A 230,686-nucleotide genomic window follows, 5' to 3' on the forward strand; every position below is an offset into this window, starting at 1 on the left:
AGTATAAAGTAGCAGTATTGTCCATATTTGTCAGAGAAACCTCCACACTTTCCCCCACAGGAATAAAATCTGTAGAGTATGGCGTTGTCAATATTTTAGGAGCAGATATGGAAGGACGGGAATCCGCAAACTCGGCAGATATGGTCAAACCATTATCTGCAGGGACCTCTACTGTCTGAGGAGACGAAGTATACTCTTTCCCGTTGATCACCAGTTTCACTAATTTGTAAATAGAGGAATCCGGAATAGCAGTAACTGTCAGCCGGGTCTTAGCACCGACTTTCTCACCAGACTTTACCTCTGTCGATCCATCCTTCACTATGATCCGGCCATTCTCCGGTCGATCAAATACGACTAAATTTCCTGCCATCCATTTTGCATAATAGGTTTTGTTACCCATAGATCCCTTTACCAACTTTTCAACCTTATTGGTCAACGCCGGTTCGGAAAACCAACCAACAAAAGTAAAACCTGAACGGGTGGGATACGGAAGAACAATGTCTTCCGTATTCACAGTATATTTCTTTATCACATTATCCGGCAAAGTCCCATGATAAGGTTCATACACTATATCATATTCTGCCAATACCCACTTGGCATACAATTCCATGTCTTTTTCCGTCCCCTTTTTAATCACAGTAATCAGATTATCGGGTGATTCCTTTTCATACCAACCCTGCACTTCATACCCATCAACAATATCCCATTTGGGCAATACTACCTCATCTTCTTTAGTGAAAGAGAGATTTTTATCTTCCAAATCCGGATGTTCTGTCGAATTCCAATAGCATTTGGCATAATATGTGACCATCCATTTAGCATAGAAAAGCTTATCGCCAATATCTCCTTTCTCTATGATTTCTATTGGCTTACCTGATAATTCAGGATTATCATACCAACCTTTGAAAGTGCTATTTACATTCGCATTTTTAGGGATAGGCAATTTATAAGGGGTTTTTTCTATTGTATACGTTTTTTCCGGCTCACTTTGAAATTCACCGCCATTCAACGTATATCCTAATGTATAAGGAATCGCTTCCCATTTAGCATATAAGGACAATTCGACAACAGCATTTTTACCATCTTGCGGGCAAGGAACACTCGTTACAGGCTCACCTGTACATTCAGGATTATCATACCAACCTTTGAAAGCATACCCTCTTCTTTCCCAAATAGCAGGGATCTTCACTTCTTTGGAGGTAGCCTTTGTATAATTTTGTTTGGCAGGAGCAGTTTCTGTATTTGTAACGTAAGACAGTATATACTTATATTCCGACCAATGAGCTGTTAAAGATATATTTCCTGTAAATGTAAAAGGCAAGGTGACAGGGGTAGTTCCATTAAACCATCCTGTAAACATATAACCATCGCGGACGGGAGTTGGCAATGACTCCGGATAATCTTCAACTGTATAAGTACTATCTGCCATAGTCCCTGCTCCATCCGTATCAAATCGAATCGTATAAGGTAAAGCCTCCCATTTTGCTTTGAAAGTTAATGTCTGATCGTCTTTCCCATCTATATTTACATACGGGAATGTAGAAGGAGTAATAGGAGTATTTTCATTAATATCACTCCCTGAATTATTAAACCAATGAAGGAATTTGTAATGTTCACGTTCAACTGTTGGCAGGGTTCTTGCTTCACCGTCATTCAAGATTGAATAAGTTGTGGTATAGTTCGTTGATGTTATATCACCTTTGTTTGAATCGTATTTAATGGCATAGTTGATTGGAGAAACTACAACGGAACCACTAATTTCTTTATTTGCTGGATCTATAACAAAACCATTTTGCCTAGCCAAACACCCTTTAATAAAATCATCAAAAGTAGATAATTTTGAATAAAAAGCATATCCTTTACCATTTGAACCAGCTCCTGTCCCTGTAAAAATTCCACTTACCACTTGTATATTCCCACCAGTATATTCTATTGCTGTACCACTGCGCGTTATGCCTTCGGTATATCCACTAATATCACAATTAATAAAAGTCACTTTCCCACCATTTACCTGAAAAGCAGTAACATAGCCAGCCCATCCATTTGTATATTTAGCAATAATAGTACCATTTTTAACAACAACGTTAGAACCGGTACTTTTAAATAGGTCTAAACTTGAACCAGTTTGAAACATGCCTATGGACTTTTCACATTTCAATATGTTATTTCCTAAGTCCAAAACCACATCTTTACTAATATCAACAGTACCACTTAAGCTAAAATCAGTTGTTACTAAAATATTGCCGCCATTATTTAGAGCAGCCTTTAATTGTTCTTCATTAGCAACTTTTGTTTGAGCTTTAGCTGATAATGGAACAACACACATACTTAAGAATAAAAGCTTACATAAAACTCTAAATTGTAAACAGATAATATTATTTAATCTTTTCATACTTTCTATCTGACTAACTATTCAAACACCAACTCAAACTCATCCAACAATAAAACACTGCTTGTACTACCCGTAAAATAATCGCCATATTTACTTGCTGCACCAACTATTAGTATATAAGTAGGTTTCGTTGTCAAATCACGGTATTTCAATGGGATTGTAAATTGAGCATAATCATTTATTGATTGGTCTGTTTTCAATTCACCAAAAGCGATCATATCCGGATTATTCCAACTTAAGTCGACAAAAGTTTGGGTGGTTGTATTCACTTGAAAAGGAGCATTCCATGTAAACAATGCGACATAAATATGACAAGAATCACGCTGTCCTTTTAAATAGTCATAAGGAGATTTCGTTACATCAATAATCCCCGAAGTATATTTATAGTATCCCTTTAAAGCAGAAGGACGAGATGTATAGGGACGGCCAAAATTCAAAATTGCTCCTAATCCTTCTACTTTACCAAAAGTTCCCGAATAAATACTTCCGGCTGCAAAAACAGAAGTCACCTTCGTACTTGCTAAACGGGCTGCTTTATTTTTCCGGGTATCTTTTTCTTCCGGGGAAGTCGGGTTTTTGTCAGCAAAAGAGTTAGCCCCCTCATTACCTGAATCCCAAAAATAATTTTCGTCAGTCAGATCCTTATTTGCAAACCAACTGTCATTTTTTCCACCTTTAAACCAATCGTCAAACGACAGATTAGGAACAGTTTGAATTGCTTCTGTCGTGAATGTTACTATTTCATTTGTCGTACCGTCCACAGTCAACTCATATTCGTATGTTTCACCGGAGCGCAAATGTGTAAACAGAACGGTAAATTCGCCCTCTTCATTCACCTCGATCTCACTTGAAAGAACGTTTTCCCATTCATCGGCCTCTTCTTCTTTCTGCAAGCGATACCGGACTGAAATATTCCCTGTTTTAGTCGTTCCTTGTAAATAAGCTCTTTTTGCCCAAGGTGAAATAGTTGTTGTTTGAACATCCCCGTTAGGATATTTCACACTAACCGTCCAACGTTCGGTCTCTCCAAAAGCCGATACTAAAAAGACACGAGGACGCGTAAAGTCTGTTACATCCTGATAAGCAGGAGTAGTTTCCGCTATAGAACTACCCAACTGTAACTCTTGTATTTCTATATTACGAAAGGAAGGTTGCTCTTTCTCGTCCACATAAATAATCACATTTTTTGTAACTTCATCAACTAATGCCTGACCAACTTGATTCTTTACTTTTATCTTACGTACAATCTCGTGAGACACATTCACTTTCCATTCATAATCCTGATATAAACGAAGTAAAAACGAGACTGGCTGTTTAAAATTCATACGTGTATTGGCAGTAACCGGCAAACTGTCTACAGAAACAAAACCAGTATCCGGGAAATGTACAAAATCAAGACATGCTTGTTCATCCGGTATCACTTTAGCCTGATCCGTTACAACCAATTTTTCCACCTTCAAATCACTCAAGTCTAAAGTATCGGCAACCTTAACGGTTACTACAGCATTATCGCCAAACTTTACCGATTGCATCCCCTCGATAGCGATTTCTTTTATCTCGGCCTCGATCGTAGGTAACGGATAATCATTCTTGATACATCCTGTAAAAATCAAAAAGACAAATAAACAGAAATATATAACTATGCTCCCTTTCATATCATATCAAAGATAAAAAACAATCCCCAGATCAATAGATAACAAGTTGATTTTAAAATTAGCAGAACTGGAAGTACGTGAACCTTTATAAACCTGATCACGGGTCTGATCATACCAATTAAAATTAAGACCAGCTACGTTGATCGAGGCCTCAACCGCAGTAAAGTCATTAACAAAACAGGTAATACCTGGTGCCACGCCAATATTTAAATTGTGCTTCAACTGATGCAATCCACTTAAATCTACCCCAGTACCGGTCGAACCTTTGCTCTGCGAATAACCATAACTCACCCGTGCCTCATTGAACAAGCCGAAACGTTTACTATCCCCCAAGTTCAGATAAGTTCGTAAAAAGACAGCTGCCGTATATGTGTTCGCTTCACTGTTATAGTCTTGTATCTCAAAGCTCAAGTCATCTCCCAATGACAAACTGATATTATCCAGCTTCGTAAATGAACGAGAATAAGCAAAACGTCCTCCAATACTGATATTATCACGAATGAAATAGCTGACCAACGGGGTTACCTTGAAGGTATACCCTTCGTCATTGATCTCTTTTAATACAGACATAAACTCAAAATTATCATCCACATGCTCTGAATATGAAAAGGTTGCTCCAACCATCCACTGACCTTTTGGTATAAAGGTTTTCATCACAATCCCACGATCGTATTTGGTTTCTTTTGCCATTCCCATCACAGGGATAATACAGGCAAAGAGAAAGATTAATATTCTTTTCATTTATCTTTTATTCGTTTCTAAAACAGTTTGGATCATAATCATATGATAATTCAAATTCATCCAACTTCAAATTGCTATCTGTACTTCCTTTAAAATAATCTCCATATTTAGAAGATGAACAAACAATTGCAATATAGAAATTCCCTGTATATTCCGGTTGAAAATATTTTAGTGTCAATTCAAATTTTTTATAGACATTATTTGTTGTAACACTTTGTTCTGCAGGCAAAGCTGCATAGGCAATCACATTTTCCTTAAACCAAGTAGAGCTCATATCAAAGAAAGAATTTGTATTATCTGTCCGGATTGTAAACCGATTTTTCACTAAAGCTATATATACCGAACAAGTATCCGTTCCAGCCACATTTATGGAGATTCCGCCAGGTGTCGTGATTGTACCGCCATAATTGATAGTTCCAGGAGCATACTTATACCAACCTTTCAACTTACTCGGACGAGACACAAAAGAGCGACCAAAGGTAATTTCGCCCGTCATAACATCTAACTTAAAATCTCCTGTAAACAGATTTCCCGCAGCAAACTTACCGGCAGCGCTTGTTGATTGTAAATTGGCAGCTCGTTTGGAATCATTAGTGGCATCAACAACCTCAGAGGTTGGTGACAAAAGTGAACTCGTAAAAGTGTTATTTCCGGATTTCCAAAAAGGACTTACCGATGCTTTCGGAGTATTACCATCCCACTCATCAAATCTACCACCCGGCAATTCAAGCGCTTCTTCTGTTTGGAAAGAAAGTAAATCTCCCTCGCTATCTGCTCCGGCTACTGCCATATATTCATAATCCGTACCCGGCGTTAACGAGTTGACCAGTGCAGAAAATGTTCCGTCTGCATTCACCTGAGCCTCTATTGTCTTAAAATCCGAATCGCCTTGTTTTCTGAATTTGAAAGCCTGTCCGGAAGTTTCCTGTGTTTCTCCAGACAAGAAAGCAAATGTAGAGAACGCGTTCGCCTTATTTGTTACGACAGCCACATCCGGCCGAATTTCAAAAGTAAACGCAACCTCTGTTTCCTGATGTAATGAATCCATTGCATAAACTATAAACGAATGTACTTTCTTTGCCTTCTCATTCGCTATATGCTGTAAGAATTTTGCAACCAACTGGTCAAAACTCAGTATGATATTTTTAGCATCCAGATCATCCGGCAATAGTGGAAATCCCAGCTCTTCCAAATGCATCTTCGTTATTTCATCCAAACGAGCCAGATCAAATTCATTTAAGCCATTAGCCTGCTTAAACAAGTCAGACTCAGCTTTCACCATCAACGTTTCTATCCCAACTTGCGAAGTTATCGACAATGATAACGGTGACAACTCCTCACCTACTTTAATTGAGAATTGGTTATCTTTAAACGAATCGGAGAGCTTAATAACCGGAACCTTCTTATCTTCCATATCATCTTCATCGATCACGATTTCACATTCTACGACTTGGGTCTCATCATTGACCTCGACCGTAAAGTCACTGCCACCTTCCTTATCATCCGAAGGATCTGCCATATTGAACATGATCGTGTAATGGTAACGCGGCTTTATGTCCGAAAACACGCGTTTTATTGCATATGTTTTTCCCTCATTATTCGTCAAAGCTAAACTGACAGTCAACTTCTCAGGCACAAAAAAACCTGAACGATACTCATCATATGTATAGAGCAAGGAACCGCTACTATTGCTGACAGTCGCTTCACAGTTCGTGAATCTCGCCTTTACTTTATCCGTATAACCAATCGTCACTTTCGTATTGGCAATCTTACAAGTAACCGTTGCACTCGTAATCTCGCCCGCCTTCACATCCACAGTTTCTTCCCCTGCATAAAAAGGCTTTTCCCATCCGGGCTCCTCCGTTTGATTGGAAGCAACCGCCACCTTATAAGTTCCGACAGGCAATATCAGTTTCTCATTTCTAACTTCCTTTACATAGTCTTCATACGACTTCACCGTATCGCCATCCGCATTTATAATACAAACCTTGAGCAATTCATCCACTACTTCTCCCTTCGTCAGCAGTTGTTCATTTTTATCCACACCCAAGCATAAAGTACCGACCGGAGCCAGACTATTCCGGTCGTTATTACAGGAAGTAAACAAGCCCGCCAAAAGAAACAAGCTATAAATAATATATTCTTTCATTTTCATTGCTTCATATTTAAAGTTATTACACCCCCGCCTTGAACACCTTTAGCATCTGTCATTGTTACATCAAATGTATTGATACCGTCAACCAATAGTTCCATAAAAGGAGATATGTCAAATGTCTGCATTGAGGTACTACCTTTTTTAGGCAATTCCATACCCGCCAATATTCCGGCTACTATAGGATCTAAATCAAACAAATCCACATCCATCATATCTCCCCCTATATTAACTTTGACAATCAACGATTCCAAACCTCCCGGAGCCTTTAATTGGATCACAACTTTTGATGCTGGAGTCACATTCTGAGTCGCTTTTATGTCAAATGCCTTTCCATCCAGAGTAGCAGTTACGGTCGGAGTATTATCCGACGGGTCAGGATCATCAGATCCATTATCACCACCATCGATAAAATCAGATGGAATCTCAATAACATAGTCTTTTTCAATCAATGAAATATCGACTTTAATAACAGGAGCTTTGACTACTTCATCCGGTCTGTCGCCATCGTCCGGATCGTCCGGTTCATCATTACCTTCGTCCTCGGAGTCATCTCCGTCACTACCACCACCATCATCAGGCACATCATTGACGATATCCAAATCAACCAGAATATTATTGTGTTCCTGCACCTCTTCCTGCTTAGATAAATCAATGTTGTATACCTTATCCTTTTTCCCTTCGCGAGTAGTCGTATAAATTGTAAACTGTAATGAACCTGTGTTCTTCAGATAAGCAGCTCGTTCTTCATCCTTAAATGTAGTCAATGCACCGCTTCCATTATCGACTACAATTGAATAATCATCTTCAAAACTGCTGTTGAACTCTTCAGAGCATCGGAATACTATCTTTTTGTTACTCAATACGCAATTGGTAATTACTTTAGCAACTTCCTGTGGGGTTATCTTACATTCATTAGTACCTGAATAAAAAGGAGAGTCAAAGCCAGCATTCACATCATTGCCTAATGTTGCCCTGACCGAATAGTTTCCGACAGGGAGTAACAAACCGCCTTCTTTTTTTAAATCAGCATAGCTTTCATAATATTTATATACTTGTCCGATACTATCCAGTATCTCTACCGTAAAATCATTCACATCGATAACCACTACATCCGATCCGGAAATAGATCCTTTTGAGTCAGGTATATCCGCTTCTTTATGAGGCTGAAGTTGTAAATCTAACAATCCGGCCTTTTCAATGGGAAGTTGATCATCTATATCCTTATCTACCTGCCCAAACAAATCTTTCTTCATCTCACAAGAAGAAAGCATACATAACAAAGTTGCAAAAGCTACAAATAATATATTATTGAGAACTTTCATTTCTTCTTATTTATTAAAGTTTATGGGAAGACATTTTCACTTCACTCCTACCCGCATCCAGAGTAATAATATAATATTCTCCTATCTGCGGAGTCTCTTCCCCGTTTTTAAAATACCAAGTACGCTCCGGATATGTCTGCCCATTCATCTTCACCACAACTTTTACAATCAATCGTGAACAACCTTCAATAAAATATCCAGGCTTCATACTCTTTTTATCAAAACTCCAAGTCGCCTGTTCGTTAGAAACCGTTACCTTATAATCATAATTCGCCGGTTCTTCAGACAGCAATTCTTCAAAACGCTTAGATAAGCGAAGTTCTACCCCTACACTCTTAAAAATACATAAAACAGAGGTATTCGAAACAACACTCTCTTCAATCTCAAAATCAGAAGAACCTTCAAAATAGGGTTTTTCAGAAACTTTATCAGTAGGAATAAAAGAGGATGCTTTTACCGTATATTTTCCAACAGGCAATACAACGGGCGTTCCAGAATCAATCAAAGCGGTGAAAGACTCAAACTTTTTCACAACATTTCCTCCTTCACTAATAGAAATCGGAAATGTCTCAGCCTGCAGATCAAAAGCGATTTCTCCTGCTTTTGTGTATATAACAGGGATGTCCACTTCCTTTTCTGTTTCCGGTAACCTCAAATTAAATCCACCAGTACCTTCAGGGAAACTTGAATTACCTCCATCAATATCGCTACATCCCGTAATCACAGAGGCTGCAACTCCAAATAATATCGCACAAATTATTGATTTCATTCTTTTCTCTTTTTAATCATATTCCTGTTACATAAAATCAGGGATTTCAGGCCAAAAAGTTTCTTTTTCCAATTTATCATCTAAAAGAATATCTACCCCTATGCCGTTCGATGTACCATCCGTCTTAAATATCAATCGTACATTCTGGCGTCGTTCCAATACGATTGTTGCTGGTACCGGATACTCTTTCGTCTCATTCCCTCCTACCTTTTTCAAGCGAATAGAAACATTCAATTCTGTTCCATCTTTATCTACCTGCAAATAAGCAGGACGTTGTTCTTCTTTTACTATTTCCAGTTTTTCACTTGTAAAAGAAGTTTTCAATAATGTAGCATACTCTTCATATGCTTTTTTGAAGTCATCGGTGTAATCCACCGTCACCCGTGCATTCCCAAGCATACAAGTAACATCGATAGGTGTACTCATGTCGGCTTTCACCGTGAAGTCGGTACTTCCTTCAAAATAGGGATTTTCAAATGCGGAAGGGAGGTTGTCGCCTTTGGAGGCGATGAGGGTATAAGCGCCCTCTTTCAGCTCTATCTCAGAAGGCATCTCATCGAAACGATCATACGACTGAACCGTATCGGGCTCTTGCACGATGCGGATCTTGTAATCTGCTGTAGTCAGAAACTTCTCGAATTCGTCCGAAGTAGCTGCTTTAGTCGAATTGTTGATACCTTTCTTTAAAGAAGTAGTGTCTGCTGATAATGACAAACGCAATTTTCCGGTTCCGCCGGCGTTTACACGATCGGAATCACAAGAAGAGACACAGACAAGTACTCCTAAAACACATACCAATAAAACTATAGTCTTCCCAAGACCATGTTCAATTATACATTTTTTCATCTATATAATAATATAGTTACTTTTTAGCCTTAATTCAAATGACTATCAGAAATTCACAAAACAACTGAAGTAATACCCTTTCTCTACCTATTAAAATCGGTGCAAAATAACGATAACCCAAGAAAACCCACAAGGTCTATTTATACGATTATGTGTTCTTTTTATTAGAAGTTGTTATAAAACATCTTTCATAACATCTTTAAATAAACCGGATTTCAGTATAATAATCGCCTCTCGTGTCCTATTTTTTATAAAAAGCACATAAGAGCAAAGACAAAATTATTATCTTTGCCCATACTCTAATGTATTCTGAACATGGAAAACGACATCCCCAAAATAGACCTCCCCGAGGATTGGATTATCGGCAATCTTTCGCATAATGATATTGGTTTGTTAAGCTTGTATGCCAACTATCCTTGCAGATTGAAGGCGGAGATATTCGTGCTTTGTATGCAAGGGGAGGTGGAGGCTTCCATAAATCTGACACGCTACCAGGTGAAGCCGGGAAGTTTTATTACGATCCTGCCGGGCACGATTTTCCAGATTCATAAAGTGGAGGGGGATTTGCAGATCTACTTCATGGGGTTTTCATCCGAGTTCACCAACCATGCCAATATAGGCAAGTCGGCTATGGATATGCTGTATGTGGTAAAAGACTGCCCGATTATCGAGCTTAAAGAACAACCGGCCCAATTGCTGAAAGACTATTTTTCGCTACTTGTCAAGACGTATGGATTCTGTGGTTCCAAGTTGAACAAAGATATCCTTAATCACCTGCTTTCAGGGGTGCTTCTCGGAGTGGGGGCCATGTACAAAGACAAGACATTGAACAAAACGAATATTTCCAAAGCGGAGCAAATAAGCAAGAACTTCGGTCAGCTGGTTATGAAAAACTATACCACGCAACGTTCCGTTGCGTGGTATGCCAAGAAACTCGGCATAACTCCGGCGCATCTCAGCACGATCGTCAAGCAAACGACCGACAAGACTTGTGTCGAGATCATCACATCTATGGTGATCATGGATGCAAAGGCACAGTTGAAATCGACCGATCTTTCCATCCACGACATCGCCTATTCGCTGAATTTCACGAATATGTCTTTCTTTGGCAAATATTTCAAGCGGCATGTGGGGATGGGGCCGTTGGAATACCGGAACAGCTAAAAACGAAAGTGCCTGCCTGAGTATTTCTGCTTCACCTACCCTGTACAAGCCGTTATGCAACAGGCCGCGACAAATAAAAACACCCGTCCGGATTGCCTTCATCCCGGCATCAGCCCTTCATCAAACGCCCAGTAGCGGTCAACGCGGCCAAGTCCTTGCGTGCACCGTAGTCCGACAGCCCGGTGTTTGCAGGAACAAGGGCTACCATTTATAAAAATACGGGCCGGCAATTGCAAAACGCCGGGAGACCTACCCGGCGTGATTTGACAGAAATGAGCCAAATCTACCCTCTTCCCTCGCTTGACGGCTATAGCGTCAGGCGTAGGAACAAGGTAGTTTGACATCCTCTTTGAATACTTATAAAATACGTTTATACAGCTTCTTTTCCTGTGGTTGGATCGAAGTTAAATCTCCGATCTTAACCGGTTGTCCAGATGCTATACTGTTACGGGCAGCAATTCCTACCAGGCAAGCCAAAGCACCGTCGCGGGTGTTTGCACACTGCTGGAACGGATCGTCGATATTGGGCAGAAATATCTGATCTTTTAATAATGCATCTCCGCCGCCATGTCCGGATGTCCCGAACGGAATCTGGATATATTGCCGCTTATTGAAATTCTTGAATAAAACGATTTCGTCATAATTGGCATCCGATGTCGGTCTGGATTCCTGTATCCAAGCTTCCATGCGTCCTTTTGTACCGTTGAATGCAATCCGGTAACCTTCGTATGGCGAATAGGTGGTCAACGAATAAGCGACTTGCACGCCATTTTTGTACTTGATTGTCGCTGCCATCTTATCGAAGATGTTTACATCCTTTTTGAACACACAACCGTCGCGTAAATAGCCATCATATTTTTCATTGGCCACATACAATTCCATGTAGTTCTTGTTCTTAGTAATGTCGAAGAAGAACTTGCATTTGTCGGTATGTGGGCAGGTACGGCAATTTTCTGCCCGTATGGTTCCGTTCTTTCCGTAATGGTTGAGGGCTCCAAGTGCATAAACGCTTTCGGGATCACTGTCGATCCACCAGTTTAAGAGGTCGAAATGATGGCTGGCTTTGTGCACCCATAACGAACCGCTGCATTCAACAAGTCTGTGCCAGCGGCGGAAATAGTCGGCTCCGTGTGAAGTATCTAAGTACCAATGGAAATCAACGGAAGTGATATCACCGATCTCTCCGGCGCGAAGCAGTTCCCATATTTTTGCCCGGTGAGGAGAATAACGGTAGTTGAAGGTAACCCGGCATGTCTTCCCCGTCCGCTTTTCGGCATCCAGAATCGCCTGGATTTTCTTTTCATCGGTCGTCATCGGCTTTTCTGTGATAATGTCGGCTCCCAACTCCATTCCCCGGATAATGAATTGGTGGTGTGTGCTGTCCATTGTCGTGACAATCAATACATCCGGTTTTGTCTCGTTCATCATTTTCTCAAAATCGGTATATGTCGGACAGGAAGTGCCGATGATGCGTTTGCCAGTTTCAACACGTCCTTCGTTTTTATCACAAAGGCCTACGAATTCAAGATAATCAGGATAACTTTTCAGAATGTCCCTTCCCCACATAGATGTCCCTCGACCCCCTGTCCCGACGAGTGCGATCCGAAGCTTTTTATCTGTCGGTGTTGCAATACCGGCAGCTTCTGCTTTTATGTCAGATAAGGGATTGAGCAAGGCCGTTCCGGCAATCGCTCCTGTTGTTGCAAGAAAATGTCTTCTTGACATTTGGTTTGTTGTGTTATGCATAGTAAATGATATTAAATGGTTTAGAATTATTTATCATATTCTGGTAATTGATGGAATTCGTCTTTATTTGTGACGACATCCACTTCGTTCTGAGGAATCGGACGGGTGACATGATAGGCTTTCATCTTATCTTTGACATCCGGATTATATTTCAAGGCGCGTTCCAGCAGTTTGCCGGTCCGTTTCAATGTGTACCACCGGAAACCTTCCATACTCAGTTCACGCATATACTCATCAAGGATAAAATCAAGCGTAATCATATCGGGTGTGACTTTCAGCGCCACTTCGTGCCCTTCGGTCAATGCCCTTTTCCGCAATTCCGTAATGACTTTAGCAGCTTCCTCTTTTTGTCCCATATACATGTATAGCTCTGCTTGAGACAAATATACTTCACCTAAACGAAACCAGATGAAATCTTTATGACCTTTTTCATCTTTTGCAAATTCACGGGATGAATCCAATAACTTTAGATTCGTATGGTAACAAGAGCGTCCGTTCATTGTTGGCTCCCCTGTTTGTAGGTTGTACATATGGTTCAATCCTTCAACAAACAGTTCATGCCCTAATGGATGAGTCTCCCCTCTCTGTCGTCCGGCTGCTACTTCTTCGTCTGTCACAGAGCGGAAGTGGCGGATTAGGACCGTGTCGGAGTAAACAGGCTTCTGATTCCAATCTGTCGGGATCCAGCACCAGTATTCTTGTAATGAGCCATAAAGACGCTTATCGTATTCGTTGAAATTTTGAATCATAAATAAGGATGGCATAGTCCAGCGATATTCTCGCCCATAATATAGGGAATGGCTCCATAAGGTTGTGATTGCTTTGTTGTCGACAGCAGATTTGTTGTACCAACCGACACCGTAGCGGTGAAGTCCGTTTTCACCTCCGCCATTATAGGTTTTGTCAGTCGAATATTGTACAGACCAGATAATTTCGTCATTAACCTGGTTGTCAACATCGAATATCTGCGTGTAATCATCCAGTAACCTATAATTATAGTCGGATCGCAACGATTTTGTCAAAGCAAGAGCGTCTGTGTAGCAACGTTCTTTTGTGTATCCGGCAGCAGAAATCACATCGTCCGGATAACCGGCCAGCGACATTAAAACTTTCATCAGGATGAATTTGCGTATGCCTTCGTTCATGCGCCCCCATTGGCTGTTTTGCGGCAGCTTCAATCCCGTAGCTGCAATATCGAGGTCTTCCAGCATTTGCTTGTAGAAGGTTGCAACACCGGGTTGATATCCAATTGTTTTGACACCGGCGGTACTTTCTGTCGTGAAATGTGCTCCATCTCCATAGGTTTCCGTGATGATCCAGAAATAAAAAGCGCGTAGTGCATGTGCTTCTGCACGAAGTTCAGCCCGTCTGCTTTCATCTTTGATCTCTGCTGTTTCAATGATCTCGGTTGCCAGGTTCGCAACATTGAGAGAGTTATACAATTGTTTCCAGAAATCTCGGTTCCAGCCATTGTTTATCATCTGGGTATCGAAATATTCTCCGAAATAGCGCCAGTCATTTCCATTTACGGCAACTAATTGCTCGTCTGCCCCCATCGAGCCGAACAGGTAAAGTCTTTCGAGGAAATCGCGGTGCGTGTTATATAAACTCAGAACCAACCGTTCACAACCTTCTTCCGTTTCCGAATAGTTGGTGGTGATATTTCCTTTTGGGTCTTCGGAAAGAAAATCGGAACAGGAACATAGGCTGCCTGCATATAGTGCGATTATAAAGGTCCAATATTTTAATTTCATAATTTATTACAGTTTAAAAGTCAATATTTATTCCCATTGTATAAGTTGTCGGAATATTATAGTCAAAATCGGGAGCTTCCGGGCTTACGTCATTTTTACATGCTTTATAGATATATCCGAGATTCCGGACTTGTGCATAAAGCCGTGCCCGTAAAATCTTCCAGTTTTTCGGCATTATTTTGCTGAAATCATACCCCAACGTTATATCCTGAATTTTGATATAATCCCCCTTCATGTAGCCACCTGTACCGGCGAATGGATCATATCCGCTTAGTTTATCTGCACGGGTATATTCGTTTGTCGGATTGTCGGGTGTCCAGTATTTGAAGTTGGACGGCATCCATCGCAGTCCGTCACGTGTGATTAAGCTGGCATAGGTATTAGGATGGATCAGGCTTCCGAAATTCATGTTCAGATTGATGGATGCATCAAAAGCACCGAAACGGAATGAGTTCAGTAAAGATGCGATGATTTTTGGATCTTTCTGTCCTAATATTACTTTGTCCAGCTCTCCGATCGAACCGTCATTATTCTGATCTTTAACTTTGATGTCTCCAGGGATAGCACCATATTTCTCTGCTTCCTTTTCTTCGCCTAACTGCCATACTCCTATCATCTCATAGTTGTAATGTACTTGCAGAGGTTTGCCTATAAACCATGAATTGTTGCGAATGTCGCCACCTCCCAGCAATTCCGTGATTTTATTCCAATTGCGGGCAAAAGTTACAGTTGTTTCCCAAGAGAATGATTTAGTCTTCAACGTATTTGCTTGGATATTTAGTTCGATACCTTTATTTTCGGTTTTACCGATATTCTGCCAAACCTTGGAGAAGCCGGTGAAAAATGGCAACGTACGTTCCATTAGCAAATCACTTGTTTTGGTGATATAACCCTCAATGTAACCGGATATACGATTGTTCCACAAGCCAAAATCCACTCCGAAGTTTGTCGTACGCGAAATTTCCCATCCTAAATCTTTATTTGGAATCATAGAAGGCCGATAAGCGAAAAATTTGTTTCCGGCATCCTCTCCAAACAGGTAATCATATTTGCTTAATCCGGCAATCGTCTGGTAAGGATCGATGGCAGAGTTTCCTACGGCTCCATAGGAGGCTCTTAATTTCAGAGAATTAAGCCATTCTCTTTTTCCGAAGAACTCTTCTTCCGAGATACGCCAGGCAACACCTCCCGATGGGAAAAAGGCCCATTGGTTTCCTGCCGCTAACCGGGAAGAGCCATCGGTACGGATAGCGATGTTGGCATAGTACTTGCCTTGATAATCCCAACGTGCGCGTGCCAGGAAAGATGCCAAAGTCCAATGTTGGTATGAACTTCCGATTTGCAGGTTTTCGGCGGCAGTTCCCAAATTGTGGAATGATGTCGAAGCCACCGGCTGGTTTTCACCACTCATGTCTCCTGTCTCTTTCGTATATCCGGTTGCCTCAAAGACTCCGTCCAGAACAAGATGATGCTTACCGAAGTTCTTATCGTAGGAAATGATATCATTGAAAGTATATTCTACTTCATCCTGATATTTTTTCCCAGCAAGAGGGACCGTACCTTTCCGTTCGTACGAATTTTCTCCGAAGAAATAACCGTTTTTACGATCGATAATGTTATAAGAGATATTGGCTCTGTTATTCAGATATTTTGAAAAACGAATATTGATATAACCGGTCAGGTATGCCGCGTTTTTAATAAATTCATTCGTATAATTGTCTTTACCATAATTGGCTAATACGTTATAGCCGGAAGTATTTTGAGGAGCCGGATAATAGTTCAGGCTCCCATCCTCGTTATAAGGTTTTGCGAGTGGAGTCATGTATTGCAGCTTTTCCTCGAATTTTGTCATACCCTGGCTATTATTCCGTTGTAAGCGGGCGGATAATCCGACCGATACGTATTTGTTGATCTCATGGTCGAGATTCAACGTGATATTATATTTGTCTCTGAAATTTATTTTGGAATAACCCTCATCTTTGGTATAGTTTAATCCAAGATGTAACTTGGTTGTTTTATTTCCGGCACTGAGACCAATATAATGACTTTGTGTCTGACCGTTTCGATACAACAAATCGATCCAGTCTGTAAAATCGCGGCTTTTGATGACTGCTAATTCGGCCGGTTCGAATACATCTTCGTCTGTAAACGGCTGGTCCCATCCGTTTCTGTATCTATAACCGTCACGTCGGAACTGAATATATTCGTCTCCGCTTTGCATTTTCACTAAATTAGGAACGCTGATACCTATATAGCCGCTATAAGAGATACGGGTTTGCTGTTCTTTCGCTTTCTTCGTCGTAATCAAAATTACACCGTTTGCACCTCTCGAACCGTATATGGCTGTGCTGGCCGCATCTTTTAATACTTCTATCGACTCTATATCATTGGTATTAACAGCTTCCATACGTCCGGGGACTCCGTCTACGATAACCAGCGGATCATTACTCGCATTCAGTGAACGATTGCCACGGATACGGATAGAACCGGATTCGTCAACTTTAGAGGAAGATGTGATGTTCATACCGGCAACTTTTCCTTGTAGGATATCAGTAATATCGGTCGAGGCAATCGCCGAAATTTTATCTCCTTTTACACTGGAGACAGCACCTGTCAAATCGGATTTTTTCATTGTCCCGTATCCGATTACAACGATTTCATCTAAGTTTTCGGAGTCTTCGGCCAAGGTGATGTTAAATATATTTTTTTTGCCGACTTTGATCTCTTGTGACAAATATCCGATATAGGATACCGTAAGGATAGAGTTCTCCGGAACCTCTAATGTAAATCGACCTTCGTGGTCGGAAATATTACCGATGGTAGAACCTTTGACGACGACATTTGCTCCTATAATAGGCTCTCCATGCTCATCTTTAATAACGCCGGATATTTTTTTGTTTTGTTGAGGTAACCCGGTTCCTACCGATATGTTTAACGCCTCTTTTTTTACAATAATGATATGATTCCCTTTTAGTTCAAAACCAAGACCTTGTCCTTTCAGTAGGGTTGATAAGACGGATTTGACCGTCTCATTTTCTACATCGATAGAAACTTTACGGTCGATGTCGACATCTTTTACATCAAACCAGAAAGAATAGTTTGTCTGAGCTTTGATTTCGGTGAAAACCTCGTTGATCGTCGTGTTATTTACTGTAATGGTAACCCGGGCTTCCTGTGAATATCCTGTAGCTGAGACAGAAAATATTCCAATCAAAAGTAACAGAATTGATATTTTCATGATATTCAAGGTCTTATTCTTGCGTATAAGTGGGTATAATTTCCCTGTATCCTGATATTTTTTATACATTTGTATCGGATTTAAAGTTAGTAATCAGAAATTTAAATCTATTCTCGGGATCGGAGAGTGTTGCAGCATTCTCCGGTTCTGTTTTTTTGTTGTACTACTTCATAGGCAAATGATTATTTAAGATTAAACACAAATATGAATTAATAGACGTCTATAATATTCCCTTTTATCGTATAGGTGAACTTTTCATTAGATGACATGACTTTAAATATCTGTTCGATTGTTTCGTTATTGACAAAGTCGCCAATGAAACAACGTTCTTTTATGGATTTTTTGTGGATGTTTATTTTTACGTTGAAGGTTCTTTCCAATATTTTTGTGATTTGTTCGAAACTTTCCCCGTTGAATATAAATTTGTTGTCAATCCATCCAATACTATTTTGGGAACACCCGGTATTATGGCAAATGCCGGCTTCCTTTGTCTGAATATTGAAGCGGGCAATATCTTTAGGGACTAATTTCATCATTTCCCCATTGTCTGTTTCCATTTCGACAGAGCCTCTTAACAAAGCGACTTTTATCTCGTCGTTATCTTTATAGGCCCTTACATTAAAGCAGGTACCCAGTACTTTCACTTTTACTTCTCCTGCGTCGACAATAAAAGGACAGTCTTCATCTTTTGCCACTTCCAAGTAGGCTTCACCTGATAATTTGAGCAGGCGGTTCTTCTTTCCAAAATCGGAGTCATATTGGATTTTTGAACCTGCATTCAGCCAAACTTTCGTCCCGTCTTGTAATGTCAGTTTTGTTTTTGAACCATTGGGAACTGTAATTTCTGACAATCGGATAATATTCTGATCTGAAGAATGAATGTAATATTGATAGGTCAGATAATTGAGGACAATGAATGAGATCAGGATGGCTGCATATGACAACACTTTCTTTAAGGTGAACGATTTCCGTGTGTTTATCGTGCTCTCTGTCCGGACACGTTGTAGAAAGAGCGAAAAAGCACGGTCTGAATCGTATTGTTCTCCTTCGCGGACAACCTCCATTGAATCCCAGAGTTGTTCCATATTTCTGAAATATCGGCTGTTCTCATCAGAAGCATCAAGCCATTCCTGCAGGCACAAGTCGGAGTCTTCCGATATCGTACCTGTCAGCCGGTCGATTATGAGATTTAACCAATGCTCTTTATTTTGATTCTGTGTGTCCATCTTTTCTGCTTATATAATAAAGACAAGCCGGAAAAGATTTAGGGTAAATGAAAAATGGATTTATTTTCCGAAAGGGAAAAAAATAAGTAGAAACAAGGGTAAATAGTCTTTTAGTTCTTCCCGCAAATGGGACAGGGCGGACTTGATGTGATATTTGACTACATTAACGGAAACGTTGACCTCTTGAGCGATTTCCTCGTATTTGAGGTTTTCGAAACGGCTCAGGCAGAATATGCGCCGGGTAAGTGCCGGTAAATTGTTTATGCAATTATTTATTTTGATGTCAAGTTCTTTTTCTATCAGGCTGGATAGCGGATAGCCGTGTTGTTCCTCATAATGGATTTGTTCTTTTTCCAGCAGATCTCCGATATGGGAACGGATATCTTCTCTTTTATTCAGTTGGGCGAGATAATTCAGGCATCGGTTGCGGACCGCTTTAATCAGATAATTACGCAACGAAAGATTAATGTCTATTTCCTTCCGGTTTTTCCACAGGGCAAAAATGACATCGCTTACGATCATCTCTGCGGTGAAAGTATCATTTACATATTCTTTCGCGATGATACAAAGTATTTTGTATTGCCGCTCGTATATGTATTTGTATGCTTCTTCGTGGCCCGCTTTCAGGCCTTCGATGATTTCATATTCGGTATTCATTTCATATTTTTTATATGGATCGTTATTTCGGTTGGAGTGAGAATGAAAGTTTTTGTAGACAGCCCAAAAAAACAGTGGGCTGTTGCCTATACTTTGTCAGGTATCGCCAGAAACCTCTACCACATAGACAAGCAAACCCACTGATATAGCGATTGCTTGTGCTTCGTGGTGGTCAAAACTGGCGATTTCGACAAAGTGAAGCACTTTTAATTTTTCTCGAATAGTTCCTCCGAACATTGCAAATATATGGAATTTTAGTGCATTAACAAAGATGAATGAATATCTTTGGAGAGGCTATTAAGGCCTTTTTTATCGGGAGTATTCCGCTATTCACCGGGATTTTGCCGCTACTGGCCGCTTTTCTATTGTGTAAGCGGTTGTGTGGCGGTAGTTTTGTAACAAATTAAAAATGTACGAATATGAGAACAAATCAACAAGGGGATTTCGTTGGAGGTGGTTATCCCAGCCACAGTAAACTGAATACGGTTGTAACGGCTGCTGTGTTTATCATAGTAGGTCTGTTGTTTCTTGGACGGAATTTTGGGATAATAGGCCCTGGTCTATTCGATATCCTGGTTTCCTGGCAGATGCTGCTGATTGTGGTCGGCGTTGTGAATTTGATTAAGCAGCATTTCCTTGGTGGAATGATTACGATTGCGATAGGTGTTTATTTCTTATTACCTGAAATAACCGGAATAACAGGTGAGTGGGTCAGGATGTCTTGGCCGGTACTGCTTATTTTGGTGGGAATCATGATTCTTTTTAAGCCGAAACGTCATCGTTCTAATAATCATTGGGATGGAGGAAGGCCGGAATATGCGAAGGAGGTATATAGTTCTGAAGACGGTTTTGTCGTATCGGACAATACTTTTGGCTCGGTTCAGCAAATAGTCTTAGATCCGGTGTTCAGAGGGGCACGGATTAAAAACACGTTTGGCGGAACTGTCCTGGATTTACGGCGGAGCAAGCTGGAAGCTCCGCAAACATTTATAGATATCGACTGTACTTTCGGGGGAGTCGAGATTTATTTGCCGTCGGACTGGAACTTGCAGACGCAGATCGATGCATTTATCGGCGGATGTGACGATAAACGATATAATACGTCTGTGGAGATAGACAAGGAACATACTTTGATCGTGAGGGGAAAAGTTTCTTTCGGAGGTATCGAGTTTAAAAGTTGATTTATGCAGACACATCCGTTTATAGAATCGGTCATAAATCGCATAGTGGGAATTACCCTGACGATTATCGCCTGGATGATTTATTCATGGCTCCTGTTCTGCTATGGAGGAGAGGGGATGTGGATGGCCTGCTTAGATGGTCTGGTCTCTGTAGGATTATTGGCTGTCGCCGGTTTTCTGTACGGGTATGTTGACGGGACCATCCATGCTTTGCAAATACAAATTGCATTGGCGGTATTGGTTCAGGCGATCAGTCTGGCTGGAGCCTTTGGGCTACAGGTCTTTTTGGAACAGGGAAGCGCCGATGGTTTTATGGATAGTGTCCCCCTTCGCCTGGTCTTTGGTATATTATGCTGGATTATCCTGCTGCAATGGTATCGGATGAGCCGTACAGATGAACCGGATTTTGAGGAGATACCCGGAATCGAGACAAATGAAGTACAGGAAGAAGCTGTTCCTGTAGAAGAAACTTTTCTGGATCGTGTATCGGTAAAAGACGGTTCCCGCATTCATATCATCCACCTGGAAGAATTGCTATATCTTCAGGCCGGAGGCGATTATGTAACGCTTTTTACTCCGGGTGGCCAGTATGTGAAGGAGCAGACGATGAAATATTTTGAAACACATCTTCCGCCTGCCCTGTTTGTTCGGATTCACCGCTCCTGCATTGTCAATGCCGAACAGATCTTACGGGTCGAATTGTTCGGGAAAGAGAATTACCAGGTTCGTCTGAAAAACGGAGTTTGTTTGCGGGCGAGTAATGCTGGTTATAAGCTCCTGAAAGAGCGTCTTTCTCTTTAAAAAGGAAAGGTTGAAGTGTTAATTTTAGCAGAATTTGATTCCATTGTATAAAGTTTTGCCCTTTGTAACACTTTTTACCGCAAAGTTCTTCCGGGCTTAACATATATTGTCTGTAAAAGGCTTGACAAACGGGCTTGACGCATGTATCTTTGCATTGTGGTTTTTTCATAATAGTATTAGATTTAAGGTTAACAAAGTTGGTTAGGGGTTGTCGTGAGACAGCCTTTAATTGTTTATAGGGGTTTCCTTCCCTTTTTCCTTCCAAACTATTGTAATTTTTCGTTTGTTTAAAAAGAACTTGTATCTTTATCTTCAAATAACAGGAATGTGATGGAATTACGGACAGCGAATGTGACGCGTTATATCATGCCTCTGCGGGAAGGCGGATCGTTGCCGGCATTGGCGGAAGCTGATGACGAGTTTAAATATGTCGTGAAGTTTCGCGGGGCAGGCCACGGGACGAAAGCGTTGATAGCTGAACTGATAGGCGGGGAAATCGCGCGTGCGCTCGGTTTCCGGGTTCCCGAACTGGTCTTTCTGAATCTGGACGAAGCGTTCGGGCGGACGGAGGGAGACGAAGAGATCCAGGATCTCTTGCAAGGTAGCCGCGGTTTGAACCTCGGCTTGCATTTCCTCTCGGGAGCGCTTACTTTTGATCCGGTAGTGACAAAGGTCGGAGCGGAATTAGCATCCCGGATTATTTGGCTGGATGCATTTCTGACCAATGTGGACCGTACATTCCGTAACACCAATATGCTGATGTGGCATAAGGAATTGTGGCTGATCGATCATGGTGCCTCGCTCTATTTCCATTATTCGTGGGTGAACTGGCAGAAACATGCCGTAAGCCCTTTCGTGCAGATCAAAGATCATGTGCTGTTGCCCGAGGCTTCGCGGTTGGAGGAGGCGGATGCCGATATGAAACGTTTGCTGACGGAAGAGAAATTACGGGAGATCGTGGCCCTGGTTCCCGACGATTGGTTGCACTGGAACGAAAGCCCCGGCACGCCGCAAGAGATAAGAGAGATTTATATCCGGTTCTTATGTGAGAGACTGGCACATTCCGAAACATTTATAAAAGAAGCTCAGGATGCAAGGAAAGCACTTATATGAATATGCCGTTATACGTCTGGTCCCCAGAGTAGAACGGGAGGAGTTCTTCAATGTGGGAATTATTCTGTTTTCGAAGAGGGCGAAATATATCAAGGCGCTTTATAAAGTAGACGAGGACAAGCTGAATCTGTTTTCTACCGAGTTGGACCGGGAATCGTTATTTGCCAACCTGCATGTTTTCGATAAAATTTGTTCCGGTGCAAAAGAAGGCGGCCCTATCGCTACGCTCGATATCCCGGAACGGTTCCGCTGGCTGACGGCCGTGCGGAGTGCATCTATCCAGACTTCACGTCCGCATCCGGGCTTTTCCGACGATCTGGACCAGACGTTGGAAACGCTGTTCAGGGAACTGGTTCTGTAGCGATTGTTTCAACCGCTTTCTCAAGAAGGTCGTTCCTTCCCTGCAGTTGGTTGGCAGGGAAATTGAAAACACTGAAAACAAGTACGGGGGAGTGTTAAATTTAGCAGTTTTTGCACGTATTCTGTATAGTTTTAAAGTGTCTAACACTTTTTGGCAAAAGGCTTGTCAAAACTTAACATATATTGGCTGTAAAAGGCTTGACAAACGGGCTTGGCGGGCATATCTTTGCAATGTGGTTTTTTCATAATAGTATTAGATTTAAGGTTAACAAAGTTGGTTAGGGGTTGTCGGGATGACAATCCTTAATTTTTTTATATACCTGCCTCTTCTTGTGTGTTTCTTGTTTCCGGTCATATTTTCATGTTTTTGTAGTATTTTTTGTAGCGTAATGCTGGTAAAAAAGTTTTACTTTTAGGCCGTGTAATTGAAAAGGAATCTATGTAAATACGAATATCATGAAAATGTTATCTTTTATCCTTGTGTTTCTTTTAGGAGTCTTTATGCCTGCCGCGAGTCTTTCGGCTTCGGACAAAAAGCAAAATCCTCATTACATTCCGGTAAAAAATAGCCGGGACCTGCATGCCTATTTCCGGTATGCTCCCGACCGTCCGGTCGTTATCAGCGGGCATCGTGGTGGGATGCTGGACGGCTATCCGGAAAACTGCATCGAATCTTTCGAGAAGACATTATCTTATATGGAATCGTTTTTCGAGATAGATCCGCGCTTGACAAAAGACGGGGTGATCGTCCTGATGCACGACGAAACCATCGACCGGACTACTACCGGAAAAGGAAAAGTTTCCGATTATACCTATGCGGAGCTGCAACAATTCAACCTAATAGACCGGAACGGCAATGTAACTGCCTTCAAGATTCCGACCTTGAAAGAATGCCTCGAATGGAGCAAGGGCAAAACAATCTTGAATCTGGATATTAAGGATGTACCGCTGGAGGTAATGGCTGATTTTATCGAAAAGGAAAAGCCTGTCAATGTCATGTATACGGTTCATAATGCCGGGCAAGCCCGTTATTATCTCGACCGGGAACCGGATGCGATGTTTTCCTGTTGGTGTAAGAACCGGGAAGAATTCGATAAATATGAAAAAGCCGGTGTTCCTTGGGGGCAGGTGATGGCATATGTCGGTCCGAAAATGAAACCCGAGCAGCAATCGTTGTATGACGCCCTGCACCGGAATGGAGTTATGTGTATGATCTCAGTTGCTCCGACTCACGACAGAGCCAAAACGGAAGCGGAGAGAATTTCAGGCTATCAAGTAGAGATTGCGACGCATCCCGATGTGATCGAAACGGACTATCCGTACCTGTTTCAAGGGTTGGTTTTAACAAAATAGTGCGGTTTAAAAGACTCTTTAGGGCTGATTAAAATCTTTTTGCTATTAACACCTATCCAATTAACAAGTATTAGCGGCAAAATGCTTGACAAATGCTCTTAACGAGTGTATCTTTGCACTGTGGTTTTTTCATAATAGTATTAGATTTAAGGTTAACAAAGTTGGTTAGGGGTTGTCGTGAGACAGCCTTTAATTTTTTATATAGGTTCCCTCCCTCTTTTTATATAAAATGGCTTACCCCGTTATTTATAAAGAACATGATCTATGTTAATTATCGGATGCACTCCCTTGTTCGATACGTTTAAATGAGAAAATAATGAGTCAATCGGACAATGTGCCAATATACCGATGGAAGAAGGTAGACCCGTCTCCTTAAAATGTTAAATCGAACAATAACTTCCTTGAAAAAAGAGACACCCATATCTTTCTGTTATCCAATGCGTTGTATTATTTCGAGTTTCTTAAAAAATATTACCCGCAGGGGTAATTTGAAATAAATGGGGTAGAAAACCAAATTATATGCGTTACTGTTTCGATTTAGACCAGCGGGAATTTCAGGAAACCGTACAATAAGCCGGGGATAACAATAAGGTTCACATATGCCAATATTTGATCTGGCAGGTGAGCCTATAAATAGCCCGGTCAGGACAGTTTGTAGATGTTTCCCGGCAAGGCTTTTATCTTCCCGTTTATTTCCAGTTCGAACAATAATGTAGAAAGTTGATGAACCGGCATGTTCAGTGCCAGGGCAAGCTCGTTGATATGGATCTCCTTTTTCGTTCGCATGATTGCTAAAACCGGATTTTGTTCTGTGGCGGGCACTTCCGCATCGGAGAAGAACAGTTCCGTTTGCACGGGAGCTGCCGTGGCTTGTATATCCCAGCAAAGTGCGAAGAGCAGATCATCGGCAGATGTGATCAGACCGGCCTTGTTTTGCCGGATCAGGTTGTTGCAACCTTTGGAATGGCTGTCACCGACGCGTCCCGGAAAGCTGTAGACGTCCCGTCCGTAGGAGAATGCAATATCGGCGGTTACCAGAGAACCTCCTTTCTCAGCCGATTCGATCACAATGGTTGCGTCGGACATTCCGGCGACGATCCGGTTCCGGCGGATGAAATTAGGACGGTCCGGCTCTGTTCCGCTGGGGAAGTCAGTCAACAACCCGCCCGATTCCAGCATCTCGACAGCCGTACTCCGGTGGCTGGAAGGGTAGATGCGATCCAAGCCGTGCGCCAGTACTGCAACTGTCGGGAGCTGGTTGTGCAGAGCGCTCCGGTGGGCACAGATATCGATGCCGTACGCCAGCCCGCTGACGATCAGCAGGTCCGGGACAGCCTTTGCCAGGTCTTTTATCAGGGATTCGGTCAGCCCGCGTCCGTATTCGGTCGCATTACGTGTGCCTACGATACTGATGATGCGGGTTGCATCGAGGTTTGTATCTCCTTTGAAATAGAAAAGTACGGGAGCGTCCGGGCATTCCCGGAGGCGTGCCGGGTAACTCGTATCGGTCAGGAAATAGCAGGTAATGTGATTTTTCTCGATAAAGGCCAACTCTTTTTCTGCCCGTAGCAGGATTTCCGGGCGTTTGATTTCGGCAGCAATATTGCTGCCGATACCTGGGATCTTTTCTAATAACTGTCGCTTTTCAGCGAACACGGCCTCTGCATCTCCCAAAGTTTGCAGGAGATGGCGCGCCAGGATATCTCCCACGCCGTTTATCATAGTAAGGCCGATTTGGTAAATCTGTTTGTCTGTCATGTATGTTCTATTCTTTTTAGCATTTCATCGAAATATTCGCCTCGTGTCAACTTTCCGTTTTCGACAATAACCGATTCGACGATTCCTTTTGTCGCCAGTGCGTTGTCGGAAGCCCTGTAGATATCCTGCTCGAATACGAGCTTGACACCTTTCTTGTGTACGTTGAGGCAAGAGATGTAGCTGTCACCGCTCCTGAGAGAGGTTTTATATTGGATTTCTACCCGCGACACGAACCCGTCCACTCCTTTTGCGTGCATATGCCCGAAGTTCTCGCCGAGCGATTCCAGAAACTCATGACGGGTATGTTCCATATAATGCTGGTAGTTAGAGTTGTTGACTACTCCTTGCAGGTCGCATTCGTAGTCGCGGACCTTGTCTGTCAATTTAAAGATATACTCTTTCATCATTCAAATACTTTTTCGAGTTGAACTTTTTCCATTTTATACAGCCGGTCGGATGGACGGACTTTCTCGTTTACCTTGAAGGAGAAACGTTCGCCTTTGACAGTCTCGTCCACTGGCTTCAGATCTACGCGGATTTCTTCTATCGTCTGCATAACGGCACCCGTAGTCGGCCCGGTAATCAGGATTTCATCACCCACTTTCAAGCTGCCGGATTCCATTTCGAATTCGGCCACGCCGATCTTGTCGAAATATTTGATTCCTTTGGCTACATATACTTTCTTCTTAGTTGCACCGGAGCCGTATTTGCTGCTCCATTCGCCCAGCCGTTGTCCCAGGTAGTAACCGTCCCAGAATCCCCGGTTGAACACGCTGCCGAGGCGTTCGTTCCAAGCGGCAACCTTCTCTTCATCGAACGTACCGTTGCAGTAGGCACGTACAGCTTCTTTATAGCATTCGGTCACCAGTCGGACGTATTCGGGGCCGCGGGCGCGTCCTTCGATCTTGAATACCCGTACGCCTGCATCCATCATTTTATTCATGAAATGAATCGTTTTCAGGTCTTTAGGCGACATGATATACTGGTTCTCGATATCCAGTTCGATGTTGCTGTCCTTGTCTTTTACCGAATAAGCGCGACGGCAAATCTGCATGCAGGCTCCCCGGTTGGCGGAAGCGTTCATCTCGTGCAGGCTCAGGTAACATTTGCCTGAAACGGCCATGCAGAGGGCGCCGTGGGCGAACATTTCGATACGGATCAGTTCCCCCTTCGGACCTTTGATCTGTTCGTCGATGATCTGACGGTAGATTTCGTGTACCTGTTTCAAGTTCAGTTCGCGGGCCAGAACGACGACATCGGCAAAGCGGGCATAGAATTTCAGCGCTTCTGCATTAGAGATGTTGAGCTGTGTGGAGAGATGCACTTCCTGCCCGATACTGTTGGCATAGTTCATGGCTGCTACGTCGGCCGCAATAATGGCAGACACCTCCGCCTCTTTTGCCGCGTCGATAATCTCACGCATCAGAGGCAGGTCTTCCCCGTAAATAACCGTGTTGACGGTCAGGTAGCTTTTAATACCGTGCTCCCGGCAGATCGTTACGATCTTGCGCAGGTCGTCTGTTGTAAAGTTGTTGGAAGAGCGGGAACGCATATTCAGCCCTTCAATGCCGAAGTAGATAGAGTCGGCTCCTCCCTGGATAGCCGCCATCAGTGATTCGTACGAACCGACAGGCGCCATTATTTCAAAATCTTTCTCGTTCACAGGTTCTTATACATTTACTGGTTTGGCCACAAAGGTAGGAATAATATCCGAGAAGAATTGCATGGGCATCCGTTTCCGGTTCCATAGGCATGAAACTTTAGCTCCACTTGCATGGAGCAGTTGTTCCACCCGCATGGAATTTCAGGAGGATGCCTGTGCCTGTACATATGGATTTCAGTATAAATGATAAATCGTAACGAGTGGATTCGAGCCTTCCGTTATCTGTTGCAAAACTGGGTGTTTCTCCAGACCGGGACTTTTCTCTTTGAGATATTCGATTTCTACGGCGGTGTTGAATTGTACCATTTGCTTTTTACCGGGATAAGACAGGTAAGGCCAGATGGGCAGGCCGCTGTCTTTTGCATTGCGGATGCCTATCCCTGCCAAAGTCCAATTGTTTTTGAATAATTCCTGTGCATTCAACGGAGAGGTTTCACGCGCCAGTTCGCCGGTTTCCTTATTAAAACTGTATAGATAGAACCTGGATTGGTCGGAACCTTCGAAGCATTTAACGAAGTAATGCCGGGGTGTCTCGAAGAAGCTGAAGACGTTATATTTCCCATCTACCGTCTCATTACCGGTTTTGGAAGAGCGCATTTCTTTTTCTTCCTCGGCAGAATATCCCGTGTTGATAAGGAAAGCCGGAACGATATTCCGAGCATTTACATTCCAAACCGTGTCTATCCCGTCCGAATAGCAAAGTATGCCGTCTGTGCTGCCGCTGTAGATCCAACCTTTCAGGCTTGTCTCTTCCAACGGCATAAGATCCATATTCCCGATCGTATGCCGGAATGCGATCGTATCGTCTGTGGCCCAGTTAAACACTCCGAGACTGAACATCCCCGGTGTATTCATGGGAACGTACATCCGTCCTAATTCAGCCATCGTATTCGGTCCGACTGAAAATTGGTAAGAGTAAGGGCGGGGATTCTCTATTTTTTTGATAAATTCTCCATCAAAGGAGTAGAAAGAAGTGGAGAAGTATTCGCTGACACAGAAGAGGCGGTTCTCTTCATCTACCGTTAGCGAGATGATCTGTCCGGTTTCTCCCGGTCCGTTTCCTGTTTTAGCGATACAGCGCAGGAACTTCCCTTTCCGGTCGAACTGCAGGACACCGTCCTGACGGGTGGAGTAGACGAAGATGTATTCGTCGGAAACACATAAATCCAAGACATCTGCGATCAGTGATTCATCTGTCAGCTCCAACGGGACATATTCGATGGATTCTATTTCGTCTGCAATCCCTACTTGACCGGAAGTGAAACTTGTTGCTGTCAGATCGATCTGGGGTAATTTGCCGGCGGATTGATCTGATCCGCATCCGGTAAAAGTGATAATGGCTGTCATAAGCCCGAACAACATCTTTTTCATACGCTTTTTTCTGGCAAAAATAGAGGAAACGGTTTGCTTTGCGGTTTCACATCAGTTCACATTTGCTTAAAAATCACGGATCAAGGAGTCGCATAGCTCAGGCGTACCCTTTTCACCCGTTATTTTCCGATACAGGCGTACGCGACGCATCGAAATTGCCTGGTTGGTGCAACAGAGAAGCATGGCGGCAGTCGAAGGGGGAATTTCCATCTTGATCAGGCAGCACATGCGCCATTCCTGTTCGCTAAGCTTCGGTACTTCTTTTTTCAGCCGTTCGCGAAACTCCGGATAGGTCCGGTTGAGCGCTTGTAATAGTTCTTCCCAGTCTTTGGGAGCTGGTTTCCATTCTTCCTTTTTGTGGAAACGCAGGTAAATTTCCGAAGAATGGAAGTCTGCCTCGGACAGAGAAACGGCGGTCTTCTTCTGTCGGTAGCGGGAATAACCCCAGATTCCTGAACTACAAGATACAAGTAGAGTGAGCCAGACGTATATCTGACCTTTCTGTGTTTTTTGGGTGTTGGACAAACGTCTTTCCCATTCTTTCTGCTCCGAGGCTCGGAGGAGTCGGGTGATTTGATTTTGTTCTTTTTCCTGTCGCAGTTCAGATAAGTAATGGAGGTAGCTTTTGTGGTAGAAATCCGCTTGCAAACTATCTCCACGATTTTGGGCGATACGTGACAGGGCGACATATAGATGCGGATGGGAAGAAGGGACTTCACTTAAATTCTTTTCGGCTTCATCCAATTTCCCCACTGTAATTTGCAAATCTGCCAGAGCTAAATATATTTCCGCTTTCTCTTCCCGTGGAACCGTTTGTCCCGACTCTGCTTTTAATAAAGTTTCAGCCTCTTTATAACTTCCATTCTGCTGCAGGATCTTTGCCTGTTTGATCCGGCAACCGGCCATTACATAATAATAAAAGGCGCTGTCTGCCTGCCCGGACAGGGAATAGATATCACCTATTTCCCGGTAAAGCACCAGTCGTAGTGAGTCACCGGCAGGGTTCCGGATATAGTTTAATGCTATATTCTCGTTTTCCAATGCTTTCTGCTTCAATGATTGTTTCCGGTAGATTTTTCCTGTTTCCAGATAGGCAATGGAAAGGGCAACGCTGTCCTTTTCTTTTTCCGCCTGCTCGATCGCCTGTCTATAGGTCTCTAATGCCGGGAGAAACTGCAACCTTTCTCTGTAAAAAGCAGCCTGCCGAAGAAGTTCACCGGTGGTCGCAATCCCGTTCTGTCCGGAAGAAGAACAGGCCGTGAAAAGGCAAATGAGAAAGAGTATCCCTATTTTATGTATCATCTGAATCCTTCTTTTGGAGGGGTAAAGATAGTAACATTCCTCAATAGGCAATCTTTATTTATGGAAAAGGTTATTCCTCCCCGTTTACTCTCCCAAAATGGGTTTTGCAAACGGAGAGGGTGATAAATATGTACGCTATATCTCTGATTTTTAGTCGCCGAATTGCAATATTTCGTACTGGACAGGATAATCGATCTTTTTCTTCAGTTCTTGCTTGACGGTTTCCACCAGGTCTTTAGGAGCTCTTTTGTTGATCTTGATGCTTACTTTCATAATATTATCCCTGTAAATCTTGTCTATGCGTTGTCCGAGGTTAGGTCCCGGTTTGGCATGGCGATCATATAAAACGAACTGTTGGTCCGGTTGCCCGTCCCGATAACTGAAAGTAACCTGTCCCGCAGGAGGTGGTGGCGGAGGAGGTGGAGCAGCAGCATCTCCGATCTTGAAAACATTCGTGTTGATTTCACCAGTCAACCCTTTTTTCTCCAATAGGCTTTTGAGTTTCTCCATCTCTTGCCTAGAAATCTTGGAATTCTCAGGTTGAAGGATCAGAGGAGTAGACTTGGATATCTGATCCAGTCGCGGATCATTCTGATTCGCACTGAATTTACTTATGCTAAGCGCTACGACAATCTTTTTATTCTGAATCAGATAAACCACATCATCATATCTGCGGGAAGGTTTGGCAACTTCATCCATGACAGTATTCGGCACAGCCATGTCGATCTTGCATTTAATCCCCTTTTCTTCCAAAACACCTTTTACCTTTTCTAAATAAGAAGCCGGTATATCATTGAAAGCCGGATTGACAGTTACTTCTAAGGCGTTCTTGAATTGCCCCTCCGCTACTCGCATTCTGATCCTGTCCAAGTTTTTGCATACTATACTGTTCAGATCCTCCGAATCCGATTCTTTGTAGGTGAGGAAAACTGCATGATCCTGTTGCATAGTTTCCTTATTTACCATACTTTTGTTAACCGGTAGATGAAGGTTGCCGGCCATTTTTGCTGCCGGTGGCGGACTTGCCTCCGGGTGGGCGAACGCACTTAAGGCCGCGAGGCCTACCGGGACCAGGAGCGCAAGCTTCAACCGGGCCCAATTGTTCGATTTCTTTTTTAACATCATAGTAATACGTTTTTTAATTTTACTGTGGTTGAAGCTGTTGGCAAGAGTGTAGAGGCTGGAGCCGACAGCTTTTTTCACGAGTAATAGTTGATATTTTGTTGCATCGATGCCTTGGCTGAGTACACCTTTATCCGCCTGGTATTCGTGTATATCCCGCAATTCCCTTTTTAATAGCCATACGGCGGGATTAAACCATTGCAGCAGAAGAGTCGTTTCCATATAGATCAGATCGACTGAATGGTTATAGCGGAGGTGCATTTTTTCGTGTATTAATATTTCCTCCGGATGATTCCGGTAATCGTCTTCCGAAAGAAAGATATAACGCCCCCAACTGAAGGGAGACAGGGAGCCGGAAATCAAGATCAACGTGTACTTTCCCTGTCTTAGTTTTCGGCCTCTCTCTGCCAGTTGATACATTTTTCTGAATGACAGAATCGTTGTACACAAACATATACAGCAGCCCGTAAAATAAATAACCCCGATTATCTCTGTCCAGGGAACGGATGTATTTTTCTGCTCTGTTACGGCCGTAATCATTTTTTCCTTTTCCGGATCCGGAACTATTTTAACCTCTTCTTCCTGGAAAATCATCTCTAATTGGCTGACCGGCCGACTAAGTGGGAGAAACCGGACTGTTTTGATCCGGCAGATCGGCAAGAGCATGCAAATCACAATTCCAACCAGTAATATCCAGCGGTTGAACCTGAAAAACGTGTCGTTGCTGAACAACGCCTTGAAACAGACATAGAATACAGTCAGGCAAATACCGGATTTTAATATGTATAGAAGAAAGGCTTCCATAAGCGTTGGCTTTTATTTGTTCTTGATTTGCCGGATCAGTTCCTGAAGTTCGTCGATCGTAAGCGCTTCTTCTTCGATCAGCGTCGAAACGACGCGGGTATACGAATTGTCATAATATTTGCCGATCACCTGTTTCAGGGAATTACGCCGGTAGTCGTCTTCCGATACCAGCGCGTAGTATTGGTGCGTATTGCCATACACCTTATATCCGATATATCCTTTTTCTTCCAGTGAGCGGACAATTGTGGACAAAGTGTTGTAATGCGGCTTGGGTTCTTCTTGCAAGTCGAGTAGTTTGCGTACAAAAAGAGGACCTTTTGCCCAGAAGTAACTCAATATTTCTTCTTCTTTTGATGTTAATCTGATCATAATCCGTTTCTTATTAGAGGAATGCACAAATATAACTATATTATTTAGTAATACAACTATAATATATAGTTATTTTACTATATTTCTTAGTAGATCTCCTTTCACCCCTATTTTTAGCAGGAAATCAGTACCTTTGTACCCGTTATTGACGATAAATATGAAAATAGGTACAATAGATTTAGGTGAACACCCCGTCTTCCTGGCTCCTATGGAAGATGTTACAGATATATCTTTCCGGTTGATGTGTAAACGTTTTGGTGCGGATATGGTTTATACCGAGTTTGTTTCGGCAGACGCCCTGATACGTAGCATAAATAAAACACAACAAAAACTGAACGTAGCGGATGAAGAACGTCCTGTCGCCATCCAAATATATGGCCGTGATGTCCCGACAATGGTCGAAGCCGCACAGATTTGCGAGGCCGCTCATCCGGACATCCTCGATATCAATTTCGGTTGCCCGGTGAAACGGGTGGCGGGCAAAGGTGCAGGTGCCGGTATGTTGCGCAATATCCCGCTAATGCTGGATATCACCCGCGAAGTCGTTAAAGCGGTGAAGATTCCTGTAACCGTGAAAACTCGTCTGGGTTGGGATGCCGATAACCGGATTATTGTGGATCTGGCCGAGCAATTGCAGGATTGCGGTATTGCCGCTCTTTCTATCCACGGGCGTACCCGTGCGCAGATGTATACGGGAGAAGCGGACTGGACGTTGATCGGCGAGGTAAAAAAGAATCCCCGTATGCATATTCCTATAATCGGTAATGGCGATGTCATTTCCGCCGAGGTTTGCAAACAACGTTTCGAACAGTATGGAGTGGATGCCGTCATGATCGGCCGTGGCAGTATTGGCCGTCCGTGGATTTTCCGTGAAGTAAAGCATTATTTAAATACAGGCGAATTATTGCCTGCCGAATCTTTCTCCTGGTATCTGGATATCTTGAAAAAGCAGGTGGAACAAAGTGTGGAACGTCTGGATGAACGCCGGGGAATTCTCCATATCCGCAGGCATTTAGCTGCAACTCCGTTGTTTAAAGGAATTCCCGATTTCAAACAAACACGTGTTGCGATGTTGCGTGCAGAGACTGTGGAAGAACTGTTCGATATCCTGAATTCCATCCCAGAGAAATTCCAGTTAGGAAGCGGATTTCAAGGCGATTCAGAGGTGTCAGAATCAATAGATTATTGATATAATAATAGTGTGAATCCGCACACAGTGTCAAATTTAAAACAAAAAGTAGCAAATTTGCAATAAAATGTAACCATAAACTCTTGCATATTCAATAAATATACTTTATATTTGCAGTGAGTTTTTTTCATAGTATTTTAGATCTAAGGTTAACAAAGTCTTTGCAGAGGGGGAATCGAGAGACTGTTTCGCTGGAAAGCAACAAAAAAGCCGCATCCATTTTATTATAGGGAGTGCGGCTTTTTTGTGGATTATCGTCATTGTTTCTCTTTTTATTTCATTCAGTAGGAATCTGAGCCGAATCGCTCTTAGCCAACAGCAATTCGATTGCGGCATCAATGATCGTATCCCGTCCTTTCATGATATCATCGCCTGTAATAGACACCTTGATATCCGGGTCGATTCCGAATTCCGTATGCTGTTTGTTCACATCCAACACCGGACAAGCCGAGAAACGGACGCTCCATCCGTTCGGCAATTCCGAACTGAAAGGCAGGCCGCTACCACCTCCCGTGCGATCGCCCATGATCGTGACTTGCGGCAGCAGGCGCATCACATTGACAAAATCGTTTGTAGCGCTGTAAGAGTGGCGGTTTGTCAACACGATAACCGGACGGCTCCAACGAATACGGTCCGATGGGGAAAGATAGACCGGACTGGGCTCGGTAAAGTCGTTATGCCCGTTTCCCTTCTTATATTGCGTATAGCCCGTCAGCATCTTCTCCTCGAGGAAACGTGAAGCGATACGGTCGGAAAAAGTCATGGAACCGCCTCCATTATCACGCACATCGAATATCAGCCCTTTGCATTCCTTGAAATGCAAGAACATATAATCCAGATTGTTTTCACCTACGCCACTCGAGAAACTGCCGTAATAGACATATCCGATCTTATCGTCCGCCAAACGTTTGTATTTCATCCCCCCGGCAATCTTGTAGTCCGTACCGAGATAATTGTCCTGTATTTCAGTATAGAAATTGGCCGGATAATCTTCGTACCAGGCCCAGTAACGGGACATATCGAAAGAGGAGATCAGGTTGGTATGGCCGTCTTTTACCTCGGCAAGCATTTTACCGAGAATATCAAACAATTCATACTGGCTCATCGTGTCCCCCACAAGCAGGCTATACCGGTCGTGCACGTCGTCCCAGTCCACATCCTTGAAGGTAAAGAAACAGTAGTTCTCGTCCATGATACGCCAAAGCGCCTCGAAGTTATCGCGGGGAGACGAATTATATTCTGTCGCTTTCTCGCAACTGGAGAACAGGACGCAAAAGAAAAGGAGATAATATTTCATTACCGCCCTCTGAAAAGCACGGCAAAATAAATCAGATATCATATTCTTTAATTTTCAATTTCTAATTTTCAATTTCCATAGTAGGCGCTTCTGTATCGGTGAGCATCCTTCTTTAAACGCTTGCCGCCGAAAGAGACAAATTCTTTCACAAGCCCGACCATAAAGGAGTTGGAGAGGATATGCGTCTTGATGCTGTTCACATCCGTCCGGTACATACTATTCAGATAGCCGACGCGGACCGTAAAGTTCGACACCGGAATATCGAGCGTGAAATAGTTCCGCATCGCAAACTTATTATGGAACGAACTGAACCGCACGATCCCATCCGCACTGCCTTGCGTCAGGAAATAATAGGGTTCGCCCTTATGCACCGAGAAGAGCACGCCGGCAAAGGGTATCTCCGCCTGATAACGGAGCGTGAGCGGAAAATCCTGGATCTTGAAATTATAGATCGCCATAGCCGACAAGTTCAGGTCGAAGTCCGCCTTACCGGAAACCGGGTTGTTGCTGTTACGCGTGTTATAGATAAAACCGCCCGAGAGACGTGCAGAAGCACCGGTCAAGACCTTCAATCCGGGCAGCAGTTGCGGGAAGCGGTAATGATAGCCAAGGCTGTAGTCTACGAAACCGGCATATTCGTTTGCCGTCTCCGCCCCGTTGCGGGTCGAACCGAACTCCACGTTAATCAGTTGCTGCCGTGATATTTTATAGTCCGCCAGCCGCACAACCTTCATCCGTTCATTGAGAATCCGCGCCACCCAGCCCGTATAATTAATGTCCGTACTGGGCGAGAGATAGGTGTCCCGCAAATTATAACCACCGATCCCGACCATCGTGCTCTCGTTGGTCGAGCGGGGCACTTCGTCCTCAACAGACTGAGCCATCAGCGGCAAAGCCAGACAAAGGAACAGAAACATCAGACTGGTTGTCTTATTCATACGCACTATTCATCAAAAAGTTTCATTTGCCCGGTAATCTCATCGATAATATCCGAATTGCTCTTATCCCGATCCGGATCGAGATCCGCCTCTTCATCATCGCTACCACCTTCTTGCCGTGGCTGTGCTACGGAAGGAAAGCGAACTGGGTCAAGCTCGTTGATCGTTTGTATCTCAAAAGTCGAGATACGTTTGCCTTTTGCTTTGAACCCTTTCACTGCGATAAACTCTTCCGCATCCAACACCAACGGTTCACGGAAGGCATCATGCCCGCCAAACACCGCTTCTATCCGTGGATATACTTCATCAGTAAGCAACATCAGGCGGCTCTTCGGATTCTCGCCGAGGAAATTTTGTTTGCGGCTTCCGGCTTCCAGTTGGAAACGTTTCAGATAATAATATTTCTGGTCGGCATCGTAAAGAGCGGCCGTCCAAATCTTATTCGCATCGAACTTCTCGATATTCAAGATATTTGGTTCATAATGATTGCTCAGATCGAAGTTGGTCGTATAGAAATCGCCATTCTGAAGGATCACTAAGATCTGATCTTCACTCTGGAACTCACCTAACTCCTCTCCGCGCCCATCGTAATTCAGGCGCAGCACATCGCGGTCGAACCAGACCATACGGCCTCCCAATGTCGAACTTCCTTTCTGCTTCAGGCTGATCTTATGTATTTCCGCCTTTGTCAGGATATTTCCCATAGAACCGCGCCCTTTAATCGCAATCTCGCTGAAATCTTTCTCAAAGACAAGCAATTTCTGACGGGGCTTCGGTTTCAGGATCACCTTCACCGTCTCGGCCTCGCCATTGGCATTGGCGCTGAAATAGAGGATGCGCGAGCCTTCCGTTCCTTTGGTTATATCATATTCCCGATCGCGCGTGACGCCTGTTACAGCGAAACGTTTGATATAATTATATCCTATTTTTCCGTCCCGGTAGATCACATTATAGATCGTGCGGTTATCGTTCCGCTTGAAGACATTCAGGTAGAGGATATCCTTCCCGACAAACATCTTTTCGCTTACCTTCACGACTTTGTACGTGCCGTTGCGGTAGAAAAGAATAATATCGTCGATATCGGAACAGTTGCAGACATACTCGTCTTTCTTCAAGCCGGTCCCGATGAACCCTTCAATGCGGTTGATATACAGCTTCTCGTTCGCCTCGACAACCTTAGTCGCCTCGATCGTGTCGAAGTTGCGCACTTCGGTCATGCGCGGATAGTTCTTGCCGTATTTCTCTTTCAGCATCATGAACCAGTCGATCGTGTAATCCACGATATGCGCCAGATGGTCGTCGATCTTCGCAATATCTTCCTTATACTGGGCTATGATCGCATTACATTTATCCGTATTGAACTTAAGGATGCGTCCCATCTTGATCTCCATCAGTTTCAGGATGTCTTCGCGGGTCACTTCGCGGATGAAGTGCGGTTTGAAAGGGTCGAGGCGTTTGTCGATGTGGGCGATCGCCTCATCCATATCTTTCGCCTCTTCAAATTCTTTGTCTTTATAAATGCGTTCTTCAATGAAGATCTTTTCCAGGGAGGCAAAGAAGAGCGACTCTTCCAGTTCCTGTTTCTGTATTTCCAGTTCGGTACGGAGCAGGTGCAGCGTGTCGTCTGTCGAATGTTTCAGCACATCGCTTACCGTCAGGAAGTGCGGCTTATTGTCCATAATGACGCAGCAGTTCGGCGAAATGCTGATCTCGCAATCCGTGAAGGCATACAACGCGTCGATCGTCTTATCGGAAGAGACACCCGGAGCCAAGTGCACGAGGATCTCCACGTTACGGGCCGTATTATCGTCGACTTTCTTGATCTTGATCTTTCCCTTATCATTTGCTTTCAGAATCGATTCGATCAAAGTGGAGGTTGTCTTCCCGTATGGAATCTCGCTGATGACAAGCGTCTTGTTGTCTAATTTCGTAATCTTGGCACGCACCTTTACGGAACCGCCGCGTTCGCCGTCGTTATATTTCAACACATCGATATAACCTCCGGTCTGGAAATCGGGATACAGGGTAAACTCTTCCCCCTGCAGATAAGCGACGGAAGCATCCGCAAGTTCGTTGAAGTTATGCGGTAATATTTTGGAAGAAAGCCCCACAGCGATGCCTTCCACACCCTGCGCCAGCAGCAAAGGGAATTTAACGGGAAGCGTCACCGGCTCCTTGTTTCGCCCGTCGTAGGACAGTTGCCAAAGAGTCGTTTTCGGATTAAAGACCGTTTCAAGTGCAAACTTGGAGAGGCGCGCCTCGATATAACGGGGAGCCGCCGCACCGTCACCAGTGAGGATATTACCCCAGTTTCCCTGGCAGTCGATCAACAGGTCTTTCTGTCCGAGCTGCACCAGCGCGTCACCGATAGAGGCATCGCCATGCGGGTGAAACTGCATGGTATGTCCGACAATATTCGCCACCTTGTTGTATCGCCCGTCGTCCAACCGCTTCATGGAGTGCAGGATTCGACGCTGTACGGGTTTCAACCCGTCGTTGATATGCGGAACGGCACGCTCCAAAATCACATAGGAGGCATAATCGAGGAACCAATCCTGATACATGCCCGACAAATGATAAGACACCCGGCTTTCCGATTTCCCCGGTATCTTATATTCCGAATGTGTCTCCTGGCTTGCTTCCGTTTCGACAGTCTCATCCCTGTTTTCATCAGCAACCGGCTGTCCTTCCGTATCTTTTATTTCTTCGCTTTCGTCCTGTTCAATAATATCTTCTGGTCTCATATATCTCTATCCAAATCTTTTGCATCATCCTGGAGCTTTATGGCAATGCCCATAAGCCATAATAGGCTGTAAATATACGAAATATTGCCGAAATAATAAAAAGAACGGGGCAAGGACCGCAAAAATTCATTATTTGGAAGTATTCATCACGCCAGCATCCGTGAAACGGCAGGTACGGACCAACTTGTACTTGCGGCGCGAACCGTTTTTGTCCCGAATAATTCTTTCTTAAGTGCCTGCCAATTCTGTAATCGGTGTCAGTGATTTTATAATCAGTGGTTGTGATTATATAATTGCTGGCACTGATTTTATAATCACTGGCACTGATTACAGAATTGATAGGCACTCCGATGTTTTTTATGCCTATGTAGATAAGTTTTCTTGTAGCAGGGATGGATTATTCCTTATATTATGTAGTCCATAAGATCGTATCGCTTAAAAATGAATTTGGTGCAGTCGCCCTAATAAGATGCTGAAAATGCTACAGGTTACAGAAAAAATCATTTACTTTGCAACCTTAATAATGTGCCAATGCGCAAAAAAATTGGCACATTGGCACATTAATTAATTGGCAAATTATTATTATGGCACAAGAAGATGTATTTAAGAAATTAGTTTCGCACTGTAAAGAATACGGGTTTGTATTCCCCTCTTCAGAGATTTATGATGGTTTAGGCGCAGTGTACGATTATGGGCAGTATGGCGTAGAGCTGAAAAATAACATAAAGAAATACTGGTGGGACAGCATGACGCTGTTGCACGAAAACGTAGTCGGCATCGACTCTGCTATCTTTATGCACCCTACTATCTGGAAAGCATCCGGCCACGTAGACGCGTTCAATGACCCCCTGATCGATAACAAAGATTCCAAGAAACGGTATCGTGCCGATGTGCTGATCGAAGACCACCTGGCTAAGATCGAGGAAAAGATGAACAAGGAAGTGGCCAAGGCTGCCAAGAAGTTCGGCGATGCTTTCGACGAAGCCCAGTTCCGTGCAACGAACGGACGTGTCCTCGAATACCAGGCTAAATGGGATGAGATCCACGAACGCTATTCAAAAGATATGAACGACTCCAACTTCGAGGACCTGCGTCAGTTGATCCTGGATTGCGAAATCGTCTGCCCGATCTCCGGAACCCGCAACTGGACCGATGTCCGTCAGTTCAACCTGATGTTCTCGACCGAAATGGGTTCTACTTCAGACGGGGCTATGAAAGTCTACTTGCGTCCGGAAACGGCACAGGGTATTTTCGTCAACTTCCTGAACGTACAGAAGACCGGCCGTATGAAAATACCTTTCGGTATCGCCCAGATCGGTAAAGCTTTTCGTAACGAGATCGTTGCCCGCCAGTTCATCTTCCGTATGCGCGAGTTCGAACAGATGGAAATGCAGTTCTTCGTTCGTCCGGGCGAAGAAATGGAATGGTTCAAGAAGTGGAAGGCTACCCGCTTGAAATGGCATCAGGCTATGGGATTGGGTAACGAAAAATATCGCTATCACGATCACGAAAAGCTGGCCCACTATGCCAATGCCGCTACCGATATCGAATATGATATGCCGTTCGGATTCAAGGAAGTGGAAGGTATCCACAGCCGTACGAACTTCGACCTGAGCCAGCATGAAAAGTTCTCAGGCAAGAAAGTCCAGTATTTTGATCCTGAACTGAACCAGAGCTATACTCCGTACGTGATCGAAACCTCCATCGGTGTCGACCGCGTATTCCTGAATGTGATGGCCGGTTCTTACTGCGAAGAGACATTGGAAAACGGCGAAACACGTGTCGTGTTGAAGTTGCCCGCAGCGTTGGCTCCAATCAAGCTCGCTGTATTGCCGTTGGTGAAGAAAGACGGTCTACCTGAAAAGGCCGAGGAGATCATGAAGATGTTGCGCTTCGATTTCCGTTGCCAGTATGATGAAAAAGATTCGATCGGCAAGCGCTATCGTCGCCAGGATGCCATCGGAACCCCGTACTGTATTACAGTTGACCACGATACTTTGAAGGATAATTGTGTCACGATCCGTTTCCGCGATACGATGGAACAGGAACGTGTAAGCATCGACAAGCTGCATGACATTATCTCCGAAAAGGTAAGCATGAAGAATTTATTAAAAAAGATAATGGAGTAAACGCATGAAGAAATACCTGCATATCGCGTTGATGTTGTTATGTGTCCTCGTTGTCTCTTCCTGTAAGGATGACAACGATGATACCGAAGCTGTTGAAAAAGAGGCTTATAGATTGGAACAGGACATTGCCTTCCAGGCAAAAGTGAATGATACCGGTTTTGAAAAATGGGTTTCAGAGGCCGGTGACGGTTACGTCTTTGCCAAACTGATTAAAAAGGGGGATGGCAAGAAAGCCTATTTCAATAGTCTTGTATCTGTATATTATAAGGGTTCTTTGACGGACGGTACTATTTTCGATCAGCGACTTTTTGATGACGGAGTACCATTCCCTTGTGCAGTGAGCCCTTACTATGCTAAGACGGTTAAGGATCCGGTAACGGAGGTAAAAACCACGTATGGTTCCGTCATTTCAGGTTGGACAGTCGCTCTGCAACACATGGTTGAAGGGGATAAATATGAAGTCTGGATTCCTCAGGAATTAGCCTATGGTGCAAGTGGTAGCGGTTCTATCCCGGGTTATTCGACTTTGATATTCGAAATCGAACTGGTATCGGTGGATGAGCAGGCAACTACGACAAGTTAACTGTAAAAGTTGTTGATTTATAAAAAAGATAAAAGGCGGTGCGTCAAAACTATCTTGTTCCCGCGCTTGACGCGGGAACAAGATAGTTTTGACGCACCGCCTTTTTTGTGTTTTTATTTCTTCTGTTTCAATATCCTCTGTGCGCAGTCCGAAAGCACTACGATCGCCCCGGCAATGATCGCCGTGTCTTTTATCACTAATCTGCCTGCCCCGGTCAGTAGTGGGAATCCATGTTCTCCGCTTCCCAAATCCGGAACCCATACTTCAGGTGTCGTGACCAGGAAAGAGAGTGTTCCGATCGTCATGATAATGGCAAGTCCCGCACCTACCAGACCGATCTTCGGAGAGAAAATACCTAAGAATGTCAAAATACCGATAGCCATAATCAAAATACCTAATCCATGCGAGAAACCGTACGTATTGTTTTCCACATGCCACTGGTGCTTTGCCTCGTTGAATTCTCCCTCTTTCAACTTATACTCTTTATATTCGGGAGCACTTTTCGTGTAGAAGAAACTCATGAAGGGGCTGTTTGCCACAAACGGAACGATACCTTCTGCTTCATAATTATAGAACTTTAATCCTCCGATCCATACGAAGATAATCAGGATCGCTACGCGGATCAGGTTGATACCCAGCTTTTGAGTGGAAGCTGCAATGTTCAGGAATGTGTAGAATAGGTTACTTAATTTAGTCATCATGTCTCTGCTATTTTTATATGTTAGTTTTTATAATGCAAAGATCGGCCTATTATGGCTTATGGTAAATGGCAATTCTGCCGGATAACTTAACAATTTTCCCCGATCTGACTCTATTCCAGGAAAGGAAACCCCTATAAACAATTAAAGGCTGTCTCACGACAACCCCTAACCAAACTTTGTTAACCTTAAATCTAATACTATTATGAAAAAACCACGATGCAAAGATACGGGTTTATCCGAACTTGTCAAGAGCCGAGATGCTAAATAGTGTTATCCGACTTGCAATAAAAATTAATTGCAGATGAATAGGCCTTTTATTGAAAATAAAATTATCTTTGTCTGGAATTATTAAAGAAAAACGTAGAAGCGTTTCGTATTATTCTTTGTTAGGAATCTGGTAAATTCATTGTACAAGAAGAATAATAGGCAAAAACGCTCGCGCTCCCATAGGGCGTGGGCTATTGCTTATTTGTTGTACAAGCTTACCAGAGCTCCTAACCGGATGAGACAATAGCTCCACGCTTTTTTAAACCACAATTTATAAAAAGGAGATTATAGTATGGAAGCGAAAATTGACATTGAAAAAGTAAGAAAAGGAGATCATGTTGCTTTTAAAGCTTTCTTTGAATGTTTCTATCCTAAATTGATGGCGCTCGCTTGTCGTTTTGTAGATGAGCAGGTCGCCAAAGATCTGGTGCAAGAAGTTTTCACTTCCTATTGGGAACAGAAAAAGGTCATACAACCTGACAATATCCAATCTTTTCTTTTTAAATGGCTGCAAAATAGCTGCCTGAACCATATCAAGCACCAGATGATTGTCGACGAGTACGAATCACGTGTCCGCATCGCTGAGGCGCGTATTGCTTTCTTGGGCGATGCCAGCGACTCCAATGATGTTCTGAAGTCTGTCATCAACCAGGATTTGCGCGAAATAATAGAACTCTCCGTCAATAAACTACCTCCCAAATGTGCACAGGCTTTCCGGCTGGCTTACTTCCACGATATCAGCCATAAAGAGATAGCCGAAATTATGGGTATTTCTCCACGCACGGTTGAAACTCACATCCGGCAAGCGATTGCTTTTCTCCGGGAAGATTTGAAAGATCTTTTTATGCTTATTTTTATGCTTTGTAACATAAATTGAATTTTTCCTTATTTTTGACTACGTAGTTTGTCCCCCTCCAATTGTCTTCTTTATGTAAGCACAATAAAAGAAAATGGACGAACAACTCCTCATACGATTCCTCACGCATACCTGTACTCCGGAAGACATCCGCTTAGTCGACCAATGGATCGCATCTGCCAAATCCAACGCAGACTGGCTCTTCGAAATGGAACGCATCTGGAGCCTGAAAGACGAACTGCGCTTTTCGGATAAGAGGGAGATTGGGGAGGCTTATACTCAGTTTATTCTTCTTTCCCGCAAGAAGAATAAAAATGGCGATCGCCATTTATACATTTATCCGATATTAAAATATGCCGCAGCTGTCCTTATCATCGGATTATTAGGATTGAATCTATATAAAATGGCCCGGCCGGAGGCTATGGTCGAGAACATGGTTGAAGTCCCGAAAGGGCAAAGAGCATCCATAACGCTTTCCGATGGTTCAAAAGTCTGGCTGAATTCTCAGAGTAAGCTGACATATCCTGCACTATTCTCCGACAAAGAAAGATATGTCCGGCTTGAAGGAGAGGCTTTTTTCGAAGTGGCCCATAAAGAATATCCTTTTGTCGTGCATTCGCCTTTGCTGGCCATAAAGGTCTTGGGAACGAAATTTAATGTAAAAGCATACTCTGATGAAAAATCGGTCGTCACATTGGCAGAAGGAAAAGTCGAAGTGGAAACGAACGACCGCAAAAACAAATTGACTCTTAAACCAAACGAACAGATTTCATATTCGGAAAGTTCCGGCATAACATTGGAGAAAAGCATCAATACGAATACGGTTAAATCCTGGATGCGTGGAGAAGGAGCTTACGTCCAACAAAGACTTGACGGCATAATCCGTGATTTGGAACGGAAATTTGATGTAAAAATCATTCTAACGGATCATTCTTTGGGTGCAGAAGTATTCACCTGCCGCTTTAAGGATACGGCTACGATTGAACAGGTCTTGCATTTGCTGAAAGAAACCCGAAGATTGGATTATTCGTTCGAAGGAGAACAGATACGAATATTCAAACCATTAAAATAAAAGCCTATGGGAAAGGATTCATAAAAAGACGAAGGCTGAAGATACGGTAATATCTTCAGCCGGGATTAAGCGAGTAACGCTTTAGAGATGACCTAAATTTATTACTAACTAATCATTTACAAATGTATGCATTATATTATGAAAAATACGCCATGCGGTGTAAATAAATCGTCATGGCTTCGAAAAAGTCTAAATATTATGAGATGTGCTATATTATTCATACTATTGGGAACCTTAGAGTCTTTTGCTAATCTAAGCTATTCACAATCGGTAAAGCTATCTTTGAGTATGGAAAACGCAACAGTGCGTGAGGTTCTTTCTTCGATAGAACAAAACAGTGGCTTTTATTTTACCTATAATTTAGAACAAGTAAAAGTGACTCGCAAAGTTACTGTTAACTTTAAAGATAAAACAATTCCTGAAGTGCTGGATGAACTATTTGCGAAGGAAAATATCCATTATGTGATAAACGATAAGCATATTGCTTTATATAAAGGGAACGAAAGGCCAATAGTTCTACAAGCTAAGAAAAATATAAAAGGAGTCGTAACAGATAAAAACGGAGAACCGATCCCAGGGGCTAATATCATTGAGAAAGGAAACCCTACGAATGGGACTATTACCGATGTTAATGGGAATTATACTTTGTCAGTCTCAGGAAATTCAGTGTTGGTAGCTTCGTATATAGGATATAATAGAATAGAGATTCAGGTTAAAGACCGCTCCGTTGTTGATATTATATTATCGGAGGATACACAAGCACTGGAAGAGGTAGTTGTTGTCGGCTACAGTACCCAGAAGAAAGTAAACTTGACAGGTTCAGTCTCTACTGTTAATTTTGAGGAAATGTCATCGAGACCGGTTACCGATGCTTCCCAGGCTCTTAGTGGTGCTTCTCCAGGTCTTCAGATCATGCAAAGTTCAGGTCAGCCTAATGCGGAGAGCTTTTCTTATAATATTCGCGGTGTCGGGACATTAAATTCATCCAGCCCTCTCATTCTTGTAGACGGAATGGAACAGAGTATCAGCATGGTAAATCCTTCCGACATTGCTAATGTCTCTATCCTAAAAGATGCGGCTTCTTGCGCCATATATGGAAATCGTGGTGCCAACGGAGTTATCCTTATTACGACCAAAAACGGTACGGAAGGAAAAATTAGTGTGACGTATGATGGAACAGTATCATATAATGAACCTTTCAAAATTGTTCATACTATTTCGGATTATGTCCAGTATATGAAGTTGATGAACGAATCATCCAATAATTTGGGAAACTCCGATATGTTCTCTCAAAGTTCAATCGATCTTTGGGAGGCTGCTAAGGCTGATCCTAACGGTATTTCCGCTTCAGGCTATCCGAATTATGTTGCTTACCCGAATACAGACTGGTGGGATGAGATTTATACGAAACAATGGATGCAGAAACATACGATTTCCCTCAATGGCAAGGAGAAAAAAACCGGTTATTCCATGAGTTTCTCTTATATCGATAATCCGGGTATCATGAAGAATACGGGATATAATCGCTATATGGGGCGTGTGAACTTATATTCCGATATTACCGACTGGTTGCGGGTCGGAACTCGTACATCAGGAAATGTCACTGACCAAGAAGTCAGTGTTACCAGCTACAATGGGAGTAATCATATTAATTCGATGAACACGGCGAAAATGGTTCCTTGTATATATCCGTATTATGATGGAAAATATGGTGCACCGGAAGGACCGGAAGAGGATCCGCAGTCGCATAACGGACTTTGGGATAATGTATTAAACGGGTTTGACAAATATTCACAGCTTTATACGGAGTGGTATGCTCAAGTCAAGTTTCTGAAATATTTTACATATAACTTTGATTTCTACTATCAGGATCTTCGTCGTGAGAGAAAAGTCTCGGATGCTTCCGTTGGAAAGTTCAGTTTTTCTAAGGGAGCTTATTCAACAGGAGCCGATGACCCGTCAACTCTTTATACTCGTATGTATTATACAAGGACAAATCGCACGAAGTTAAATCATTTACTTAATTATAACCAATCTTTTGGCGTTCACGATGTGTCGGCAATGATTGGCTATGAAGAAGAAACGTATGGTTACAGGGAGACGAACGTGAGTAAGCTGGGTCTGACAGATGCTGCTGTAAATGATCTTGATGCAGCTACAACGCCTTACTCGACGGCTGGCTATGGGACTGAATATGCCGCCCGCTCGGTATTCGGCCGTGCGAATTATGCTTATAAGAGCAAATATTTGTTTGAGTTTAATTTGCGCTATGATGGATCTTCAAGATTTTCCCCAGATTACCGTTGGGGGGCTTTCCCGTCTTTCTCTGCTGGTTGGCGTATGAATGAAGAGTCGTGGCTTAAATCTGTACAGTGGCTGACAAACTTGAAGCTTCGTGCTTCTTGGGGCAAATTGGGTAATAATGCGATCGGCAATTATGATTGGCAGTCTGTCTATTCGGCTGCAAATTATTCTACAGGCCAGGCACTAACAAGTGGTATTGCTGTTACTTCCATTGCCAATGCTGCTCTTACTTGGGAAGAAACAGCCGTTACCAATGTCGGTCTTGATTTCGGGTTCTTTGATAATAAATTGAACGGTAATATCGACGTTTATAATAAGTTGACAACCGGGATTCTATATACTCCTGATATGTATATGGTAATGGGAAATGCGACAGCTCCGAAAGCGAATATTGCAGAAGTTACAAACAGAGGTGTCGAACTGGAACTTGGATGGAGAGATAATATAGGTAAGGATTTCAGTTATAGCATCAAAGGGCAGTTCTCTTTTAATAAGAATTTCGTCAGCAAATATAAGGGAGAGTTGAAAAAAGGATGGAATGCTGATCATACGGAATATTCTACTAATATAGGGGATGTTTCTACCGGTAGTACGACAAGGGTCATCGAAGGGCGTCAGATTAATGAGTTTTATCTTCCTAATGTTTATAAAGGTAACGGGTCGTATTTCAATGGGGACGGTTCTGTTAATATAAACGGAGGTCCTAAAGATGGTATGATCCGTACGGAAAATGATATGCAATGGCTTCAGGCTATGCAAGCAGCCGGTTATACATTCCAACCTTATAATAATGTTGGCAAAAATGCACTTTGGTATGGCGAGTATATTTATGCAGATGCCAATGGTGATGGGATATATGGTAATTCGTATGATTCGGAATTCCAAGGGACCTCAACGACTCCTAAATATAATTTCGGTCTCCAGGCCAGTGCAAACTGGAAAGATTTTGATCTTTCTATGACTTGGGGGGGATCTGCCGGATTTAGTATTTATTACTATAGTAATGCAAGGAATTCAAGTGAAACTATTTATGGTTATGCAATTCCGGATGCGGTAGCGGATGACCATTATTTCTATGACCCTGAAAATCCATCGGATCCGAGGACCAATCTGTCTTCAAAACAACCTCGTTTGGTTAATGTGTCGGGGGCTCAGAGCTCGGCAAGTTCTTCGCTTCATTTAGAGAAAGGGAACTTCATAAAACTTAGAAACTTGACTTTAGGGTACACAATGCCTAAAAATATTTCTAAGAAGTTCTATGTGGAGAGACTTCGTGTCTATGCTTCCGGAGAGAATCTATTTGCTATTACCGGCTTCTCTGGTATGGATCCTGAAATGCGTGTTAGCATGGGATATTCTACTATGCGTCAGTATGCATTCGGTATTAATTTAACATTCTAATTATTTTGGAAACAGCTAATATATTGAAAATATGAAAAATTTATTCAGAAAAATAGCTATCATCGGGACTTTATCGGGTATGTTATTCGGTTTAGCAGGATGTGCCGGCGACCTTCTCGATACATCTCCAAGTTATAGTTTTTCAAGTTCAAATGTGTGGACCAGTCCTATCCTTGCCCGTGCAGCTGTGATGGGGGTTTATAATGAATTGTATGAGAAATTCTCTAAAAATTACGATAGTCCTTCTATTGGTATTCCTTTTGATGCCTGGTCATCTGTAATGGATATCGATATGAACTGGAAAAATAATTGTTTTGTGATTTCCGGTTCTTGCACGCCTTCGAATGGAAATGTAGGTAATCATTATAAGTATTATTATACGATTGTCTATAGGGCTAATGATGTTATCAACAACATTGACAATGTCCCTGAAATGGAAGACAGTGAGAAAGCACGATTGAAAGCCGAATGTAAATTTTTGCGTGCTTGGGCATATTATCATTTGAATGTCCTGTGGAGAGGTGTTCCTATCTATACGGAAAATGTGGAAAGCTCGGAAGCAACGAAAGCACGTTCGTCGGAAGCTGAGGTATGGGATCAAGTTCTTTCAGACCTTACGGATTGCATCAATGAGCCGAGTCTCCCCGGTAAATATGCTCAAGGTAATAGTAGTTATGGTCGTATAACAAAAGGTGCAGCTTATGCTTTCAGAGGTTATACTTATCAGTTTATGGGGGATTACGCCAAAGCTCTTGTAGACTTTGAATCAATTGAAGGGCTTGGATATGCACTTTACAGTCCGAGTAATGGTGCAAAAGGAAATAGAGATTTCTTTCAGCTCTTCAAACCGGCAAACGAGCAGTGCGATGAGATGATTTTTTCAATACAATGTGTTGAAACAAGTGGCATGGGGAACCCGAGAGGAATCAATTATGGGAATCGTTGTACGGGTGGTTCCGCTTGGAACAACTATCTCCCGAATCCTGCTTTTGTGGAGATGTATGAGTGTGCGGACGGATCGGAATTCGATTGGGAGAAATATTGCCCGGGATGGTATTCTATGACTCCTCAGGCAAGGGTTGCTTTCTTCCTACGGGACGGACTTCAATCCGGTAAGGGTGAATGGGGGACAACTGAAGCGACTTCAAATTATCAGGCTCTTTATAATAATATGGCTTCTTATGGTGCCGATATGAGCAAATATTTGGATCAAGGAAATGAGGAAAGAATACGCCAGGCATACGAAGATCGTGATCCTCGTTTAATGCAATCGATTATAACTCCTTACTCGACTTATGACGGAAATCAGGCAGGCGTCGGGAATCATACCTGGACACTCCGTTGGCCGTATATTCTGGATGCAGGAGAACCTTATGATATTCGTACAGACACAAATTCCAAATTTTATTATCTTTGGAGGAAATATGTAACAGAGAATGATGAATGTACGACTCGTTGGGTGTATTCCGAAGATATTATCCTTTGCCGTTATGCTGAAATTCTTCTTAGACGGGCTGAGTGTTTGAACGAACTTGGTAGAACGAGTGAGGCTGTTTCTCTTGTAAACAGGGTGAGACAACGTGCCGGGCATGTTCTTCTTAATGACCAGGCTCATCCTGCTACTATTGTGAGTGGACAAGAGGATATGCGCCAACGCATTCGTAAAGAGTTTTATGTAGAACTTGGAGGTGAAGACTCTATGTTTTTTAATGAACTTCGTTGGGGTACCTGGTACGACAGAAAGTTTAAAGATCATTCTTCCGGGCAGATAGGAGAACTTAACACGAATGGTTTGATGCAGATCTGGGGTGAGACTACCTATAAGCATCTTAGTGTTGGCGAACAAATAAAGATTTGGCCGATCCCGGCAAAGGAAAGAGAGATGAATTCAAATCTTACGCAGAATCCGGGCTGGCAGGATTAATCTCTAAAATGTGAATAATGAAAATAAGGGGTATAAAATGAAAGGTTTTATACCTCTTATCTTAAACCATATTATATTTACATCATATATAAAGATCTATATCATGAAACGAAGAGCATTTCTAACAACCAGTGCAACATCGCTTGCAGGTTTAGTATTTGGGAGCCGATTGTCCTATTTATCTGAATCTAACTTGGGAAAAAAATATTCAATCGTATTATTAGGCGATACACACTTTGATACGGAACCGGCCAGTGTGTATCATGCAGACTATAATGAACCGGTAGAATGGTTGAACAGAGTACAACGTGCTGAGTTTGCCCGTAATGGAGAAATGTGGCGAGAGCGTTGTCCTTTATTACTTAAACGGGCTGCCCAACTGATTGGTACTGATACCAAAATGGTATTTCAATTGGGCGATTTGATTCAAGGAGATTGTGGTAATCCGGAGATCCACAAAAAAATGTTGGAAGACGTAATGAACCGCTTTAAGTCAGAACTTCATGGTTTACCCTTTGTGACTGTGACGGGTAATCATGATATCCGTGGAACGAATGCAAAAGAGGCTTATCATGCTTATATGCCGAAACGGATGTCTGAGGAATTAGGAAAATCCATTATTCATACGAACTTTTTTTTCACGATCGGTAGTGATGCTTATATTGTACTGGATTTTAATGACCCGGATGATACACTTATTGATCAGATGCTAAAAGAGTGTGAAGGAGCCCGGCATACATTCGTATTGACTCACGGTCCGATTTTACCCTATGACGGAGGAAGTTGTCGATGGTTCTTCCACGGGGGTAAGTCGGCTGAGGAGACTGCTGCACGTAGACATTTTCGTAAAGTATTTGCCCAACGGAATGCCTTGTGTATCTGTGGACACATTCATACGACTGAATTGGCGGATTGGTATGGGGATGGTGGCCGTATTACACAAATGACGGTTAATAGCGTTTGGTCTAAACCTGAGTTAGGGACTTATTCTTGTACGTCGGACCAGCCACAGGATTACGGTAATATTCATGAAATGGCTAAATCCACGAAGAAAGAGGATGGATCCAAATATGAGGACGACATTGAGCTGTTGAATGAATATAAATCGGGTTTGAAAACCTATATTCGTTCGACTTCGGCAGGCTCTTATAAAATGAATGTTTCTGACCGGCATGTAACGATCGATTTCTACGCTGGTAATTCAAAGGAGATTAGTAAACATTTCGAGTTGAGGTGATCAACCGTACTCATCCAGATTCACTTTATTGAATGCGACGTGAAAGTAGGGTGATATTTCCCTTTCCCTGTTACAATCAGTAAAATTTCACGAGCGAAAATTAAATAATTATTTAAATGAGAAAGAGTGTATTTTTATTATCATTGTTTGTTTTTCCATTGTATATGTTGTTACAAGCACAGGAAAAAGCGGTGCCTTTTTGGGGTAAGCAGGAAGTATATCTGATCAATCAAACTGAAAAAACTTTTCATCTGGTAGATGCTCTTTTAAAAGACGCCCCTCCTTCCTCTGGTAATCCGGCATTAGCTCGTCAAGCAGCATTACAATTACTGGATGGTGTATTTCATGATACGCGTTTGGATGGTTGCGGAACGATCTCCCAATTCATGGAATCTCGCCTGGAAGGCATTTTGGAAGATATGCAGAAACCATTTGAAGAAGGAATGAAAGTGTATAAACTCTATAATGATGGATTTATCGTAAAGACAAAAAGTGTCACTGTCGCTTTTGACTTGTACCGTGGAGGGGCTATGAAAGAATCTCCTTCTTTGATTTCTGATAAAACGATGCAAGCTATTGTAGCACAATGCGACATTATGTTCCTTTCTCATAATCACCCGGATCATATAGATCCGGGTGTCGTAAAAATGTTTACAGATATGGGAAAACAAGTGGTTGCTCCGAACAATAGTTTGGTAGGAAATGAATTGGTAACTCACATTCGTTCGGAGCAAATCATCGATAGGGAATTTAAAACAAAGAGGGGTAAGTTGGATGTAAAAATATTGCCGGGGCATCAAAGTGAACTGATTAACAATATCCATGTGGTGACGACTCCTGAAGGTTTTACCTTTGCACAGACGGGTGATCAATATAGCGAAAATGACTTGGAATGGTTGCTTGATGTAAAAACAAAAATCCCAGCATTGGATATTTTGTTGATCAACTGTTGGGCAAACCGTTTATCTGATACGGTTGAAGGGTTCAATCCTAAACTCGTGATTACAGGACATGAAAATGAATTGGGACATACGATTGATCATCGTGAATCTTATTGGGCCTCATTTGTTAAATTAAATAGCGTTAGAAAGCCCAGTTGCTTAATGACGTGGGGAGAAGTTTATTGGTATAAGTGATAGCCTGGTTTCCAAATAAAAATCGGACGGAGTTCCGAACAGGCGGAAAAATAAAATATTGTCCAATCGCCACGAAGAAAGATTTTATTATCATGAGGTTCATCAGTACTTGATAATATCTTTGGTCGTGGCGATGAGGCGTTGTCAGCTCAAGGTGATAAAATCACTTGTCTGCCAGAAATAGTTTTTTATATGAGAAATGACAATAACCTCCTTTTTGCTCTTTTTCTATTTCACCCGAAATCCCAGTTCATTTTCACCTTACGTTTTGTTAGGGTTCCGGTACTTTGGATTGACAGCAGACGTTATGAAATCGGCAGTTTCTCCGGATGTCGTCCTGTTTTGTTATCCGAAACGAGAAAACAGCGACAATGTGATAAACCTCAACTTCCGGAGAATCGAATATTTGCGTGCAAGGCTGGGGTGCGGAGCATTTATGAAAAAAGTTTTTTCAGCCTTTCTGCCGTGAGGTGCGCAGAACTTTCCCATGACGACCGTCTTCGTTGCCGTGAGGTGCCGAATTCATAGACAATGACGACCGTCTTCATGGCGATGAAGTCCCTTGTCATGGCGATGACGACCGTCTTCGTGGGGATAAACCGGCAAACTGATAGAAAATAACCCGTTTTATCGTTCGAAAAACGAAGTCTGAATTATTATGTCATAACGTTAAATAAGCCTTTAATTACAATAAGGATGGATAAGAGGTTAGTTGACTAATGTCGCAATATGCCAATTGAGAGAGATTTCTTCCGCTAAATATAGGTGAACCTTTCTCCTTCAATCGTTAAAAAGCCTCTTCTAAATAAAAATATAACTCTCCCGTAAGTAATTTTCCCGGATAAATCGTCTATACTTGTAGAAACGTTTCTTTGTTAGCTTGCATTATGGATAGACCGAAGGAGGATGATCGAGAGTTGATTCAGTTCAAGGAGTTATATAAATCAAATGCTCCGATGCTGATTTTCTATGCTGGAAAGTATGTAAATGCTATTACTGCAGAAGATTTGGTGCAGGATGTGTTTCTTAAAGTCTGGCAAAAGAAGACTTTTTTGTTCTTGAAAGAAGGAATTAAGACCTATTTGTATCGTTCCGTTCAGCATGCCTGTCTGGATTACCTGAAGCATCAGGAGGTAAAAGGCGATTATATCAATACTGTCACTACCAAATTAAAAATAGAAGAGATATACTACAATGACGATCCGCAATCCCTGTTTGCGGAAGACGAGCGTCTGGAGCTTATCTATAAAGAGATGGATAAGTTACCGGAGAAATGCCGTGAAATCTTTACCATGTCCTATCTCGAAGAACGAAAAACTTCGGAAATAGCTGTGCTGCTTAATATTTCCACTCGTACGGTGGAGGCACAACTTTATAAGGCATTGAAGATTTTACGGGGTATTTTGCTTAGCTGTTTGATTTTTCTTTCAAATTTTTGAGAATTGCGTAAGTAGATCTGAAGAGATAATCGTGTATAATATAAATGAACATCGGAATGTCTGAAAAATATAACATAGAAGAATTAATAATCCGTTTCCTGCAACAGGATATAAATGAAGAAGAACTTCGTTATCTGGAGTCCTGGCTGGAAGAAGATGCGGAGCATAAATCTTATTTCTTTGGGCTGAAAAGCATATCAGATTCCAGTCGACGTTCCTTTTTTACAAAGGAAGAGGTGAATGAGGCAAGTTGGCAACGAATGTATGCGCGTTTAGATAAAGGAAATGAGGAGATTTCTTCCTATAATAAATCGCGAACACATAATTTGTGGCTTTCATTCATTAAATATGCCGCTATTGTGATTATAGCTGTAGGGTTAGGTTGGGGAATTAGTGAGTTTCAAGAGAATGGCTATTTATCCAATACGAAAGAAAAGGAAATAGTGTATAATGAAATACATATCCAAAAAGGAGGGCGTGCTAATACATTGATTCTTTCAGATGGAACTAAAGTTATACTAAATGCAGCGACAACATTTAAATACCCGACAAGTTTTAATGAAAAAAACAGAAAGGTTTATTTAGATGGTGAAGCTTATTTTGAAGTAGCTAAAGATGCAAAAAAGCCATTTGTCGTTAAATTGAAAAAGCAGGATATAACAGTGTTAGGTACAACATTTAATGTACAAGCATATGAGAATGAGTCTTATAGTATTGTGACTCTTTTGAGTGGCCGGGTTATGCTGGATGCATTCAATGAGTTCGGAGAATCTACCAGCCGGATGTTCCTGAAGCCTAATCAACGTGCTCTATCTGACAATAATAGTGGGTCAGTTTCATTGTGTGAAGTAAATGCCTCATTTTCAAACGCTTGGATAAACGGCGAATATAAATTCAAAGATGAACCGTTGTTGTCTATTTGTAAACGTTTGGAAAATTATTATAATGTGCAAATACATTTGAATGATTCATGTCTGGAACAAATCCGGTATACTGGAACATTTTCTTTAGACCAAGATATTATGGATGTATTTCGTATCATTGATTATGAGAAGCAGTTTACTTTTAAACGAGCGAAAAGAGATATTTTTATAACAAATAAATGAATTGTTGAACCTTTAAAACAGGATTGCCTATGTACAAAGTTCTAATCTTTTAAAGCAGAATCGGAAAATGGTTGCGACATTTCCCGATTCAAAAATAATTTTTATTAGTTAACCGTTCTCATCCGTTCTTGTCTGGAAAACTGTGCGAATGAGACAATTTAATAACAAAAACATCCAAATGTATGAAAAAAGAACGAGATGACAGTGCTTTGCTGTCACTAAAAATTACACGTATTATGAAAATCACGGCAATATTTATTTTGGCGGGTATTCTTCAAGTGTCTGCAGTAACTTATGCTCAAGGGCATCGTATTTCTGTAGATGTGAAAAATGGAACGTTTTATGAAGTGGTGTCTCAAATAGAAAAACAATCGGAATTTATGTTTTTCTATAAAAGTGAAGAGATCGATAATAATCAACGAATCAATTTAAACGTTAAGAATAAGTTGGTTTCGGAAATCTTGAATGAGATTACAAAAAATAATAATTTGGTTTATAAGATTACAGGTAAACATATTATCATAACGAAGGTTGTTTCTGAAAATCAAGTATCCAAAAAAATTATAGGTTGTATTAAAGATGATAATGGGGAACCAATTGTCGGAGCAAATGTTGTGGAAAAGGGTACAACGAATGGGGCTATTACAGATATCAATGGAAACTTTTCTATAGAGGTTGCAGCTGGAGCTGTTTTACAGGTTTCTTATATAGGATATAACACACAAGATGTTAAAATAACAGATAAAACTTCTTACAATGTTGTATTGAAAGAGGATGCTGAAACATTAGATGAAATAGTTGTTGTCGGATATGGAACAATGCGAAAAAGAGACTTAACGGGTGCTGTATCGCAATTGAAAGGAGATGAAATTGCAGACTTACCGTTGAGAAGTGCTTCAGATGCCTTACAGGGAAAAGCTGCAGGTGTGACTATTACATCTACATCGGGGACTCCGGGTGCTATGGGGACTGTTCGTATTCGTGGGGTTGGAACTATTAATAATAATGACCCTCTTTATGTTGTTGACGGGCTGCCGCAGACAGACATTGGCTGGTTAAATCCAAGAGATATAGAAAGCATGGAGGTCCTAAAAGATGCTTCTGCACAAGCCATCTATGGAGCTCGAGCTGCAAATGGAGTAATACTGATTACTACTAAGAAAGGTACGACTGGTACCTCTTATAAATCAACAATTGATTTTGACATGATGATCGGCGTTCAGAGCGCAGCTAAAACATATAATATGCTAGATGCAGAAGGATTTATAAAATATAAAAATATGGCTTATGAAGCATCCAACAAACCTTTATTAGATGACTTTGCTACTCCTGAAAAAATAGAGGCGATACTTTCTTTTTTAGATAAAAATGGAGGTCGTGTAGGTACGAATTGGTGGGATGAGGTAAAGAATTCTAATGCAATTTCTCAAAATTATAATTTGTCCTTGTCTGGCGGACTTGATAAGTTACGCTATCGTTCGAGTTTTAGCTATATGAAGCAGGATGGTATTATAAAATCAACAGACTATGAAAGGTTATCAGGGAGGTTGAATTTGGATTCGGAGGTTTATAAGTGGTTAAGTGTCTCTTTGAATACTAATATTATATACGAAACTCGACGTACAACGGATGAAAATAATGCTTATACCAGTACTGTTTTCTCTGCTTTGACATCAGATCCGATTACTCCTGCATTTAGAAATAATTTGGTAGATATTCCGGATTTTCTTTATAATAGAATTATGGATGGGTATGAACCGACTAATCCTTTTTCTCAATATACCGGTATCTTGTATTCTAATAAACCCAATCCATTGGCCCAAACAGATAGGAAAGGCCAAAACCGATGGAAGGGATTACAGTTGAAAAATAATCTGAGCGCAGATATAAAGTTGTTTCCTTTTTTGTCGTTTAAGTCCAGTTTGGGTTTGGATATTTCACGGACATCGGATGAAAGTTTCTTACCGAAATATTATTTAAATGGAACGGATCAGGTTACAAATGCGAAAGTAGGACGTGGTGTAGGGCAAAGGGATTATTGGGTTTTTGAAAATTATCTTTCGTATAATGATAAGTTTGGAGATCATGCAGTGTCTGCGATGGTAGGAACTTCTGCCGAAAAAGAACGTTATGAAACGGTTAATGCATCGAAGGAAGGACTCGTAAATAATGATGCTAATCAGCAAATAATAAATGCTGCGACTAAAAATCCTGCAGCATCGGGCTCGGTTTCTTATCATACGATGAATTCTTATTTTGGACGTGTTTTTTATTCTTATGCTGATAAATATATGATTACAGCTAATATACGCTGGGATGGGTCTTCTAATTTTGCTGATAAGCATCGGTGGGGAGTATTTCCTTCCGTATCTGGAGGTTGGAATTTCCGGGAGGAATCTTTTATAAAGGATGTTGTAGGTGACTGGTTCTCTCAAGGTAAATTTAGAGCAGCTTGGGGAGAAATTGGTAATCAAAATATAAGTTCTGGTGCTTATTTGACAAGATATGGAAATAGCACATATTATTTATTAGGAAATTCTATGGTTCCGTGGTTGAGTGGTGGACGAACAAATGTAGGAAATCCTGATTTGAGATGGGAGACAACCCGTCAATTGGATTTTGGTCTTGATTTGGCATTCTTTAATAGCGCATTGAAGTTTAATATTGATTATTTTGATAGAAAGACTTCTGATATGCTGGTCCAAGTGCCTATGCCTGCTTCGATAGGATTACCTAATACACCGTGGAGTAATGCCGGTAGTGTAAGAAATAGAGGTTTTGAATTTGTGGTTGACTATCATGGACAAATAGGGAATGATTTTTCTTATAATGTTGCGGGTAATGTATCTACTTATAAGAATAAGGTTCTCAGTTTAGGTGGTGGAACAAATATCCCAGGGAAAACACATTTGGGTAATCAAGTAAATACGATGATTGAACCAGGAAAGCCGATTGGTTATTTCTATGGATATAAAATGGATGGAGTATTTCAAACACAAGAAGAAATAAACAATTATAGAGGAGGTCCGGATAATACAATAATCATGCCGACTGCTGAACCTGGAGATTTGAAATTTGTCGATTTAAATGGAGATGGAAAACTTGGAGAAGAGGACCGTACAATGATTGGGAATCCTCATCCTGATTTTACATTTGGCTTGACACTAAGTGGAGAATATAAGGGTTTTGATTTGTCAATGTTCTTCCAAGGCTCGGTAGGCAATGATATTTTGAATATATTAAAATATGACATATATTCCGGAACAGGTTGGTATAATGCTCCGAAAGATATTTTTGATAAATTCTGGACTGGTCCAGGGAGTACGAATGAGAATTTTGCAATAAGTGCCAATAGCCGTGATAATTTAACAATGTCTGAATGGTACATTGAAAATGGTTCATATGTTCGTTTGAAGAATGTAACTTTAGGTTATACATTTCCTAAGCAGTGGGTTCAAAAATTGACGATTCAAAATTTGAGATTATTTGTTGCCGCTCAAAATTTATTTACAATTACTGGTTATTCGGGGTTGGATCCGGAATTGGGTAATTCAAATCCTGCTTTTATGGGTATTGATATGGGGTGGTATCCCCAAGCAAGATCTTTTATGGTTGGACTAAGTTTAAAATTATAAAATGAATGTCATATGAAAGTCTTAAGATATTTTTCAAGTATAAGTTTAGTTATTTGTAGCCTTTTGTCAGTGACCGGATGTTCTGATGACTTTTTAGATAGGCCTCCTCTTGGTTCCCTGGATAATACAACTTGGATTAATACAGAGGACGCTGGCTCCAAAATGTTGTCAATGTGTTATACTCCGATGTTATCTAATGCAGAATATCAGATGTTTAAATTTGAATTCTTTGACTGTATTACAGATGATATGCATAAAGGTGGATCGGATGCTGCAGATAAAATTAGAATTACAGAAATAGCGAGAGGTAATCCTCTACCATCTGCATTATTGTTAGAAAGGGTATGGAATCATAGACTACAAGTTGCAATATCGAGATGTAATGTTCTGTTGCAAAATATTACATTGGAAACTCCTCTTATTCAAGCTGGAGGAGCCTATGTTACAAAAGAAGAAAAGGCTCGTTGGATTGCAGAAGCTCATTTTTTGAGAGCTTTTTATTATTTTGATTTAATGATGATTTTTGCAAATGTACCCATAATAGAAGAGCCTTTAAATGTAATTGATAAAACAACTATTACAAAAGCGCCTATGCAAGAGGTCTATAATTTTATTATGAAAGATTTAGAGACTGCTTTAGCTGAGGAAAATTTACCAAGTGTCAAAGAGTTATCTACAGATGAATTTGGCAGAGTAACTCGTGAGGCTGTGTATTCATTTAGGGCAAGGGTCGCATTGTTTAATAAGGATTATGCGTTGGCAAAGTCAGACTGTAAGAAGGTTATAGATTCCGGAGCATATGAATTAGTTCCAAATTACGAAGATCTGTTTAATAGTGTGGAAAGAGGTTATATGTCTAAAGAGTGTATTTTTATGACTTATAACAGTTATAATCCTCCTTATTGTAATGGAAATCCTGCTTTGATTTATTTTGTTGGGCGTGGTGTTACTGGCGGATGGGGAGGTGAGGTCCCTACCTATGATTTGGTGAATGAATATGAGGTAAAGGATCCACGTAAAGTCCATACGATTTTGTCTCATGGAGATATTTTCCCTAAGAAAGATGGAAACGAGGAAGTACATGATTATACAGGCTATGATAATTTCACAAAATTGCAAAGCCGTAAGCATTATGTAGATCATTTTAGAAGACCTGATGCGGGACTGAAACAAACAGATTGGTCATATTATCATATAAGGTATGCAGATGTTTTATTGATGTATGCAGAGTCACTGATTGAATTAGGTGAAGATTTACAAGAAGCGGTTGATGTAATTAATAAAGTTAGAGAAAGAGCTTTTTTGACAACATCTCCTACGGATAGTTATGCAACTTACAGATCATTTAATATAGCAGAGCCCATAACAAAAGAAGAGTTTGAAAAAAATTATAAGGTTAAGATCAGCGATGACTTAAGAAAAGTTGTTCGACATGAGCGTAGAGTAGAATTGGCAGCAGAGGGTTTACGATATTATGACCTTATGCGTTGGGGTATTTTTGTGGATAAAATCAGGGATTTTTATAAGACTCCTGAAGGAATTGCCACAGAAAAAGGTTCGAATATTTCAGAAAAAACATGGCCGTATCCAATACCTCAAGCTGAAATAGACAAAGTTGGAGGGGCACTTGTTCAAAATGATAATTATAAATAGTTATATGTTATGGTAACACGGCGTAATTTTATAAAAAGAGCTGTAGTAGGATCTGCCGCATTATCTTTTGGTGGTGTTTTAGAAGGCTTTAGTGCAAAAAGCTATAATAATATTGTTGGGGCGAATGAACGTATTAAAGTTGGTGCTATAGGGGTTAACTCAAGAGGACGAGCTTTAGCTTGTAATTTTGCTAAACAAAAAAATTGTGAGATAATAAGTGTATGTGATGTTGATTCTCGTGCTTTGCAGAAATGTAAAGAGGCTGTTCTTAAGATAAAGGAAAATAAAATTGAGGAATACAGGGATTTGCGCATTATGTTAGAAAATAAGAATATTGACGCAGTCCTTATAGCGACACCTGATCATTGGCATGCACCTGCAGCGTTATTGGCAGCTAAGGCTGGAAAGCATGTATATTTGGAAAAACCTTGTAGCCATTCTCCTGAAGAAGGAGAAATATTGATTAAGGGAGCCCAAAAGTATAATCGTGTAATGCAAATGGGGAACCAGCGTCGTTCTTGGCCGAATGTGGTAGAAGCAATAGAGGAATTAAAGAATGGCATTATTGGAAATGTTTATTTCGGTAAAAGCTGGTATACGAACAATAGGCCTTCGATTGGCATAGGGAAAGAAGTTCCTGTACCTGAATGGTTGGATTGGGATCTATGGCAAGGACCGGCACCACGTGTTGCTTATAAGGATAATATCCATCCTTATAACTGGCATTGGTTCTGGAGATGGGGAACTGGGGAAGCTTTGAATAATGGAACTCATATGGTTGACATACTTCGATGGGGTATGGGATTGGAATATCCTACGATGGTGACTTCTGTAGGTGGAAGATATCGACACAAAGATGATTGGGAAACTCCTGATACCCAAGTTATAAGTTATGAATTTGGTAATGGAAAGATGATGACTTGGGAAGGGAGAAGTTGCAATAGCCAGAATATTGAAGGAAGTTCTGTCGGTGCCATGTTTTATGGAGATAATGGAAGTTTACTAATTACAGGTTCTAACGCGTATACGGTTTATGATTTGAAAAATAAAATAGTAAAGGACGTTCAAAGTAATATTGCGATTGATCCCCGTAATTTGATGAATCCTGCAGAACAGTTGGATGCATTACATATCCAGAACTTTTTTGATGCAATTAGGAAATCGGGACCGTTACATTCTGATATCGCTTCTGGACATAAAAGTACGTTGTTGGTTCAATTGGGAAATATTGCTCAGCGTGTCGGGCATTCTTTAAACATAGATAATCAGAATGGGCGTATTATGTATGATAATGAGGCCATGAAATACTGGTCTAGATCATATGAACCTGGATGGGATATGAAACTTTAATGATAACATAAATAGAAGAGAATAGTTATGCCTTTAAAAAATGCAACAGAACTTCATTCTAAACGTACTATGTATATGGCAATAGCGATTGTCGGGATGATGTTCTTTATATTCGGTTTCGTTTCATGGGTTAATGCTATTCTAATTCCCTATTTCCGAATAGCTTGTGAATTGACCAATTTTCAATCTTATCTGGTTACATTTGCATTCTATATTGCATATCTTGTAATGTCGATACCCGCTTCATTTATTTTGAAGCGGGCCGGCTTCAAGAAAGGAATTATGTATGGCTTTTTTTGTATGGCAATAGGTGCATTATTATTTGTTCCTGCAGCATTGAGTAGAGCGTATTGGATCTTTTTGGTCGGTTTATTTTCAATTGGAACAGGCTTGACCATATTGCAAGCTGCTGCAAATCCTTATATTACGATTGTGGGGCCTATAGAAAGTGCAGCTAAACGAATTAGTATAATGGGGGTTTGTAATAAGTTTGCAGGAATTATTGCTCCTTTGATATTTGCGGCTATTATATTGAAGTCAAATGATAGTATAGTGTTTGAACAATTAAATGCAGGGCTTTTTAGTGAGGAGGAAAAAAATATTGTTTTAGGTAATCTGATTCGAAGAGTAATATGGCCATATTCTATTCTGGGTATCTTTTTATTTATTATTGGTATTTTTATTCGTTATTCAGTATTACCTGAAATTAATCAAGAAGAAGAAAATAAAGAAGTTGATACGGATAAGAGGAATTTACATACATCTATCTTACAATTTCCATATTTAATAATGGGAGCTGTTGCTATGTTTCTCCATGTAGGGACACAGGTGATAGCAATAGATACCATTATAGGTTATGCAAATTCAATGAATATGGACCTATTAGAAGCTAAGGTTTTTCCGTCTTATACATTAACAGCAACTATTTGCGGATATTTTTTAGGTATTTTGCTGATTCCCAGAACTCTATCTCAGAGACGGGCCTTTCAGATATGCTGTATATTAGGTTTGATTTTTTCATTGGGAGTTGTTTTTTCTAGCATTGACTTAACTTTATTTGGTCATGAGGCGAATCTTTCTATTTGGTTTCTTGTACTCTTGGGGTTACCGAATTCTCTAATATATGCTGGTATATGGCCTTTATCCATTCGAGGGCTGGGGCGATTTACAAAAATAGGCTCTTCTTTATTGGTAATGGGTTTATGCGGAAATGCAATATTACCTTTGATATATGGACATTTTGCTGACTTATTTTCTGTTAAGCATGCCTATTGGGTATTGGTACCATGTTATTTATATTTAATATTTTTTGCTGTATATGGCTATAGAATAGAGTCTTGGTCTTTAAGAAAAAAATAATATAACATTCTAATTAAACTATAGATAAGATAATGGAATATATAAAAGATAAATTATTAATTAAGATTTTTGACAATCGTTCAGAAATGGGTGTCAATGCCGCTAAAGATGTCGCCGAATGCATTCGATCTTTATTGGATAATAAGGATTGTGTTAATATGATCTTTGCAGCTGCTCCTTCTCAGAATGATTTTTTAGAAGTGCTTCTAAAAGAAGCGGGAATAGATTGGACGCGAGTCAATGCTTTTCATATGGACGAATATATCGGTTTGGAAATGGGAGCGATACAAAGTTTCGGAACTTTTTTGAAAGAACGTATTTTTGATAAGGTCCCTTTCAAATCGGTTAACTATATCAATGGACAAGCTATTAATACATCAGACGAATGCTTGCGTTATGCAGCATTATTAGACCAATATCCTGTCGATATTGTTTGTTTGGGTATTGGTGAAAATGGACACATTGCATTTAATGATCCTCATGTAGCCCATTTTGATGATCGTGAAAAAGTCAAAATTGTCTCATTGGATGACAAATGTAGGATGCAGCAAGTTCATGACGGTTGTTTTTCGACATTGGAAAGAGTACCTGTGAGCGCATTCACTTTAACGATTCCCGCGTTAATGGCAGCTAAATATATGTTTTGTATTGTCCCTTCTAAAACAAAGAATGTTGCTGTTTTTAAAACAATTAACGGGCCAATATCGGAATCCTGTCCGGCAAGTATTCTACGAACAAAAGAAAATACAGTTTTGTATTTGGATGCGGATAGTTCTGTGTTATTGAATAAAAGTGTAAAATAAAAAATGTAATAATATGAAAGCGAAGAATTTAGTAATGATATGTCTAATATGCATTGTTCCATTTGCAATGCAGGCGCGAGAAGTTATAAAAGTTGGCATTATAGGTTTAGATACATCTCATTCTCCCGCATTTATCGGATTGCTTAATAGTGAAGATCCTAAGCCAGAACATCAAGGCTTCAGAGTTGTAGCTGCTTATCCATACGGCTCAAAAACCATAGAAAATAGCTTTAAACGTATTCCGGAATATACAGAGAAGGCTAAAAAGAATGGAGTAGAAATTGTTTCTTCTATTGCAGAATTATTGAAAAAGGTAGACTGTGTCATGTTGGAGACTAATGATGGCACCTTACATTTAGAACAGGCTATTGAAGTATTGAAAAGCAAAAAACCGATGTTTATAGATAAACCTATAGCTGCTGATCTGGTCGATGCAATAGCAATATTTAAATTGGCAGATCAATATAATGTTCCGATTTTCTCTTCTTCGGCTTTGCGTTTTGTGCCTAAAAATGTGGAGTTAAGAAATGGAAAGTATGGTAAAATATTAGGTGCGGATTGTTATTCCCCTGCCCCGAGCGAACCTTCACATCCTGATTTCTCTTGGTATGGTATTCATGGTATAGAGATTTTATATACTATTATGGGAACTGGTTGTAAAGAAGTTGTCCGTATGTCTTCGGAAGGGACAGATGTTGTGAATGGACTTTGGGCAGATGGACGAATCGGTACTTTTAGAGGGAATAGAACGGGTAAACACATTTATGGTGGTACTGCCATCTGTGATACTGGGGCAGTAATTGCCGGTGGATATGAAGGTTATGCTTGTTTATTGACTGAAATTTTGAAATTCTTTAAAACGAAGATCGTTCCTGTGAATAAGGCTGAAACTCTTGAACTTTTTACATTCATGGCTGCATCTAATGAAAGTAAAAGATTAGGTGGTAAACCTGTTTCAATGAAGTTGACATTTGAAAAAGCAGAGAAGCAAGCACTAAAAAAATTGAGTAAACTGAAATAGGAGGATATTGTCTATGTTATCTAAAATAATGTCAACAAGACGTGGTTTCTTATCTGGGGTGGCAAGTTTTGGTTTAAGTAGTACTTTTGGTACAAGCGTATTATTGAGTTCTTGTGCAGATAAGGAGAAACAAACTCCTTTGCATCCGATAAATAAATTGTATATACCGGAACTTCCAGATAAAGCAATAGATGGGAGACCGTTAAAAGCTGCTTTAGTAGGATGTGGAGGAAGAGGCATCGGAGCCGCATTTAATTTTTTAGATGCGGGCAATGACGTATCGGTTGTTGCATTGGCTGATTTGTTTCCTGATAAATTAGAGGCAGGGCGTCAACGATTAAAGCAAGGAAAAAATATTGATATTCCGGATGAGATGTGTTTTATTGGATTTGATGCATATAAAAGAGTATGTGAACTACCGATTGATCTCGTTTTAATTGTCTCTCCTAACTGTTTTCACTCGGAGCAAATGAAATATGCAGTTGAGCATGGAAAACATGTTTTTGTAGAAAAGCCGGCAGCCATTGATCCCGTTGGTTATCGTTCTTTTTTTGCTGCGGCAAAAAAAGCTGTGAATGTTGGTTTAAATATTTTGCCTGGTACTCAGTATCGCTTTGATAGGAGATTTGTTTCATCTTATCGAAAAGTACAGGAGGGATTGATTGGAAATATAGTTTCCGGATATGTCTATTATCATACTGGACGTGATCAGTATATTGTTCGGCGGCCGGAATGGACGGATATGGAATATATGATTAGGGGACATTTCAATTGGAATTGGGTAAATGGAGATCAGATCAGTAATATGTTGATACACTGGATTGATGTATTCAATTGGTTCTCGCATCTTAAACCTCTGAATGTGATAGGATATGGCTCTCGAATTCGTAAAAATATAGGAAATGTGTATGATAATTTCAGTATGCATTTCGAATACGAAAGAGGTGTAACTTTAGAAGGGATGGTTCGTAGGATAGATGGATGCGATAATGGGGCCAGTGCGATTATCCACGGTGAAAAAGGATCCTGGCATAGTAGTGATTTTTCTATCCGTGATCGGAACGGAAATATTATCTGGCAGTATGATGAAGAAGCGGCAAAAAATGAATTTAAAGTTCATGATATGTATACTCTTGAGCATATTGTATTAATCAATCATATACGTAAAGGTGAAGTTTTAAAGGTTGCAGAATCAATCGCTATGTCAGCATTGACCGCAGTGATGGCACGTGAGTCTGCTTATACGGGAAAAGTTTGTAGTTGGGATCAGATGATTGCTTCAGATTTGAACGTCCTCCCCAAAAATATGGCATTGGTTAATGTTGATTCGAAACAGTTTGAGATTCCTCTGGCGGGAGTCTCTTTTTATGATGTAAGAAAAGATTAATTAATTTAGAAAACTTTCGTTTTCTAAATTATATGAACAAAGAGAAAATAGAATATGATTGGATATAATTATTGAATTTTACAGACAACTTTTTTAATGAAAATGGTTTGTTTTTTTTGAGTATTATTTCTTTTTCCCCCACTCTATAGGTAAACTTACTTTTTTTCTTTACTTTAGCACCTGTTTTTAATAACTCAGTTACTGATTAAGAATTAATACCTTATGAAACACATTCTTTTACTTCTCTTATCGCTCTTTGCACCCGTGGTTTGGGGGCAGCAGGTGGAACAGTTCAAGCTCTGGCCGGATAAGCCGGAAGCGGGCGAGGCGGAAATTTTTGTTTATCATCCGGCGAAGAGCGGAAAAGCGGCGCCGGCGGTGCTGATTTGTCCCGGTGGCGGATATAGAGGCCTGGCGATCAACCATGAAGGGCATGATATGGCGAAATGGTACGCTTCGAACGGGTTTGTTGCAGTTGTTTTGAAATACAGGATGCCGGAAGGCGTGCATACGGTTCCGCTGAGTGATGCGGAAAAAGCGATGTCCGTTATCCGGGGCAATGCAGCCAAATGGAATCTCGATACGAATAAAGTCGGAGTGATCGGCTCGTCGGCAGGCGGACATCTGGCAGCTTCGCTCAGTACGCTTGCGGCAGATGCCAACCGGCCGGACTTTGCGATCCTCTATTATCCGGTGATCAGCTTCGATAATATGACTACACATGGCGGTTCCAAAAAGAATCTTTTAGGGAAAGATATCGACAATCAGAAGTTGATCGACCGCTATTCCTTACAGAAGCAAGTGGACGAGAAGACGCCGAAAACTTTGCTTCTGCTCAGCGATGACGATAAGTCGGTACCGCCGTTGAACTCTATCCTTTATTATACGGCACTGAATGAACACCATATCCCGGCTTCCCTCTATATGTTCCCGAATGGCGGACACGGTTGGGGATTCCGATATGACTTCACCTACTATCAGGAAGTGAAAGACCTGATACAGAAATGGCTTACCCATATACAAATCACCGATTAATCTACCTGATATCATGAAACCGATTACATTATTACTGGCCGCAGGCTCCCTGTTGCTGAGCGCACAAGGACTTTCCGCACAGACGGATAACTCCGGGAAAAAGGAATATTGGAATGCGAACACCCTATTGATCCCTTACCGGCTGCCACCTGCTCCCGCCGGATATAAGCCGACCTATATAGACCTGGACGGAGACGGTGACCCGGATATCCTGCGTACGGTGACCGCCAACGGCATTCCGGTACAATGGATCGACGACGACGATGATATGCAGTACGGTGACCTGGAAGGCGATACCGATAACGACTGCCTGATGATAGATCGTAATAAAGACGGCATCTATGGCGGTTACGGCGACCTTATCATCGATTGGGTGGGCGAAGATGCCGACGGTAACCCGGCCATGCAGGTTGTGGTCGATAATATCCCCGAAACAAACCGGATGAAGACCGGCAACGGGCATTATATGTGGGTGGTAGATACCGACAAAGACGACGTGTTCAACTATATCGACTGGAATACGTTCACCCTCCGCTGCTGGATACACAACGGCTTGTCCGACTTCTACGAAGATTATAACGGGAAGAGCACTTTCATGAAGATACACAGCACGACAGAGCGCGTGAACGATGTCCGAATGAACTGGGAGAACCCATTCCTGTTCTACGATCCCGATCATGACGGGCTGACAGAAATGGCGATTCGTTTCTGCGACTCTCCGAAGATCGTGAAAGAGAACGGGCAGGCGAACTCTGTCCTTTCCGGTAATATCGACTGGGTTTCCGTTTCGATGGACACGGATAACGACAATGCGCCGGGTAACGAGTTCGACTTCGATATGACCATCCACTTTACAGGTCCCGGGTTCAACTACGAGAACCAGAAACATATCAACAAGAACCTGCGCGGACTCCCCGAAGCCGATACGTTCTTCCTCGATGCCCGTTGGCGTAAACTGCCGGAACTGTTGTACCCGGATCACGATGCTGCCTGGGATCTGACCTTCAAGGAAGGTAAATGGGATAAAGTATGGTTTACGTATGATGAAGACGACGATTGCAACCGCTGGGAACGCGTGGAACTGTATCAGCCGCTCGATCCTTTCAAAGTAGGAAAGAATCAAGGGGGTATCGATAATAACGGACAGGCCGATCCGGCAGGCGACCGGGGCGAATGGGATCAGGATAATTCCGGCCACGGGCAGTTGTATGTCAGCCCGATAGACGGCAAGATCCACCTTTACGGAGCCGAATGGGGCTGTTGGCGTGTCGACCAGAACGCCCGTTACTATCAAGGAATGGGCGGAATCTATGACGGCTACGGCCCGAAGCGCATCGAGACCGAACCGACCGTATTCCCGACCGTCAAATATACCGATACGGACAATAACGGCTTCTTCGACCTGATGGAGTTCGACCTCGATGGCGACAAGGTGTTCGAACAGCGTCTTTCCATGAAGGAACTGGGGCTGGACGACCGTTGCCAGGTGATCAATACCGCTTCCATGAAGTATGAAGATTTTGTCAACCTCGAGTCCGAAGTCTCCGACACCATGTGGAAGAATGCAGTGAAAGCGGTCGAAGTGGCAAAAGCCAAGAATCTGAATACCAAATGGTACGCACTGATGTTGCAGCCTAAATCCACCCGCGAACGCTATCATTATGGCTTCTGGTTGCAGTTCTATCTGTACAACGACCTGAAAGATTTGGCCAAGCGGACGAACGACAAGGCGTTGGCAAGCGTGATCGATAAAGCCTATTTGCAAAGCAAATGGGAGCTGATTAAATAATTTATTAACGTAAGAACAAGAATAGTATGAAAAACATTTCGAGAAGAACTGCCATCAAAACAGTATTGGCAGGAAGCGCAGCGATGGCTGTGTCAGGTATGGAAGCAGCAGCTCCCGCAAAGAAGAAGAAAGTGGAGAAACCCGAACCGCTGAAAGGCAATATCCGCCATTCCGTAAGCAAATGGTGTTTCGGCAGCTATCCGTTGGACGAATTTTGTGAGATTTGTAAAAACATCGGAATCGAATCGATCGAACTGCTCGATCCGAAAGACTGGCCTGTCGTGCAGAAACACGGTTTGACGGTAGCAATGGCACAGGGTGCAGGCTTAGGCATCGACCGGGGTTTTAACGATCCGAAGCTGCATGACGAACTGGTTGCCAGTTATGAACAAGTTATTCCGATGGTGGCCGAAGCCGGACTGACGAACCTGATTTGTTTCGCCGGCCGCCGGAACGGCGTGACCGATTTACAGGGTTGGGAAAACTGCGAGAAAGGGTTGAAACGCCTGATGCCGATAGCCGAAAAGTATAATGTCGTCCTGACGATGGAGCTTCTGAACAGTATCGGGCATAAGGATTACCTGTGCGACCATACAGTCTGGGGCGCGGAACTCTGCCGCCGTATCGGTTCGCCGAACTTCAAGTTGCTGTATGACATCTACCACATGCAGATCATGGAAGGAAACGTGATTGACCATATCCAGAAATATCACCAATATTTCTCCCATATCCATACCGGAGGCGTTCCCGGCCGTGCAGAGATCGACGAAACGCAGGAACTCTATTATCCGGCCATCATGAAAGCGATTGTGGAAACCGGCTATAAAGGTTTTGTCGGACAGGAATTTGTTCCGAAGCAGGAAGACAAGATCGCATCGCTTGAAAAATGTATCCGCATCTGCGATGTATAAACAAGTAAATATGAAACGAATTGCCATCTATCCTCTGTTGCTGCTCTTTGCATTGTGCGGATGTAAAGGAAAGACGGAGACTACACAAGTAGAGAATGTTTTTAAGCCCGGTGAAATCTGGCCGGACAATAACGGCGTGCACATCAATGCCCACGGCGGCGGCCTACTGCAACAGGACGATACCTACTATTGGTTCGGTGAGCACAAGACGGAAGGCGAAGGAGGAAATGTCGCCCAGGTCGGTGTCCATTGCTATTCTTCCCAAGACTTGTATAACTGGAAAGACGAGGGAATCGCTTTGTCTGTTTCGGACGATGAATCCAGCCCGATTGTAAAGGGCTGCATCCTGGAGCGTCCGAAGGTGATCTTCAACAAGAAGACAGGCAAGTACGTGATGTGGTTTCATCTCGAACCGAAAGGCGCCGGCTATACGGGAGCCAAGAGCGGCGTCGCTGTCAGTGACAAGGTTGCGGGACCGTATAAGCTGCTTTCCGCCAATCGTCCGAACGCCGGTTTCTGGCCGAAAAACGTCTTGGATATCCACAAAGGTAAAGTTCCTGAGGAATCGAAGAAAGGTTTTGGCGGCGGCGGTCTGCCCGGTCATCCCGATACGCTGAATCTGTTAGGACGCGATTTCGAGAGCGGACAGATGGCGCGCGATATGAACCTGTTTGTCGACGACGACGGAAAAGCCTATCATATCTATGCTTCGGAAGATAACAGCACGCTGCATATTTCCGAACTGACGGACGACTATACGGCTTGTTCCGGCAATTACGCCCGCTTCTTCGTCGGCCGCTTCATGGAAGCGCCTGCCATGTTCAAAAAAGACGGCAAATATTATCTGATCATGTCCGGTTGCACCGGCTGGGCTCCGAATCCGGGCCGTTCGGCTGTCGCTTCCTCTATCTGGGGGCCGTGGGAAGAGCTGGCCAACCCTTTTGTGGGGGCCGATTCGAAAACCTCTTTCCACTCGCAGAGCACCTACGTGCTGCCTGTTCCCGGGAAGCCCGGCCAGTTCATCTACCTGGGTGACCGCTGGACACCCAAAAACGCGATAGACGGCCGCTATATCTGGTTGCCTATCCGCTTCGAAGGCGAGCAGCCGGTCATCGAATGGAAAGATAGTTGGAGTTATTAAGAAATAAAGGAGAATTGGTAATTAAGTAATCGGTATTTAATTATCAATTCTCCATTGTCAATTGTTCATTCATTTGTACTTTTGCAGCCGCATAAAACAAACAAAGAATGAAACCAACATTATCAATGAACTCTAACCATATAATGGTCAGAGAACTAAAGGACTACCTGATGATCGCCTTAGGTATGATCTTTTACGGAATCGGATGGACTGTTTTCCTGTTGCCAAACGATTTACCTTCCGGGGCGGTTCCGGGTATTGCCTCCATTGTCTATTGGGGAACGGGATTGCCTGTACAATACACTTATTTCGCCATTAACGCTTTTCTTTTAATGCTTTCATTGAAGATCTTAGGCTGGAAGTTCAGCATGAAGACGGTGTATGCCGTCATTGTCCTGACGATTTTCCTTTCTGTGATACAACGGTTGACTTCCGGGCTTCACCTGTTGCATGATCAGCCGTTTATGGCTTGTATCCTGGGTGCTATCTTTTGTGGAAGCGGTATCGGTTTTGCCTTTACTGCGAACGGAAGTACGGGAGGAACGGATATTATTGCAGCGATTGTCAACAAATACCGGGATGTCAGCCTGGGGCGTATGATTATGTTCTGTGATATGATCATTATTGCATCCAGCTATTTTGTACTGCACGATTTGGAGAAGGTGGTTTATGGTTACGTGACCTTGTTTGTTACCGGATATATGATTGACCAGGTGATCAACAGCTCCCGCCAGTCCGTCCAATTCTTTATCATTTCCGGCAAATACGAAGAGATCGGCAGGGAGATCAATGCCTTGCACCGGGGCGTGACCGTAATCGACGGAACCGGGCTTTATACAGGGAAGCAGGTAAAGATGATGTTTGTTTTGGCAAAGAAGAGCCAGTCTAATACGATTTTCCAAATCATCAATGATATCGATCCGAAAGCCTTCGTCTCGCAGAGCGCCGTTATCGGTGTATATGGGGAAGGGTTCGATCATTTCAAAGTGAAGAAGAAATCAAATTGACATTTTATTAGCATAAACACAAATATTTAGCATAAACACAAATATTAAACTCTGCTCCCAATCCATAATTGGATCGTAATTTTCGTGTGCGTGTATATATAAGCATGGAGTTCTATATGCACTGGCATATATTTGAAACTGCACTGGCATGGAATTAAAGATACATAGGCATGGAAAAGGGGGCGGATGGTTGCCGGAGGAATGGTTTATGCGGAAATAGACTGCACCCGATTATTTCATTGATTTTGATATTATTTTTTGTTTTATCGTGATAATTAGTTATTTTTGAAAATTGTTAGCTTTAGAGCTAAATAAGAGATCAGGATATTTTTAACTATCAGTTTGCCATGTTCCCAACAAATACAAAAGAGAGTGTATGTGTTTGTACTGATGCCTTGCTTTTTTGCGAGAAATGGATTTAAATACTATAATTCGATTATAAAACAGCAATAAATGAAAGGAGTGAATCTGTTGTTGTCTCTTTGATTTTTTTATTTAGTTATTAACCTGCAAATATGATAAAACTATGGCAGATATAAGTTTTAAATTATTGATAAAGATTTCTTTGTTATTTTGTTTGACCTTCTGTATGGCTTGCGACAGCGATTCGGAAACTCCGCAAGAAAAGATTCCGATTGAAACAGAACTGCAATGGCAATTGAGTGCAATCATTGAAAATGGAGAAAAACTGGCAACTCCCGGAAATTGTATGTCCGCATATTTGATTTTTGAGGAAGGTGATAAGTTCGATGGCCGCGTCGGAGTAAATCAATTGAAAGGAACATTCAAAGCCGATCCTTCATCAGGTACGGTTTCTATGGAATATTCCTTAACTCAGGTAGCGAGCTTGGAACCTAATGTAATGGAATTCGAGAAAATGTATATGAAATTCTTCGATAAAATCACTTCATATACTTATACAAAGTCAGATAATAATCTGAAATTGTACTATGGGGATAATAGCTATTTGGAATATCAATCAAAAGAAGTCGAGAAAATAAGGGAACAACCGGCAAATGCAATTAAAACAAATCTCAATTGGAAATTGGTGAAATTCGAGGAAACCGGAGGTGAGATTACAATACCAAAGGAATTGGTAGAAGCTGCCAAAGCATATGTAATTCAGTTTAAAGATGACGGTTCATTTGATGGTTACACAAGTGCAAATGAGATAAAAGGTTCGTATACATCCAACATGGCAACAGGGAAAATCGAACTTAAACTTGAACAGCAGACCCAAGTTGCAGACATACTCTATGGGGATTTTGAAAAAATATATCTTGACAATCTTTTTAAAAGAGTATATTCTTACTCGCAATCCGATGATGGTTTGTATCTGTATTTTAACAAAAATAGTTATTTGAAATATCAAGCTAAATAAAAAACATCAGTGAAGGTTCTTATTATATACTTTCATAAACGCCCAAAAGAGACATTTGCGGTCTTTGCCTAAACTATGGATCATACCGGACAAAAGATCGGTTCGAAAAAGATATCAGTTAGTCGTTAAAAGAATAGAACCTTGATAATCATTCAGATCTTAATAACAAATGATTATTATTCCAAAATTATATCTATCTTTGTAAAGTCATTGAGCTACCAGCTTGCAGCGGCAAGTTGTCAATGACTCGTTTTTTTGAATAAAGCATTTTTAAAGGCATTATTCCGGATATAGCAAATTCCCCAAATTGCATTTTGTCCCGGGATGATAGCAACAAAATGCTCACGTCAGTTGTATATATACAGAAATGTATAACATAACGGCGTGAGTTGTTGCTTATTATCTGGACAAATGGCATGGGGATGCCTGCTATATCGGATAATTTGCAGCAGTCTCACGCTTTTTTTGTGTCCTGCCGCAGCCTTTAAAGCATAATGAATTCATAATTTTTTATATTAGTGAAAAAAACAGGTCGTATCGCAACGCATGTACGACCGTACGTTTTTCTATATACAACTGTCCGTTCGTGAGAATCTGACAGTTGTTTTTAAACAGCTTGTTTTGTTTTATGATGATAAAGGCCTCGAAAACCTACTGGCGAAAGGTTGCTCTGCATCGATCGGCTTTTTATAGCCGGAATGCAGGCAACCTTTTATTTGATATTATGCACCCCGCAATTCTTCTGGCCCCGCCATATCACGGCTCCATCACCACCTCGATCCGGTTGCCCTGTCCTAACAACTTTTTGGCAAATGCTTGGATCTTGGCAGGCGTGATGCCTTTAATCGTTTCTTCGTATGCCGTCTCGCCGTTGAACCCGCGGAAGTAATAATTGTCCAGGGTTGTCAGCCAGTAAACGTTTTCCTGCAGGTTCTCTGCATGGCGTTTCAGGATATTGTCGCGGCTCTTCTTGAAGTCTTCTTCGCGCGGGCCGGTCCGGATGATGTTATCGAGCTCTGTCCGGACGATGGTGTTCATCTTTTCCCATTTAGCCGGGTCCGTATCGAAATAGGCTTGCAGGAAGGTCTGTCCTTCCGGGAAGAAAGAAATCTGTGCCGAAGTCTGCACCCCGTATGTTCCGCCCTCGTCCTCGCGTACTTTTTCCATGTAGACCAGATCGAGAATCTGTTTCAGCATTGTGGCAGTCAGGATGTTTTCGAGGTTATAGTCCATTTTGCCGGACCAGAAGTTGACAACCGATGCTTTTGGCGTTTCCAGTGCACGTTTGAAGATATTCGTGTATTCGCCCTTGCGGATAGCCGGCACTTCTGCCGGATTGCCTTTCTCGACGCGTCCTTTGGCAGGCAGTGTCGCCAGATATTGTTCAACAAGAGGACGGATGCTGTCCGCGTCGATATTCCCGACGAACGTAAAGACAAAGCCGGAAGCGTCGGCAAACCGTTCCTTATACATCTCCATGATGCGCGGGTAGCTGATTCGCTTGAAGTCACCGGCCGTGATGCGGGCGGCACGCGGGTTATTGTCGTAAATCGCCTTTGTCAGTGTGTCGCTGAATGCTACCATCGGGTTCAGTTCCAGGTTCTTCAACTGTGCGATCATGCGGTTCTCGAATGATGTATAGGCCTCTTCGTCCATGCGTGGAGCGGTGAAATAGAGATAGGTCAGTTCGAACAACGTTTTCAGGTCGGTAGGAGCGGCATAGCCGTTTACATTCTCCGTATTCAGGCCGAGGGAAGGAGAGCATGACACTTTCTTTCCGGCCAACACTTTGTTCAGGTCGGTTGCCGGGAAATTGCCGACTCCGCCAAGCGTGATGACATCGTTGAACACTTTGAGGTTGTCGATGTCTTTCGCGCCGAACAGAGTGCTTCCGCCGGGACTGGTTGCCGTCATCAGGATTTCGTCTTTCTTGAAGTCGGTATGTTTCAACACGACCTTGATGCCGTTGTCGAGAGTCAGGACCGTCGCGCCGAACAGCGGGTCTGTCTTCATCTCCTTGATTTTTCCGGGAGCGGGCAGCCGGGGGATCAGCGGTTCGTCGGAAACCTTCTCTTCATAAGGTTCGACCGGCAGTTGCTGTGCTTCGATGAAGTCCTCCAGCAACTGTGCCTCGGTCGGGTATTTCATGTCTGCCTTGTCAGGACCGGTCAGGCCGATTACGATGTTCTTGTCGCCGATGAGGCTACGGGCGTATTGGTTGACCTGTTCGACCGGTATTTGCGGGGCGATCTGGCTGATCAACTGATATTCCGTTTCGATACCGGGGATATAGCCGCCGTCAGTAAAGTGACGGACATATTCATTTGTATAAGAGCGGTTCTTCTGTTTGTCGCGGTCGTTGAAGAGCGACTCGTATTGTTTCAGCACGTTGATACGGGCACGGTCGTATTCGGAAGCCGTGAAACCGTAGCGTTTCACCCGTTCCGTTTCCGTCACGAGCGCATCGAGCGCCTTGTCTATCTCGCCTTCCTTTACCAGGGCGGCAACCGTGAAAGCGCCTTTTGTCTTGGCTATCATGAAGTCGCCGTCCGAAGCCTGTGCGGCGACAAAGGGAGGGTTCGCCTTTTGCATCATCTCGGCAAAGCGTTCGTTCATCATCGTCTCGACCACGTTCTCCATATAATCCTTCATCAGGCCCGCAGCAGTGGCATAGAGTTCTTTCGGCATCTTGTCGTGCTTATAAAATATGGAAAGGATAATGTTAGAGGCCTCCTTGTCCGTGGCGATGGAGACAAGCGGCTTGTCATTGTCCGCCACTTCCGTATATTCCCGTTTGGCGGGATTTGCCGGAGCCGGGATATCGGCAAAGATGCGCTTTACGGCCGCTTCTACCTGGTCTACATCTATATCGCCTACAATAATAATGCCTTGCAGGTCGGGGCGATACCATTTCTTATAATACGCCCGAAGCTCGTCCGGCTTGAAGTTATCGATCACGTCGATTGTGCCGATCGGCATCCGGTGTGCATATTTATTGTCCGGAAACATCTTCGGAAGCTGCTGTTCCCAGATACGCGCCTGTGCGTCTTGCCGCGTGCGCCATTCTTCGCGGATCACGCCCCGTTCCTTTTCGATAGCCGTGTCGGCCAGCGTGATGAAGCCCGACCAGTCGTGCAGGATCAGCAGGCAAGAGTCGACAACGCTCTCGCGGGTGACCGGAGCGTTCATAATCATATAGACCGTTTCGTCGAAACTGGTATAAGCGTTGAAGTTCTCACCTCCGCGCATCCCGATGCTCTCGGTGAATTCGTCCATGCCGTGTCCAGGGAAATGCTTGGTCCCGTCGAACGCCATGTGCTCGAGGAAATGGGCCAGTCCGCGTTGGTTCTCATCTTCCAGGATCGATCCGACGTTCTGGGCGATAAAGAAATCCGCACGGTCTTTCGGCTGTGCGTTGTGGCGGATATAGTAGGTTAGCCCGTTGCTTAGCTGCCCGTATCTTACTTTCGGGTCTATGGGCAGCGGTTGCATTTCCGGTTGTTGCGCTGCCAGCCGGAGGGCGGCAAATATCCAAAGGAGGCATCCGATGGATAGAATCTGTTTGATCTTCATATCACTTTTGTTTTCTTTTTTGATAGAACAAATGTATATAGTTTTTGTTACAAAATGACACTACTACCCCATGTAAAAAGGATTAATAGGGCATATATTTGGAATTACACTTGCGGGTAATATATTTTAACACTTCTATTTGATAGCAAAAGACCAGGCTTGCTATCAGAATGGCAAACGTGCCATTCTTACTTTTTGCTTGTAAAAATCCTTGATAAAGTTTTTGTGTAAGAAAAAAATATCTACTTTTGTGAAGTTGTTATGTGCACGCAAACATTAATAATTTATCTAATATATTTACCATGAAATCTGAAGATATTTCACGTCGCTCGTTCCTGAAACGGGCAGCCGCTCTTTCTGCTGCGGCAGCAATTCCTTCTTTCTGGATTCCGTCCAAGGCTAATGCCATACCGGGCGTTCCTTTTGTCAGTGCTAACGAAAAGGTAAGAATCGCTTTTATCGGTATCGGTAACCGCGGTGGCGAGATTGCTCAGGAACTGTATAAAACCGGTTTGTGCGAAGTCGTTGCACTTTGTGATGTGGACATGGGTGCGCCCCATACTCAGAAACTTATTTCCATGTTTCCGAAAGTTCCGCGTTTCCAGGATTTCCGCAAGATGTTTGACCAGATGGCCGACAAGATCGATGCTGTGACAGTCGGTGTGCCCGATCATGCGCATTTCCCGATCACAATCGAGGCAATGGCACATGGAAAACACGTATATGTAGAGAAACCGATGGCCCGCACTTTCCAGGAAATCGAAGTGATGATGCGCGCCGAAAAGAAATTCGGTGTCGTTACACAGATGGGTAACCAGGGACATTCCGAGGCCAACTACTTCCAGTTCAAAGCCTGGAAAGAAGCCGGACTGATCAAGGACGTTACGGCTATCACGGCCCACATGAACTCTCCGCGCCGCTGGCATAACTGGAACCCGAATATCAAACACATGCCGATGGGCGAACCGGTTCCCGAAACATTGGATTGGGACACTTGGTTGGGCGTCCGTCCGTTCCACGAATACAATCACGATTACCATTTGGGACAGTGGCGTTGCTGGTACGATTTCGGTATGGGCGCACTGGGCGACTGGGGAGCGCATATTCTCGATACGGCCCACCAGTTCTTGGATATGGGATTGCCTACCGAGATCAACCCGTTGTATCTGAAAGACCATAATCCGTACTTCTTCCCGATGTCTTCACGCATTCTGTTCCGTTTCCCGGAAAGAGGCGATATGCCGTCGATCGATGTTACCTGGTATGACGGCCTGGATAATATTCCTCCTGTTCCCGAAAACTTCGGTTCTTCAGACGTAGACCCGAATATCCCGACGGTTGCCGGTGGCAAATTGCAGTTGTCCAAACTGAACCCGGGTAAGGAAATATATACGAAGACGTTGACCTTCAAGGGTGGATCGCACGGTAGCACATTGTCTGTAATTCCGGATAAGATTGCCAAGGAAATGAATCCGAAGTTGCCGGAATACCAGAAGAGCCCGTCCAACCACTACGCGAACTTCCTGCTGGCTTGCCAGGGTAAGGAAAAGACACGTTCTCCGTTCTCTATCGCAGGACCGTTGAGCCAGGTCTTCTGTCTCGGTGTGCTGGCACAGCGCATGAACCGCAAGATCGTGTTCGACCGCGACCTCAAACAGATCGTGAACGATCCGGTTATGAACCAGATGCTGGTTGGCGAAATGCCGCGTAAAGGCTGGGAACAGTATTACAATGTTTAACGTAGGGGCTGGATTTGACGACGTAGGGGAAGGTCTGCTCGCCCCCCGCTCCCATAAAGATAGTTTCTAAGATCGTTATTCATAACGGTTGTTTGTTTGAGAAGGCAAGCTTGTCGGGTAAGCTTGCCTTTCTTTTTTGATTATCTTTGCGCCTGTAATACGCAGGGAACATGAATATATTTGAAGGATATGTGGGCATTCGCTTGTGGGACGGGCAGTTGGTGGATGATGTGATCTTCTCCTTGCTGTCGGTTCTGTTTGTTGTCTTTTCTTTTGTGTTCCGGGCGAATTTCCGATTGTTTGTGAAGTTACTGAAAGATGCTTTCTTAGTGAAGGAAAGACAGAACCTGTTTGACGATGTGATAGGAAAGAGTGCTTTCTTTTTCCGTAATTTTATGACGTTCCAGGCTCTATTCCTTTCGAGCATTGCCTTGATTGCGATCGGCAGGATATACGGATTCGTGAATTATGTGGAGTGGCAGGCGGTATTGTCGGCCATCGGAACTGTCTTCCTTGTATTGTTTTTGTTCTATCAGTTTAAACAATGCTGCTATTATCTTTTGGGCAGCGTGTTTGCCGACCCTGATAAATACAAGTTATGGAAGACAAACTACAATGCTGTTATGGGGATCTGGGGCGTCTCGTTGTATGTCCCGGTGTTGTGGTTGGTGTTTGTCGGCACGTATGTAACTATACCGATAGCAATGTTTTGTATTCTTTATATTTTGTGTCGTTTTGTAATAATTTATAAGACAATACGGATATTTCACAAGAAAAGCACTGGTTTATTATATATAAGTTTGTACCTTTGCACCCAAGAAATTTTACCTCTGGTATTTTTGTACGAAGGTATGGTTTATTTGTATAACTTTATCGAGACAAGTACTCTATGGCATTGAACATCAAAAAGTTGCTGGTATCACAACCGAAGCCTGCATCCGAGAAGTCCCCGTATTTCGACATTGCAGAGAAGTATGGAGTTGAGATTGACTTCCGGCCATTCATTAAAGTAGAACCTCTTTCTTCTAAGGAGTTCAGACAGCAGAAAATTTCTGTTTTGGATCATACGGCCGTTATTTTTACAGCCCGTACGGCGATCGACCATTTCTTTCACCTGTGTGAAGAACTGCGCGTGGCCATTCCCGAGACGATGAAGTATTTCTGTATGACTGAAGCCATCGCTGTATATTTGCAAAAATATATCGTGTATAGAAAGCGTAAGATCTTTTTTGGACAGTCCGGAAAGTTGGATGATCTGATTACTGTTATCGGCAAGCATGCAAAAGAAAAATATCTTGTGCCCGTTTCGGATGTGCATAAAGATGATTTGTTAACTATGTTACAAGCAAAGAAGATCTCTTTCACGAAAGCTGTTATGTACCGCACCGTAAGTAATGAATTCTCTAAAGACGAGAAGTTCGACTATGACATGTTGGTATTTTTCAGCCCTTCGGGAATTTCCTCTCTGCTGAAGAACTTCCCGGATTTCAAACAAGAAGATATAAAGATCGGATGTTTCGGCCCGACAACAGCCAAAGCGGTGAAAGATGCCGGTTTGCGTCTGGATGTGGAAGCGCCGACTCCCGAAGCTCCGTCTATGACGGCTGCCCTCGAATTGTATCTGAAAAAAGAGATGGGTAGTAACAAAAAGAATGGTAAATAGAAGGTACACCCTTTCAAAAGAAGAGCGCCTGTCGTGGAAACGTTACATTGACCTGCTGTTTGCAGAAGGGCAATCGTTTGTGGCGTTTCCACTGCGGGTCGTTTATTTGCCGGTGGAGGAGGAGAACTTGGCTCCCGTTTCCATTATGGTAAGTGTTCCTAAAAAGAAATTCAGACGCGCCGTAAAACGGAACCTGATCAAACGCCAGGTCCGCGAGGCCTACCGGGTGCGCAAATATGACCTGATCGATCCGCTGACGGAAAAGAACAAGCGCATGCTGGTCGCTTTCCTCTATCTCGACAAGGAGATCCATCCTTTTTCCGATATGGAGAAAGCCATGACAAAAGCATTGAACGTACTCCGCAACAAAGCATGATAAAGCGTTTTTTTACTTCCTTACTATTGTTGCCGGTCTATTTCTATAAATATTGCATCTCTCCCATGACCCCGGCATCGTGCAGGTACACGCCTACTTGTTCCGAATATGCTGTGCAAGCTCTCAAAAAACATGGTCCTATAAAAGGGTTGTATTTAGCTGTCAAACGTATTCTCCGCTGTCATCCTTGGGGAGGGAGTGGGTATGATCCTGTTCCGTAAAATATGGTTTATTACGATATACATACCCACCATTTGCCCGTCCATCCGGAAGACATAGCCATAGTTAACTGTCTTGCTTCCCCGTCAAACGCGGGAACGGGACTGTTCCATTCTGTCGGCATTCATCCCTGGTATATACATAATGAAGAAGAACAACTTGCCGAACTTAAACGGCAGGCAATGCTTCCGGGCGTGGTTGCAATCGGCGAGACCGGTCTCGATAAACTGGCGGAAGCATCGTTAGAACGTCAGCAGGAAATCTTCAAAGCGTCGGCAGCTTTTGCCGAAAACCTCGGCATCTTTTTAATCATACACTGCGTGAAAGCCTGGGACGAACTGATCGCGCTGAAAAAGGAACTTAAACCCCGTATGCCCTGGGTGATCCACGGCTTTCGTGGCAATGCTGCATTGGCCAAACAACTGATCCGGCAAGGTTTTTACCTTTCTTTTGGCGAGCATTTCAATTCCGAAGCTTTGCGCGAAGCATGGCCTGATTATTTATTTGCCGAAACCGACGATCGGAAAATCGACATCCGTACTGTCTATCAAAACCTTTCAACCTCCCTGAATCTCCCATTGGAATCCTTTGCCGCACAGGTTGTCACGAATGTTCAAAGCACTCTCCATTTGCCTTAAATCACTGTTATACCCTAATTTTCAATTTTCAATTCTCCATTTTCAATTATAAAGTCGTACCTTTGCCGCCATTCAATTAATACTATAATCTAAAACGATGAATTTTGTTGAAGAATTAACATGGAGGGGCATGATCGCTGATATGATGCCCGGAACAGAAGAACAGTTACAAAAAGAGATGACTTCTGCTTATGTAGGTATTGACCCGACGGCTGACTCGTTACATATCGGTCACCTGGTATCGGTTATGATGCTGAAACATCTCCAACGTGCAGGACACCGTCCTATTGCTCTGGTCGGCGGAGCTACCGGCATGATCGGAGACCCTTCAATGAAGTCGGCAGAACGTAACCTGCTCGATGAAGCGACGCTTCGTCATAACCAGGATAGCATCAAGAAGCAGTTGTCCAAGTTTCTGGACTTCGATTCGGACGCGCCTAATGCTGCTAAGTTGGTAAACAATTACGATTGGATGAAGGATTATTCTTTCCTGAATTTTATCCGTGATATCGGCAAGCATATCACCGTTAACTATATGATGGCTAAAGAATCCGTTAAAAAACGCCTGAGCCGCGAATCATCCGTCGGCATGTCGTTTACGGAATTCTCTTACCAGCTGCTCCAGGGATACGATTATATGTATCTGTATGAGCACGAAGGTTGCCGCCTGCAGATGGGAGGAACCGACCAATGGGGTAACATCACGACCGGTACGGAACTGATCCGCCGCAAGTTGGGTGGTGAGGCTTTCGCTTTGACCTGCCCGCTGATTACGAAGGCCGACGGAGGTAAGTTCGGCAAGACCGAGTCCGGTAACGTCTGGTTGGATCGCCGTTATACATCTCCCTACAAATTCTACCAGTTCTGGCTGAACGTGAGCGATGACGATGCTGCCAAATATATCAAGATCTTTACCGATCTGCCCAAGGATGAAATCGAGGCCTTGATAAAGGAACAGGAAGAAGCGCCGCATCTCCGTCCGTTGCAGAAACGCCTGGCAAAGGAAGTGACGGTTATGGTTCATTCACAGGAAGATTACGATGCAGCTGTCGAGGCTTCTAACATTCTGTTCGGTAACTCTACGTCAGAAGCTTTGAAGCATCTCGACGAGCAGACCTTGTTGGACGTGTTCAACGGTGTTCCCCAGTTCGAAGTTTCCCGCGAGGATCTGAGCGCCGGTGTCAAGGCTATCGACCTGTTCACTGAAAAAGCCGCTATTTTCCCGTCAAAAGGCGAAATGCGCAAGCTGGTTCAGAGCGGCGGTGTCAGTGTAAATAAGGAAAAACTGGCGGATCAGGACATGGTTATCGACTGTTCTTCCCTACTGGATGAGAAATATTTGCTGGTTCAGAGAGGTAAGAAGAACTACTATTTGCTGATCGCAAAATAAGAATTTCGTACAAAAATGCTTGCATGGTAAGATTTTATTCTTACCTTTGCATCGCTTTAGATAAAGCGCCGGATTGTCTCATGGTGTAATGGTAGCACTACAGTTTTTGGTTCTGTCTGTCGAGGTTCGAATCCCCGTGAGACAACTCACAGAACGAAAGGGTCGGAATGAAAGTTCCGACCCTTTTTTGTTTTTGTATTGGATAATCTTCTTTCTTGTATCATTTCTGCATGATTAATTCCCAAATTTGTAAATAGTAGACGGCGGTATATCCATATATTTGTATGTTGGATATCGTGAAAACTTAATGATATGAAGTATTTTTGTCTGTTACTCTCTTTCCTTTTGGGATTTGTGATTTCTGTTTCGGGACAGGAAAGAATATCTGTCTGCAATCTCCGCGCCCCCTCCCTTCTTACTCAGAAATGGGATGCCAACTGGATTTCCTGTCCGGAAGTTTCCCTTTATGATTATGGCGTTTATCATTTCCGCAAGCATTTCAAGCTGGATAGAAAACCGGATTCGTTCGTGATCAACGTTTCGGCGGATAACCGCTACCGGCTTTTTGTAAACGGTACGCCTGTCTGCTACGGTCCGGCACGCGGGGACTTGAACCATTGGTATTTCGAGACCGTGGATATCGCTTCCTTACTGAAAGCCGGCGATAATACGCTCGCCGCCATTGTCTGGAATGCCGGTCCTTATACGCCCGGAGCGCAGATGACCTTGAAAACCGGACTGATCGTACAAGGGAATACAGTCCTGGAAGCCATCGTGAATAGCGGGCCGGACTGGAAAGTCTATCGGAATCCCGCCTACGCGCCGTCTACGGAGAACCGCCAGGATGTCGGGTGTGCCGATATCGTAAAAGCCTCTTTATATCCGTGGGGATGGGAAACGGAGGAATATGACGACAGCTCATGGAAAAACGCCGTGCAGTTGGGACGCGGACAGCCTTACGGAGCCGGGACAGGCTATGACTGGGTGCTGTGCCGGCGCGATATCCCTTTGATGGAAGACACGTTGCTCCGGATGAAAACGATCCGGCGTTCGGAAGGAATGACCGCATCGTCCGCTTTCTTGGAAGGAAATGCCCCGCTGGTCGTTCCGGCAAACCGGAAAGTAACTCTGCTGATCGACCAGTCTTATCTGACAAATGCTTATCCCGAACTGAAAGTGTCGGGAGGGAAAGGCAGCGAGATCAGGATGCGTTACGGTGAAGCGCTCTACAAGAATGGACAGAAAGGCAACCGGAACGAGATAGAAGGGCGCGAAATAGGAGGCTTCACGGATAAGTTCTATCCGGACGGCGGAAGCAACCGGCTGTTCCGTCCGCTATGGTTCCGGACGTACCGGTATCTGCAAGTGGAGATCGAGACGAAGGAAGAGCCGCTTACTTTGTCGGACCTCTACGGGATGTACACTGCCTATCCGTTTAAAGAGAACGGCAGTTTCAGCAGCAATCTCCCTGATTTGCAAAAAATATGGGAAGCAGGCTGGCGTACAGCCCGGCTGTGTGCCAATGAAACCTATTACGACTGTCCGTATTACGAACAGCTCCAATATGTGGGAGATACGCGTATCCAGGCATTGATTTCCCTCTATGTGGACGGTGACGACCGGCTGATGCGCAAGGCGATCAAGATGTTCGACTATTCCCGATCGTACGAAGGGATTACGACCAGCCGCTACCCGAGCCGGGTTCCGCAATATATCCCGCCTTTCTCCTTATATTGGATCAATATGGTGCACGATTACTGGATGTACAGGGATGATCCTGCATTTGTAAAAGCCTGTATGCCGGGTGTAAAGAGTGTCTTGGAGTGGTTTGCGGACAAGATCGATCCGGAGACCGGCATCTTAGGACCAATCCCTCACTGGAACTTTATCGACTGGCCGAAACAGTGGCCCTGGGACAACAACCAGCCTTTGGGCGGGACACATAAGGCGGCTATCCACGGAGGCTCTTCTATCCTCTCCCTTCAATTGGCCTATACATTGAAAGATGCCGTCGAGTTGTTGAGAGAGTTTGGAGAAACGGATCTGGCGACCCGCTATGAAGAAGTCTATCGTTCGTTATGCCGGAATACCTGGGATAAATGCTGGAACGAAGGGAAACAGTTGCTTGCGGATGATCTGGAAGGAACGAGCTACAGCCAACATGCCAATATCATGGGAATCCTCTCGGATGCCGTCCCGCGTGAGAAGCAGCAAGCGTTGTTCGATAAACTGAATACGGAACCTTCTCTGATACAGGCTACTTTCTACTATCGCTTTTACCTGTTCCGCGCCTTGAAAAAGGTCGGATTGGCCGATCGGTATACGGAGATGCTCAAACCCTGGCAGGATATGCTGGCAATGGGCTTGACCACCTTTGCCGAGAATCCCGAACCGACCCGCTCGGACTGCCATGCCTGGAGTGCAAGCCCTGTCTATGACTTCCTGGCAACGGTCTGCGGCGTGGAGCCGGCAGAACCGGGATTCCGTTCGGTTCGCATCGCCCCTCATTTAGGATCCTTAAACCAGATAGAAGGCAAGGTCCCCCACCCGGCAGGCCTTATCGAAGTCAGTCTGAAAAAGAACGGCAAAGGCCTTTCCGGGCATATCGTCTTACCGGCTTCGCTGGGCGGAACGTTTGTCTGGGGCGGACAGCAGTTGAATCTTGTTGGCGGCAGGAATGAGATCGCCCATCTTTTCCCATTGGCAAATTAGCATATCTGTAAATAGCGGACCTACAATTGACAATTTGTTAAAGTTGCCACTCGTAGGTCCGCTTATATCCGTATGTTTGTCCGTATGGTTACAAATAGGGGAAGGAGAAAGAGTTTAAGATTGACGTTTTGTTCGTCTTATTCCCAATAATTTCTTTTTTTGTTCCCGAAAGGGCGAGGTTGTGCGGTTCAATTGGTGGAGGGTGTCGTGCAGAAGGATGAAAATGCAGTCAAAACGTCAACCGTAAAATGATCTTTCCAATAGGGCTTTTAGCTGTTAAAATTACTTTTTGTGGGCCATTTGCAGTCTCTTCACGACTATTTTATGTCTTGTTCCGTAACCCTCCCAAAAATCATCTAAATGATTTTCTATTTTTATACTGATCGTTTGTCTCAATTGTCTAAATAGTTTTCCAAAACCATTCGGATCATTTTAAAAATCATTTAGATGATTTTGGGAAGACCGTACGGAATCATGGCGGTTTAAGGCTGAAATGAGGAAAATAGGTTAAGTGTGTGTTAGGGAAATGGCTTGAAATGAATTAAAATGGTAGGAAAAAGCTTTTTCAGTAACAATTTGAAGGATAATTATAATGTGAGAAAAGGAAAAAATGTATATTTGAAGGTGAATGATGGAACCTTTTTGATTTTAAAATACTACCTGTATGAAAAAAATGGAAAAAACACAGATAATGGCATTTTTATTTTGGATAGCCATAGGCTTGTCTGCTTGCCATTCTTCTTCTGATCCAACCCTTTATGAGGCAGAAAAGGTGATGAAGTCGTATCCGGACAGTGCATTGGTCCTTCTGGAAGCTATCCGGAATCCGGAGAAGATGCCTGCTGGCGACTATGCTACCTGGTGCTTGCTGGTAACGCAGGCACGGGATAAAAATTATGTGGAGCATACATCGGATTCGCTGATCGGGGTGGCGGTACGCTATTTTGAGAAGCGAAAAGATCCGCATCGGAAGGCGCAGGTTTATTATTGCCAGGGGCGGGTGTTGTCGGATCTTGATTTGGAAGGAGAGGCTTTGGAAGCTTATCTGAAAGCGAAAGAACAAGCAGTTCAAACGATCGATTATGATTTGCGTGCCCGTATAAATAACCATTTGGGCGGTTTGTATTGGAAGAATATGAACTATCGGGAAAGTCTTGTCTCTTATAAAGAAGCGCATCAGGCATATGCTTGTATTTCAGATACAGCAGGGATGGTCAATACGTTGTGCAATGTCGGAAAATGTTTGCAGGGGATGGATAGGCTCGACAGTGCTTCTTTCTATTATGGGAAAGCATTGAAGTTGGCTGACGAGGGAGATATTCAAGCGCAAAAAGGGACGGTTCTTACCTCTTTGGGGAATATTAATATGGATCGAGGAAGATATACTACGGCATTGGAATATTATAGGGGAGCTTTACAAAATGCTGATAATCCGAAATTTCTGGATATCGAGTATTATAATTTGGGAGACATCTACCATGCTTTGGGGCAAACCGATTCCGCTTTGTTTTATCTTGGAAAGATATCGGGGAGTGAAGACTTGTTTACCCGATGTAGTGCCAATCGTTTGTTATATCAATTGGCAAAAGAAAGCGGGGTACCTGATTCCGCCTTTGCGTATAATGAAACCTATTTGCAGTTAAGGGATTCCATTGAACACCTTTATCGTCCTCACGAATTGGAACGAATGAAAGCCCTTTATAATAAGGAGCGGATGCAGAACCGGCATGACAGGCAGATGCAGGAGGCAGAGATCCGACAGTTGGTCTGGGTCGTCCTGTTTTTGGCGAGTTTGGTTGTTGGAACGTTTATCTATTCCTACTTCAACAAAAAGTTGTCTTTGCTGAAACTTCGTAATCAGGAGGCAATGAAAATGTTGAATGAAAACAGGAGGCAATTATCGGTTAAAGACAAAGAACTGAGCGAGAATAATGCAAGATTAGAAATAGTTCAGCAATCGCTTTGTCAAATCCGGAAGGAAAAAGACCGTTTAGTGAAGGAGAGAGATGAACAAGTCCGTATATTGGAAGAAGATAACTGGAAGCAACAAGCTGAATATGAACAACAGTTGGAGGAGATAGAAACCCGAAGTAAGAGAATTGTTGAAGAAAAAGAAAAAATACTGCATGAAAAAGAGGTTCTGGTCCATCAAAAGGATTTGTTGCTTGGTCAACAGGATTCTCGGTTGAGTTCGATGTCGAAAGATGAAAAGCTATATAAAGAGCAAATAGGCATTCTTACGAGCGAGCAACAGCAAACAAAGCAGGAAATGAAAACACTGCGTACGGAGATCGATACATTACGTTTGGGAAGCGAAACACAATTACAGCAGGAATTGGAAAGCAAGAAAGACTATAGTTCCCTATGTAAAATGTATGAAGCGTGGCAGAAGGAGTTGATCAGCCAAAATAGTTGTTTATCCTGTATACGAGACCGGTTAGTATTGGACATTTGGAAAGAGCGGGACTGGGAAGTCTTTATGGAAAATTTCAACCAAGTATATCCAGGCTTTCTCACACATCTGACCGGTAGTTTTAATTTGACCGACCGTGAAATCCGGATTGTCTGCCTGACTAAATTGGGATTGAAGACCACAAAAGTTTCTACTGTTTTCAATTTAGGAGAAGATATGATCCGGCGGATAAAGTCGGATATCCGGAAACGGTGTTTTCCGACCTCTACAGCTCATTCTTTAGATCAAATCATCAAAAGATGGTATTAGTGATTCCTGTTTTGAAAAGAAAAAACAGAAATTGATTGTTTGACGTATAATTGGACATTTTGATTTTCAAGTAATAGGTGTATGAATAAAAAATACGCATATTCCTGTTTTTTTAGTAGATGGGATCTTAACTTTACAATAAAAATTTATGCTTTATGAAAAAGAACAATTTCTTCCTTTTGGTTATTGTATGGGTCTTGACGTTCGTCTTTCCCGTAATGTTGTCTGCAAAAGTGACGGACACACGTGATATTGAATTGCGGGCAAAAACAGGAAACAAAGAAATACGAAGTTTGTTGCCTGTTCGTGCATGGTTAGATAATCGTGTAGTCTATGTGTCTTTTTTTGAATTGCCGACAGAAGTAACAGTGTCTATATCGGATGCAGAAGGGAACCTTATTGAAGTATGCCAGTATCAATCTCCTGAAATGATCTCAATTCCCATAGTGAAAGGTACGGGGACATTCAAGATAGAGATTGAATGTGATTCGAGTATTTTTATCGGAGAATTTAAATCAATATGAGGTCATAAAATTCGATCGATTTGGGCTAATTTGTTCAAAGATAGATTTATTAACTAATGATGATATTGTGGAAAAACTGATTTTTGAAAGAACATTTTTGAGGTATTCCGATAAAAATAATATCTGGAAAGTGGAATATGATGACATTATTTCCATTGAATGTGATAAGCCTTATATTAGATTCTTGTTGAAAGGATCAAAAAGAATTATTACAAAAAAGAGCTTACTTGATGTGCAAAAAAATCTGAATGAAAAACAGTTTGTACGAATCAATAGGAAAACAATTGTCAATATGGAAAATGTTCAATCAGTTTTTAAAAGTAAAGATATATATAGTCTTTTGATGCAAAATGGCTTAGAGTATGTGGTGAGTTTTAGGACGGTAAGTTTTGTTCGGAAATGTTTTTTCCTGTTGAACTCTTCTGAAAAGAAAGATGAGAAAGGAGAGGATGAAAACATTTAGTTTTGAGCAAAGAGTGGTTCATCACCTGATCCTACAAAGTCCGTTCATCAATGATTTGGGACTGTTTCATGGGAAGATGGGAATCGCTCTGTTCTTTTTCGAATACGGACGGTATGCTGATTGTGATGTGTATACGGATATAGCTGAAGAACTTTTGGATGATATTTGGGCACTTATCCATACAGAGCTGTCTTTCCGTTTTGCTTCCGGATTGAGCGGAATCGGCTGGGGAATCGAATACTTGTTGCAAAACCGCTTTATAAGTGGTGATGGTAATGAGATCTGCGAAGAAATAGACCGGATCATTATGCAGATGGATTTGTGTCGTTTGGATGACCTGTGTTTAGATACGGGATTGGAAGGACTATTCTATTATGTTTCGGCCAGAATGCAGGGAGCGGCATCTCAAAAGAACCCATTGCCATTTGATAGGCAATATCGGGAAGATTTACAACATGTAAATTCTTTTTTTGATATGGATGATCTGGATGCATTTTATAATCGGTATCCGGTGTCTGTTTCTCCTTTTTTGAATTCGGCTCTTTTGACAGAAGAAACTTATGTTTCGGCATCTTTAGGGCTGAAAGATGGGCTTGCAGGTTTTTTGTTGAAACAGCAAATGCAAAGATCATGAAACATTTGTATATAACAAACGAGCATGAAACTTCTTCCGGTAATGGGATAGGCACTTATATCCGGCAGTTGATTACTTGTTTGTCCGGTACGGATATTGCGATCGGAATATTGGTTTTTAATTCCGGACAGGATGTTTTCGATATAGAAGAAGTAGGTGGAATCCGTTATTTCCACTTTCCTCCGTTTTTCGATAAGTCGATTCAAAATCATTCCCGAGTCATCGATAAATTCCTCCGGTTGTATATACCGGATTCACCGGATAATATTTTTTTGATTAATTATAGTCCGTGTTCTATACTAATGAAGACGATCCGTGAATCACATCCATTGTCTAAGCAAATTTATGTGATCCATGATATGGCTTGGACGCTACATTTATTTGGGGATGTAGATCGGTATATTCGAATTTTAAAGCAAAAGAATCGGAAATATGTGGTTGAGCGGTATGCATATCTGTTGGAAGCTTATCGGGAGGAGGTTGAAATGTGCCGATACGCGGATCGGGTTGTCTGTTTGTCTGAAGATACGTATCGTTTGTTGGAAACGTGTTATTCGGAGGAGCAGGATAAATTACGGCTGATTCCAAATGCTTTGTTTGAACGAACAGTTTTGTGGTCAGAGAAGCAGAAGAAGGCTTTTCGGAAAAAGATGATGTTGCCGGATGATGAAAAGATATTGCTTTATGTCGGTCGTATGACGGAACAAAAAGGCTTTATGGCTTGTATCAATGCTTTCAAAGAAATTGTGAAAGTTTATCCGATGTCTCGTTTGGCTGTGGTTGGCACTACCGGTAATTGGGATTTTGTCCGGAAAATTTGTTACCCGGTATTGGCTAAGGTCCACTTTACCGGTGCACTTTCTTCGGAAGAGGTGGATAAATGGTACCAGATTTCCGATATAGGGCTTTTACCCTCTTATACGGAACAGTGTAGTTATGTAGGGTTGGAGATGATCGCTCATCGGTTGCCGGTTGTTGCATCGGATGGGTTTGGAGTGCGCTGCATGTTTCAGAAGCAGGAATATGTACGGGTAGCCCATATTGGTGATATAAATCAAGCCGATGGTTTTAAGGATGAATTGGTTATGGCAACACTATCATTGTTGCGCTCCCTTGATGAAAGAGGAAAGACTAATATAGATGTTACATACCCAAACGAAAACTATTTGACGGATAAGGGAAGGCGCTTATACCTGATGTTATTTGAGGATTGTTAATACGTTCAGGATATAAAATGGGTACGTTCGGGATATTTGCAGGTGATTTTTTTGTTGTATAAAATACGAATAGTTAAATTTATGACAACGATAAAATTTCAGGAACAGTTTCTAAATCATTATTGTTGACATTTAATATTTAAGCGTATGAAGTCAATTAGTCGATTAAAAATTACTCAATTGAGCAAGGCTGAGTTGGGTAAGAGAGAGTTAAACCGTTTGGTGGGTGGTGATGGGTGTTGTATTTGTGGTTGTCGAGGATCTTCTTCTACTAATAGTAATGGAGGTTCAAACAGAGGAGGTGGTGCAAGTGGTTTATTTTCTCCAGGTGGAGGAGTAAACTTTGGAGGAACTAATTCATAGATATAAATCTTAATGTTAGTGATATATAGCTGTATGAGTATCTATACAGCTATATTTTTTATAATGACGATTATGAAAAAGCAATTTATCGCAATATTATTTATAAGTCTTGTTGTTTCATGCGGTAGCCATGATAGTAAAAATAAAACTGAATCTTTAGTTGAAGAAGACAGTATAGTTCGTATCGGTATACCAGACGTGTTAAAGGAAGAAAAAGTGGAACTTTATCTTAGTGACGAAGCGGATAAAATTGATATTGTTCCTTTAGAGACAACAGGACAGTCCTTGTTAAGTACTATAGTGGATGTATTTATAACAGATGAGGATATATTTATATGGGACTTTAAAAATGGGATATTTAGATTTTCTCGTGATGGCACTTTTCTTAATAAAATCGGAAAACGTGGACAAGGTCCTGGTGAATATCTATATGTGAACCAACTGATCGTAGACTATGATAAGGTATTGATATCTGAAACAGGAAAAGAAAGTTCTGCAACAAGAAGAATTCATGTTTATGATTTTCAAGGACATTTTTTGCAAACAATCCTAACTCCTAAATTATTTGTTGGCACATTGGGGACACTCTTATTCTTTAATGATGAAAGATTTGCAGTAGATCCTATTGCTGTATTTGATGATTTTCGTAAAAATTATTGGACCGTAGCTTTGTTGGATAGTTCCTTTAATATCAAAAAAGAATTTTATAATCCATCTTTCAGTGGGCGAGAAAAAGATATTTGGGAGAATCGTTCTTTGTCTTATGGATGGAAGAGTTTTTGGGAAGAGTATGGTCCTTTCATTAGTACATATAAAAATGATATGCACGTTTGTTTTTATCAAGAAGATACAGTCTATTTGTATGATAAGATAAAAAAAGAACTTAAGCCTAAATATATTTTGAATATGGGGGATAAGCCGACTTTTGAAACTTCGCATCAATTTATTAAAGATCTGTCATTCTTTAAGTATCTTTGTTTGTATAATATATATGAAACTCAGGAGTCTTTTTATTTTGTTTGTACACGAGGTGACAAACTTTACAATATTCGTTATTCCAAAAAGGGTGGGGAGACTTTCATTTCAGAAAAACAAGCTATTTTGCGAGAAAAATCATTACCAGGTTCACCCGGATTTATTCTTCGGTCTTATGATTTCCGTCGCTTAACTTTGAAGAACGATTTATGTGGTGGTGATTTTTATGTTCGATTTACACCTTCTGATAAATATTGGGTTTCAGTGGTTGAGCCATCAAAAATAGAAGATCTTATGGAAGAAATAAAAAATGGGAGAGTTAAGAATGAAGAATTGAAGAAGGAATTTATCAAGAAACTGGATATGATGAAAGAAGAGGATAATCCAATACTATTGGTTGTGACTTTAAAATGAATATCATGAAAAATAAAGTAATAAAATTAAATAATAAGCATTCTTATGTCTATTCTAATAGACATAAAATATTTATGCTCTACAAAAATGGACGAAAGGATGATTTTTTTGTTGAAGATTGGATAACTTTTAAGACCGATTATTCGTCTGAGGCAATAAAAATGAATCTGGCAAACCTGCGTCAACTTTTGATAGAAGTGACAGATGCATGTAACTTGAAATGTAAATATTGCGGATATGGTGATTTGTATGCTAATTATGACAAAAGAAACGCACTGTTGGGACAATTGAGTGAGGATGAACAAATAGTGGTGATCGCAACATTAAAATGATTATATGTGTATGATATCAATAAGATGAATTTGAATTTTTCTGATACGTTCGGGATATCAAATGGGAACGTTCGGGACATTTACTGTTAATTTATTTGTTGCATAAAATATAGATAGTTAACTTTACGAAAACGATAAAAGATTGTAGTCATGAAAAACATCGGAAAGTTAAAACTTACCCAATTGAGCAAGGCTGAATTGGGTAAAAGAGAGTTAAACAAGTTGATTGGTGGTGAACATTGTTGCATTTGTGGATGCCACTCAGATAGATCTTCAACATTGGATGTTGTGAATGCAAATAATAGAGGAGGAGCAAGTGGTTGGTATTCTCCTGGAGGTGGGGTAGGTACTGGATCTTATTCATGAAATATTTTATACTTAAATAGTGAAGCATATGAAAGCAATTAGTCGATTAAAAATTACTCAATTGAGCAAGGCTGAGTTGGGTAAGAGAGAGCTAAACCGTTTGGTCGGTGGTGAGAACTGCTGTATTTGTGGGTGCTTAGGATCATCAAGTTCATTCTCAAATTCTGGTGCCAATTATAACGGAGGTAAAAGTGGTTTGATTACGCCTCCAGGAATAGGTGGAGGTACTGGTTCCTATGGCTAAATTCAATAAAAAACAGCCAATAGATTATCTGTTGGCTGTTTTTTATTGAGTGTGTTGTAATGTCTAAATTAATATATTTATGAAAGTTTTTTTATTCTTTGTGATATTTGTCTTTTTTATTTTTTCGTGTCGAAGTGCAGATCGAAGTACTGATACTATTTTAGACTTGTCTGAAAATGTGGAAAAATATATTGATGTTGCTGGTTCGTTAAAAAATATTCAAAATGAATGTGAGCGATTTCTATTAAGTGAATTCGCAAAATCTGTAGATATTGTTCCTTTGGAATTTTCAGAACATTCAATGATTTCTTCTATTGAAGATGTGCAAATCTCTGATGAATATATTTTTATTCAGGATGTAAAATCAAGAAAAATATTCAGGTTTGATAGAAAAGGACATTTTATCAATTCGATAGGGAAAATTGGGCAAGGGCCAGGAGAATATGTTCATCTGTTTTATATGGATATTCTCCCTGAGAAAGAAGAAGTATATTTATATACAAATATGGGGATGATGATTCATGGTTTTGATGGACACTTTATTGAACATATAAATAAAACATTACCCTCCGATTTATTTAACACATTAGAACCTCGTTTTTTTATATATAATAATCATGTGTTCTTGAATGATCGTATTCCTGTTCAAGCCAAAAAAGATTTATGGTCGTTAGCGTTACTTGATAATAAATTTGGAATCGATAAAAAATTTTATAATCCATCGTATATTGGTTTAGAAAAAGAAATTATAAGTCATGGAACAAAATATGATAAACGTGAAAATTATTGGACAGAAGGGGAGTTATTGACTGATTTACATGATGATTATTTTGCTTTAAGCTATTGGGGGGTAGATACAATCTATAAATATATCGATTCTTCTTCTAAATTTGTACCTATATATAATTTATATATGGGGGAAAGACCTTCATTTAGGATTTCCCATGAATGGATTAAGTCAGATGAGTTTTTTGGGTATTTTTGGTTGTATGATTTTTGTGATACAAAAGACTATTTGTATTTATCTGTATGTGTAGATAGAAATAAATATAATCTTAGATATAATAAACAAAATGGAAGTATTTCATTTGTGAAAAATATCGCTCAATTTCGTGAAGCAAATTTGGCTGGTTTTCTATATCGGAGAATTAATAATCGACAGCTTGAATTTGTTAATGATTTTTTCTCAAACACAAAGTTTGTAGTACAATATAAATCTCATGGATATTATATATGTGAGGTTCCTATTGATATTTTTAACGATGAAGCTACTAAATATGGTGTTGATTCTAACAATTTACAAGAAGATGGGAATCCAGTCCTATTAATTGCAACTTTAAAATAAATATCATGAAAAAGCAAGTAATAAAATCGAATAATGAACATTTTTATGTCTATTCTAATAGTTATAAGATGTTTATGCTTTACAAAAATGGACGAAAGGATGATTTTTTTGTTGAGGATGAGATAACTTTTAAGACAGATTACTCTTCTGAGGCAATAAAAATGAATTTAGCTAACCTTCGTCAACTTTTAATAGAAGTGACAGATGCATGTAACTTGAAATGTAAATATTGCGGATATGGTGATTTGTATGCTAATTATGACAAAAGAGAAGCAAAGCTGCAACAATTTGCTAATGTGAAATTATTGATCGATCATCTTAGTGATTTATGGAGGTCGGAGTATAATACTTCCTATAATAAAAATATTACTGTAGGATTTTATGGAGGTGAGCCTTTGATGAATATGCGTTTGATAAAAGAGACTATTGCATATTTAGAATCTTTGCAGGATATAAACGTTAGCTTCTCTTACAATATGACAACAAATGGTGTCTTATTGGACAGATATATGGATTTCTTGGTAGAAAAGAATTTCAAACTCTTGTTTAGTTTGGATGGCAATGAGTATAACTCCGGTTATCGGGTAGATAAACAGGGAAAGGGCTCTTTTTCTAAAGTATTTCCCAATATAAAACTTATGCAATCGACTTATCCGGACTTTTTCGATAAGAATGTCAATTTTAATGCCGTATTACATGATCGGAACTCAGTGGAAGATGTGTTTGCTTTTATTAAGCAGGAATTCGGTAAAACGCCTCGGGTAGCGGAATTGAATACAAATGGATTGAGTGAAAAAGGAAAAGAGGAACTTAAACGTATGTTCAATAGCCGATATGATAGTTTTGATAAAGCGTCAGATGCTTTTAAGTCACAGGAAGAGAATCGGATGGAAGATTCTTCATCTACTTTTTTTCATACGTTTGTCCGGGATTTTACAGGGAACTATTATAACTCTTATATTGATTTATTTGATTCGGAGGATAGTACAACCTATATCCCTACCGGAACTTGTCGTCCGTTTGAGCGTAAAATATTCCTTACCGTAAATGGAAAAATTCTCCCTTGTGAAAAGATGGGGCAGAATCATGTTCTGGGGACTTTGAAAGATGGAATCCTTGATTTGGACTATGAAAAGGTTGGAGCTTATTATCACGATTTGTATGAGAAAGTGATAAAAAATTGCAAGACTTGTTTCTTGCAAAAGGCTTGCGGGCAGTGCATGTTTTTGCTGGAAGAGAGAGACGGAAAGCTGGTTTGTCCGGGTTATATGGGAAAAAACAAGTCGGTTGAATATTTTGTCCGTTATCTTTCTTATGCAGAAGAACATCCTGATTTGTATGAGTCTGTAATGAGTACTATTGCTGTTGATTAAAAATATAGAGAACATGGAAAACACAAAAAAATATTGGTTTTATCTGGAACCTTATACTTTTATTTTTGGAGAAGAAGGTCGATTTGTGATTTATAATACATTGAATTCTGCTTATTTGCATGTTCCTGATACTCCATTAGTGTCTGAGGTGTTGACTTCGTTGGAAAAAGCCAGTAATGGATATTGCCAGGTTTTAAAGGAGGAGCAAGCTTTGGACCCTGTCTTTCATAATTTTGCCTTACAAGTGAGAAAAAGCTTTTCCGGTGATCTTGTAGAGGTGGAATCAGAGACTTCTAAACCTTTTTTATTCAAACCTATGTTGTTTTTGAATACCAATATACGGAAAGCCCAGGAAGAAGATCTTACTTTTCTTGGCGAAAGGATTTTAGAAAATCTGAATGAAGTATCTTTATTCCTTCCAGGATCGTGTAGCGGTTGTTGTTCCGGTTGCCATGACTATTTTAAGCAGACGCTCCATTGTGCTTGTTTTGAAAAAAGAGATTTGTCTGTTGCTGATTATTTGTCTCTTTTGTTGGATTTGAATACGAGTGGTGTCAATAAAGTCAATATATTAGGGGGAGATTTATCGCAAAGTGATTGCTTTCATGATATATATCCTACACTTTCCGGCTGTAAATTCAAAAAGTCATATCATTTGTATTGGAAGCATTTAACTGAAACGTGTAAAGATTGGCTGGCAGAAGAAAATTCGGAATTGGTTGTTGCTGTCCATCCCGGTTTTGATAAAAAAGCGGTGGAATACCAAATGAATATGTTTGCCTCTTATCCTGTTGTTTGGCAATTTATTGTTTCTTCGGATGTGGACGTTCAGGAAGTCGATACATTGGATCTGCCTTCTTTTGTCCAAATAGAGATGAAACCCTTTTATACGGGTGAAAATATTTCATTTTTCAAAGAAAATGTATTCTGTTCATTAGATGATATCCTTGCCGAACCAGTTAGCCGTAAGGCTATTTTCAGACGACAGACCTTGAATGAAAATTTCTTTGGAAAATTGACGATCGTCTCTTCCGGCGAAGTATATGCAAATGTGAATTGTAGGCCTATAGGTGTTTATCCGCAGGATTCTTTGAAGAAACTCGTTTTTGAAGAACTGGTGCATTCGACTGCCTGGTTTCGTTTACGGGACAAACAGCCGTGTAGCGGGTGTGCGAATAAATATCTGTGTCCTTCTATCTCTAACTATGAATTGGTAACGGGAAAGGATAACTTCTGTTTGGTGAAAGAATAAAATTATTAAATTGTTAATCTGAATCTATGAATGTATTGGTTTCCGTTATTATGCCTGTTTATAACATGGCTGAATTTGTGGGTGAAGCAATTGATAGTATATTACAACAAACATTTTCCGATTTTGAGTTTATTATTATAGACGATGCTTCGGATGATGGTACGGATCTTGTAATACGGTCTTATATCGATAAAAGGATTGTGTTTGTTCGTAATGATTTCAATATCGGAAATTATGCTTCTCGTAACAAAGGAATGCGACAAGCGCGAGGGAAATATATAGCTGTCATGGATGCTGATGATATAGCCATGCCGGAACGGTTGGAAAGGCAAATAGATTATCTGGAAAAACATTCAGATATATTGGCAGTTGGCACGGATTGTTTATTTTTATCGAATGATAAACTAAAGAATGTTGTTAATTCTTATCAAGATATTTTGATTGCTCTATTAGAAAATAATAGTTTTGTACACCCTTCCCTTACAATTCGAACAGATATATTACGTCAGCTGAACGGCTATGATGAACAATATTATTATTCGGCAGATTATGATTTGGCTTGTCGGTTGACCTTGCTTGGAAAAGTTGAGAATCTTGCTATCCCTTTAATGCAATATCGATGGCATTCATCCCAAATATCCCTTTCAAATAAAGTGAGGCAAAAGTCGTATGCGGATGAAATTCGTCGCAAGTATCAGTTGTCATTCATTAATCGTTATAAGAGTATAAATCAGTCAAAAGTAGAAGAAGCTGATATTTATTATCCGGATATGGGCCGTTTGATATGTCTCTATACGTATGCTGCTGGTATTGGTGATTCAATATTAGAACAACAGGCAGATATATTATTGGATAAAATATTCGAAGATGTTTCGGTGGAAATGCCAGTATGTTTGGAAAATGGATTGTTAGGAGTTGGATGCGGATTGATTTACTTGATGCGTAACCATTTTGTGGAAGGAGAAGAAGATGACGTTTTGTCGGAAATCGATGCTTGCCTTTTTGGTGCATTGATTTATATGGAAGATGAAACGGAGGTTGATTGGTATGGCTGGCTTCGTTATTTCCGTCTTCGTATTTTGTATGATCGTCCGGCAGATTGGAAAGTTTATGGAATGACACTCCGACAACATGGTGTATATATGCTGGATTGCTTAATGCGAGGATTGCAAAAAGGCATGGATTGGGACAAACGGATTATCAGTGAAGTGGAGTTATTTCACCAAATGAAACTTTGTCCGACAAAAACAGCCCAAATCTTATCTCTTTTGACTTCGATCGATAACGACCGGCTTTCTTTTGTCATACCGATACGGGTGGATTCGGCAGAGAGGGAAAGAAACTTGGATGTGGTGGTGGAGATGTTGAGTGAAATGGAAGGGGTGGATGTCTCTATTTTGGAAGGTGACGAGCAACCTCTTTATCGGTTGAAGAAAGCATATAAAAATGTGAGGTATCGTTTTGTTGAAGATCGCGATCCCGTATTTCATCGTACGAAATATTTGAATAGGCTTTTAAGAGACGCGCAAGGGGCTGTTGTTGGAATATGGGATACGGATGTGGCAATTACCTACGAACAAATATCGGATGCCGTAAAAGCGATAAGGACAGGGTGGGCTGTGATGAGCTTTCCGTATGACGGGCGTTTTTATACGCTTTCTCCTGAAGATAGCGATCAGTTTGTTCGAGATCGTTCTTTTGAGAGGTTAGATGAACTGGTGAAAACTTCCCATTTAGCTCATGGCCCTCATTCTGTAGGAGGAGCGTTTTTAGTCAATCGAAAGTTATACTTGCAATCGGGTGGCGAGAATGAACACTTTTATGGTTGGGGGCCGGAGGATGCGGAGCGGGCCAAGCGGATGGAAATATTGGGATTGCCTGTTTATCGGGCAAGTGGGCCGTTATTCCATTTATATCATCCCCGCAAAGAAAATTCCTGGTATGGAAGTGCGGATATTGAGTTGAAAAACCGGCAGGAGTTTTTGACTGTGTGTAGTATGACACGTGATGAATTACTACAATATGTGCGATCATGGCATTGGATATTGCATGAATAAAAAAGAATAGAAAGACCATGATAAAGTCATTCCCCCATTACTCCCAACTCGAATCCACCGACTGTGGCCCTTCGTGCCTCCGCATGATCGCGAAGTACTACGGTCGTAGCTATTCCATCCAGTACCTCCGCGAACAAGCATTCATCACACGTGAAGGCGTGTCGATGTTGGGAATCAGCGATGCCGCCGAACGGATCGGGTTCCGGACGATGGGAGTGAAAGTGACGTTAGAACAACTCAGGGCAGAAGTGCCTTTACCTTGTGTTTTACACTGGAACCAGAATCATTTTGTCGTACTATATAAGGTAAAGAACGGAAAATATTATATTGCTGATCCTGCTACCAAAAAACTGGTTTATGCCGAATCTGAACTATCACGTTGCTGGTGCAGCACCGTTGTAGAAGGAAAAGATACAGGAGCCGCCTTGCTCTTCGAGCCGGGCCCGGACTTTTACGATCGCGAGGAGGAGGATACACGGACAGGAAAAGGCTTGTCTTTCTTCTTCCGTTATCTGACACCTTACCGGCGTGAACTGTTCCAGCTGGTATTGGGAATGCTGACGGCCAGCATCCTGCAACTGATCCTGCCGTTTTTGACGCAGAGTATGGTGGATACGGGTATCAGGGACAGTAATTTGAACTTTATTACCTTAATATTGATAGCGCAGTTGGTGATCTTCGTGGCTAAACTTTCTGTGGATTTTATCCGTAGTTGGATTCTACTGCATGTCAACACCCGGATCAATATCGCGTTGATTTCCGACTTTCTTGCCAAGCTGATGAGGTTGCCACTTCATTTCTTCGATACGAAAATGGTGGGCGACATCATGCAGCGCATCGGCGATCATAACCGTATCGAGACGTTTATGACAGGTTCGTCCATCTCGACGCTTTTTTCGTTTGTTAATTTTATCGTGTTTAGTTTTGTATTGGCCTATTATGACCTGACGATATTGGGCCTGTTCTTAGTCGGCAACGGGTTGTATGTGGCATGGATACTTGCCTTTATGAAGTACCGGCGCGAATTGGACATCAAGCGATTCGCTCAGGCTGCGGGCGAACAGAGCAACCTTTTCCAGTTGGTGACCGGTATGCAGGAGATCAAGTTGAACAACTGCGAGACGGAGAAGCGGTGGGAATGGGAACGCATCCAGGTGAAACTGTTCAAGATAAGCATCAAAGGTCTGGCCTTGGAACAATATCAACAGCTCGGATCGGTGTTTTTTAACCAAACCACCAATATCCTGATCTCCTTTTTGGCCGCCCGGGCTGTTGTTTCGGGAGAAATGACGTTAGGTATGATGATGTCGTTGACCTATATCGTGGGGCAACTGACGGCTCCGATCGAGCAGTTCATCGGCTTTGCGCGTGCGTTCCAGGATGCGAAGATCAGCCTGGAACGGCTTGGCGAGATCCATCAGAAGGAGGATGAGGAACAGACGCTTGCTTTGAAAACGAACAGGATCCCGGAAGACCGGACGCTACGGATCGGGGATGTGTGCTTCAGCTATGACGGGGCTGACCGGGACTATGTGCTGGAACATGTGAGCCTCGCGATCCCGGAACATAAAGTGACAGCTATCGTGGGGGCGAGCGGCAGCGGGAAGACGACGCTTGTCAAGTTGCTGCTTGGTTTCTATGAGCCTAACAAAGGGGAAATCCGGGTGGGGAACGTCTTGCTGAAGGATTTGAACCCGCATGTGTGGCGTGCGCATACGGGTTGCGTGATGCAGGACGGTTTCATTTTCTCGGACACGATCGCGCGTAACATTGCGGTGGGGGCGGAATCGATCGATAAGGATCGTTTGCTGCATGCCGTTACGGTGGCGAATATTCGGGAATTTATCGACTCGTTGCCGTTGGGCTACAACACGAAGATCGGTATGGAAGGAAACGGCGTGAGCCAGGGACAGCGGCAGCGCATCCTGATCGCCCGTGCGGTGTACAAGAATCCGGAGTTTATCTTCTTGGACGAAGCGACGAATGCCTTGGATGCCAATAACGAGAAAGAGATCATGGAGCACCTGCACCAGTTTTACCGGGGCCGTACGGTGATCGTGGTGGCGCACCGGTTGAGTACGGTACGGGATGCAGACAACATCGTCGTCTTAGATAAAGGCCGCGTAGCCGAAGAGGGAACGCATGAGGAACTGACGGCACGACGCGGGATATATTACAAATTAGTGAAGAACCAATTGGAATTAGGCAATTGAAAGAAGGTAAAGACATAGAGCTGCGCAGTGAAGCGGTGCAGGAAGTGATGGGGCATGTGCCGGCCTGGATCGTGAGGTGGGGGATCACGGTGTTGGCTCTTGTGGTGCTTGCGCTTGTCGTGGGGAGCTTTTTCTTCCGTTATCCGGATGTGATCGAGGCGGAGATGAGGTTGACAAGCCGGAACCCGGTGACGGAGGTCGTGGCGCGCACTTCGGGGAAGGTGAGTAGCCTGTATGTTGTCGACGGGCAGGAGGTGAAAGAGGGTTTGCCGCTGGCGGTGGTGGAGAACACGGCGGTGACGGAAGATGTGCTGCGGTTGAAGAAGCTGTTGGTGCGTTATGCCGGGGAACCGGAGCGGCTGAGTTATTATTTGTTGCAGGACGTATGGCAGTTGGGGGATATCCAGCCGGCTTATACGGTTTTGGCGTCGAAAGATCCGGCGTCACGGGATTACCGGGCTGCGTTGGGGCAGTTGTTGGCGGCGGTGCGGCGTTGGGAGATGGATTATTGCATAGAGGCTTCGGCTTCGGGACGGGTGCAGTTGCTCCGGCAAGGATATCCGAACCTGTATGTGCAGGGTGGCGACCTGTTTGCGCGGATCGTACCGGAGGAACCCGGCGAATGGATCGGCCTGGCGTCGATGCCGGTCGCGAGTTCGGGAAAGGTACGGAAGGGGCAGCGTGTGATCGTGCGGTTCAGTAATTTTCCGGACCAGGAGTTCGGGATTGTGGAGGGTCGTGTGTTGTCTGTCTCGATGGTTCCGCTGGAAGACAATTACAGGGTGGAGATTGTTTTCCCCGGCGGACTGACCACCAATTACGGAATCTGTCTTCCTGTAGCCCAGGAAATGAAAGCCACGGCTGGAATCGTAACAGAAGATATTCGTTTGATAGAGCGATTCTTCCAGCCACTGAAAAAGATCTTGCGGGAAGGTATGTAAGTGGCTTTCCGGGCGTGAGGGATCAATTGGGAGAGTTAAATCTGTTTTTGAAAGTGTTTAATTTGTGGATGCAACCGTATAAAAATCATAAATCTTCGTATACGGAAATTTCTTTTTCTCTTTTGCTGGCTTTTGATATGGATTTGTCTGTCAAATATTTGGCTGACAAAATCCGGTATGCACGGATGGATTCGTTCGATTTTGCGGACCTGATGGAAAAAAGCAGTGAGGTGGAATAGTTGAAAGGTGAAAGTTGAAAGGTGAAAGTTGAAATACCGCTTGTCGCACCTTTCACCTTTCAACTTTCACCTTTCACCTGCCTTGTCTCACTGCTTTTTTAACGGTTTGCGGGTACTCTATCTTTGCAGTGTGATCAAAAACAAATTATTAATCATTTAAAAATTAAAGATTATGGCTTTGAAATTTAGAAAAGTGCAGAGAAAGGTAATGGTTGGTGAAGAGAAAGACCAAGTGAAAACGTATGCAGTGGCAAAATCTTCGGGTTATTGCGATATGGAAAAGTTATGTGAACTGATTTCTAACCGTTCGGCTATGTCGAGTGCGGATGTGAAGGCGGTTCTCGATTCGATGAACTGGGCAATGGGGCTGGAACTTCGTTCGGGTAATATCGTACAGGTCGGTGAATTTGGAAATTTCCGTATGTCGGTTCGCTCGAAAGGGGCGGCAACGGAAGATGAATTTAATGCTGCTAATATTACAAAGGCACGTATTGTGTTTACTCCCGGCTTGAGCCTTCGTCGCTCAAACAGCCAGGTGAGATTTGAAGAAGACGATGTGAAAATTGTGGCTGGTGAAGGAGCTGGTGGCGGAGAGGAAGAAAGACCGGGCGAACTTTAAAAAGATTACGACAGTAAAGGGGGTGGATTGACACCTCCTTTCTGTTTTTACAGGAGAGCGCAACAAATATATCCGGCAAGAGCAGTCTGAAAAAGATAAAAACTCGTATGTTTGTAGAGATAAAAAACAAAAGCGTAAAATGAAGACATTAGTACATACCGACAAAGAACTGATCGAGGCGATCATTCGGAAATGTGATATTTGCTATGTGGGATTGGCCGATACGGACGGAACTCCTTATGTATTACCGATGAACTTTGGCTATCGGGATGGTGTTATATACCTGCATTCGGCACAGGAGGGACGGAGCATCTCCATTCTGGAACGGAACCCGCGTGTCTGCATTACGTTCAGTACGGACCATGATCTCGTTTTCCAGCATCCGGAGGTCGCTTGCAGTTACCGGATGCGTTCCAAGAGTGTGATCTGTTGGGGGAAAGTCAGCTTTGAAGAAGATTTCGACAAGAAGACGGAAGCCCTGGATATCATTATGAAACAGTATTCGGATAAGGAATTCCGCTATTCCGACCCGGCAGTCAAGAATGTCAAAATATGGATTGTCGAAATGGACGAGGTGACCTGTAAGGAATTCGGGGCTCCGCATAATAAGTTGAAAGTTGAAAGTTGAAAGTTGTCGGGTGATTTGCCTTTTTGGATAAAGCGTTGTATGATGGGCAAATAATTGTCCATTGTCAATTGTTCATTTTCAATTTATTCTTACTTTTGTTGCCAAATACGATATTGCTGAATAATGGGATTGCAAAAGCATAGCAAGGTCTTGAATGATACAGTTGAGATGCTCTCGGACGAGGGGTCTTACCAGCAACTGTTTCATGTCTACCGCGATGAAGAGGCGCTACCCTCGGGTGAAGTGCTGAAAGAAATCATAGATTTGTGCCGGGCCATCCTTTTCCCCGGCTATTACGGGAATGCACGGATCAGCAAGCAGACCATCCGTTTCCATACCGGCGTAAATGTCGGAATGTTGCATACGTTGCTTTCCAAGCAGATTTATGCAGGGCTTTGTTTTGCCGATACTACCTGTGTCGCTTGCCCCGAAGAGAAGATATTTACCGAGGCGGAGAAACTGTCGGAAGCCTTTATCCGGACGCTTCCCGAAATGCGCAGCCTGTTGGCGACGGATGCCGAAGCCGCTTTTAACGGCGATCCTGCTGCGCAGAACATCAACGAAGTCATATTCTGCTATCCCGGTTTCCGGGCTGTCTGCAACTATCGTATTGCGCACCAGCTATACCGGTTGGGCGTCCCCTTCATCCCCCGCATGATTACTGAAATGGCCCACTCGGAGACGGGTATCGATATTCATCCGGGGGCGGAGATCGGGCATTATTTCTCGGTCGACCACGGGACGGGAACCGTTATCGGTGAAACCAGCGTGATTGGAAACCATGTCCGCATCTTCCAGGGAGTCAGTCTGGCAGGGGAGAAACTGCCACCCGACGAAAACGGGAATGCGATACGCGGTGTGCCGCGCCATCCGGTATTGGGCGACCATGTGACGGTCTATTCCAATGCGACGTTGTTGGGGCGGATCCATATCGGCGAAGGTGCTACGATCTGCGGTAACGTTTGGATCACCGAAGATGTTCCGGCAGGAGCCACCGTCAGCCAGCTGACGATTGACAAATGCCAGTTGACGGTTAGCGGAGTAGCTGAACAAAAGACAATTAATAATTAAAATAGAATTACTAATAAACGATGAGGAATCATTGTTAACTTTCACTTAAAATGAGCGAGACATTTGAAATGGTGGCCAAGACCCTTTACGGGTTGGAAGAAATACTGGCCGGCGAATTATTATCTTTAGGTGCCAACGACATACAGATTGGCCGCCGGATGGTTTCCTTTACCGGAGATAAGGAAGTGCTTTACAAAGCCAACTTCTGTTGCCGTACGGCATTGCGTATCCTGAAACCTATCTATCACTTTAAAGCCAAAGATGCCGATGCTGTGTATAAAGAGGTGAAAAAGGTGAAATGGGAAAACTACATGTCCTTAGACAAGACGTTTGCTATCGACTCTGTAATCTACTCTGAAGATTTCAACCACTCTAAGTTTGTTGCTTATCGTACGAAAGATGCGATCGTGGACTATTTCATGGAGAAGGACCAGAAACGCCCCTCTGTCCGTGTGAACAATCCGGATCTGTATATCAATATTCATATTTCACATAACGACTGTACGCTCTCTATCGACAGTTCGGGCGAGAGCCTGCATAAGCGCGGTTACCGTGTGGATCAGACGGAGGCCCCGCTGAACGAGGTGCTGGCTGCCGGTATGATCCTGAAAACGGGTTGGAAAGGCGAATCGAATTTTATCGACCCGATGTGCGGATCCGGTACGCTCTTGATCGAAGCAGCTATGATCGCTTTGAATATTGCGCCGGGCGTGCATCGTAAGGAGTTCGCTTTCGAGAAATGGATCGACTTCGACCAGGAACTGTTCGACCGTATCTATAACGACGAGAGCCAGGAACGTGAATTTAACTTCAAGTGTTATGGCGCGGACATCAATCCGGCGGCGATCGAGATTGCCGAAAAGAATATCCGCAGTGCCGGCCTGATGAAATATATCGACCTGAAAGTGCAGCCGTTCCAGCAATGCGTGGAGGCGCCGCAGCCGGGTATCATGGTGACGAATCCGCCTTATGGCGAACGTATTTCCAGCCGTGACCTGTTAGGGCTGTATAATATGATCGGCGAACGCATCAAACATGTGTTTACAGGCTATAAGGTTTGGATTCTGAGCTATAAGGATGAATGTTTCGATAAGATCGGCCTGAAACCGAGCGAAAAGATGAAGCTGATGAACGGCTCGCTGGAATGCGAATACCGTTGCTTCGATATATTTGAAGGAAAGAACAAGGATTATAAAAAAGCGTTGAACGAAGAGGGCGAAACGCGCTCATCACGTCCCGATGTTTCCGGTAAACCGTCTTTCGAGCGCCGTCCGGACCGTCCGTCCGACCGTCCGTCGCGTCCGAACTTCCGGACTGACCGTATGGACCGTCCCGACCGCCGTTTTGCCGCTGCCCATGCGGAAGACGATAGCGAACGCGCTCCGTTTGCCCCGGGCAAACGCTACTTTGGCGAAGACCGTGCAGACGGCCGTCCCGCCCGTAAGGATTTCGGCGGCAAACGCCCGGTTGTCAAAAAGCATTTCAAGGATGACGAAGATTTCGGGGGGAAGAAGAAGTTCGGTGACAAGAAATTCGGAGACAAAAAGTTCGGCGATAAGAAGTTCGGCGACCGTCCGGATAAAAAGCCATTCAAAAGGAGAGGTAAAGATGACTTTGAAGCTTAATCTTTTAGGTATATTCTGTGCCCTGGCACTTCTAAATCCGTTGTCGACAATGGGACAAGACAAACAGTTCACGTTGCATGACCTGATCCCCGGTGGAAAGACGCATAGCCACTTCGTGCCCCGCAACCTGAAACAGTTGCAGTGGTGCGGAGACACATATCTGTATGCCAAGGGCGACAGCATGATGAGTGGCGAATCGACGAAGCCGGAGAAAGTAGCCTTTACCCGCCGGCAGTTGAACGAAGCTCTTGCGGCAGCCGGCGCACAGACGGTCGGCAGTATGCCTTTCTTCTCAGTCCCCTATAAAGACCAGCCGGTGCTTGCCTTTAATGCCAAGCGCCACCGTTTCCATTATAACTTTGCGGAGAACAGGATCGTAAACACGTATGACCTGAACGGCTCCTGGGAAAACTTCGACTTTTGTCCGGCCAACGGCTATTTAGCTTTTACGGAAGGCAATAACCTGCAAATTCTTTCGCCGGATAATGCTGTCGGTATCGTGACAGACGAAACGGCCGGCGGCATCGTTTGCGGGAAATCCGTCCACCAGAACGAGTTCGGTATCCATAAGGGGACTTTTTGGTCGCCGAACGGTTCGGCGCTGGCTTTCTACCGGATGGATGAGAGTATGGTGACGGATTATCCGTTTGTCGATATTACCACCCGTACGGCGAAAGCCGAACCTCACAAATACCCGATGGCCGGGATGAAGAGCCACGAGGTGACGGTCGGTGTCTACAACTTGGCAACCGGCAAAACGGTCTGGTTGAAGACGGGATTGCCGAAGGAGAAGTATCTGACAAATATTGGCTGGAGCCCGGATGAAAAGAGCCTTTATATTGCCGAACTGAACCGGGATCAGAACGAGATGCACCTGGTACGCTATTCTGCCCTGACGGGCGAGAAAGAGGCGGACCTGTTCACCGAAACGGACGAACATTATGTCGAGCCGCAGCATCCGGTCCTTTTCCTTCCGAACCAACCGGATCTGTTTATCTGGCAAAGCCGGCGCGATGGCTATAATCATTTGTATCTGTATAATACGAAAGGCGAATTGTTGAAGCAGTTGACGCAAGGCGAGTGGGAAGTCCTGAACATCCTCGGCTTCGATGCCAAGGGGAAAGCGTTGTTCTTCTCTTCCACAAAGCCGTCGATGCTCAGTTCATCCGGCTATGGTGATGCCTTGTATGTCGGAACGTCGCGTTTAGACCTGAAAAAGGGAACCTCTTACGAACTGACTTCGGGCGGTTTGCAGGGCGTGCACAATACGAAGCTCAGTGCCTCCGGCAAATATCTGATCGACAGTTATTCCGCGCCGGATGTCCCGCGTGTGGTTTCGGTTATCGACGGGCAGAAGAAGGAAACCTTGCGGACTTTGCTGACGGCAAAAGATCCGTACGAAGGATATGCGATGCCGGAAATCGTTACCGGGACGATCAAGGCGGCGGATGGCGTCACCTCTTTGAATTATCGCCTGGTGAAGCCTGTCGGCCTGGATGAGACGAAGAAATATCCGACGATTGTCTATGTCTACGGCGGTCCGCATGCCCAGTTGGTGACCGGCGGATGGAAGAACGGCGCAGGCGGTTGGGATATCTATATGGCGCAACGCGGATATGTGATCTTCACGCTCGACAGTCGGGGATCGGCGAACCGGGGACAGGCTTTCGAGAGTGTTATCCACCGTAACTTAGGCGTGAACGAGATGGCGGACCAGGTAAAAGGTGTCGAGTTCCTGAAATCCCTTCCGTATGTCGATGCCGACCGCATCGGCGTGCACGGGTGGAGCTACGGCGGTTTTATGACAACTAACCTGATGTGTTCTTATCCGGAGATCTTCAAGGTGGGAGTCGCCGGCGGTCCGGTGATCGACTGGAGTAACTACGAGATCATGTATGGCGAACGCTACATGGACCGTCCGCAGGACAATCCGGAAGGCTATAAGCATGCGAACCTCAAGCTGAAAGCGGGTAACTTGAAAGGACACCTGCTACTGATCCACGGAGATATCGATCCGGTCGTTGTCTGGCAGCACAGCCTGGGCTTCCTGAAAGCCTGTGTGGATGCGGATACATATCCCGATTACTTCGTTTATCCCCGCCATCTGCATAATGTGATGGGCAAAGACCGCCCGCATCTGCATGAGAAGATAACGCGCTACTTCGACGACTACCTTAAATAATGGACGATTGACAATTAAGAGAAAAAAGAAAAATAATAGTAATAATAATTTAAAAGAAGATGATTGGGAAAGGGCAGTGACAAGCAATTGTCAATTGTCAATTGTCAATTGTCAATTATAAAAAATGAATATTCTTTTATTAGGCTCAGGCGGCCGCGAACATGCAATAGCCTGGAAGATTGCTCAAAGCCCGAAAACGGAACAGTTATTCATTGCTCCCGGTAATGCAGGAACCGCATTGGTGGGTACGAATGTAAATATCAAGGCGGACGATTTCCCTGCTATCAAGGAGTTTGCGCTGCAAAACAATATCGGCATGGTAGTGGTAGGCCCGGAAGATCCGCTGGTGAAAGGGGTGTATGACTATTTTAGGAACGATGCGGCCTTAGCCGGTATTCCGGTAATCGGTCCTTCGAAAGAGGGAGCGCAGCTGGAGGGCAGCAAGGATTTTGCGAAGGCGTTCATGATGCGTCACAACATCCCGACCGCCCGTTACAAGAGCATCTCTGCCGGGAATCTGGAAGAGGGATATGCTTTCTTGGAAGAACTGCAAGCCCCTTATGTGCTGAAAGCAGACGGCCTGGCTGCCGGCAAAGGGGTGCTGATCCTCGACACGCTCGAAGAAGCGAAGAAGGAACTGGGCGATATGCTGGGCGGTATGTTCGGCGACGCCAGCAAGACGGTCGTGATCGAAGAGTTTCTGGACGGCATCGAATGTTCCGTGTTCGTGATAACGGATGGCGAGCACTATAAGGTGCTTCCGGTTGCAAAAGACTATAAGCGTATCGGTGAAGGCAATACAGGCTTGAATACAGGCGGTATGGGTGCTGTGTCTCCGGTTCCTTTTGCCGACGAGGTGTTTATGCGGAAGATGGACGAACGCATTATCCGCCCGACCATCGAAGGGCTGAAAGCAGAGGGCATCGACTATAAGGGCTTTGTCTTCCTCGGCCTGATCAACGTGAAGAACGAGCCGATGGTGATCGAATATAACTGCCGCATGGGCGATCCGGAAACGGAAGTGGTCATGTTGCGAATCCAGAGCGACTTGGTTGAACTGCTGGAAGGCGTAGCCGAAGGCAATTTGGATAGCCGCACCTTGGTGCAGGACCCGCGTGCAGCCGTAACGGTCATGCTGGTGAGCGGCGGTTATCCCGAAGCGTATGAGAAAGGAAAGGTGATCAACGGCCTGGATAAAGTCTCTGCCGCGAACATCGTCTTCCACGCCGGGACAAAAGCGGCCGGCGGACAGATCCTGACTAATGGCGGCCGCGTCATCGCTGTCAGTTCTTACGGAGCCAACAAGGAAGAGGCCCTTGCCCAATCCTTCGCCGGCGCCAAGCTGATCGACTTTGACAAGAAATATTTCCGTAGCGATATCGGATTTGATTTATAAATGATTGTTGTAATGATAATTTGCCGGTAAGGGCTTACCGGCGAATCATCATTCACCTATCCTCAATTAAAGAATGCGAGTAGCCTATAATAAATACACCCGTCGGTTCGACTTTTCTGCGCCTCCGACATTCGTGCCGGTCCTGTTGGCGTGCATTGTCTGCTGGGTCGTCAGTTATTTGTATTCCGTAGGCTATCCGGTCTATGGCGAGGTGTCGGCTACTCCTCTCTGGAACGCGATTTGCCAGGCGTTGCCCGGTAAGGAATTTACGTATGTCATCGGGATGGCGCTGATGTTCGGGGGCGCTTTCCTTTTACACCGTGCGAACTATGTGCTGGTGCTGATACGGGAGAAGACGATGTTACCCTTCCTCTTCTATGTCCTGTTCATCAGTACGAATCCTGATTTCTTCCCTCTGAAATCGACTTCGGTCGGCGTTTTCTGCCTGATCCTGGCGATCTACCAGCTGTTTGCGACCTATCATGACCCCGAGGCGAGGGAAAAAGCCTACAGCGCCGCCCTGCTGATCGGCATCGGCAGCCTGCTCTGGATCCACCTGTTCTGGTTCCTGCCCTTGTTCTGGCTGGGGATGTACAACTTCCGTTCGTTGACGCCCCGTACTTTTATCGCTTCGCTGTTGGGGGTGGCGACAGTCTATTGGTTCCTGTTAGGATGGTGTGTGTGGCAACGGGATTTCACCCCGTTCAGCATTCCTTTCTCGACACTCTTTAAGGTGCGCTTTCTGGCGACGGACGGGATCGTATTGCTGGATTGGATCAGTATTATGGCGATTGCCTTGTTGACGGTTGTCGCATCCCTGAATATCGTCATGCACGATACGGAGGATTCGCTTCGTTCGCGCCAGTTCCTCTCGTTCCTGATCGCGATGTCCGTGTGGGCGTTCAGCCTTTATTTCCTCTATGAACAGGTGTCGGAAGAGTTTTTGGAAACAGCTTGCGTGCCTGCCTCTATCCTGATCGCCCATTTCTTTACGGTGACGCGGGGCAGGATTGTGTTTTGGTCGTTTTTTGCAACCGTGGCGATCCTGATTGCTACTTTATTCATTCGTTTATGGAATTTCTTATAGAATACGGATATATCGGCGTGTTTATCGCCTCATTCTTAGCTGCGACGGTTTTGCCGTTCAGCAGCGAGGTTGTCCTGACAGGCGTGCTTCTGGCAGGGGCGGCCTACTGGCCCTGTATGATTGCGGCTACGCTGGGTAATTTCTTAGGCGGTATGAGTTGTTACTGGCTCGGTATGCTGGGCAAGGTCGAATGGATCGAGAAATACCTGAAATTAGATGCCGTCAAATTGCAGAAAGTCCAAGACTGGATAAGAGGGAAAGGTTCCTGGATGGGCTTTTTCGTTTTCCTCCCCGGCATAGGCGATTTTATCGCCGTGGCGCTCGGTTTCCTCCGTGCCAATATCTGGATCGTAGCGATCTCGATGTTTCTCGGGAAGGCGATCCGATATTGGGTTTGGATGGAATTTGTCTACAAGGTGCAGGGGATGTTCTGATTAATCTACTTTGATATAAACCTTCGTATACACCTCGTTGTGGCGGGCATAGATGGCGTAGTTACCCCGTGTATCGCTCCACGATACCCACATACTTGCTTTCAGTACACCGCCTTCGGTCGATATCTGGAAGATTTCATCCAGGCTGCTGTCATAGCGGAACTCCGTGCCTTCGGGAAATTCATGGACGATTTCATCTGAGGAACCGCTCTGCACTGTCCCGATCGTGCTGTCGTAGGCCGGTAGCCCTTCGTCTTCCGGTTCGATCAGGGCAAAGCGGACGACAGCGCCTATCCTTTGCTCCTCCTTCATAATCTCAGAATCGACATAGAACTGGTAGTAGTCGCCGGCCAGCGCCAGTGCGAATTTCCCCGACGGGAACTGCATCACGGCCTCTGCCTTGAAAGCCTGGTAGAGATGTCCCGGCATTACGGCCGCCTGGTAAACCAATCCGCTGCCGATCTGGGGCGGGACAACCTTTCCCAACCCTTTCGACAAACCGATTTCGGCGATCAGGCATTCGTTCGTCTGGAAATTGTTTGCCGCATTGATGTAGATGTCCGAATTACCCAGCCGGGTCGTGCCGTTCTCCACATCGAGCATATTCAGGGTGGTTGCATTGTCGATTTCCGGCATCGAGTCATCATCCGAACAAGAGAAAGCCGCCAGCAGGAAGGCCGCCAACAGGAACTGAAATAGAAGATTCTTTTTCATTTTACTTTTTTATAATTTACAAGTTAGACAATAGGTGAAACACACACAAAGATATTTATATTTTCCGGAAAAGCTATTCTTTCCCTTTATATTTAGCCCGCCAATGGGACGCTGGTAGCCGACGCGCTCGATAGGCGTAGCCCCCAGCATCCGGGCGTAAAAGTGTGTATTCTATATTCATTTTGCTTGTATTTAAAGGAGGAAAATAAGATTCCAGCCTCCGGATTCGTTTGTCCGAAGATAAAAAAACGAATCTGCTACTCCGCCAGCCATTTGTTGATCTGCGTCAGAATCTTTTCCTTCATCTCTTCGGGCATATTGCCGATACGGGCGCGATGGCTACCGCCGGGCTGGATGTAGACCTGTTCGTTTTTCTTGCCTTTGAAGGCGGGGACGCGGGTGGCGCTCCACGGGTCTACCTCGCCGTAGATAAAGATCATCTTCGGATCGTTGTCGCGGAGGAAGTCGTAGACTTTGTGATAGAGTTCGGGGCGGTATTCCACCTTGCCGACCAGTTCACGCGGCAACATGATGCGGTTGAGGTAGCCTTTGCTGCTGTCGATCGTCAGGTAATCGCGGAACGGCTTCGTGTCGTAGCCGTAATAGCCTAATTCGCGGGCAGCCTGCACGAAGAAAGAGATGTTCGGCTGGTCTTCGGCAAAATAGTCGGGGCCGCTGATATCGACTAAGTGGTAAAACAGGGTCTTTGCATCGGACGTGAGCGGCGGGATCACGCTGGTCGGCGTGCCCCATTGCCAGAGGGCGAAGGGATATTCCAGCACGCAATAATCAAGCACTTCGGGCATCGGAATGCGAAATTCCAGCTTCTTGTCCCGGCAGAATTTTTCGAGCATCGGGACGATTTCATCCTTGCGTTTCAGTATTTCCGTCTGGAAGGCTTCGATCTTCCGGCGGTCCTTCTTCGTGCCGACCTTGCGGAGGAACGGTTCGTGGCGCCCGTCTTCCACGCCGCGGTTCAGGGGGGCGACGTAAGGGACGGAGAAGTCTACGTCGTCCGGGAAATAGGCGCGGTACAGGCAAGTGGTCTGGCCGCCTTTGCTGATGCCGGTGCTGACCCATTTGCCGCTATAGAGCTGCTTGAATGTCCGGTTGACATTGTGCAGGTCGTAAGCCGAGTTTTCAGCCGTCAGATACTCCCAGTTGCAGGGCTCCGGGGTCGATTCGAGGAAGTAGCGGTATTCCACGAACACCATATTGGCGTCGAGCAGCTTCGACAGTTCTTCCTGGTAACGCGGGTTCAGGGCATACGCCGCCCCGTAGCCTTCGGTCACCAATATCGTCGGACGGTCGAAACCGGCATGGGCGACGATCACACGCTGGGTGAACGTCCCGGCCGCCGGGTTACGATGGTCGACGGGCTGGGTGATGCGCACGAGATATTTCTCGGCATAATGGTCCGATTCCAGCTTCTCGATGCCGCTGATACCTTTCAGTTCTTCTAACTTCTTTTGTAACTCCTGGGCGTTGCCGGAGAAGGCGACTGCCAGCATAAACAGGAATGCAAGCAAACGCAGGGATAAGGTTGTCAATGTCCTTCTCATGGTATTAATCTTTTAAGTTATGTATGTTCCGTATCAATCCTTCGTATTTGGCTCTTTTGACTGCCGATTTGGCAAATATACGATTATATTCTTCACGGGAAAAGACCTTTAGATCCTCTTTTCGAAAAGAAAGTAAGGCCGGTGTCGGCCGGAAGGCCTCTACTTCGGTCGGGCAGGCAAAGCGGTTCCAGGGGCAGACCTCCTGGCAGGTGTCGCAACCGTAGAGGCGGTTTTCGAGGCGGGCGGCGAGGTGGGCGGGGATTTCGCCACGGTTTTCTATGGTGAGGTAGGATAAGCATTTGCGGGCGTTCAGCCGGCGGGGGCCTTCCAGCGCTCCTGTCGGGCAGGCGTCTAAGCAACGGGTGCAATTGCCGCAACGGTTCTTCTGCGGTGTGTCGTAATGGTCCGCTTCGAGGGTGGTGACGATTTCTCCTAAGAAGAAGAAAGAGCCTTTTCCGGGAATAATCAGGTTCGTGTTTTTCCCGATCCAGCCCAGTCCGGCTTTCCAGGCCCAATAGCGTTCGAGGATGGGGGCGGAGTCGGTGAAGAAGCGGGCGGCTTTTACGTCTGCCTGTCCCGTTCCCGCGCTTGACGCGGGATCGCAAAAGAACTGCCCGTTGCGATCCATACCTTTCCCGCCCGTTTCCTTGCGATCCCGCGCGGGGCGCGGGAACAGGGCGGTCCATAGCTCGCTCAACATCTCTTTGACGACGAAATGGTAATCCTTCCCGTAGGCGTAGTAGGCGATGTGGGGCGCTTCAGGCGGAAGTTTCTGCTCCGGGTAATAATTCAACGCCACGGATATGATCGTCTTGGCCCCTTCCACTAAACCGGCGGGATTGAGCCGGATTTCCCGGTGGTTCTCCATATACGCCATCCCTGCATGGTTTCCTTCCTTCAACCACCTGTCAAAAAATAAGGCTTCGCTGTCTGCGGTCGCCACTTGTGCGATCCCGCAGGCATCGAAGCCAGTTTCTTTTGCTTTCTCTTTTATATGTTTGGAGGAGAGGAGCATTTACTCAAAGACTTTAAACTCATACCCTTCCCCCAGCAACCATTCTATCGCCCGGGGCATCGCTTCGCGCATATTGCCTTCGGCTTTCAGCGAGTCGTGGAAGACGATAACGGAGCCGTTGCGGGTATAGTTCTTCACCACGTTGAAGACGCCGTTCGGTGTCATGTGCGGGCTGTAATCGCGCGTCACCACGTCCCACATGATGATCCGGTAATGCCTCCTGAGCCATACCACCTGCGGAAAACGCATGTGACCGTGGGGCGGGCGGAAGAGGTCGCTTTTGATATAGTCGGCGGCCTTTTCCACATTAGCTAAATAGTTCTTGGTCCAGAAGCGGATGCCCTGGATATGGTTGAACGTATGGTTACCCACACGATGTCCCCGGTCCAGTACCATCCGGTAGATGTCCGGATGCTTGCGGACGTTGTCCCCGACACAGAAGAAGGTGGCTTTTACGCCATATTTGTCTAATATATCCAATACCCAAGGGGTAACCTCGGGGACCGGGCCATCGTCGAAGGTGAGATATACACACTTCTTCTTTGCCGGAATCCGCCAGATTACCCCTGGAAACAGGACCCTGTAAAACCAGGGCGGTTGTTCTATAAACATATCTATTCCCTACCCACCGATTCGTAAGCCATACGGTAGTTGTCAAACTCTTCCTGGTATTTCTTATTGAATTCGGGGTTGTAATGCTTGTTAATTAACAATATCTGATTCATGATCTGCATATCCTGCAACAATTCAGATTCTACAGATGCCAACTGCATCGGGTTCAAGCGGAAGTACCAGTTGATGTTACGCATCATGTTCTCGGCAATGCCTGCAAATACTTCTTCTGCCTTCTCTTTCTGGCCCAGCACATAGTATAACTCACCGGTCGACAGAGCCGTGTAGTCGAGCGGAACGTTTTCCGGCGGCAGCACCTGCATACATTTATCCAGTACTTCCAATGCCTTGTCGTTCTTGCCTTCTCTTACCAATGCCTCTGCCAGCTTGTTGAACAGCATCATGCGGTAGCTTTTGCACATGCGCATTACATTCTCGTCGATGTAAACGCCCGGTTTATCGACGCCGCCCCATTTGAATTTGTTCATCACGTTGTCATACATCTTGTCGGTGTTGACTGCCTTGTTGGCATTTTTCGGAACGACCTGGTAAGCAAGACCGGTCTGTTCGAAGTAGCCGTCTAAGTTGACGAACTGATCCGGGCTAACCGTGATCGCGTAGTACATCGGACGTTCGAAGTTGTTGGTCTGCAACATGTCGAGGATCGTCAGTTCCTGTTTACCCAACGCATTCTTTCCGGCGAGGTTGATCATCATCTGGTCTACCATACCGTCTGTCTTGCCGCCTAAGATCTTGGCTCCGGCGACAGAGTCGACCTTGTAGTACAGTTTGTCGGCCGGAATATAATCCAGTTCCTGGTTGATACCCGGAATCTTCTTGAACTTCGGATCGTCGCTGCGGACAAAGTTCAGCGCTGTGTTCAAGTCGATCGAATCTTTTGTCAGCGGGAATACATAGGCCGCATCGCGGGTTCCTTGTATATACTGGTCGCGTGTCCAGGTGATAGGCAGCGGAGCGGACTCGTAAGCCTGTTTCTTCATCTGGTCGATGTACCAGTCGGTCTGCAGGTAGCTGGTGTTACATACGCGGACATCGGTGCGGACGCCTTCTACCTCCTGGGCATACCACAAAGGGAATGTGTCGTTATCGCCGTTGGTGAAGATGATCGCATTCGGCTCGCAGGATTCCAGATAGTTGGAACCGAAATCGCGGCAGACATAGCGTCCCGAGCGGTCGTGGTCGTCCCAGTTCTGTCCGGCCATCTGGATAGGTATGAGCAGGCAGAGCACGGTGGCCACCGATCCGGCGATAACCGGGTTCAATTTGCCGTATCGCTCCAATCCTTTTGCCAGTGCCGCGACACCGAACCCGATCCAGATACAGAACGCATAGAACGATCCGGCATACGCATAGTCTCGTTCACGCGGCTGGTACGGCGTCTGGTTCAGGTACAACACGATCGCCAGACCGGTCATGAAGAACAGGAAGAAGGTCACCCAGAAACTCTGGATCCCTTTCTGTCCCGAATAAGCCTGGAACAGCAGACCTAAGATCCCTAACAACAACGGCAACATATAATAGACATTGTGCCCTTTATTATTCACGATATCGAACGGCATATCTTCCTGCGGGCCCACCAGCACTTCGTCAATAAACGGAATACCGGTAATCCAGTTGCCGTTTATCACCTCGCCATTTCCCTGGATGTCGTTCTGACGGCCGGAGAAGTTCCACATGAAATAGCGCCAGTACATAAACTTCAACTGGTAGGAGAAGAAGAACTTCAGGTTTTCCGCGAATGTCGGTTTCATTACGCTCTTCATCTCTCCGCAATAGTTATATTTCACCGGTTGCCCTTTTACCTGCGCCCAATCCTTGTAGGCTTGTACATGGCGCGGGTCGGAACTGTACATACGCGGGAACAGCATGTTCAGTTCGTCGACATATTTATATTCCTGGTCGGTGCGGGACACATAATAACGGTCTTTCTCGTTTTTGTCTTTCTTGATCACACGGCTCCAGGTCGGTTCGCCTTCTGTCGTAACAGGTACGCAACTTCCTCCCTGGTTTTCGCGCTGTACTTCCGATACGTAGGTCTGCCCGTAAAGGAGCGGAGTCTTGCCATATTGTTCACGTGCCAGATAGGTACGCAGCGTAAAGATATCGCTCGGCGCGTTCTGGTTCATCGGTGTGTCGGCCGTTGCACGGATCAGCGTCAGTGCATACGAAGAATAGCCCACAACGACAACCATCAGGCAGACTAAGACCGTATTCAGTGTCTTGATATTCACCTTTTGGCTCTTGAACAGGTACAGGCTCAAAGCTGCAGTCAGAATGACCGCCAACACGTAACCGCTGCCGATAAACGGAATACCGATCAATACGATCGACAGGATGAATGCAATTTTCATACGTGTCGGATGGATCTCGTCGCGCATGGTTTCCCAAATAGACCAGATCAATACGCCAGCCACAATGATCACATAAGCAAATACTCCGGAATTGTAAGGCATACCTAATATGTTGACAAACAACAGTTCGAAATAACCGCAAACCTCGACCAATCCCTGTACGACACCATACATCATCAACGCAATAATAGCGAAAGAAACGAGCAGGGCAACCAACGTACCCTTCATTGTAGGATTCGGGAATTTCTTATAGTAATATACCAGCACGATAGCCGGGATACACAGCAAGTTCAGTAAGTGGACACCGATACTCAACCCCATCAGGTAAGCGATCAGCACGATCCAGCGGTCTGCATGTGGCTTGTCGGCAACAGCTTCCCACTTCAGGATCAGCCAGAAAACGACGGCTGTAAAGAGCGATGAATAGGCATAAACTTCCCCTTCCACGGCACTGAACCAGAATGTATCACTGAATGTATAAGCCAACGCTCCCACCAGGCCGCTACCCATAATGGTAATCATCTGGCCTAAAGAGGCCTCTTCTCCGTCTTTCACCATAATCTTGCGGGCAAGATGGGTGATACTCCAGAAAAGGAACAGGATCGTCAGTCCGCTAAACAGGGCAGACATCGTATTCACCATCTTTGCCACTGTGGCAGGGTCGGATGCAAGTTGTGTAAACAGGTTGGCCGTCAACATAAAGAACGGTGCTCCGGGCGGATGCCCTACTTCCAGCTTGTAAGCCGAAGAAATGAACTCACCGCAGTCCCAGAAGCTGGCAGTGGGTTCCATAGTCATCAAATAAACGGTCGAAGCGATCGCAAAAACAATCCAGCCCAACGCGTTGTTGATCAGTTTATACTTTCCCATACTTTGTATAAAGTGTAATAATTAATTGTCTAAATCTATTATCCTCTTGACGGACAATCGGCCGCAAAGGTAAGCATTTACGTTTAATACCAACGTCCTGATACGCTATAAATTGTGTGGAAGAGATTAGAAATATATTAAAAGAACCGGCTGAATGACAGTCTAAAATCTGAAGATTTGCTGACATTCGGATGACGACAAACTGACATCTGTGGTTACACGGGCATGCGTTCCAAATTTCATGGGCATGCAATTACTGCTGCATGAGCATCTATTTGCAGACTCATGCTGTGGCTTTTCCGGACGATCCGGAGACAAACAGGTAAGCGTTACTGGCGAGAGTCGGGGAAAAGCCCTTTCCCGCTTCAAAAAGACGAAACGGAAAGAAAGGCTTTTTCTGCCGACGTGGGGAAAAGGATGGGGTATTGTTTGTCGTACGTCGTTTGGAAGTTCGGGTTGCTTCAAAACAAATACCCTATCCCTATCGTAATATTATGCTCTCTTCCCATAACACTATGCCGATACAAATTGACCTCATATCCTAAATTGCAAACGATGTTATGAGCCTGAATAGCGACTTGCGATGCGATCCCCATATCGAACCGGTCATAAGCATATAAGTCAAAAGTGCTCCAACTCTCTTGATGGATTGAGCTTGTATTGTTGGGAACTGAATAAACCGTTTCCGAGAATTTGTTTTTTCCGCCTACACCAATTGCAAAATAAGGTCCGGCAGCTATTGAAACTGCATAATTTTCGTTTAGTTTCCATTTGTATTGGGCTAAGAGCGGAATTTGTAAATAATCTCTTTTCGTGTCGAAGTCTTTGATACTGAATTGATTTATTCCTCCGTTATAATCAATTCCGTTTACACCGGGTGTGAATGGATATTCTTGGTAGGTTCCATCAGGTTTTTGTAAACGTAATGCTCCGGTTGTATAAGCTTCTTTCTTTTGGTAAAAATATAAACCGGAAGCAACAGCCCATCCTTGTTCGCCTTGGAAGTTATAGTTCAACCGCATTCCGATGCGAGGTGAGACCGTCGCATCCATAGTTTTCTTTTTCAATATGGAAACACCGGCTTCAGGCATCACCTGTAATTGGGCATTGGCCTTTATACCTGTACTTACGGCAAGGATAAGGATTAATACGAGGCTTTGCTGAATAAACGACTCTTTTTTTCTCATATTATAAACTATTTATTTGTTGTATTCATCGATACGACAGGAAAAATTGAAAAACCCCCATCCTGCCGCTTGGTTATTTTGCTTATTTGATAGAAAACGGGATGTACACCGATAGCATCAAATCAGACAAATGCCCCCGACGCCCGAGTGCCGGACCGTCGTTGAAGTGTTTCAGTGTGTTCAGGAAACCATATTGATAAGAGAGTCCCAATTCGCAATGTTTACTCAACCGGTAACCGGCTTTAGCCATTACGGAGAGGTCGAATACGGCTTGAGGCTGTACATATAATGTAGGAGCTGCCCCTAAGCCGAAATGGAATTTGTCGGTAAGGCGATAGTTCCAACTGGCGGTGATGGAAATCGGCATGATGAAATCGGTAAAACTTTTTCCGTCTTCACTTGTACCATAATTCCCATCACCGTCTCCTTCAAAGAAAAGAGAATACTGATACGTGCTCATGCCTTGGAATCCGATCGTTGCATCCAAGTCAAAAAAAGATTTGCATTCGGGCTGGAAACGGACACGGTAGCCGATCATACCATTGCCTTTCAAATCATGGTTATAACCAAGATCAGATGTGTTCCAATCTGATTTGTGGCTGTCCTGCATCGGAAAGCCGATACCGCCACCGATCAACAGACCGTGTTCGGTCTGAGCGAAAGCGGTGGTTGAAATGAATAAAAATAATAATAATAATTTTTTCATGGCTATTCGTTTATTTTGAATTTAACTTTCTTTTTTGCAAAGCAAGGAAGCGAAATTGCCAGAACCAATATCAGACTCCCCAATTTTCTAATTGCGTTCATTCCATTTTTGTTTTAAAAATCTTTGGCAAAAGTAGTAGTGGACTTTGAGAGCGCCAAAAACGGTCAAAAAGTATATGGACAAGCCTGGATTTATATGGACAAATAGCCTTAAAGCTTTATGTTTCAATAGAAATGCAATATAAAATGTAAGAGTTAAATTACGATATTCTCCAATGTCTTTTGAATGATAAATTCGCAAATTCCTGTTTTTGTATTGGCTAGTTTCAACGCTTGGCGAGTTCTAAGCCTGCGTTTATTGGCAGAATCCGGATTGATCCCTAAAAGCATAGCTTCTGATTTTATGCTGATATTCAAGAAACTAAGGTAGCAGGTTTCTATCTCGGCTTTTTTCAAAGTTTCTATATCTTGTACGGCTGCTTGCCAGTTCGGACAAGCGGAGTCAATCAGCTCTTTTAAGTTCTCCCAATCTTGTTCTGAAAGCGTTTGTCCATATTTTTTCTTGTTGTTCGTACGCTCTATCAGCTCTTGGAAAAGTAAGGAATGCTGTAGTTTCTCACATTTCAGAATAAGGATTTCCTTTTTGGCTTGAACCATTTTTTCGCGAATTTGCATATCCTCTTCTTTACTTGTACTGATGTCGATTATCCCTTTTTGCTTGATTTCATTTTCCAATTTAGCTAACAGTTGCTCTTTTTCGTCTAATAGTTGCTGCTGTTTATTGATTTTATCCAGTCTTTGCTGGTTCTTATACAGATAGAACAAAACGCTGGTTAAGCTGACGAAAAGGATAAGCCCGCTTAATAAGTAGATGATAGAATATAGTTTTTGGTTTTGTCTGATAACGACCAATGAATCATGTCGCTTTTCTGCATCGATGATATCGACTTGCATTTTTACATCATACAGAGAATCTTTTGCTTCGCAATATTGTTCCAAATATTGTAATGCTTCTAATGGGTTATTATCTTCTTCTTCGATCATATAATTGGTATATAAACGATCCGAATAAAAATATGGATTTCGACTTGTCGAACCTGTTTTTTCTAAGTAAAAGCGTGCTGAATCCAATAGGCCGTTATTTAAAAACATATGACTTAATGCCATATAGGTAGAAGCTTTATTTATCGTGTCATAAGCCAAACTTCTGAAGAAATAGGACTTCGCCTTGTCTATTTGATCCAAGTGCTTATAAATATTCCCTAATCCGTTTGCAATCGAAGCTATTCCGACTGAATCATTCATTTCTGTAACGATCGAATCGGCGTTCAGCATTAGGTCAAGTGCGAGGGAAACAGAATCCTCGAATACCCAGGTTATGCTGATATCCCGCAAGGCAAACGCATAACTCCGCGTATTATTTGCTTTTTTGAAAAAGGCGGCAGCCTCTTCATACTTTCGCCGTTCTTCGGAACGTTGCCCGGTGTAAGTGTACAAGTCTGCCATATAACTGCAGATATATCCGGCTACATTATATAAATGTTTCTCCTTTGCCAAATCCAACGCTTCCGAATAAGCATTTGTTGCCGGGATGAAAAGTTTGTCTTCCATATACGAGCGTCCCAAGTACAGGCCGATCCAAGCCTCTTGCTCTGCTGTTCCGTGACTTTTGTACCAGTCTAAAGCGCGGTTGAGCTGTTCGGTGTAGAGCATGTCTTTAAATAGCTTATCTGCCGCCCGGCTATAGAGCATACACCAACGGGCGAACTGCCGTTCGTTCAGTTTGTCCGGCAGTGCTATTCCTTCCAATATCGCGTATGCACTGTCCGGATGAACCGGCAGTAACGTTTCCGCCCGATCCATCTGTTCCGAAGCGACCTGATTTTCCCTGCAAGAGAAAAAGGCGATGGATAAAAGAACAAATACAACTATGTTTTTCATACGAACGGAGATTGTTATCTTACAAAGATAAGCAAAATAATGGGATTTGTAAAAAGAAACGACAATATCCCCCGGAAAGTCGGAAATACAACATAAAAAATTGAACAGTAGCAATTTATTGAAAATGCCTGTTTGTTAAAAAATATTACCCTTGCGGGTAATTTGATTTAGATGGGGTAGAAAATCGAATTAGACGCGGTAGTAGTTTCGATTTGAACCAATAGCTTTTTTAGAAAAATGACAATAAGGGGCAAGTGCGTATGGATGAAAATGAAAGAAAATTCCGGGTGATCTTTTGCCGGATCAGTAAAAGCCTTCTATCTTTGTAAGATTGAAGGAAAAGATATGTCTGAAGGCCGCCAGCTAATAGTAACGATTAATAATCATCCCGTTTTCGGTCCGCTGCTGATCCCGTATTTGGCGAAAGAAGTTTCGCCGGGTGTGCTCGAGGCGGAGGAGAAAGCGACATTTGTAGAAGAAAACCGGGTGTCTACGGCCGAGAAAAAGATTATTTCCCTGGCCCAGAGTTATTCCGAAAAGAATTTGATGAAAGTGTATTCGAAGGAACGGACCGTTAACGCGTTCCTGTCGAAGCTGTCCGATCCTGCCCGGAGAGAGCCGGTGCGGAACTATATCGACCGGAAGCAACGAGAGATTGTCGAGCTGATCCAGGCTTCATCCATCCCTTTGTATATCAGGGAAACAGCTACTAAGTTCCTATATGAACATCACCGGATTTTTATTCCCGTCACTTTGGCCGAGGCCTCGTTCAGATTTGAACTGACGGAACAAGTCTTCCGCTATGCAGTGAACTGTGAATTGGAAGGACGTTTGGTCCCACTGCAAAGGAAGAAACCGGTGCTTGTTTTGTGTGCACGGCCCGCCACATTGGTGTTGGGACGCGATTTGCTTGTATTCAAGCGGATCGAGATGCCGAGGCTGAACCCTTTTCTGGAAAAGACATTTGTAGAAGTACCCGCCTCCCAGGCGCGCCGCTATCTGGAAAAGATCGTCTTGCCGATGATGGTCCGTTATCCGGCCAGCGCTTCTGGCTTTGATATGATAGTGGAATACCGGCCGTGCGTGGCGGAACTGTCCGTTACGCCCTCCGTGTTGGACCGTCCGGTTTTGCAGTTGCGTTTTTATTATGGCGATGCCTGTTTTTCCCCCGGGCAGGCAATGCAGCGTTGCTACCCGCGTTTGGAGGAAGAGGAGGGAAAACCGGTAGTCCGCTATTTCAAACGGAATCAGCGGAAGGAGCAGGAATGTCTGGATTTTTTGCACGGCTATGGCTTTACGCAAGTGGGAGATATGCAATTTTCGCTTGCCGGCTGTGTATCGGAATATGCACTGGTCGAATGGCTTCTTAAGCATAAAGAAAAGTTGGAAGTTCATTTTACTTTGAATGTCGATGGCGGTTCCGGTACGACTTATTTTGTGGGAGATATTCTTTTGGAACAAGATATAGCGGATACGCCGGACTGGTTTGAAATCCGCATAACCGTCCGTATCGGGGAGTATGTATTCCCGTTTATCCTTTTCCGGAAGCATATCCTGGAAGGCGATCGTTTGTTCAAATTGCCTGACGGGAAGGTGGCTTTGCTGCCGGAAGAATGGTTTGAAAAATATAGCGACCTTTTTAGCTTTAGCAGCGAACTGGAAGGAAAGTTGCGTGTGCGTAAGATGTATGTGGGGTTGGTCGACGGGTTGAAAGACAACAATGTTCCGGCCGCTTCGAAAGAGTATGTGGAAAAAGAAGAGATTCCTGTTCCTCCCCGGATACATGCAACCCTCCGCCCTTATCAACAGGAAGGCTTTACATGGATGGCGCATTTGGCCGCCAACGGTTTCGGGGGTTGCCTGGCGGACGATATGGGATTGGGAAAGACTTTGCAGACCATTACATTATTACAATATTTATATGATCCTTCTGCCCCCGAAACAGTGCGGCCACAGAAGCCGGTGCCTTTGTCGTCTTATACGGCCGATAAGTTCGGACAATTTTCTCTTTTTGGCGGAGAAGAAGAGGGAGCGGATTCCGATTTTGTCGTCTTATCTTCCGAAACGGCTTCTCCTGTGCGGGCAACGGTACAGCAGGAAAAGGTGCAAGCCTCTCTTATTGTCGTCCCCGCCTCCCTGCTCCCTAATTGGAAAAGGGAGATACAACGGTTCAGTACTTTGCGGGTATATGAATATGCAGGGGATCAGCGAAGCCGTGAACCGTGGAAGAAATTTGACCGCTATCCGGTTGTATTGACGACCTACGGGCTACTGCGCCGGGACATTGAATTACTGGAAAACTATACCTTCAAATATGTGATCCTGGATGAAAGCCAGAACATCAAAAATCCCGACTCAGTCTCTTATCATGCCGCCATGCGTCTTAAGAGCGACAACCGGTTGGTATTGACCGGAACTCCGATCGAGAATTCGCTGAAAGACTTGTGGGCACAGTTCAACTTCATTAATCCCGGCTTACTGGGATCACTGGCGGATTTCAGGAACCGTTTCATCAATCCGGTTGTAAAGGAAGGCAACGAGCGTGCCCGTCAGCGGTTGCAGCACTTGATCCGTCCGTTTTTCCTTCGCCGCACCAAAGAGCAGGTCGCACCCGAATTACCTCCGCTAATGGAAGAGGTGGTCTATTGCGGAATGTCGGAAGACCAGCAGGATGTTTATACGAAGGAGAAAAACACGTTGCGTAATTCTTTACTTGAAGAATGGCATAAAAACAAAATCATCGCCCTGAACGGCATCACCCGTCTCCGCCAGCTTGCCAATCATCCCGGTATGATTTTCCCGGAATATACGGGAAGCTCCGGGAAGATGGAACAGGTGCTGGAAGCGTATGAAACTCTGCTTAGCGAGGGACATAAGGTCTTGATATTTTCGTCATTTGTCACCCATCTGAAACTGCTTGCCGCCGAGTTTGAGGCGCGCGGCTGGGAATATGCGTTGCTGACCGGAAGTACGACGGACCGTGAAGGCGAGATTGCCCGTTTCTCCCGGAATAAAGAGGTCTCGGCCTTTTTTATCTCCCTGAAAGCCGGAGGCGTAGGACTTAATCTGACTGAAGCCGATTATGTCTTTATCCTCGACCCGTGGTGGAATCCGGCGGCCGAAATGCAAGCGGAGAGCCGCGCGCATCGTATCGGACAACAAAAACAGGTATTTGTTTTCCGCTTCATCACCTCCGGCACGATCGAAGAGAAAATCCGCCAGTTGCAGGAACGGAAAAGCGATTTGTCAGACCGCTTTATCACAGAAAACGACCCGCTGCAACAATTGACTGACGAGGAGTGGAGGGAACTTATTTGAGAAAAGCGATAAAGACAGTATTTTGCTTGCCTGAATATGATATCATGCAAATATCGTTATCTTTGTGTTGAGGAACGAGAAAACTATTTTATCAGTTTGTGTAAAAAGATATGAAAAAGCTACTTCTGTTGTTGTGTTTTGTATTCATACACCAGATGGCCTATCCGGTTTATTTTAAACATCTTGGCATGAGTGACGGTTTGTCGCAGGTCTCCGTTATGTCCATTTATCAAGACCGGTTGGGACGCATGTGGTTCGGTACGCGCGAAGGCGTCAGCATCTATGACGGGGAACGGATGCGGGTGTATAAAGGCTGGGAGAACCTGGACCCGGAAAGTTCTATAAATGTTTTACTCGGACATGAATGCGACCATCTCACCGGAAACAGGCAAGGGGATATTTTCTTCAGAACCTGCGATTCTTTGGTGAGATATGATATCCGGAAAGAGAAGTTTTGTGTCGTCGGCGGCTGTAAGGCGAAAACGGTTACTTCGGCAAATGGTGATATATGGACAGGGTATGACGATATGGTCTGCCGGTATGATGAAAAAGGAGATAGTCTGCAACTTTATGCGAAGACAAACACCCCCGGCATTTCTTGCCTGCTGATTTCGGAGAAGAAGATTTGGATCGGAACTTACGAAGGTTTGTATGTGATTGAGGAGGATAAAAAAATTCGTTGTCTGATTGAAGGACCGGAATTTTACCGTTTATTTGAAAGTTCTACGGGCGAAATATGGGCCGGTTGTCGTACCGGTGGCTTATACAGGATCATGCAGGATGGGAGGATCACTTGGTATTCGGAGACCAAACCCGCACCTTTCCATATAGAAAACAGCCAAATCCGGAGCTTTGCCGAAGACCGGTTTGGAAATATCTGGTTCGGCACTTTTATGGGACTGCACAAATATAATCCCTATACGGATCAGTTTACAGTATATCAGCAGGATCATTTGCCGGGTAGCCTGTCACATTCTTCTGTTTTCTCCATTTATATAGATGCACAGGAAACCATATGGGTCGGTACCTATTATGGAGGTGTGAACTATTTTAATGCGGAAAGGGAAATATTCGCCCATTATACGGATAACCCTTTGAGAAAGGAATGTCTGAATTATTCGTTCGTCGGGAATCTGGCGGAAGATAAAGAGGGTAACATCTGGATTTGTACCGAAGGGGGTGGATTGAACTTTATGGATCGCAAGACACGCACCTTTAAATACTTCACTGCCGGTCATCCTAATTCGGTATTGCAGAATAACCTAAAATGCATTGCGTACGACGAGAAGCGGAACCGTTTGTATATCGGCACGCATCACGGAGGGCTTACCCGCTACGATATAAGGACCGGTATTTTTCATAACTACCTGGATGATTACAGGGAAGGAGACATAAAGCCGGATGGTATCATCTTCCATACGATGATTCATAACGATAAGCTGTATGTAAGCGCGATGAACGGGACTTTTGTTATGGATCTCGATACGGACCGGTTCCAATGGCTATGCAGAAATGCCCAGAGCTTTACGATCGATAAGGAAGAAAATTTATGGATTTTGATCGGGACTTCTCTATACAAGATAGAACTCTCCCATCCGCACAATCAGAAACAGTATGCTTTACCCCGCTATGGAATCCAGTTCGAACCTAAACGGATCATGACTACCCGCGACGGGGATATCTATTTTGTGGTTTTGGGAGGCGGCCTGTATCGGTATGACAAACAGACCGATTCTTTCATCCATTATTCGCAGGAAAGCGGACATCTATTGAGCAATTATTGTTACAATGTTGCAGAGACCAATTCGGAAGAGCTGCTGGTGACCAGTGATAAAGGAGTTACCTTCCTGAATCCTTTCAGCGGAAATACCCGGTTTGCGACGCTGGGGGCGAACTTGCCGATCACATCCATTGCGGATGGCTGCGGGATTCTGGTGTGTCGGAATAATGAACTTTTTGTCGGAGGGAATGACGGACTGACCTCTTTTTACCGGGAAGACCTCGATAAGACGGAAAAGAATTACTCCTTATATTTTTCAGAGTTGTATATTCATAATAAAAGAATCTATCCGGGAGCCGTTTCGGGGAATATACTGAAAGAAGCCTTTCCTTTCAGCAAATCCATTCATTTGAACTACAAGCAAAACAATCTGATTATAAACTTTGCCACAACCAATTATATCGATATCCAAAAGAATAATGAATATCAATACCGGTTAGTCGGTTTTGACGATGATTGGGTTTCCACTTCTTCTTCCAGTATCTATTATACGAACCTGGATCCCGGCAAATATACATTACTGGTTCGTGAAAAGAATCTGTCCCGGCACTTGATGAACCATCGTGAAATATATCTGGATATCCAGATTGCCCAACCCTGGTATAAAACGGGTTGGGCGTGGGCGCTGTATATCCTGACTACTATTACAATCACTTATTTGACTGTAAGGATTTTGAATGCCAGGCGTAAATTGGCGTTGTCCCTCGAAAAGGAACGGGAAGAGAAAAGGCGAAACGAAGAACTGAACCAGGCGAAACTACGTTTCTTTACCAACATCAGCCATGAGTTCCGGACGCCTCTGACGCTTATTATTAGTCAGATAGAAATGCTTTTTCAGAGTTCTTCCCTTCCTCCGACCCTGTATAACCGGATTATTAAGATCAGTAAGAATGCAAACCGGATGCGGAACATGATTTCCGAACTATTGGAGTTCCGGAAGTTAGAACAAAACTATGTCTCGTTGCATGTTTGCGAACAGAACCTGATTCCCTTTCTGAAAGATATTTATCTTTCGTATTGTGAGTTGGCGACTCAACAATCCATTACATTTAATTTTCAGAATGCAGAGGAGAACATCTCGTTATGGTTTGATTCCAATCAGTTGCAGAAAGTGTTTTACAATCTTTTGTCAAACGCATTTAAATACACGAAGCCGGGAGGTACGGTAGAATTGTATGTATCTTCGGATGAAAATGAAGTCCGTATAAAAGTAATCGATACGGGCATCGGGCTTTCGGCAGATGACGTATCGCATATCTTCGACCGCTTTTATCAGGCCGAAAACGGGAAACAGGTAGCGGGAGCCAATCCCGGTACAGGGCTCGGACTGGCTTTAAGCAAGAATATCATTCATCTTCATCATGGGGATATTGCGGTGCAGAGCCAGGTCGGCTATGGAACGATATTTACAGTTACGTTGTTAAGGGGAAAGGTTCATTTTGAAGATGATAAGAATGCGATTCTTCTGGAAAGCCCGGACGAACCGATGATTAAGGGAGAATCCTTGCCGGATTCCATTTCCCCCGAAGAATACGAAGAAATGGATAAGGCCTTTCCCGGTTTAAAGGCTGGTTCTTATAAAGTTCTGATTGTCGAGGACAATGAAGAGTTGTTACAGATATTAAATACACTTTTTGCCCCTTTCTATCAGGTTATATTAGCCGGGAATGGGGAAGAAGGATTGCGGAAGGCGAATGAGGAAAAGCCGGATCTGGTTGTCAGCGACGTTATGATGCCCTTGATGAGTGGTATGGAGATGTGTATGAAAATCAAGAATAATATCGATTTGTGTCATATTCCGGTCGTTTTGCTGACGGCTCTCGATTCTGTCGAATATAATATAGAAGGACTCCAACAGGGGGCGGATGATTATATCAGTAAGCCTTTCCATGCAAAAGTATTGTTGATGCGCTGTAATAATTTGATCCGGAACCGTTTGTTGTTGAAGTCCCGGTTGACTAAACAGGTTGACTTTGATGTGCAGTTACTGGCTACAACTTCATTGGACCAGCAGCTTTTGAACCGGATAGTGGAGATCGTCGATCAGCGGATGGGAGAACCGGACTTTGATGTCAATGCTCTTGCACGCGAGTTGAATATGGGGCGTAGTTCGTTCTTTACAAAAGTCAAGAACCTGACCGGAATGACTCCCAGTGAATTTATACAAAACCAACGCATCAACCGTGCGGCCACCCTGTTGCAGGAACGACCTGATTTACTGGTGAATGAAATATCGGACCGGTTAGGGTTTGCCTCGACTGTATATTTCAGCCGATGCTTTAAAGCGAAGTTCGGAGTATCACCCGCTCAATTCAGGAAAAAAGAGCAGTAAAAACCGCATAGAACCGCTAATCGTTTATATTCAAATAGTTAAAACTTCTATTTGGACTGTGTGTATATAAGAAACGGACGCTCTGTATAGGTCCGTTTTTTTATGCCCGGCTACATTTGCCTCCAGAGTTTATCAAAATTTATTAATCTAAATCTACCTATTCATGATGAATGATTTAAACATTCCTTTCTTTAGGAAAACAATGTTTGCAGGAATGGCCACACTATTCTTGTCGACAGGAGTTACCCAAGCCAATCCGGTCAGTACCGGTGAGGAAGTGACGGAAAAGCACGCTGTAGTATCATCCCAGCAAACGAAAGTAACGATTATGGGAACGGTGAAAGATGCGCTCGGTCCGGTAGTCGGTGCCAACGTGGTGGAAAAAGGGACCACGAACGGAACAGTTACGGATATGGAAGGACGTTTTTCTTTGCAAGTATCTTCGAATGCCGTGCTGGTCGTTTCCTATATCGGTTATATTGACCAGGCGATTCCGGTGAACGGAAAAACCTCTTTCACGGTTCTGCTGAAAGAAGATTCACAGGCTTTGGATGAAGTGGTGGTTGTGGGATATGGTACGCAAAAAAAGGTGAATATGACCGGTGCGGTCGCTTCTGTCGATATGAGCAAGATGGTCGACAGCCGTCCGATCACTTCCCTATCCGCCGGACTTGCCGGTATGGCCCCCGGCGTTTCTGTCACAGCCGGTAATGGCGGACGTCCCGGTAACGACGGGGCAACGATCCGTGTGCGCGGGCAGGGAACGTTAAATGATTCCAATCCGTTAGTAATCATCGACGGGGTAGAAGCCAGCATGAATAATATCAACCCGCAAGACGTAGAAAGCATTTCGGTATTGAAGGATGCTGCTTCATCTGCCATTTATGGCTCTCGTGCGGCAAATGGTGTCATTCTGATCACTACCCGCAGGGGAAAATCAGGTGAAGCGAAAATATCTTATAATGGTTATGTCACTATGCAAAAAGTGGCCAATCGTATCGACTTGGTCTCCAATTATGCCGATTATATGGAATTGTATAACGAAGGGCAGCTCAATAGCGACCTTCCCGCCATCTTCAGCCAAGGGAAAATCGACGAGTGGCGGGCTGCCGGTAACAGCGATCCTGTCAAATATCCGAACTCTGACTGGCAGGACGCTCTATTCCAGACAGGATGGATGCAAAATCATACGATCAATATCAATGGAGGATCTGACAAGATTCACTATTATATATCCGGTAATTACATGAACAATCCCGGTATTATGGAAAATTCCGGGTATGAACGTTATAGTGCCCGTGTCAATTTGGACGCGGAAGTCAAAGATTGGTTTACTATTGGTGTCAATGCTTACGGTACGCGTGGAAAAGAGGAGTTGGGGTTATTGAAAACCGAATCGAATAATAATTTTTATACCTATATGCAAGCTACAACTCCCGGTATTTGTTATCAGGCACCGGATGGCCGGTATGGAGGTGTGAACAATCCGGAAGACGACCCGCAGAGTAGCTCCAACAATGTTTTGAAGATGTTGAACGATGTCAAAGGGAATCGAACGACCAATAATATCGTTTCTCGTTTCTATGCCCAGTTGAGGCCGTTGAAAGGATTGACGATCGAAGGTTCATGGACGTATGCTTTTTCCGACCAGTTCTTGTATCAGCAACCGGTTTTCCATGATCTGTGGAATTTGTATGACAACACGTTACAGATTGCCGGAACCGGAGTTTCAAAGGTTATCAACCGTAACAATAAGACCGTCCGCAACAATATGGATGGGTTAGTCAGATACGAAACAGACATCGACCGGTTGAATATTCAGGCAACGGTCGGTGCCAGTCAAGAGGCTTACCGAAATAATTGGTTTGAAGCTTCCAAGGAGAAGCTGACCTCCTCGGAATTGACGGAGTTGAATGCCGCTACCGCCAATGCTACGGCAACAGGTACCTACTCCAATTGGTCTATGCGTTCATTTTTCGGTCGGATCAATTTGAACTGGGACGAAAAATACTTGTTGGAAGCCAATCTTCGTGCCGATGCCTCTTCGCGTTTTGCTGAAAAATATCGTTGGGGCTATTTCCCCTCTTTTTCATTGGGCTGGCGTATGGAGCAAGAGGCTTTCATGAAAGATATCTCATGGCTTAACCAGTTGAAAATCCGCGCCTCGTATGGATCATTGGGAAACAATGCTGTGGGTAACTATGACTATCAGTTGTATTATCAGGCCTCTAATTATGTCTTGAATAATGCCTTGCAGGTCGGTATGGCGCAACGTGCTCTTTCGAATGCGGCATTGACTTGGGAAACTTCCTATGTTACTAACTTTGGTGTAGACTTCGCTCTGTTCTCTAAATTGAGCGGAACTGTCGATGCTTTCGTCAAAAAGACCAAAGGGATTCTGATCGAACTACCAGCTCCATTGGTGCATGGTAATGCTACGGTTCCTAAATCCAATGCGGCTGAAGTCCGTAACCGGGGTGTCGAGTTGAGCTTGAATTGGAACGACAAGGTCGGTTCTGTTAATTATTTTGTCGGGGGTAATTTCTCATATGTCAAAAATAAAGTGACGAAGTTCAAAGGTGACGAAATGTCTCTGAACGGCACCAACATGATTTTAGAAGGAGAACCGATCAATGTCCAATATGTGCTTTCGGTTGATCGAATCGTCCAGACGGAAGAAGATATGGCGATAGTAGATGCTATGGAAGCTAACAATCCGGATGCTTTCAAGCAATACAAGAAGCCGGAATATGGAGATTTCCTATATAAAGACGTTAATGGGGATGGATGCATCACTGATGACGATAAGATTAAAGTCGGCAATGGTACCAACCCGACATTCACTTTCGGATTCAATTTCGGCGCTAACTGGAAAGGCTGGGATTTCAGTTGTATCTTGCAAGGTGCTACCGGATTGAAAACCTATTGGAACGGATTGGATGGCGCCAGCTATTGGCCTCAAGTACGCCGGGGTAACCAGATCAACAAGACTATTGCAGACGGACGTTGGTATCCGGGGCGTACGGATGCCACTTATCCGCGTCTCTTAAACTATACCGACGGACGGAACCGGGTGGCAAGCGACTTTTGGGTACAGGACAAGTCTTACCTGAGGGTGAAAAATGTCCAGTTGGGATATACTGTTCCGAAACATCTCTCGCAAAAACTCCTGATCGATAACTTCCGTTTATATGTCAGCATCGACAATGCTTTGACCTTTACGGGATATAAGGGATTGGACCCTGAGGTGTCGGGCACGAAATATCCGACTATGCGATTAACAACATTTGGTTTAAACCTTACATTTTAAATAGTTGAAGACATGAAAAAGATCATAATCTATTTGGCAACAATGCTTTTAGCTGCCATGACGTTCACCGGTTGCTATGATTTGGAGACCTATCCGGGAGACAAAGTCAACGAAGGAACATTTTATAAGACCAGCGATCATGCTCATCAAGGTTTGATGGGAATCTATGGTATGTTGCGCCTGAACGAGGCATATGGTTATCAGTTTTGCTTTGACCATTTGGGAGATATCGCTTACGGGTATAATTATTATATGATGTTCCTGTCTACCTATACCGACCGAGATGGAACGATACAGGCCCATTGGCAGACCTTTTATGACGGTATACATCGTGTCAACACCTTTATACGTTCAGTAAAGGGAATGGGCGGTATCATTACTGACGAACAGATCAATGAGTATGTGGCGGAAGCCAAGTTCCTTCGTGCGTTGTTCTACTTTTCCTTGACAGATCTTTTTGGCGGGGTACCCTATTATGACGAATCGACTAACGTCAACGAGGAGTTTATGAACCTGAAGAAGCCGAGAAGCAGCCTCGAAGAGGTGCGTGCCCATATTTTGGAAGATTTGAACGAAGCAATCAAATACCTCCCTGTCGAACACGCCGCCAGCGAATATGGCCGTGCAACTAAAGGCGCCGCCTACGCCCTTCGTGGTAAAGTGCACCTTTACGACAAGGAGTGGCAATCTGCCATCAACGATTTTGAGGAAATCGTCTATAACAAGTCTGATAACTATGGCTATGCCCTCGATGACGATTACGCCCGTGTTTTCAAACTCTATAACGGGGCCAAAAGTCCGGAAACGGTCTTCTCGATCCAGAACAAGAGTGGTGTCGGCACCGAGTATGGTATGCAGATACAGGCCCTGATGGGGTGCCGTGGCGCTTACGGGAGCTGCTGGAACAATACAGTTCCTTCTACACAATTGGTGGATATGTATGAGTTCAAGGATGGACGTCCATTCAACTGGGATGAGATTTTCCCCGGTTATAACGCGATGACACCCGAACAGCGCAAGGAGCTCCTCAGTGTCGAGATGGATGGGTCTGGAGCTGTCGTAGGGCTTCGTGAGGCGGATACCACCAAGATACTGGGTGCCTATACCTGCCGCGACCCGCGTTTGATGGCCTCCGTGATCGTTCCTTATTCCCACTATATGGGAAACATTGGTCGAACGACTAACGTGGATTTGATCTTTGCTTTGGACCATAACCTGTCGGGGAATGCCAATGGTGGAACGATCCAGAACAATGCCGGTTGGGTCTCTTATCTCTATCGGAAGTTCGTGGCCGAAGGAGATCAGGGCGGTGCGATCAGCAACCGTTTGCATACACCGTTCGCTTTTCCATTGATCCGCTTTGCTGACGTTCTCTTGATGCTTTCCGAGGCCTACAATGAAGCAGGACAGTTAGACAAGGCTGTGACCGAATTCAACAAGGTTCGTGCCCGTGTCGGTATGCCGGGCTTGAACTCCGGTCCTGAGTGGATGGTTGTCAGCAATAAAGAACAGATGGCCGAACGGATACGCAAGGAACGTGCCGTTGAGTTTGCCGGGGAAGGACTTCGTTTCAGCGACTTGCGCCGTTGGGGATATGAGATTGCCCGCAAAGCGCTCGACAATGTCGATGCTGTCAATATCTATGGCGAACCGATCTATACCCATCTGTTTACCGAACGTGATATGCTTTGGCCTATACCCGGTGTGGAAAGGGAACGGAATGAGGCGTTGACACAGAATCCGGGTTGGTAACCTCTATCCATTAAGCAGTTGTGTTAAGTTTGATATAGTAGCATGGAGACACAGAGTCGCGGAGCTCTGATTTGCATAAATGAAAGCTTTATGGACACTGTGTCTCTTTTATTGACTTTGGATATTGAAAAATCCTTTAACTTATGTGTTTATGAGATCGATCAATTTATTAGGTTTATTTTTCCTGTTGTTCTCCTTTACATTGACGGGGCAGAATCTCCCTGTCAGGCAACCCCGGAAAGAGTTGCGCCAGCATCCCAGGTTGCTTTTCAGCAAGCAGGAGGAACAGCGGGTTCGTGATTTATTCGGAACAGAGCCCTTACTGGATAGCTTACGCGCCAGCTTGATGAAGGAGGCGGAACGTTTGTTGCCGGTTCCTCCCCAGGAAGATCCTCGAAGGAAAATAAAAAACACGAAAGACATACTGCCTGTCAGCCGTGAACAGGTTTACCGGATGGTCAACCTGGCGCTGGCCTACCGATTGAGCGGTGACAGACGTTTTGCGGAGAAGGCGGAAAAAGAACTGGTCCACGTTTGCAATTACCCGGACTGGGACCCTGTCCACTATCTGGATGTGGCGGAAATGACAACGGCCGTAGCCATCGGTTATGACTGGTTGTACGATGTGCTGGCCCCTTCGACCCGGCAGTTGGTTGTCCATTCGATTAAAACGAAAGCATTGGACCTTGTTGTTGAGGAATATAAAAACGGGAATGCTGATTCCTGGGCGAAACGTGAAACGAACTGGAACGTGGTATGCAATACCGGAATGGTATTGGGTGCTTTGGCTATTGAAGAACATTATCCGGAACTGGCGAAGCACATTATCGGCGAAGCAGTCCGGTACATTCCGAACTGCCTGAAGCATTTTGCCCCGGACGGCGTTTGCTATGAGGGACCTGCTTATTGGGGATATACGAACATGTATCTGTCTCTTTTGCTGAAAGCGCTGAATGATAATTTGGGTGAAGACTTCGGGCTCTCGAAAATGGAGGGTGTGGATAAAAGCGTCTTGTATTATATGCACAGCACAAGCCCTTCCGGCAAGATATTCAATTTTGCCAATTCCGGCAGTACGGCTCCTGCGGCAGAACCTATTTACTTTTATTTCAGCCGGGCTTTCAACCAGCCGGAAGTCGCGGCTTTTTACCGGAAGGTCTTGTCAAAGACCGTACAAGGGGGGAATTATTTCAGATTCTATTTCCTGTCCATTCCCTGGTACGATACAGCCTCTTCTACTGCGGATGCCTTGCCGAAACTGAAGGTCTACGAAGGTATCAATGATATTGTCGTGTTCAACGGAAACCGGAATATTCCTAACAGCCTCTATCTGATCGCCAAGACCGGAGATCCGGATATGGCGCACCAGCAACTGGATATCGGAACCTTTATTGTCGAGACGAACGGTATAAGGTGGACGGACGATCTGGGGACCGATAACTATAGCCTGCCCGGATTCTGGGATTACAAGCCGGACGGACAGCGCTGGACGTATTTCAGAAATTCGAACTTCAGCCACAATACACTGTCGATCGACCATAAATTGCAAAATTCGGCCGGGACAGGCGAGATCGATCGGCAGGACGACAAGGCCACCCAACCTTTTGTCACAATGGATATGAGCACGGCTTATGCCGGACAGAGCCGTTTTGTTTACCGGACATTCCGTATGCTCGACGATACCCGCATACTGGTTACGGACAGTGTAGGGTTGCAGAACCCGTCCCAATCGGTACAATGGTCCGTGATAACTTCGGCAGACGTCGAATGCAAAGGAAACACTGCCGTTCTCAGGAAAGACGGTAAATCTTTTTCCGTGAAGATTGCTTCGCCTGCCCATGCATCTTTTACGACAAAGGCGGCAAAAAGGGGGACGGAAGCGGAGAAGCCGATAGAGGGATATACAATCCTGTCGGCATCGGTATCGGGTGAGCCTGTACAGGTGATCAAAGTTCTCCTGTCGGGAGAATAGAGAAGTAATTACATTAAAATAAATAATATAGATATGGTAAAAGTGAAGCATTTAATGGGCATGGCACTCAGTGTTGCGTTGATTTCCTGCGGAGGGAAAGGAAACGGGTTTGTTGAAGAGAACGTAGAGTTTGCCCATAAACAGATAGGAAAAGAAATCGAGCTGATCGAGGCGAGCGGCAAGTTTATGAACCCGACTACGCTGAATCCGGACGGTTCCGTTTATTATTGCAATCTGGCGGACTGGCGCAGTGGTTTCTTCCCCGGTTCGGTCTGGTATTTGTATGAGTTGACAGGAGATAAGAGCTTGTTGCCCCTTGCCCGGAAATACACCGAAGCGGTGAAAGATGCCAAAAACATCAAATGGAACCATGATGTCGGCTTTATGATCTATTGCAGCTTTGGGAACGGCCTGCGTCTGACGGGCGATCCGGAATACAAGGAGGTGATTGTCGAAGCCGCCCGTTCCCTGTCTACCCGTTTCCGTCCGGTGGCAGGGATTATCCAGTCGTGGGACGTGGACAGAGGATGGATTTCGGAACGGGGCTGGGAGTGCCCGGTGATCATCGATAATATGATGAACCTGGAACTGTTGTTTGCCGCTACACGGTTGTCCGGCGACTCTGCTTTCTATAAGGTTGCCGTTTCGCACGTCGACCGCACGATGAAGGAACAGTATCGTCCGGATGGCAGTTGCTATCATGTGGTGGATTACAGCATGAAAGACGGTTCCGTACGCAACCGCCATACGGCACAGGGATATGCGCACGAATCGGCGTGGAGCCGTGGACAGGCTTGGGGGATTTACGGTCTGACACTGTGTTACCGGGAGACCGGAGACCGGAAGTATCTCGACCTGGCTTTAAAAGCGGTCCGTTTTATGTTCAATCATAAAAATACGCCCGAAGACCTTGTGTTCTATTGGGATATGGATGCGCCGGATATCCCTGACGATTACCGGGATGCTTCGGCAGCCGCTTGTATCGCCTCTGCTCTGTATGAGATCAGTACGATGGATGTACCTGAACCGCAAACGTATAAGGCATATGCCGACCGGATCATGAAAAGCCTGGCTTCTCCGGCTTATCGGGCTAAATTGGGGACGAACGGAAACTTCTTGTTGATGCATTGCGTCGGAAGTATTCCGCATAATGGAGAAATAGATGTCCCGTTGAATTATGCCGACTATTATTTCCTGGAGGCTTTGAAGCGGAAACGGGATATCGAGCAAAAGCCCTCCTAACCCATATGAAAGTTTCATGCAGTGAAACTTTCAGTTCCATTAAGTGAAACTCCGAGTTCCATCAAGTGAAACTTTCAGTTCCATGCCGATGAAACTTTTAGAACTTGCAAGGCTTTTCATAAAAAGATCCCGACCCTCCGGACTGTCTGTCAGGATGGATCGGGATCGATCATGTATGGTAAATATTATCAGAGCGCTTCTTTAATGATCTCGCCTACGGTCGGATGCGGGAAGACGATGGCTTTCAGTTCGTCCGCCTTCATACCTTTTTCGATGGCGATACCGGCGATGACGATCAGCTCGGAAGCTGGATTCCCCAAGAGGTGGGCGCCGATAATCGTTTCGTCTTCAGCCAAAATCAGCTTGCAAACGCCGTTGCCCTGCTCGTTTTCGGCAACAAAGCGGCCGGAGAATGCCATCGGTATCTTCTTGACGGAATAGGGTGTGCCTTCGGCTTGCAACTCTTCTTCGGTCTTTCCGACGCCTGCGATTTCGGGGTTGGTATAGACAACACCCGGAATGGCTTTATAGCTCATGCTGCGGTTCTTGCCTAAAATGTGATCGACAGCCACTTCGGCTTCGCTGACAGCCGTATGGGCCAGCAGGGAGAAAGCGGTGATATCGCCACAGGCATACACATTCGGGATGGAAGTTTGCATAAATTCGTTGACCTTGATCCCGTTGCGGAAAGGTTCGGGAGCCAGTGTTTCCAGACCGAAGCCTTTGGTTACGGGACGACGCCCTACGCTCAGCAGGACTTTTTCACCCTGGATGACGAAAGTCTCGCCGTCTTTCTCGACCGTCACATCGCCACCGTTTACGGCAGTCACCTTATGCCCCAGGTAGAACTTGATGCCCCGCTTGGCATATTCGGCCTGCAACAGCTCAGACAATTCCCTGTCCATCGGACCGAGGATCTTATCCAGCATCTCGACCACATGTACTTCCGTCCCCATACTGTTGAAGAAGGAAGCGAACTCCATGCCGATCACACCGCCTCCGATAATCACCAGCGAAGCCGGAAGCTCTTTGGATAGCAACGCTTCACGGCTTGTCCAATATTCCGTCTCCGACAATCCGGGGATGGGAGGAATAACGGTTTCAGAACCGGTGCAGATGAGCAGATTGGCTGCTTCATATACGGTTTCGCCACAGGCGATAGAGATCGTCCCGTCGGCTGCACGGCCTTTGATTTCGGCTTCGCCGCTTACCACTTCCACACCGTTCTCCTTCATCTTCATACGGATGCCGGCCGTCAGTTTCTTTACTACTTTATTTTTACGGGCGATAATCTTCGGGAAATCGAAAGCGGGGTTCTCTGCGCTCACCGCATATTTGGAGGCGTGTTTGATCGTATCATACACTTTCGCAGAGTAAAGCAATGTTTTTGTCGGCACGCATCCTTCGTTCAGACAAACACCGCCCAGCGCGTTCTTTTCAAAAAGCACGGTGGACAAACCACCCGCAGCCGCCTTCTCGGCAGCCGTATAACCGGCAGGACCACCCCCGATTATGGCAACATCGTATTTCATGTTCTCAGATTTAATTAAGTTTTATATTGGGATTAATTTCTAATAATTTATCGATAAAAGCTTGTCCTTCTTTCGGATAAAAGCAACGAGATCTCTCCTTGCCGTTCTCCATCCAGGTATAGAAGATGCGATAACCACCCTTTCTGAGCCGTTCTATATGGGAGATAAAGGATATTTGGATGATGCCATTCAGGTTGCCGGTATCTGCAATATAGTATGGAGTACAAACAATAAATAAAGGAGTAAGCATACTCAGACTGCAAAGGAATGCTTTCAGCCAATCTCCATACCAAATACCCAAAAACTGACATGCGCCCCATAATACAACTGTACACACAATCAGCCAGTACACCTTGGGATTCCTAAGATCTCTCTTAAACTTAGCTTTCATACTCGATTAGATTTACATTACCACACGAGTCAAATCATCGGGTCCTTTATCTGGATACCGGGATTATGCTTCTTCAGCAGCTTGACGAAGTCCTGTTTATTGACCGGTGAAACCAATAACCACTGCGTGTTTCCTTTGTAAATGATCAGACGGTCCAACGACAAGGCGTAGCTCGAAACAGGCATTACCGTTACTTCAACGGCGCTGATCTCCGAAATAGGAATCTTTTTCTCCGGGAAAATACTGCAATGGGCTATCAGATAGCCATCCGCCGTTATTTTATACCAGGTCGACAGCAGCATATGAATGCACTCCAATGTAAACAACAGTAGTACGATCATCGTTACGGGAGATTTGCCCCCCACAAATGCAAAAACAGTACTTGCAACCATCACTAAGAGCACCAAATGGTACCACCAACCGACTTTTGATTTAAAGACTCTGTCCATATCCTGAATTTTGCCGAAAGATAGTCATTTTATTTCTTTTGGCGATTCAGGAAAAAGAAAATGCGCTGCAACTTCTCAGTAACAGCGCATCCACTTAAACCGGTCAAACAATTCCAAAAAGGAATATATCATTCATTACTTTACAACTTCGAGGACAGTATAGTATTGCAACTGATTGTTGTTGTTATACTGTTCGTTCTTTACGACACCCACGTTCGGAGCGTACCATTCATATCCGTAGCCCTCGATCGTTTCTTTTGGGGAGCGGGATTTGATTTTATATTTTACTTTCGTGCAGTCGAACGTTCCGGCGGGAGTCGTCACCTGTTCGGTTGTCACATATTCGCGGTCGTAGATAGACACGTTCTTGCGATCCTTCCGGTTCTTCTTCGAGTAGATCTGGATATAGGCATCGTCAAAATACATATCGTCTGCGTTACCGGAAGGCGCGTTCGACACGCTCGGATAGTTGATAACGGCATCGGTAGCAGCCAGGTCAGACTGAATGGTAGACACAAAAGACGGGTTCGACAAAGCCTCTTTCATCTCCATAAAGAACTCTCCATTCTGGCAGAATGCTTCCAGGTCACCCTTGTCGTAGACTGTTCCTGCATCATTCACAAACACATAATCGGCTTCCACTTCCAAGCCCGACGGAATGTTCTTCACTTCGTCGACCGTGTAGGTCATCACACTTTGCAGGTTTCCTTTTGCATCGTAGCCTTTTTTTACGAGCTGCGTGCCTTTGGTCTGCGGGAAAAAGAACGTACAATCCTGAGCCATCGCACCGGCTGCAAACAGCAAGGCCAGGGCGCTCAATACAACTTTAGATTTCATATTTTAAAACGTTTAAGTGTTAATAATTAGCAGGATATCCAATGCCCCAATAGAACAGGGTTTCTTTCTGAGATGTTTACGGCGGGAAGTTTAAAATATCCAAAGAATCAGTAATGCGGACTATTTTGCACGAAAGCGGCCTGTATAAGGTACAACCAAATAAGTTAATTCCTAACTTTGTCAGCCACAAAGGATATAAACTATGGTACAACAATTCGATTTCTTAGTGATCGGTTCCGGTATCGCCGGCATGAGCCTCGCTTTAAAGGTAGCCGATAAAGGGAAAGTAGCCATCATCTGCAAGACAGAGCTGGAGGAAGCGAACACCTATTTCGCACAGGGAGGCATTGCTTCGGTAACAAACCTGCTGGTAGACAATTTCGACAAGCATATTGAAGATACTATGATTGCCGGCGACTGGATCAACGACCGGAAAGCCGTGGAAATGGTCGTACGTAACGCACCGGACCAGATCAAGGAACTCATAGGCTGGGGCGTGAACTTCGACAAAAAAGAGAACGGAGACTTCGACCTTCACCGCGAAGGAGGGCATTCCGAATTCCGCATCCTGCACCACAAAGACAATACTGGCGCCGAGATCCAACTAAGCCTTATCGAAGCGATCAAGAGACATCCCAACATCACGATATTCAACCATCACTTTGCGGTAGAGATCATCACGCAGCATCACTTAGGCATCATCGTCACCCGTTATACGCCGGGCATCAAATGCTATGGTGCTTATGTGCTGAACGAAGACACCGGCAAGGTAGACACGTTCCTGTCCAAAGTGACGGTTATGGCAACAGGCGGTTGCGAAGCCGTCTACCGCAACACGACCAATCCGCTGATCGCTACGGGCGACGGCATCGCCATGGTGTATCGTGCCAAGGGAGCTGTCAACAATATGGAGTTCATCCAGTTCCACCCGACCGCCCTGTTCCATCCGGGCGACCGTCCCTGCTTCCTGATCACAGAAGCTATGCGCGGGTATGGCGGGGTTCTGCGTACGCTGGACGGAAAAGAGTTTATGCAAAAATACGACAAACGTTTGTCCCTCGCCCCACGTGACATCGTGGCGCGTGCGATCGACAACGAGATGAAGCTCCGGGGTGAAGATCACGTCTACTTAGATGTTACGCATAAAGATCCGGAGGAGACGAAGAAGCATTTCCCCAATATCTATAAAAAATGCCTCAGCATCGGCATCGACATCACAAAAGATTATATCCCGGTGGCTCCGGCTGCCCATTATCTTTGTGGCGGTATCAGTGTCGACCTGAACGGGCAGTCCAGCATCCGCCGCCTATACGCGATCGGCGAATGTTCCAACACCGGCCTGCACGGTGGAAACCGTTTAGCCTCTAACTCGCTGATCGAAGCAGTCGTCTATGCGGATGCAGCAGCCAAACATATCCTGAGCGTCCTCGAACGCTACGACTTCAACACCGACATCCCCGAATGGAACGACGAGGGTACGATCTCCACCGAAGAACGCGTGCTGATCACCCAAAGCATGAAAGAGGTGAACCAGATCATGGAGGCTTATGTCGGTATCGTCCGCAGCAACACGCGTCTGACCCGTGCCTGGAACCGCCTGGATATCCTGTACGAAGAGACGGAAAGCCTCTTCAAGCGTTGCAAAGCCTCCAAAGAGCTGTGCGAACTGCGTAACATGATCAACGTCGGTTACCTGATCACCCGCCAGGCAATGGAACGCAAGGAAAGCCGCGGATTGCACTACACGATCGACTATCCGCCGGTAAAGAAAGATTAAAAATATCGAGGTTGTCTAAAAAGTAACTTTGTCATGGCGGACTTGATCCGCCACATCATCCTACACCGATTATCAATCTTCAGGGTGCGATCCCGGGACAAGCCCGGGATGACAAGATAGCGGCTTTTCAGACAATCTCTTTTTATCTTATACAAATTATGAAAAAGTATTCATTATTCTTCTTCTTTTTATTCCTGTCCGTTGCCTGTTCGACTGATAAGAAATACGGGGCCTGCCATTTGGAAAAGACAGACGAAACAATTTCTTTTCCGATCGATACGGATACAAAAAACAATTTCAACATTTATTCTATCTATAAAGATAAAGATGGAAAGGAGTATTTCACGTTCCAGAATCATGAAAACAATACGATTCACTTCTATGACCTGAAACAGCAAAAACCGGCATTCAGGATAACCCCTCCACAGGAAGGAAGTAACGGCGTCGGGAGAACATTCGGTTATTATATTCAGAATCTCGACAGTATTTATGTTTTCAGCCTTTATGAAAATACACTCTACGTAATAAACAAAGACTGTGAACTGCTCGACAAGCAATCCTTCCCGGAATTGGGACGGTCCAAATTCATGGCAACAGCTTTCCAAACGCCGATACGACTTGGAGGTACTTTATATACTTGTATAGAACCGAACCGCTGGATAGATCACGATCCCGTCTCTGCCGCACTTGATATGGATACGAAAGAAATAAAGAAACTGCCCTTCGATTATCCCGACTATCCCGGTTCGGAAGTAAAGCTGAAACGATACGGCATGGAAGCAAGTTTCAGCCGGTGTTATGACGGGGAGCATTTCGTCTACTCCTTCCATTACGACGAAAACATCTATGTGGCTACTCCCGAACACGATTCGATACGGAAAGTCCCGGTCAAAAGCAAGTACTTCGACCGCGTACAATTGCCGGACGAGTTGACTGCAAGCCCCGAAGACTTTTGTAGAAACGCCTGGTATAACAACCTGCTTTATGATCCCTACCGGGAAGTGTATTACCGGATCGCCTACCCGCCTTCGACCTTGGATAAAGGTATCCGCTCGATGGAACTCCTTCAATTCGGCCGCAAGAATTTCAGTATCATAATCCTTGACAAGAACTTTCGTATTCTCGGTGAAACGCTCTTTCCCGACAATACCTACAACCCCCAGATTATATTTGTCCGACCCGAAGGATTATACATCTCCGACAGCCACTATCTGAACCCACGGTTCAGTGACGATATCCTTAGTTTCCAGAAATATGAATTGGTAGAAGAATAATAAAACTATATTCAGAACAGGCCAGCTCGGAAAACAGCTCATCGAAACATCCACATAAATCGGGTGAAGGCAAAAAACATCTCTACCTTCACCCGATACATCTTGTTAAACAAAGCGTATGGACATATCTTGCACTTTACTTATTTTTACTTCCATGATAATCCTTGCGCGGATCACCGAAAAAGAACAAGATCGGGGCGTTCTTTCCGGCAGCTGCCACCTGATATCCGGTAAAGGCTTTGCCTGCCGCTTCCAATGCTTTTTCAATTGCTGCGTCGCTTGTCTGCTTATCACAGAGGAAATAGATCATCACAGGCTTTTCACCGGACGATGCGGACAAGGTTGCTTTCAGCTTGTCCGGCATTTCGGACATCTCTGCAAACTTGTAGTTATACAGTATCTGATCCTTGGCATTGATGAAGAAATCCACTTTCTGCGTATGTTTCTCCATAAACGCAAGCTTTTCCGAGCCAGAAAGCTGACCGCCTCCCGCTTGTTCAATATACCGGTCGATCTCCTTGTCGAAGAATTCACGGGTGTACGGTTGCCCGGCCGAAGAAATTGTCGTACCTTCGCTCTGTACTAAGTTTGTCAACTCCCGGTTTACATCCGGGCGGGCGAAAGCCAGCATGCTACATGCTGCCACCGGAACCAGAAGCACAAGCTTCAACCGGGCCCAACTGTTCGATTTCTCTTTTAACATCATAGTAATTCGTTTTTTAATTTTACTGTGATTGAAGCTGTTAGCAAAGGTGTAGGAGCTCGCGCTAACAGCTTTTTTCACTAATAATAATTGATATCTTGTTGCATCGATGCCACTTTTCAGTACGCCCGTATCGGCCTGGTATTCATGAATCTCCTGTAGTTCCCGTTTCAACAGCCAGGCGGCCGGATTAAACCAGTGCAGGAGCAAGACAACCTCCGTATAGATCAGATCCAACGAATGATGCTTGCGCCGGTGAACCTGCTCATGCGCCAATATTTCATTCGGGTAGTCACAATAATCTTTCAACGACAGAACGATATACGGCCCCCAGTTAAAAGGAGTGACCGGCCTGCCGACCAGCACCAGCGTATAACGCTCTTTCCGTATCTTCTCGCCGGCCCGGATCAGCCACAGCAAACTCACAAACGAACGGACCATCCGGCAGAGGACAATCGCCATTCCCGCAAGATACACGTAAACGATCCACGTTCCCCATGAACAGGAGACCTCCCGCACAGCCGGTACGACCTCAGTCTCAGCCTGTATAGCGGTATGTTGCCAAACCGCCTCCCCCATCCCCTCCGTTATCATCTCTTCCAACTGCAGCAACGGCATTTGCAACACACCGGACGATTCCGTCCGTATCTCGACAAGCGGCAGCAGCATGCAAACCAGCATCCCCGCCAGCACCACCATCCGGTTAAAGCGGAAAAACGTCTCGTTGCCCAGCAAAGCTTTATAACCCAGATAAAACAAAGTCAGGCAACAGGTTGACTTGATGATATAAAGGAGGAAGGCGGCCATATCATTTGTCTTTACGGTTCTTGATCTGCTGCAGCAATTCTTCCAGTTCCTCGACCGACAGCTCGTCACGGTCTATCAACGAAGAAACAACGCGAGTATAGGAATCGCCGAAATAGCGGCTTACCACGTTTTTCAGCGTCTTGTTACGGTATTCTTCTTCCGAGACCAATGCATAATACTGGTAGGTATTCCCATACGGGCGATATCCGATATAGCCTTTCTCTTCGAGCACGCGCACAATTGTGGAAAGCGTGTTGTAGTGAGGCTTAGGTTCCTCCTGCAATTCCAACAGTTCGCGAATGAACAAGGGGCCGTTCGTCCAGAAATAACTCAGTATGTCTTCTTCTTTAGGAGTCAGTTTCTTCATATTCCATGCTTGTTTACAGGTGAATGTCCAAAGATAACTACAAAGTGCGACAATACAACTATGATTAATAGTTAGACTACTATATTTAGCAATAATTCAACAAACAACCATTCAAACGCAAATATTTACTAAAGAAAACTGAACACTCTTCCTTTTCTTCTGCAAAGCGTATCTTTGTCATACAAGCAACTCACACAGGAATATAAACCGAAAAACACAAAAAAGATGGACAAACGAATCTTGTTGCCTCTGGCCGTTCTTCCCGCTTTCCAGGCAGGAAACGTACAGGCTGCCGACCAGCCTGCCAAACGGCCGAACATCATCCTCTTTATGGTTGACGATATGGGATGGGAAGATACTTCCCTGCCCTTCTGGACAGAAAAGACGCATTACAACGAAATGTACGAGACGCCTAATATGGAACGCCTCGCCCGCCAGGGAGTCATGTTCACGCAGGCGTATGCCAGCAGTATCAGTTCCCCGTCCCGTTGCAGCCTGATCACCGGGACGAATGCCGCCCGCCACCGCGTCACCAACTGGACGCTCCAGAAAGACAAGACGACCGACCGCAAAGACAGCCTGCTCGACATACCGGACTGGAACTATAACGGCGTCAGCCAGGTTCCGGGAACCGCAAATACCTTCGTCGGAACCTCTTTCGTCCAACTCCTGAAGAACAGCGGATACCATACGATCCACTGCGGGAAGGCCCATTTCGGCGCGATCGACACTCCGGGTGAAGACCCGCATCACTGGGGATTCGAAGTCAACATCGCCGGCCATGCCGCCGGTGGACTGGCAAGTTACTTAGGTGAAGAGAATTACGGCCATACAAAAGACGGCAAACCGACTTCACTGATGTCCATCCCCGGCCTCGAAAAGTATTGGGGCACGGAGACTTTCGCCACCGAAGCCCTGACGCTCGAAGCGATCAAGGCATTAGACAAGGCGAAGAAATACAACCAGCCGTTCTATCTCTATATGTCCCACTACGCCATCCATATCCCGCTGAATAAGGATATGCGTTTCTACGAGAAATACAAGAAGAAGGGAATGACAGACCATGAAGCTGCCTACGCCACCCTGATCGAAGGAATGGACAAGAGCCTGGGCGACCTGATGGACTGGTTAGAGAAGAACGGGGAGGCAGACAATACGATCATCCTCTTCATGAGTGACAACGGCGGCCTTGCCTCCGAATCGTCCTGGAGAGACGGCCCGTTGCATACGCAGAACTACCCGCTGCTGAGCGGCAAAGGTTCCCTTTGCGAAGGGGGCATCCGCGAACCGATGATCGTCAGTTGGCCGGGCGTAGCCAAACCCGATACCCGGTGCGACAACTATCTGCTGATAGAAGACTTCTACCCGACTATCCTGGAAATGGCCGGAGTGAAGAACTATGAGACGGTACAACCTATCGACGGCATCAGTTTCGTCCCTCTGCTCACCGGTACGGGCGATCCTTCCAAAGGACGTTCCCTCTTCTGGAATATGCCAAACAACTGGGGTAACGACGGTCCGGGCATCAACTTCAACTGTGCTGTCCGCAATGGCGACTGGAAACTGATTTACTATTACGGTACCGGCAAGAAAGAGTTGTTCAACATCTCCGACGATATCGGCGAAAAGAACGACCTTAGCGCCCGCCACCCCGAAATCGTCCGACGCCTCTCCCGGGAACTCGGCGACCACCTCCGCAAGGTAGATGCCCAACGCCCGTCTTTCAAGGCGACAGGGAAGGAATGCCCGTGGCCGGATGAGATATAATAATCATACTTAATATGGAAGGAGGTGTATCAAAATTCACGACCACGTCATCCCGGACTTGATCCGGGATCGCATCCTACACTGATAATCAATGTATAGTATGAGCTGGCTGATCAAGTCCACCATGACAAAACGGAGTTTTGACACGCCTCTTTTCCCTCCTTCTAATAGTTTCAAATAGAGGTTGTTCCTTAATTTTGAATTATTGGAGCAAGTTATCTTTTGTTCTTATTTGTTTGAACCTCTCCTGAAGTTCTTTCATCCTTTCCATTAGTTCATCGAAAGATAATGTTTCCCCATAAATAAAACTGTTTCTCATTTCATCATAATCGTTACTCCATTCTTTTCTCCTTTCTTCTGGCGGGCAGAAACAGATTGTTGAAGGATGATGTTTTTGGTAATCTATATATTTTGTGGCATAATACACGAATCGATGCTTCACTATCTCCTCGTAAAGCTGTGCGTTGGAAAGCGCAGCTTTGCCATAATCCGTATCCATTAATTTTTCCAAGTCATAAAGATGTCGGCTCATTCGCAAATGGCGAGGTTTTTCTTTTTGAAATTCCTCATTGAGGAGAAAAGCCTTTTCTAAGAAAGTACGTGAAGGCAGTACTGTTTTTATATTAGATTGGGTTTCATTGTCTTCGTCCGGATAATGATTGTAAATAAGCGAGGTAATTTCCTTCATTTCACAAGGTTCATCCATTGACAGACAGCTTATCTCTATTTTTACGCGAGGTGGTATATATGCTATTTTAGTGTCGATAACACTCGTGTAGTTTAAATGAATCTCGGTAGGATCCTTATCGCTGTCAATCGGTTTCTCGCCATCTTCTGTTTGTACAGTAGTAATGTTTTTAATGGTGTAACCGGCTATTCCCATCGCCTCCAGCTGTTCAGCCAATTCTTTGGATAAGATTTCATGCACATATCTGCGTGAGAGTTTTCGGAGTTTTTCTATTTGGCTTTTGTTGGTTTTATCTATATTGAAGAAACTATGATCTATGGCTAAATCAATGTCCTCGCTAAAACGGCTGATTAAATTCCAACCTTTGCTCAAAGAGGTTCCTCCCTTAAAGAGTAAGCTGCCGGCACATGATGTTTGGAACAATGCTTTTAAGGTTATGGTTACCCACCAATCTTTTTCAACAGCAACCAAGTTGATGCCTTCCTGATCGGAAGTAAGCTGCAAAAGTGCCTTCTTGTCTTCTTTTGTATTTTTATACCAAGTGCTCATGATATATTTATCTTTGTTTTTATAATTGGTAATAATAATTTCTTTATCCAAAGAGGAGCCAATTGTAAATCATGCAGGATAGTCTCTGGCTCCGAGTGTTCCTGTAACAAACTCCGAATAGCTTGCATATTTTGTTCTGTTACATTTTCTTTGCCTATGCTTTTGAGAGCCTGTACGAGTAGGGGCATAATTTCCCCCTTATAGGCAAAGTTCTTAGGTACACTTCTGCGAAATGTAATTTTTCTCTTTCCTATATTAATGGTTCTGGCCGATCCGTTCGTTATGTATACTGGATTCATTGGAATCTGGGTGGATAATCCCAAAATATTCATGGCCGTACTGCCTGTCGGTAATATTTGAGCTTTATCCCTCTCTGCTATTGCTTCAACAATCTTTTCCGTAGACGGATATATTATGCCAAATCTACTGTATTCGGGTTTAAAATATATTCCGTTCGAGAGCCTGATTACTTTTTCTAATTTCTCGGATTGGGATAGTATCTTTCCTACCATTTCATCGTTGTTTAAATCTGCAAAATCACTGATGAAAAATAATGAGCCCGGTTTACTTTGGGCAATCCGGCTCATTATCAGTTTTGTTATATTATTTCTTTCATTCTTCATGTTAACATAATTTAGGTCGGAAATATATGCAAAAATACGGAATCACGGATGATATAGCATCGAAAACTCATTCATTAACATAATTTAGGTCGGAAATATATGCAAAAATACGGAATACGCGTGAACAGAGGTAGAATTGCAACACATCAGGGAATAGGAAGAAATGAAAAAGGGCATCCTCGCGGACGCCCTTTTTCTTATCCAATACTAAAAGACTCTGTATAGAGGGGATTAGTATACACTTACCTTAGTAACATTCGTATTGCCGGCATTGGTTAATTTCACAATGTAAATGCCTTTTGTTACCGGTATTTGCGTATTGCCACTGATACGGGCATTGTAAACGATCTTACCGATCATGTTTACAACAGTCACCTGCAGCGGCTGCAGCGGGTTCACATAAATATTTCCCTTTCTTCCAAACACTTCGGTATTAGCAAGGGCTTCTTCAAGACCTGTGGCAGTGGTAACCGTCACTTCGCAAGTAGCCTTCTTATTCCCATCCGTGGTCGTTACGGTGATCGTTGCTTTACCTGCTTTGATGGCTTTCACCACACCGTCTGCATCTACCGTTGCAACAGTGACGTCACTGCTTGTCCAAGTCACGCTCTGATCGTCCGCATTCGACGGGTTGATAGTAGCTGTCAATGTATAAGTTCCGTTGACTTCAAGGGTCAAAGCGGTCTTATCAAGAGATACGCTTTCTACAGATACAGTTGTAGAGCCGCCGCCACCTTGAATCTTCTTCACTGTTGCAACAACATTTACTGTTGCATCACCGGAAACTTCATATGTTGCACCATTTGTAAAGGCTGCTCCACCAACAGTCAAAGTAGCCAGTTCATAACCGGAAGCAGGTTGTACAGAGATAACCAGCTTGTCACCACTGGCGATCGGATCACCGGAAGCCAATACAGTTTCGCCACGTTTAACAACAATCGTTCCATTTTCAGGCTGAACGAAGGAGATAACCTGAAGATCTGTCGTCTTAACTGTTACTGCTGATACTTCTACTTCTGAGAAATTATCCTTATCGGAAGGAACAAATGTCATCACTTTATCCGTTGCATCAGCACTGACCGCTTCATTGGTACTTTTCCAAACAAATGTACCATCCGTAGAAGCTGCTCCTCCTGTTACTTCCGCACTATGTAACATTGCACCTTTCACAACAGTTGCAATAGGTTTTGTTGTTACGGTCGGAGTTGCTTTTGTGATTTCAAATGCACCAGAAAGGACTGCACGGCAAGCCTTGTTGTTATCATCGGCAGCACGTGTCACCACTACATCATACGTACCTGCATTTACAGGGACAACTGTTATACCATCCTGCTGGAAGCTGTATGACCAACCGGTTTTAACATCACCCGATTTAATTGTCAGATTTCCACCTTTAGCTGTTCCGTCGTATACAGCAGAAGCATTTTCCGTAACAGAAGGACTTAATGTTGCTTTCTCAACAAATGTAGCAGCAAAAGTGATGTTTTCATTAGGTGTAACCGTAGCAGAAGCATCGGTCGTATTACTTATACCACTTGTCCATCCGCTAAACTTGTAACCTTCTGCCGGAGTTGCGATAGCAAGAAGTTCTGTATTCTTCAACGCATTGGCTCCTCCACCGCCATTATCTGCAATTTGCAAGTTACCATCCCAAACCGTGATTGTACCACCAACAGTCGGCTCAATAGACACCTTCATATCCATTAAACTACCCGGAGTACAATAGCCTACTGCATAGTTGCTGCTGGTCGGGGTAAAGATTGCAACATCAGAAGTAGACTTCAACGCCTTTGTCATCGGCTGGATTGCATCCGGTTTCTTACCTGATGACCATGCGCCGGCTACAGAAGCTACACCACCTGTTCCATCAGCTGCACTCGGACGAGCCGTAATCACGATCGGAGCCGGTGTGATCTTCAAAGTAGCTGTAGCATTCAACGCCTGGAAGTTTTCGTCTTCCGGACGGTTGATGTGTACGGTATATGTACCGGCATCAATCGGGGTAGAGACTGTCGTTCCGTTCTTTGTGTAAGAGACAGAAACGCTGTCCAGACCTGCAGGAGTCGTTTTCACTACGAATGCCTGGTTATAGCTATTATAAACGTAAGACTGTTTATCCGTATTGACAGTAACCTTTGCTTTTTCTTTTACAATAGCCTGGACGGTCGTGTTTTCAGTCAATGTGAATGTACTGTTGTTCGGAACTTCCTTCGCATTAACCATCAGGGCTACGGCTTTGTAACCGGCATTTACCTGATAGCCGACCTGAACCTGATCACCATAATTACCTGTTGTCTTATCAACAGTCAAGGTATAACCGGTTCCTGTTTTCTTTGTGATTGCATAAACTTCTTTTTCGAAAGAAGCTGAAACAGTCACATCGCTATTAACAGTCAGTTCGGTTCTTGCCTGAGTAGCATCCGTTAATTTGTAACCCTTATTCGGTGTACGTTCGATAATGATTGTCGTACCACTTTTAACAGAGCTTCCGGCAACGATTTCCTTACCTGCCTCTTTGTCGGTCAAGCGGATTGTACCACCTTCCGGAGTAGTAACGGTAACCTTCTTGGGTGTTTCAGGCTTAGCAACAAACGTTGCGGAAATAGTAGTGTTTGCATCTAAGAAGATTTGTCCCTTGCTCAAGGTAGAACCGGTTGCAACGATCGCTTCTGCATTATAACTTTCAGCGGCAGCTGCCGTAACTGTCAGGATAGTTCCGTACTCCAATGTAGCCGAAGAAGAAACAGTCTGATCAGTGCCACTCGCATCCTTATATTTTACTGTCAACGTATTGCTGTTTTCAGGAGCAGTTACAGTAACCGTAAATTTCTTCTTCGTAAATCCGGCTACGAAGCTCGTATCCTGCCCTACCGTATAAGAAGTTTCCTTATGATCTGTTTTCTCATTCCAACCGGTAAATTCATATCCTGTTTCCGGAGTGATCGTAAAGTTTAATTGAGTACCTCTTGCATAGCGGTCGGAAGTCGATTTGTTGGCAATCACCGCCTTTCCGTTTGCACTGACGCCAGTCGTTACGGTAAAGTAACGTTTTGCATTGATCACAATCGTATCTACAGCTACTTCCATTTCAGCCAAATTAGCAGGAGTAAAGACTACTGCACACTTGTTCTCACCTTCTTGCATGATCATGTTGGCATCTGCCCAAGAGAACGAACCTAATACTTCAGTTTCGCCAACCACAGCTTTGCCACCTTCCAGGAAGGACATAGACAAAGGTTGTCCGGCTTCGACAGAAGTCGGTGTAGGCAAGTTACCCTTAATAACAGGAACACCCTTTGCATTGATAGACATCGTTACGGTATCATTCAATGCCAGATAAGTTGCATCTGCATCACGAGTAAAGATTACATAGTAAGAGCCTACGTGCTTAATGGTATCGGCTTTCACTTCCACCGGATTTTTTGCAATAGTCTTATATGTAACTGTAACATCTTTTACATCTTCCGGCGTTACCGTATAAGTGACATTCTTTACCTCTCCATCATAGAAGAACGTACTCTTCGTCACATTAATCTGGATTTTTGTCTTTTGTGACCAGAAAGTTTGTTCGTTATCCTTACCGGAAAGTTTTTCTACAAACATATTCCAGCCTGTACCGGCTACCCATTCAGCAATCTTTTCGCTACCTTCTTTGCTTGGATCGGTATCAGCCCAGATTTGAGATGTTTCTTTTAATGTGCTGTTAGAGATAGTCAGTTTAGGTTCAGCAGTGACTCCACTACCTTTACCGACTTCGATACCACCCCAAGCGTTGTCAGAAGTAGTCAACTTATCGGCTGTCACAGTTGAACCGTTCACCAAAAGGCCACCTGCTTTGTTACCAGACAAAGTTACATTCGTCAGTTTCACACTGTCAGAACCGAACACATGCAAACCATAATTATCAGATTGAGTGATCTTGATATTTTCCAATGAGACATTTTTTGTACTCTTAATGGTAACCAGATTATCACCTGCTGTTGCCGATCCGGCTTGTGTTGCCTGTGTAATAGTAGTAATTGCATTATCCGTTCCTACTGTTCCTATCAAGGTGATTGGATTCGTAATTTCCAGATTAGAGGCAAGTGAGTAGTCAACTGCCTCCAAGTTAATCCGGTTCGCTTTAGCGGATAAAGCGGCAGCCAGTCTGGCCGAAGTAGATGCTACAACGTTTAAAGTACCATTATTTGTCAGGGTTGCTCCTGATTCTGTTGCATATTCCAATCCTCCATTCAAGTTCCAAGTTTTACCTTCCGCAATCGTAAAAGCCGTCTTGGCAGCATCCTTACCATTATTAAAAGAAGCGACCTTAACCGGAGCACCTTCTACGGTAACATTTGCATTTTCCAAGCCATCGCTTAAACCCAATGTCGGGGTCTTCGTACATTCATTAAAAGAGAATGAAATCGTACCGGGAGAAACAACTTCAGCACCGGAGGAAGCATAATCTTTTTTCCAGTTTACTGTTCCACCGATATAAGCAGTAACGTTTTCCGGGAATGTACATTTATTAAAGTTCAATGTAACATTCTTCACGTGCCCGCGATTAATACTGGCAATTTCGGTAGTATAATTTTTTTCCATACTTGTAAACGTACATCCGGTCAATGTCCCGATAACCTCATCCGAACCGCCGTTCGAGCCATTACCGAAAATACCGACCAAAGAAGTTGCAGAATCCGTAGTTCCGCTTATAGTAGCTGTTGCTTTTTTCACATAGCCACCCCAACCGTCTGCTCCACCAATAGATACATAGCAGAATGTACCACCTGTAATGGTAAGAGTACCCTCGTTGACCGTATTCGTGCATTTATCAAATGCCGGATACTTACCAGCCGTTGTCAGACCGCTTTCCATACCGCCACACATAACCCAAGCACCAGCATCCATCGTAACTTTACTGATTGTAATATTCACAGTATTAGACTTGGAATAATATAAACCACCACCCATTATATTGTGAGCTTCACCTCCGACAACATTAATAACAGTATTGCCTGTTACACCTGCGGGTTTGGCCGTTGCAGCAGCAGTGGAACCATTGCTCTCACCATATCCACCACCGAACAGATTCATTATTTTTCCACTCTTCATCGTAATCTTGGAAGATGAAACCGTTGCATTCTTGCTACCACCGAAAACAACCGGCTTCTTACTGGTTTCCACTTCCAAAACATCGTTCGTATTATCTACACTGATTTTAACCAGACCGTCCTTTGAACCTTTTTCAATAGTGATCGGCTGACCATTCGCATAAACAAATGTATATCCAGCATTCCAATTAGCAGGTTTACTTGGGAAGTTCTGATAGAATTCTACCGTCAATTTCGAGTTCGTCCAATAGCGCATTTCTTCAGTACTTGCACCCTGCACGCCAAGATAAGAATGCCAATCAGCCGGAGCAACCACTACTGATTCCGAATCCTTCAATTCAGACCAAATTTTGGATTGTTCGGCAAATGTGGAATTGGCGTCAAATGTAAAGGAGGGAGAATACGCTGGAGTTCCTTCGTCTATATTCACACCACCCCAGGTATTGCCTTCCGTTTTCAATCTCCGAGCATCCACAGTAGAATGAACCAACAGACCTGCTGTTGCATTATTTTTTAATACCACAATATCCAAAACAGTCTTCATCGGTGACTGGGCGTTGATACCGGCTGCTTTAGAACCTTCTATCTGGAGGTCGGTCAGAGTAACAATGTCATTAGCCGTCTCACCGGAGATTGTTATTAAATTAGCTTTTTCAGGCCAAGTAGCATCTGCCTTTGCTTTTAAAATCGTCGTAGGAACATATTCCGGACTGGTTGTAGGTACTCCATGAAGAGCAAGAGGCCTGTCGATTTTAAGTTGTCGGCTCAATTCATAAGTACCGGCCGCCAAAGAAATATCAGTAATTGTAGCAAAGCCTAAATTGATCGTAGAATCAAGTTGGGCGGCTGTTGTTATGCTTTCTGATGACTGATCTTTTGTCCAAACATACGCCAATGCACTATTGTTTGAAGTATGCAAGGTAGCCTGTTGCAAAGAACGGAACCATTTTTCGCCTGTCGGTATTACGACAGAAGCAATTATTTCAGCTACAGAACTTTCCGGATTCTGACTCCACTCCGAATAAGCATGTCTGTCGTAGTAAGCAATCTGAGGAACATCAGTCTCTCCTATCGTACCGCTAACCAACGTGAACTTCGGCATATTCTCTACTTGGCGAGACAATTTAACAGCAAATTTTCCATTACCATCAGTGGTAAAGCTCTTTGCTGTCAACTGAGATGAGTTCAGGTGCAAACCACCTTCGGCATTGCCATTCAAAGCAACGTTCTCGAATGTCAAATTATTCAGATTATAAAGATTGAAAGCTAAAATATTCGTATTCGTAACAGTCAGATTCTTGAATGTTACAGGAACACTACCGTAACCGTCAAAATAGAATACATAATTTTTAGTTGCATCAAAACTTCCCCCTACGGTATTCGTCGTATTTACACCGGTTATTTTATGGTTTCCTCCATCAATTGTTAAAGATGTAAATTTACCACCGGTGACGTTCAGATAGAACATACCTTGCCACACCGAATTTTTAGGCCCCATAAAATTAAGCCCCTCATCAGAAATGTTCAAATCTGCCCCCAAAACAATCGTAGCAGCCTGCGAACTTCCTGAGTTTAATTCTGTCAACACGTTTTGTAACCCCTTGGCAGTAGTCACCGTGTAATTACCATCACCAGTCTGGGTGTAACCATCACCAGTGTCTTGTGCCTGCATCCACCCTACACTCGTTATCGTCATAAAAAACGATAACAACATAAGTAATCTTCTCTTCATAATTTTATAATTAAAGTATTAATAATAAGTCCATTAAAATGACATTTTTCATTTTTACTTTAATCGCTTTATTAACTTACCCTATACAAATATTTACATCTAAAAGTAGTTAACAGGTGTGATTTTATGTACTTTGACGATCGAAAACGATCGTTTTTTTTAGTCATTTTTAGGCTGGTTGCGGGTTTGGAGAGATTTTTGAAAAAAAATAATTGCAGATCTTGAATTTTAAAGAGTTTTTATTTCAAAATAATTTGGTGGAATAGAAAAAAATACCGTCATTTGGATGACTAAAAAAAACGATCGTTTTTTTTAGTCATTTTTTTAGTAGATTTTTGATCTACCAATAGGACATAGTTGTTAAAATAGAGTAGTATTTTATCAAAAACACTTACATTTTTCCCCAAAAACCTGCCGGGAGTTTTCCAAATGTATTTTTACAAAACGACGTTTTCGGAGGAGAGTTTCCGCACATTCCGCACGTTCCGCACTATACACTTTTCCGCTGGAGGTTTTATCTGTTTTTCAGCTTGTTACGCATATATTTTCCTTTCGTGATCCGCACGATCAGGCCCTTTTTGCACCAGCGTGTGAGGGCCGATTCGACCGTTCTTTTTTCCATTCCGAGGAGATGACCCTTTTCTATGGCTTCGCAAGTGTTAAAATTCTCACCCAGTTCCGAAAATAACTGTTCGCTGATGATCGGGTTCGAAATCGGCTTGAGCACTTCGTCTTTTTTCAAGAGCGTGCTGAGCACGAGGGAATGGTTGAGACAGTGGAAAATGATCTGGATCGCGGTATAGAAATCTTCGTCGCTGATCTTTATATTCTTTTCGTTGAGACGTCGTTCGCCTTTGCGGAGGCCGGTAAAGATCATACAGATACGGAAGTGGATCATACCCAGGCGGAAGAGGATAGCCGTCTTGTCGCCCTCACCGAAGGCACGTAGGCGTTCCAGTTCGAGGGGGAAGACTTCGTTCATATAGGCACGCTGGCTTTCGGTGTAGCTCACCCAGGTGGGATGCTGGTCGAGGAAGAGGGCGATCTCCTGGAGCGAGTGGCCGAGGTCGTAGTAGTAGTTTCCGCGCCGAGGCGTATCGTCGGCATCGGTCAGCGGTTTCCATTGGCTCTGTCCGGAGATGTAGAAGCAGAGGAGGCGGCTGAAGAGGCCGTCTTCGGTAGAGTGGATCAGGCGTGTCACCTGTCCTTCGGTGCCGCTGAAGACGAGCGCCATGCGGGGGAAAGTGCTGGAATAGTATTTGTCCTGCTTCGTGTCCTTGCTGACCTGTTCGTGTTGGAAGATCTGGTTCAGGAGGTCGTGATACTGTCCGTGGTCCTGCTCCATCGAGTTGTTGAGCACGTCTATCTCGGTTTCACACATCAGAGAGGCATAGTGGCCGTTGTCGGCCAACTGTTCGATCATACGCGGACGGGAGATGTTGCCGGCCAGTTCGATTCCTTTTTGGCGTACACATTCCGGTTCGTCGGACAGTTCGCCTTTTGATTTTAATACTTTAAGCATGTCAAAATTGTATTGTTTCATTTTATTGTTATAAACTTTCACTTCTTTAGCCGATTCGCGTCGGATGCCTTCGGCGTAGACATGAAAGACTTTGTGTATCTTATTGATCATCCCCTTCCCTGAGGAGGCGGCACCCGCGACGCAGCAGTAAAGAGGCGGTTCGCAGAGGGCATTCTGGTAGGAGCCGCTCACGTTGGGCATGGCTGCCGAAAAGATGCCGAGGCTGCCGACGAGCGCGACCGAACGTTCGACCTCGGTCAGCCCTTCGGTGAACATTTCTTTGAAGAACGGAGGGAGATGTTCGTAAACCGCATCCGGGAAACATTGAGCCATCTCTTTCGCTTTTTCCAACCGTTTGTATTCCAATCCTATATCTGTATTTTCCTCCAGCGGAGGAGTGTATAGTGCGGAACATGCGGAATGTGCGGATGAGACCTCCTTTTCCGGGCTTCGGACAGATGCTCCGAAAGTGAATTCCTTGCGGTTGCATCCATGCTCGGCGCGCCCTTTGGCGTAGGCCGAAGCGATCACTTTCGACACCTCTTTGTCGCCGAAATCCGGCTGCACATAGCGGGCGATGCATTCCCGTACCACCGCCTGCTCGTCGAACCCGGCCCGGTTCAGCGTGAAAGCCAAGCTCACCAAGTTCGCATGCCGTTGTCCTTTCACCCAGGCTAAGGAAAGGTCGGCAACGTCGAGATAGCGGCGAAGGCAGTCGCCGCTATCAGTTGAAAGTTGAGAGTTGAAAGTTGAAAGTTTTTTGCCGCTTTTCCCACTTTCAACTTTCACCTTTCCACTTTCAACTGCATACGCGGTTGCCTGCGTATTCACATAGGCCTCAGGGTCATGGCACAGGAGCGCGGTGCGGGTGAAGTCGGTGCAGGTATGGTCGACCGGGTGGCCGAACTCGGTTTCAAAAAACTGATGGACGACGTCGCAGGCGACAGCATGGCTTTCGTGGCCTGTATCGACACGGACCATCAGGTGCAGGCCGTCTCCGCTTGCGCTGACATGGGCGAAGGCGACAAAAGGGTAGGCGCGGCAACGTTCGAGCAGCTCGGCCGGAGGGCAGGTGAGGTGGTCGAAATCGACTAACAGGCTGCTTAAGTAGTCGCCGGCCTCCTCCGTACGCCGTTCGCCGGGAAAGAGGCAGGAGACGGCAATGGCGGGGAGCTGCATTTTCAGCGCCTTCGCCTTCGCGGGATTGCCTTCGGCAATGGCACGCCGTATCTCGCCGGTGATGTGGCGCAAGGCGGGGCCTTTGACAAGTTCATACACTTCACTGAGCGACAGGGTCTTCCCCGTAGTCAGTTGGAACAGGTTCTCATAATAGCAGAAACGGGATTCCCCGCCTGCCGTGCTTTTCTGTTTTTCTTCTTGCATAATGCTTGAATTTTAAGGTTCACCTAAGTGTTCGATGATGCACATCGCCTGCTTGGGCGTGAATAGTTTCTTGCCGGGATGCCAGTCCAATGCCAGGAGCTTGTCCTTCAAGTCACCGCTCAGGCGTATCCAGCGGGACAGTTTGTCGGTGGCCGACTTGGGCGACGAGCCGGGAAAATAGCAGAGGGCGAGTTCGTAAACGGCCCATACTTTGGAATAATTTGCTTCGTTTTCCATGTTATTTAGCGTTTTATTTAACGCTGTAAATGTAGGCATAATTATTTGAATGACAATGATTTAATTGACTTATTATTATAGAAAATCGGTCGACCCCCACCCCCGGCTTTCCAATGAATGCAGGTTATCTTGCGTATGACCGCTTATAGCTTGTTTTAACTGTTTTCGACGCAAAAAGACGGAGAAGGGAACAGCAGGGCGGAGAAGGGCGTCAGACGGGAAGGGACGTGTCGTATCTTTGATATACAGACCGACGAAAAAACAGTTTTTAACCTTTAAATTTCAACGATTATGTCAATCAAGTACAAATTAGTTTTACGCAAGGACCTCTCCAAAGGTGCGGCAGAGGGCGACAAGAAGTATTATGCTTCGGTGAACAACAACGGGACGTTCAGCTTCGACGACCTGTGCGAATCGGTATCTGCTATCTCGACAGCCTCGCGCGGGGATGTGCTGGTGGTGATGGACGGGGCGCTCTCGGTGATGAAGAACGCGTTGTTGCGCGGGGAGATCGTGCAGTTCGGGGAGTTGGGCAATTTCCAGATCAACACCGGCAGCAAGGGAGTCGCGACGACCGAGGAGTTCAAAACGAACTTGATACGCAAGGCGCGGATCATCTTCCGTCCGGGTGCGTTGCTGAAAGACACCCTCGGCAAAGTGAACTACGAACGTATCGGGAAAGATGCGGCCTCTTCGGAAGGCGGCGGTTCGGGCGAAGAGGAGCGCCCGGGAGAACTGTAGGCTTATGACGGCGCAGCAGATTTCCTTCGTCAAGGCTTCCCTGCCGGCAGCGATAGCGGCAGGGGCGGCTTTCAACATGAATCCGTCCGTGATTTTAGCACAGGGTGCTTTCGAAAGCGGATGGGGCACGAGCGAGCTGGCGTTACGGGCGCGTAACTTCTTCGGACTGACGGCCTACGGGTGCAGCAACGCCTATTGGCACGGGCAGAAATATCCCGTCCGCACATCGCGCTACGAACTGGATTTCCGGCAGTATGGCAGCCGCGAAAACTCTTTCCTCGACTTCGCCCGCCTCATACGGGACAACTACCGCACGGCCTGGAGCAAGAGCGACAACCCTTCCGCCTACGCCCACGAGATCGCTTACAGCCGCTACATCAGCGAGGTGAACGGCGACAACCGCGAGACATACCGCCGCAGCTTGATAGAGATCGAAAAGACGGTACGGGCGATTGTGGCGATGGTGGGGTGAAAATGATGATTTATGGGTGTGATGGAATGACATCGTTGTCGAAATGATTGTCGTTCCGTAGGGGCAGGTTCTAAACCTGCCCGATATCGACAAATATACATGTTGCAATCGGGCGGGTTTAGAACCCGCCCCTACAGCGACACCTTAAATATACCGGTAAATCATCATTTACCGGTTTAAATATCCTTATTCAATAATCAACACACACAATGTCTTATGAAAAAGATCAAACGGATCCTTGAATTTATTATCGCGTTGCTTAACTTTTTGTTTCACTTTAAACCTATGCCGGATGAAGAAATTCCAACTGTTATTGCCCCTTTTCCGAAAAATAGTCTCCCGCCTGTTCCGCCACGGGATCGACCTCTATTTGAGGATATCCCTTAGGGTACGGTGCAGGGTGCGGTAAAGTCAGACAAACTTCTCCCTCTTCTGCAAGTTCAGGAGGCCGATCAGCATCCAAATGATGCTGGCGGCTAAGAGGAAGATGCGGCTTTTGATGATGATGCCTTCCCAGATGACCGGCAGGAAGTTGCGGGGAATGGAGAAGGGATTGAGAAGGATGTTCCAGAAGGAACGCTCGATCAGGGGCGTATTGCTGAAGATCAGCAGGGCAAGGCCGATGATAATCATCAGGACGGCAGTCCCGTTGCCGCTGCGGGTGATGGTGGAGAACATAAAGGCGAGGTTCCCGAAAAAGAGGATCGGAAACATCAGCTGCGCCGACATCTCGAGGGGATTGACGGGATAAAGCAAGAGCGTGGCTAACCAGGAGAAGACGATCAGGATCGCGAAGATCGCCACATAGATCATCAGCAGGCGGACGCCCCATACCTTATATTTATAGTTGGGGATGCCGAAAAGGATTTCTAAGATCCGGCTGTCCTCATCGTTCTGGATGCCGAACACGGCAGGATAGAACACCAGCAGGACGCAGGGGAACATCAGGAGATTATAGATCAGGCCTTCGTTGATCTCCGACCGGTTCCAGGCGCTCTGGAACATGAAATAGGCAAAGAAAAGGAATGCCGCCAAGAGGAACCAGATGAATTTCCCGGCAAAGATGATCTTCAGGTTATATTTAACCAGGCGGGGCAAGAGGGATATGAATTGTTTTAGGGTCATGATGATTTATGATTTGAGATTTATGATTTGAGATTTATGATTTATGCGTCGATGATAAATCATAAATCATAAATTCTTAAATTCCTTTCAACAAGCAAAGATAAGCATCCTCCAAGTTCGGTTCCACCTGTACCGCCCCGTCATGCGGGGAGGCGGTAGAGAGGTAACGGACGCGGATGCGGTCGTCTTTCTGGATATGGTTGACGATCCGGGACTTATCCAAAGCTTGTTCAAATTCTGTTTTATCTATGTCGAACAGCCAGACTTTTGCGGCTGCCATGCCGACCATATCGACCGGATCGCCGAAATACTTCAGGCTGCCTTTGTCGATCACGACCACCTGGCTGCACGAACTGGATATATCTTCGATGATATGAGTGGAGAAGATCACGATGCGGTCCTTGCTCAGCTCCACCAGCAGGTTGCGGAAGCGGATGCGTTCGCGCGGGTCCAGCCCGGCAGTCGGCTCGTCCACCACCAAGATACGAGGCAGGTGCAGCAGGATCAGGGCGATGCCGATACGCTGTTTCATCCCCCCGGAGAAGGAGCCTATCTTCTCGTCCTTGCGCTCGGACATGTGGACGGCTTGAAGGACATATTCCAACCGTTCACGACGCACAGCGGGGTCGACAAGGCCCTTCAGGATCGCCTGGTAGTCGAGAAATTCCCAGGACGACATATTCTCGTACGTCCCGAACTCCTGCGGCAGGAAACCGATCAGGCTCTGCAACTCCTCCCGGTAGACGCGCGTGTCGAGCCCGTTGATCCAGATACTGCCGTAGCTCTGTTCGAGGATGCCGCAGATGATACGCATCAGGGTGGACTTGCCCGCCCCGTTCGGTCCCAAGAGGCCGAACATACCCGTACGGATCTCAAACGACACGCCCCGGAGCGCCTTGAACGGCCGGCGGCGTTTCCCGATCAGCGGGATGCCTTTCACCATGCGGAACCACGAGCGGCGCAGCCCGGCGAAACGCCCCTTCACACGCTCGATATTGACCTCCTTCTCATACAGATAGCCGGAAGTCACATAGACGGCTATGCAGAACGCCCACAGCACTCCGACCGTCCCTACCAGGTTCGGGTTGTCTAACCTGCGGAACAGGCCGAAGAGGATCAGCGGAGGAAGTCCCCAGAAGATGATCCGGTTGGCATACTTCACCGTCCGGCTCCCTACAAACCGGACATACAGGTATTCACGTACCTTGCGCCACAGGTAGAGTGCAGCGGCATAGACCGCAAAGGAAAGAAGGAAGACCCACTGCCTGTTCCCGACAAAGAACCAGGTAAACCAGACGCCGAAGCCCAGCAGGGCGAACTGCCAGCCCAATTCCATAAAGAACCCCCGTTCCCGCGCTTTTTTCTCCAAACCCAACCGTCGGCGGATCAGCAGGCCGCTCCGCCACTGGCGGCTGACGCGTCCCGGCCAGTCGTATATCTTCACCAAGTTGCGGACGGATATATGGATGTCCGCCTCCGGATCGATCACCTTCGAACGGGCCCGACGGAGGCTTGCCTGCATGAAATAGGTCACACCCGGAATACCGGCCAGCAGCAGCACCCCATAGACCGACTGCCACAAGAGGCTGCCGCCGTAAAGCCAGATACAGCCGGCGCCCGCCACAAAGAGCAGCCCGTGCAGCACCCACACTTTCGAGGACAGCCCTCTGTACCATTGCAACGTGTTTTCCAATCCCATGCAAACGGTAGGGATCAGGATCAGTGTCAGCAATGCCGAGAAGGAAAGGCCGCCGATCACGGTGATGGCAAACGGCGCACCGATAGCCCCGGCATACTCCGAGTTACCCATCGCCATCGGAAACATGGCTACGATCGTCGTGATGGAGGTAATCAGGATCGGACGGATACGCGACAGCCCCGCCGTCATCAACGCCCTGTTGCGGCGATACCCGCGCCGGCGGAGAATGTTGGCATAGTCGATCAGGATAATGCCGTTGTTGACCACCACCCCCAAAAGGATCAGGAACCCGATCATCACGTTCGCATTGTTCAGCAGGCTATTGCCCGTCAGCAGCAACGCCAGCAGCGAACCGATCGCCGCCAGCGGGATGGAGAACAGCAGGACGAACGGCGTCGTCAGGGACTCGAACACCGAGGCCAGTATCATAAAGATCAGGATAAACGCCGCTAACAGCAGGAACTTGAAGTCGGCAAACATATCTTCCTCGTGAAACACCTCGACCGCCACGCCCGAAGGCAGGTTATAGCCCGACACCAACTGGTCGATATCCGACCGGTAGCCTTCGAGGAGGTCCTTCGACTCTTCGACGTCACGCGAAAAGGAGTAAAACAGTTCGATCTGCTTGTCCTGGTTCACGCGGGTGATGCGGGCACGTCCGCGGCCATAGTTGACGGAGGCGATATCCTCCAGCCTGTGCAGTCCGCCGGAAGCGCTCGGTATGCGCACTTCGCGCAGGTCGTCGACCGTCCTGTCGCGGTTCTTGTCCGCCTCCTCCTCTTCTTCCGTCCGGTTCGTCCGGTTGCGGATGATGATGTCGTAGGTATCTTCCCCCACCTTGAAAGAGCTCCCGGACGAAATCTCAGGATTGAGCGAGGTGAGGCCGGAGGCGATATTCTGGCGGGAGATGTCGTAGGAGGTCAGCAGGATCGGATCGAAGCCGAGGCGGATCTCCGGTTGCCGGCGGTTGTAGGAGACACGGGTATTGCGGATGAATTCCTGCTCGTCCAAGTAATAGCGAAAATCCTCCGCCACACGCTGCATGAGGTCGAAGTCGGAGCCTTTGATCACGATCCGTTCGCGGTTATCGCCAATACCCAAGAGGCGCATAAAGCCGCCCATGCCGGACGTGCCGCTTCCACCTCCGAAAGCTCCGCCCCGGCCTCCACCCCCTCCGGCTTCGGAGAGGGATATCTCGGCGCCGTTGACGGTGCGGAGGCGGCCTTGCACGTCGGACTTGATATCCGAGATGCTGCGTTTCCCGATCCGGCGGTAATCTTCTTTGAGGACAAGCGTCAGCTCGGCATCCGTCTCGCGGATGCGGCTGATCAGGTCTTGCTTCTCCGGAAACTCGGCGAGGCGTTCCTCGATGACGTGGACGACCTGGTCGGCATTTTCCAAGGTACTGCCGGTCGGCATCGTCACATAGATGCTGAAACGGTCGCTCTCCACCTCTTTCCGGTCTTGGATATTCAGGGAGATGGAGAGGATGAGGGAGAGGAAGAGCAGGATGACAGCCCCGAAGATCGTCACTCTCGGATTCCGCATACAGGTCTTCAGGAGCACGAGATAGATCTGCACCGGACGCTGCGTGACAGAGACTTTTTCGTAGAAGACAGTATCCTTGCCCCCCCGTTTGACGCGGGGTCGCAACGGCTCGAACCATTTACGGAAACCATTGAGACTGCCTGTCTTTTTGCTTCCTCGCGTCAAGCGCGGGGACAAGGTAGTCCTCCTCAACACCGTATAGGTGGCCATCGGGATGAAAAGGAGCGCGACGGCAAGGGAGATCAAGAGGGTCGAGATGATGGAGACGCCGATATGGTGGCCCATCAGCTTGATCAGGAAATTATCGGAGAAGACGAAGGGCAGGAAGACCGTGACCGTCGTCAGGGTGGCGGCGAGGATGGAGCGCCAGACTTCACGCGTGCCTTGCGTCACGGAGCGTTCGGGCGTGTGGCCGGCGGCGGAAAGGCGGTAGATGTTCTCCAGGACCACCACGCTATTGTCCAGCAGCATACCGATCGCCAGCGCCATGCCGACCAGCGTAAGGCTGTTGACCGTAATCCCCGCCCCGTAGAAGAAATTGAAAGCCGTATAGACGGAGATGGGGATGGACAGGGCGATAAAGAACACCAACCGGAAGTTCTTCAGGAAAAGCCAAAGGATGACGACGGCAAGCAATCCGCCGACGATCGCCAGGTGGATGATCTGGTCGATATTGTCCTCCATCGTCTGCGCCTGGTTGTTCTCGACCACGATCGAGAGGTCGAGCGGGGCAAGCTGTTCGTTCAGGCGGTCGACCACCTCGACCGTACGGTGGGAGAGACGGATCAGGTTGGCTTGCGAGTCGGCAAGCAGGGAGACGGAAACGGCATCCTTGCCGTTGACACGGCTGTAGCTCGTCTCCTCCTTCATATCGAAAAAGATGGTGGCGATGTCTTTCAGCAGGACGGGACCGGGGGCGACGACGATGTTTTCGAGGTCGGAGACTTCGGTATAAGGCGAGTTGACATGCACGAAGTATTTCCCGTCCGGTTCGCTGGCATAGCCGACGAAAGCCTTCTCCTCGGTGTTCTGCGTCAGGAGGCCGCCGATAGCGGAGGGAGTCAGGTCGAGGGCTTTGCAGGCATCGGGGTCGAGCTGCACCTCGATGGCTTTCTCACGGCCGCCGTAAACGTTGACCGAGGCGATCCCGTCGATGTTTTCCAGGTCGGGCCGTATCTCTTTCTCCACTAAGTTACGCACACGGTCCGTACCGCCCGACCCGCGCACCTGGAGCGACATGAAGCCGCCGGTAAGCATCGAGACGTCGATCTTCTGCACCTGCACCGTGAAGCCTTCGGGAAGCGTGGAGGCCGTTTCGTTGATCTTCTCCTGTAGCTTCAGGGCGGTGATCTTGAAATTCACATTCGGCTTGAAATCGATCTTGATGGAAGACTGGCGGCTGTCGATCTGGGACTCGATCTGCTCCACCCCGCCGATGGTCCCGATGGCTCCTTCGAGGGGGATCACGACCTCCGACTCCACATACGACGGGTCCATATCCTGTGCCGACGAGACTTGCACGAACAGCATCGGAAGCTCCGCATTGGGCAACAGCTCGACCGGCAACTGCTTGTACGACACGTAGCCCAAGCCCGTAAGAGCAATGAACAGCATACAGATCGCAATCTTCCTATGTAGTAAAAAATTCATCTTCCCCTTTTCATTTTTTCAAATACATAATATACACACGGGATGACCATCAGACTCATGACTGTCGAAGTCACCAACCCGCCGATCACCGCGATCGCCATAGGTGAACGGAGTGAGGCGCCTTCACCGAAACCGAACGTCATCGGCAGGAGGGCAAGGATCGTCGTGAGCGTCGTCATCAGGATCGGGCGGATACGTTGCTGGCCGGATTCCACGATAGCATCCGTCAGTTCCATTCCGGACTGTTTCAACTGGTTGATACGGTCGACTAAGATAATCGAGTTGTTCACCGCGATACCGACCAGCATCACGATACCGATCACTCCCATCATGTTGATCGTCGTCCCCGTCAGGAAGAACAGCAGGATCGCTCCTACCACCGCCAGCGGGATCGTCAGCAGGATCGTGAAGGGATGCAGCAGCGACTCGAACTGCGAGGCGAGCACCATATAGACCAGGACGACCGAGAGGGCGAGGGCGAACAGCAGGCTGTTCATGGACTCCTGGCGCTTCTCTTCTTCGCCGGTGACGGTAATCGAATAGTTGGCAGGCAAATCGATATCTTTCACGGCAAGGCGTATATCGTCCGCCACCTTGTCGAGCGAATAGCCTGCACCGAGGTTGGCCGTCACCTTGCTGATGCGGTTCTGTCCGCGGCGGAAAATCTCTTTCGGAGCCTGCGAATGGGTGATCGTGGCGATCTCCTGCAAACGGAACTCCTTCTCACCGCTACGTATGACCAGGCCGCCGAGGTCGTGCAAGGTGATATCGGGAACCTTGATCAGGATGTCCCGCATCTCCCCCCTGTACTCCATCTTCCCGGATTCGAGGCCGCCGAGCTGTTGTTTCAACTGTTCGATAACGGTCGAGACGCTGACATTATGGATGCCGGCTACCGTACGGTCGACGGAGATCGTTACCTCCGGAGCACCGTCTTCGACGGACGACCGGATGTTATAAATTCCGGGAATACCGGTTATCCGTTCCATTACTTCACCGGAGATAGCGCTGATCTCGTCTAATTCCTCCCCTTTCACCTCGACCACGATAGGGGCTCCTTCGCTGCCCAAAAGGGAGCTGAGGGAGTTCTCTTCCTGTTTCAAGGTGACCTCCAGGCCTTCGGTGTTTTCGGTGGCCCGGACGAACTGTGCCATCACCTCTTCGGGCGGAACCGGGCAGGAGGGCGAAAGGATCACTTTCATGACTGCCGTGTTCTCTCCTTCGAATATATCATTCTCCGAACCGCTGCCTGGCCCGACGTGGCTGTAGATCGTACACAGGGAATCTTGCGAAATGGTGTGCATCAGTTCCTCCAAATTCCCGACAGCCGAGGCGGTACGTTCCAGCGGAGTCCCCTCCGGCAACTTGATGACGGCAGAGAAGGCCTTGCTTTCGGCACGCGGCATAAACTCCGTACCGATAAAGGGAACGAGCAATCCGGCTAACACCATCAACATCAAGGCACATCCGATCACCACCCAACGGCGGTGTAACAGGGTATGCAACACAGGGCTGTAGCCAGCAATCCGGATGCCGGTTGTTTTTGTGGTTTTCGTGGTTTTCACCGTAGAGACGCACGGCCGTGCGTCTCTACCACCGTCGCCAACACCGTCACCAACACCGTCGCCCCCATCCCGGCGCCCGGTAATCCGGTCGTACAGCATCGGGATCACCAATATCGCCACAAACAGCGACGATACCAGCGAGAATGTCACCGTCCAGGCCTGGTCCTTAAACAATTCACCGGAGGCGCCATGCAGGTAGACGATCGGCAGGAAAACGACGATCGTCGTCAGCGTCGAGGCAATGACCGCACCGGCCACTTCGGATGTTCCCGTAATGGCGGCCTCACGTATCGTCAGGCCTTTCTCCTGGTTACGGAAGATGCTTTCGATCACCACGATGGCATTATCCACCAACATCCCGGCTCCGAGGGCCAGACCGCCGAGCGTCATGATATTCAGCGTAAGATGATTGAAGAACATCAGATTGAATGTAGCGATAATGGAAATCGGGATAGCCAGACTGACGATCAACGTCGTCCCTAAGCGGCGAAGGAAGACGAACAGGATCACCACCGCAAGGATAATCCCTAAGACGGCGCTGCTCTTCACCTCTCCGATCGCATTCTTGATAAAGGTCCCCTGGTTCGTGATCACCTGAAAACGGTAGCCGGGCAACGCCTGCTCGATAACCGCCAACTGGCGGATCACGCCATCGACCACCTTCACCGTATTGAAACGCATCTCCTTGTAGACGGACAGCCCGATGCTGCGCTCGCCATTGATGCGGACAATATTTTCCGGGCGGGCATTCTCGAAGCTGACGGTGGCGACCTCGCTCAGGAAGATCGGGGCTTTGTCCGTCGATGAAACAGACGCACCGGAAGCCCCCGAAGCAGCCGTTCCGCTTGCCTCGGCCGTAACCGGCTTGTAACCGACAATAAGGTTCTCAAAATCGCTCTCCGTTGCAAACAGGCTCGAACTCTTGACCAAGTATTGCAGACCCAGCTCGCTGACGCGACCGCCGGATATGCTTTGGTTGTTCGCCTCTATCTTAGAGGAAATATCATTGATCGTCAACTGAAAGGCATCCAGTTTGTAGGGGTCCGTACGGATCGTCAGGGTACTGACCTCGTCGCCCGACAGCGTGACGTCGGCAACACCTTCCAGGCGGATCAACTCGTTACGGATATAACTCTCCGCCACCTTCCGGAGCTCCGCCATATCGGTAATGCTGCGATGCGAAAGCCCGATCAGGACGACGGGGGACTGGTTCGGATCGTGCTGCGTGATCTTGAGCTCGGTGATGTCCTTGTTCTGGGCAAAAGGGTTCATGGCTTTCTGCAAGTCAAGAAACGCCTCGTCCATATCTTTCTTCCAGGCATACTCGACCGTGATGCGGGCGGAGCCGGCACGGATCACGGACGAAACCTGCGTGACGTCGCTCTGCCGGATCGCCATCGACTCCATGTTCTTGACAAACTGCTTCTCTATTTCTTCCGGCGGACGTTCACCCGCCTTCAGCTCGATAAAGAGGCGGGGGTTATTCAGGTCGGGCAACAGGTCGACTGCCAACTGATCATAGGAGATCTTGCCCAACAGCAGGATCGCCAGTACCAGCATACAGATCGTAACCGGATTGCTTACCGCAAATTTGATGATACTTTTCATTTCTGGACTTTTACCTTTGCATTCTCCTTCAATGTCTCGAAGCCTTTCACCACTAAGTTATCGTTCTCCTTCAAGCCTTCCAGCACCTGGATGTTCTTGTCGTCTTCCAGCCCGGTCTTGAGCTCGCGGAGCAGGGCGGTGTTCTTCTCGACGATATACACGTATTTGACACGGCGGTTGGACTGGATCACATCTTTCGGGATGATGATGGCGCTGTCCGCCTTGTTCACCACGATATCGGCTTTGACAAACATACCGGGACGAAGCTTCAACCCATCGTTCTGGATCAGTATCTTCCCTTTGAAGGTACGGGTTTCGGAACTGATGGCGGGCGACAGTTCGCTGATCACTCCCCGGATCGTGTCTTCGGGGAGCGTATAATGGGTAATATAGACCGGCTGATCCGCCTTCACATACCCGATAGCGCTTTCCGGCAGGTTGATATCCATATACATGCGGGCATAGTCCATGATGCCGACTACCGGTTTCCCCTGTTCGATGCGGACATCGGACGTATAGTGGGGTAGGTCCACGATCACACCGTCGAAAGGTGCTTTGATATTCATCTTCTCCAAATTGAGCTTACCGTTCTCGTAGTCGTAGCGGGCATTCGTCACTTTCACTTCCGTATTACGCATTTCGCTAAGCGTCACACCACCTTTCTCATAGAGGGCTTTCTGCTTCACTTGTTCCTGTTCGGCTATTTCGAGACTCAATTCTTTAGCATCGATAGCGATGCCGTTTTCGTATTCCCGGTCTTCCAGGCGGACGATCAGTTGTCCTTTGGATACGATATCACCCAGTTTAAAAGGCTTGCCTGTACGGGGATTGGTTTGCAGTTTATAGAGGCCGCTCATTTCGGAGTTGAGCGTCACCCCGTAGGTCGGCTGTGCCGTCCCGGTCGTATTGACTAATTTGCTGATAGAGCCTTTTTTCAACTCCACCACCGACACGGGCGTAGCAATATCGTTCTGCGTATTCTGCGGCTGGTTATTGCAACCGGTCGCCAACAGGACAAACAACATGAGAGAAGTCATTGTATATTTCATATCGTACTACTTTTTCGTTACTAAATCTTCCATCGGGACAATAGGCACATCGTGCTCGAAGTCGTAGAGGGAAAGTATCTTGAGGTTCAACAATTCGATCTTATAATTGATAAGCGCCTGCGTATAGGCGATCTTTTTATTGGAAAGCTGGGTCTGGAACTGGTTCATGTCCATACCGGTGATATCCCCCTCCCGGTAACGGGTCAGGTTCAGGTCATAGGTACGCTGTGCATTTGCAACGTTCTGCTCGGCTATCTTGATCTGCGAAAGCAGATTTTCTAAGCTGCGCCAGGTCTGACGAATGTTCAGTTCGATGTTGACTTTGTCTTCATGGAACTCCAACTGGTTGATCTTCCGGGCTACTTCCTGCGCTTTGACACGGGCTTTCTTTTCCCCCCAATCAAAGATCGGGACACTGAAGCTGATGGCGACACGCGGGTTCTGTGTCGGGTTATTATAGATCTGCTCCAAGTGGCGGTTATCACCGATCAAGCCGAAGGAGAGGGCAATATCTCCCTTGAACTCGTTCAGAGCCTTTGTCTTGATCATGTCGAAAGCCAGTTCTTTGCTCTCGATCTCCCGCTGACGCAGTTCCAGGCGCGATTCGAGGCCGTGCCGGATCGCCTTTTCCAGATTCACTTCCACCGGCTTGATCTGCACTTCGGCAAAGACTATGATGTCTTCGTTCAGGTCCATCCCCAACGTCTGCTTCAACTGGTCTTTCGAGTTTTCAAGTGATACCTGCTGTTCTTCTAAGGAAGAGCGGGCGGAGGCGAGGTTCACTTCCGCCTGGAACAACTCATCGCGGGCAGCCAGGTCGGCTTCCACCTTATTCTTGATGATCTCATAGCTTTGCTGGGCATTGGTCAGTTCCTCCCGGGTAATGGCCAACTGGCTTTGTGCCATATAAACGGAATAGAACTGCTGGGTAATATCCTTTTCCGTACTGAGCCGTTGCAGGGCGTAGCTGATGTTGGCATTCTCATAATCGTATTCGATCTGTTGCAGTTCCATCTTACGCTTGTTATAGGTAAAAATGGGCTGCGAGAGTTGGAGGTAGAGGTCGTTGCTGAACGCCTTGTTGCTGGTCTTCGTCCCGTCGATATTGGAGTTGTTATCCTGCCAGCCGAAGCGGTTGATCAACGAGAGGACACCATCCGTCCACAAGATCGGCTGATCCACCTGGAACGTTCCGGTAGTACTGAACCGCTCGTTCGTGTACCACTGAGACAGGCGGTTGTCGAAACTGCGGCTCTTGCTGTAATCCACCGGATTGAGGTTCAACGAGAACTTCGACTTCAAGGAAGCCCGCTGCGCAACCAGGTTCTGCTGATAACGTTCCAGGTTCATGTGGGAACGGCGCAGGGAAGGACTGTGTTCTTCCGCTATGTCCATCGCCTTATCGATCGTCAGCGAGACTTGCCCGTACGACGGGACGGACAGTCCCAGGCAGACGGCGGCCATCAGCATTATTTTTTTCATGGATAGTAATTCTCTTCGTATCATGTATCTAATTCTATTCATATCGTTTTACTATTTTGACCGCATCGGCCGTCACGCTCCGGAGCTTGCACTCGTTCGTCAGGGTGATCCGGACCGTGTCGGGGCTGAAGTAGTAGGCGCCTATAGGCTCCCAACCTTCATTCGCTCTTTTCAGGTCTATATAAGCGTCTTCGTTTTCCTCATCATACTCCACCTTAAAGTGATATTCCCCGCCGGCCTGCTTATTATATTTCAGTTCATTGTCTTTGGAAACATAGTAGTAAACATCGTATTGCCCGGCAGAAGGGACCGGAATTTTCCAAGTCGCCGTCTGGCTGCCGTTGCCGCTCTTGATCACATAGGCGGACCGGATATAGCGGCCGTAGTAGGCCGCATTCGTCGTGGCCGTCCACTGCAACGGGGCACGCCAGGGAGAGACACCGGCATACTTGAATGAGGTATCTTCCACCTTGTCGAGCCACTTGGGCAAAAGCCCGACGACAGCCGGCTCGGACAGGGAAAAAAGGGGATCTTCATTGTCTACGATCACCTCCCCTTCCGCTTCGGGAGAAAAGTCAGCAACGATGAAATCGCCTTCGGCATCGACCGCCCTCTCCCGTTCTTCCCGGATGTTGGTAATCGGCAGGTTCAGGATATTCGGCAGGTTACCGGCTATCAGCGTATTCACATCCACCTGGCGGGGCGCTTCCTCCCATACCGTCACAAGCAGCTTGGTCTGGTGGGCGGCAAGAGGCAGTTTACGGCTCGTACGCGGATCGATATCCGGGCCGTAGCCTCCAGCCTGTATATCGAGTTGGAGCATACCGTCGTGATCCGAATTATTGCTGACTAATTGTTTCAGCACAAAGCTCTCCTGTCCCTTGTTCGTGATCTTGGTCACTTCAGGCTGCCCGATCGTATAGAAAGGAAGAGGCGTCGGACGGTCCCACCCGGAAATACCCGCACGGATATCGGACCCGCTGATCATCCCTAACGTATCTAACAGCGTCTCGAAGCGCATATTACGAAATTCGTTCCGTTCCAGCAGGGCATACAGGGAATCCCGGAACAGGCTCACTCCCATCTTCACTTCGGCAGGAGCAAACAGGCAATACCCTTTCAGGCTGATCGTGTTATTCAGCAAGTCGCGGTGTTCCACATCGGACAAAAGCTCCTTAAACGAATGCTTCTCCATCAGCAGGTTCGCCTTCTCGTTATTGCTGATCCCGTTTATCTCACGTTCCCATCCGTTATTATCGGATTTCTTTTGCAGATACAGTTCGACCAGCCGGTTCGTAACAGGCCATTCGGAAGAATAGATATTATACCGGAAGTTATAGAGCTCGGGAAACAGGAAATACGGATTGCTCCGGGAGGATATATTGAACTTGCCCCGGCTGCCGGAAGAGTAGTTATAGTTGCCCTCCGTCTGCGAGAAAATCCACAGGAAGCTGTTCATCACCCGGATCTCCGCCTCCTCCTCGCTGATCTCACGCCCTCCCCGCTTCGACCACTTCAACTGGTTTTTCTTCTGCTTGACAAAGTCCATCTGATTGAACATACAGCCCAGTTCGGGGAAAAGGACCATTTCCGGCTGCACCACTTCCTGCGCCTGCGACCAGGAACGGACGTAGCTGTAGAACTGCGCCGGGACCTCCACCACTGAAAAGCGGTCGAAGGGGTAGCTCAACTTATACGTGCGTTCGAGATTCTCCCGCAGGTTGCGGATCAACCCGGGAATCGTATCGCGGATCGAATCGAACGCCGCCTCGTAATAATCGTGTCCTTTTATATGCCAGACGCTATAGAGCGTACTGTCGCTTTCCACGCTCTTCTGTTCGTACTTCCCGATAATCAGGGAGATGGACTGATAGGGATTGTTTGCCGACTGCGAAACGGAAACCAGTCCGGGAAGCGGCTTCACATCCAGCTCGAAGCGGCTGAAATAGGTCTGCTGCCAGTCGGGGCTCTTGTCGCTATATCCCGTTCCGGGACGCGGATACCAGTAGGTTTCGGGCGTAAACAGCACATAGTCGGGTGTCTGGAAACTATATTTCTTATCGAGCTTGAGCATCTCCTTGTCATACGGCTGCTGCAAGACCTCCGCCGGGATATCCAGATAGCAGAAATCATCCTTTATCCGCCCCTCGTAGCCGACCGAGAACGAGACGGTGTCCCCCTCCTCTATCTTCCTCCCGAAATCCACCACCAGAATCTGTTCTTCCCGTTTAAAATCCAGCGGCTTCTCCCCTTCCTTCACCTCCCCGACTTTCAACCCCGGGTTCAGGCAGAAGGTAAACACCTCCGATGCGGCAAGAGCCGTCCCCTTCATCCCGACAACAGAACGGATCGTTTCGGGCTTCTGCTCCACCGAAATATCGTACCGGTCGATCACCATCTTCGGCACATGGACATATTTATTGTTGATGCTTGTGTACAAAGCGCGCATCTCCCCCTCCCTGAGAATCGAACGCACATGCCGGTAACCCGCCGTCCCTGCCAGCAAGAACATGCAGAGCGAAAGGAACAGCCACGGATAATGGCTCCTTCTGGCATTCGGCAACCGCTTGAACAGGAAGATCGTAAAAAAGATGAAGCCCAGACCGGCAAAGAAATAGATCGCCCGGTGGTTCAAGATCAACTCCAGGCTACTGAACCCGACAATCGTCGATTTGAACAACGGCAGGTTATACACCATATAATCGAACAGGTAATAGAACTTATCCTGTATATAAAACAACGTCAGCCCGATATACCCTAACAGCAGGATAAAGGTAAGCGCCTGGTTCCTCAACACCAGCATCAGGAAGATGGAAAGGCCGATAATAAAGATCAGCGTCGGCAGGCTGATCAGAAAGAAATACACTGCATAGGCCTGCAAATCGACGGCTATGCCGGAAGCCATAAAGTTGAAAGCCAGCACAATCGCCAATATCAGCAGGTTCAGGAGCAAGAACACCCTGAGGTTCCCCCATATCTTCCCGATCACATACTCGGCATTGCTGAGCGGCCGGACATAAAAGACCTCGGATGTATCGAGCTTCTTGTCCCTTTTCAGAAATTCGGAAGAAAGGAAGACGGCGACCACCGCCTGCCCCGTGTTCAACAGCAACAAAATCAGATAAGGTATATTGGACGGGATTGCTTTCCCAAACCAAAAACCTCCGGAATCTTCCGCCAGCAACAGGCTAAAGCTCAAAATGCCTAAAATAAACGCGGCAAGCAGGGTGAAGATGCGGAAAAACCAGCTTCTCACCAATATCTTGCTTTCGTATTTGGCTACAGATCGTATGTTCGTGATAAATGACATAGGCAGGCGACCTCTTTTAATCGTTTTTCCAACGGTTCAACTTGCTTTCCATATAATAGACATAAGCGTGTTCCAGGTTCGGCGGATAGGATTCCGCGTCATATCCCTGCACCTCATCGGCCACAATCTGCACTTCCCAGCCCGTACCGGAGGGAATCGTCGAGATAACGGGGTACAGCTTATCCACCTCATGCAGTTCGTCGCCGGTCACCCGTATGCGCCACACTTTCCCCTCCGCCTGCCTCAACATATCTTGCGGGGAGCCGTAGAAGGAGACTTCCCCCTTATTCATAAGCGCCATACAGTTGCACGTACTCGATATATCCCCCACGATATGAGTGGAAAGGATAATTGTCACATCGTTTTCACTGACCTCCGACAGAAGGTTACGGAAACGGATCCGCTCTTCGGGATCGAGCCCCGTCGTCGGTTCGTCCACGATAATCACTTTCGGATGATGAATCAACGCCTGCGCAATCCCCAGCCGGCGCTTCATACCTCCCGACAACTTATTGGCATACCGATCGCGCACATCGAAAAGCCCTACGTTTTCCAACATTTCGTCCACCGCATTCTTCCGAAAAGACTTGCGGCTTATGCCGGAAAGACGCGCAGCGTAGTCCAAAAACTCGTACGTTTTATATTTGGCGAAAAAGCGGAAATCCTGTGGAAGATAACCCAATATGCCCCGTATCTCCTTGCGCTGCCGCATCAGGTCGTACCCGCAGATATTCACCTCGCCCGAAGTCGGCTCCATAAGGGCCACTAAAATCCGCATCAAAGTAGATTTACCCGCCCCGTTCGGCCCTAAAAGTCCGAACATACCGGTCGGTATTTCCAGACAGACGTCTTTCAACGCATGATTCCCGTTCGGATACACTTTATTGAGGTTTCTAATCGATATGCTCATCAACAGGTAAATTCTGATTCATATAAATAGTGAGGCTAAAGATAGGAGTTATAATATAAAAATAGGCACGGATTACACGGATTTCACAGTTTTAAATCAAATTAAACTGTGTAATCCGTGAAATCCGTGCCGGTAAATCTATAAAACTATCTGAATCTATCGATTAATAGTTCTGTTTCATCGGTTCGAAATAAGCCTGCGGATGTTCGCATGCCGGACATTTCTGCGGAGCTTTCTTCGATTCGATAACGAAACCGCAATTACGGCACTGCCACAGGATCGCTTCAGCCTTTTCAAACACCGTACCTGTTTCAATGTTAGACAACAGTTTGCGATACCGTTTTTCATGTTCAGCTTCCACCTTGGCGATCATACGGAAAGCGACAGCAATTGTTTTAAATCCTTCTTCATCAGCAATATCAGCAAAAGCAGGGTAAAGATCAGCCCATTCTTCATTTTCGCCGGCAGCAGCAGCAGCCAGGTTCTCAGCAGTTGTGCCGATCACGCCTGCGGGAAATGCAGCAGTGATTTCAACCATACCGCCTTCGAGGAATTTGAAGAAACGTTTAGCATGTTCCTTTTCCTGTTCAGCTGTTTCCATAAACACGCCAGCAATTTGTTCGTAACCTTCTTTTTTAGCTACACTTGCAAAGAATGTGTAACGACTTCTTGCCTGAGATTCGCCGGCAAATGATTTCAGCAGATTCTGCTCGGTACGAGTACCCTTAATACTTTTTTCCATAATGCTAATTTATGTATATATAAAATGAGTTTGTCTAATCGCCCTAAATAAATAACGCTCAAAGGTAGGAAAATGTTTAGAGGGATTGCAAATTATTGGGGTAAAAATATTTCTATAATACAATAGATTACATCTATCAGAACGTATAGTCTCGAAGTAAGAACCCTTTCGAAGAGACTGCGTTCACCCTAAACTGCCCCAAAGCCCCATTGCTTATATTACCCTTTGCAGAAGAGGGAGAAGGCATAAATGCCCCACCATCATATCGGATTTGTAATAGTAACTGCTCATAAAATAAATAACAAGATTCCGATATAGAATACATATAAACAAAATTAGAATCTCTTTCCGAAAATATAAAATTGATATTTTCTTCACTTCCTTTCACTGATTCTCCATCATTTAGATTAAAAGAAAAAACATCCGTTGGTAATCTCTTATCATCCAAAATAGCAATGGGCCATACACGCCACTCCGAGGCAAGAAGACCCTCTATTGGTTTTTTACGCTGATGAGATGAATAGGTAAACAAATAAAAATTTTCTACTTCTGGTATATTTTTAAAATTAATCAACGGACAAAACACTGATTCATCTTTTGTTTCTAACTTCAATTTTTCAACCCACAAAGAATCAATATGAGTCGTAAGATTGTTTTGCCAATTCATGTGCTTCCTGAAATGCCGATAAACATTCCTCATTAAGACCCCGATAAGCATAAATCATCCCCAAATTAGAATTTATCAAATATCCCAACCGGTAATCCTCCGTCTTCTTCACCTCATCTGCCGCACGCAAATAAAATTCCGTAGCCTTCTCTACTTCACCCAAATCTTCATTTACACGGCCCTCATAATTCAAAACCAAAGCGCTTCGATTCGGATGTTCCTGTTTCATAAAATAATTATAGGCCACATTGATTAGTGAATCGGATGTATGTTTCACGTAATTCTTATCCCGTGCCTGTACCAGCAACAAACTCCAGGTTGCATTTTGCAATTTATCGGATGGTGAAGGAGGATTCATATTTTCCAACAAGGATAATGCGCTGTCCGGATAATCATACATCAAAGATTCTGCACGGGATAATTCCGGCAAAAGTTCTATTGTTTGACGGTTGGTACAAGCCGACAGATAAACCAAAAACAACAATAGTAATATATTTAAGGCGTTTTTCATATATACAGTGTTACTGTAACAAATATAATGAATTTTTAAATAAACGCTTACTTTATACAGGGAAATCGCATCAAAAACCTCATTTCCAGGTAAAAGCAAATCTGTCTTTTTGATATATTAGATTACAATAAGTCCTCCCAAAAGGAGGATATTCGTATTTGTCTATTATCCAGACACTTGTATTATTACGAGTTTCTTAAAAAATATTACCCTTGCGGGTAATTTGAAATAATAGGGGTAGAAAACCAAATTATATGCGCTACTGTTTCGATTCAGACCAATGGGTATTTTAGTGAATCGTACAATAAGTAATAGATGACAATAATAAGCCAATTGGCACATTATCCGATTAGCTCATTATTGTTAAGAAACGAACTGTACTTTGATGCAGTTGCCCTGTCCCTTACATTTATATCTAATCCAGCTTGATAAATTATTTTTTACAATAACCCCTTCATTTTCTATTTCAACTGAAAAACAATTTGATTCCGGTTTGTCTTTTAGTCACCGAAATCCTCTTTCTTATGACATAGCAACGAAAGACCACTGCAACTTGTCATAAAAAAGTAGCATTCATTAGACTCTAATCTCTATATTCCTTACATTTCGGAAAACCTCAACTCCCGGAGAATCGAATATTCGGAAAGCAACAAGGGGCTGTATAGGAATATGCGAAGGAGACAGGGGGCATTTCCGGAAAATCAGGCGACTCATTTCCACGACGACCGTCTTCATCGCCATGACGACCGTCTTCGTTGCCGCGAGCTGCCGGGTTCACTACCAATGAACATTGACTTCACGGCGATGAAGACGGTCGTCGTGGAAATTTTCTGCGCACCTCACGGAAACCAGCCTCTTAAAACCGCTTTTTTGATTCGGAAACAACAGTCCGGAATACATTTACAAAAGGCTGTTCCGGCTACTTTTGATTGTTTTTTACAATAAGGGGGATCGATGAATTATGATAAGAAAAAACATATTTACTTTTTTTGTAACTTTGCAGCACTTTTAATCAATCAGGCAAAAAGATGAAGAACAAGTTTGATTTTCAGCCCAAGTTAATATCGGCGCTGAAAAACTACTCTAAAGAGAAATTTATGACCGACCTGATGGCCGGTATTATTGTCGGGATCGTGGCATTACCACTTGCTATCGCTTTCGGTATCGCTTCGGGGGTAAGCCCGGAAAAAGGATTGATCACGGCTATTATCGGAGGGTTTATCGTATCGTTGTTAGGAGGATGCAATGTGCAGATAGGCGGACCGACAGGTGCGTTTATCGTAATCGTTTACGGCATTATCCAGAATTTCGGAATTGAAGGACTGGCCATCGCTACCGTGGTCGCCGGTATCATACTGGTAATTATGGGAGCGTTGAAATTAGGGACAGTCATCAAGTTTATCCCCTACCCGATAGTAGTCGGTTTTACCAGCGGTATCGCCCTCACTATTTTCACCACACAGATGAAAGACCTTTTCGGGTTGACGATGGATAAAGTCCCTGCGGATTTCATATCCAAATGGATCGCCTATTTCGAACATTTCGATACGGTAAACCTATGGTCGTTGCTGATCGGGTTTGCCAGCATCGTGATTATAGCCGTCACACCGAAATTTTCTAAAAGGATACCGGGTTCGCTGATTGCCATTATTCTGATGACAGTTGTTGTCTATGTCATGCGCTATCATTTAGGGATCACGGGGATCGAAACGATCGGAGACCGTTTTACGATCAATGCTTCCCTACCCGGTCCGGAACCGATCAACTTCAATATGGAAACGATCAACCTCCTGCTTCCCGCAGCATTCACCATCGCGATGTTAGGAGCGATCGAATCGTTGCTGTCTGCTACGGTGGCCGATGGTGTGACGGGAGACAAGCATAATTCCAATACCGAACTGATTGCACAGGGGGCTGCCAATATCATCGTGCCTATTTTCGGCGGTATTCCCGTCACCGGTGCGATTGCCCGTACCATGACGAATATCAATAACGGCGGACGCACTCCGGTTGCCGGCGTCATCCATGCAATCGTGTTGCTGCTAATCTTGCTCTTTCTGGGTCCGTTGACCAAGCATATCCCGATGGCCTGCCTGGCAGGCGTATTGATTATCGTTTCTTATAATATGAGTGAATGGCGTACGTTCCGCTCGCTGATGAAGAATCCGAAAAGCGACGTGTCGGTGTTGCTGGTGACTTTCTTCCTAACGGTTATCTTCGACCTGACGATCGCGATCGAAGTCGGATTGCTTATCGCCATGTTCCTCTTTATGAAACGTGTGGCTGAAACGACTCACGTATCGGTAGTAAAAGATGAGATCGACCTTTCGGACGATGGTGAAATCCGTCATGACGAAGAGGTCCTTTCCCTGCCTAAAGGCGTGGAGGTATATGAAATCGACGGGCCGTTCTTCTTCGGGGTGGCCAGCAAGTTTGACGATATCATGCACAATATGGGCGACAAACCGAAGATTCGCATCATCCGTATGCGTAAGGTTCCTTTTATGGACTCGACAGGTTTGCATAACCTGGAAAACCTGTTCCGTATGTCGCAAGCCGAGCATATCCACATGATTCTTTCAGGGGTGAACGAACAGGTACGCCGCGTTCTTGTCAAATCGGGTTTCGACAAAAAGATCGGAACGGAAAATATTTGCAGCAATATAAACGAAGCGGTGGCAAAAGCGTATGAAGCAATAAAATAATCACAAATAAAAAAACAACCAGCTCCCGTTCCTCTTTTTCCGAACGGGAGCTATTTTTTTTTAAGATAGGAGACAAAAGGTAATTTTTGTACGATTTACATCACATAAACACTATATGAAGAAAACGATCTCCCGATTTATATTTATCCTTCTTTGCTTTAAGTACAAATTCCTTTGCGATCGTTTCCGCATCTTCAAAACTAAATCCATTTTCCGGCTGGCTCCAATACCAGAGCTGCGGTACATTTTTTTTGCTATTCGGTGATTCCATTATTTTATATATTTATCTAACTTTATCCATAAGACTACAGAATATGGAAAAACCCCTATCCGGATCAGAAATAAATATTACATTTGCCAATCATACAATCAATTCATAAACATATGAACAAAAAGATCCTACTTCCGTTAATCAGTTTATTCCTTTCATTAATAGGAATAACTTTTCCGGAATCTGTTTATGCACAAATCAGCGAAGGTGGAACGCCCGCATCCTTCAAATATCAAAACACGCTGAAAAGCGATCTGCCAACCGTACAGATCCCTGTCAATTTCAGTGTGGAAGATCTGAAAACAGTCGACAGATGGCAGGTTAGCCAGGGGGCGCCGCTGAAAGTGGGAACTCTTATCGATACGGACCTTACAATAGATAATTCCGGCAACTGGACGACTTTGCCGGATGGCAATAAAATATGGCAATTGCGGATACAGGCAAAAGATGCCATAGCCCTGATGTTAAGCTTCAAAGACTTTTATATCCCTGAAAATGGCAAACTGTTTGTTTATAATGCAGATAAAACCCAGGTAATAGGTGCTTTTACCTATCAGACCAATCCGCCGACAAAAGAATATGCAACGGAATTTCTGGCCGGTGACGACATTATTCTCGAATATGAAGCAGGCAACGATACTGGCGAACAACCCCGTATTTCGATAGATGCGATCGGATACGGATACAACCATCTGTACATTTCCCGTACGAAAGCCGATACCGGTCCCGGCGCTTCCGGATCTTGTATGGTAAATATAAATTGTGAAGAAGGAGATGCTTGGCAAACGGAAAAGAATGGCGTATGCCTGATGACCCTGATCATCGGACAGTATATTTACTACTGTTCGGGATCGTTGGTCAATAATACGGCAGAAGATCTAAAACCTTATATTCTTTCTGCTTATCATTGTATCGACCTGGACGAAGCTGTTACGCAAAGCGATCTGAATAAATATACCTTCTACTTCCATTTCGAACGTACAAGTTGTGAAAACACATCGGCCGCCGCTTCCTATAAAACGATAACTGGTTGCAAGAAGGTGGCCGGAATCCCGATTGACGGCGGATCGGACGGCTTACTGTTGCTATTGAACCAAAATATCCCGGAACATTACAATGTCTATTACAACGGTTGGGACAGAAGCAACACAGCTGCCAAATCAGGCGTAGGCATCCACCATCCGGCAGGAGACTATCAGAAAATATCGACTTTCAGCAAAGAAGCGACCTCCGGAACCTGGTATGGCGTAGACACCACAATCGGGGCGGCAAAAGCTCACTGGTACGTTATATTCGACCAAACTGCCAACGGACATGGCGTGACGGAGGGCGGTTCGTCCGGCTCTCCCCTGTTCAATCAAAACAAATTGATTGTCGGGACACTTAGCGGCGGTTCTTCTTCGTGTGAAAAACCAAACCTGTCCAATATCTACGGTAAATTGTACTACCATTGGGACCGATACAGCCAAGCCGACACAGCCCGCATGGACATTTATCTGGATCCGGACAAAACGGGCGCCACCCAATTGCCCGGCCGTTATGCCACAGCTCATAAAGCGGCTCCCACCGACCTGAGTCTTTCCTATAAGAACGGAGAAGTACAGTTAAGTTGGAAAGCTCCCGCCTCGGAATCGGAACAACCTGTCCAATATGCGATCTATAGAAACAACACATTATTGGATTATGTAACCGCCACTTCCTATGCAGATAATAATCCGGAAACAGGTACGCAACTCTACAGTGTATCAGCTCTCTATGCCGACGGCAAAGAATCCTCCGTTGTATCGGAATCTATTTATGTGTATGAATTAAAAGTACCTACAGATATAACTGCCACAGTCAACGACAATAATGTAAAAATAAATTGGAAAGAACCGGTCTATCAACAAATGATATATTGGGGAAGCGGTTCAGGCTATATGCGTATTGGTTTTGGCCAACCATTCTATTTTGGCCAGAAATGGGACAAAAACGATTTGGCTTCATTAAACCAAAACCTGATCGAATCCGTAATTTTCATTCCTGTCGAAGAAATCCCCTATTCGCTGTTGATTACTCAAGGCAACCGAAAATATACACAGGATCTGGATAATCTGTCCACCAACGAAACGAATGTAATAGAATTGAAAGAACCTTTTGTCATCGATGCCTCAAAGGAATTAATCATAGCTGTACACGCTGCAACAGATAAAAAAGATATTTATCCGGCAGTTCTCGATGAAGGGCCTGCCGTAAACGAAAAGGGAAATCTTGTTTCCTTCGATGGGGAAACTTGGGAATATCTATATGAACCTTCAGAAGTGGAAGATGAGAATTTCGATAATAATTTCTTATTAGCAGCAATTGTCAGTTCGGAACAGAAAGAAATTCCTGTTACCAAAGCAATATCGGATAGTAGAATCATATTAAGCAAATCATCGGCAAAATCTTTGTTCGCAAAAAGAACGGAATCGAATTCTTCACTCCGAAGTACTGAAGCTACGGCTTTCCCTGAAATAACGGGGTATAACATTTATCGTAACGAAATCAAGGTAGGTAACATATCCGACAAATCCATTACTGAATTTACGGATAAACAGGTTCCGGCAGCCCGTCTTATCTACCAGGTATCTGCTTTATACGGAGACAATGAAAGTAAAAAAAGCGAAGCAAGTGCGGAAATAAGTGTGGGCAACGAAAATATTCAGCTTTCGGAAGTAGCCATTGCTCCTACTTCATTCACCGACCAAATACAGCTAATCGGAAATGAAAAAGTAAATCTTTTAGAGATTATTTCAGCCGATGGCAAATCCGTTATCAAACAAAAGAATCCGGAAGCGATCATTTATACCGGTTCTCTTCCTGCCGGTATTTACATCTTCCGCCTCCATACAGATGGAGACATAAAGGTGATAAAGGGCCTAAAACAGTAAGAGGAGCTTTCGCACGGTGCGAAACGTTCAAAAACAGATTTTGAAGGATTCGCACCGTGCGAAAGCTATACCAACTATCTTTTTAAAAAAAATCAGGCTGAGACCGTTACATCAAACCCTTCTTGACGGGCACGGTCGGCAATCGCTTCCAGTTCTTCTTTCGTAACCTTTTTCAGGTTCTTTACAGGCGTTTCGCGGTCGATTGTATAGATCATGACCTGCTTAGGCTTAATTTGCTTCAGAGCCTCCAGCCAGCCGGAAATTTCGTTTTCGGTCGTATTTGTCACGCTTTTGCCATCCACCTCCCCTTTCAGGAACATGGTCTGGATAATGAGATTGCCATTAAAACGGCAAAGTTGTTCCAACAGCCGGTCGAAAGTAAAGGCCGGGGAATTCGGGGCATTCAACTGGCCGATACGACTGTCCGATATGGAATCGAGTTTCAATATATTATCTTCGATCTTATTCAGTGCCTTGAAAACATCCTCCTTATGAAGCATGGTCGAGTTTGAGAGCACGGCAATCTTGGCCTTCGGGAAAAAGCGGTTACGGGTTTCGATCGTATCGTCGATGATACCGGCAAATTCCGGGTGCATGGTAGGCTCGCCATTTCCTGCAAAAGTGATTACGTCGGGAGCGACACCCTCTGCCTGCATGGAAGACAATTTATGTATCAAAGCCTCCTTTACTTCCGCACGGGTCGGCAGTTTACTACGTGTACGGTGATTCTCATTCAGCCCGCATTCACAATAGATGCAGTTGAACGAACAAAGTTTCCCGTCTGTGGGAAGCAGGTTCATCCCCAAGGAAACACCTAACCGACGACTGTGAATCGGTCCGAATACTATTTTATCAAAAAGAATTGTAGACATACTGATTTATATTTAAGTGCAAAGCTACAAAAGTTATCAGAATTTCCAGCGCAACAGCGTATATACATCCGTTTTGGCATGCCCTTCGATCTCTTCCAGGTCGGTACCGATCACGTCACGGTCGGCATAATACGTATATCCGAATTTAGCGGAAAGCGAAAGTTGTTTCACAATATCCCACCGGAAAGAAAGAGCCAACCGGATTCCCTTCCCATAAAACGAAGGCATATTGAAAGCATACAAGATATTCTTTTCATAAGAGGATATCCGGGTTTGATAATTATCCGTATGAAAACCGGCCACATAAAAGTCTGTCTGAACAGGGATATCAACCGGTTTCCAACCTACGCTCTGGGCAATCATCCATCCCCGGTTCCTTTCGTCTGCTTCCGTATAACAAATGCCGTCTGCAGATGTTCGTAGCGAGACGGACGAAGAAACCGCATATAAGGCTTGCATACGTAAACGCTGTTGACGGTAAGGTTCTATATTTTCCTTTTGCTTGTGTTTATAACGGACGTATACGGACAAACTCCGGCTCGGCGTATAATCGAGTTGAAGCATATACTCCTTTCCCGTCGACGGGGCATCCACCCCGTATTTGAGCCAGGGAAAGCGGAATATATCTGCATAGGCGGATAATTTCCAATGACCGAAAGGCGTCCATTGCATCCCCATATACATCCCCTGTTCATTCGAGACAGTCGAATTTTGTGAAAAAGCATTCCCGAAAAAGGCTTGATAGCGTTTATCATAATAACGATATAATAACAACAAGGAAAAGTAAGAGGCAGGCGTCAACTGCAAGGCATTCAAGGAAGCAACCGCTCCATTCCGGCTCAAAGCCGTCTCTCCATAGAACTTGATCAACTTATTTTTCAACAGATAATCCACACTGATATTCAGATTCCGGCTACCGCGAAAATAGAAAAGGTTATAAGGTTTCGGATCCGGCTGTATCGAATAGTTCCCGAAGGAATAAGAGAGAGCGGTCAGACCGATACATAAATCGGGAGCCGCATATCGTATATTCCCGCCAAACGTCTGCATGGGAACTTTACGTATCTTCTCCCTGTCGCGCACCAAACGATGCAAACCGTCTGTTTTAAACGAAGTAACGATCGTACTGTCCACACTTGCATCCAACTTTCGATACGAATAGAACAAGCTGATATCTAACTTTTTCCAGTTGACGGTAGCAGCCGCTCCCCGGAAGAAGTCGTTTTCATTGGTTGAAAAATGACGGCGGAACCCGTTCGTCCTTCTTTCCGCTTGCGAGACAAGAGCGTTTCGGCTGGGAGAAAAATCATTGCTGATCACCAGGCCTTGCCCGAAAGATATTTTATAATCGCCTACGGCAAGACTTTTTAACCATTTATTCATATCTTTCAAAAAGAGGTGCGTCGAATAGTAGTCATATCCTTTATGATATTCATTCCAGAAAGGTTCTCCCGCATCTTTCTCTGCAACCAGACCGAACAGGATCCGTTCATCGAATGCATACGAATAGCGAAGGGAATGGTAAAACGGTTCTCCCAGATACTTCCGGTTCGGATATTGCTGTAGTACACTGTCAGGATATGAACAATAGCCTTTCTTTTGTTGAAAACATTTGTCATATCTGATTTGTAGATTATTAGAACCCTGTTTCAACAGGTTCTTGACAGTGATAGGACGTTTATCAACTATTATTTCACCGATATAGACAAACGGGATAAGCAAAGAAATCGTCTCAAAATCGAATGATTCTACATTTTTAAGTTCATAGAGGGTTAGCATTTTGCCATAACGGGAACGGTATTCCAGTAACTTCCGTATCTGCATATCGGATAAGAAAGGGAGATGTTTCAACTGTTCCTCCGTCACCGTATTGAGTTCGAAAGGATGTTCGGCAAGGTAAGAAAGATCGGTATAAAGTGCTTCGATACGCTCTTCATCTTCCGTTTCAGAGGCCATTTCTTCTATATATTCCATCCACTTATCAACAGAATATATTGTCTGGCTTCTAAGTTGATAACCGTTTATTAACAGGCATACCAACAGGTTTATAAACATTCGTTTCATAGTCAAGCATGATTAAAAAGAATAACTCAAACCCAGTCCGGTACTGGCTCCTAATACCGGATGGTAAACAGTCGCAACATCGATCGTAAATCCTGCCAAGCGATATCCGATACCCAAAGTGGGCAGGAGAGGAGTAGTCTGTACTCCCGCCCGTATACGGAAATTTCCAAACGGAACATACTCGATCCCTGCATTTCCTGTCCATATATGCTCTTTATTACTTTCGAATGTTCCTACTATCAACAGGCTGTTTATTACCTCCCATTGAAAACCTATTTGTACGGAATAGCCGGCAAAGCATTTTATTTCAGTAGCATACTTATGAATAGCTACAGAAGGAAAATCCATTATCAACATTCCGATCAACAGTTTGTCAACGGGAGCGAACAAGATTCCAATATCTGTGGAAAGCTGTTTCGATACTTCTTCATACAACTCTGTCTGTAGCATCTTATATTGGAAACCAATACCGATCTTCCACCGGTCATTCAACCGCTTCCCTACCGACAAACGAAATAGTGTTTCCCTATACTGGTCATATCCGAAAGAAGAGATATCAACACCTGCCGACAGCAACGAATTAGGATAGACAAAACCAACTCCCATCGTTCCCAACTCCTTTACGCCATAGCGATTAAAGTATTCGAAATGAAGAACTTTATCAGTATGCAAAGCCACCAATGCCGGATTGAATAAAACAGATTGCGTAACCCCGTTTCCTCCTATTCCCAAACTACGTATATCAGGGATACGAAGGTTATCAACAGCGTGAATGTTGATAGATACAAAAAACAACATGAATAAATTTATCGATTTCATAGCAAGGTTTTGTTTAAATCATCAACTTTCAGGATTATCTCTTTTTAAAACTTTCTTATCCTCATTTTCTATTCTCTTCTGAACTTTCCTCACATCTTCATCAGGAGACAACTGTTCAGGATGAATTCCTCTTTTCAGTAGCATATCCCGGACTGCCGAATTATTATCAACATGTTCTTTTTCAATGGGAGATTGTCCGTATAAATCTTTAGTTTGCACATTAATATTTGTCATTTCGGCAGCCAAATCTTTTGCTTTAATACTGACAGTCAGGAGAAAATCGGCGACCGGACGACCGGAAGGAACTCCCATTTTCCTTTTCAACATCTGTGTGTTCATATTGAACAGAGCCTGGTCGCCTTTTGAACGGATAACGGCAAAGCCTTTACTATCAATTCCCCGTTCATACAATATGCCGGACAGTTGTTTTTCTGTTTTACTCAGTTTTTCACGTGCTTTTACACGTTCATAATCCAAAAGGCGTTGTTCAATTATCTCAGCCTTACGCGTTTGCACGGCAAAATAAGTTTGGGCAAAAGCTATCTGAGGCTTTCTGCTGTCTCCATTTTGGGCGATTAAATAGCAGGCATAGCGCGTTAATAGGATGTCATCTATTTGTTTTTCAACACCATATCCTATAGAAACCATTTTCCCGACGTCGGGAAAATGGTTTTGTATTTCTTCTCCTGCATGCCTACATGCCTCCTTTGCTTTTACTACTACATTCTTAATAAAATTATCCCACTTTGCGTATCCCAGCAATGGCTGCAACTCCCTGGCGCTCCAGCATTCTATGCCTTCTACAATATTTGCAGCAGCTTCGAACTTATCTAATAAGTCCTTGATTTCTTCTTTTTTCATAATACAAGTTTTTTAAGTGATTATTATTTATGAACTATATATTCAGAATTAATTAAATAGAGGAAGATTACAAGATGTTTCATAGTCTGTTGATTTTAGTTGTTCGTATTGTCACAAAGATAATGATTTCTATATTATCTGCAACCTGTTAACAACTTATTTACAAGATATCTCTTTATTTTCAATAACAGATGCTATCATACCGTTTAGTCAAATTCTGTAAAACCGGCAGATGCTATTCGTAAATCAATTACTTTTGTGAGCGATGTTGAGAAAAGGCAAGTATAAAATATTGATAATATTCATGTTGTGTGCGATAGGGTCCCACGCACAAAAATTGAAGATCAATACCGTTCCCGAAGGATTGCAAAAGGCTTATCTGGACGGAAAGGACACAGTGCCTGTTGTTAACCTGCGGGAAGTATTTATTTATCCGCCGGTCAAGTTCAAAAACAAACGTGAACAGGTACGTTACACCAAGCTGGTGCGTGATGTGAAACGTACATTACCTTATGCCAAAATGGTTTATGAAACACTGATCGAAACCTATGAATATATAGAGACGCTCCCGGACGAAAAGTCCCGCCAGGCCCATTTGAAACGGATGGAAAAAGAACTTTTCCAGGAATATAAACCTCAGTTGAAAAAACTGACCTTCTCACAAGGCAAACTACTTATCAAGCTGATCGACAGAGAATGTAACCAATCGAGTTACAACCTGTTGAAAGCCTATTTAGGCAGTTTCCGGGCAGGCTTCTGGAATCTGTTTGCCGGTATGTTCGGCGCCAGCCTGAAAGCCGAATACGACCCCAAAGGAAAAGACGCTATGACGGAACGGGTGGTCGTACTTGTCGAAAACGGGTTAATCTGACAACTGCTTGAAAAAATCCCAGATGATAATGCCGGTAGTCACCGAAACATTCAATGAATGCTTCGTCCCGTACTGCGGTATTTCAATACACATATCACAGTTATCAACGACACATTGTTGAACACCTTTCACTTCGTTTCCCATGATAACGGCATACTTTTTATTCTTGTCCAACAGCAACTTGTCCAACATCGTGCTACCTTCTGCCTGCTCAACCGCACAGACAGTATATCCCTGTTGTTTCAGTTTATCAACAGCCTCCATCGTATCTTTGAAATACTCCCAGTCGACAGTCTCTTCCGCCCCCAGAGCCGTCTTGTGAATCTCGGCATGAGGCGGACAAGCCGTGATACCGCACAGGTAAATACTCTCCACCCTGAAAGCATCAGACGTACGAAACACGGATCCTACATTATTTAAGCTTCTTACATGATCGAGCACAACGACCAACGGAATTTTTTTACTATCTTTGAATGCTTCCGGAGTCAGGCGGTTCAACTCTGTTATCTTTAACTTGCGCATAGCTTCATTTCTTTGCCTGCAAAAGTAGTGAATTAATGTGGATATGCCGTTGAAAAGCTATTGATAAGTGGTGGACACAAAATGAAAAATAGTTCTTGCATTATTCGATTTGTTCGCTATACGTCCTCTTGTTTTTATTATGCAATAGAAGCAACGGATTATTTATTACGCCCTATCAACAGTGGTTATACACGCATCAACAGCCCTCAACCGCTATAAACTTTTACACACCGGTAGTTTTCAACCGGAAACTAATAAAGTCCGTAAAGCAAAGGAAACCAGTATATAAAACGATAAATCGGATGTTGGTATCTGCTTCATAAGTCGTTTACAGCGTTTGATAACGAACCGGGCAAGTATTGTAGCACAATTGTATTAACTGTTTCAACAGGATATTATATTCATCATATTTAGATTTAAAATAAAGAATAAATAAGATTATAATAATATGATTGTGGATAACTCAAGAAGGAGGGGAGAAAGAGATGGAGAAAACGGCCGGCAAGTCTCCGGGGAAAGACGTAAGTATTTTGGTGGAAACCTGCCGGGAGTTTTTGGAACTTGTCCGGCAGGATTTTTGCATTCCCTCCCGTCTGTTTATTTGTTTTATATATGTTTCTTATGGGAAAATCAATAATGTTTTTACCTTTGCATATTATCAACTTAACAATCATTCAATACAGTAAATATGTTGGCAAACCAATCGATCGGATATATGGACGCGCCCATTCCAAAGGGTTTGGACCTGAAGGAAGAGATAAACAGGATGCGTAAAGAAAAGAACGCCGTTATCCTTGCTCATTATTATCAAACAGGCGATATTCAAGATATAGCAGATTTTGTAGGAGACAGTTTGGCATTGGCTCAACAGGCAGCCAAGACGACAGCCGATATCATTGTTTTCTGCGGTGTTCATTTTATGGGAGAAACGGCAAAGGTGTTATGCCCGGACAAGAAAGTGCTGGTACCGGACCTGAATGCCGGTTGCTCGTTGGCGGATAGCTGTCCGGCTACCGATTTTGCAGAGTTTGTAAAGCAGCATCCCGGTCATGTGGTCATTTCGTATGTAAATACGACTGCTGCGGTAAAAGCTGTGACGGATGTGGTAGTGACTTCCACCAATGCCCGCCAGATCGTCGAAAGTTTCCCGGCAGATACGAAGATCATCTTCGGTCCGGACCGGAACTTAGGCAATTACATAAACGGCATTACCGGACGCAAGATGTTGCTTTGGGATGGCGCCTGCCATGTACACGAACAGTTTTCACTCGAAAAGATATTGGAACTGAAAAAACAGTACCCTGATGCGGAAGTAATCACCCATCCGGAGTGCAAACAGCCCGTTATACAGGTTTCGGACTTCGTAGGATCGACGGCAGCTCTTTTGAAGCACACTGTTAAGTCGGATAAGAAACAATTCATTGTAGCGACGGAAAGCGGCGTTATTCACGAAATGCGTAAGCAAAGCCCCGATAAGGAATTTATCCCGGCTCCCCCCAACGACAGTACGTGTGCCTGCAACGAATGTAATTTTATGCGTCTGAACACGATGGAGAAACTTTACAACTGTTTGAAATACGAACTCCCTGAAATCTTTGTCGACGAACAAGTACAGGAAAAAGCAATCCGCCCGATCAAGAAGATGCTGGAGATATCGGAGAGGTTGGGGTTGTAAGATGCTATAAAGTATATGCTATTTAATTCGATTGAATTTTTAGTTTTTCTTCCGATCGTATTTCTGTCTTATTGGTTTTTATTTAGTAGAAGTGTAAAGCTACAGAATTTATTTGTAGTAGGAGTAAGTTATTTATTCTATGGTTGGTGGGATGGGCGCTTTCTCTTATTAATAGCTTTCACTTCTTTTTTTAGTTGGTTGAGTGGGATCGCCATTAAAAAGATCAGAAATACGTTTGGAGAAGATCAGAAATTAATACGCTTGAAATGCCGTTGGGTTGCAGGTGGAAATATTATTCTGAATCTGTTGATCCTGGGATTTTTTAAATATTATAATTTCTTTGTTGAGAGCTTTGTTGACGCTTTTTCGTTTATAGGAATTACGTTGCATACTTCAACTCTTTACGTGGTTCTTCCTGTGGGTATAAGCTTTTATACATTTCAGGCATTAAGTTATACCATTGATGTATATAGGAAAAAGCTTGAACCTACGCGGGACGTTATTGCTTTTTTTGCATTTGTCAGTTTCTTTCCACAGTTGGTAGCTGGTCCTATCGAAAGGGCTACAAATTTACTGGTGCAATTTTATAAACCTCGTGCTTTTGTTCATAATGATGCGGTAGATGGAATCCGGCAGATGATGTGGGGATTCTTTAAGAAGATTGTAATTGCCGACAATTGTGCCCTTGTTGTGAGTGATGTATTTGGAAACTACAGTCATTATTCCGGAAGTACTTTAGTGATGGGAGCAGTATTGTTTTCTTTTCAGATATATGGGGATTTCTCAGGATACTCGGATATAGCCATCGGTACGGCAAAATTGTTCGGAATAAATTTGAAACAGAATTTCAGATACCCTTATTTTTCTTATAACATAATAGATTTTTGGCGTAGATGGCATATTTCATTGAATACCTGGTTCGTTGATTATGTATATATTCCTTTAGGAGGGAACAGATCCGGTACGTTCAAACAGATCCGGAATATTTTTATTGTATTTCTATTAAGCGGACTTTGGCATGGTGCAAACTGGACGTTTATAAGTTGGGGATTATATCATGGTATTTTATTTGTTTGTTTATTATTACTAAAGAGAAACAGACAGGAAGCATCTCATTTGTTTGGTACTGTGGTCTCTGTATTAATAACATTTGCTTTTGTAACTTTAGGATGGATACTGTTTCGTTCAGAAACAGTGTCGATGGCTTTTGCATATATTGCCGATATGTTTTCTGTATCTTTATTGAAAATACCCAAAGTCAGCGGTATCAATAATGTAGCAGCTTTGATATCTTTATTTTTCATCGTATTAATGTTATGTATGGAATGGGTGAATAGAAATAAACCTTTTGGGTTGGATTTATCCTCTGTACGAAGTCCGTGGATTAGATATTGTTTATATATGGTTATTCTCACATCAATTTATTTTTTTGGCAATAATTCATCTGATTTTATTTATTTTCAATTCTAAATGTATGAAACTGACCGGGAAAAATTTTAATAATTATCTGTATTTTACAGTCTTTATATTGAGTCTCATTTGTATATTAAATTTTCTGACTCCTTATTTATATCGGTCATTACCTAATGATTATATACGTACTCGTCTGATCATTGAAACACTTGCCGATAGTGTTCAAAGACCAAATGTCGTTATCTTTGGAAATAGCCGTGGAATGAGTGGTATAAACGGTTATCTGTTGGAAAAAGAGATAAAAGGAAATCCTACTGTTTATAGTTTTACATCAACGGGTCAGCAAGTCAGTGAAAGTGCTTTATATTATAGCTCTTTACCAGTTTCAGTCAGAACCGTCTTACAATGTGTGGATATAGATCAATTGTCTGAATCAATAGATATGAATATGCCTAACCGGGTGGCTCTGCATATGTATGGATACAAAATGGATGCATTGACAGAGAAGTTTCTCCCGTCTTTGAAAAGTAAATTGGATCTTCCGGTTCTTTACTATAATTACGAAGCCAGAAATTGTGTGTTTACCGGCTTATCTACTATTTTACGTAATCTTCTGGATGATGATATTATTCAAAATGCTACTGAAAAAGAACTTCGCTATCCAACTTCTAAGACTTCGGATAGAAATGATATAATCTATCAACGTGATGTTGATGAACAAAATATGAATAATAAATTCTTGGACTATGGAATCGTCCCTGAATGGGAACAACTTTTGAAAGATTCTTATTTATATTTTCAAAATAGGAATATTACATACTATTTGGTGATTATGCCTTATAATCCTGATATAAAATCTTCTACGCTACAAGAAAAACAGAAAGCCCTAGAGTTATTTAAGAATACATTTAAAAATATTCCAGTAATTGATTGCTTTAATTTGCTTGAAGCTTCTGATTTTTATGATGCTATTCATCCTAATAGAAAAGGTGCACAAAAGATAACAGAACAAATTATATTACAGTTACCGTGACTTTTTAGGTTTATACAAACAAGGTTTCTCTATATATTTCCATGATAACGTTCCTAAATAAGTACAAATGATAGTCGTTAATGCTAAAGTCAGTATCAGACTGTATTTATCTAATCCGAAATGGATGAAAGTTTGGATAACAGGAAAATGCAAAAGAAATATTCCATAGGAAAAATTTCCCATACGATTAAAAAAGTGTAGCCATTTAAAACTGTAAGCTACTGATATGATAATAGAAGCTAATGCTATCGGCTCAAATATCCTGAATACTAATATATCTCTGAATACAAATAAAAGAATACTTACTGGAAATATATATTTCATATATTTGCGAAACAAGGGAAAATATTGTAATATGATGATACCGGAACAGAAATACATCATTTGCCCGGGAAATTGTCTTTTCAGAAAATCATAGATGGCATTATGTGTCGTGTCATCCAGATAATTGCAAGTAGTAGAATATATAAAAGACAGTACATAAATGATTATCAGGCATACCAGTTTATTATACTTTTTCAGCAATCGGTAAATGATCGGAACTGTCATGTACAACATCAATTCCACTTTGATTGTCCAAAGGGAACCGTTCATGGCGTGCATCGGATTGTTCTCGAAAACACCCGGTAGGTCGGGACAAAGAAAGTTTAATGTCAAGAGATTGGTCAATAGATAAGTATAAGGTTTAGAAGATGTCAGGAAGTCATAATGTGATAGTGTAGTCAGGAAAAATCCTAATATCAGGCATAACAGGATCACTAACGAATAGGCCGGCATAATACGCTGTACACGTTTACGAAAGAAAACGTATGTATCCGGTGAACGCAAAAAACTGAACATGACCAGAAATCCGCTGATGATGAAAAAACCTTTTACACGAAATCCTCCACTTACAAACCAGAAAGGATCTGTATCTGTCAATGTACTGAAATGATTAAACATGACCGAATAGGCCAGAAAGAAGCGGATAAAGTCAAAATTGTTGGCTTCTTTTACATGTGCTACCAGATTAGAATCGAGTAATACTTTTTCAGTAGGATTCATTACCTTATTTTATAATAGCTATCTTTGTTACTACACTTTCTTTGGAATCTTCTGTAGCTGAAAGTACCAGATATATACCGGATGCCACACGTACCCCTTTTCTATTTTGGCAGTTCCAGGTTGCCTGTCCGCCTAAGGATTTCGTCTGGTAAATAAGATTACCGTTGAGATCCGTTATTTTTACTATAGAGTTGTCCATTAAACCTGTGATGGTTACTTTATCTCTATATTCAGGCCGTACGGGATTCGGATAAGCGTAAACATCCGAATAGTCACTTCTACCTTCTGTCGCTTCCCCTTTATAAGAGACTAAACCTTTATCCGTACCGATAAAGACTTCTCCTGTTTTTTCGTTTATATCGATTGAATAGATGACATCGGATAGGAGAGGACTGTTGGAAGTATTGAACTGATGTACTACTTCCTGGTTATCTTCATTTAGTACATAAACGCCGTTACCTTCGGTACCGATCCATTTCCGGTTTCCATTATCTACTTTGATGGTCGATACCATTACGTTATCAAGAAAATAATAGGGTGTTCCGTCCTCATTAATAAGTTTTACACGCGTACAACGTGTAGATTGATAGTTATCAGATGCTGCTATTTTAGGATTTGTAAAATAGACAGCGCCTTTATTACTACCAACCCATACATATCCGTTTTTATCTTCAGCCATGCAGGTATAGCTACTGGGGGAAAAGTCGTTACCGTCTGTATCAGTGAAATTAGCAAAATAGTGAGAAGTTGCTTCATCTAATGAATTATTATCGGCGATAACTGTAATGCGGACTTCACTGGTAGGTCGGGGTATATTTATCCATTTGTCATTGTTTGAAGTAATAAGTATATTGCTTATTGTATATTTATCTCTTAATGATTCAACAAATAAGCTATGCCATTTTCCATCTTTATCTAATATTTTAATAGCATTATTATTAACTTTTGAATTAGTCATCCAAAGGTTTCCGTTCATATCAAAAGCAAGCCCGTCCATAAAACAATAGTAAGTAGTATGATTTTCTGCATTTTCTATAGGACTGTTCTTTTCATCATATACTATGACTGGTTCACCGTTTTTATACTGTACGATGCCATCACCAAAAGAAGAGGTATAAATGATTTCATTACCTGCATCATCTGTATTAACAACGATACTGGTATAATCACGGGGCCATATTTTTAATTGACTTTGAACTTTGGAAGGTTCTATAACCGTCCATTTATCATAATCGTATATCATTACGGATCCTGCTTTGCCAAAACGGGTACCACCTATTATATTTTTACCGCCGGGTATCATATATACTTTATCGTTCTGGCAGACTATTCTAAATGGGCTGTTGGAATAAGGGCCGTCGAGTATGATAGCTTCATTTACTGCTTCGAACTGATTGGAGCCGGTTCTTTTGATGGAGCGTAGACCTTTGCTTCCTTCGGCTATCCAATATTTATCGGTTTGATACGTACTGATATCTTTTATGGACAGGTTATCGATCCGGTCGAAAGTTTTTGTATCTGTAAACAGATAAACTTGGGATGTAGCTATGCAGGCCAGTTTTTCACCGGTAACTTTAATATTGCTCATTGAGGTATTACTAACCAAAGGAACAGTTGTATTGTTTGATTCGTAATAGACTCCTTTATTTTTTACCAGATAGAATAGTTGATCTTTGAAAAATACAATTTTATCGATTGAATTTTCGGACGGGAATCCCGGGATTGTATAAGCCTTCCAGTTTGATTTGTCCAACAGGTTGTCATTCAAAGAAGCATATATGACGCCCGTGGAGTTATCTTCTTTTGTAGTCGCATATATATGATTATTTAAAATAGCAGAGGATGTTATATTCCGGGATAAATTATAGGTATCGGTTATTTCATTTTTATCCATATTGACGACTATTATGCCGGATTTGAGAGATAAATAAGCATATTCGTTATAGAGCATGACCGAATTGATATCCTTGTTCCTTAAAGATGTGGTGGTAGACAGGTAGGGCAGGTTTTTCACCGAACCGTCTTTCATGATATCCATATTATAATCGCTATAGATAATCAACAGAGATTTTGTTTGTTTATTATAGGATATGAATTGGATATCCGTTCCGTTCAATCCGTTTCCCTTATAATATTGTTTGATGCTGTTATCTTCTTTTCCGTATGTGTACAAAGCGCCTTCAGCAACAACAAATACTTGATCGGCTGACTCTTCTACGTTATTGGTGTTGTTGTAGGAAAGATATGTTTTCCATCCGAGTGTATTGTCGCTGGCTGCAAAAACAAAAGATGAAAACAGGGAAAATAAGATAATAGCCAATATATTTCTCATACTAATTATAATATTAGAATGTATAATCCGATAAAAAAGCGGTTAGTTTCTTTACTGCTTCGGCACGATGGCTGATCCGGTTCTTAATGTCATTTCCCATTTCTGCAAACGTCTGTGCATATGTATCAGGCATAAATATAGGATCATAGCCGAAACCGCTTCCGCCTTTTTTCTCTTTGATAATAGTACCGTTTACGACTCCTTCGAACAGATATTCTTTTCCTTCCAGGATCAGGGCGATAACTGTACGAAAGCGGGCTTTCCGGTTTTCTTTACCTTCCATTTCATGGAGAAGTTTGTTCATGTTCGCTTCCGAATCATGTCCCGGGCCGGCATAGCGGGCTGAATATACGCCGGGAGCATTGTGTAACGCTTCCACTTCGAGTCCGGTATCGTCTGCAAAACAATCATATCCGAAATGCTCTTTGATATAACGGGCCTTTTGCAAGGCATTTCCTTCCAATGTATCAGCCGTTTCAGGTATCTCTTCATGACAATTGATATCTGAAAGGCTTACTATTTCGGTATTTCCGGCTGTTATTTTCCGGACTTCATCCAGCTTGTGCTGGTTATTTGTTGCGAATACAAGTTTCATGTTAGTTGAATATGAATAAAAAAAGCACTTCTATACGATGTGTATATAACGTACGGAAGTGCTTTAAATTGTTTGAATGATTGTTTTATGTCTTTATCTGATCAAACCCTTCCCCATACACTCCTCTGACAATACTTTGCGAGATGAAGGCCTGGTGGTCTATTTGTTTGACTAGGCGGAAGATAGAAACCGATTCTGATTTTTTAGCCAGTAAGACGACGACTTTTACCGGTTTGCGGGAATATCCGCCTACACCGTCGAGGATGGTGCAACCGCGATCCAGGTCGTGGATGATCCGTTCGGCTATTTCGTCGTATTTCTGGGAAAAGATCAGGAACTGGACAGATTGCCGGTTTCCGTTCAGGACGACATCGATTATATAATTGCTTACAAACATTTCGACAAAACCGAAGACGATCTTTTCGACATCATGGAACAGGAAAAATGAAGAACCGATGATGATAAAGTCGCAGAACAGCAAAGCGCGTCCGATGGATATATTCTTGTATTTGTTTACAATAGCTCCGACGATATCCGTTCCTCCCGTACTGCCATTTGCCGAGAAAACAAGTCCGAGACCGGATCCACAAAGGAAGGCACCGATGATGATGGACATAAACGGCTGGTCGTGCAGGATTGGCTGACCCTTCAAAAGCCATTCGAAGAATGATAAGGAAGCCGACAAGGAGAATACTCCGAAGATCGTTTTTATCAGGAATTTGAATCCTAAAATTTTCAGTGCCGCTAACAGTAATACTATGTTTATGACAAAGTAAGACACTGAAACAGGGATTAATTCATTACTGGCAAAAAAGATTAAGGCACAAATACCACTGACTCCACCGGTGATGATTTCATTCGAAAGAATGAAAGCGTTGAAGCCGAAGCCGTACAAGAGAGTACCCAACAGGATCATCAGGTAATCTTGTACAGCAAAATAGATTTTGTTGTTTATAAGCTTCATATAAATAGATTTAGATTACGATGTTTACAATCTTTCCGGGAACAACGATAATCTTTTTCGGAGACTTGCCTTCCATCCACTTAGCGGAGCTTTCGTGGGCAAGAGCCGCTTTTTCTATCTCTTCGCGAGGCATATCGGCCGGAAGTTCCATACTGAAACGGGCTTTGCCGTTGAAGGAGATAGCGTAAGTAAGCGAGTTTTCTTTCAAGTATTCTTCGTTGCAGACAGGCCATTCGGCGTCACATACGGTAGTATCGTGACCACAGGTATGCCATAATTCTTCAGCAGTATGGGGAGCGAACGGAGCAAGCAGGACGATTAATTGTTCCAGGATAGCCCGCTTGTTACATTTCAGGCTGCTCAGTTCGTTCACGCAGATCATAAAGGCACTGATGGAAGTGTTGTACGAAAAATGTTCGATATCGTACGTCACTTTCTTGATCAGTTTGTGCAATGATTTCAGTTCGTCGGCTGTCGGTTCTGCATCCGTGATCTGTAAAGTGTCCGTATTGCCGAAGAACAGTCCCCAGAGCTTTTTCAGGAAACGGTGTACGCCGTCGATACCATTCGTGTCCCACGGTTTGGATTGTTCCAACGGGCCTAAGAACATCTCATACAGGCGAAGCGTATCGGCGCCATATTTCTCAACAATCATATCCGGGTTGACAACGTTGAACATCGATTTCGACATCTTTTCAACAGCCCATCCACAGATGTATTTGCCATCTTCCAATACGAATTCTGCATTGTTATATTCCAGACGCCAGTTTTTGAAGGCTTCGATATCCAGCAAATCGTTTGATACGATGTTTACGTCTACATGGATAGGAGTGACCTCGTACTGGTCTTTCAAGTTCAGGGATACGAATTTGTTCGTGCCATTGATACGATATACGAAGTTGGAACGTCCCTGGATCATACCCTGGTTGATCAGTTTCTTGAACGGTTCTTCTTCACAAACGATACCCAGGTCGAACAGGAATTTGTTCCAGAAGCGGCTGTATATCAGGTGACCGGTAGCATGTTCGGTACCGCCGATATACAGGTCTACGTTGCGCCAGTACTCGTCTACGTCTTTAGCTACCAGAGCCTGGTCGTTGTGCGGGTCCATGTAACGCAGGTAATAAGCGGATGAACCGGCGAATCCCGGCATCGTACAAAGTTCCAGCGGGAAGATTGTCTTGTTATCTATTTTGGAAACTTCCGTCACTTCCTGTTTTGCGGTGTCCCATGCCCATTTTACGGCGTGTCCTAAAGGAGGTTCGCCTGTTTCGGTCGGCAGGAATTTATCTACTTCCGGCAATTCTAACGGCAGTTTGTCTACCGGCAACATCTGAGGCATACCGTCTGCATCGTAATAGACCGGGAACGGTTCGCCCCAGTAACGCTGGCGGCTGAAGATAGCGTCGCGCAGGCGGTAGTTTACCTTTACGCGTCCTAATTTATGTTCTGCCACATATTTCTTGGTGGCGGCAATAGCTTCTTTTACGGTCAGGCCGTTTAACGACAGGTCGCAATAAGGTGTTACGTCCGGTTTCGGCGAGTTGCAGACGATTCCTTCTTTTGCATCGAAACTTTCTTCGCTTACGTCGCAACCTTCGATCAGCGGGATGATCGGCAAGTTGAAATGTTTGGCAAATGCGTAGTCACGGCTATCGTGTGCCGGAACAGCCATGATGGCACCGGTTCCGTAGCCGGCCAATACATAGTCGCTGATCCAGACGGGAACGGCATCGCCGGTAAACGGGTTGATGGCATAAGAACCGCTGAATACACCGGTAACGGAGCGGTCGGCGATGCGTTCACGTTCCGTACGTTTTTTGGTGCGGTCCAGATAAGCGTCGACTTCCTGTTTCTGCTGGGGAGTCGTTAGTTGTGCAACTAATTCGCTTTCGGGAGCCAAAACCATGAAAGTAACCCCGAACATAGTATCTGCACGGGTTGTAAAAATGGTAAATTCGAGGTCGCTATCTTTTACTTTGAACTGGATTTCGGCACCTTCGCTGCGGCCGATCCAGTTACGCTGTGTTTCTTTCAACGAATCTGTCCAGTCGATCGTGTCCAGTCCGTCCAACAGCCGTTGTGAATAAGCAGATACGCGCAGACACCACTGGCGCATGATCTTTTGTTCTACCGGATAGCCACCACGTTCGGAAACACCGTTTACCACTTCGTCATTGGCCAGTACGGTGCCTAGTGCGGCACACCAGTTTACCATTGTTTCACCCCGGTAAGCGATTCGGTAGTTCAGCAGGATTTCCTGTTTTTCTTTTTCACATTTGGCTTTCCATTCGTCGGCAGTGAAATGCAGTTCTTCGCTGCAAGCGACATTCAAGCCTTCTGTTCCGGACTGTTCGAAAGCGGCAACCAGTTCGCTGATAGGGCGTGCCTGTTTTTCATCGTTGCAATAGTAGCTGTTGAACATCTGGATAAATGCCCATTGCGTCCATTTATAATATTCAGGATCGCAGGTACGGATTTCGCGGCTCCAGTCGTAACTGAAACCGATTTTGTCCATCTGTTCCCGATAACGGGCGATGTTTTTCTTTGTCGTTACTTCGGGATGCTGCCCGGTCTGGATGGCATATTGTTCTGCCGGGAGTCCGTAGGCATCGTAACCCATCGGGTGTAAAACGTTGAAACCCTGCAGGCGTTTGTAACGGGAATAAATATCAGAAGCGATGTAACCGAGTGGATGGCCTACATGTAGTCCTGCTCCTGAAGGATAAGGGAACATGTCCAATACGTAATACTTTGGTTTGTCGGTATTCTTTTCGACTTTATAAACCTTATTGGCAATCCAGTATTCGTGCCACTTTTTCTCAATTTCTCTGAAATTGTACTCCATGATTGTTTATCGTTTATTTTATCGTTTTCTATTTAAAGCCACAAAGTTAGTGAATTTTGTAATACATAAAGGTTTGAAGCGGCAAATTGCAGGATTTAGTCTTTTACATACCCGATTTTACTTCTGGGTTTATTCTCCCTTTCCTTGTTCCGGTTGGCTAATTCGGCCAATGCCAAATATATATCATCAAAATGCTGCTCATAACTTTCATGGTCTTTGGAAAGACTTTCCATGTCCTCGCGAAGGTAACGGAGCTGTAATTTGAGTTCGGTCAGTTCTTTGGCTGTCTGGTTACTTTCAAGTATGTATTGCCTTATTTTTACGAAAGCCCGCATGATGTTACGATTTATTTCAATGGCGGTCGGTGAATTTAGAACACTGCTGAGCATAGCCACCCCTAATTCTGTAAAGGCGAACGGTGCATATTGTGTACCACCTTGTTTTGAGGTGCCAATTTGGCACCTCATATTGATTGTCAATGATTTAAATTCATCATTTGTTAATGTAAACATGAAATCATCACATCAAAACGTTCAATGTTACGTCTGACAGCTCGTTTCAAATATTTTGTTTCTACCTGATATAGTTCTGCCAAATCGAAATCCAGCATCACCTGTTGTCCTCTGATCTCATGAATCTTGTTTTGAATTACTTGTAGTTCCATAGCTAAGTATTTTTATTGTTTTGATTTATCAAAGGAAAGAATAATAGTCTAGGGCAACCGCACCAAATCCAGCAGTAACAATTTTTTATTTCCATGGAGAGAAAAACCCGTTTTTGTCCCGAATGATTCTTTCTTAAGTGCCTGCTAATTCTGTAATCGGTGTCAGTGATTTTATAATCAGTGGTTGTGATTATATAATTGCTGGCACTGATTGTAAGCATCCGCCCCAGTACATCCTCCTCTAATTATATGTGCTCTTTATCTTTGTTCCGAAAAAACAAAAAAAAGGACTCAGATGAAAAATCGTGAAAAAGAAATCTTTGAAAACGCCCAATTGTTATCAATGTTGTCAGAACCGGGTGAACTGAATGAAATAACCTTCGAGTACCTGCGTTACCAATCGGGCGGTGCGGTCCGCTTCAGGATTCACCATTACCGCTTTTCTCCGGAGAGCTTGGGCATTTATAACGTATCCGATCTTGTCAAAAGTAAAGAAGACCGGCATTATGGCCTTCCCTCAACGGACCGTGTCTATTTGTTTCCCCTGAAGAATTTCCATGCCGGCATCCCGTGCCTTAGCGGCATCGTGAACAGCCGTTTGGGACATTATCCGAAAGAGGGGGAAATCTATGTCTTCATCAACGGCGGACACAAGCAGCTTAAAGTATATTACCTGTCCCCTAACCAGGAACGGGTTTACCTTTACCATCTTTCGGAAGGGACTTATGACCTTCCCCGGCAATTTGAAAAACAATCTTACGAACAGGTAAACCGTACCTCTCTCGTCCGGTTGCTCGATTGTCCGAAAAAAAGGCGTAAAAGCAAGTAATATATTTATAAATCAGTGCCATAATATCAAATATTATTCGTATCTTTATTACGTGAAAGAGATGAAAACAAAGACGGCAAATAAAGTCCCCGAAGTCAAGGTCCCGCTGGCCGATTACCAAGCGCTGCTTGCCCGACGCAAGGCGTTAGAGGAGGAGCGGATGCAATGGCTACTCGAACGTCAGCGCTTATTGGACCTGAACCAACAGTATGTGTGGGAGATTTACGACCTCAAACGCCGCCTTTGGAGTCCCAAAAGCGAAAAAAGACTTCCCCGGGATCCCTCCCAGTTGAATATCTGCTGGGAAACGCCGGTAGACTCGGCTCCGGTGGAAACCGTGCGTGAAAAAGCACGTGGGGAAGTAGAAAAGGAAGAGAAAAACTACTTGCATGATCGCGACGGGTTCAAAAAGAAGAAACATAAAGGAAATATCCGTAAGCCTTTCCCCCTGGATATTCCTCGGCGGCAGGAGATTCTGGACCCGGCAGGGGACTTGTCGTCTTGTCGCCATATAGGACAGGAAATCACGGAAAAACTGGAGATAGAAAAGAATGTGTATGTCCGTCAAATCATCCGCAACAAATACAAAACCCCGGATGGACGTATCCTGATAGCGCCCCTGCCGGTCCAAGCCATAGCCCACGCCAAGGCAGGCGCCAGCGTGTTATCCCATATCGCAGTGGGCAAATATGGCGACCACCTGCCTCTGTACCGTCAAATAGATATCTTCTCGCGCATCGGCCTTCACCTGCCGGCCTCGACGGTAAGCGACTGGTGCCTGTCCACAGCCCAGGAACTGGAACCAATCTACAACGAATTACGTGAAAAAGTCCGTTCCTCACGCTATGTCATAGCCGACGAAACTCCTTACAAAGTCCAGGGAAGTGACCGTAAGGGGAGCTTACACCAGGGCTACATGTGGAATTTCTACTGCCCGGAGGTGAAGAGCCCTTTTTTCGAGTATCATAAGGGAAGGGGGGCAAGTTGCATCGGGCTGTTGCTGGAGGGTGGGAAAGCAGTCCAAAGCGACGGTTATCAGGTATACGACATCTTTGACGACCTGCCCGGTTACCTGCATCTGTGCTGCTGGGCACATGCCCGCCGGAAGTTCAAAGAAGCCGAGAACAGCGATCCTCCCCGGGCGGGGGAAATACTTTCCCTGATCGGAAAACTTTACAAAACCGAATCCGAAATCAGGGAAAAAGAGCTTGAAGGAAATGCGAAAACGGCTTACCGCCAGGCGGAGGCTTATCCGGTATTGCAGGAAATAGAGGCATGGATCAAGAGTAACATAGGGCAGGTGAAAAGTGGCAGTCCGATGGACAAAGCCATGCAATACACTTATGCCCGTATGGAGCAATTATCGCTATACGTGACTAATGCCGACTTCCATATCGACTCCAACGCAGTGGAAAGAAGCATCCGTCCCCTAACCCTGAACCGTAAGAATACCCTTTTTTCAGGTTCCCACGAAGCCGCCCATGCCGCCGCCATTTTTTTCACACTGATCGGTTGCTGCAAAGAGAACAATGTCAATCCCGAAAAATGGATGCAGGACGCGCTCATCAGGGTGAAAGACGAACGCCTGGCAGTGGCTAACGACTACTCGAGCCTGCTGCCTTTCAACTGGAAAGATGCGTAATCCCTCCCATGACCAGGCCAAGGCACTGCTTCTTATGCTCTCAAACATGTAAAACGGCAAGTAATAATCGTCTAAAATATAGGATGGCTGGTTATAAATGCGTTCCTTTGCAACGTTGTCCGATGGGAACATCAAGGGGTGACTGGTGGCGGTTTATATGTAAAGACGAATTCTTTCACGTTTTGGGCACAAATAAACACGTACACGTTTGAAACTTTAATTATGAAAATTGGTAGGATGGGTTGTCGCTTGGTTCAGGCGGCAACCCTTGCTGCTTTTATACATATAGTCTTTACAAGCGAAGTTATAGCCCAGGATCCTACTGATTTGAATAAGGATGATGTACCGGGGCGGATGCTTACCACTGATTTTATAATCACTGGCACTGATTATAGAATTGATAGGCACTCCGATGTTTTTTATGCCTATGTAGATAAGTTTTCTTGTAGCGGGGATAGATTATTCCTTATATTATGTAGCCCATAAGATCGTATCGCTTAAAAATGAATTCGGTGCGGTCGCCCTAATCAGATGGCTGAACTTGATAAGAATCCCAATATGAGTTTACGTAATATGGTGTTTTATCGGTAAGATTATTTAGATGAGTTCTATGTTATTTTATATGTGAGAGGTCAAAATTAGACCTCTCAAAGATCTGATTTTGACATCTTTTTCAATAAGTTTCCGATTATTTTTCCTTTTCCTCTTTCAACAGCGGCCAGTTCGGGTCCGGTCTGTGTTCACGGACCATGATATCTTTCAGTTCTGCAACTTTTTCGGGATATTGGGCCAATACGTTGTGGCGTTCCGATGGATCGGAAGCTAAGTTATACAGTTCGTAATAGGGCTTGTCACCGCGGATATTCATGTGAACCAGTTTCCACGGTCCTTTGCGTACAGCTTGGCGGCCGTTCATTTCCTGGAATTCGAAATACAGGAATTCATGTTCTTTTTGTCCCTTGCGATTTTGTAGTAACGGGAGCATACTTACGCCGTCCATCTCTTGCTGTTTGGCTTTCGGATGGATGATTTCTTCGAAGGTGGGCAATACATCCCAGAAGGAGCACATGAAGTCCGTTTCCGTACTCGGCTGAATATGTCCCGGCCAGGAGATGATCATCGGAACACGGATGCCGCCTTCATACAGATCGCGTTTATATCCGCGGTACAGACCGTTACTGTTGAAGAAATCGGGATCGGCGCCCCCTTCCATATGCGGACCGTTGTCGCTTGCAAAGATGATGATGGTGTTATCGTATAAGCCTTTGTCTTTTAGCTTCTGCACGATTTGTCCGACATAAACGTCCAGACGATAAACCATAGCGGCAAAGGTGGCATGCGGATGGAACTGCGTGCAGTAACCTCCCTTGCGGAAAGCCGGATTGCCCGGTTCTACTCCTTTGTAAGGCTTTTCCGGATACATGCCGCGGAATTTCTGTATGATACTGTCTTCCGGCACGATCAGTTCGGCGTGCGGGATGATGGTCGGATACCACATGAAGAACGGCTCGTCCGGATTCATATTGTCCAGGTATTCCAACGCCTTTCCATGAATAAGGTCTTGCGAGTAAGTACCTTTTCCGTATTGTACGCTCAGGTTGTTGTCTTCGAGCTCCACCCGTTTGTCGTTATCCCAAAGATGGTCGGGGTAATAGCTGTGTGCCAACAACTGGCAATTGTATCCGTAGAAAGTGTCGCAACCCTGATTTTTGGGATCGCCGGTCGAGCCGATGTAGCCCAGTCCCCATTTGCCGAAAGCGGATGTTTTGTAGCCTGCATCTTTCATTACTTCGAAGATTGTACGGGCATTGGCGGGAAGCGGGAACTGCCCTTCCGGATCGAGTTCGAGGTTACCGCGGACAGGCGTATGTCCGCTGTGCGTACCTGTCAGCAGGCAGGAGCGGGAAGGGGCGCTGACGGTTGTCCCCGAATAACACTGCGTAAAACGCATTCCGTTTTGTGCCAGACGGTCGATGTTGGGTGTCTCGAACTTTTCCTGTCCGTAACAACTCAGGTCACCATAACCCAAATCGTCCGCAAGGATAAAAACGACATTCGGTTTTTTGTCCTTATTCTTCTCCGCATGGATGAAAGGAGTTGCCAGCAGGAGGCCGGTAGAAATTAGAATTGCTTGTTTCATGATATATGTTTTTTGTTAGAATGCTTACAAAGTTATATTTTTTATGAAGAATAATTATCTTTGAGCATAAAATATAAGTGAATATCATGAAAAAGATAATCTGTTTACTCTCTGCCTGTCTGTATTTGTTAACGATGGCAGGCTGTTCGGGACCTACCGCCTCTTCTTATTATTTAGATGTTACGAATGGCGATGATAGCCGGAACGGCCTTTCCGAAGCGACTGCCTGGAAAAGCCTTTCCAAACTCCGGGGCGTGAAACTGAATCCGGGCGATAGAGTGCTTTTAAAAAGAGGAGACACTTTTCAGGGTGAACTCGAAATATCGGGACAAGGTACCGCCGACAACCGGATTTATATCGAAGCATATGGAGAAGGAAATAAGCCCTGTATCGCCGGCCATGATACATCCCTGTATGCCGTCCGCATTCTCAATTCGGATTATCTGACACTGCGAAATGTGGAGATAACCAATACCGGTAAGGAACGGAAACCGCACCGTACCGGGCTGAAGATCGAATGCCGGGACTATGGAGTTTCAAGAAACATCGTCATAGACGGTGTGGATATACGGGATGTGAACGGCTCGCTGGTCAAGGAAAAAGGAGGCGGTAGCGGCATCTTAGTCGTCAACGGCGGGAAAGAGGTCATATCCGTTTTCTACAGCCTGACGATAGAGAATTGCCGGATCCGGCGTTGTGCCCGTAACGCGATGATCTGGTCGGGATATAGCAGCCGGGAGAACTGGCATCCGAGCAAACATACGATAATCCGTAAAAACCTGATCGAGGAGGTCCCGGGCGACGGCATCGTTCCGATCGGTTGCGATAGCACGCTGATCGAGTATAACGTGATGCGCAATTGTCCGGATATCCTTCCCGATACGGAAGCCGCCGCCGGTATCTGGCCGTGGAGTTGCGACAATACGGTTATCCGGTTCAATGAGGTGAGCGGCCATAAGGCTCCCTGGGACGCGCAAGGATTCGATTCGGACTGGAATTGCCGGAACACGCTTATCCAGTATAACCATAGTCATGATAACGACGGCGGGATGGTGCTGATCTGCAACAACGGTGACTCCCCGGCTTCTTTCAATGCCGGGAATGTGGGGACCGTTGTGTCTTACAATATCAGTATTAATGACGGTCGCCGGACTCGTCCGACACGTGCCGGCATGTTTTCTCCGTTGATCCATGTGGCCGGCCCTGTAAAGAATACGACTATCAGCCGTAATATCATCTATGCGAGTAGGAAGGTGACAGAAGAGGCGGATCGCAGCATAATGACCTTCGATTCCTGGGGCGGCTATCCGGACAGCACGTTTGTGCATGAGAATATTTTTTATTCATCTGAAAAAAGTACGTTCAATTTTACAAAGTCTACCAACAATGTGATTGTCTACAACTATTACATAGGTATATTCGCGGAAATGCCGAAGGATAAATTTCCCCTATATATTGCCAAGGATTATGATATTCACGATATGTTGGAAATGGTCGAGATTGCCGGCACGTATGGCTGGTTTGTGAATGCAAGAGCTATTTATAAATTCTTTGAACAAAGCTGAAAAGTCGTACCTTTGTACGGTTGAACAGATAAAAAGATAAAGAACAGTGGCAAAGATAGTGGAAACTCCCCTGATGAAGCAGTATTTCGATATAAAGGCGAAACACCCTGATGCAATCCTGCTATTCCGGGTAGGCGACTTTTACGAGATGTATGGCGAAGACGCCGTAACCGGAGCGGAAATACTGGGTATCGTGCAGACGAAAAAGGCCAACGGCCCGGGGCAAACGGTCGAGATGGCCGGTTTCCCCCATCATGCATTAGACACCTACCTGCCTAAATTAGTGCGTGCCGGTAAGCGCGTAGCGATCTGCGACCAGCTGGAAGACCCCAAACTGACGAAAAAGTTAGTGAAACGCGGCATCACCGAACTGGTGACTCCGGGTGTCTCTATCAACGACAATATCCTCAACCATAAAGAAAACAACTTCCTTGCTGCCATCCATTTCGGCAAGGATGTCTGCGGAATCGCATTCCTCGATATCTCTACCGGCGAGTTCCTGACGGCCGAGGGGACTATCGACTATGTGGATAAACTGCTGAATAACTTTTCCCCGAAAGAAGTCCTGGTCGAGCGGGGCAGCCGTAAACGCTTTGAGGAGGCTTTCGGTCCCCGGTTCTTTATTTTCGAACTGGACGACTGGGTGTTTACTACGGAAGCAGCCAACGACCGCCTGTTGAAACATTTCGAGACGAAGAACCTGAAAGGTTTCGGTGTCCAACATCTGAAATTCGGGATCATCGCTTCGGGAGCCATCCTATATTATCTGGATCAGACGCAGCACACCCACATCTCGCATATCACCTCCCTTTCCCGTATCGAAGAAGACCGTTACGTGCGTCTCGACAAGTTTACGGTACGCAGCTTAGAGCTGGTCGGCACGATGAACGAAGAGGGGACGAGCCTGCTGGATGTGCTGGACAAGACCGTCTCGCCGATGGGGTCGCGTATGCTGCGCCGCTGGATCTTGTTCCCGTTGAAGGATGTGAAACCGATCCACGAACGTCAGGACGTAGTGGAATATTTCTTCCGCCATCCCGAAGTGAAAGAACTGTTGGAAGAGAAACTGGAACAGATCGGCGACCTGGAGCGTATCATCTCCAAAGTAGCAGTCGGCCGCGTCTCTCCCCGCGAAGTGGTGCAGTTGAAAGTAGCCCTCCACGCCATTGAGCCGATCAAGGAGGCCTGTATGGCAAGCGATGAACCGAGCCTTTGCCGTATCGGCGAGCAGCTGAACGCCTGCGCCTTGATCCGCGACCGGATAGAAAAGGAGATTAACAACGATCCTCCTTCCTTGCTGAACCGCGGCGGTGTGATTGCGACAGGCGTGAATGTTGAGCTCGACGACCTGCGTGCAATCGCTTATTCGGGCAAAGATTATCTTTTGAAGGTGCAGCAGCGGGAAATAGAACTGACGGGTATATCGAGCCTTAAGATTGGTTTCAATAATGTTTTCGGATATTATATAGAGGTTCGTAACACATACAAGGACAAAGTTCCTGCCGAGTGGATCCGGAAACAGACGTTGGTGAATGCCGAACGTTATATTACCGAGGAACTGAAAGAATACGAAGAAAAGATATTGGGGGCTGAAGAGAAGATCCTTTCGTTGGAAGCCCGCCTCTTTAACGAACTGGTCCTCTGTCTTTCCGAATATATCCCGCCCATCCAGGTGAATGCAAACCTGATCGGCCGCTTAGACTGCCTGCTCTCATTCGCCAAGGTGGCGGAAAGCAACCGCTATATCCGCCCGGATGTGAATGATTCGCAGGTGATCGATATTAAGGCGGGCCGCCATCCGGTGATTGAAAAACAGTTGCCCGTAGGTGAGCCTTATATTGCCAATGATGTCTATCTGGACGACGAGCGGCAGCAGATTATCATTATCACCGGTCCGAATATGGCCGGTAAGTCCGCTTTGCTCCGCCAAACGGCCCTGATCACGCTGATGGCGCAGGTCGGTTGCTTCGTCCCGGCCGAATGTGCCCATATCGGGATTGTCGACAAGATCTTTACCCGTGTAGGAGCTTCGGATAACATCTCGGTGGGCGAATCCACTTTCATGGTGGAGATGAACGAGGCTTCGGATATCCTCAACAACATGTCTTCCCGCAGCCTTGTCCTCTTCGACGAGTTGGGACGCGGGACAAGCACGTATGACGGCATCTCGATCGCCTGGGCGATTGTCGAATACATCCACGAACATCCCAATGCCCGTGCAAAGACACTGTTTGCCACGCACTACCATGAGCTGAACGAGATGGAGGCTTCTTTCAAGCGTATCAAGAACTACAATGTTTCGGTGAAGGAGGTGGGCAACAAAGTGATCTTCTTGCGCAAATTGGTTCCCGGAGGAAGTGAGCACAGTTTCGGTATCCATGTGGCCAAGATGGCCGGTATGCCGAAAAGCATCGTAAAGCGTTCCAATGAGATCCTGAAACAGCTGGAAACGGAAAACCGTCAGGAAGGGATCGCCACGGAAAAGCGTAAAGGTATCAAGAGCAAGCCAGTAAAAGGAATCGCAACATCGGCAGATGGCTATCAGCTTAGCTTCTTCCAACTCGACGATCCGGTTCTCAGCCAGGTACGGGACGAGATCAAGAACTTGGATGTAAACAACTTGACTCCGCTGGAAGCCCTGAATAAGTTGAGTGAGATACGAAGGATTATTACCGGGAAATAAACCGATTTCCAGTATTTATATTTATGGGTAGGCATCTCCCCACTATTGGAGAGTGGTGTCTCCCCTATGTTGGAGAGGGTGCCTCTCTGCTGTAGGGGATGACGTCTCCTCTACATTAGGGAGAGACTCTCTCTTTTCAGCAAATCCGGATAACAGGTATGTCCAACAGGAAAGCTATCTTCTTTAGTTTATCCGCAATATGTCCGATACCGATTGCACAGTGGTGTGAAGGACCCGCTTTGCTCCATCGGTCCATAAAAGCGCGTGCCCCGCAACTGAACCTGTAGCGGCTGTTGGTGTTTCCTATCTGCAGGGTGGGGCCGTCGGTCGATTCTCCTTCTGCGACAAGCAGAAACACGCCGTCGTTATTTTCGCATACGGAAAGGAACGTGACGGGTCCTTGCTTGACGCGCATCTGGATGGACAACCCTTTGCCCGGCTTGCCGTGATAGATGGGGAGCGGCACGAGGCTGACCTTCCCTTCGGCGATGGCGGAATGCGCCGGACCGTCATGCCCCCATAAAACGACATCGTCATTGAAGTCCATTGCATACGGTTCGGAGAAAGAACCTCCGGCATCCAAAAGGGAGAGGAGTTTCATGGCCTGTACGTTCTTTACCTCGCATTCGCCCGCAACCGGGATGCCGCGTCCTGTGAGCAATGTGTTGCCGGCTATCACCGAAGTCACGATGTTTTCATAATCGTTTCCTTTCCAACCTTCGTAGTAGTAAGCCATCGAACCGAGGTTGTGGGCGGCGACCAGTCTGTCGAGTGCGACGGAAGTACGGGCGGCGCGGTCCAGTTCGTATTCTTCACAATGCGGATCGACTTCAAATTTCGTGGAAAATTCCAGGCGTTTTGCCTTTAGTTCGTCTTCCGTTACGGCATCCCGGTATGCTTTGAGTTCACACATCTCGAGAAGTTCTATGTGGGTTCCGAAAGTCGTGGATTGGCGGGTGGTGTCGGTGTAAACGTCCAGCATCCCGCAGTAATAATGCCCGAGAATGCCCATCCGGTTGTTACGCATCCCCCGGACGGCTCTTGCCGCATCGATCCAGTTTTCGATTTCGTTCCATACGAATGGTTCGTCGAGATAGCCCGTAAGGATGTCGTATCGGATGCCGGCCCGGTTGAACACGCAGGCAAATTCCGGTGTGGAACAGGCCTGGCAATGGGCGAGCCATTCGCCGGTCATTTTGCCGCGGTCGCCTAATCCGTTGATATAATCGTAGTTTATGGCGGCTACGGGTTGTATGTTGAGCAGGACGACCGGCGTCTTGATGTACCGGGCAATCGGGAGTACGGTCGAGGAAAGGGCGTAGGTCGAGATAAAGATGAAGAGGATCTCAATGTCTTCGCTTTTCAGAACTTCTGCTGTCCGGGTTGCCTTTTCCGGGCTGTCGACCATGCCCCCGTCGATCACGGTTGCCTGCAGGCCGGACATCCGCTCTTTTATCATTCTCCGGTAGTCCGTCAACCGGGGGAGGAGCCCTTCGAATTGATCCCAGTATGTGTTCAACCCGACTCCGACCAGTCCGACTTTAACCTCTTTTTTTGCTGTATTCATGGTATTCTTTGTTATTTATTTTTCTTCACCTTGAAAGTGTAAATGCCGGAACCTATCGTTGCCACGACATACCGGTTCCCCTCTTGTTTGTAACTGATTCCGGGGACATCTTCCAACTGTATGCCGCTTTCGGTTATTTGCTTCGTGCCGGCAGAGGGGAGGTAGACGGAGGCCCGGCTGTTCGCCGGTACTTCTACCCGGATGGTAAACTCCTGGTCGCTGTCTTCCCAGCCGGAAACGATCTGTCCGTAGGGCGACTCGTAGGAAACTTGTGCGTTGCGGACATCGCCGACCGGTTCGGGCTTGATGACGATATGTTTGAACCCGAATGAATCCTCCTGCTGACGGAGGCCTCCCAGGCCGCTGAACAACCATTCCATCAGGTGGCCCAACATGAAGTGATTATTCGACACGAAGCCGTATGCTTGCCAGGATTCGGTGAGAGCGGTGGCCCCGTGCGCCAGTTGCCAGCCGTATCCCGGGGTGTCGTATTTGCAGTTCATATCGTATATGACGTCCGAGGCGCCGCCGGCTTCGAGGGCACGCAAGACATAGCGGTAGCCTACGTCGCCTGCCGTCAGGGCGTTGTTGCGCCCGCGGATATCGGCGATCAGGTTATCGAATACCTGCTGTTTGTTCTCCGGTGTCGTCAGTCCCATGTAGAGGGCGATGGCGTTTGCCGCCTGGCTGTTGCGGTCATAGGTGCGGGTGGACGGATTCCAGAAGGTCCGGTTGAAGGCTTCTTTGATCCGGGCGGCCAGTTCCCGGTATTTGCGCGCATCGTCGGGTTTGCTTAAGAGGTTCGCCATTTTCTCCATCAGGGTGACGTCGTAATAGTAGATGGCCGTTGCCGTTACGCCGTTGGAGGTGAGCTGCGATTCCCCCGGGCTTTTCGGGCCTATGTCGAACCAGTCTCCCAGGCCATAGGCGATGATGTGGTTATCGGCTTTCGAGGTGAGGTACTCGATGTAGCGCTGCATATCCGGGTAATAGGTTTCGATCGGGCGTGTGTCGCCATACCATTGGTAAATGTACCAGGGACTGATGACGAAGGTGCTTCCCCATTCCGGCGTATCCTTGAATCCGCCTTCAAATTCGACCAGTTCGGGAGCGATGGTCGGTATCATGCCGTTGGCCGCTTGCGTGGAGCGCATATCGTTGAATGTCTTTTCGTACAGGCGGGCCAGGTTGTAGCGGTACTGTACGGAGTATTGCATCAGATGCGCTTCTTCCAGCCAACCTAACTTCTCGCGGTGCGGGCAGTCGGTCAGCACGCTTGCCATATTGCTGCGGATCGCCCAGTCGATCAGTTCGTATGTCTGGTTGAACAGCGGTTTGGAGCAATGGAAACTTCCGGCGTTTTCGGCCGAGTTGCAGGTATGCAGACCGGTGATTTCCGTTATTTCCGGCAGTCCGTCGGGGTTGGGCTGCCCGGCAGGGACGGCGCCTTCGACCTGTACGTAGCGGAAGCCGTAGTAGGTGAACTGCGGTTGCCAGCTTTCCATCCCTTTTCCCTTCGGGGTGTAGCCGAACCAGAAAGGTGAGCCGGACGCGCTTTGGTTTACGGTACTGTCCGGATTCAACAGTTCGGCCGGGTAGAGCTTGATCGGACGCGTGTCTTTTGCCTGTAGGGAAAGCCGCACGATGCCGGAGAAGTTTTGTCCTAAATCGTATACCCATTGCCCTTGCCCGGTCTTGAAAAGGCGGACGGTGGGGATGCGGTCGCGTACGGTCAGCGGTGCGGAGCGTTGGGAGAGAAGCCGGGTTTTCCAGCCTGTGTCGAGAGCCTTGCTCCAGGTTCGGTCGTCGAAGCCGGGTTGCATCCATCCGGTTTGTTCTTTCGTGGCGTCATAGTCTTCACCGCCGTAGATGCTGCTGTAGGTAACGGGGCTTTCGGTTGTTTTCCAGTCCGTGCCGCTTACGATGTCCTGCGTACTGCCGTCAGCATATTCGATTTGTATTTTCATCAAGAGGCGCGGGGCGCCGTATGAGGCAAGCAGTTTGAAATAACGTTCCCGGGGGATATTGAAGAAGCCGTTCCCCAGCATGACGCCGATTGCGTTCCCGCCCTGCTTCAGCTGCCCGGATAGATCGAACGTGACATATAGCGCACATTTATCGTATTTTGTCCATCCCGGATCAAGGAAGTTGTTGCCTACCTTTTCCCCATTCAGGAACATATCGAAATGCCCGAGTCCGGAGACATAGGCCATCGCCCGTTTAACCGGTTTCCGTACCGTAAATTCTTTTCGGAATTGGGGCAGACGGTACATACCGATCTTTTTACCTTTGAGCTCCCGGTCCACGTTGGCCAGTCCATGCAGTCCTGTCGTGACAATCTCGTCTTTCCTGTCTCTCTCCAGTGCGATCCATTTGGCATTGCTCCAGTCTCTTTCCGAAAGAAGCCCCATGCCGAAAGTGTGGGCAAGGCTCCAGCGGGAAGGGTTGCCCTCCTTATCCCAAATCCTGACTTTCCAGTAATAGGTCTGTCCGGCTTTCAGTTCTTTTCCTTTGAAAGGGACAAGGACCGAAGCGGAAGAAAGCGTTTTTCCGCTGTCCCAGATGTTCCCGTCGCCGGCCTGTAGCTTTTCCGGGGAGTCGGCCACCAATATCTGCCAGGCCGATTGTTCGAAGTTACGTTGTTGTGCCTGGATCTGCCAGCTGAAACGGGGTTGTCCTGTCTCGATTCCTAACGGGTTCTCTTCCTGTTCGCATCGGAGGTTGTAAACGGAATGCAGGTCAGCCGCCTGTATGAGGAAAGGAAAGAGCATACATAAGATGCAAATGTTTAATAGTCTGTTTTTCATGCTGCCGTCGTTTTTCAAAAAAGGTGCCCGGCTTTTCCGGAAAAGCTGCCGTCGGTTTCCGGAAAAGCCCGCACCCTTTTTGTGTGTATGTTTAATGTATTAATTCAAAGTCTTCCATCAACCCGTAATCCATCATCTGGTATTCTTTTCCGGGTATCGGTTTGTCTACGTTCTTCCAGTGCCAGGGAGATGCCAGGCCGGGAGCCGGATTCCGGTAATGCGGGCCTAACAGGTTCTTGAGGCTGCCGATCACACGCACGTCGATCGTGTTGCCGCCCTCTTTCAGGTAAGGCGTTACATCCAACTGCCACGGGTCGAAAGCGATTATACCGGCCTTCTGCCCGTTGACGTATACTTCTGCCACCGTGCCGTTCCATTTGTTCAGTTTGACGGCATACCGGCCTGTAAGGTCGTCGAGGGTATACGTTTTGCTGTAGCTCATATTCCACGAGTAGAACGGTTGCTTCTGGTCTTTCCAGCTACCCAGTGTGAACGATTCCTGCGGTGCGCCGATACTCCATCCTTCCTGTTCGGGTACGACCGAGAAGTTTCCGGTGATGTAGACCGGTTCTATCTCCGCGAAAATACGCATCGGGCTGATGCTGAGTTCTACCGTGTTGCTACCTTTTTTCACCTGTCCGCCTATCGGATAAACGCCGAAAGAACGGTCCAGCCACCACTCTCCCGGAAGGGCTTCCACTATATGGCCGTTAATTTTGACGGTAAATAGTTCGGGGCGTTCGGAGACTAATTTGATACCCGAATAGTCGAAAGCGTCGTTTACCGTGAAATGATAGGAGGCCGTGAAGCCGCCATCCTTAAAGTTGTCGCGATCGAGGATATTCCGTTTGTATTGTACGGAGGTGTTCCAGGGGTTGCCGTTGGCGAACCCGTGCGCTTTGAAGGCGATATCGGCGGCGCGGGAGAAATGTTGTTTCTTGTGTGTCTCCCCTTTTACCGTGACGTCGCAAAAGTCGATTGTCAGAGCATTGTCGCGCAAGCGGCTGACGGTGGTCCGGCTTGTTGCCGTAACCGCGTTGCTCCCTGCTTTCCGGGGACGTTCCGGATAGTTTTCCGGGCGCTTGGCAGAACAGTAAAGCAAAAGGCTTCCTGCCGGTTCGATCCGGAAAGAGGTGCTTAGCTTGTTTCCTTCTTTTGAAGACGGATACGTATAGATTTCCCCGTTCAGGGCATCCATTTCCAGCATGCCTTTTCCCGGCATCGAAAGGGAGCCGGCTACAGCTTCATCCATAGAGGAGTTGACGAGGAAAACCAATTCCCCGTCTGCAAACCGGCGACGGTGGTGATACAAGTTGCCGCCGTTGAAAGTGATCCCGAAGTCATCCGAAGAGAAATACCGGGCGATTATGTCTTTGGACAGTTCCGGGAGCGAAGTGACGGTTGTACTCGCCAGCAGTTCGGCCAGCTCGTCATTGACGGCTCCGTCTATCCGGGTGGGAGCGGAGAAGGTGATAATCCGGCCGCCCTGCTCTGCAAACTGCCGCAGGAGGTTGAAGGTCGGCTTGTTCAATGTTTCCATCATAGGGGGCAGAACGATGGTCGAGTAGGAGGCGCTGCCTACGACGAAACGCCCGTTCTCAACCTTTCCGAGGTCTTTGATGATATTTTCGGAGCCGAGATCATATTCCACTTGGTTCTTTTCCAAAGCAGTCACAAAGGCCTGGAAGCCGGTCCCTATCTCCATGAGCTTCGGGGAACTTCCTGCGTGGACGTAATAACTCCATAAGGTCGAAGTGGGCTCCAGCACCAGGATGTCGTTCTTTTGGACTCCTTTACTCATGACGAATGAGAGGCGTCCGTAATAGTCGTTCAGTACGCGGTAGTCGGACCACCAGGGGGAATGATAGGTGAATACCGGCGGGTAGTCGTATTTGCGTGCTCCCGTCAGTGTCATGTGGGCCAGATGTTGGTTCATGAAGTTGACTCCGAGCACATACTCCCAGTCGCCTAACCGCTTGAAGTCTTTGAAAGTTTCGTCCCAACCGCCGCCGCCGTAAGTTTCGCTGAGGGTGCGGCTGCGGCCTGTCTGGTTGGCGGCACTGCGTAATTCTTTTACTGCGCGGATATTGCCGAACTGTGCTTGCGGGCTGATTTCGTCGAATTGGTTGAACAGCATGTCGATGGCCGGCACCTGATGCCAGGCGTACATCGCCATATTGTCCGGCCCGTCGTTCATCTGCGGCCAACCGTGTTCCCAATAGTGTCCGGTCCATTTCAGATTGTTCGCTTCGCAATAGCTGTGCCAGGGTTTGGACCAGCGGTCGACGAACATTTGCAACAGGGTTTCCATATAGTTGTGGCGTACCTGTTTCCAGTTGCCTGTCTCTTCGTTCAGGAGGGGAAGGAGTGGCTTAAGGTCATATCCCCACTGTTCCCGGAATACATCGAACAGGTCGGGTGTCCAGCGTAAACCTCCTGGGCTGCTGATGTTGGGCTCATCTGTGAAGATGCCGAAAACGGATTTGCCGAATTCGTCCTTGATTGTTTTTTCATACCCTTTCATCGTGATGTCGATGAATTTTTCTGTCACGCCGGGTACGAGCAGGTCGACGTATGAATAGCCGCCGTACCAGTCCGATTTGCCCAAATATGTCTTTTTATAGAGGTAATATTCTCCTTTTGCTTTTTTATATTGGCTCAGGTTATTCGTGATATCCGCCCATTGATCCCCTTCCTTTTTGAGGATGATGAAGTATTCGTCTGTCTTGTCAGGCAGAAGGTCTGTTTTTGTCAACGTAAGCCCTTGTCCCTGGTTGTAGGATTCGGGCATTTCTTCCGGTACGTGGCCTCCGGCGAATCCGCTGGGATAGGAGTTCTCATCGTAGATCCAGATGTCCAATCCCATCTCTTTCCCTTTATCGACGGCATAGCGGTAGAGGGAGTACCATTCGTCCGACATATATTCCGTGATCATGCCCGGGCGGGGATGGATAAACGCTCCTCCGCACCCGGCATCTTTAAAGTCTTTCAGCATCCGGTCTATTTCGGCCTCTGTCACTTTGCCGTTCCAGACCATAAAAGGAGCCGTGCGGTACTCGGATGAAGGGTTGGAGAACCGGGCTTCCAGAGTGGAAAAGCTGTCCGCCGTTTCCGCTTTGTTGCCACTGCAACCGGCCGTGCCGAGAGTTATGATACCTCCCGCTACGGCATACATAAAGTTTCTGATAATGTGTCGTGTGTTCATGGTGCTAATAGTAAAAAGACCTCTACTACAAAAGTAAAGGTCTTTTTGTTAATATGAGTATTAATAACCGGGATTTTGTTTGAGCTGGTCATTTAATTGCAGCTCGTTGTAAGGAATCGGGTAAAGCAAGTATTCCGGTTTGATCTGATAGGTACGCTCCGGAAGTTCCGTATCGACCGTTTTGATATATTTCCCGTAGGCGGTCATGACTTCAATCGCTTTTCCTGTTCTCAACAAATCATACCAGCGATGGTTCTCGAATGCAAGTTCGTGACGTCGCTCATTGGCAACCACTTCGGCATTGATTGTCGTTGCGGCAGGTAGACCTGCACGTGCACGTACCTGATTGACGTAGGGGGCTGCATCTCCTGCACGTCCTTGTTCCACCAGACATTCGGCTAACAATAACAAGCAGTCCGCATACCGGTAAACAGGCCAGTTATCGTCTGTATTTTCTATCTTGGAGTGTGCGTGGCGGTATTTGTTGATAAACGGATAACTTACCGGGTAATCCTTGATCTTGGGATCACCGATCTTTAGGACATCGGCTACGACTAAAGCGTTTGCTGCGTCCAGCGCACCGACCGCAACTGCGATAGACGGGTCGACGCGGAGATCTCCCGGTTCGTAAGAGGCGATCATTTCCGGTGTCGGGACATTCCAGCCTCCTGTCAGCAGCGTGCTGCAATCGGGAACGCCTGTAATAATTTCCGCATTCGTTGTCTTGGGAATAAAGTAGTACAACCAGTCACTTTGTTGCCCTTGATCTCCCATCTGATATTGAATTTCGAAGATCGATTCTTTTCCGTTCTTTTTGGATGTGTCGTATATATCGGCATAATCGGGAAGTAATTCATATCCCATATTCATGATATCTTTCAACTGCGCTTCCGCTGTCGGGTAATCCCGGTCCGGCTTTGTCATTAATACATAGGCGTAAAGCATTTTGGCCGCTCCTTTGGTTGCCGCACCGTTTTGCGGGAATTTAACTGCCGGAAGTTTCTCGATTGCGTCTTTCACATCGTCGACGATGGCCGTATATACATCGTTTACGGACGAGCGGGGTAAGAATGCGTTATCAGCTCCCGTGACTTCCTCCAGGTGCAAAGGAATGTCTCCGTAGCATTGCACTAATTGGAAATACAGGAAGGCACGGATGAATTTAGCCTCTCCGATCGTCTGATTTTTGAAATCATCGGGAAAACTCGTCCCTTCTATGCGGTTCAGAATGGTGTTGGCTCTTGAAATGCCTGTATAGCATGCATAATACATTTCATTTGTCCACTGATTCTGGTCGTCCACAACAAAATCCGCAATGTTTTCGCGATACAGGATATGTAGCCCGCGGTCCGCTTTATAGCGGGTGTAATGCGTATTGTCGGAACGCATTTCTCCCATCAGATATCCTTGCCTTGCCGATACTCCCCGTAAAGCGGAATAGGCCCCGTTCACTGCTTGGGTGAATTGCTCCTGGGTTTTGAAGAATGTCGCATCATTCGGATAATATTGAGGCGTCAGATTCAGGAAATCTTCCGAACAAGAAGCCAAGGTCAATAATGCAACAACTAAACTAAATATCTTTTTCATGATCTTTCGTTTTAAATTTATAATTTGTATTCCTGTCAGAATGAGATGTTACATCCGATACTGAATGTTCTTGGAACCGGGTAAGTCGTACGGTCTACTCCTAAACCGTTCCATCCCATATCTTCATTCATGGCTATCTCCGGATTCATTCCCGGGTATTTAGTGAATGTAGCTAATTGCTGGGCTGTTACATATACCCGGAGTTTGGAGAGGTACTGGCTCGGTTTGATCGGAACCGTGTAGCCCAGGGTGATGTTCTTTATAGTCAGATAGGAAGCATCATATACCCAACTGCTATTGTTGAACCGGAATAATTCTGTAGTACCGGCTTTTGTCCTCGGAACCTGTCCGCCGCCCGGATTCTCCGGAGAGCGCCAACGGTTGGCGACTTTCTTCAATACATTGAAACAACCGTCGATATTCAACGTATGCTCGTAGTTCGAATTTATGATGTCGCCGCCAACCTGTCCGCTGATCAGGATGCTCAGGTCGAAGTTCTTCCAGGAAAATTCATTTGTCATACCATAAATAAAATCCGGGTTGGGATCACCGATTTTTACACGGTCGTTGTTGTCGATTATACCGTCCGGAACGCCGTTAGGACCGCTGACGTCTTTCATACGGACGGTACCGATTTCGGATGAGGCATGCTTCGGTTGTGAATTAAACTCTTCTTCAGTCATATATACACCGTCAAATACATATCCCATGAATATACCGATCGGTTCCCCTACTGCCAGGCGGTTGAAATCTTCCTGATTGGAATATCCGCCTTTCGGGGTGTTGTTTGTTCCCATTTTGGTTATTTCATTCCGGTTGAAGGCTATATTCAAATTGGTTGTCCATTTGAAATCACCGACAAGATTGCGGGATTGCAAAGTGATTTCATGTCCCCATGCTTTGTAATCACCGATATTGGAATAAATGTTGGAAAAGCCGGAAGCCCTTGGAATGTCGACTTGATACAAAAGCCCGTCGACTTTCTTATTATAATAGTCGTACATCAAGTAGATACGGTCGTTCAGGAAACCGATATCGACACCTAAGTCCAACTGCTTTGTTTCTTCCCAGGTAAGTGCATTGTTTCCTAAATTTCCCAATCCTTTTCCCGGGGCTAAAGAGCCACCCAGGACATAGTTGTAAGTGCTAACCCCTGCAATATACCGGTAATTACCAATATTGTAGTTACCCGTTAATCCGTAGCTGGCTCTTATTTTCAGGTAATTCATAACGTCGGTTACCGGTTCCATGAAAGCTTCGTCAGATGCAATCCATCCGGCCGATACGGAAGGAAAGTTCGCATATTTATTGCCTGTCCCGAAACGTGAGCATCCATCCCGGCGGAATGTCGCCTGCAGTAAGTAGCGGTCTTTGAAGCTGTAGTTAGCACGTGCAATGACGGAGGCCAATGTCCATTGTTCGACGTTGTTATCACCGTTTTTTGTGGCACCGGCACCCATCCAGGCAATATCATCACTCGGAAAGTCCGTTGCTGTCAGCTGGTTATATTCGTTGGAATATTTCTGTGCACTGTAACCCACCAAGGCATCGATGCTGTGATCTCCGAATTTATGGCTATACATCAACATATTTTCGATTGTCCAGCTATAGTGGAAGTTGGTGTTGTATTGTCCGCTTGCTTTCTGTGGGGGAGCGGTGAACATGGCTCCGCCGGCTGTCGAAGGTGTAAAATCCCTGTAGTTCTTTGCTCCTAAGTCTAAACCTGCCTGGAATTTATATTTGATACCGTTCCATATATCCAGTTCTGCAAAAGCATTGCTTAATAAAGCCAAATCCTGTGTTTTACTTGTTTTCTCATGTAAAACACGTATCCAGTTAGGCTGGGGGAACATACCCGGAGAGTTTAGGGAAAGAATCGGTTCCCCGTTCTCATCGTAAGGATTTACAGTAGGATCGGCCAAGAACGCAGCGCTTAATATCTGCCAGCCCCCGTCTGTATTTTGATTGTTTTTGATTTGTAAGGTCGGGGCGATGTTCAATCCTAATTTTAATCTGTCGTTTACCTGATAATCGTTGTTTGCGCGTAAAGAGTAACGTTCAAAATTGGAGTTGTACATAACACCATCCTGACGGAAGTAACCCAATACAATGGCTGTGTTGAATTTGTCTTTGTTGGCTGTCACACTGACGCTATAGTTTTGTGTGGCAGCATCACGCGTAAGCAGGTCGTACCAGTTAGTACCCGCACCGTATTGGGATGGATTTTGATATTGCTCCGGAACGCCGCCGGTGTAACCTTCATATCTGGCTGCATCTTCGTAATATTCTTTTTTGTATTGGGCAAATTCTTCTCCATTCATAACGTCCGGTGTCTTTAATCCTTTTAGTGTCTGGACACCGAATGAAGCATTCACATCTACTTGGGTTTTGCCTTGTTTACCTCTCTTCGTTGTGATCAGTACGACACCGTTGGCGGCACGTGATCCGTACAGGGAAGTTGCTGCGGCATCTTTCAAGATGGAAAAAGTCTCGATTTCATCCGGGTTGATACTGCTTAAGTCCATATTGACAGGGATTCCGTCAACTACGAACAAAGGTGAACTGCCACCATTGATAGAAGCAGCACCACGGATACGGAATCCCATACCTTTACCCGGTTGTCCTGTCGACTGGTTGATTTGTACACCTGCTATCTGTCCCTGAAGTTTTTGGGCAAATTGTCCTACAGGGAAGCTCTCTAATTCGGCAGCATCTATTTTTGATACCGATCCTGTCAAATCTCTCTTTTTCTGTGTACCGTAACTGACGACGACGAGTTCGTCCAGCTGGTTTACTGTTTCTTTCAGAACGACATTTACTGTTTTCTGGTTGGAGACAGGAACCGTTTTCGTTTCATATCCGATGAAACTGATCGTGAGTATTTGATTGGGGTTAACATCTATGGAAAAATTACCGTCCATATCCGTGATGGTACCGATGGTAGTACCTTTGACGGAAATGTTTGCACCTGGTATAGGTTCTCCTTTTGCGTCTACAACCCGTCCGGTAAGTTTACCGTTCGTTTGTTCTATACCACTGATGGAGTCTGTGTTTGCATAAGCATTTGAAATCACATATCCGGGGCTTAAAAATACTGATAATAGTACAGCTTTAGGCAATAGATTGCTGTATATCGATTTGATCATAATATTAAAATTTAATTTAACAGTTGAAATACTCTAATTTTCTCTACTAAAACTTTTTAGGTGTGTTTTTTACTTCTCTTCATAGGCAAATGATTTAAAATTAAAATTGAATTCGTTCTGGTAGAACTATGAACTATTCTGTATGGACAGATATAAAAAAGGTGGCTTGATTGTCGATTTGGGCTTATTGGTAGAGACTGTTAGAGTCTTTTGGAAGAGAAAAAAGAGTATATCTTTTTTGGAAGAATATCAATATGGTTAATTTTAATATCATTTTTGAAAACATCCGGTAATATTATATGTCTACTTTTGTCACGGTAGCAAACAATAGACAAGAATAGCCTTAGTTCTACCAGAACTAAGGTATTCCAAAAGCATACTTATCGTTTCGGGAAACTATACTTTTCCTTTTTTAGTTGTAACTGATCGTTACCTGTTTCTTATCGTTTTGGGAAAGGCTTTTTGCCACATCCTGTATATCCTGCAACGTGAACTTTCCTGTTATTTTGATGACCACATAGTCCGAATCCGTGTCGGCCAGCATAATCATTTCGTTGATCAGATCACCATTCTGGACTATGTAAAAAGAGGCGCGCGTATCGTTATCTTTCACACGCATCAGTTCTTCATGCGATTTGCTGATGAGGCTGCCGAATTCTTTCCGCATCTGGTCACGAACTTCCCGTTTGTCGGAAGTTACGATTTGGAGGTTGTTTATTTTCCCTTTCAGGTTCATCAAGTTAAGGCCGCCGCTTTCTACGTTAGGGATCATGTCGAACATTTTTTTGGAGATGAAGACGGATGTTACGTTATCCATATCGGCATACTTTTCGAACAGTTTGTCCTGAGCGAAGCACAGGCTGGTGCAGCAAAGGAAAAGAATCAGGAATATATTCTTGGATTTCATAAGATTAATCGTTTAAATGTTTGTTTAAAATGTTGTTTACTTTATCTATTTCCTGCTCTGCGTCATTCACCTGGCTAATACCTTTGTTGAGGTTCTGTGACAGCAGGAGCAGAGCCTTTTCGGCGGCGACGGCGGCTTCTTCCGGATTGGTGTAAGTGTCGCGGGGCCGGTCCGGAGTGTGAGACGATACGTCGTACTGGAAAAAGGCGATGCACAGCAGGATGGCTGCTACTGCTCCGCTTAACCAGTATAAGGAGCGTCTACGAGTCCATGAACGAGTTTTCTTTTCTTCCGCGGAAGCCCAGGCATCGATCTGCTGTTCCAGCCTGCGGGAAAGTCCTTCGGGTAAAGCCTGCTCCTCCTGGAGGGCTTTATTGATCAGTTCGTCTATCTTTTTATCGTCCATATTCGTCAAGTATAATATTTTTCAAATTGTTCCCTGATTATTTTTCGTGCCCGGGAAAGCAGCACCCGTATGTTGACGGCACTCAGGCCGGTGATCTGTTCTATCTCATCCATCGAGCAGTCTTCAATTCCTCTTAGCCGGAGGACTTGCCGTTGGTTTTCCGGCAGGCGGCTGACGAGGTGGCGGACTTGCTGTACTTTGTCTTTCATTTCCAGTTTTTCGTCCGGAGAAGAATCTGGCGAGAAGGCGACAACTTCGGTGACTTCTTCGTTATGCCTGCCCACACGGGGAGAACGAAGGAAATCGATACAAAGATTTTTGACCAGCGTCACACAGAAGGCTTCCGGATTCTGAACATCGGTCAGTTCCTCCCGCCGGCTCCATAGCTTATAGTAGGCATCTTGCAGGATATCTTCGGCATCGGATTTGTTTTCGACCAATGCGTAAGCGATCCGGAAGAGCTTGGGATGCAGAGGAAGGAACAGCCTTTTAAAGCTCTCAACATCCATCTTTGTGGTCGTTTATTACTTTTTCGATATCAGAGGGTTTGATTTTCCCTTTGATACGGATCAGGGCATCGTCACCTCCGTCGGTTGTCAGGATTACCAGTTCGCGGATGACATCTTTGTCGATGCGTACCATTACTTTCGTGCGGCTGCCCTCTTCGTTTGAATTGACCATTGTTTCGTAATTCGGGTCTTTCAGTTTCTTGATGGCGGTGCGTAGATTGTCTTTGACGGTACTGCCGCATTCCTCGAAAGAAAGGACTTCGATGCTGTTCACACCCATCGTTTCGGTAAACAGGCTGCTTATTTTCATAAGGAACGGGCCGACCGTTACGCGGGTTACGTTTTCCTGTTTGGCAAAGTCGTTGAATAGTTTGTCCATGCTCTGGCTATATCCTGCCTGGCAGAATAGCATGAGGATCAGAATTGCGATGTATTTTTTCATCTTTCTTGTGTATTAATCGTTACTTGATTCCGTTAATTCCGGCTCTTTCAATGCGCGCTATTGAAGAGCGTTCATTGAGTAGACGGGAACGGAAAAGAAGTTGTTACAAAGAAAGGGAAAAAAATTATTTTTTTTCTTTGTTCTCTGCTATTTCAACGAAGTAAACGCTGGAACAGATGAGCAATATGGCTATCAGTTGCGACCAGCTGAAACGGTCCTGCCCCAACGTAAGCGATACGATAGTGGCGACAATCAGGATCAGGTAGCCATAGAGGGCGACCAAAGTCGTACTCAGGTATTTCAGGCCGATGGGGATTAGCAGATAGCTGATGACGGTAGGGAAGATCAGGACGAACATAAGGATAAGGAAAGGCGTCCAGTGTAAAGGCAATTCCAGCACCTTGGCATCGAAACCGGTTATTGCCGACACGATAAGGGCCGAAAAAGCCGCTCCTGTAAACGTATATCGCAACATGGTCATCACCCCGACCTTACTCAATATCCGGTTGCTGATAATCAGGTAGGCGGCATATGCGAACGAACTCATCAGGCAGAGTATATTTCCGGTAAAAGCGTCGGCAGCCAGGTCGTCGCTCTTTTGTGTCAGGATGCAAAGTAGGGCGCCTCCCAGTCCGATCAATATTCCGACAACCTTCATCTTTGTTATTTTCTCTTTGAAAAAGATTACGGCAAGAATGAATACCCAGATCGGTTCGAGGCTGGTGAAGATGGAACTGGAAACCGGAGTCGTTTTGCTCAGCCCGATCAAGTAGAAGAACATGAAGCCATAGATACCCAGCGCCCCTAACAGGAAAAGAGATATCTTCTCCTTCCGTGTGGAGGTTTCCGGTTTTGTAAACATCCCGATAATCCAGAAAGCCACTGCCGCGAAAGTGCATCGTAGCGTAACACCCGAAAGCGGCGTCATCCAGAGCGGCAGCAAATATTTCAGTGCATTCATGTTCAGACCGCTGAAGGTCTTGGATATTACCATACTGACATTTGCTTCTGTAACTTTATTCTTCATGCTTGATACGGTTTGATATTATGCGGATTTGAAACTGTCGTTGAATAAGAATGAATCCCGTTTGATATAGGCCCAGGCGGCCGCTATCAGCGCGATCACCATATTGAAGATGAAAGCGAATTGCTGGGTTTCGATATGGAAAAGGTCTTTAAAGACATTGATGATAAACGGGCAAAGCAGGATTGCTAAGTAATTCATCGCCATCACAAAAGCCAATGCCAGCGTCACTTTGGACGGGATCGCCGTGCGTGTCGTCTTATCGTAGGCGATAGGCTGTATGACGCCATATCCGAATCCGGTAAAGATGCATCCCAATCCGATCAGCCACTCTGTCCGTGAGATCAGGATAAGTGCCATCCCGAAAGCAATGGAAAGCATACAAACGAACTTGGTCTTTTTCCCGAAATAGGAAACGACCTGGTTAAGCACGAAGCCCGGTGCCATGATAGCCAGGAAAAAGAGCGAGATCATGATGCCCGAATTACCGCTGGTAAAATGGTATTCTTTCATCAGGAACGGCAGGTTGAAGCTGATAATGATCACCAGATAAGTAGCCAGCCCGTAGAACGCCATAATCTGCATCAGGTGTCGTATCTGTATGCCTGATTTACCGAAACTGCTGTCGGTAGCCCCATCCGTTTTTCCGGCTTCCGCCTGTGGAGCCGCCGGTTTTGCAGTAGTATGCGTACTCGTGTCGGGATAGGGCGAAATATTCTTTTTCAGATAGAACGAGAGAACGATCGAGATCAGTGGAAACAGATAGACGACGAACGGCAGATGCCAGTTTACCTCTGCCAGGTAACCGGTCAGAATCGTAGCCAGCACCAAAGTGACATTCGTGATCGCGGAACTAAGCCCGAACTGCTTTGTCCGGTACGCCCCTGTGAAAAAGCGGGAGATCAAGCCCGTGGAAAGCGGTACGATCAACCCCGAACCGATCCCTAAAAGCGCACTGACGGCTATCAGTTGCCACATCTTCGTCGAAAGCAAATACAAAATACCGCTCAGCGAGAAGATCACCAGGCCGACTTGCAGCAGGAGGATATTATTGATTTTTTCCGTCAACTTGCCCGACAGGATGATAAAAGGAATGATCAGCAGGGAAGGGAGAGACGAAAGCATCTGTATGTCCAGCTCCGTGGAATGGGGGAAGATCGCAGAAAGTTTCCCCAGGATGGGGGAGACGGCCAGGCCGGGCAGTGCATTCAGTGCCGAGATCGACCATATACCTATTAATGTAATAAGGGGGATCGTCCCCTTTCCGGTCTGTATTCGCATAATCGTTTTATTTTATTGTATTGAAACAATCCCGAAAAGCGAATGTTCACTTTAGAACTTCATATACTTATATAAAATCCTTTTGCAGAGCCGTTTTAGGTTAAAATACGAGTAGATTTTGGCACTCTTATATAACATTATTTTAATAAACCCCAAATATCGTATGTTTAACCAAAAACGCAGAACAATTGCGGATAGTAGCTGTTTTTGCCATACAATCGACCGGAATAAGTCGATAACGCCATTAATAATTAAAAACAAAAAAGACATGGAAGATTCTAATTTCAGAAAAGGTGATGCCAAG

At 44.9% G+C, this 230,686-nt stretch carries 163 protein-coding genes and 2 pseudogenes (2 of these 165 only partly in view); 87 read left to right on the top strand and 78 right to left on the bottom strand.

Features of this window, described 5'->3' with window-relative positions; genetic code table 11:
- The 7 genes in view from ACPYIV_RS15295 to ACPYIV_RS15325 are tightly spaced (at most 27 nt apart) and all read right to left on the bottom strand, a layout consistent with a single transcriptional unit that may run on beyond the window.
- A protein-coding gene (locus ACPYIV_RS15295) for an InlB B-repeat-containing protein (protein ID WP_425883853.1) crosses the window boundary here: on the bottom strand, nt 1-2,392 show its 5' portion. Its footprint begins 1,820 nt before the window's first position; 2,392 of the gene's 4,212 nt are visible here — the first part of the coding sequence; it begins with the start codon at nt 2,390-2,392; the stop codon falls past the left edge of the window.
- A 17-nt stretch (nt 2,393-2,409) separates the two neighbouring features.
- Nucleotides 2,410-4,047 (bottom strand): PCMD domain-containing protein, encoded by a 1,638-nt coding sequence (locus tag ACPYIV_RS15300; RefSeq protein WP_425883855.1) that lies wholly within the window; start codon nt 4,045-4,047, stop codon nt 2,410-2,412.
- 6 nt (nt 4,048-4,053) lie between these two features.
- A complete protein-coding gene (locus tag ACPYIV_RS15305) occupies nt 4,054-4,788 on the bottom strand; it encodes an autotransporter outer membrane beta-barrel domain-containing protein (RefSeq protein WP_293738863.1) in 735 nt (244 codons plus the stop codon).
- Nucleotides 4,789-4,795: 7 nt separating this feature from the next.
- The gene (locus tag ACPYIV_RS15310; RefSeq protein ID WP_293738862.1) at nt 4,796-6,943 is read right to left on the bottom strand and encodes a DUF4493 domain-containing protein; all 2,148 of its coding nucleotides are present in this window, start codon (nt 6,941-6,943) and stop codon (nt 4,796-4,798) included.
- On the bottom strand, nt 6,940-8,265 hold the full coding sequence (locus ACPYIV_RS15315; protein WP_293738861.1) for a DUF4493 domain-containing protein: 1,326 nt from the start codon (nt 8,263-8,265) through the stop codon (nt 6,940-6,942). Before ACPYIV_RS15315 ends, ACPYIV_RS15310 begins: the two co-directional genes overlap by 4 nt.
- A gap of 13 nt (nt 8,266-8,278) precedes the next feature.
- Nucleotides 8,279-9,034, bottom strand: a complete 756-nt coding sequence (locus tag ACPYIV_RS15320; protein ID WP_425883858.1) for a DUF4493 domain-containing protein — start codon at nt 9,032-9,034, stop codon at nt 8,279-8,281.
- 27 nt (nt 9,035-9,061) lie between these two features.
- Nucleotides 9,062-9,880, bottom strand: a complete 819-nt coding sequence (locus ACPYIV_RS15325) for a DUF4493 domain-containing protein (RefSeq protein ID WP_425883860.1) — start codon at nt 9,878-9,880, stop codon at nt 9,062-9,064.
- 315 nt (nt 9,881-10,195) lie between these two features.
- Between ACPYIV_RS15325 and ACPYIV_RS15330 the strand changes: the two genes are divergently transcribed.
- Nucleotides 10,196-11,044 carry an AraC family transcriptional regulator gene (locus ACPYIV_RS15330; protein WP_301704968.1) on the top strand — a complete coding sequence of 283 codons (849 nt, stop codon included), beginning with the start codon at nt 10,196-10,198 and terminating at the stop codon, nt 11,042-11,044.
- Nucleotides 11,045-11,142: 98 nt separating this feature from the next.
- On the opposite strand, the gene ACPYIV_RS15335 is transcribed toward ACPYIV_RS15330, so the two are convergent.
- The 6 genes from ACPYIV_RS15335 to ACPYIV_RS15360 all read right to left on the bottom strand — a co-directional run bounded on the left by ACPYIV_RS15335 (nt 11,143) and on the right by ACPYIV_RS15360 (nt 19,665).
- The gene (locus tag ACPYIV_RS15335) at nt 11,143-11,388 is read right to left on the bottom strand and encodes a hypothetical protein (RefSeq protein WP_293738858.1); all 246 of its coding nucleotides are present in this window, start codon (nt 11,386-11,388) and stop codon (nt 11,143-11,145) included.
- Nucleotides 11,389-11,401: 13 nt separating this feature from the next.
- Nucleotides 11,402-12,790, bottom strand: coding sequence for a Gfo/Idh/MocA family oxidoreductase (locus tag ACPYIV_RS15340; RefSeq protein ID WP_321781198.1), 1,389 nt, complete (start codon nt 12,788-12,790; stop codon nt 11,402-11,404).
- Nucleotides 12,791-12,816: 26 nt separating this feature from the next.
- Nucleotides 12,817-14,544: a RagB/SusD family nutrient uptake outer membrane protein gene (locus ACPYIV_RS15345; protein WP_425883863.1), complete on the bottom strand. Its 1,728-nt coding sequence runs from the start codon at nt 14,542-14,544 to the stop codon at nt 12,817-12,819.
- A gap of 13 nt (nt 14,545-14,557) precedes the next feature.
- Complete coding sequence (locus ACPYIV_RS15350) at nt 14,558-17,782, bottom strand: TonB-dependent receptor (protein ID WP_425883865.1); 3,225 nt, start codon at nt 17,780-17,782, stop codon at nt 14,558-14,560.
- 209 nt (nt 17,783-17,991) lie between these two features.
- Complete coding sequence (locus ACPYIV_RS15355) at nt 17,992-19,008, bottom strand: FecR family protein (RefSeq protein ID WP_425883867.1); 1,017 nt, start codon at nt 19,006-19,008, stop codon at nt 17,992-17,994.
- 60 nt (nt 19,009-19,068) lie between these two features.
- Nucleotides 19,069-19,665 carry an RNA polymerase sigma-70 factor gene (locus ACPYIV_RS15360; protein ID WP_293732642.1) on the bottom strand — a complete coding sequence of 199 codons (597 nt, stop codon included), beginning with the start codon at nt 19,663-19,665 and terminating at the stop codon, nt 19,069-19,071.
- Between the two features lie 419 nt (nt 19,666-20,084).
- Here ACPYIV_RS15360 and ACPYIV_RS15365 point away from each other — a divergent pair, with 419 nt between their 5' ends.
- From ACPYIV_RS15365 to ACPYIV_RS15385, 5 genes are all read left to right on the top strand, one after another.
- The gene (locus tag ACPYIV_RS15365) at nt 20,085-20,846 is read left to right on the top strand and encodes a LiaF transmembrane domain-containing protein (RefSeq protein ID WP_301705308.1); all 762 of its coding nucleotides are present in this window, start codon (nt 20,085-20,087) and stop codon (nt 20,844-20,846) included.
- A gap of 3 nt (nt 20,847-20,849) precedes the next feature.
- Nucleotides 20,850-21,647, top strand: coding sequence for a LytR/AlgR family response regulator transcription factor (locus ACPYIV_RS15370; protein WP_293732644.1), 798 nt, complete (start codon nt 20,850-20,852; stop codon nt 21,645-21,647).
- Nucleotides 21,648-21,977: 330 nt separating this feature from the next.
- Complete coding sequence (locus ACPYIV_RS15375; protein WP_301703800.1) at nt 21,978-22,760, top strand: HipA family kinase; 783 nt, start codon at nt 21,978-21,980, stop codon at nt 22,758-22,760.
- On the top strand, nt 22,738-23,121 hold the full coding sequence (locus ACPYIV_RS15380; RefSeq protein WP_293732646.1) for a DUF3037 domain-containing protein: 384 nt from the start codon (nt 22,738-22,740) through the stop codon (nt 23,119-23,121). Before ACPYIV_RS15375 ends, ACPYIV_RS15380 begins: the two co-directional genes overlap by 23 nt.
- Nucleotides 23,122-23,582: 461 nt before the next feature.
- Nucleotides 23,583-24,473, top strand: coding sequence for a glycerophosphodiester phosphodiesterase family protein (locus ACPYIV_RS15385; protein WP_425886530.1), 891 nt, complete (start codon nt 23,583-23,585; stop codon nt 24,471-24,473).
- A gap of 642 nt (nt 24,474-25,115) precedes the next feature.
- Here ACPYIV_RS15385 and dprA read toward each other — a convergent pair.
- From dprA to ACPYIV_RS15420, 7 genes are all read right to left on the bottom strand, one after another.
- A complete protein-coding gene (dprA, locus tag ACPYIV_RS15390) occupies nt 25,116-26,231 on the bottom strand; it encodes a DNA-processing protein DprA (RefSeq protein WP_425883871.1) in 1,116 nt (371 codons plus the stop codon).
- Nucleotides 26,228-26,635: an acyl-CoA thioesterase gene (locus ACPYIV_RS15395; protein WP_293732648.1), complete on the bottom strand. Its 408-nt coding sequence runs from the start codon at nt 26,633-26,635 to the stop codon at nt 26,228-26,230. Before ACPYIV_RS15395 ends, dprA begins: the two co-directional genes overlap by 4 nt.
- Nucleotides 26,635-27,894 carry a peptidase U32 family protein gene (locus ACPYIV_RS15400; RefSeq protein ID WP_293738848.1) on the bottom strand — a complete coding sequence of 420 codons (1,260 nt, stop codon included), beginning with the start codon at nt 27,892-27,894 and terminating at the stop codon, nt 26,635-26,637. Before ACPYIV_RS15400 ends, ACPYIV_RS15395 begins: the two co-directional genes overlap by 1 nt.
- 174 nt (nt 27,895-28,068) lie before the next feature.
- A complete protein-coding gene (locus ACPYIV_RS15405) occupies nt 28,069-29,265 on the bottom strand; it encodes a 6-bladed beta-propeller (protein WP_425883873.1) in 1,197 nt (398 codons plus the stop codon).
- A 66-nt stretch (nt 29,266-29,331) separates the two neighbouring features.
- Entirely contained in the window at nt 29,332-30,567 is a 1,236-nt protein-coding gene (locus ACPYIV_RS15410) for a tetratricopeptide repeat protein (protein ID WP_425883875.1), read from the bottom strand.
- Between the two features lie 150 nt (nt 30,568-30,717).
- On the bottom strand, nt 30,718-32,493 hold the full coding sequence (locus ACPYIV_RS15415) for a M56 family metallopeptidase (protein ID WP_425883877.1): 1,776 nt from the start codon (nt 32,491-32,493) through the stop codon (nt 30,718-30,720).
- A gap of 12 nt (nt 32,494-32,505) precedes the next feature.
- On the bottom strand, nt 32,506-32,862 hold the full coding sequence (locus ACPYIV_RS15420) for a BlaI/MecI/CopY family transcriptional regulator (RefSeq protein ID WP_425883879.1): 357 nt from the start codon (nt 32,860-32,862) through the stop codon (nt 32,506-32,508).
- Nucleotides 32,863-33,019: 157 nt separating this feature from the next.
- On the opposite strand from ACPYIV_RS15420, the gene dusB reads away from it, so the two are divergent.
- Nucleotides 33,020-34,051: a tRNA dihydrouridine synthase DusB gene (gene dusB, locus ACPYIV_RS15425; RefSeq protein ID WP_293732654.1), complete on the top strand. Its 1,032-nt coding sequence runs from the start codon at nt 33,020-33,022 to the stop codon at nt 34,049-34,051.
- Nucleotides 34,052-34,328: 277 nt separating this feature from the next.
- Here the strand turns inward: dusB and ACPYIV_RS15430 are convergent, their stop codons facing one another.
- The 3 genes from ACPYIV_RS15430 to ACPYIV_RS15440 all read right to left on the bottom strand — a co-directional run bounded on the left by ACPYIV_RS15430 (nt 34,329) and on the right by ACPYIV_RS15440 (nt 39,030).
- The gene (locus tag ACPYIV_RS15430; protein WP_301703810.1) at nt 34,329-35,348 is read right to left on the bottom strand and encodes a S41 family peptidase; all 1,020 of its coding nucleotides are present in this window, start codon (nt 35,346-35,348) and stop codon (nt 34,329-34,331) included.
- A 68-nt stretch (nt 35,349-35,416) separates the two neighbouring features.
- Entirely contained in the window at nt 35,417-36,286 is an 870-nt protein-coding gene (locus tag ACPYIV_RS15435; RefSeq protein WP_425883881.1) for a DUF3316 domain-containing protein, read from the bottom strand.
- A 5-nt stretch (nt 36,287-36,291) separates the two neighbouring features.
- Nucleotides 36,292-39,030 carry a DNA gyrase/topoisomerase IV subunit A gene (locus ACPYIV_RS15440; protein WP_425883883.1) on the bottom strand — a complete coding sequence of 913 codons (2,739 nt, stop codon included), beginning with the start codon at nt 39,028-39,030 and terminating at the stop codon, nt 36,292-36,294.
- A gap of 584 nt (nt 39,031-39,614) precedes the next feature.
- On the opposite strand from ACPYIV_RS15440, the gene ACPYIV_RS15445 reads away from it, so the two are divergent.
- Both ACPYIV_RS15445 and ACPYIV_RS15450 read left to right on the top strand, forming a co-directional pair.
- A complete protein-coding gene (locus ACPYIV_RS15445; protein WP_425883885.1) occupies nt 39,615-41,159 on the top strand; it encodes a glycine--tRNA ligase in 1,545 nt (514 codons plus the stop codon).
- A 4-nt stretch (nt 41,160-41,163) separates the two neighbouring features.
- The gene (locus tag ACPYIV_RS15450) at nt 41,164-41,742 is read left to right on the top strand and encodes an FKBP-type peptidyl-prolyl cis-trans isomerase (protein WP_293738840.1); all 579 of its coding nucleotides are present in this window, start codon (nt 41,164-41,166) and stop codon (nt 41,740-41,742) included.
- A 113-nt stretch (nt 41,743-41,855) separates the two neighbouring features.
- On the opposite strand, the gene ACPYIV_RS15455 is transcribed toward ACPYIV_RS15450, so the two are convergent.
- On the bottom strand, nt 41,856-42,443 hold the full coding sequence (locus ACPYIV_RS15455) for a DUF417 family protein (protein WP_293732865.1): 588 nt from the start codon (nt 42,441-42,443) through the stop codon (nt 41,856-41,858).
- A gap of 559 nt (nt 42,444-43,002) precedes the next feature.
- Between ACPYIV_RS15455 and ACPYIV_RS15460 the strand changes: the two genes are divergently transcribed.
- The 21 genes from ACPYIV_RS15460 to ACPYIV_RS15560 all read left to right on the top strand — a co-directional run bounded on the left by ACPYIV_RS15460 (nt 43,003) and on the right by ACPYIV_RS15560 (nt 73,657).
- Nucleotides 43,003-43,587 carry an RNA polymerase sigma-70 factor gene (locus ACPYIV_RS15460; protein ID WP_293732864.1) on the top strand — a complete coding sequence of 195 codons (585 nt, stop codon included), beginning with the start codon at nt 43,003-43,005 and terminating at the stop codon, nt 43,585-43,587.
- Between the two features lie 73 nt (nt 43,588-43,660).
- The gene (locus tag ACPYIV_RS15465; protein ID WP_425883888.1) at nt 43,661-44,638 is read left to right on the top strand and encodes a FecR family protein; all 978 of its coding nucleotides are present in this window, start codon (nt 43,661-43,663) and stop codon (nt 44,636-44,638) included.
- A 288-nt stretch (nt 44,639-44,926) separates the two neighbouring features.
- Nucleotides 44,927-48,343, top strand: coding sequence for a TonB-dependent receptor (locus ACPYIV_RS15470; protein WP_293732862.1), 3,417 nt, complete (start codon nt 44,927-44,929; stop codon nt 48,341-48,343).
- A gap of 31 nt (nt 48,344-48,374) precedes the next feature.
- Nucleotides 48,375-50,267 carry a RagB/SusD family nutrient uptake outer membrane protein gene (locus ACPYIV_RS15475; RefSeq protein ID WP_293732861.1) on the top strand — a complete coding sequence of 631 codons (1,893 nt, stop codon included), beginning with the start codon at nt 48,375-48,377 and terminating at the stop codon, nt 50,265-50,267.
- A 103-nt stretch (nt 50,268-50,370) separates the two neighbouring features.
- Nucleotides 50,371-51,504 carry a metallophosphoesterase family protein gene (locus ACPYIV_RS15480; RefSeq protein WP_293732860.1) on the top strand — a complete coding sequence of 378 codons (1,134 nt, stop codon included), beginning with the start codon at nt 50,371-50,373 and terminating at the stop codon, nt 51,502-51,504.
- Nucleotides 51,505-51,620: 116 nt separating this feature from the next.
- Nucleotides 51,621-52,640 (top strand): MBL fold metallo-hydrolase, encoded by a 1,020-nt coding sequence (locus ACPYIV_RS15485; RefSeq protein ID WP_299363486.1) that lies wholly within the window; start codon nt 51,621-51,623, stop codon nt 52,638-52,640.
- Between the two features lie 887 nt (nt 52,641-53,527).
- On the top strand, nt 53,528-54,079 hold the full coding sequence (locus tag ACPYIV_RS15490) for an RNA polymerase sigma-70 factor (protein WP_425883891.1): 552 nt from the start codon (nt 53,528-53,530) through the stop codon (nt 54,077-54,079).
- Nucleotides 54,080-54,135: 56 nt separating this feature from the next.
- Nucleotides 54,136-55,185: a FecR family protein gene (locus tag ACPYIV_RS15495; protein WP_425883893.1), complete on the top strand. Its 1,050-nt coding sequence runs from the start codon at nt 54,136-54,138 to the stop codon at nt 55,183-55,185.
- A 182-nt stretch (nt 55,186-55,367) separates the two neighbouring features.
- A complete protein-coding gene (locus tag ACPYIV_RS15500) occupies nt 55,368-58,820 on the top strand; it encodes a TonB-dependent receptor (protein WP_425883895.1) in 3,453 nt (1,150 codons plus the stop codon).
- A gap of 12 nt (nt 58,821-58,832) precedes the next feature.
- A complete protein-coding gene (locus ACPYIV_RS15505; protein ID WP_425883897.1) occupies nt 58,833-60,473 on the top strand; it encodes a RagB/SusD family nutrient uptake outer membrane protein in 1,641 nt (546 codons plus the stop codon).
- A 9-nt stretch (nt 60,474-60,482) separates the two neighbouring features.
- The gene (locus ACPYIV_RS15510; protein ID WP_425883899.1) at nt 60,483-61,823 is read left to right on the top strand and encodes a Gfo/Idh/MocA family protein; all 1,341 of its coding nucleotides are present in this window, start codon (nt 60,483-60,485) and stop codon (nt 61,821-61,823) included.
- A 75-nt stretch (nt 61,824-61,898) separates the two neighbouring features.
- Nucleotides 61,899-63,182 carry a sugar MFS transporter gene (locus tag ACPYIV_RS15515; RefSeq protein WP_425883901.1) on the top strand — a complete coding sequence of 428 codons (1,284 nt, stop codon included), beginning with the start codon at nt 61,899-61,901 and terminating at the stop codon, nt 63,180-63,182.
- Nucleotides 63,183-63,214: 32 nt separating this feature from the next.
- Nucleotides 63,215-63,985 (top strand): glucosamine-6-phosphate deaminase, encoded by a 771-nt coding sequence (locus tag ACPYIV_RS15520; protein ID WP_425883903.1) that lies wholly within the window; start codon nt 63,215-63,217, stop codon nt 63,983-63,985.
- A gap of 13 nt (nt 63,986-63,998) precedes the next feature.
- Entirely contained in the window at nt 63,999-65,006 is a 1,008-nt protein-coding gene (locus tag ACPYIV_RS15525; protein WP_425883905.1) for a Gfo/Idh/MocA family protein, read from the top strand.
- Nucleotides 65,007-65,034: 28 nt separating this feature from the next.
- On the top strand, nt 65,035-66,393 hold the full coding sequence (locus ACPYIV_RS15530; RefSeq protein ID WP_425883907.1) for a Gfo/Idh/MocA family protein: 1,359 nt from the start codon (nt 65,035-65,037) through the stop codon (nt 66,391-66,393).
- A gap of 222 nt (nt 66,394-66,615) precedes the next feature.
- Complete coding sequence (locus ACPYIV_RS15535; protein WP_293732852.1) at nt 66,616-67,428, top strand: alpha/beta hydrolase; 813 nt, start codon at nt 66,616-66,618, stop codon at nt 67,426-67,428.
- A gap of 13 nt (nt 67,429-67,441) precedes the next feature.
- Entirely contained in the window at nt 67,442-69,217 is a 1,776-nt protein-coding gene (locus tag ACPYIV_RS15540) for a hypothetical protein (RefSeq protein ID WP_425883910.1), read from the top strand.
- A gap of 26 nt (nt 69,218-69,243) precedes the next feature.
- On the top strand, nt 69,244-70,128 hold the full coding sequence (locus ACPYIV_RS15545) for a hydroxypyruvate isomerase family protein (RefSeq protein ID WP_293732850.1): 885 nt from the start codon (nt 69,244-69,246) through the stop codon (nt 70,126-70,128).
- A gap of 10 nt (nt 70,129-70,138) precedes the next feature.
- Nucleotides 70,139-71,269, top strand: coding sequence for a glycoside hydrolase family 43 protein (locus ACPYIV_RS15550; RefSeq protein ID WP_301703828.1), 1,131 nt, complete (start codon nt 70,139-70,141; stop codon nt 71,267-71,269).
- A 107-nt stretch (nt 71,270-71,376) separates the two neighbouring features.
- Entirely contained in the window at nt 71,377-72,276 is a 900-nt protein-coding gene (locus tag ACPYIV_RS15555; RefSeq protein ID WP_293732848.1) for a YitT family protein, read from the top strand.
- A 526-nt stretch (nt 72,277-72,802) separates the two neighbouring features.
- Entirely contained in the window at nt 72,803-73,657 is an 855-nt protein-coding gene (locus tag ACPYIV_RS15560; RefSeq protein WP_425883913.1) for an META domain-containing protein, read from the top strand.
- A gap of 756 nt (nt 73,658-74,413) precedes the next feature.
- Here ACPYIV_RS15560 and ACPYIV_RS15565 read toward each other — a convergent pair.
- Nucleotides 74,414-77,230, bottom strand: a complete 2,817-nt coding sequence (locus ACPYIV_RS15565; RefSeq protein WP_425883915.1) for a M16 family metallopeptidase — start codon at nt 77,228-77,230, stop codon at nt 74,414-74,416.
- 302 nt (nt 77,231-77,532) lie between these two features.
- Here ACPYIV_RS15565 and ACPYIV_RS15570 point away from each other — a divergent pair, with 302 nt between their 5' ends.
- The 33 genes and pseudogenes from ACPYIV_RS15570 (at nt 77,533) to ACPYIV_RS15730 (ending at nt 112,683) form a co-directional block, all read left to right on the top strand.
- On the top strand, nt 77,533-78,969 hold the full coding sequence (locus ACPYIV_RS15570; RefSeq protein WP_293732845.1) for a Gfo/Idh/MocA family oxidoreductase: 1,437 nt from the start codon (nt 77,533-77,535) through the stop codon (nt 78,967-78,969).
- 170 nt (nt 78,970-79,139) lie between these two features.
- Complete coding sequence (locus tag ACPYIV_RS15575) at nt 79,140-79,868, top strand: DUF4271 domain-containing protein (protein ID WP_425883917.1); 729 nt, start codon at nt 79,140-79,142, stop codon at nt 79,866-79,868.
- On the top strand, nt 79,865-80,632 hold the full coding sequence (locus ACPYIV_RS15580; protein ID WP_293732868.1) for a uroporphyrinogen-III synthase: 768 nt from the start codon (nt 79,865-79,867) through the stop codon (nt 80,630-80,632). The genes ACPYIV_RS15575 and ACPYIV_RS15580 overlap by 4 nt, the downstream gene beginning before the upstream one ends.
- Nucleotides 80,622-81,008: a ribonuclease P protein component gene (rnpA, locus tag ACPYIV_RS15585; protein WP_293732843.1), complete on the top strand. Its 387-nt coding sequence runs from the start codon at nt 80,622-80,624 to the stop codon at nt 81,006-81,008. Before ACPYIV_RS15580 ends, rnpA begins: the two co-directional genes overlap by 11 nt.
- Nucleotides 81,008-81,229 (top strand): membrane protein insertion efficiency factor YidD, encoded by a 222-nt coding sequence (gene yidD / locus ACPYIV_RS15590; RefSeq protein ID WP_195280587.1) that lies wholly within the window; start codon nt 81,008-81,010, stop codon nt 81,227-81,229. Before rnpA ends, yidD begins: the two co-directional genes overlap by 1 nt.
- A gap of 3 nt (nt 81,230-81,232) precedes the next feature.
- The gene (locus ACPYIV_RS15595) at nt 81,233-81,865 is read left to right on the top strand and encodes a TatD family hydrolase (RefSeq protein ID WP_425883919.1); all 633 of its coding nucleotides are present in this window, start codon (nt 81,233-81,235) and stop codon (nt 81,863-81,865) included.
- A gap of 97 nt (nt 81,866-81,962) precedes the next feature.
- The gene (gene tyrS / locus ACPYIV_RS15600; protein WP_293732841.1) at nt 81,963-83,255 is read left to right on the top strand and encodes a tyrosine--tRNA ligase; all 1,293 of its coding nucleotides are present in this window, start codon (nt 81,963-81,965) and stop codon (nt 83,253-83,255) included.
- A gap of 312 nt (nt 83,256-83,567) precedes the next feature.
- Nucleotides 83,568-85,967, top strand: a complete 2,400-nt coding sequence (locus ACPYIV_RS15605) for a family 78 glycoside hydrolase catalytic domain (protein ID WP_425883921.1) — start codon at nt 83,568-83,570, stop codon at nt 85,965-85,967.
- Between the two features lie 691 nt (nt 85,968-86,658).
- A complete protein-coding gene (locus ACPYIV_RS15610) occupies nt 86,659-88,689 on the top strand; it encodes a tetratricopeptide repeat protein (RefSeq protein ID WP_299363457.1) in 2,031 nt (676 codons plus the stop codon).
- Nucleotides 88,690-88,844: 155 nt separating this feature from the next.
- Nucleotides 88,845-89,213, top strand: a complete 369-nt coding sequence (locus ACPYIV_RS15615) for a DUF3244 domain-containing protein (RefSeq protein WP_301703836.1) — start codon at nt 88,845-88,847, stop codon at nt 89,211-89,213.
- A 67-nt stretch (nt 89,214-89,280) separates the two neighbouring features.
- A complete protein-coding gene (locus ACPYIV_RS15620) occupies nt 89,281-89,676 on the top strand; it encodes a LytTR family transcriptional regulator DNA-binding domain-containing protein (RefSeq protein ID WP_425883924.1) in 396 nt (131 codons plus the stop codon).
- A complete protein-coding gene (locus ACPYIV_RS15625; protein ID WP_425883926.1) occupies nt 89,663-90,310 on the top strand; it encodes a lanthionine synthetase LanC family protein in 648 nt (215 codons plus the stop codon). The genes ACPYIV_RS15620 and ACPYIV_RS15625 overlap by 14 nt, the downstream gene beginning before the upstream one ends.
- Nucleotides 90,307-91,527 carry a glycosyltransferase gene (locus tag ACPYIV_RS15630; protein WP_299363450.1) on the top strand — a complete coding sequence of 407 codons (1,221 nt, stop codon included), beginning with the start codon at nt 90,307-90,309 and terminating at the stop codon, nt 91,525-91,527. Before ACPYIV_RS15625 ends, ACPYIV_RS15630 begins: the two co-directional genes overlap by 4 nt.
- Before the next feature lie 147 nt (nt 91,528-91,674).
- The gene (locus tag ACPYIV_RS15635; RefSeq protein ID WP_299363444.1) at nt 91,675-91,890 is read left to right on the top strand and encodes a TIGR04149 family rSAM-modified RiPP; all 216 of its coding nucleotides are present in this window, start codon (nt 91,675-91,677) and stop codon (nt 91,888-91,890) included.
- A gap of 72 nt (nt 91,891-91,962) precedes the next feature.
- A complete protein-coding gene (locus ACPYIV_RS15640) occupies nt 91,963-93,279 on the top strand; it encodes a 6-bladed beta-propeller (RefSeq protein ID WP_301845835.1) in 1,317 nt (438 codons plus the stop codon).
- Between the two features lie 74 nt (nt 93,280-93,353).
- Nucleotides 93,354-93,548 (top strand): annotated as a pseudogene (locus ACPYIV_RS15645) (radical SAM peptide maturase); the annotation flags it as partial.
- Between the two features lie 213 nt (nt 93,549-93,761).
- Nucleotides 93,762-93,977: a TIGR04149 family rSAM-modified RiPP gene (locus ACPYIV_RS15650; protein ID WP_299363435.1), complete on the top strand. Its 216-nt coding sequence runs from the start codon at nt 93,762-93,764 to the stop codon at nt 93,975-93,977.
- A gap of 28 nt (nt 93,978-94,005) precedes the next feature.
- Nucleotides 94,006-94,221, top strand: a complete 216-nt coding sequence (locus ACPYIV_RS15655; protein ID WP_299363432.1) for a TIGR04149 family rSAM-modified RiPP — start codon at nt 94,006-94,008, stop codon at nt 94,219-94,221.
- Nucleotides 94,222-94,300: 79 nt separating this feature from the next.
- Nucleotides 94,301-95,566: a 6-bladed beta-propeller gene (locus ACPYIV_RS15660; RefSeq protein WP_299363426.1), complete on the top strand. Its 1,266-nt coding sequence runs from the start codon at nt 94,301-94,303 to the stop codon at nt 95,564-95,566.
- Nucleotides 95,567-95,571: 5 nt separating this feature from the next.
- Nucleotides 95,572-96,939: a radical SAM peptide maturase gene (locus tag ACPYIV_RS15665; protein ID WP_301705442.1), complete on the top strand. Its 1,368-nt coding sequence runs from the start codon at nt 95,572-95,574 to the stop codon at nt 96,937-96,939.
- A gap of 13 nt (nt 96,940-96,952) precedes the next feature.
- Nucleotides 96,953-98,191 (top strand): TIGR04150 pseudo-rSAM protein, encoded by a 1,239-nt coding sequence (locus ACPYIV_RS15670; RefSeq protein WP_299363421.1) that lies wholly within the window; start codon nt 96,953-96,955, stop codon nt 98,189-98,191.
- A gap of 26 nt (nt 98,192-98,217) precedes the next feature.
- The gene (locus tag ACPYIV_RS15675) at nt 98,218-100,248 is read left to right on the top strand and encodes a glycosyltransferase (protein ID WP_425883930.1); all 2,031 of its coding nucleotides are present in this window, start codon (nt 98,218-98,220) and stop codon (nt 100,246-100,248) included.
- 17 nt (nt 100,249-100,265) lie between these two features.
- Nucleotides 100,266-102,461 (top strand): peptidase domain-containing ABC transporter, encoded by a 2,196-nt coding sequence (locus ACPYIV_RS15680; protein WP_425883932.1) that lies wholly within the window; start codon nt 100,266-100,268, stop codon nt 102,459-102,461.
- Nucleotides 102,458-103,402 carry an HlyD family efflux transporter periplasmic adaptor subunit gene (locus ACPYIV_RS15685; protein ID WP_299362149.1) on the top strand — a complete coding sequence of 315 codons (945 nt, stop codon included), beginning with the start codon at nt 102,458-102,460 and terminating at the stop codon, nt 103,400-103,402. Before ACPYIV_RS15680 ends, ACPYIV_RS15685 begins: the two co-directional genes overlap by 4 nt.
- 68 nt (nt 103,403-103,470) lie before the next feature.
- Nucleotides 103,471-103,641 carry a hypothetical protein gene (locus ACPYIV_RS15690; RefSeq protein WP_425883934.1) on the top strand — a complete coding sequence of 57 codons (171 nt, stop codon included), beginning with the start codon at nt 103,471-103,473 and terminating at the stop codon, nt 103,639-103,641.
- Between the two features lie 172 nt (nt 103,642-103,813).
- A complete protein-coding gene (locus ACPYIV_RS15695) occupies nt 103,814-104,260 on the top strand; it encodes an HU family DNA-binding protein (protein ID WP_299361817.1) in 447 nt (148 codons plus the stop codon).
- Nucleotides 104,261-104,399: 139 nt separating this feature from the next.
- The gene (locus tag ACPYIV_RS15700) at nt 104,400-104,888 is read left to right on the top strand and encodes a pyridoxamine 5'-phosphate oxidase family protein (protein WP_293738803.1); all 489 of its coding nucleotides are present in this window, start codon (nt 104,400-104,402) and stop codon (nt 104,886-104,888) included.
- A 123-nt stretch (nt 104,889-105,011) separates the two neighbouring features.
- Nucleotides 105,012-105,959 carry a serine O-acetyltransferase gene (locus tag ACPYIV_RS15705; RefSeq protein WP_293738802.1) on the top strand — a complete coding sequence of 316 codons (948 nt, stop codon included), beginning with the start codon at nt 105,012-105,014 and terminating at the stop codon, nt 105,957-105,959.
- 50 nt (nt 105,960-106,009) lie between these two features.
- A complete protein-coding gene (locus tag ACPYIV_RS15710; protein ID WP_293738801.1) occupies nt 106,010-107,584 on the top strand; it encodes a THUMP domain-containing class I SAM-dependent RNA methyltransferase in 1,575 nt (524 codons plus the stop codon).
- On the top strand, nt 107,568-109,766 hold the full coding sequence (locus ACPYIV_RS15715) for a S9 family peptidase (RefSeq protein WP_293738800.1): 2,199 nt from the start codon (nt 107,568-107,570) through the stop codon (nt 109,764-109,766). The genes ACPYIV_RS15710 and ACPYIV_RS15715 overlap by 17 nt, the downstream gene beginning before the upstream one ends.
- A 124-nt stretch (nt 109,767-109,890) precedes the next feature.
- Complete coding sequence (purD, locus tag ACPYIV_RS15720; RefSeq protein ID WP_425883938.1) at nt 109,891-111,162, top strand: phosphoribosylamine--glycine ligase; 1,272 nt, start codon at nt 109,891-109,893, stop codon at nt 111,160-111,162.
- A 73-nt stretch (nt 111,163-111,235) separates the two neighbouring features.
- Nucleotides 111,236-112,249, top strand: coding sequence for a hypothetical protein (locus ACPYIV_RS15725; RefSeq protein WP_293738798.1), 1,014 nt, complete (start codon nt 111,236-111,238; stop codon nt 112,247-112,249).
- A complete protein-coding gene (locus ACPYIV_RS15730; protein WP_293732492.1) occupies nt 112,234-112,683 on the top strand; it encodes a YqaA family protein in 450 nt (149 codons plus the stop codon). The genes ACPYIV_RS15725 and ACPYIV_RS15730 overlap by 16 nt, the downstream gene beginning before the upstream one ends.
- On the opposite strand, the gene ACPYIV_RS15735 is transcribed toward ACPYIV_RS15730, so the two are convergent.
- The 8 genes from ACPYIV_RS15735 to ACPYIV_RS15770 form a co-directional block, all read right to left on the bottom strand.
- A complete protein-coding gene (locus tag ACPYIV_RS15735; protein ID WP_425883940.1) occupies nt 112,684-113,397 on the bottom strand; it encodes a DUF5036 family protein in 714 nt (237 codons plus the stop codon).
- 257 nt (nt 113,398-113,654) lie between these two features.
- Complete coding sequence (locus tag ACPYIV_RS15740; RefSeq protein ID WP_299361797.1) at nt 113,655-114,959, bottom strand: S28 family serine protease; 1,305 nt, start codon at nt 114,957-114,959, stop codon at nt 113,655-113,657.
- 4 nt (nt 114,960-114,963) lie between these two features.
- Nucleotides 114,964-115,974 (bottom strand): tRNA epoxyqueuosine(34) reductase QueG, encoded by a 1,011-nt coding sequence (queG, locus tag ACPYIV_RS15745; protein ID WP_293732495.1) that lies wholly within the window; start codon nt 115,972-115,974, stop codon nt 114,964-114,966.
- Nucleotides 115,975-116,586 carry a polysaccharide deacetylase family protein gene (locus ACPYIV_RS15750; RefSeq protein WP_293732496.1) on the bottom strand — a complete coding sequence of 204 codons (612 nt, stop codon included), beginning with the start codon at nt 116,584-116,586 and terminating at the stop codon, nt 115,975-115,977.
- A 2-nt stretch (nt 116,587-116,588) separates the two neighbouring features.
- A complete protein-coding gene (locus ACPYIV_RS15755) occupies nt 116,589-119,828 on the bottom strand; it encodes a DUF2723 domain-containing protein (RefSeq protein WP_299361788.1) in 3,240 nt (1,079 codons plus the stop codon).
- A 461-nt stretch (nt 119,829-120,289) separates the two neighbouring features.
- Nucleotides 120,290-121,015 (bottom strand): outer membrane beta-barrel protein, encoded by a 726-nt coding sequence (locus ACPYIV_RS15760; protein ID WP_293732498.1) that lies wholly within the window; start codon nt 121,013-121,015, stop codon nt 120,290-120,292.
- Nucleotides 121,016-121,097: 82 nt separating this feature from the next.
- The gene (locus ACPYIV_RS15765) at nt 121,098-121,721 is read right to left on the bottom strand and encodes an outer membrane beta-barrel protein (protein ID WP_293732499.1); all 624 of its coding nucleotides are present in this window, start codon (nt 121,719-121,721) and stop codon (nt 121,098-121,100) included.
- A 254-nt stretch (nt 121,722-121,975) separates the two neighbouring features.
- Nucleotides 121,976-123,661: a hypothetical protein gene (locus ACPYIV_RS15770; RefSeq protein WP_425883944.1), complete on the bottom strand. Its 1,686-nt coding sequence runs from the start codon at nt 123,659-123,661 to the stop codon at nt 121,976-121,978.
- 345 nt (nt 123,662-124,006) lie between these two features.
- On the opposite strand from ACPYIV_RS15770, the gene ACPYIV_RS15775 reads away from it, so the two are divergent.
- The 6 genes from ACPYIV_RS15775 to ACPYIV_RS15800 all read left to right on the top strand — a co-directional run bounded on the left by ACPYIV_RS15775 (nt 124,007) and on the right by ACPYIV_RS15800 (nt 139,367).
- Entirely contained in the window at nt 124,007-126,979 is a 2,973-nt protein-coding gene (locus ACPYIV_RS15775) for a DEAD/DEAH box helicase (protein WP_425883946.1), read from the top strand.
- A 110-nt stretch (nt 126,980-127,089) separates the two neighbouring features.
- A complete protein-coding gene (locus ACPYIV_RS15780; protein WP_425883948.1) occupies nt 127,090-131,091 on the top strand; it encodes a hybrid sensor histidine kinase/response regulator transcription factor in 4,002 nt (1,333 codons plus the stop codon).
- A gap of 163 nt (nt 131,092-131,254) precedes the next feature.
- Complete coding sequence (locus tag ACPYIV_RS15785) at nt 131,255-134,401, top strand: SusC/RagA family TonB-linked outer membrane protein (protein ID WP_425883950.1); 3,147 nt, start codon at nt 131,255-131,257, stop codon at nt 134,399-134,401.
- Between the two features lie 12 nt (nt 134,402-134,413).
- Entirely contained in the window at nt 134,414-136,153 is a 1,740-nt protein-coding gene (locus ACPYIV_RS15790) for a RagB/SusD family nutrient uptake outer membrane protein (RefSeq protein WP_425883952.1), read from the top strand.
- 151 nt (nt 136,154-136,304) lie between these two features.
- On the top strand, nt 136,305-138,125 hold the full coding sequence (locus ACPYIV_RS15795) for a heparinase II/III domain-containing protein (protein WP_425883954.1): 1,821 nt from the start codon (nt 136,305-136,307) through the stop codon (nt 138,123-138,125).
- A 33-nt stretch (nt 138,126-138,158) separates the two neighbouring features.
- Nucleotides 138,159-139,367, top strand: coding sequence for a glycoside hydrolase family 88 protein (locus ACPYIV_RS15800; protein ID WP_293732506.1), 1,209 nt, complete (start codon nt 138,159-138,161; stop codon nt 139,365-139,367).
- Between the two features lie 188 nt (nt 139,368-139,555).
- Here the strand turns inward: ACPYIV_RS15800 and lpdA are convergent, their stop codons facing one another.
- The 4 genes from lpdA to ACPYIV_RS15820 form a co-directional block, all read right to left on the bottom strand.
- Nucleotides 139,556-140,899: a dihydrolipoyl dehydrogenase gene (gene lpdA / locus ACPYIV_RS15805; RefSeq protein ID WP_425883957.1), complete on the bottom strand. Its 1,344-nt coding sequence runs from the start codon at nt 140,897-140,899 to the stop codon at nt 139,556-139,558.
- A 10-nt stretch (nt 140,900-140,909) separates the two neighbouring features.
- Nucleotides 140,910-141,290 (bottom strand): hypothetical protein, encoded by a 381-nt coding sequence (locus ACPYIV_RS15810; protein ID WP_299361760.1) that lies wholly within the window; start codon nt 141,288-141,290, stop codon nt 140,910-140,912.
- A gap of 29 nt (nt 141,291-141,319) precedes the next feature.
- Entirely contained in the window at nt 141,320-141,739 is a 420-nt protein-coding gene (locus ACPYIV_RS15815) for a PH domain-containing protein (RefSeq protein ID WP_293732509.1), read from the bottom strand.
- 135 nt (nt 141,740-141,874) lie between these two features.
- Complete coding sequence (locus tag ACPYIV_RS15820) at nt 141,875-142,576, bottom strand: hypothetical protein (RefSeq protein ID WP_293732510.1); 702 nt, start codon at nt 142,574-142,576, stop codon at nt 141,875-141,877.
- 202 nt (nt 142,577-142,778) lie between these two features.
- Here ACPYIV_RS15820 and nadB point away from each other — a divergent pair, with 202 nt between their 5' ends.
- On the top strand, nt 142,779-144,353 hold the full coding sequence (nadB, locus tag ACPYIV_RS15825; RefSeq protein WP_293732511.1) for an L-aspartate oxidase: 1,575 nt from the start codon (nt 142,779-142,781) through the stop codon (nt 144,351-144,353).
- A 158-nt stretch (nt 144,354-144,511) separates the two neighbouring features.
- Nucleotides 144,512-145,627 (top strand): DUF4221 family protein, encoded by a 1,116-nt coding sequence (locus ACPYIV_RS15830; RefSeq protein ID WP_425883960.1) that lies wholly within the window; start codon nt 144,512-144,514, stop codon nt 145,625-145,627.
- A gap of 136 nt (nt 145,628-145,763) precedes the next feature.
- On the opposite strand, the gene ACPYIV_RS15835 is transcribed toward ACPYIV_RS15830, so the two are convergent.
- Nucleotides 145,764-147,137 carry a M56 family metallopeptidase gene (locus ACPYIV_RS15835; RefSeq protein WP_425883962.1) on the bottom strand — a complete coding sequence of 458 codons (1,374 nt, stop codon included), beginning with the start codon at nt 147,135-147,137 and terminating at the stop codon, nt 145,764-145,766.
- Between the two features lies 1 nt (nt 147,138).
- Nucleotides 147,139-147,504 (bottom strand): BlaI/MecI/CopY family transcriptional regulator, encoded by a 366-nt coding sequence (locus tag ACPYIV_RS15840; protein WP_299361750.1) that lies wholly within the window; start codon nt 147,502-147,504, stop codon nt 147,139-147,141.
- A gap of 225 nt (nt 147,505-147,729) precedes the next feature.
- Here ACPYIV_RS15840 and ACPYIV_RS15845 point away from each other — a divergent pair, with 225 nt between their 5' ends.
- Nucleotides 147,730-149,271: a sulfatase gene (locus tag ACPYIV_RS15845; RefSeq protein WP_425883964.1), complete on the top strand. Its 1,542-nt coding sequence runs from the start codon at nt 147,730-147,732 to the stop codon at nt 149,269-149,271.
- 202 nt (nt 149,272-149,473) lie between these two features.
- Here the strand turns inward: ACPYIV_RS15845 and ACPYIV_RS15850 are convergent, their stop codons facing one another.
- From ACPYIV_RS15850 to ACPYIV_RS15870, 5 genes are all read right to left on the bottom strand, one after another.
- The gene (locus tag ACPYIV_RS15850; RefSeq protein WP_293738880.1) at nt 149,474-150,508 is read right to left on the bottom strand and encodes a nucleotidyl transferase AbiEii/AbiGii toxin family protein; all 1,035 of its coding nucleotides are present in this window, start codon (nt 150,506-150,508) and stop codon (nt 149,474-149,476) included.
- Nucleotides 150,505-151,131 (bottom strand): DUF6088 family protein, encoded by a 627-nt coding sequence (locus ACPYIV_RS15855; protein ID WP_293738782.1) that lies wholly within the window; start codon nt 151,129-151,131, stop codon nt 150,505-150,507. The genes ACPYIV_RS15850 and ACPYIV_RS15855 overlap by 4 nt, the downstream gene beginning before the upstream one ends.
- Nucleotides 151,132-151,362: 231 nt before the next feature.
- Nucleotides 151,363-157,956, bottom strand: coding sequence for an Ig-like domain-containing protein (locus ACPYIV_RS15860; RefSeq protein ID WP_425883966.1), 6,594 nt, complete (start codon nt 157,954-157,956; stop codon nt 151,363-151,365).
- Between the two features lie 514 nt (nt 157,957-158,470).
- Nucleotides 158,471-160,861, bottom strand: coding sequence for a DUF3987 domain-containing protein (locus ACPYIV_RS15865; RefSeq protein WP_425883968.1), 2,391 nt, complete (start codon nt 160,859-160,861; stop codon nt 158,471-158,473).
- A gap of 12 nt (nt 160,862-160,873) precedes the next feature.
- Nucleotides 160,874-161,098 (bottom strand): DUF4248 domain-containing protein, encoded by a 225-nt coding sequence (locus ACPYIV_RS15870; protein ID WP_293733143.1) that lies wholly within the window; start codon nt 161,096-161,098, stop codon nt 160,874-160,876.
- A 291-nt stretch (nt 161,099-161,389) separates the two neighbouring features.
- On the opposite strand from ACPYIV_RS15870, the gene ACPYIV_RS15875 reads away from it, so the two are divergent.
- From ACPYIV_RS15875 to ACPYIV_RS15885, 3 genes are all read left to right on the top strand, one after another.
- The gene (locus ACPYIV_RS15875) at nt 161,390-161,839 is read left to right on the top strand and encodes an HU family DNA-binding protein (protein WP_425883970.1); all 450 of its coding nucleotides are present in this window, start codon (nt 161,390-161,392) and stop codon (nt 161,837-161,839) included.
- A gap of 4 nt (nt 161,840-161,843) precedes the next feature.
- Entirely contained in the window at nt 161,844-162,311 is a 468-nt protein-coding gene (locus ACPYIV_RS15880; protein WP_425883972.1) for a glucosaminidase domain-containing protein, read from the top strand.
- Between the two features lie 216 nt (nt 162,312-162,527).
- Entirely contained in the window at nt 162,528-162,698 is a 171-nt protein-coding gene (locus ACPYIV_RS15885) for a hypothetical protein (protein WP_293733146.1), read from the top strand.
- A 24-nt stretch (nt 162,699-162,722) separates the two neighbouring features.
- Here ACPYIV_RS15885 and ACPYIV_RS15890 read toward each other — a convergent pair whose 3' ends face one another.
- The 10 genes from ACPYIV_RS15890 to ACPYIV_RS15935 all read right to left on the bottom strand — a co-directional run bounded on the left by ACPYIV_RS15890 (nt 162,723) and on the right by ACPYIV_RS15935 (nt 180,177).
- The gene (locus ACPYIV_RS15890) at nt 162,723-163,436 is read right to left on the bottom strand and encodes a hypothetical protein (RefSeq protein WP_293733147.1); all 714 of its coding nucleotides are present in this window, start codon (nt 163,434-163,436) and stop codon (nt 162,723-162,725) included.
- Nucleotides 163,437-163,512: 76 nt separating this feature from the next.
- Complete coding sequence (locus ACPYIV_RS15895; protein WP_425883975.1) at nt 163,513-168,333, bottom strand: efflux RND transporter permease subunit; 4,821 nt, start codon at nt 168,331-168,333, stop codon at nt 163,513-163,515.
- On the bottom strand, nt 168,330-171,506 hold the full coding sequence (locus ACPYIV_RS15900; RefSeq protein ID WP_293733149.1) for an efflux RND transporter permease subunit: 3,177 nt from the start codon (nt 171,504-171,506) through the stop codon (nt 168,330-168,332). Before ACPYIV_RS15900 ends, ACPYIV_RS15895 begins: the two co-directional genes overlap by 4 nt.
- Nucleotides 171,503-172,555, bottom strand: a complete 1,053-nt coding sequence (locus ACPYIV_RS15905) for an efflux RND transporter periplasmic adaptor subunit (protein ID WP_293738775.1) — start codon at nt 172,553-172,555, stop codon at nt 171,503-171,505. Before ACPYIV_RS15905 ends, ACPYIV_RS15900 begins: the two co-directional genes overlap by 4 nt.
- Nucleotides 172,556-172,561: 6 nt before the next feature.
- Nucleotides 172,562-174,037 carry a TolC family protein gene (locus ACPYIV_RS15910; RefSeq protein ID WP_370648509.1) on the bottom strand — a complete coding sequence of 492 codons (1,476 nt, stop codon included), beginning with the start codon at nt 174,035-174,037 and terminating at the stop codon, nt 172,562-172,564.
- 34 nt (nt 174,038-174,071) lie between these two features.
- Nucleotides 174,072-177,347 (bottom strand): xanthan lyase, encoded by a 3,276-nt coding sequence (locus tag ACPYIV_RS15915; protein ID WP_425883977.1) that lies wholly within the window; start codon nt 177,345-177,347, stop codon nt 174,072-174,074.
- A 16-nt stretch (nt 177,348-177,363) separates the two neighbouring features.
- Nucleotides 177,364-178,257 carry an ABC transporter ATP-binding protein gene (locus ACPYIV_RS15920; RefSeq protein ID WP_425883979.1) on the bottom strand — a complete coding sequence of 298 codons (894 nt, stop codon included), beginning with the start codon at nt 178,255-178,257 and terminating at the stop codon, nt 177,364-177,366.
- A 163-nt stretch (nt 178,258-178,420) separates the two neighbouring features.
- Nucleotides 178,421-178,999, bottom strand: a complete 579-nt coding sequence (rbr, locus tag ACPYIV_RS15925) for a rubrerythrin (RefSeq protein WP_293733154.1) — start codon at nt 178,997-178,999, stop codon at nt 178,421-178,423.
- Between the two features lie 136 nt (nt 179,000-179,135).
- Nucleotides 179,136-179,666 (bottom strand): DUF4249 family protein, encoded by a 531-nt coding sequence (locus ACPYIV_RS15930; protein WP_425883982.1) that lies wholly within the window; start codon nt 179,664-179,666, stop codon nt 179,136-179,138.
- A complete protein-coding gene (locus ACPYIV_RS15935) occupies nt 179,632-180,177 on the bottom strand; it encodes a hypothetical protein (RefSeq protein WP_425883984.1) in 546 nt (181 codons plus the stop codon). The genes ACPYIV_RS15930 and ACPYIV_RS15935 overlap by 35 nt, the downstream gene beginning before the upstream one ends.
- A 669-nt stretch (nt 180,178-180,846) precedes the next feature.
- On the opposite strand from ACPYIV_RS15935, the gene ACPYIV_RS15940 reads away from it, so the two are divergent.
- Together ACPYIV_RS15940 and ACPYIV_RS15945 are read left to right on the top strand one after the other, a co-directional pair.
- Nucleotides 180,847-181,122 (top strand): hypothetical protein, encoded by a 276-nt coding sequence (locus ACPYIV_RS15940; protein ID WP_425883986.1) that lies wholly within the window; start codon nt 180,847-180,849, stop codon nt 181,120-181,122.
- An 83-nt stretch (nt 181,123-181,205) separates the two neighbouring features.
- Nucleotides 181,206-182,882 (top strand): SulP family inorganic anion transporter, encoded by a 1,677-nt coding sequence (locus ACPYIV_RS15945; protein ID WP_293733158.1) that lies wholly within the window; start codon nt 181,206-181,208, stop codon nt 182,880-182,882.
- A 100-nt stretch (nt 182,883-182,982) separates the two neighbouring features.
- Here the strand turns inward: ACPYIV_RS15945 and ACPYIV_RS15950 are convergent, their stop codons facing one another.
- Nucleotides 182,983-183,153, bottom strand: coding sequence for a hypothetical protein (locus ACPYIV_RS15950; protein ID WP_293733159.1), 171 nt, complete (start codon nt 183,151-183,153; stop codon nt 182,983-182,985).
- Nucleotides 183,154-183,266: 113 nt separating this feature from the next.
- On the opposite strand from ACPYIV_RS15950, the gene ACPYIV_RS15955 reads away from it, so the two are divergent.
- Nucleotides 183,267-186,065 (top strand): T9SS type A sorting domain-containing protein, encoded by a 2,799-nt coding sequence (locus tag ACPYIV_RS15955; protein WP_425883989.1) that lies wholly within the window; start codon nt 183,267-183,269, stop codon nt 186,063-186,065.
- Between the two features lie 92 nt (nt 186,066-186,157).
- On the opposite strand, the gene ACPYIV_RS15960 is transcribed toward ACPYIV_RS15955, so the two are convergent.
- The 4 genes from ACPYIV_RS15960 to dinD are packed head-to-tail and all read right to left on the bottom strand — an operon-like array spanning nt 186,158 to nt 190,681.
- Nucleotides 186,158-186,937, bottom strand: coding sequence for a radical SAM protein (locus tag ACPYIV_RS15960; RefSeq protein ID WP_293733161.1), 780 nt, complete (start codon nt 186,935-186,937; stop codon nt 186,158-186,160).
- A 36-nt stretch (nt 186,938-186,973) separates the two neighbouring features.
- Nucleotides 186,974-189,001: a helix-hairpin-helix domain-containing protein gene (locus ACPYIV_RS15965; protein ID WP_425883992.1), complete on the bottom strand. Its 2,028-nt coding sequence runs from the start codon at nt 188,999-189,001 to the stop codon at nt 186,974-186,976.
- 12 nt (nt 189,002-189,013) lie between these two features.
- A complete protein-coding gene (locus tag ACPYIV_RS15970; RefSeq protein WP_425883994.1) occupies nt 189,014-189,820 on the bottom strand; it encodes a hypothetical protein in 807 nt (268 codons plus the stop codon).
- A gap of 21 nt (nt 189,821-189,841) precedes the next feature.
- Nucleotides 189,842-190,681: a DNA damage-inducible protein D gene (dinD, locus tag ACPYIV_RS15975; RefSeq protein ID WP_293733164.1), complete on the bottom strand. Its 840-nt coding sequence runs from the start codon at nt 190,679-190,681 to the stop codon at nt 189,842-189,844.
- Between the two features lie 265 nt (nt 190,682-190,946).
- Between dinD and ACPYIV_RS15980 the strand changes: the two genes are divergently transcribed.
- Entirely contained in the window at nt 190,947-191,552 is a 606-nt protein-coding gene (locus ACPYIV_RS15980) for a DUF4294 domain-containing protein (RefSeq protein ID WP_293733165.1), read from the top strand.
- Here the strand turns inward: ACPYIV_RS15980 and ACPYIV_RS15985 are convergent.
- Entirely contained in the window at nt 191,544-192,074 is a 531-nt protein-coding gene (locus ACPYIV_RS15985) for an RNA methyltransferase (protein WP_186929780.1), read from the bottom strand. The two genes, ACPYIV_RS15980 and ACPYIV_RS15985, sit on opposite strands and share 9 nt — an antisense overlap.
- Before the next feature lie 688 nt (nt 192,075-192,762).
- Here ACPYIV_RS15985 and nadA point away from each other — a divergent pair.
- The 3 genes from nadA to ACPYIV_RS16000 are packed head-to-tail and all read left to right on the top strand — an operon-like array spanning nt 192,763 to nt 196,195.
- Nucleotides 192,763-193,749: a quinolinate synthase NadA gene (nadA, locus tag ACPYIV_RS15990; protein WP_293733166.1), complete on the top strand. Its 987-nt coding sequence runs from the start codon at nt 192,763-192,765 to the stop codon at nt 193,747-193,749.
- A gap of 15 nt (nt 193,750-193,764) precedes the next feature.
- Nucleotides 193,765-195,219 (top strand): MBOAT family O-acyltransferase, encoded by a 1,455-nt coding sequence (locus ACPYIV_RS15995; RefSeq protein ID WP_293738757.1) that lies wholly within the window; start codon nt 193,765-193,767, stop codon nt 195,217-195,219.
- A 4-nt stretch (nt 195,220-195,223) separates the two neighbouring features.
- Nucleotides 195,224-196,195: a hypothetical protein gene (locus ACPYIV_RS16000; RefSeq protein ID WP_293738756.1), complete on the top strand. Its 972-nt coding sequence runs from the start codon at nt 195,224-195,226 to the stop codon at nt 196,193-196,195.
- Here the strand turns inward: ACPYIV_RS16000 and ACPYIV_RS16005 are convergent.
- The 6 genes and pseudogenes from ACPYIV_RS16005 to ACPYIV_RS16030 all read right to left on the bottom strand — a co-directional run bounded on the left by ACPYIV_RS16005 (nt 196,187) and on the right by ACPYIV_RS16030 (nt 204,642).
- Nucleotides 196,187-197,239, bottom strand: a complete 1,053-nt coding sequence (locus ACPYIV_RS16005; RefSeq protein WP_293738755.1) for an acyltransferase family protein — start codon at nt 197,237-197,239, stop codon at nt 196,187-196,189. The genes ACPYIV_RS16000 and ACPYIV_RS16005 overlap by 9 nt on opposite strands.
- A 4-nt stretch (nt 197,240-197,243) precedes the next feature.
- Nucleotides 197,244-199,571 carry a two-component regulator propeller domain-containing protein gene (locus ACPYIV_RS16010; protein ID WP_425884001.1) on the bottom strand — a complete coding sequence of 776 codons (2,328 nt, stop codon included), beginning with the start codon at nt 199,569-199,571 and terminating at the stop codon, nt 197,244-197,246.
- 13 nt (nt 199,572-199,584) lie between these two features.
- Nucleotides 199,585-200,166: a non-canonical purine NTP diphosphatase gene (locus ACPYIV_RS16015; RefSeq protein WP_293733169.1), complete on the bottom strand. Its 582-nt coding sequence runs from the start codon at nt 200,164-200,166 to the stop codon at nt 199,585-199,587.
- An 85-nt stretch (nt 200,167-200,251) separates the two neighbouring features.
- A complete protein-coding gene (locus ACPYIV_RS16020; protein WP_293733170.1) occupies nt 200,252-201,130 on the bottom strand; it encodes a YitT family protein in 879 nt (292 codons plus the stop codon).
- Between the two features lie 10 nt (nt 201,131-201,140).
- A complete protein-coding gene (leuS, locus tag ACPYIV_RS16025) occupies nt 201,141-203,978 on the bottom strand; it encodes a leucine--tRNA ligase (RefSeq protein ID WP_425884003.1) in 2,838 nt (945 codons plus the stop codon).
- Nucleotides 203,979-204,073: 95 nt separating this feature from the next.
- Nucleotides 204,074-204,642: pseudogene (locus ACPYIV_RS16030) on the bottom strand (ORF6N domain-containing protein).
- Between the two features lie 295 nt (nt 204,643-204,937).
- Between ACPYIV_RS16030 and tnpB the strand changes: the two are divergent.
- Entirely contained in the window at nt 204,938-205,471 is a 534-nt protein-coding gene (gene tnpB / locus ACPYIV_RS16035; RefSeq protein WP_336527059.1) for an IS66 family insertion sequence element accessory protein TnpB, read from the top strand.
- Between the two features lie 61 nt (nt 205,472-205,532).
- Nucleotides 205,533-207,113, top strand: a complete 1,581-nt coding sequence (tnpC, locus tag ACPYIV_RS16040) for an IS66 family transposase (RefSeq protein WP_425884005.1) — start codon at nt 205,533-205,535, stop codon at nt 207,111-207,113.
- 688 nt (nt 207,114-207,801) lie between these two features.
- Here tnpC and ACPYIV_RS16045 read toward each other — a convergent pair.
- Complete coding sequence (locus ACPYIV_RS16045; RefSeq protein WP_301704200.1) at nt 207,802-209,253, bottom strand: arylsulfatase; 1,452 nt, start codon at nt 209,251-209,253, stop codon at nt 207,802-207,804.
- A gap of 86 nt (nt 209,254-209,339) precedes the next feature.
- On the opposite strand from ACPYIV_RS16045, the gene ACPYIV_RS16050 reads away from it, so the two are divergent.
- Both ACPYIV_RS16050 and mutS read left to right on the top strand, forming a co-directional pair.
- Nucleotides 209,340-210,818: a right-handed parallel beta-helix repeat-containing protein gene (locus tag ACPYIV_RS16050; protein WP_425884007.1), complete on the top strand. Its 1,479-nt coding sequence runs from the start codon at nt 209,340-209,342 to the stop codon at nt 210,816-210,818.
- 46 nt (nt 210,819-210,864) lie between these two features.
- Nucleotides 210,865-213,501, top strand: a complete 2,637-nt coding sequence (gene mutS, locus ACPYIV_RS16055; protein ID WP_293738747.1) for a DNA mismatch repair protein MutS — start codon at nt 210,865-210,867, stop codon at nt 213,499-213,501.
- A 136-nt stretch (nt 213,502-213,637) separates the two neighbouring features.
- On the opposite strand, the gene ACPYIV_RS16060 is transcribed toward mutS, so the two are convergent.
- From ACPYIV_RS16060 to ACPYIV_RS16110, 11 genes are all read right to left on the bottom strand, one after another.
- Nucleotides 213,638-215,068 (bottom strand): L-fucose/L-arabinose isomerase family protein, encoded by a 1,431-nt coding sequence (locus tag ACPYIV_RS16060; RefSeq protein WP_293738746.1) that lies wholly within the window; start codon nt 215,066-215,068, stop codon nt 213,638-213,640.
- Nucleotides 215,069-215,079: 11 nt separating this feature from the next.
- Nucleotides 215,080-217,875, bottom strand: coding sequence for a family 78 glycoside hydrolase catalytic domain (locus tag ACPYIV_RS16065; RefSeq protein ID WP_425884009.1), 2,796 nt, complete (start codon nt 217,873-217,875; stop codon nt 215,080-215,082).
- 91 nt (nt 217,876-217,966) lie between these two features.
- Nucleotides 217,967-221,080 carry a glycosyl hydrolase gene (locus ACPYIV_RS16070; protein ID WP_425884011.1) on the bottom strand — a complete coding sequence of 1,038 codons (3,114 nt, stop codon included), beginning with the start codon at nt 221,078-221,080 and terminating at the stop codon, nt 217,967-217,969.
- Between the two features lie 60 nt (nt 221,081-221,140).
- Nucleotides 221,141-222,667 (bottom strand): RagB/SusD family nutrient uptake outer membrane protein, encoded by a 1,527-nt coding sequence (locus tag ACPYIV_RS16075; RefSeq protein ID WP_293734601.1) that lies wholly within the window; start codon nt 222,665-222,667, stop codon nt 221,141-221,143.
- 35 nt (nt 222,668-222,702) lie between these two features.
- The gene (locus ACPYIV_RS16080; protein WP_300762106.1) at nt 222,703-225,813 is read right to left on the bottom strand and encodes a SusC/RagA family TonB-linked outer membrane protein; all 3,111 of its coding nucleotides are present in this window, start codon (nt 225,811-225,813) and stop codon (nt 222,703-222,705) included.
- A gap of 412 nt (nt 225,814-226,225) precedes the next feature.
- Nucleotides 226,226-226,720, bottom strand: a complete 495-nt coding sequence (locus ACPYIV_RS16085) for a DUF4252 domain-containing protein (protein ID WP_293734679.1) — start codon at nt 226,718-226,720, stop codon at nt 226,226-226,228.
- Nucleotides 226,721-226,724: 4 nt separating this feature from the next.
- Nucleotides 226,725-227,126 carry a hypothetical protein gene (locus tag ACPYIV_RS16090; RefSeq protein WP_293734678.1) on the bottom strand — a complete coding sequence of 134 codons (402 nt, stop codon included), beginning with the start codon at nt 227,124-227,126 and terminating at the stop codon, nt 226,725-226,727.
- A 5-nt stretch (nt 227,127-227,131) separates the two neighbouring features.
- Nucleotides 227,132-227,635: an RNA polymerase sigma factor gene (locus tag ACPYIV_RS16095; protein WP_293738741.1), complete on the bottom strand. Its 504-nt coding sequence runs from the start codon at nt 227,633-227,635 to the stop codon at nt 227,132-227,134.
- Nucleotides 227,625-228,077 (bottom strand): DUF4252 domain-containing protein, encoded by a 453-nt coding sequence (locus ACPYIV_RS16100; RefSeq protein ID WP_293734676.1) that lies wholly within the window; start codon nt 228,075-228,077, stop codon nt 227,625-227,627. The genes ACPYIV_RS16095 and ACPYIV_RS16100 overlap by 11 nt, the downstream gene beginning before the upstream one ends.
- Before the next feature lie 124 nt (nt 228,078-228,201).
- Entirely contained in the window at nt 228,202-229,104 is a 903-nt protein-coding gene (locus tag ACPYIV_RS16105) for a DMT family transporter (protein ID WP_425884016.1), read from the bottom strand.
- 18 nt (nt 229,105-229,122) lie between these two features.
- Nucleotides 229,123-230,382 carry an MFS transporter gene (locus tag ACPYIV_RS16110; RefSeq protein WP_293738739.1) on the bottom strand — a complete coding sequence of 420 codons (1,260 nt, stop codon included), beginning with the start codon at nt 230,380-230,382 and terminating at the stop codon, nt 229,123-229,125.
- 268 nt (nt 230,383-230,650) lie between these two features.
- Between ACPYIV_RS16110 and ACPYIV_RS16115 the strand changes: the two genes are divergently transcribed.
- On the top strand, nt 230,651-230,686 hold the 5' end (the start) of the coding sequence (locus ACPYIV_RS16115) for a glutamate decarboxylase (protein ID WP_293734673.1). It continues 1,401 nt past the right edge of the window; only the first 36 of its 1,437 coding nucleotides appear in the window; it begins with the start codon at nt 230,651-230,653; its stop codon lies beyond the right edge, outside the window.

The sequence above is a fragment of the Parabacteroides vesiculifaciens genome (assembly GCF_049860805.1).
Classification (GTDB): domain Bacteria; phylum Bacteroidota; class Bacteroidia; order Bacteroidales; family Tannerellaceae; genus Parabacteroides.

What these genes read in the sequence shown, in the direction of transcription:
- ACPYIV_RS15300 (WP_425883855.1), bottom strand. Translation starts at nt 4,047, where the DNA reads ATGAAAGGGAGCATAGTTATATATTTCTGTTTATTTGTCTTTTTGATT.
- ACPYIV_RS15305 (WP_293738863.1), bottom strand. Translation starts at nt 4,788, where the DNA reads ATGAAAAGAATATTAATCTTTCTCTTTGCCTGTATTATCCCTGTGATG.
- ACPYIV_RS15310 (WP_293738862.1), bottom strand. Translation starts at nt 6,943, where the DNA reads ATGAAAATGAAAGAATATATTATTTATAGCTTGTTTCTTTTGGCGGGC.
- ACPYIV_RS15315 (WP_293738861.1), bottom strand. Translation starts at nt 8,265, where the DNA reads ATGAAAGTTCTCAATAATATATTATTTGTAGCTTTTGCAACTTTGTTA.
- ACPYIV_RS15320 (WP_425883858.1), bottom strand. Translation starts at nt 9,034, where the DNA reads ATGAAATCAATAATTTGTGCGATATTATTTGGAGTTGCAGCCTCTGTG.
- ACPYIV_RS15325 (WP_425883860.1), bottom strand. Translation starts at nt 9,880, where the DNA reads ATGAAAAAATGTATAATTGAACATGGTCTTGGGAAGACTATAGTTTTA.
- ACPYIV_RS15330 (WP_301704968.1), top strand. Translation starts at nt 10,196, where the DNA reads ATGGAAAACGACATCCCCAAAATAGACCTCCCCGAGGATTGGATTATC.
- ACPYIV_RS15335 (WP_293738858.1), bottom strand. Translation starts at nt 11,388, where the DNA reads ATGTCAAACTACCTTGTTCCTACGCCTGACGCTATAGCCGTCAAGCGA.
- ACPYIV_RS15340 (WP_321781198.1), bottom strand. Translation starts at nt 12,790, where the DNA reads ATGCATAACACAACAAACCAAATGTCAAGAAGACATTTTCTTGCAACA.
- ACPYIV_RS15345 (WP_425883863.1), bottom strand. Translation starts at nt 14,544, where the DNA reads ATGAAATTAAAATATTGGACCTTTATAATCGCACTATATGCAGGCAGC.
- ACPYIV_RS15350 (WP_425883865.1), bottom strand. Translation starts at nt 17,782, where the DNA reads ATGAAAATATCAATTCTGTTACTTTTGATTGGAATATTTTCTGTCTCA.
- ACPYIV_RS15355 (WP_425883867.1), bottom strand. Translation starts at nt 19,008, where the DNA reads ATGGACACACAGAATCAAAATAAAGAGCATTGGTTAAATCTCATAATC.
- ACPYIV_RS15360 (WP_293732642.1), bottom strand. Translation starts at nt 19,665, where the DNA reads ATGAATACCGAATATGAAATCATCGAAGGCCTGAAAGCGGGCCACGAA.
- ACPYIV_RS15365 (WP_301705308.1), top strand. Translation starts at nt 20,085, where the DNA reads ATGAGAACAAATCAACAAGGGGATTTCGTTGGAGGTGGTTATCCCAGC.
- ACPYIV_RS15370 (WP_293732644.1), top strand. Translation starts at nt 20,850, where the DNA reads ATGCAGACACATCCGTTTATAGAATCGGTCATAAATCGCATAGTGGGA.
- ACPYIV_RS15375 (WP_301703800.1), top strand. Translation starts at nt 21,978, where the DNA reads ATGGAATTACGGACAGCGAATGTGACGCGTTATATCATGCCTCTGCGG.
- ACPYIV_RS15380 (WP_293732646.1), top strand. Translation starts at nt 22,738, where the DNA reads ATGCAAGGAAAGCACTTATATGAATATGCCGTTATACGTCTGGTCCCC.
- ACPYIV_RS15385 (WP_425886530.1), top strand. Translation starts at nt 23,583, where the DNA reads ATGTTATCTTTTATCCTTGTGTTTCTTTTAGGAGTCTTTATGCCTGCC.
- dprA (WP_425883871.1), bottom strand. Translation starts at nt 26,231, where the DNA reads ATGACAGACAAACAGATTTACCAAATCGGCCTTACTATGATAAACGGC.
- ACPYIV_RS15395 (WP_293732648.1), bottom strand. Translation starts at nt 26,635, where the DNA reads ATGAAAGAGTATATCTTTAAATTGACAGACAAGGTCCGCGACTACGAA.
- ACPYIV_RS15405 (WP_425883873.1), bottom strand. Translation starts at nt 29,265, where the DNA reads ATGAAAAAGATGTTGTTCGGGCTTATGACAGCCATTATCACTTTTACC.
- ACPYIV_RS15410 (WP_425883875.1), bottom strand. Translation starts at nt 30,567, where the DNA reads ATGATACATAAAATAGGGATACTCTTTCTCATTTGCCTTTTCACGGCC.
- ACPYIV_RS15415 (WP_425883877.1), bottom strand. Translation starts at nt 32,493, where the DNA reads ATGGAAGCCTTTCTTCTATACATATTAAAATCCGGTATTTGCCTGACT.
- ACPYIV_RS15420 (WP_425883879.1), bottom strand. Translation starts at nt 32,862, where the DNA reads ATGATCAGATTAACATCAAAAGAAGAAGAAATATTGAGTTACTTCTGG.
- dusB (WP_293732654.1), top strand. Translation starts at nt 33,020, where the DNA reads ATGAAAATAGGTACAATAGATTTAGGTGAACACCCCGTCTTCCTGGCT.
- ACPYIV_RS15430 (WP_301703810.1), bottom strand. Translation starts at nt 35,348, where the DNA reads ATGAAATATTATCTCCTTTTCTTTTGCGTCCTGTTCTCCAGTTGCGAG.
- ACPYIV_RS15435 (WP_425883881.1), bottom strand. Translation starts at nt 36,286, where the DNA reads ATGAATAAGACAACCAGTCTGATGTTTCTGTTCCTTTGTCTGGCTTTG.
- ACPYIV_RS15440 (WP_425883883.1), bottom strand. Translation starts at nt 39,030, where the DNA reads ATGAGACCAGAAGATATTATTGAACAGGACGAAAGCGAAGAAATAAAA.
- ACPYIV_RS15445 (WP_425883885.1), top strand. Translation starts at nt 39,615, where the DNA reads ATGGCACAAGAAGATGTATTTAAGAAATTAGTTTCGCACTGTAAAGAA.
- ACPYIV_RS15450 (WP_293738840.1), top strand. Translation starts at nt 41,164, where the DNA reads ATGAAGAAATACCTGCATATCGCGTTGATGTTGTTATGTGTCCTCGTT.
- ACPYIV_RS15455 (WP_293732865.1), bottom strand. Translation starts at nt 42,443, where the DNA reads ATGATGACTAAATTAAGTAACCTATTCTACACATTCCTGAACATTGCA.
- ACPYIV_RS15460 (WP_293732864.1), top strand. Translation starts at nt 43,003, where the DNA reads ATGGAAGCGAAAATTGACATTGAAAAAGTAAGAAAAGGAGATCATGTT.
- ACPYIV_RS15465 (WP_425883888.1), top strand. Translation starts at nt 43,661, where the DNA reads ATGGACGAACAACTCCTCATACGATTCCTCACGCATACCTGTACTCCG.
- ACPYIV_RS15470 (WP_293732862.1), top strand. Translation starts at nt 44,927, where the DNA reads ATGGAAAACGCAACAGTGCGTGAGGTTCTTTCTTCGATAGAACAAAAC.
- ACPYIV_RS15475 (WP_293732861.1), top strand. Translation starts at nt 48,375, where the DNA reads ATGAAAAATTTATTCAGAAAAATAGCTATCATCGGGACTTTATCGGGT.
- ACPYIV_RS15480 (WP_293732860.1), top strand. Translation starts at nt 50,371, where the DNA reads ATGAAACGAAGAGCATTTCTAACAACCAGTGCAACATCGCTTGCAGGT.
- ACPYIV_RS15485 (WP_299363486.1), top strand. Translation starts at nt 51,621, where the DNA reads ATGAGAAAGAGTGTATTTTTATTATCATTGTTTGTTTTTCCATTGTAT.
- ACPYIV_RS15490 (WP_425883891.1), top strand. Translation starts at nt 53,528, where the DNA reads ATGGATAGACCGAAGGAGGATGATCGAGAGTTGATTCAGTTCAAGGAG.
- ACPYIV_RS15495 (WP_425883893.1), top strand. Translation starts at nt 54,136, where the DNA reads ATGTCTGAAAAATATAACATAGAAGAATTAATAATCCGTTTCCTGCAA.
- ACPYIV_RS15500 (WP_425883895.1), top strand. Translation starts at nt 55,368, where the DNA reads ATGAAAAAAGAACGAGATGACAGTGCTTTGCTGTCACTAAAAATTACA.
- ACPYIV_RS15505 (WP_425883897.1), top strand. Translation starts at nt 58,833, where the DNA reads ATGAAAGTCTTAAGATATTTTTCAAGTATAAGTTTAGTTATTTGTAGC.
- ACPYIV_RS15510 (WP_425883899.1), top strand. Translation starts at nt 60,483, where the DNA reads ATGGTAACACGGCGTAATTTTATAAAAAGAGCTGTAGTAGGATCTGCC.
- ACPYIV_RS15515 (WP_425883901.1), top strand. Translation starts at nt 61,899, where the DNA reads ATGGCAATAGCGATTGTCGGGATGATGTTCTTTATATTCGGTTTCGTT.
- ACPYIV_RS15520 (WP_425883903.1), top strand. Translation starts at nt 63,215, where the DNA reads ATGGAATATATAAAAGATAAATTATTAATTAAGATTTTTGACAATCGT.
- ACPYIV_RS15525 (WP_425883905.1), top strand. Translation starts at nt 63,999, where the DNA reads ATGAAAGCGAAGAATTTAGTAATGATATGTCTAATATGCATTGTTCCA.
- ACPYIV_RS15530 (WP_425883907.1), top strand. Translation starts at nt 65,035, where the DNA reads ATGTCAACAAGACGTGGTTTCTTATCTGGGGTGGCAAGTTTTGGTTTA.
- ACPYIV_RS15535 (WP_293732852.1), top strand. Translation starts at nt 66,616, where the DNA reads ATGAAACACATTCTTTTACTTCTCTTATCGCTCTTTGCACCCGTGGTT.
- ACPYIV_RS15540 (WP_425883910.1), top strand. Translation starts at nt 67,442, where the DNA reads ATGAAACCGATTACATTATTACTGGCCGCAGGCTCCCTGTTGCTGAGC.
- ACPYIV_RS15545 (WP_293732850.1), top strand. Translation starts at nt 69,244, where the DNA reads ATGAAAAACATTTCGAGAAGAACTGCCATCAAAACAGTATTGGCAGGA.
- ACPYIV_RS15550 (WP_301703828.1), top strand. Translation starts at nt 70,139, where the DNA reads ATGAAACGAATTGCCATCTATCCTCTGTTGCTGCTCTTTGCATTGTGC.
- ACPYIV_RS15555 (WP_293732848.1), top strand. Translation starts at nt 71,377, where the DNA reads ATGAAACCAACATTATCAATGAACTCTAACCATATAATGGTCAGAGAA.
- ACPYIV_RS15560 (WP_425883913.1), top strand. Translation starts at nt 72,803, where the DNA reads ATGGCAGATATAAGTTTTAAATTATTGATAAAGATTTCTTTGTTATTT.
- ACPYIV_RS15565 (WP_425883915.1), bottom strand. Translation starts at nt 77,230, where the DNA reads ATGAAGATCAAACAGATTCTATCCATCGGATGCCTCCTTTGGATATTT.
- ACPYIV_RS15570 (WP_293732845.1), top strand. Translation starts at nt 77,533, where the DNA reads ATGAAATCTGAAGATATTTCACGTCGCTCGTTCCTGAAACGGGCAGCC.
- ACPYIV_RS15575 (WP_425883917.1), top strand. Translation starts at nt 79,140, where the DNA reads ATGAATATATTTGAAGGATATGTGGGCATTCGCTTGTGGGACGGGCAG.
- rnpA (WP_293732843.1), top strand. Translation starts at nt 80,622, where the DNA reads ATGGTAAATAGAAGGTACACCCTTTCAAAAGAAGAGCGCCTGTCGTGG.
- ACPYIV_RS15595 (WP_425883919.1), top strand. Translation starts at nt 81,233, where the DNA reads ATGGTTTATTACGATATACATACCCACCATTTGCCCGTCCATCCGGAA.
- tyrS (WP_293732841.1), top strand. Translation starts at nt 81,963, where the DNA reads ATGAATTTTGTTGAAGAATTAACATGGAGGGGCATGATCGCTGATATG.
- ACPYIV_RS15605 (WP_425883921.1), top strand. Translation starts at nt 83,568, where the DNA reads ATGAAGTATTTTTGTCTGTTACTCTCTTTCCTTTTGGGATTTGTGATT.
- ACPYIV_RS15610 (WP_299363457.1), top strand. Translation starts at nt 86,659, where the DNA reads ATGGCATTTTTATTTTGGATAGCCATAGGCTTGTCTGCTTGCCATTCT.
- ACPYIV_RS15615 (WP_301703836.1), top strand. Translation starts at nt 88,845, where the DNA reads ATGAAAAAGAACAATTTCTTCCTTTTGGTTATTGTATGGGTCTTGACG.
- ACPYIV_RS15625 (WP_425883926.1), top strand. Translation starts at nt 89,663, where the DNA reads ATGAAAACATTTAGTTTTGAGCAAAGAGTGGTTCATCACCTGATCCTA.
- ACPYIV_RS15630 (WP_299363450.1), top strand. Translation starts at nt 90,307, where the DNA reads ATGAAACATTTGTATATAACAAACGAGCATGAAACTTCTTCCGGTAAT.
- ACPYIV_RS15635 (WP_299363444.1), top strand. Translation starts at nt 91,675, where the DNA reads ATGAAGTCAATTAGTCGATTAAAAATTACTCAATTGAGCAAGGCTGAG.
- ACPYIV_RS15640 (WP_301845835.1), top strand. Translation starts at nt 91,963, where the DNA reads ATGAAAAAGCAATTTATCGCAATATTATTTATAAGTCTTGTTGTTTCA.
- ACPYIV_RS15650 (WP_299363435.1), top strand. Translation starts at nt 93,762, where the DNA reads ATGAAAAACATCGGAAAGTTAAAACTTACCCAATTGAGCAAGGCTGAA.
- ACPYIV_RS15655 (WP_299363432.1), top strand. Translation starts at nt 94,006, where the DNA reads ATGAAAGCAATTAGTCGATTAAAAATTACTCAATTGAGCAAGGCTGAG.
- ACPYIV_RS15660 (WP_299363426.1), top strand. Translation starts at nt 94,301, where the DNA reads ATGAAAGTTTTTTTATTCTTTGTGATATTTGTCTTTTTTATTTTTTCG.
- ACPYIV_RS15665 (WP_301705442.1), top strand. Translation starts at nt 95,572, where the DNA reads ATGAAAAAGCAAGTAATAAAATCGAATAATGAACATTTTTATGTCTAT.
- ACPYIV_RS15670 (WP_299363421.1), top strand. Translation starts at nt 96,953, where the DNA reads ATGGAAAACACAAAAAAATATTGGTTTTATCTGGAACCTTATACTTTT.
- ACPYIV_RS15675 (WP_425883930.1), top strand. Translation starts at nt 98,218, where the DNA reads ATGAATGTATTGGTTTCCGTTATTATGCCTGTTTATAACATGGCTGAA.
- ACPYIV_RS15680 (WP_425883932.1), top strand. Translation starts at nt 100,266, where the DNA reads ATGATAAAGTCATTCCCCCATTACTCCCAACTCGAATCCACCGACTGT.
- ACPYIV_RS15690 (WP_425883934.1), top strand. Translation starts at nt 103,471, where the DNA reads ATGCAACCGTATAAAAATCATAAATCTTCGTATACGGAAATTTCTTTT.
- ACPYIV_RS15695 (WP_299361817.1), top strand. Translation starts at nt 103,814, where the DNA reads ATGGCTTTGAAATTTAGAAAAGTGCAGAGAAAGGTAATGGTTGGTGAA.
- ACPYIV_RS15700 (WP_293738803.1), top strand. Translation starts at nt 104,400, where the DNA reads ATGAAGACATTAGTACATACCGACAAAGAACTGATCGAGGCGATCATT.
- ACPYIV_RS15705 (WP_293738802.1), top strand. Translation starts at nt 105,012, where the DNA reads ATGGGATTGCAAAAGCATAGCAAGGTCTTGAATGATACAGTTGAGATG.
- ACPYIV_RS15710 (WP_293738801.1), top strand. Translation starts at nt 106,010, where the DNA reads ATGAGCGAGACATTTGAAATGGTGGCCAAGACCCTTTACGGGTTGGAA.
- ACPYIV_RS15715 (WP_293738800.1), top strand. Translation starts at nt 107,568, where the DNA reads ATGACTTTGAAGCTTAATCTTTTAGGTATATTCTGTGCCCTGGCACTT.
- purD (WP_425883938.1), top strand. Translation starts at nt 109,891, where the DNA reads ATGAATATTCTTTTATTAGGCTCAGGCGGCCGCGAACATGCAATAGCC.
- ACPYIV_RS15725 (WP_293738798.1), top strand. Translation starts at nt 111,236, where the DNA reads ATGCGAGTAGCCTATAATAAATACACCCGTCGGTTCGACTTTTCTGCG.
- ACPYIV_RS15730 (WP_293732492.1), top strand. Translation starts at nt 112,234, where the DNA reads ATGGAATTTCTTATAGAATACGGATATATCGGCGTGTTTATCGCCTCA.
- ACPYIV_RS15735 (WP_425883940.1), bottom strand. Translation starts at nt 113,397, where the DNA reads ATGAAAAAGAATCTTCTATTTCAGTTCCTGTTGGCGGCCTTCCTGCTG.
- ACPYIV_RS15740 (WP_299361797.1), bottom strand. Translation starts at nt 114,959, where the DNA reads ATGAGAAGGACATTGACAACCTTATCCCTGCGTTTGCTTGCATTCCTG.
- queG (WP_293732495.1), bottom strand. Translation starts at nt 115,974, where the DNA reads ATGCTCCTCTCCTCCAAACATATAAAAGAGAAAGCAAAAGAAACTGGC.
- ACPYIV_RS15750 (WP_293732496.1), bottom strand. Translation starts at nt 116,586, where the DNA reads ATGTTTATAGAACAACCGCCCTGGTTTTACAGGGTCCTGTTTCCAGGG.
- ACPYIV_RS15755 (WP_299361788.1), bottom strand. Translation starts at nt 119,828, where the DNA reads ATGGGAAAGTATAAACTGATCAACAACGCGTTGGGCTGGATTGTTTTT.
- ACPYIV_RS15760 (WP_293732498.1), bottom strand. Translation starts at nt 121,015, where the DNA reads ATGAGAAAAAAAGAGTCGTTTATTCAGCAAAGCCTCGTATTAATCCTT.
- ACPYIV_RS15765 (WP_293732499.1), bottom strand. Translation starts at nt 121,721, where the DNA reads ATGAAAAAATTATTATTATTATTTTTATTCATTTCAACCACCGCTTTC.
- ACPYIV_RS15770 (WP_425883944.1), bottom strand. Translation starts at nt 123,661, where the DNA reads ATGAAAAACATAGTTGTATTTGTTCTTTTATCCATCGCCTTTTTCTCT.
- ACPYIV_RS15775 (WP_425883946.1), top strand. Translation starts at nt 124,007, where the DNA reads ATGTCTGAAGGCCGCCAGCTAATAGTAACGATTAATAATCATCCCGTT.
- ACPYIV_RS15780 (WP_425883948.1), top strand. Translation starts at nt 127,090, where the DNA reads ATGAAAAAGCTACTTCTGTTGTTGTGTTTTGTATTCATACACCAGATG.
- ACPYIV_RS15785 (WP_425883950.1), top strand. Translation starts at nt 131,255, where the DNA reads ATGATGAATGATTTAAACATTCCTTTCTTTAGGAAAACAATGTTTGCA.
- ACPYIV_RS15790 (WP_425883952.1), top strand. Translation starts at nt 134,414, where the DNA reads ATGAAAAAGATCATAATCTATTTGGCAACAATGCTTTTAGCTGCCATG.
- ACPYIV_RS15795 (WP_425883954.1), top strand. Translation starts at nt 136,305, where the DNA reads ATGAGATCGATCAATTTATTAGGTTTATTTTTCCTGTTGTTCTCCTTT.
- ACPYIV_RS15800 (WP_293732506.1), top strand. Translation starts at nt 138,159, where the DNA reads ATGGTAAAAGTGAAGCATTTAATGGGCATGGCACTCAGTGTTGCGTTG.
- lpdA (WP_425883957.1), bottom strand. Translation starts at nt 140,899, where the DNA reads ATGAAATACGATGTTGCCATAATCGGGGGTGGTCCTGCCGGTTATACG.
- ACPYIV_RS15810 (WP_299361760.1), bottom strand. Translation starts at nt 141,290, where the DNA reads ATGAAAGCTAAGTTTAAGAGAGATCTTAGGAATCCCAAGGTGTACTGG.
- ACPYIV_RS15815 (WP_293732509.1), bottom strand. Translation starts at nt 141,739, where the DNA reads ATGGACAGAGTCTTTAAATCAAAAGTCGGTTGGTGGTACCATTTGGTG.
- ACPYIV_RS15820 (WP_293732510.1), bottom strand. Translation starts at nt 142,576, where the DNA reads ATGAAATCTAAAGTTGTATTGAGCGCCCTGGCCTTGCTGTTTGCAGCC.
- nadB (WP_293732511.1), top strand. Translation starts at nt 142,779, where the DNA reads ATGGTACAACAATTCGATTTCTTAGTGATCGGTTCCGGTATCGCCGGC.
- ACPYIV_RS15830 (WP_425883960.1), top strand. Translation starts at nt 144,512, where the DNA reads ATGAAAAAGTATTCATTATTCTTCTTCTTTTTATTCCTGTCCGTTGCC.
- ACPYIV_RS15835 (WP_425883962.1), bottom strand. Translation starts at nt 147,137, where the DNA reads ATGGCCGCCTTCCTCCTTTATATCATCAAGTCAACCTGTTGCCTGACT.
- ACPYIV_RS15840 (WP_299361750.1), bottom strand. Translation starts at nt 147,504, where the DNA reads ATGAAGAAACTGACTCCTAAAGAAGAAGACATACTGAGTTATTTCTGG.
- ACPYIV_RS15845 (WP_425883964.1), top strand. Translation starts at nt 147,730, where the DNA reads ATGGACAAACGAATCTTGTTGCCTCTGGCCGTTCTTCCCGCTTTCCAG.
- ACPYIV_RS15850 (WP_293738880.1), bottom strand. Translation starts at nt 150,508, where the DNA reads ATGAGCACTTGGTATAAAAATACAAAAGAAGACAAGAAGGCACTTTTG.
- ACPYIV_RS15855 (WP_293738782.1), bottom strand. Translation starts at nt 151,131, where the DNA reads ATGAAGAATGAAAGAAATAATATAACAAAACTGATAATGAGCCGGATT.
- ACPYIV_RS15860 (WP_425883966.1), bottom strand. Translation starts at nt 157,956, where the DNA reads ATGAAGAGAAGATTACTTATGTTGTTATCGTTTTTTATGACGATAACG.
- ACPYIV_RS15865 (WP_425883968.1), bottom strand. Translation starts at nt 160,861, where the DNA reads ATGCAAGAAGAAAAACAGAAAAGCACGGCAGGCGGGGAATCCCGTTTC.
- ACPYIV_RS15870 (WP_293733143.1), bottom strand. Translation starts at nt 161,098, where the DNA reads ATGGAAAACGAAGCAAATTATTCCAAAGTATGGGCCGTTTACGAACTC.
- ACPYIV_RS15875 (WP_425883970.1), top strand. Translation starts at nt 161,390, where the DNA reads ATGTCAATCAAGTACAAATTAGTTTTACGCAAGGACCTCTCCAAAGGT.
- ACPYIV_RS15880 (WP_425883972.1), top strand. Translation starts at nt 161,844, where the DNA reads ATGACGGCGCAGCAGATTTCCTTCGTCAAGGCTTCCCTGCCGGCAGCG.
- ACPYIV_RS15885 (WP_293733146.1), top strand. Translation starts at nt 162,528, where the DNA reads ATGAAAAAGATCAAACGGATCCTTGAATTTATTATCGCGTTGCTTAAC.
- ACPYIV_RS15890 (WP_293733147.1), bottom strand. Translation starts at nt 163,436, where the DNA reads ATGACCCTAAAACAATTCATATCCCTCTTGCCCCGCCTGGTTAAATAT.
- ACPYIV_RS15895 (WP_425883975.1), bottom strand. Translation starts at nt 168,333, where the DNA reads ATGAATTTTTTACTACATAGGAAGATTGCGATCTGTATGCTGTTCATT.
- ACPYIV_RS15900 (WP_293733149.1), bottom strand. Translation starts at nt 171,506, where the DNA reads ATGAAAAGTATCATCAAATTTGCGGTAAGCAATCCGGTTACGATCTGT.
- ACPYIV_RS15905 (WP_293738775.1), bottom strand. Translation starts at nt 172,555, where the DNA reads ATGAAATATACAATGACTTCTCTCATGTTGTTTGTCCTGTTGGCGACC.
- ACPYIV_RS15910 (WP_370648509.1), bottom strand. Translation starts at nt 174,037, where the DNA reads ATGAAAAAAATAATGCTGATGGCCGCCGTCTGCCTGGGACTGTCCGTC.
- ACPYIV_RS15915 (WP_425883977.1), bottom strand. Translation starts at nt 177,347, where the DNA reads ATGTCATTTATCACGAACATACGATCTGTAGCCAAATACGAAAGCAAG.
- ACPYIV_RS15920 (WP_425883979.1), bottom strand. Translation starts at nt 178,257, where the DNA reads ATGAGCATATCGATTAGAAACCTCAATAAAGTGTATCCGAACGGGAAT.
- rbr (WP_293733154.1), bottom strand. Translation starts at nt 178,999, where the DNA reads ATGGAAAAAAGTATTAAGGGTACTCGTACCGAGCAGAATCTGCTGAAA.
- ACPYIV_RS15930 (WP_425883982.1), bottom strand. Translation starts at nt 179,666, where the DNA reads ATGAATTGGCAAAACAATCTTACGACTCATATTGATTCTTTGTGGGTT.
- ACPYIV_RS15935 (WP_425883984.1), bottom strand. Translation starts at nt 180,177, where the DNA reads ATGAAAAACGCCTTAAATATATTACTATTGTTGTTTTTGGTTTATCTG.
- ACPYIV_RS15940 (WP_425883986.1), top strand. Translation starts at nt 180,847, where the DNA reads ATGCGAAGGAGACAGGGGGCATTTCCGGAAAATCAGGCGACTCATTTC.
- ACPYIV_RS15945 (WP_293733158.1), top strand. Translation starts at nt 181,206, where the DNA reads ATGAAGAACAAGTTTGATTTTCAGCCCAAGTTAATATCGGCGCTGAAA.
- ACPYIV_RS15950 (WP_293733159.1), bottom strand. Translation starts at nt 183,153, where the DNA reads ATGGAATCACCGAATAGCAAAAAAAATGTACCGCAGCTCTGGTATTGG.
- ACPYIV_RS15955 (WP_425883989.1), top strand. Translation starts at nt 183,267, where the DNA reads ATGAACAAAAAGATCCTACTTCCGTTAATCAGTTTATTCCTTTCATTA.
- ACPYIV_RS15960 (WP_293733161.1), bottom strand. Translation starts at nt 186,937, where the DNA reads ATGTCTACAATTCTTTTTGATAAAATAGTATTCGGACCGATTCACAGT.
- ACPYIV_RS15965 (WP_425883992.1), bottom strand. Translation starts at nt 189,001, where the DNA reads ATGAAACGAATGTTTATAAACCTGTTGGTATGCCTGTTAATAAACGGT.
- ACPYIV_RS15970 (WP_425883994.1), bottom strand. Translation starts at nt 189,820, where the DNA reads ATGAAATCGATAAATTTATTCATGTTGTTTTTTGTATCTATCAACATT.
- dinD (WP_293733164.1), bottom strand. Translation starts at nt 190,681, where the DNA reads ATGAAAAAAGAAGAAATCAAGGACTTATTAGATAAGTTCGAAGCTGCT.
- ACPYIV_RS15980 (WP_293733165.1), top strand. Translation starts at nt 190,947, where the DNA reads ATGTTGAGAAAAGGCAAGTATAAAATATTGATAATATTCATGTTGTGT.
- ACPYIV_RS15985 (WP_186929780.1), bottom strand. Translation starts at nt 192,074, where the DNA reads ATGCGCAAGTTAAAGATAACAGAGTTGAACCGCCTGACTCCGGAAGCA.
- nadA (WP_293733166.1), top strand. Translation starts at nt 192,763, where the DNA reads ATGTTGGCAAACCAATCGATCGGATATATGGACGCGCCCATTCCAAAG.
- ACPYIV_RS15995 (WP_293738757.1), top strand. Translation starts at nt 193,765, where the DNA reads ATGCTATTTAATTCGATTGAATTTTTAGTTTTTCTTCCGATCGTATTT.
- ACPYIV_RS16000 (WP_293738756.1), top strand. Translation starts at nt 195,224, where the DNA reads ATGAAACTGACCGGGAAAAATTTTAATAATTATCTGTATTTTACAGTC.
- ACPYIV_RS16005 (WP_293738755.1), bottom strand. Translation starts at nt 197,239, where the DNA reads ATGAATCCTACTGAAAAAGTATTACTCGATTCTAATCTGGTAGCACAT.
- ACPYIV_RS16010 (WP_425884001.1), bottom strand. Translation starts at nt 199,571, where the DNA reads ATGAGAAATATATTGGCTATTATCTTATTTTCCCTGTTTTCATCTTTT.
- ACPYIV_RS16015 (WP_293733169.1), bottom strand. Translation starts at nt 200,166, where the DNA reads ATGAAACTTGTATTCGCAACAAATAACCAGCACAAGCTGGATGAAGTC.
- ACPYIV_RS16020 (WP_293733170.1), bottom strand. Translation starts at nt 201,130, where the DNA reads ATGAAGCTTATAAACAACAAAATCTATTTTGCTGTACAAGATTACCTG.
- leuS (WP_425884003.1), bottom strand. Translation starts at nt 203,978, where the DNA reads ATGGAGTACAATTTCAGAGAAATTGAGAAAAAGTGGCACGAATACTGG.
- tnpB (WP_336527059.1), top strand. Translation starts at nt 204,938, where the DNA reads ATGAAAAATCGTGAAAAAGAAATCTTTGAAAACGCCCAATTGTTATCA.
- tnpC (WP_425884005.1), top strand. Translation starts at nt 205,533, where the DNA reads ATGAAAACAAAGACGGCAAATAAAGTCCCCGAAGTCAAGGTCCCGCTG.
- ACPYIV_RS16045 (WP_301704200.1), bottom strand. Translation starts at nt 209,253, where the DNA reads ATGAAACAAGCAATTCTAATTTCTACCGGCCTCCTGCTGGCAACTCCT.
- ACPYIV_RS16050 (WP_425884007.1), top strand. Translation starts at nt 209,340, where the DNA reads ATGAAAAAGATAATCTGTTTACTCTCTGCCTGTCTGTATTTGTTAACG.
- ACPYIV_RS16060 (WP_293738746.1), bottom strand. Translation starts at nt 215,068, where the DNA reads ATGAATACAGCAAAAAAAGAGGTTAAAGTCGGACTGGTCGGAGTCGGG.
- ACPYIV_RS16065 (WP_425884009.1), bottom strand. Translation starts at nt 217,875, where the DNA reads ATGAAAAACAGACTATTAAACATTTGCATCTTATGTATGCTCTTTCCT.
- ACPYIV_RS16070 (WP_425884011.1), bottom strand. Translation starts at nt 221,080, where the DNA reads ATGAACACACGACACATTATCAGAAACTTTATGTATGCCGTAGCGGGA.
- ACPYIV_RS16075 (WP_293734601.1), bottom strand. Translation starts at nt 222,667, where the DNA reads ATGAAAAAGATATTTAGTTTAGTTGTTGCATTATTGACCTTGGCTTCT.
- ACPYIV_RS16080 (WP_300762106.1), bottom strand. Translation starts at nt 225,813, where the DNA reads ATGATCAAATCGATATACAGCAATCTATTGCCTAAAGCTGTACTATTA.
- ACPYIV_RS16085 (WP_293734679.1), bottom strand. Translation starts at nt 226,720, where the DNA reads ATGAAATCCAAGAATATATTCCTGATTCTTTTCCTTTGCTGCACCAGC.
- ACPYIV_RS16090 (WP_293734678.1), bottom strand. Translation starts at nt 227,126, where the DNA reads ATGGACGATAAAAAGATAGACGAACTGATCAATAAAGCCCTCCAGGAG.
- ACPYIV_RS16095 (WP_293738741.1), bottom strand. Translation starts at nt 227,635, where the DNA reads ATGGATGTTGAGAGCTTTAAAAGGCTGTTCCTTCCTCTGCATCCCAAG.
- ACPYIV_RS16100 (WP_293734676.1), bottom strand. Translation starts at nt 228,077, where the DNA reads ATGAAAAAATACATCGCAATTCTGATCCTCATGCTATTCTGCCAGGCA.
- ACPYIV_RS16105 (WP_425884016.1), bottom strand. Translation starts at nt 229,104, where the DNA reads ATGAAGAATAAAGTTACAGAAGCAAATGTCAGTATGGTAATATCCAAG.
- ACPYIV_RS16110 (WP_293738739.1), bottom strand. Translation starts at nt 230,382, where the DNA reads ATGCGAATACAGACCGGAAAGGGGACGATCCCCCTTATTACATTAATA.